This window comes from Marivirga tractuosa (assembly GCF_042140215.1).
GTDB lineage: Bacteria > Bacteroidota > Bacteroidia > Cytophagales > Cyclobacteriaceae > Marivirga > Marivirga tractuosa_A.
Window position 1 is genome coordinate 2,495,074 of sequence record NZ_CP159478.1, and the last position, 230,686, is coordinate 2,725,759.

The 230,686-nt window shown below is 34.1% G+C and carries 202 protein-coding genes and 2 tRNA genes (2 of these 204 running past the window's edge); 125 read left to right on the forward strand and 79 right to left on the reverse strand.

What is annotated here, in order from left to right:
• On the reverse strand, positions 1 to 11 hold the beginning of the coding sequence (locus tag ABWH96_RS11250) for a PAS domain-containing protein (protein ID WP_375577628.1). It extends 3,883 nt beyond the left edge of the window; the window shows 11 of its 3,894 coding nt (coding positions 1-11); it begins with the start codon at positions 9 to 11; its stop codon lies off the left edge, out of view.
• 251 nt (positions 12 to 262) lie between these two features.
• Here ABWH96_RS11250 and ABWH96_RS11255 point away from each other — a divergent pair, with 251 nt between their 5' ends.
• The 8 genes from ABWH96_RS11255 (at position 263) to ABWH96_RS11290 (ending at position 9,412) form a co-directional block, all read left to right on the forward strand.
• Positions 263 to 940 carry a response regulator transcription factor gene (locus ABWH96_RS11255; RefSeq protein ID WP_375577629.1) on the forward strand — a complete coding sequence of 226 codons (678 nt, stop codon included), beginning with the start codon at positions 263 to 265 and terminating at the stop codon, positions 938 to 940.
• A 1-nt stretch (position 941) separates the two neighbouring features.
• Positions 942 to 2,195 carry a sensor histidine kinase gene (locus ABWH96_RS11260; RefSeq protein WP_375577630.1) on the forward strand — a complete coding sequence of 418 codons (1,254 nt, stop codon included), beginning with the start codon at positions 942 to 944 and terminating at the stop codon, positions 2,193 to 2,195.
• A gap of 169 nt (positions 2,196 to 2,364) precedes the next feature.
• Positions 2,365 to 4,809 carry a TonB-dependent receptor domain-containing protein gene (locus tag ABWH96_RS11265; protein WP_375577631.1) on the forward strand — a complete coding sequence of 815 codons (2,445 nt, stop codon included), beginning with the start codon at positions 2,365 to 2,367 and terminating at the stop codon, positions 4,807 to 4,809.
• A gap of 139 nt (positions 4,810 to 4,948) precedes the next feature.
• Positions 4,949 to 5,860, forward strand: a complete 912-nt coding sequence (locus tag ABWH96_RS11270; protein WP_375577632.1) for an ROK family protein — start codon at positions 4,949 to 4,951, stop codon at positions 5,858 to 5,860.
• A 35-nt stretch (positions 5,861 to 5,895) separates the two neighbouring features.
• Entirely contained in the window at positions 5,896 to 6,552 is a 657-nt protein-coding gene (rpe, locus tag ABWH96_RS11275; RefSeq protein ID WP_375577633.1) for a ribulose-phosphate 3-epimerase, read from the forward strand.
• A gap of 62 nt (positions 6,553 to 6,614) precedes the next feature.
• Complete coding sequence (locus ABWH96_RS11280; protein ID WP_375577634.1) at positions 6,615 to 8,666, forward strand: carboxypeptidase-like regulatory domain-containing protein; 2,052 nt, start codon at positions 6,615 to 6,617, stop codon at positions 8,664 to 8,666.
• A 38-nt stretch (positions 8,667 to 8,704) separates the two neighbouring features.
• Positions 8,705 to 8,920, forward strand: a complete 216-nt coding sequence (locus ABWH96_RS11285) for a hypothetical protein (protein ID WP_375577635.1) — start codon at positions 8,705 to 8,707, stop codon at positions 8,918 to 8,920.
• 3 nt (positions 8,921 to 8,923) lie between these two features.
• The gene (locus ABWH96_RS11290; RefSeq protein WP_375577636.1) at positions 8,924 to 9,412 is read left to right on the forward strand and encodes a hypothetical protein; all 489 of its coding nucleotides are present in this window, start codon (positions 8,924 to 8,926) and stop codon (positions 9,410 to 9,412) included.
• Between the two features lie 5 nt (positions 9,413 to 9,417).
• Here ABWH96_RS11290 and ABWH96_RS11295 read toward each other — a convergent pair whose 3' ends face one another.
• Positions 9,418 to 9,771: an arsenate reductase family protein gene (locus ABWH96_RS11295; protein WP_375577637.1), complete on the reverse strand. Its 354-nt coding sequence runs from the start codon at positions 9,769 to 9,771 to the stop codon at positions 9,418 to 9,420.
• Between the two features lie 116 nt (positions 9,772 to 9,887).
• Between ABWH96_RS11295 and ABWH96_RS11300 the strand changes: the two genes are divergently transcribed.
• The 5 genes from ABWH96_RS11300 to ABWH96_RS11320 all read left to right on the forward strand — a co-directional run bounded on the left by ABWH96_RS11300 (position 9,888) and on the right by ABWH96_RS11320 (position 14,875).
• Positions 9,888 to 10,367 carry a hypothetical protein gene (locus ABWH96_RS11300; protein ID WP_375577638.1) on the forward strand — a complete coding sequence of 160 codons (480 nt, stop codon included), beginning with the start codon at positions 9,888 to 9,890 and terminating at the stop codon, positions 10,365 to 10,367.
• Positions 10,368 to 10,611: 244 nt separating this feature from the next.
• The gene (locus ABWH96_RS11305) at positions 10,612 to 11,448 is read left to right on the forward strand and encodes a M57 family metalloprotease (protein WP_375577639.1); all 837 of its coding nucleotides are present in this window, start codon (positions 10,612 to 10,614) and stop codon (positions 11,446 to 11,448) included.
• A 90-nt stretch (positions 11,449 to 11,538) separates the two neighbouring features.
• Positions 11,539 to 12,720: an IS4 family transposase gene (locus tag ABWH96_RS11310; RefSeq protein WP_375577640.1), complete on the forward strand. Its 1,182-nt coding sequence runs from the start codon at positions 11,539 to 11,541 to the stop codon at positions 12,718 to 12,720.
• 254 nt (positions 12,721 to 12,974) lie between these two features.
• Positions 12,975 to 14,063 (forward strand): Gfo/Idh/MocA family protein, encoded by a 1,089-nt coding sequence (locus tag ABWH96_RS11315; RefSeq protein ID WP_375577641.1) that lies wholly within the window; start codon positions 12,975 to 12,977, stop codon positions 14,061 to 14,063.
• A gap of 101 nt (positions 14,064 to 14,164) precedes the next feature.
• The gene (locus tag ABWH96_RS11320; protein WP_375577642.1) at positions 14,165 to 14,875 is read left to right on the forward strand and encodes a hypothetical protein; all 711 of its coding nucleotides are present in this window, start codon (positions 14,165 to 14,167) and stop codon (positions 14,873 to 14,875) included.
• A gap of 91 nt (positions 14,876 to 14,966) precedes the next feature.
• Here the strand turns inward: ABWH96_RS11320 and ABWH96_RS11325 are convergent, their stop codons facing one another.
• Entirely contained in the window at positions 14,967 to 16,928 is a 1,962-nt protein-coding gene (locus ABWH96_RS11325) for a DUF3352 domain-containing protein (protein WP_375577643.1), read from the reverse strand.
• Positions 16,929 to 17,638: 710 nt separating this feature from the next.
• Positions 17,639 to 17,995 (reverse strand): hypothetical protein, encoded by a 357-nt coding sequence (locus tag ABWH96_RS11330; protein ID WP_375577644.1) that lies wholly within the window; start codon positions 17,993 to 17,995, stop codon positions 17,639 to 17,641.
• 133 nt (positions 17,996 to 18,128) lie between these two features.
• Here ABWH96_RS11330 and ABWH96_RS11335 point away from each other — a divergent pair, with 133 nt between their 5' ends.
• From ABWH96_RS11335 to ABWH96_RS11360, 6 genes are all read left to right on the forward strand, one after another.
• The gene (locus ABWH96_RS11335) at positions 18,129 to 19,481 is read left to right on the forward strand and encodes an NAD-dependent epimerase/dehydratase family protein (RefSeq protein WP_375577645.1); all 1,353 of its coding nucleotides are present in this window, start codon (positions 18,129 to 18,131) and stop codon (positions 19,479 to 19,481) included.
• A 686-nt stretch (positions 19,482 to 20,167) separates the two neighbouring features.
• Entirely contained in the window at positions 20,168 to 20,506 is a 339-nt protein-coding gene (locus tag ABWH96_RS11340) for a hypothetical protein (RefSeq protein ID WP_375577646.1), read from the forward strand.
• 57 nt (positions 20,507 to 20,563) lie between these two features.
• Positions 20,564 to 21,217 (forward strand): hypothetical protein, encoded by a 654-nt coding sequence (locus ABWH96_RS11345; protein ID WP_375577647.1) that lies wholly within the window; start codon positions 20,564 to 20,566, stop codon positions 21,215 to 21,217.
• Entirely contained in the window at positions 21,214 to 22,128 is a 915-nt protein-coding gene (locus ABWH96_RS11350) for an HTTM domain-containing protein (protein WP_375577648.1), read from the forward strand. The genes ABWH96_RS11345 and ABWH96_RS11350 overlap by 4 nt, the downstream gene beginning before the upstream one ends.
• Entirely contained in the window at positions 22,098 to 22,970 is an 873-nt protein-coding gene (locus ABWH96_RS11355; protein WP_375577649.1) for a M23 family metallopeptidase, read from the forward strand. Before ABWH96_RS11350 ends, ABWH96_RS11355 begins: the two co-directional genes overlap by 31 nt.
• A gap of 151 nt (positions 22,971 to 23,121) precedes the next feature.
• Complete coding sequence (locus tag ABWH96_RS11360) at positions 23,122 to 23,646, forward strand: hypothetical protein (protein WP_375577650.1); 525 nt, start codon at positions 23,122 to 23,124, stop codon at positions 23,644 to 23,646.
• 378 nt (positions 23,647 to 24,024) lie between these two features.
• On the opposite strand, the gene ABWH96_RS11365 is transcribed toward ABWH96_RS11360, so the two are convergent.
• On the reverse strand, positions 24,025 to 24,702 hold the full coding sequence (locus ABWH96_RS11365; RefSeq protein WP_375577651.1) for a hypothetical protein: 678 nt from the start codon (positions 24,700 to 24,702) through the stop codon (positions 24,025 to 24,027).
• 162 nt (positions 24,703 to 24,864) lie between these two features.
• Between ABWH96_RS11365 and ABWH96_RS11370 the strand changes: the two genes are divergently transcribed.
• From ABWH96_RS11370 to ABWH96_RS11475, 22 genes are all read left to right on the forward strand, one after another.
• Positions 24,865 to 25,038 (forward strand): hypothetical protein, encoded by a 174-nt coding sequence (locus tag ABWH96_RS11370; RefSeq protein WP_375577652.1) that lies wholly within the window; start codon positions 24,865 to 24,867, stop codon positions 25,036 to 25,038.
• A 15-nt stretch (positions 25,039 to 25,053) separates the two neighbouring features.
• Complete coding sequence (locus ABWH96_RS11375; RefSeq protein ID WP_375577653.1) at positions 25,054 to 25,776, forward strand: hypothetical protein; 723 nt, start codon at positions 25,054 to 25,056, stop codon at positions 25,774 to 25,776.
• Positions 25,777 to 25,928: 152 nt separating this feature from the next.
• Entirely contained in the window at positions 25,929 to 27,491 is a 1,563-nt protein-coding gene (locus ABWH96_RS11380) for a type I restriction-modification system subunit M (protein WP_375577654.1), read from the forward strand.
• The gene (locus ABWH96_RS11385) at positions 27,475 to 28,683 is read left to right on the forward strand and encodes a restriction endonuclease subunit S (RefSeq protein WP_375577655.1); all 1,209 of its coding nucleotides are present in this window, start codon (positions 27,475 to 27,477) and stop codon (positions 28,681 to 28,683) included. The genes ABWH96_RS11380 and ABWH96_RS11385 overlap by 17 nt, the downstream gene beginning before the upstream one ends.
• Positions 28,684 to 29,082: 399 nt before the next feature.
• Positions 29,083 to 29,697, forward strand: a complete 615-nt coding sequence (locus tag ABWH96_RS11390; RefSeq protein WP_375577656.1) for a type I restriction endonuclease — start codon at positions 29,083 to 29,085, stop codon at positions 29,695 to 29,697.
• The gene (locus tag ABWH96_RS11395; protein ID WP_375577657.1) at positions 29,661 to 31,961 is read left to right on the forward strand and encodes a type I restriction endonuclease subunit R; all 2,301 of its coding nucleotides are present in this window, start codon (positions 29,661 to 29,663) and stop codon (positions 31,959 to 31,961) included. The genes ABWH96_RS11390 and ABWH96_RS11395 overlap by 37 nt, the downstream gene beginning before the upstream one ends.
• Before the next feature lie 37 nt (positions 31,962 to 31,998).
• Entirely contained in the window at positions 31,999 to 32,136 is a 138-nt protein-coding gene (locus ABWH96_RS11400; RefSeq protein WP_375577658.1) for a hypothetical protein, read from the forward strand.
• Positions 32,137 to 32,142: 6 nt separating this feature from the next.
• On the forward strand, positions 32,143 to 33,753 hold the full coding sequence (locus ABWH96_RS11405; RefSeq protein WP_375577659.1) for an AAA family ATPase: 1,611 nt from the start codon (positions 32,143 to 32,145) through the stop codon (positions 33,751 to 33,753).
• Positions 33,746 to 34,426 carry a hypothetical protein gene (locus ABWH96_RS11410; RefSeq protein ID WP_375577660.1) on the forward strand — a complete coding sequence of 227 codons (681 nt, stop codon included), beginning with the start codon at positions 33,746 to 33,748 and terminating at the stop codon, positions 34,424 to 34,426. Before ABWH96_RS11405 ends, ABWH96_RS11410 begins: the two co-directional genes overlap by 8 nt.
• A gap of 11 nt (positions 34,427 to 34,437) precedes the next feature.
• The gene (locus ABWH96_RS11415) at positions 34,438 to 35,352 is read left to right on the forward strand and encodes a DUF5655 domain-containing protein (protein WP_375577661.1); all 915 of its coding nucleotides are present in this window, start codon (positions 34,438 to 34,440) and stop codon (positions 35,350 to 35,352) included.
• On the forward strand, positions 35,345 to 35,947 hold the full coding sequence (locus ABWH96_RS11420) for a hypothetical protein (RefSeq protein WP_375577662.1): 603 nt from the start codon (positions 35,345 to 35,347) through the stop codon (positions 35,945 to 35,947). Before ABWH96_RS11415 ends, ABWH96_RS11420 begins: the two co-directional genes overlap by 8 nt.
• A gap of 4 nt (positions 35,948 to 35,951) precedes the next feature.
• Positions 35,952 to 36,575: a hypothetical protein gene (locus tag ABWH96_RS11425; protein ID WP_375577663.1), complete on the forward strand. Its 624-nt coding sequence runs from the start codon at positions 35,952 to 35,954 to the stop codon at positions 36,573 to 36,575.
• A 103-nt stretch (positions 36,576 to 36,678) separates the two neighbouring features.
• Entirely contained in the window at positions 36,679 to 37,149 is a 471-nt protein-coding gene (locus ABWH96_RS11430; protein ID WP_375577664.1) for a hypothetical protein, read from the forward strand.
• A 556-nt stretch (positions 37,150 to 37,705) separates the two neighbouring features.
• Complete coding sequence (locus ABWH96_RS11435; RefSeq protein ID WP_375577665.1) at positions 37,706 to 38,713, forward strand: hypothetical protein; 1,008 nt, start codon at positions 37,706 to 37,708, stop codon at positions 38,711 to 38,713.
• Between the two features lie 465 nt (positions 38,714 to 39,178).
• Positions 39,179 to 39,253 (forward strand) — tRNA-Glu (locus ABWH96_RS11440).
• Between the two features lie 29 nt (positions 39,254 to 39,282).
• Positions 39,283 to 39,356, forward strand: a tRNA-Asp gene (locus ABWH96_RS11445).
• Positions 39,357 to 39,587: 231 nt separating this feature from the next.
• Positions 39,588 to 39,854, forward strand: coding sequence for a GIY-YIG nuclease family protein (locus ABWH96_RS11450; RefSeq protein WP_375577666.1), 267 nt, complete (start codon positions 39,588 to 39,590; stop codon positions 39,852 to 39,854).
• A gap of 242 nt (positions 39,855 to 40,096) precedes the next feature.
• Entirely contained in the window at positions 40,097 to 41,041 is a 945-nt protein-coding gene (locus tag ABWH96_RS11455; RefSeq protein ID WP_375577667.1) for an acetyl-CoA carboxylase carboxyltransferase subunit alpha, read from the forward strand.
• A 102-nt stretch (positions 41,042 to 41,143) separates the two neighbouring features.
• Positions 41,144 to 41,992: an MBL fold metallo-hydrolase gene (locus tag ABWH96_RS11460; RefSeq protein ID WP_375577668.1), complete on the forward strand. Its 849-nt coding sequence runs from the start codon at positions 41,144 to 41,146 to the stop codon at positions 41,990 to 41,992.
• An 874-nt stretch (positions 41,993 to 42,866) separates the two neighbouring features.
• Complete coding sequence (locus tag ABWH96_RS11465; protein ID WP_375577669.1) at positions 42,867 to 44,771, forward strand: PQQ-binding-like beta-propeller repeat protein; 1,905 nt, start codon at positions 42,867 to 42,869, stop codon at positions 44,769 to 44,771.
• Positions 44,772 to 45,121: 350 nt separating this feature from the next.
• Entirely contained in the window at positions 45,122 to 45,904 is a 783-nt protein-coding gene (locus ABWH96_RS11470; RefSeq protein WP_375577670.1) for a patatin-like phospholipase family protein, read from the forward strand.
• 436 nt (positions 45,905 to 46,340) lie between these two features.
• Positions 46,341 to 49,196 carry a M16 family metallopeptidase gene (locus tag ABWH96_RS11475; RefSeq protein ID WP_375577671.1) on the forward strand — a complete coding sequence of 952 codons (2,856 nt, stop codon included), beginning with the start codon at positions 46,341 to 46,343 and terminating at the stop codon, positions 49,194 to 49,196.
• A gap of 478 nt (positions 49,197 to 49,674) precedes the next feature.
• Here the strand turns inward: ABWH96_RS11475 and ABWH96_RS11480 are convergent, their stop codons facing one another.
• Positions 49,675 to 50,481 (reverse strand): dienelactone hydrolase family protein, encoded by an 807-nt coding sequence (locus ABWH96_RS11480; protein ID WP_375577672.1) that lies wholly within the window; start codon positions 50,479 to 50,481, stop codon positions 49,675 to 49,677.
• 104 nt (positions 50,482 to 50,585) lie between these two features.
• Between ABWH96_RS11480 and ABWH96_RS11485 the strand changes: the two genes are divergently transcribed.
• The 3 genes from ABWH96_RS11485 (at position 50,586) to ABWH96_RS11495 (ending at position 56,239) form a co-directional block, all read left to right on the forward strand.
• Positions 50,586 to 54,359, forward strand: a complete 3,774-nt coding sequence (locus tag ABWH96_RS11485; protein WP_375577673.1) for a PAS domain S-box protein — start codon at positions 50,586 to 50,588, stop codon at positions 54,357 to 54,359.
• Entirely contained in the window at positions 54,346 to 54,741 is a 396-nt protein-coding gene (locus tag ABWH96_RS11490; protein ID WP_375577674.1) for a response regulator, read from the forward strand. Before ABWH96_RS11485 ends, ABWH96_RS11490 begins: the two co-directional genes overlap by 14 nt.
• Before the next feature lie 229 nt (positions 54,742 to 54,970).
• Positions 54,971 to 56,239: an NAD(P)/FAD-dependent oxidoreductase gene (locus ABWH96_RS11495; RefSeq protein ID WP_375577675.1), complete on the forward strand. Its 1,269-nt coding sequence runs from the start codon at positions 54,971 to 54,973 to the stop codon at positions 56,237 to 56,239.
• A gap of 414 nt (positions 56,240 to 56,653) precedes the next feature.
• Here ABWH96_RS11495 and ABWH96_RS11500 read toward each other — a convergent pair whose 3' ends face one another.
• The gene (locus ABWH96_RS11500) at positions 56,654 to 57,619 is read right to left on the reverse strand and encodes an alpha/beta fold hydrolase (RefSeq protein WP_375577676.1); all 966 of its coding nucleotides are present in this window, start codon (positions 57,617 to 57,619) and stop codon (positions 56,654 to 56,656) included.
• 5 nt (positions 57,620 to 57,624) lie between these two features.
• A complete protein-coding gene (locus ABWH96_RS11505) occupies positions 57,625 to 58,734 on the reverse strand; it encodes an AMP-binding protein (protein WP_375577677.1) in 1,110 nt (369 codons plus the stop codon).
• A gap of 210 nt (positions 58,735 to 58,944) precedes the next feature.
• Here ABWH96_RS11505 and ABWH96_RS11510 point away from each other — a divergent pair, with 210 nt between their 5' ends.
• The 9 genes from ABWH96_RS11510 to ABWH96_RS11550 all read left to right on the forward strand — a co-directional run bounded on the left by ABWH96_RS11510 (position 58,945) and on the right by ABWH96_RS11550 (position 66,668).
• Positions 58,945 to 59,424, forward strand: a complete 480-nt coding sequence (locus ABWH96_RS11510; RefSeq protein WP_375577678.1) for an Lrp/AsnC family transcriptional regulator — start codon at positions 58,945 to 58,947, stop codon at positions 59,422 to 59,424.
• 5 nt (positions 59,425 to 59,429) lie between these two features.
• Complete coding sequence (locus tag ABWH96_RS11515; protein WP_375577679.1) at positions 59,430 to 59,936, forward strand: phosphoribosyltransferase family protein; 507 nt, start codon at positions 59,430 to 59,432, stop codon at positions 59,934 to 59,936.
• A gap of 49 nt (positions 59,937 to 59,985) precedes the next feature.
• Positions 59,986 to 61,725, forward strand: a complete 1,740-nt coding sequence (locus ABWH96_RS11520) for a hypothetical protein (protein ID WP_375577680.1) — start codon at positions 59,986 to 59,988, stop codon at positions 61,723 to 61,725.
• A 113-nt stretch (positions 61,726 to 61,838) separates the two neighbouring features.
• Positions 61,839 to 63,803 carry a threonine--tRNA ligase gene (thrS, locus tag ABWH96_RS11525; protein ID WP_375577681.1) on the forward strand — a complete coding sequence of 655 codons (1,965 nt, stop codon included), beginning with the start codon at positions 61,839 to 61,841 and terminating at the stop codon, positions 63,801 to 63,803.
• Between the two features lie 97 nt (positions 63,804 to 63,900).
• Positions 63,901 to 64,449, forward strand: coding sequence for a translation initiation factor IF-3 (infC, locus tag ABWH96_RS11530; protein ID WP_085515540.1), 549 nt, complete (start codon positions 63,901 to 63,903; stop codon positions 64,447 to 64,449).
• Between the two features lie 25 nt (positions 64,450 to 64,474).
• Positions 64,475 to 64,669 carry a 50S ribosomal protein L35 gene (gene rpmI / locus ABWH96_RS11535; RefSeq protein WP_085515541.1) on the forward strand — a complete coding sequence of 65 codons (195 nt, stop codon included), beginning with the start codon at positions 64,475 to 64,477 and terminating at the stop codon, positions 64,667 to 64,669.
• Positions 64,670 to 64,776: 107 nt separating this feature from the next.
• Positions 64,777 to 65,121 carry a 50S ribosomal protein L20 gene (gene rplT, locus ABWH96_RS11540; RefSeq protein ID WP_296619575.1) on the forward strand — a complete coding sequence of 115 codons (345 nt, stop codon included), beginning with the start codon at positions 64,777 to 64,779 and terminating at the stop codon, positions 65,119 to 65,121.
• Between the two features lie 162 nt (positions 65,122 to 65,283).
• Positions 65,284 to 65,676 (forward strand): hypothetical protein, encoded by a 393-nt coding sequence (locus ABWH96_RS11545; RefSeq protein WP_375577682.1) that lies wholly within the window; start codon positions 65,284 to 65,286, stop codon positions 65,674 to 65,676.
• A gap of 89 nt (positions 65,677 to 65,765) precedes the next feature.
• A complete protein-coding gene (locus ABWH96_RS11550; RefSeq protein ID WP_375577683.1) occupies positions 65,766 to 66,668 on the forward strand; it encodes a YihY/virulence factor BrkB family protein in 903 nt (300 codons plus the stop codon).
• Between the two features lie 23 nt (positions 66,669 to 66,691).
• Here the strand turns inward: ABWH96_RS11550 and ABWH96_RS11555 are convergent, their stop codons facing one another.
• Complete coding sequence (locus ABWH96_RS11555) at positions 66,692 to 67,462, reverse strand: CDP-alcohol phosphatidyltransferase family protein (protein WP_375577684.1); 771 nt, start codon at positions 67,460 to 67,462, stop codon at positions 66,692 to 66,694.
• 277 nt (positions 67,463 to 67,739) lie between these two features.
• Here ABWH96_RS11555 and ABWH96_RS11560 point away from each other — a divergent pair, with 277 nt between their 5' ends.
• A complete protein-coding gene (locus tag ABWH96_RS11560) occupies positions 67,740 to 68,693 on the forward strand; it encodes a hypothetical protein (protein WP_375577685.1) in 954 nt (317 codons plus the stop codon).
• Between the two features lie 25 nt (positions 68,694 to 68,718).
• On the opposite strand, the gene ABWH96_RS11565 is transcribed toward ABWH96_RS11560, so the two are convergent.
• Positions 68,719 to 69,882, reverse strand: coding sequence for an iron-containing alcohol dehydrogenase (locus tag ABWH96_RS11565; RefSeq protein ID WP_375577686.1), 1,164 nt, complete (start codon positions 69,880 to 69,882; stop codon positions 68,719 to 68,721).
• Positions 69,883 to 70,040: 158 nt separating this feature from the next.
• On the opposite strand from ABWH96_RS11565, the gene ABWH96_RS11570 reads away from it, so the two are divergent.
• From ABWH96_RS11570 to msrA, 6 genes are all read left to right on the forward strand, one after another.
• A complete protein-coding gene (locus ABWH96_RS11570) occupies positions 70,041 to 70,709 on the forward strand; it encodes a hypothetical protein (RefSeq protein WP_375577687.1) in 669 nt (222 codons plus the stop codon).
• Positions 70,710 to 70,800: 91 nt separating this feature from the next.
• Complete coding sequence (locus ABWH96_RS11575) at positions 70,801 to 71,397, forward strand: hypothetical protein (RefSeq protein WP_375577688.1); 597 nt, start codon at positions 70,801 to 70,803, stop codon at positions 71,395 to 71,397.
• A 59-nt stretch (positions 71,398 to 71,456) separates the two neighbouring features.
• Complete coding sequence (locus tag ABWH96_RS11580; RefSeq protein WP_375577689.1) at positions 71,457 to 72,527, forward strand: hypothetical protein; 1,071 nt, start codon at positions 71,457 to 71,459, stop codon at positions 72,525 to 72,527.
• Between the two features lie 75 nt (positions 72,528 to 72,602).
• On the forward strand, positions 72,603 to 75,128 hold the full coding sequence (gyrA, locus tag ABWH96_RS11585; RefSeq protein WP_375577690.1) for a DNA gyrase subunit A: 2,526 nt from the start codon (positions 72,603 to 72,605) through the stop codon (positions 75,126 to 75,128).
• A gap of 54 nt (positions 75,129 to 75,182) precedes the next feature.
• On the forward strand, positions 75,183 to 76,340 hold the full coding sequence (locus ABWH96_RS11590; protein WP_375577691.1) for a tetratricopeptide repeat protein: 1,158 nt from the start codon (positions 75,183 to 75,185) through the stop codon (positions 76,338 to 76,340).
• Between the two features lie 91 nt (positions 76,341 to 76,431).
• Positions 76,432 to 76,980, forward strand: a complete 549-nt coding sequence (msrA, locus tag ABWH96_RS11595; protein WP_375577692.1) for a peptide-methionine (S)-S-oxide reductase MsrA — start codon at positions 76,432 to 76,434, stop codon at positions 76,978 to 76,980.
• A 9-nt stretch (positions 76,981 to 76,989) separates the two neighbouring features.
• On the opposite strand, the gene dinB is transcribed toward msrA, so the two are convergent.
• Positions 76,990 to 78,069, reverse strand: a complete 1,080-nt coding sequence (dinB, locus tag ABWH96_RS11600) for a DNA polymerase IV (RefSeq protein WP_375577693.1) — start codon at positions 78,067 to 78,069, stop codon at positions 76,990 to 76,992.
• A gap of 116 nt (positions 78,070 to 78,185) precedes the next feature.
• On the opposite strand from dinB, the gene ABWH96_RS11605 reads away from it, so the two are divergent.
• From ABWH96_RS11605 to ABWH96_RS11640, 8 genes are all read left to right on the forward strand, one after another.
• Complete coding sequence (locus ABWH96_RS11605; RefSeq protein WP_375577694.1) at positions 78,186 to 79,826, forward strand: TldD/PmbA family protein; 1,641 nt, start codon at positions 78,186 to 78,188, stop codon at positions 79,824 to 79,826.
• A gap of 69 nt (positions 79,827 to 79,895) precedes the next feature.
• Entirely contained in the window at positions 79,896 to 81,212 is a 1,317-nt protein-coding gene (locus ABWH96_RS11610; protein ID WP_375577695.1) for a TldD/PmbA family protein, read from the forward strand.
• Between the two features lie 155 nt (positions 81,213 to 81,367).
• Positions 81,368 to 83,194 carry a CHASE domain-containing protein gene (locus ABWH96_RS11615; protein ID WP_375577696.1) on the forward strand — a complete coding sequence of 609 codons (1,827 nt, stop codon included), beginning with the start codon at positions 81,368 to 81,370 and terminating at the stop codon, positions 83,192 to 83,194.
• Between the two features lie 91 nt (positions 83,195 to 83,285).
• On the forward strand, positions 83,286 to 84,500 hold the full coding sequence (locus ABWH96_RS11620) for a DEAD/DEAH box helicase (protein ID WP_375577697.1): 1,215 nt from the start codon (positions 83,286 to 83,288) through the stop codon (positions 84,498 to 84,500).
• A gap of 19 nt (positions 84,501 to 84,519) precedes the next feature.
• Positions 84,520 to 85,635 carry a DEAD/DEAH box helicase gene (locus ABWH96_RS11625; protein WP_375577698.1) on the forward strand — a complete coding sequence of 372 codons (1,116 nt, stop codon included), beginning with the start codon at positions 84,520 to 84,522 and terminating at the stop codon, positions 85,633 to 85,635.
• A 471-nt stretch (positions 85,636 to 86,106) separates the two neighbouring features.
• Positions 86,107 to 87,126, forward strand: coding sequence for a tetratricopeptide repeat protein (locus tag ABWH96_RS11630; protein WP_375577699.1), 1,020 nt, complete (start codon positions 86,107 to 86,109; stop codon positions 87,124 to 87,126).
• 73 nt (positions 87,127 to 87,199) lie between these two features.
• Complete coding sequence (gene ffh / locus ABWH96_RS11635) at positions 87,200 to 88,531, forward strand: signal recognition particle protein (RefSeq protein WP_375577700.1); 1,332 nt, start codon at positions 87,200 to 87,202, stop codon at positions 88,529 to 88,531.
• Between the two features lie 344 nt (positions 88,532 to 88,875).
• On the forward strand, positions 88,876 to 90,171 hold the full coding sequence (locus ABWH96_RS11640) for an ATP-binding protein (RefSeq protein WP_375577701.1): 1,296 nt from the start codon (positions 88,876 to 88,878) through the stop codon (positions 90,169 to 90,171).
• A 47-nt stretch (positions 90,172 to 90,218) separates the two neighbouring features.
• On the opposite strand, the gene ABWH96_RS11645 is transcribed toward ABWH96_RS11640, so the two are convergent.
• Positions 90,219 to 90,962 carry an NUDIX domain-containing protein gene (locus ABWH96_RS11645; protein WP_375577702.1) on the reverse strand — a complete coding sequence of 248 codons (744 nt, stop codon included), beginning with the start codon at positions 90,960 to 90,962 and terminating at the stop codon, positions 90,219 to 90,221.
• 127 nt (positions 90,963 to 91,089) lie between these two features.
• On the opposite strand from ABWH96_RS11645, the gene ABWH96_RS11650 reads away from it, so the two are divergent.
• From ABWH96_RS11650 to ABWH96_RS11685, 8 genes are all read left to right on the forward strand, one after another.
• Entirely contained in the window at positions 91,090 to 93,549 is a 2,460-nt protein-coding gene (locus ABWH96_RS11650) for a glycoside hydrolase family 3 N-terminal domain-containing protein (protein WP_375577703.1), read from the forward strand.
• Positions 93,550 to 94,019: 470 nt separating this feature from the next.
• Positions 94,020 to 96,632, forward strand: a complete 2,613-nt coding sequence (locus ABWH96_RS11655; RefSeq protein ID WP_375577704.1) for an HYR domain-containing protein — start codon at positions 94,020 to 94,022, stop codon at positions 96,630 to 96,632.
• A 69-nt stretch (positions 96,633 to 96,701) separates the two neighbouring features.
• Positions 96,702 to 97,631 (forward strand): type IX secretion system membrane protein PorP/SprF, encoded by a 930-nt coding sequence (locus ABWH96_RS11660; RefSeq protein ID WP_375577705.1) that lies wholly within the window; start codon positions 96,702 to 96,704, stop codon positions 97,629 to 97,631.
• The gene (locus ABWH96_RS11665; RefSeq protein ID WP_375577706.1) at positions 97,628 to 99,286 is read left to right on the forward strand and encodes a tetratricopeptide repeat protein; all 1,659 of its coding nucleotides are present in this window, start codon (positions 97,628 to 97,630) and stop codon (positions 99,284 to 99,286) included. Before ABWH96_RS11660 ends, ABWH96_RS11665 begins: the two co-directional genes overlap by 4 nt.
• Entirely contained in the window at positions 99,279 to 100,040 is a 762-nt protein-coding gene (locus ABWH96_RS11670) for a hypothetical protein (RefSeq protein ID WP_375577707.1), read from the forward strand. Before ABWH96_RS11665 ends, ABWH96_RS11670 begins: the two co-directional genes overlap by 8 nt.
• A 43-nt stretch (positions 100,041 to 100,083) precedes the next feature.
• A complete protein-coding gene (locus ABWH96_RS11675; RefSeq protein ID WP_375577708.1) occupies positions 100,084 to 101,355 on the forward strand; it encodes a sensor histidine kinase in 1,272 nt (423 codons plus the stop codon).
• A gap of 162 nt (positions 101,356 to 101,517) precedes the next feature.
• Positions 101,518 to 101,769, forward strand: coding sequence for a hypothetical protein (locus tag ABWH96_RS11680; RefSeq protein WP_375577709.1), 252 nt, complete (start codon positions 101,518 to 101,520; stop codon positions 101,767 to 101,769).
• Position 101,770: 1 nt separating this feature from the next.
• Complete coding sequence (locus ABWH96_RS11685; protein WP_375577710.1) at positions 101,771 to 103,006, forward strand: NAD(P)/FAD-dependent oxidoreductase; 1,236 nt, start codon at positions 101,771 to 101,773, stop codon at positions 103,004 to 103,006.
• 13 nt (positions 103,007 to 103,019) lie between these two features.
• On the opposite strand, the gene ABWH96_RS11690 is transcribed toward ABWH96_RS11685, so the two are convergent.
• Positions 103,020 to 103,385 (reverse strand): response regulator, encoded by a 366-nt coding sequence (locus ABWH96_RS11690; RefSeq protein WP_375577711.1) that lies wholly within the window; start codon positions 103,383 to 103,385, stop codon positions 103,020 to 103,022.
• Positions 103,386 to 103,718: 333 nt separating this feature from the next.
• Between ABWH96_RS11690 and ABWH96_RS11695 the strand changes: the two genes are divergently transcribed.
• The 5 genes from ABWH96_RS11695 to ABWH96_RS11715 all read left to right on the forward strand — a co-directional run bounded on the left by ABWH96_RS11695 (position 103,719) and on the right by ABWH96_RS11715 (position 108,414).
• Complete coding sequence (locus ABWH96_RS11695; RefSeq protein WP_375577712.1) at positions 103,719 to 104,687, forward strand: phosphotransferase; 969 nt, start codon at positions 103,719 to 103,721, stop codon at positions 104,685 to 104,687.
• A complete protein-coding gene (locus ABWH96_RS11700) occupies positions 104,684 to 105,352 on the forward strand; it encodes an inositol monophosphatase family protein (protein WP_375577713.1) in 669 nt (222 codons plus the stop codon). The genes ABWH96_RS11695 and ABWH96_RS11700 overlap by 4 nt, the downstream gene beginning before the upstream one ends.
• The gene (locus ABWH96_RS11705; RefSeq protein WP_375577714.1) at positions 105,315 to 105,566 is read left to right on the forward strand and encodes a hypothetical protein; all 252 of its coding nucleotides are present in this window, start codon (positions 105,315 to 105,317) and stop codon (positions 105,564 to 105,566) included. The genes ABWH96_RS11700 and ABWH96_RS11705 overlap by 38 nt, the downstream gene beginning before the upstream one ends.
• A gap of 79 nt (positions 105,567 to 105,645) precedes the next feature.
• Positions 105,646 to 107,202 (forward strand): SDR family NAD(P)-dependent oxidoreductase, encoded by a 1,557-nt coding sequence (locus tag ABWH96_RS11710; protein ID WP_375577715.1) that lies wholly within the window; start codon positions 105,646 to 105,648, stop codon positions 107,200 to 107,202.
• 723 nt (positions 107,203 to 107,925) lie between these two features.
• The gene (locus tag ABWH96_RS11715; RefSeq protein ID WP_375577716.1) at positions 107,926 to 108,414 is read left to right on the forward strand and encodes a ribonuclease HI; all 489 of its coding nucleotides are present in this window, start codon (positions 107,926 to 107,928) and stop codon (positions 108,412 to 108,414) included.
• A 367-nt stretch (positions 108,415 to 108,781) separates the two neighbouring features.
• On the opposite strand, the gene ABWH96_RS11720 is transcribed toward ABWH96_RS11715, so the two are convergent.
• From ABWH96_RS11720 to ABWH96_RS11730, 3 genes are all read right to left on the reverse strand, one after another.
• Entirely contained in the window at positions 108,782 to 109,333 is a 552-nt protein-coding gene (locus tag ABWH96_RS11720) for a DUF2911 domain-containing protein (protein WP_375577717.1), read from the reverse strand.
• 94 nt (positions 109,334 to 109,427) lie between these two features.
• Positions 109,428 to 111,518, reverse strand: a complete 2,091-nt coding sequence (locus ABWH96_RS11725) for an OmpA family protein (protein WP_375577718.1) — start codon at positions 111,516 to 111,518, stop codon at positions 109,428 to 109,430.
• A 485-nt stretch (positions 111,519 to 112,003) separates the two neighbouring features.
• Positions 112,004 to 112,222 (reverse strand): hypothetical protein, encoded by a 219-nt coding sequence (locus ABWH96_RS11730; protein ID WP_375577719.1) that lies wholly within the window; start codon positions 112,220 to 112,222, stop codon positions 112,004 to 112,006.
• A gap of 244 nt (positions 112,223 to 112,466) precedes the next feature.
• On the opposite strand from ABWH96_RS11730, the gene ABWH96_RS11735 reads away from it, so the two are divergent.
• From ABWH96_RS11735 to ABWH96_RS11745, 3 genes are read left to right on the forward strand one after another with little or no spacing between them, the layout of a single operon-like run.
• Positions 112,467 to 113,651 carry an AAA family ATPase gene (locus tag ABWH96_RS11735; protein ID WP_375577720.1) on the forward strand — a complete coding sequence of 395 codons (1,185 nt, stop codon included), beginning with the start codon at positions 112,467 to 112,469 and terminating at the stop codon, positions 113,649 to 113,651.
• Positions 113,651 to 114,766, forward strand: coding sequence for a DUF4435 domain-containing protein (locus ABWH96_RS11740; protein ID WP_375577721.1), 1,116 nt, complete (start codon positions 113,651 to 113,653; stop codon positions 114,764 to 114,766). Before ABWH96_RS11735 ends, ABWH96_RS11740 begins: the two co-directional genes overlap by 1 nt.
• Positions 114,767 to 114,771: 5 nt before the next feature.
• Entirely contained in the window at positions 114,772 to 116,640 is a 1,869-nt protein-coding gene (locus ABWH96_RS11745) for a DUF262 domain-containing protein (RefSeq protein WP_375577722.1), read from the forward strand.
• Positions 116,641 to 116,713: 73 nt separating this feature from the next.
• On the opposite strand, the gene greB is transcribed toward ABWH96_RS11745, so the two are convergent.
• Entirely contained in the window at positions 116,714 to 117,247 is a 534-nt protein-coding gene (gene greB, locus ABWH96_RS11750) for a transcription elongation factor GreB (protein WP_375577723.1), read from the reverse strand.
• A 333-nt stretch (positions 117,248 to 117,580) separates the two neighbouring features.
• Here greB and ABWH96_RS11755 point away from each other — a divergent pair, with 333 nt between their 5' ends.
• Positions 117,581 to 118,339, forward strand: coding sequence for a metallophosphoesterase (locus ABWH96_RS11755; protein WP_375577724.1), 759 nt, complete (start codon positions 117,581 to 117,583; stop codon positions 118,337 to 118,339).
• Between the two features lie 23 nt (positions 118,340 to 118,362).
• Here ABWH96_RS11755 and ABWH96_RS11760 read toward each other — a convergent pair whose 3' ends face one another.
• Entirely contained in the window at positions 118,363 to 118,905 is a 543-nt protein-coding gene (locus tag ABWH96_RS11760; protein ID WP_375577725.1) for a hypothetical protein, read from the reverse strand.
• A gap of 87 nt (positions 118,906 to 118,992) precedes the next feature.
• Here ABWH96_RS11760 and ABWH96_RS11765 point away from each other — a divergent pair, with 87 nt between their 5' ends.
• From ABWH96_RS11765 to ABWH96_RS11780, 4 genes are all read left to right on the forward strand, one after another.
• The gene (locus ABWH96_RS11765) at positions 118,993 to 120,612 is read left to right on the forward strand and encodes a hypothetical protein (RefSeq protein ID WP_375577726.1); all 1,620 of its coding nucleotides are present in this window, start codon (positions 118,993 to 118,995) and stop codon (positions 120,610 to 120,612) included.
• Between the two features lie 144 nt (positions 120,613 to 120,756).
• Positions 120,757 to 124,530: a hypothetical protein gene (locus tag ABWH96_RS11770; RefSeq protein ID WP_375577727.1), complete on the forward strand. Its 3,774-nt coding sequence runs from the start codon at positions 120,757 to 120,759 to the stop codon at positions 124,528 to 124,530.
• Positions 124,531 to 124,548: 18 nt separating this feature from the next.
• Entirely contained in the window at positions 124,549 to 125,193 is a 645-nt protein-coding gene (locus ABWH96_RS11775; RefSeq protein ID WP_375577728.1) for a hypothetical protein, read from the forward strand.
• Between the two features lie 55 nt (positions 125,194 to 125,248).
• Positions 125,249 to 125,551, forward strand: a complete 303-nt coding sequence (locus ABWH96_RS11780; RefSeq protein ID WP_375577729.1) for a hypothetical protein — start codon at positions 125,249 to 125,251, stop codon at positions 125,549 to 125,551.
• 324 nt (positions 125,552 to 125,875) lie between these two features.
• Here ABWH96_RS11780 and ABWH96_RS11785 read toward each other — a convergent pair whose 3' ends face one another.
• Entirely contained in the window at positions 125,876 to 126,088 is a 213-nt protein-coding gene (locus tag ABWH96_RS11785) for a helix-turn-helix domain-containing protein (RefSeq protein ID WP_375577730.1), read from the reverse strand.
• A gap of 96 nt (positions 126,089 to 126,184) precedes the next feature.
• Between ABWH96_RS11785 and ABWH96_RS11790 the strand changes: the two genes are divergently transcribed.
• From ABWH96_RS11790 to ABWH96_RS11800, 3 genes are all read left to right on the forward strand, one after another.
• Positions 126,185 to 126,388: a hypothetical protein gene (locus ABWH96_RS11790; protein ID WP_375577731.1), complete on the forward strand. Its 204-nt coding sequence runs from the start codon at positions 126,185 to 126,187 to the stop codon at positions 126,386 to 126,388.
• Positions 126,389 to 126,642: 254 nt separating this feature from the next.
• Positions 126,643 to 127,257 carry a tyrosine-type recombinase/integrase gene (locus ABWH96_RS11795; RefSeq protein WP_375577732.1) on the forward strand — a complete coding sequence of 205 codons (615 nt, stop codon included), beginning with the start codon at positions 126,643 to 126,645 and terminating at the stop codon, positions 127,255 to 127,257.
• Between the two features lies 1 nt (position 127,258).
• The gene (locus ABWH96_RS11800; protein WP_375577733.1) at positions 127,259 to 128,257 is read left to right on the forward strand and encodes a helix-turn-helix domain-containing protein; all 999 of its coding nucleotides are present in this window, start codon (positions 127,259 to 127,261) and stop codon (positions 128,255 to 128,257) included.
• Here the strand turns inward: ABWH96_RS11800 and ABWH96_RS11805 are convergent.
• Positions 128,240 to 128,659: a helix-turn-helix domain-containing protein gene (locus tag ABWH96_RS11805; protein ID WP_375577734.1), complete on the reverse strand. Its 420-nt coding sequence runs from the start codon at positions 128,657 to 128,659 to the stop codon at positions 128,240 to 128,242. The two genes, ABWH96_RS11800 and ABWH96_RS11805, sit on opposite strands and share 18 nt — an antisense overlap.
• 122 nt (positions 128,660 to 128,781) lie before the next feature.
• Between ABWH96_RS11805 and ABWH96_RS11810 the strand changes: the two genes are divergently transcribed.
• Entirely contained in the window at positions 128,782 to 130,785 is a 2,004-nt protein-coding gene (locus ABWH96_RS11810) for a hypothetical protein (RefSeq protein WP_375577735.1), read from the forward strand.
• 17 nt (positions 130,786 to 130,802) lie between these two features.
• Positions 130,803 to 131,468 (forward strand): AAA family ATPase, encoded by a 666-nt coding sequence (locus ABWH96_RS11815; protein WP_375577736.1) that lies wholly within the window; start codon positions 130,803 to 130,805, stop codon positions 131,466 to 131,468.
• A gap of 12 nt (positions 131,469 to 131,480) precedes the next feature.
• On the opposite strand, the gene ABWH96_RS11820 is transcribed toward ABWH96_RS11815, so the two are convergent.
• Together ABWH96_RS11820 and ABWH96_RS11825 are read right to left on the reverse strand one after the other, a co-directional pair.
• The gene (locus ABWH96_RS11820; RefSeq protein WP_375577737.1) at positions 131,481 to 132,365 is read right to left on the reverse strand and encodes a hypothetical protein; all 885 of its coding nucleotides are present in this window, start codon (positions 132,363 to 132,365) and stop codon (positions 131,481 to 131,483) included.
• A gap of 14 nt (positions 132,366 to 132,379) precedes the next feature.
• Positions 132,380 to 133,375, reverse strand: coding sequence for an AbiH family protein (locus ABWH96_RS11825; RefSeq protein WP_375577738.1), 996 nt, complete (start codon positions 133,373 to 133,375; stop codon positions 132,380 to 132,382).
• Between the two features lie 824 nt (positions 133,376 to 134,199).
• Between ABWH96_RS11825 and ABWH96_RS11830 the strand changes: the two genes are divergently transcribed.
• On the forward strand, positions 134,200 to 134,688 hold the full coding sequence (locus ABWH96_RS11830) for a TlpA family protein disulfide reductase (RefSeq protein ID WP_375577739.1): 489 nt from the start codon (positions 134,200 to 134,202) through the stop codon (positions 134,686 to 134,688).
• On the opposite strand, the gene ABWH96_RS11835 is transcribed toward ABWH96_RS11830, so the two are convergent.
• The 3 genes from ABWH96_RS11835 to ABWH96_RS11845 are packed head-to-tail and all read right to left on the reverse strand — an operon-like array spanning position 134,591 to position 138,298.
• A complete protein-coding gene (locus tag ABWH96_RS11835) occupies positions 134,591 to 136,129 on the reverse strand; it encodes a Tn3 family transposase (protein WP_375577740.1) in 1,539 nt (512 codons plus the stop codon). The genes ABWH96_RS11830 and ABWH96_RS11835 overlap by 98 nt on opposite strands.
• Entirely contained in the window at positions 136,104 to 137,681 is a 1,578-nt protein-coding gene (locus tag ABWH96_RS11840; protein ID WP_375577741.1) for a DUF4158 domain-containing protein, read from the reverse strand. Before ABWH96_RS11840 ends, ABWH96_RS11835 begins: the two co-directional genes overlap by 26 nt.
• A 2-nt stretch (positions 137,682 to 137,683) precedes the next feature.
• The gene (locus ABWH96_RS11845) at positions 137,684 to 138,298 is read right to left on the reverse strand and encodes a recombinase family protein (RefSeq protein ID WP_375577742.1); all 615 of its coding nucleotides are present in this window, start codon (positions 138,296 to 138,298) and stop codon (positions 137,684 to 137,686) included.
• Positions 138,299 to 138,485: 187 nt separating this feature from the next.
• Between ABWH96_RS11845 and ABWH96_RS11850 the strand changes: the two genes are divergently transcribed.
• The 6 genes from ABWH96_RS11850 (at position 138,486) to ABWH96_RS11875 (ending at position 141,816) form a co-directional block, all read left to right on the forward strand.
• A complete protein-coding gene (locus ABWH96_RS11850; RefSeq protein WP_375577743.1) occupies positions 138,486 to 138,857 on the forward strand; it encodes an ArsR/SmtB family transcription factor in 372 nt (123 codons plus the stop codon).
• On the forward strand, positions 138,854 to 139,489 hold the full coding sequence (gene merTP, locus ABWH96_RS11855) for a mercuric transport protein MerTP (protein WP_375577744.1): 636 nt from the start codon (positions 138,854 to 138,856) through the stop codon (positions 139,487 to 139,489). The genes ABWH96_RS11850 and merTP overlap by 4 nt, the downstream gene beginning before the upstream one ends.
• Before the next feature lie 23 nt (positions 139,490 to 139,512).
• Complete coding sequence (locus ABWH96_RS11860) at positions 139,513 to 139,845, forward strand: heavy-metal-associated domain-containing protein (RefSeq protein WP_375577745.1); 333 nt, start codon at positions 139,513 to 139,515, stop codon at positions 139,843 to 139,845.
• A complete protein-coding gene (locus ABWH96_RS11865; RefSeq protein WP_317489925.1) occupies positions 139,845 to 140,066 on the forward strand; it encodes a GDCCVxC domain-containing (seleno)protein in 222 nt (73 codons plus the stop codon). Before ABWH96_RS11860 ends, ABWH96_RS11865 begins: the two co-directional genes overlap by 1 nt.
• The gene (locus ABWH96_RS11870; protein ID WP_375577746.1) at positions 140,063 to 141,403 is read left to right on the forward strand and encodes a dihydrolipoyl dehydrogenase family protein; all 1,341 of its coding nucleotides are present in this window, start codon (positions 140,063 to 140,065) and stop codon (positions 141,401 to 141,403) included. Before ABWH96_RS11865 ends, ABWH96_RS11870 begins: the two co-directional genes overlap by 4 nt.
• Positions 141,404 to 141,465: 62 nt before the next feature.
• Positions 141,466 to 141,816 (forward strand): hypothetical protein, encoded by a 351-nt coding sequence (locus ABWH96_RS11875; RefSeq protein ID WP_375577747.1) that lies wholly within the window; start codon positions 141,466 to 141,468, stop codon positions 141,814 to 141,816.
• A gap of 209 nt (positions 141,817 to 142,025) precedes the next feature.
• Here ABWH96_RS11875 and ABWH96_RS11880 read toward each other — a convergent pair whose 3' ends face one another.
• The 3 genes from ABWH96_RS11880 to ABWH96_RS11890 all read right to left on the reverse strand — a co-directional run bounded on the left by ABWH96_RS11880 (position 142,026) and on the right by ABWH96_RS11890 (position 144,307).
• The gene (locus ABWH96_RS11880) at positions 142,026 to 142,442 is read right to left on the reverse strand and encodes a hypothetical protein (protein ID WP_375577748.1); all 417 of its coding nucleotides are present in this window, start codon (positions 142,440 to 142,442) and stop codon (positions 142,026 to 142,028) included.
• Positions 142,443 to 142,490: 48 nt separating this feature from the next.
• Complete coding sequence (locus tag ABWH96_RS11885) at positions 142,491 to 143,183, reverse strand: hypothetical protein (protein WP_375577749.1); 693 nt, start codon at positions 143,181 to 143,183, stop codon at positions 142,491 to 142,493.
• A gap of 89 nt (positions 143,184 to 143,272) precedes the next feature.
• Positions 143,273 to 144,307 carry a hypothetical protein gene (locus ABWH96_RS11890; RefSeq protein ID WP_375577750.1) on the reverse strand — a complete coding sequence of 345 codons (1,035 nt, stop codon included), beginning with the start codon at positions 144,305 to 144,307 and terminating at the stop codon, positions 143,273 to 143,275.
• Between the two features lie 122 nt (positions 144,308 to 144,429).
• Between ABWH96_RS11890 and ABWH96_RS11895 the strand changes: the two genes are divergently transcribed.
• The 3 genes from ABWH96_RS11895 (at position 144,430) to ABWH96_RS11905 (ending at position 148,451) form a co-directional block, all read left to right on the forward strand.
• Positions 144,430 to 144,951: an RNA polymerase sigma factor gene (locus ABWH96_RS11895; RefSeq protein WP_375577751.1), complete on the forward strand. Its 522-nt coding sequence runs from the start codon at positions 144,430 to 144,432 to the stop codon at positions 144,949 to 144,951.
• 64 nt (positions 144,952 to 145,015) lie between these two features.
• Positions 145,016 to 145,939 (forward strand): FecR family protein, encoded by a 924-nt coding sequence (locus ABWH96_RS11900; RefSeq protein WP_375577752.1) that lies wholly within the window; start codon positions 145,016 to 145,018, stop codon positions 145,937 to 145,939.
• A gap of 100 nt (positions 145,940 to 146,039) precedes the next feature.
• A complete protein-coding gene (locus tag ABWH96_RS11905; RefSeq protein ID WP_375577753.1) occupies positions 146,040 to 148,451 on the forward strand; it encodes a TonB-dependent receptor domain-containing protein in 2,412 nt (803 codons plus the stop codon).
• A 336-nt stretch (positions 148,452 to 148,787) separates the two neighbouring features.
• Here ABWH96_RS11905 and ABWH96_RS11910 read toward each other — a convergent pair whose 3' ends face one another.
• Positions 148,788 to 149,303: a TnsA endonuclease N-terminal domain-containing protein gene (locus ABWH96_RS11910; RefSeq protein ID WP_375577754.1), complete on the reverse strand. Its 516-nt coding sequence runs from the start codon at positions 149,301 to 149,303 to the stop codon at positions 148,788 to 148,790.
• A 238-nt stretch (positions 149,304 to 149,541) separates the two neighbouring features.
• Between ABWH96_RS11910 and ABWH96_RS11915 the strand changes: the two genes are divergently transcribed.
• The 4 genes from ABWH96_RS11915 (at position 149,542) to ABWH96_RS11930 (ending at position 152,384) form a co-directional block, all read left to right on the forward strand.
• Positions 149,542 to 149,850, forward strand: coding sequence for a helix-turn-helix domain-containing protein (locus tag ABWH96_RS11915; protein ID WP_375577755.1), 309 nt, complete (start codon positions 149,542 to 149,544; stop codon positions 149,848 to 149,850).
• A gap of 447 nt (positions 149,851 to 150,297) precedes the next feature.
• The gene (locus ABWH96_RS11920; protein ID WP_375577756.1) at positions 150,298 to 151,422 is read left to right on the forward strand and encodes an ImmA/IrrE family metallo-endopeptidase; all 1,125 of its coding nucleotides are present in this window, start codon (positions 150,298 to 150,300) and stop codon (positions 151,420 to 151,422) included.
• A 3-nt stretch (positions 151,423 to 151,425) separates the two neighbouring features.
• Complete coding sequence (locus tag ABWH96_RS11925) at positions 151,426 to 152,025, forward strand: P63C domain-containing protein (RefSeq protein WP_375577757.1); 600 nt, start codon at positions 151,426 to 151,428, stop codon at positions 152,023 to 152,025.
• A gap of 86 nt (positions 152,026 to 152,111) precedes the next feature.
• Positions 152,112 to 152,384 carry a hypothetical protein gene (locus ABWH96_RS11930; protein ID WP_375577758.1) on the forward strand — a complete coding sequence of 91 codons (273 nt, stop codon included), beginning with the start codon at positions 152,112 to 152,114 and terminating at the stop codon, positions 152,382 to 152,384.
• 290 nt (positions 152,385 to 152,674) lie between these two features.
• Here the strand turns inward: ABWH96_RS11930 and ABWH96_RS11935 are convergent, their stop codons facing one another.
• Positions 152,675 to 153,295, reverse strand: a complete 621-nt coding sequence (locus ABWH96_RS11935) for a CatB-related O-acetyltransferase (RefSeq protein WP_375577759.1) — start codon at positions 153,293 to 153,295, stop codon at positions 152,675 to 152,677.
• A gap of 285 nt (positions 153,296 to 153,580) precedes the next feature.
• Here ABWH96_RS11935 and ABWH96_RS11940 point away from each other — a divergent pair, with 285 nt between their 5' ends.
• The gene (locus tag ABWH96_RS11940; protein WP_375577760.1) at positions 153,581 to 154,336 is read left to right on the forward strand and encodes an NAD(P)-dependent alcohol dehydrogenase; all 756 of its coding nucleotides are present in this window, start codon (positions 153,581 to 153,583) and stop codon (positions 154,334 to 154,336) included.
• 23 nt (positions 154,337 to 154,359) lie between these two features.
• Positions 154,360 to 154,542, forward strand: a complete 183-nt coding sequence (locus ABWH96_RS11945) for a zinc-binding dehydrogenase (RefSeq protein ID WP_375577761.1) — start codon at positions 154,360 to 154,362, stop codon at positions 154,540 to 154,542.
• A gap of 23 nt (positions 154,543 to 154,565) precedes the next feature.
• Here the strand turns inward: ABWH96_RS11945 and pbpC are convergent, their stop codons facing one another.
• The 3 genes from pbpC to ABWH96_RS11960 all read right to left on the reverse strand — a co-directional run bounded on the left by pbpC (position 154,566) and on the right by ABWH96_RS11960 (position 163,309).
• On the reverse strand, positions 154,566 to 156,905 hold the full coding sequence (gene pbpC / locus ABWH96_RS11950; protein WP_375577762.1) for a penicillin-binding protein 1C: 2,340 nt from the start codon (positions 156,903 to 156,905) through the stop codon (positions 154,566 to 154,568).
• A gap of 239 nt (positions 156,906 to 157,144) precedes the next feature.
• Complete coding sequence (locus tag ABWH96_RS11955; RefSeq protein ID WP_375577763.1) at positions 157,145 to 162,649, reverse strand: alpha-2-macroglobulin; 5,505 nt, start codon at positions 162,647 to 162,649, stop codon at positions 157,145 to 157,147.
• A 291-nt stretch (positions 162,650 to 162,940) separates the two neighbouring features.
• Positions 162,941 to 163,309 (reverse strand): hypothetical protein, encoded by a 369-nt coding sequence (locus tag ABWH96_RS11960; RefSeq protein ID WP_375577764.1) that lies wholly within the window; start codon positions 163,307 to 163,309, stop codon positions 162,941 to 162,943.
• 462 nt (positions 163,310 to 163,771) lie between these two features.
• On the opposite strand from ABWH96_RS11960, the gene ABWH96_RS11965 reads away from it, so the two are divergent.
• Positions 163,772 to 164,113 (forward strand): phage holin family protein, encoded by a 342-nt coding sequence (locus tag ABWH96_RS11965; protein WP_375577765.1) that lies wholly within the window; start codon positions 163,772 to 163,774, stop codon positions 164,111 to 164,113.
• A gap of 55 nt (positions 164,114 to 164,168) precedes the next feature.
• Here the strand turns inward: ABWH96_RS11965 and ABWH96_RS11970 are convergent, their stop codons facing one another.
• Both ABWH96_RS11970 and ABWH96_RS11975 read right to left on the reverse strand, forming a co-directional pair.
• Positions 164,169 to 166,205: a carboxy terminal-processing peptidase gene (locus tag ABWH96_RS11970; protein WP_375577766.1), complete on the reverse strand. Its 2,037-nt coding sequence runs from the start codon at positions 166,203 to 166,205 to the stop codon at positions 164,169 to 164,171.
• A 70-nt stretch (positions 166,206 to 166,275) separates the two neighbouring features.
• Positions 166,276 to 167,595 (reverse strand): serine hydrolase domain-containing protein, encoded by a 1,320-nt coding sequence (locus ABWH96_RS11975; protein WP_375577767.1) that lies wholly within the window; start codon positions 167,593 to 167,595, stop codon positions 166,276 to 166,278.
• 208 nt (positions 167,596 to 167,803) lie between these two features.
• Between ABWH96_RS11975 and ABWH96_RS11980 the strand changes: the two genes are divergently transcribed.
• The 3 genes from ABWH96_RS11980 to ABWH96_RS11990 all read left to right on the forward strand — a co-directional run bounded on the left by ABWH96_RS11980 (position 167,804) and on the right by ABWH96_RS11990 (position 173,011).
• Positions 167,804 to 168,997: a lycopene cyclase family protein gene (locus ABWH96_RS11980; protein WP_375577768.1), complete on the forward strand. Its 1,194-nt coding sequence runs from the start codon at positions 167,804 to 167,806 to the stop codon at positions 168,995 to 168,997.
• A gap of 382 nt (positions 168,998 to 169,379) precedes the next feature.
• On the forward strand, positions 169,380 to 171,410 hold the full coding sequence (locus ABWH96_RS11985; protein WP_375577769.1) for a glutamine--tRNA ligase/YqeY domain fusion protein: 2,031 nt from the start codon (positions 169,380 to 169,382) through the stop codon (positions 171,408 to 171,410).
• 419 nt (positions 171,411 to 171,829) lie between these two features.
• The gene (locus tag ABWH96_RS11990) at positions 171,830 to 173,011 is read left to right on the forward strand and encodes an IS4 family transposase (protein ID WP_375577640.1); all 1,182 of its coding nucleotides are present in this window, start codon (positions 171,830 to 171,832) and stop codon (positions 173,009 to 173,011) included.
• 86 nt (positions 173,012 to 173,097) lie between these two features.
• On the opposite strand, the gene ABWH96_RS11995 is transcribed toward ABWH96_RS11990, so the two are convergent.
• The 3 genes from ABWH96_RS11995 to ABWH96_RS12005 form a co-directional block, all read right to left on the reverse strand.
• Positions 173,098 to 173,352, reverse strand: a complete 255-nt coding sequence (locus ABWH96_RS11995) for a hypothetical protein (RefSeq protein ID WP_375577770.1) — start codon at positions 173,350 to 173,352, stop codon at positions 173,098 to 173,100.
• A 194-nt stretch (positions 173,353 to 173,546) separates the two neighbouring features.
• The gene (locus ABWH96_RS12000) at positions 173,547 to 174,017 is read right to left on the reverse strand and encodes a hypothetical protein (RefSeq protein WP_375577771.1); all 471 of its coding nucleotides are present in this window, start codon (positions 174,015 to 174,017) and stop codon (positions 173,547 to 173,549) included.
• Positions 174,018 to 174,137: 120 nt separating this feature from the next.
• Complete coding sequence (locus tag ABWH96_RS12005) at positions 174,138 to 175,814, reverse strand: hypothetical protein (RefSeq protein WP_375577772.1); 1,677 nt, start codon at positions 175,812 to 175,814, stop codon at positions 174,138 to 174,140.
• A gap of 128 nt (positions 175,815 to 175,942) precedes the next feature.
• On the opposite strand from ABWH96_RS12005, the gene ABWH96_RS12010 reads away from it, so the two are divergent.
• Both ABWH96_RS12010 and arfB read left to right on the forward strand, forming a co-directional pair.
• On the forward strand, positions 175,943 to 176,440 hold the full coding sequence (locus tag ABWH96_RS12010; RefSeq protein WP_375577773.1) for a GreA/GreB family elongation factor: 498 nt from the start codon (positions 175,943 to 175,945) through the stop codon (positions 176,438 to 176,440).
• 27 nt (positions 176,441 to 176,467) lie between these two features.
• On the forward strand, positions 176,468 to 176,884 hold the full coding sequence (gene arfB, locus ABWH96_RS12015; protein ID WP_375577774.1) for an alternative ribosome rescue aminoacyl-tRNA hydrolase ArfB: 417 nt from the start codon (positions 176,468 to 176,470) through the stop codon (positions 176,882 to 176,884).
• Positions 176,885 to 176,897: 13 nt separating this feature from the next.
• On the opposite strand, the gene ABWH96_RS12020 is transcribed toward arfB, so the two are convergent.
• The 14 genes from ABWH96_RS12020 to ABWH96_RS12085 form a co-directional block, all read right to left on the reverse strand.
• On the reverse strand, positions 176,898 to 177,386 hold the full coding sequence (locus ABWH96_RS12020; protein WP_375577775.1) for a DUF427 domain-containing protein: 489 nt from the start codon (positions 177,384 to 177,386) through the stop codon (positions 176,898 to 176,900).
• Between the two features lie 88 nt (positions 177,387 to 177,474).
• Positions 177,475 to 178,044, reverse strand: a complete 570-nt coding sequence (locus ABWH96_RS12025; protein ID WP_375577776.1) for a pyridoxamine 5'-phosphate oxidase family protein — start codon at positions 178,042 to 178,044, stop codon at positions 177,475 to 177,477.
• Entirely contained in the window at positions 178,041 to 178,538 is a 498-nt protein-coding gene (locus ABWH96_RS12030; RefSeq protein ID WP_375577777.1) for a hypothetical protein, read from the reverse strand. The genes ABWH96_RS12025 and ABWH96_RS12030 overlap by 4 nt, the downstream gene beginning before the upstream one ends.
• Before the next feature lie 350 nt (positions 178,539 to 178,888).
• Positions 178,889 to 179,578, reverse strand: coding sequence for an aspartate/glutamate racemase family protein (locus ABWH96_RS12035; RefSeq protein ID WP_375577778.1), 690 nt, complete (start codon positions 179,576 to 179,578; stop codon positions 178,889 to 178,891).
• Between the two features lie 236 nt (positions 179,579 to 179,814).
• On the reverse strand, positions 179,815 to 180,279 hold the full coding sequence (locus tag ABWH96_RS12040; protein WP_375577779.1) for a DUF2452 domain-containing protein: 465 nt from the start codon (positions 180,277 to 180,279) through the stop codon (positions 179,815 to 179,817).
• 10 nt (positions 180,280 to 180,289) lie between these two features.
• On the reverse strand, positions 180,290 to 180,472 hold the full coding sequence (locus tag ABWH96_RS12045; RefSeq protein ID WP_375577780.1) for a hypothetical protein: 183 nt from the start codon (positions 180,470 to 180,472) through the stop codon (positions 180,290 to 180,292).
• A gap of 2 nt (positions 180,473 to 180,474) precedes the next feature.
• Positions 180,475 to 181,941 (reverse strand): M20 family metallopeptidase, encoded by a 1,467-nt coding sequence (locus ABWH96_RS12050; RefSeq protein WP_375577781.1) that lies wholly within the window; start codon positions 181,939 to 181,941, stop codon positions 180,475 to 180,477.
• A 1-nt stretch (position 181,942) separates the two neighbouring features.
• Positions 181,943 to 183,640, reverse strand: a complete 1,698-nt coding sequence (locus ABWH96_RS12055) for a hypothetical protein (RefSeq protein WP_375577782.1) — start codon at positions 183,638 to 183,640, stop codon at positions 181,943 to 181,945.
• A 4-nt stretch (positions 183,641 to 183,644) separates the two neighbouring features.
• Positions 183,645 to 185,801, reverse strand: coding sequence for a hypothetical protein (locus ABWH96_RS12060; protein WP_375577783.1), 2,157 nt, complete (start codon positions 185,799 to 185,801; stop codon positions 183,645 to 183,647).
• Positions 185,794 to 186,807 (reverse strand): BatA domain-containing protein, encoded by a 1,014-nt coding sequence (locus ABWH96_RS12065; RefSeq protein WP_375577784.1) that lies wholly within the window; start codon positions 186,805 to 186,807, stop codon positions 185,794 to 185,796. Before ABWH96_RS12065 ends, ABWH96_RS12060 begins: the two co-directional genes overlap by 8 nt.
• Positions 186,804 to 187,658, reverse strand: a complete 855-nt coding sequence (locus tag ABWH96_RS12070) for a DUF58 domain-containing protein (RefSeq protein ID WP_375577785.1) — start codon at positions 187,656 to 187,658, stop codon at positions 186,804 to 186,806. The genes ABWH96_RS12065 and ABWH96_RS12070 overlap by 4 nt, the downstream gene beginning before the upstream one ends.
• Positions 187,659 to 187,677: 19 nt before the next feature.
• Positions 187,678 to 188,646: an AAA family ATPase gene (locus tag ABWH96_RS12075; protein ID WP_375577786.1), complete on the reverse strand. Its 969-nt coding sequence runs from the start codon at positions 188,644 to 188,646 to the stop codon at positions 187,678 to 187,680.
• 332 nt (positions 188,647 to 188,978) lie between these two features.
• Positions 188,979 to 189,596 carry a DUF4159 domain-containing protein gene (locus ABWH96_RS12080; RefSeq protein ID WP_375577787.1) on the reverse strand — a complete coding sequence of 206 codons (618 nt, stop codon included), beginning with the start codon at positions 189,594 to 189,596 and terminating at the stop codon, positions 188,979 to 188,981.
• Positions 189,597 to 189,708: 112 nt separating this feature from the next.
• Entirely contained in the window at positions 189,709 to 192,588 is a 2,880-nt protein-coding gene (locus tag ABWH96_RS12085; protein ID WP_375577788.1) for a S8 family serine peptidase, read from the reverse strand.
• Positions 192,589 to 192,743: 155 nt separating this feature from the next.
• Here ABWH96_RS12085 and ABWH96_RS12090 point away from each other — a divergent pair, with 155 nt between their 5' ends.
• Positions 192,744 to 193,589, forward strand: a complete 846-nt coding sequence (locus ABWH96_RS12090) for a M57 family metalloprotease (protein WP_375577789.1) — start codon at positions 192,744 to 192,746, stop codon at positions 193,587 to 193,589.
• Between the two features lie 86 nt (positions 193,590 to 193,675).
• Here ABWH96_RS12090 and ABWH96_RS12095 read toward each other — a convergent pair whose 3' ends face one another.
• The 18 genes from ABWH96_RS12095 to mnmA all read right to left on the reverse strand — a co-directional run bounded on the left by ABWH96_RS12095 (position 193,676) and on the right by mnmA (position 212,259).
• On the reverse strand, positions 193,676 to 194,395 hold the full coding sequence (locus tag ABWH96_RS12095) for an SDR family oxidoreductase (protein ID WP_375577790.1): 720 nt from the start codon (positions 194,393 to 194,395) through the stop codon (positions 193,676 to 193,678).
• Positions 194,396 to 194,463: 68 nt separating this feature from the next.
• Positions 194,464 to 195,183: a response regulator transcription factor gene (locus ABWH96_RS12100; RefSeq protein WP_375577791.1), complete on the reverse strand. Its 720-nt coding sequence runs from the start codon at positions 195,181 to 195,183 to the stop codon at positions 194,464 to 194,466.
• 149 nt (positions 195,184 to 195,332) lie between these two features.
• Positions 195,333 to 195,941, reverse strand: a complete 609-nt coding sequence (locus ABWH96_RS12105) for a sugar transferase (RefSeq protein ID WP_375577792.1) — start codon at positions 195,939 to 195,941, stop codon at positions 195,333 to 195,335.
• A gap of 1 nt (position 195,942) precedes the next feature.
• Positions 195,943 to 196,878 carry a succinylglutamate desuccinylase/aspartoacylase family protein gene (locus ABWH96_RS12110; RefSeq protein WP_375577793.1) on the reverse strand — a complete coding sequence of 312 codons (936 nt, stop codon included), beginning with the start codon at positions 196,876 to 196,878 and terminating at the stop codon, positions 195,943 to 195,945.
• Positions 196,875 to 197,537: a phosphatase PAP2 family protein gene (locus tag ABWH96_RS12115; RefSeq protein WP_375577794.1), complete on the reverse strand. Its 663-nt coding sequence runs from the start codon at positions 197,535 to 197,537 to the stop codon at positions 196,875 to 196,877. The genes ABWH96_RS12110 and ABWH96_RS12115 overlap by 4 nt, the downstream gene beginning before the upstream one ends.
• Positions 197,525 to 198,190 carry a tRNA (guanosine(46)-N7)-methyltransferase TrmB gene (trmB, locus tag ABWH96_RS12120; protein WP_375577795.1) on the reverse strand — a complete coding sequence of 222 codons (666 nt, stop codon included), beginning with the start codon at positions 198,188 to 198,190 and terminating at the stop codon, positions 197,525 to 197,527. Before trmB ends, ABWH96_RS12115 begins: the two co-directional genes overlap by 13 nt.
• A gap of 1 nt (position 198,191) precedes the next feature.
• Positions 198,192 to 199,493, reverse strand: coding sequence for a bifunctional folylpolyglutamate synthase/dihydrofolate synthase (locus ABWH96_RS12125; RefSeq protein WP_375577796.1), 1,302 nt, complete (start codon positions 199,491 to 199,493; stop codon positions 198,192 to 198,194).
• Between the two features lie 78 nt (positions 199,494 to 199,571).
• A complete protein-coding gene (locus ABWH96_RS12130; RefSeq protein WP_375577797.1) occupies positions 199,572 to 200,366 on the reverse strand; it encodes a hypothetical protein in 795 nt (264 codons plus the stop codon).
• Positions 200,359 to 200,754, reverse strand: coding sequence for an ExbD/TolR family protein (locus ABWH96_RS12135; RefSeq protein ID WP_375577798.1), 396 nt, complete (start codon positions 200,752 to 200,754; stop codon positions 200,359 to 200,361). Before ABWH96_RS12135 ends, ABWH96_RS12130 begins: the two co-directional genes overlap by 8 nt.
• A 6-nt stretch (positions 200,755 to 200,760) precedes the next feature.
• Positions 200,761 to 201,438 carry a MotA/TolQ/ExbB proton channel family protein gene (locus ABWH96_RS12140; protein ID WP_375577799.1) on the reverse strand — a complete coding sequence of 226 codons (678 nt, stop codon included), beginning with the start codon at positions 201,436 to 201,438 and terminating at the stop codon, positions 200,761 to 200,763.
• 11 nt (positions 201,439 to 201,449) lie between these two features.
• A complete protein-coding gene (locus ABWH96_RS12145) occupies positions 201,450 to 202,229 on the reverse strand; it encodes an SPOR domain-containing protein (protein WP_375577800.1) in 780 nt (259 codons plus the stop codon).
• A 155-nt stretch (positions 202,230 to 202,384) separates the two neighbouring features.
• Positions 202,385 to 204,073, reverse strand: coding sequence for a hypothetical protein (locus tag ABWH96_RS12150; RefSeq protein WP_375577801.1), 1,689 nt, complete (start codon positions 204,071 to 204,073; stop codon positions 202,385 to 202,387).
• 1 nt (position 204,074) lies between these two features.
• Positions 204,075 to 207,143: a tetratricopeptide repeat protein gene (locus tag ABWH96_RS12155; RefSeq protein WP_375577802.1), complete on the reverse strand. Its 3,069-nt coding sequence runs from the start codon at positions 207,141 to 207,143 to the stop codon at positions 204,075 to 204,077.
• Positions 207,144 to 207,613: 470 nt separating this feature from the next.
• The gene (gene holA / locus ABWH96_RS12160) at positions 207,614 to 208,636 is read right to left on the reverse strand and encodes a DNA polymerase III subunit delta (RefSeq protein WP_375577803.1); all 1,023 of its coding nucleotides are present in this window, start codon (positions 208,634 to 208,636) and stop codon (positions 207,614 to 207,616) included.
• Positions 208,637 to 208,886: 250 nt separating this feature from the next.
• Positions 208,887 to 209,381: a YkgJ family cysteine cluster protein gene (locus tag ABWH96_RS12165; protein ID WP_375577804.1), complete on the reverse strand. Its 495-nt coding sequence runs from the start codon at positions 209,379 to 209,381 to the stop codon at positions 208,887 to 208,889.
• Between the two features lie 65 nt (positions 209,382 to 209,446).
• Positions 209,447 to 210,262, reverse strand: a complete 816-nt coding sequence (locus ABWH96_RS12170) for a S1 RNA-binding domain-containing protein (protein WP_375577805.1) — start codon at positions 210,260 to 210,262, stop codon at positions 209,447 to 209,449.
• A 211-nt stretch (positions 210,263 to 210,473) separates the two neighbouring features.
• On the reverse strand, positions 210,474 to 211,148 hold the full coding sequence (locus tag ABWH96_RS12175; protein ID WP_375577806.1) for a hypothetical protein: 675 nt from the start codon (positions 211,146 to 211,148) through the stop codon (positions 210,474 to 210,476).
• Positions 211,123 to 212,259, reverse strand: coding sequence for a tRNA 2-thiouridine(34) synthase MnmA (gene mnmA / locus ABWH96_RS12180; RefSeq protein ID WP_375577807.1), 1,137 nt, complete (start codon positions 212,257 to 212,259; stop codon positions 211,123 to 211,125). The genes ABWH96_RS12175 and mnmA overlap by 26 nt, the downstream gene beginning before the upstream one ends.
• Before the next feature lie 202 nt (positions 212,260 to 212,461).
• Here mnmA and ABWH96_RS12185 point away from each other — a divergent pair, with 202 nt between their 5' ends.
• The 5 genes from ABWH96_RS12185 (at position 212,462) to ABWH96_RS12205 (ending at position 216,978) form a co-directional block, all read left to right on the forward strand.
• Positions 212,462 to 213,046 carry a redoxin domain-containing protein gene (locus ABWH96_RS12185; protein WP_375577808.1) on the forward strand — a complete coding sequence of 195 codons (585 nt, stop codon included), beginning with the start codon at positions 212,462 to 212,464 and terminating at the stop codon, positions 213,044 to 213,046.
• Positions 213,047 to 213,466: 420 nt separating this feature from the next.
• The gene (locus tag ABWH96_RS12190) at positions 213,467 to 214,678 is read left to right on the forward strand and encodes an Nramp family divalent metal transporter (protein WP_375577809.1); all 1,212 of its coding nucleotides are present in this window, start codon (positions 213,467 to 213,469) and stop codon (positions 214,676 to 214,678) included.
• 8 nt (positions 214,679 to 214,686) lie between these two features.
• Entirely contained in the window at positions 214,687 to 215,442 is a 756-nt protein-coding gene (locus tag ABWH96_RS12195) for a 5-oxoprolinase subunit PxpA (protein ID WP_375577810.1), read from the forward strand.
• Positions 215,439 to 216,113, forward strand: a complete 675-nt coding sequence (gene pxpB / locus ABWH96_RS12200; RefSeq protein ID WP_375577811.1) for a 5-oxoprolinase subunit PxpB — start codon at positions 215,439 to 215,441, stop codon at positions 216,111 to 216,113. The genes ABWH96_RS12195 and pxpB overlap by 4 nt, the downstream gene beginning before the upstream one ends.
• The gene (locus tag ABWH96_RS12205) at positions 216,103 to 216,978 is read left to right on the forward strand and encodes a biotin-dependent carboxyltransferase family protein (protein WP_375577812.1); all 876 of its coding nucleotides are present in this window, start codon (positions 216,103 to 216,105) and stop codon (positions 216,976 to 216,978) included. The genes pxpB and ABWH96_RS12205 overlap by 11 nt, the downstream gene beginning before the upstream one ends.
• 340 nt (positions 216,979 to 217,318) lie before the next feature.
• On the opposite strand, the gene ABWH96_RS12210 is transcribed toward ABWH96_RS12205, so the two are convergent.
• The gene (locus tag ABWH96_RS12210) at positions 217,319 to 220,147 is read right to left on the reverse strand and encodes a M16 family metallopeptidase (RefSeq protein WP_375577813.1); all 2,829 of its coding nucleotides are present in this window, start codon (positions 220,145 to 220,147) and stop codon (positions 217,319 to 217,321) included.
• 132 nt (positions 220,148 to 220,279) lie between these two features.
• Here ABWH96_RS12210 and ABWH96_RS12215 point away from each other — a divergent pair, with 132 nt between their 5' ends.
• Positions 220,280 to 220,846 (forward strand): hypothetical protein, encoded by a 567-nt coding sequence (locus ABWH96_RS12215; RefSeq protein ID WP_375577814.1) that lies wholly within the window; start codon positions 220,280 to 220,282, stop codon positions 220,844 to 220,846.
• Positions 220,847 to 220,886: 40 nt separating this feature from the next.
• On the opposite strand, the gene ABWH96_RS12220 is transcribed toward ABWH96_RS12215, so the two are convergent.
• On the reverse strand, positions 220,887 to 222,836 hold the full coding sequence (locus tag ABWH96_RS12220; protein ID WP_375577815.1) for a M1 family metallopeptidase: 1,950 nt from the start codon (positions 222,834 to 222,836) through the stop codon (positions 220,887 to 220,889).
• 323 nt (positions 222,837 to 223,159) lie between these two features.
• Between ABWH96_RS12220 and ABWH96_RS12225 the strand changes: the two genes are divergently transcribed.
• Both ABWH96_RS12225 and ABWH96_RS12230 read left to right on the forward strand, forming a co-directional pair.
• The gene (locus ABWH96_RS12225; protein WP_375577816.1) at positions 223,160 to 224,050 is read left to right on the forward strand and encodes a 3-hydroxybutyryl-CoA dehydrogenase; all 891 of its coding nucleotides are present in this window, start codon (positions 223,160 to 223,162) and stop codon (positions 224,048 to 224,050) included.
• A complete protein-coding gene (locus ABWH96_RS12230; protein WP_013452715.1) occupies positions 224,050 to 224,268 on the forward strand; it encodes a DUF3820 family protein in 219 nt (72 codons plus the stop codon). The genes ABWH96_RS12225 and ABWH96_RS12230 overlap by 1 nt, the downstream gene beginning before the upstream one ends.
• A gap of 82 nt (positions 224,269 to 224,350) precedes the next feature.
• Here the strand turns inward: ABWH96_RS12230 and ABWH96_RS12235 are convergent, their stop codons facing one another.
• The 7 genes from ABWH96_RS12235 to ABWH96_RS12265 all read right to left on the reverse strand — a co-directional run.
• Complete coding sequence (locus tag ABWH96_RS12235; protein ID WP_375577817.1) at positions 224,351 to 225,421, reverse strand: IS110 family transposase; 1,071 nt, start codon at positions 225,419 to 225,421, stop codon at positions 224,351 to 224,353.
• Positions 225,422 to 225,760: 339 nt separating this feature from the next.
• On the reverse strand, positions 225,761 to 226,783 hold the full coding sequence (locus tag ABWH96_RS12240; RefSeq protein WP_375577818.1) for an LLM class flavin-dependent oxidoreductase: 1,023 nt from the start codon (positions 226,781 to 226,783) through the stop codon (positions 225,761 to 225,763).
• Between the two features lie 77 nt (positions 226,784 to 226,860).
• On the reverse strand, positions 226,861 to 227,277 hold the full coding sequence (locus ABWH96_RS12245) for an exosortase F system-associated protein (protein ID WP_375577819.1): 417 nt from the start codon (positions 227,275 to 227,277) through the stop codon (positions 226,861 to 226,863).
• A complete protein-coding gene (xrtF, locus tag ABWH96_RS12250; protein WP_375577820.1) occupies positions 227,267 to 227,791 on the reverse strand; it encodes an exosortase family protein XrtF in 525 nt (174 codons plus the stop codon). Before xrtF ends, ABWH96_RS12245 begins: the two co-directional genes overlap by 11 nt.
• Positions 227,788 to 228,417, reverse strand: a complete 630-nt coding sequence (locus ABWH96_RS12255; RefSeq protein WP_375577821.1) for a NeuD/PglB/VioB family sugar acetyltransferase — start codon at positions 228,415 to 228,417, stop codon at positions 227,788 to 227,790. Before ABWH96_RS12255 ends, xrtF begins: the two co-directional genes overlap by 4 nt.
• A 3-nt stretch (positions 228,418 to 228,420) precedes the next feature.
• Positions 228,421 to 229,020, reverse strand: a complete 600-nt coding sequence (locus tag ABWH96_RS12260; RefSeq protein WP_375577822.1) for an acetyltransferase — start codon at positions 229,018 to 229,020, stop codon at positions 228,421 to 228,423.
• 74 nt (positions 229,021 to 229,094) lie between these two features.
• Positions 229,095 to 230,686 carry the 3' portion of an OmpA family protein gene (locus ABWH96_RS12265; RefSeq protein ID WP_375577823.1) on the reverse strand. 406 nt of this gene lie beyond the right edge of the window, so only the last 1,592 of its 1,998 coding nucleotides appear in the window; its start codon lies beyond the right edge, outside the window — the gene reads right to left on this strand; it ends in the stop codon at positions 229,095 to 229,097.

Genomic DNA, 230,686 nt, shown 5'->3' on the forward strand with positions numbered 1-230,686 from the left:
TTTACTTTCATTTCCCCCTATTCTTGCATTAAATTCTAACATTATTTCCATAATTTCAATAGTTTTTACCTTTAATTTTAGAACTATTAATTAATATGTAATCTTAGTTACATGCGTATCTTCAAATTTGCTTCAGAATTTAGTTATATAATTGCATTATTATAGATGAGAAGTGTTTACTTTTTTATTTTATCTTGCAGAATTGGATTTTTTTTTTTCTGCTTAAAAACTAGCGTAGTTTTAAAAAACTACATTCAAGAAAATGAAAGTTTTAATTGTTGAAGATCAAGTAGAACTGGCTAAAAACATTGAGGATTACCTTAAAAAAGAAGGTTTTCAAATCAGTGTTGCACCAGATTTTTTTACAGCTACAGATAAGATGGCAGCATATGAATATGATGTGGTAATAATAGATTTAATGTTGCCAGATGGAAATGGTATGGATTTGCTGTATTCACTAAGAGCCAATAGAAAAAATATTGGCACCTTAATTTTATCCGCAAAAAATTCAATTGATGATAAGGTCAGAGGATTAGATGCAGGTGCAGATGATTATTTAGGTAAGCCATTTCATCTGCTAGAATTAGCATCCAGATTAAAAGCAATTTATAGAACTAGAAAGCAAGAGAGTAGTAATACTATAGAGCTTGATAATATTTTAATTGATACTGATAAAAAGGAAGTTAAGGTTGAGGATCAAATCTTAGACTTAACTAAAAAAGAATATGAAATGCTCTTGTTTTTTGCTAATAATGCTAAACGTGTATTGACCAAACAAAACATTGCAGAGCATCTTTGGGGTGATTTTATAGATCAGAGTGATTCATTTGATTTTGTTTATCAACATATCAAAAACCTTAGAAAAAAGATTCAAAAAGCTACAGGGAACGATATATTAGAAACCGTTTACGGTGTGGGCTATAAGCTAAAAAACTTTTAACATGCGATTAATTACTAAAATAGTATTAATATTTCTTGGCCTTTCATTGATAGTATTCATTATAGGTGGTCTAGTGACAGTGCAAATCATTTCTAATGAAGTGAAAAAAGAAGAGCAATGGTTCCTCCAGGAAAGATTAAGATCCACTATTCATTATATAGAAAGAAGACAGCCTACAAGAGATATTATTCGCGATAAAGTAATCATTCTCCCACAAGAAGACTCTATAGAGATTGATAATATAGTTTTCTCAGATACTATTGTACATCACAATACTTTAGAAAGACCCGAACAACATAATAAATTGGATGTAGGTAAGAAAATAGAAGGAAGATTTTACAAAATCACACTATACGATATTATTATTGAGCAGGATGATATAGCAGATGGGGTAATTGAGTCATTGGTAAAAACTTATATTCTTTTGCTAGTAGTAGTTCTTCTGGGTAGTTGGTTACTTTCAAGAAGGTTATTAAAGCCTTTTGAAGATACGCTATCAGCTATCAAAAAATTTGATATTAAGGAAAATGAAGCATTTGAATTACCTAAAACGGGCACGAAAGAGTTTAAAAGATTGAATGCATTTATTGATCAGATGTCACAAAAAGTAATGGCTGATTATCAATCCTTAAAAGAATTTACTGAAAATGCCAGTCATGAAATCCAAACCCCAATCAGCATTGCGAAAGGCAAGTTAGAATTATTGCAAGATGGAGATTTGGATGAGGAACAAAAAAAACTGGTTTCTGAAGCCTCCAAAAGTTTAACAAATTTATCAAAACTGGGCAATACCTTAACCCTTTTAGCTAAAATTGATAATCAGGAATTTGAGCATAAGCAAAGTGTCGATGTTAGCAATACTTTAGAAGATTTCATTGATGAATATGAAGAACTCATTTATTTAAAGGGTATTAGTCTAAGTAAAAAGATTGAAACGGATGTGGAATGGAATATTCACCCAGTACTACTAGAAATATTAATCACCAATCTTTTGAATAATGCAATTAAGCATAATCTTACTGAAGGAGGATTTATTAAGATATATTTAGAGTCAAATCAATTAATAATAGAAAACTCTGGTAAACCTTTAAATCATGATACAAAACTTCTTTTTGCCCGTTTCAAAAAAGGAAATCAAAGTAGCTCTTCTTTAGGATTAGGTTTAGCCATTATTCAAAAAATCTGTTTGGTAAGTGGATTAAAAATAAATTATATCAATAAAGAGCAACTCCATCAAATTACCATAGAAAGCTGATAATCACCATTTAAAAACTCCTTTTTACTATTTGTTCAATACTTTATAACATTTTGAATCAAAAAATACTTGTAGCTACATTAAATTTTTATCCAAGTTGATGGAAATTCAAATTTTCTTCAGAATTGGATGGTAATTTTGTTTTAAATAAAGATTGAAAATCAGAGATATGTATAATACAAGTACAAGAATTCTAAAATTATTCCTTTTAATTTTTCTTTGTATAAGTACTCAAAAGGTATGGGCACAGAATACAACCGTTAGCGGTAAGCTAGTTGATGGCAAAACAAAGGAGCCTCTTGCTTATGCAAATATTAGTGTATTTGATGCTAATGAAGAGTTAGTGACGGGAACAGTTACCCCAGAATCAGGCAGTTTTCAATTTCAAGTGGAAAGGGGAGAATATACTTTAAGAATACAATTTATTTCATATAAGACAATTAATAGAGAGCTTAAGGCTGATAAAAGCAAAGTTGAATTAGGAACTATTGAGCTAAGTGAAGATGTGAGTCAATTATCTGAGGTTGAGGTAGTGGCCAGAAGACCTCAAATGGAGATGAAGTTAGATAAAAGAGTTTTTAACGTAAGTGAAGACCTTAGTAATATAGGAAGTAACGCAGAGTCATTATTAGACAATCTACCAAGCGTTACAGTTGATATTGATGGAAATGTTTCATTAAGAGGAAGTGGAAATGTTAGAATCCTTATTGATGGTAGACCTTCAGGTTTGGTGGGTATCAGTGGTGGATCTGCATTAAGACAAATCCAGGCAGATCAAATTGAGAGAGTAGAAGTAATTACCAACCCCTCAGCAAGATATGAAGCTGAAGGAAATGCAGGTATCATTAATATCATCATGAAGAAAGAGAAAAAAGGTGGTGTTAATGGAAGTGTAAGTGCAAATTTAGGATATCCTATCATAGGAGGGGTAAATAGTAATATTAACTACAGAAAAGGAAATATTAATCTTTTTGGAAGTTATGGCATTACATACCGTGAAAATTTTGGAGGTGGTTACATAGATCAAGAATTTACACCTGAGGATACTACTTATTCAACTTATGTGGACAGACAAAGGGAAAGAAGTGGTATTTCACAAAATGCCAGGTTTGGTATGGATTACAGTTTTAATGAGAGTACCAATTTAACAGGGTCATTTCTATATAGAATATCTGATGAAAATAATCTAAGTTATAATTATTACGATGATTATAATGGAATAGACAGAAGTACCAGAGAATTAATAAGAAGATCAGTTCGTATTCAGAATGAAAAGGAAGATGAAGAAGTTCTGGAATATGACCTGAACTTCACTAAAACTTTCAATGCAGATGATGATCATAAACTTACCGCAGATTTTCAATATCGAAATAATTCGGAAACTGAAGATTCAGATTTAAGAAATGAAAGGTTTCTTATGTCAACCAATCAATTTGTTGACAGCATACAGCAGCGATCATTTATAAATGAATTTGCTGAAAATATATTAATGCAAGCAAATTATGTCAAGCCATTAGGTGAATCTAGATCATTTGAAGCGGGTTGGAGAAGTACATTAAGGACTATTACCAATGAATATGAGGTAACTCAAGATATTCAAGGACAAGAGCAGGATAGTGTTTTAAGTGATTTTACAAATGATTTCATCTACAATGAAAATATTCATGCTATTTACGCCATTTATAATAGTGAGTTTGAAAAATTTACTTATCAATTGGGATTAAGAACTGAGTTGACAGATATTACTACTCAGCTGAAACAACCAGTAGATACCACCAATGCTAGAGATTATTTAAATCTTTTCCCTAGTGTATTTATGACATATGAGTTCAGCAAGTTACATACAATTCAGGCAAGTTATAGTAGAAGGTTTGACAGACCGAGGTTTCGTTCCTTAAACCCATTCTCTAACTTCAATGATGATAGAAATATCAGAATTGGTAATCCTAACCTGGATCCCGAATTTACAGATTCATATGAAGTAGGTTTGGTCAATAATTTCAGTGATGCTACGCTTTACAGTGGATTGTATTATAGACGCACAACTGGTGTGACCGAAAGAATTAATACAGTTATTGATGGGATAACGTATACACAGCCACAAAACTTAGCAGAAAGAAATTCAATTGGTATAGAAAATAACTATTCTCATGACTTAAATGACTGGTGGAGATTGAATGGAAATGTTAACTTCTATTATTCTGAAACTTATGGAGTAGTGAATGAACAAGTATTTGAAGCCGAAACATTCACTGCCTCTGGTAGGGCAACATCCCAAATGAGCTTTAGTAATGATTTTAATGTTCAATTGAGTGCTTTTTATAGAGCTCCACAACAAACTACTCAAGGAACTAGAAAAGCATTTTATATGGTGGATTTAGGATTCAGTAAAGATGTACTGCAGAAAAAAGGCACCTTAGCTTTAAATGTAAGAGACCTTTTGAACTCCAGAAAATGGAGAACCACCACTACAGGAGAAGATTTCTTCTATGATTCAGAATTTCAATGGAGAACTACTACCGTAACGCTTTCATTTGATTATAGAATTAATTCTAATAAGAGAAAAGGACAAAGAGAAGGTGGAGATTATGAAGGCGGAGGTGATGAATACTAATTTATATTGGTTATAGTTTAGTTTTAATTAGGCACGGATTAATGTTCGTGCCTTTTTTTATTTCTTAACTTTTTCCAAGATGCATTTCAAAAAACTAGAATAATCCACCATATTAGCTATCCTTAAAAAGCAGATAGAAATGAGTGAACAATCGGCATTATGGGGAATTGATTTAGGAGGCACTAAAATTGAAGGGGTAATTCTGAAATCAAAAGACGAACCTGAGGTTTTATTGAGGACGAGAATTGCTACAGAAGCAGAAGAAGGATATGACCATATAACTCAGCGCATTAAATTGTTGGTAAGTCAAATGGCAGAGGAGATTGGTTTTCAGCCAAAATCAATTGGTATTGGTACTCCTGGTTCAACAGATCCTGAAACAGGCTTACTCAAAAATAGTAATTCAACTAATCTGAATAATAAACCACTACATAAAGACCTTCAGAAACTTCTCAATATTCCTGTTTTCATGGCCAATGATGCCAATTGTTTTGCTGTTGCTGAAGCCCAAATGGGCATTGTGAAAGATCAATTCCCAAAAGCAGAGGTAGTTTTCGGAGTAATTATGGGCTCTGGAGTTGGTGGTGGTTTGGTGATTAATGGTAAAGTTTGGAATGGAAAGCACGGTATAGCAGGAGAGTGGGGGCATATTTTCCTGGATGAAGCAGGTGAAGATTGTTATTGTGGAAATCATGGGTGCGTAGAGACTATTTTAGCAGGAAAAGCACTAGAACGTTATTATAAAAAAATTTCTGGAGCGGATAAGAAGTTAAAAGATATAATGGCAGATAGAATGGATGATGAATTTGCCCAAAAAACATATGAAAGATTAATTCATTTTTTTGGTAAAGGATTGTCAGTGATTGTCAATGTAATTGACCCCGATGTAATCATTATAGGCGGTGGAGTTGGAAATATTCCTCATCTTTATGAAGAAGGGATTGAGGCTGTAAAGCAATTTACTTTTAACCCTGATATGAAAACACCTATAGTAAAACCAAAATTAGGTGATAGTGCAGGTGTTTTTGGAGCTGCATTTTTAACCGCATAGGTGGTCGGTAAAATCAAATTTTATATCTTTGCCGAATGAGTCATTTAATAGCCCCTTCCGTATTAGCCGCAGACTTTGCAAATTTGCAAAGAGATGTGGAAATGTTGAATGAAAGCCAAGCAGATTATATCCATATAGATATTATGGATGGCGTTTTCGTTCCTAATATTTCATTTGGATTGCCCGTATGTGAAGCAATCTATAAACACGCAAAAAAACCTTTGGATGTTCACTTGATGATTGAAAAGCCTGAGAATTATATTCAAGCCTTTCATGATGCAGGTGCAGCTACCATTTCAGTGCATTATGAAGCAAGTCCGCATTTGCACAGAACATTACAGGCCATTAGGGATTTGGGCTTAAGAGCCGGTGTAGCCATCAATCCGCATACGAATGTTTCTTTATTGGAAAATGTAATTCAAGATACTGATTTGGTATGTATGATGTCCGTAAACCCTGGGTTTGGAGGACAAAAATTTATAGAACAAACTTACACTAAAGTTCGCCAATTAAAGGAATTGATAGCAGATCAAAATGCTTCAACTTTAATTGAAATAGACGGTGGAGTAAATATCGATAATGCACCTAAATTATTAGAGGCGGGTGCAGATGTTTTAGTAGCTGGAAGTTTTGTCTTCAAATCAGAGAATCCCATTCATACTATTCAGGAACTTAAAGACGTTTCTATTTGATAAATAGCCTGCAGTACATGCGCCTAATTTTCTTTTTTATTTTATCATGCTTAATTCCATTTATGACTTTGGGGCAAAACCAAAGTATAAAAGGTAGAATAGTAGATGCTAGAAATAATGAGGGGATTGGTTCTGCAAGTGTCCAGCTAATAGACACAGAACTCAATACCCAAACAGACAGTTTGGGTTTTTTTGATTTAAAGGTTCCAAAATCATCTGAATATCAATTAAGGATTACTCATGTTAGTTATATTGATCAAAATGTAAGCCTTCAATCTACAGATTCCGTTTTAATTCAGCTGCAAGTAGATAATTTGTTGCTCCAGCAAGTAGACGTTAGCGGACAAACTGAAAACTTACCTAAAAATGGATTACAAAAGATTAAGCCCCTTTCGGTAAATGAAACGGCCACTCCATTTAATGAATTTAATCAGCTCCTCACCACTTTGCCTGGTGTGGTTTCCAATAATGAATTAAGCAGTTCATATGCTGTTAGAGGTGGGAACTTTGATGAGAATCTGGTTTACGTTAATGGCATGGAAATATACAGACCCTTTTTGGTAAGGGCTGGGCAGCAAGAAGGGCTTAGTTTTATCAATCCTGATTTGGTGGGCAATATTGAATTCTCAGCGGGCGGTTGGGAAGCAAAATATGGTGATAAACTCTCCAGTAATTTGCTTATTGATTATAAAAGGACCGAAGAAACGGAAGGAAATGTCAATTTAGGACTTTTAGGAGCTTCTGGTTATTTATCTACTCAATTTAATGATAAGGATAATTTGTTACTTGGGTTAAGGTATAAAAACGCAAAATACCTCTTTAATACTTTCGAAACCGCAGGCGAATACCTACCACGTTTCCTCGATTTTCAGGCATTTTATAACTACCGTTTTTCCGATAAAACTACTTTGGATTTATTAGCTGTTTTTGCTCAAAATGATTACAGAATAGAACCTGCTTCAAGGGAAACCGATTTTGGTTCCTTTCAACAAAAATTAAGATTTTTAGTGGAATTTCAAGGAGCAGAATCTTTAAGCTATAGAAGTTTCCAGGGTGGTGCACGGTTACGTCATTTATTTACCGAAAATTTCCGAACCTCTGTGATTTTGTCTGCTTTTTCAACCTCTGAATTTGAATACAATAATACAGAAGGGTTTTACAGATTATGTGATGTGGATAGGGATTTGTCCTCCGATACTTTTGATGAGTGCATTAGCCTAAAAGGCATAGGAGCCAATTATAATTATGCCCGTAATTTCCTTTATGCGCAAGTTGCTCAGGCCATCATCCGAAATGATTGGCAATTTCAAAAAGATCAGCTTCTTGCTTTCGGAATTGAGTTTAAGAAACAATATGTAAATGATTTTCTGGATGAATATGAATTCCGTGATTCTGCAGATTTTGCTCAAGTTAATCGAGTAGTTAAGCAAGAAAATAATTTAGAAGCCACTTTTGCCAATATCTATGTTCAGCATGAATGGCAAATTAATAACCGACATTCATTAAATTCAGGTTTAAGATTGAATTATGGCTCTAATACGGGCGAATGGTTGTTGAGTCCAAGAGTTCAGTATCAAGTTATTTTGCATCCTGATAAGAGTGGGCAATTCAATTTCTCAACAGGGCTTTACAGGCAATATCCTTTTTACAGAGAATTAAGAGATTTCTTTGGGAATATCACACCTGATGTACGTGCGCAATCAGCACTTCATTTTGTTGGGAATTACACCAAGAATATTGAATTATGGGAGAGACCCTTTCAATTGAATTCTTCGCTCTATTATAAACACCTTTATAACATCATTCCATTTGATGTAGATAATATCAGGTTGCGCTATCGGCCAGAGCTTAGTGCTGATGGATATGCTTATGGCACTGATTTCCGCTTTAGTGGCGAGTTTATTCCCGATATTGAGTCCTGGTTTAGTTTGGGATTACTTTCCACGCGAGAGGATATAGCTGAGGATAACAACGGATATATCAGAAGGCCAACGGATCAAAGAGTGACAGCTGCTATTTTCTTTCAGGATAACTTCATAAACGATCCAACATTAAAAGTAAATTTAAAATTACAAATAGGGTCAGGGCTTCCTTTGGGCCACCGAATAGTTTAGATAGTCGTAATATTTTCACTGGAGAATGGTATAGACGAATGGATGTTGGGTTTTCAAAACAATTTATAGGTGATAAAATTCAAAATCTTAAGTATATTGAATCCTTTTGGATTGGATTAGATGTTTTAAATGTATTAGGAGTAAGCAATACGATCTCTTATTCATGGATAGAAGATGTGAATTCAGAAACATTTGCAGTCCCCAATTCGTTATCGGCAAGATTTTTGAACCTAAAAGGAATCATTAAATTCTAAAAAATGAAAAACATTTTCTTCATCCTTATCAGCTTATTTATTTTCTCATGTAGCACTCAAAAAGTTCTAAAAACAGATACTCAGGATAGTATTGATTTAAGTGGCAGATGGAATGATACAGATGCTGAAATAGCTACTAGCGAGCTTTTTAATAATTTAATTACTTCAAGCTGGATGAAAAACCACCAGGCAGAGAATAATTTGGAGCCTAGAATAGAGATTCAGGAATTTGAAAGTAATTTTAAAAATGGAGGAGAGAAGCTAAGCAAATATTTTACACAATACGCAAAATCAGATGGCTCAGTAAATTTAGTTAAGGGTAGTAAGGAAAAACTACCTGAATATCAACTTAGTGGGAGAATTGACGCAGAGGAATTTGTTACTGAAAGCCAAAATTATATTGACTATAGGATTACCGCTCAACTGAAAAATCTAGAAGGTGAAATCCAATGGGAGGATAAAACAACCATAAAGAAATATATTAAGGATTAATGCATTTATTTCCCAATCCGCTCTTTCAAATTCTCCACCGTCTTTTTAGCGTTCCCCACATACAGATCACCATTAATTAAAAAGACTGGTCTTTTCAGAAAAGTATATTCTTCAAGAATTAACTTTTTATAATCATTATCCGAAAGATTTTTTTTATTCAAACCCTGCTGTCGGAATTTGATAGCTCTTTTATTGAATAACTCTTCATAAGATTCAGTGATCACATACAATTCAAGTAACTGAGGCTCAGTAAGTGGGTTGTTTTTGATGTCAATTTTATCAAAATCATCCATATTTAATTGCGCCATAATTTTCTTACAAGTATCGCAAGTGCTTAAATAATAGACTACTTTTCTCATATTTATTCAATTTATGTCATAAAATAAGGAAAAAATTTGCCTTATGACAACAAAAAGCTTTAATTCGGGTTTTAGAAAATAGTAATCAATTCAAAAAATCAAATATCAGAGCAATTATGAAAAGAATAGTGAGACAAGGGATGTTGGCATTAGCTGCAATAGTTTTTTTAAATTCTACAGCTGTAATGGCGCAAGATTCAGAAATTACGGACAAGGATTTATATAATTATGCATTATTAATGCAGGTTATTGAACAAATGAAAGCGGAGGTAAGTCCGGCTATCCAAGCATTAATTGAAGAGCAAGAAGGTTTTGACACAAAGAGATATAGTGAATTGCAAAGTGCTGGAGATAATGAAGCAAAATTGAAAGAATTAGGTGCAAATGATTTTGAAGTACAATTCATGGGCCTAATTATTAAAGAAAAAGAGAAAAGAACTGATGCTATTAAAGAAGCATTAAATTTATTAGCTAAGAGTATGGTAGGTGTTCAAAATTATAAGAACATCAAACAAACACTTTCTGTTGACCCAGACTTGAAAGCTAAATATGATGAAATTACAACTAGAATAGCTCCTGCTGATACAGGTGCTTAATTCATCTAAATCATTAAAATTCGAAAGCCACTTTATTAATTTAAAGTGGCTTTTTTTATGCAAAATTTATTTTATCATCAACTAATTCCAATCAAAATAGGTGTTGTAACACTTAAATTTATCTTATGTAAAATTGAAGAATATCCATATTTTAATCCGAGTTTTTACTTTATATTAAAATATTATTGCATGTTCACGAATATTTCAATATGCTTGCGACAGTTTTAATCAAAATCTAAAATTTATGATGACAAAGTCAAGATTACTCGCGACTGCGCTATTTTTATGCGCAACATTTTTCATTTCATGTCAAGAAGAAGAGGCATTAACTGTTGATAATACGGGAATTGATCCGGTAGTTATTGAAAAGTTAAAAGACCTTGGATTCAATGTAAATGACCAAGCACCAATTAATTTTGAAGACGGATATTTAGTTGAAGGTGATATCTATTTAACAGATGCTTCTATTGCTGCAATGGAAAAGCCAAGTTACTTACCAAACTCAGAACAGTATAGTACAGACAACTTAGTCTGTGGTCCTCGTACTATCAATATGTATGCTGAAGAAGGTGGTAGAAAAGGATATAGCCCTGCTATGATTGATGGTTTAGAAGAAGCCATAAGTCGTTACAACGCACTTAATCTAACCATTAGTTTTCAAAGAGTATTTAATCAAAGTCAGGCAGATATTGTAATGACAAGATTGAAAAAAGGTGATGAAAGAAGAGGTGTATTAGGTTCAGCAGGATTCCCTACCTCTTCATGTGATCCTTATAATGAAATCAAAATGAGTGGTATTTTGGAATCACAATATGGCTTAAGTGTGGATGGCATAGCTACTATAATTGCCCATGAAATGGGACATTGTATTGGTTTCCGTCATACTGATTACTTTGATAGAAGTATCAGCTGTGGTGGTTCTACTGCAAATGAAGGTGATGGTGGCGTTGGAGCAAATCATATTCCTGGAACACCAACTGGAGCTTCTGCTGCAGATGCTTCATGGATGTTAGCTTGTACTGATGGAACTGATAGGCCATTTAATTCAGATGATCAAGTTGCTTTAGATTATCTTTATTAAAAAAGCAATAGCGTCCTAAATAAAGAGAGGGGTTTAAGTTTTATCCCAAAATATTAATTTTGGGTTGACACAAAAACCACAAAACCCCTCATGAGCAATATTACACTTTTTGCACAGATTATTAAAAAAATTGACCGTTCAAAATTCAATAATTTAGCTAGGGAAAAACAGACCGATAAAGCCAATAAAGGATTTAACAGTTGGACACATCTAGTCTCTATGTTGTTCTGTCATTTTGCCAAGGCTACTTCGGTCAGAGATATATCCAACGGCATGCGTTCGGCAACAGGTAACCTGAATCATCTAGGTGTTGAACAAGCCCCTTCAAAGTCAAGTATAAGTTATCAAAACAAGCGTAGAGATGCTAGTTTGTTCAAAGACCTCTATTACAGTTTGCTTAATTCTTTAGGACAGCAGATAGGTGTAAAGCGAACAAAGCTCAAAATAAAAGTCCCGGTTTACCTGTTGGACTCCACTGTAATCAGTCTATGTCTGTCAGTATTTGACTGGGCTACTTTCCGCACCAAAAAGGGGGCTGTAAAAATGCACACATTACTGGATTATGACGGTAAACTGCCTGTTTATGTCAATATTACCGAGGGTAGCGTGGGCGATAACAAAGGGGCTTATGATATCCCTCTGGAGAAAGGCTCAGTGATCGTGGCTGACAGATATTATAATGATTTCCCCATGCTCAACATTTGGGACAGCAAAGGGGTAAACTTCGTGATCAGGCACAAGGGGAACCTTAAATTTGAAATGGTGAAGGAAAGAGAACTGCCCAACAACACAGCACAGCATATCTTAAAGGATGAAGAAATAATCCTCACCGGTTACCAATCAAAGAAAAAATACCCTGATAAGCTTAGAAGAGTGGCAGTATGGGACGATGAAAATCAGCAAACCATTGAGATCATCACCAATAATTTTAAATGGGCGGCTCAAACCATAGGTGACCTCTACAAGTCAAGATGGGAAATAGAGGTGTTTTTCAGGGATATTAAACAGTTGCTACATATCAAAACTTTCATTGGTACTTCTGAAAATGCTGTTATGATACAGATATGGACTGCCCTTATTACCATACTTCTACTTAAAGTAATGAAGCACCAAGCGAAATACAACTGGTACCTTTCTAATTTGGTGGCATTTATCAGGCTTAACGTGTTTGTTAAAATAAAACTTCAAAAATGGCTGGACAAACCCTTTGAGGATCCGCCCAAAGTACAAAATCAAGGCGTACAGGGGGACCTTTTTCCTGATTATGGATAAAGCTGGACTAAACAGCAGTAGAAGTAGGCTTTTATCGCAATTTTAAATTATTTAGGACAGCATTGTTAAAAAAGTATTATTTTGAAAAACAAAAAGCCCGTTATCGGGCTTTTTTTGTTTTTAATCAATTGTTGCTTTAACCCACAATTTTGACTCATTTTATATTGAAGAACTGAAATTACTGAGCCATAAGAATCTCAACTATTTTAAATTTATCTTTTCCCATCAAATTTCTTAAATTGAATAAAAAAAAGATGGAAAATAGGAGAAGCTTTGTAAAGAAATCTATCATTGGAGTTGCTGGAATAGGTTTATCGGCCTCCGTTTTAAGTCCATATTTATCAGCTCAGAGTAAGAAAAAATTAGGAGTAGCCTTAGTTGGTTTAGGCTATTATAGCACAGATTTATTAGCGCCTGCTCTTCAAATGACAGATAATTGCTATCTCGCAGGCATAGTAACTGGGGCACCTGCTAAAGCAGAAAAATGGCAAAAGAAATACGATATACCTGATAAAAATATTTATAACTATCAGAATTTCGACACCATAGCCAATAATCCTGATATTGATGTTGTATATGTAGTATTACCCACTTCAATGCATGCCGAATATACCATTAGGGCGGCTAATGCCGGCAAACATGTTTGGTGTGAGAAACCCATGGCCGTAACCGCATCAGATTGTCAAAAGATGATTGATGCTTGTGAAAAAAATAAGGTCAAATTGAGCATTGGCTACAGAATGCAGCATGAACCTAATACACGAAAAATCATTAACTACAGAAAAAAAAATATCTTCGGGTCCATTAATTTGATACAAGCTTCCGCTGGATATTATGATGGCAGAACGGATCATTGGAAATTTGAAAAAGAAATGGGAGGGGGAGCTATGTATGACATGGGCGTATATCCGCTCAATGCCACTCGATATGTAGCAGGTGAAGAACCTATAAGTGTTATGGCACAGCATTTTACCAATAGACCAGAAATTTTCGATGAAGTTGATGAAACTACGCTCTTTCAGTTAGAATTTCCTAGTGGGGCAGTAGCAAATTGTGCCACTAGTTTTGGAATGAGTATGAACGACCTTCACGTTACTTGTAAGAATGGATGGTATAAACTCAATCCGTTTCAGGCATATAGTGGTATTAAGGGCAGTGCAAGTAATGGCGATATTTTAAATGCCAGCATACCCAATCAACAAGCTTTACAAATGGATAATGATGCAAAGGCAATCTTTAATGATAAGGCGGTTTTAGTACCAGGTGAAGAAGGTTTGAAAGATATTAGGGTAGTGGAAGCCATTTATAAATCAGCTAAAGAAGGTAATTCAGTTCAAATCTAAATGATTAAATATTTATATAATAATCGACATTTAAAGTAAAAGCTTTAATTATTATTTAATACATTAGGATATAGTTATTGTTCACCCAATTTATACTACCATTGAAATCGATCGTAACAATTTTCATTTCCCTTATTTTTCATTCAGCTGTAGTTGCGCAAAATATAGAAGCTAATATTCATTTAAGAGACAGTAAAACACTGAAAACGGACTATATAAGATTTAGTAATGGCGCCATTTTCGGAAGTCCATTTGTAGCAACTGATCAACTTGGATTGGATAGGCTATATGCGGAAGAAATAGATTACGTTGAAACTTTCATTCAAAATGGAAAGAGTAGACGTTATGAAGTGATTCCTTGGAGAACTTTTAGGTTTTGGACACAAGTGGAAAAGGTTTCTGAACGTATTAGTATTTTCAACAGTGCGATTAACAATCAATTTTACATGGAACCTATCGCATATTCAACTATTACGGAACAAAATATTATTGCCTACCGAAAGGATAATGGAAGTGCAAAGAGGATAAATTATAGAAATTTAAAGTCAGATTTGAATGATAATATCGAATCCAAATCTTACCTAAACAGGGCAAGAAATCAAACTTTACTTCAGTTAGCTTCATATGTAGCAGGTACAGCTTTAATTGGTTTAGGGGTAAAGCAAACCTATGATCAGGCTCTTGGTGAAATCCCTATTAATATCGGCAGAATAACTGCTTTATATTTAGTAGGAATCACAGGTTTTGTTATTCCAGTAATCATTAGACCCTATAAAATAGGTAATTACTTTAAAGCTTTAAAAGCATATTGATTAAATTCTAAATATAAATACCCATCCTGTAAAATTACAGGATTTTAAAAATAATGGTCAATTACTTGTTAGACTGGATCAATACAATAAGTTAAAACCGTTCTTTGCGTATCAAATCTCCCTCTTCATCATAAAATCGCCAGGTGCCTGATTTTTCATCATTTCGGTAACGGCCTTTCACCACCATATTTCCCAGACTGTCAAACTGGAAATAGCGGCCATGCTTCAAGCCATCTTTTAGGGAAACCTCAAATTTCACTTGATCATTTTCGTAATGTTCAATAAAGGTTTTGCTATTAAGGTCTTCAGGTAAAATATTTTCCACTGAGATTAAATCTTCCTCTTCCGTTTCGGTAGAATCATCTACCTCTTCCACCTTAAATTCACTTTCTTCTACCAACGAATTCCAATTACTGATTTGCTCATGATTTAAATAATTTAGTTGAATCTGATGATTCAATAAATCCCCATCAGCAGTTAGTTGCATGCCTATCATCGGGAAGCTTTTAAAATAGGTTTGATGTGGTTTTAGTTCATTCCATGATTCCTGATCCAGTAATCTTTCAGTATCACTTAATAACTCATTGGCGCTGAGATAAATAAAAAGACTAGATTCATAATCGAAATTCTCCATAAAAACTGCATATTCTTTAGTATGATCTAAAGTGCTTTTTTCTTCCACAGAGGAAATGATTTTACCCAAAGTTCGTGGCGAATTGCTAAATACCACATAATCTTCCATAATGGTGTAGTAAGGCTTGTCAATTCCCTCAAAAGCCTTTCCAAACATCAGCTTGAAGAAGCCTTTGATAGAAAGAAACTGTATGTCATAGCCTTTATAACTGATTCCCTTAAATTTCACAGGCGTTTTCTTTCGGATCTGTTGTTCTATGTAGTCTAATCGTTCTTTCGTATCTTCAATGCCATCATGTTTGATCGCTACTGCTAATTCCACCTTATTTTTGTTACTATTGGAATTGAGCTGAATTAAAGCGATTTCATTATCGATCCAACTCAAAAAATCATCTTCTATAGAAATATCAAGATAGCTTTCAATTTTTTGCTTGCTTTCAATATAAGAATCGCCATCTTCGGAGGCTTTTAGTACTTCCTCCATTTGGGCATAGAATTCTTTCGCATCATCAAAACCTAAGCTCATAAAATAGGAGGCATTATCGGGAACTATAGTCCCCACTCCAATTTCACCTTCTCCGGAATTCATTAAGGCTGTAAGTAGATTGGGTTTGTCTTTTTTTACATTGGAATAACCTTTAACAGAAAATACTTCATCAGTAGCTTCAAGCGACATGCCGCTGTATTTTAAAATACTAAGCATGTCATCATCATCTTCAGTATCATCCATCCATATTTTTAAATAATCAGAAAGCTCAGGGTAATTGATGTACATATTGATATCATTTGAGCCTAAGGCTTTGGTGATATCAATAAAATCTAAATCGCGTACCAATATGGGCTTTTTCAATTGATCAATGGATTGTTCAACGAGTATATGAGTAGAAGAAACGCTTAATAAATTTTCGTAAATAAAAAGATAATAGGTAGTAGGGGAGTCAATAAAATTAATTTCTAAGATTTCCTGATCCTGATAAGTTCTCGTGTATACTTTCTCAATATCCTCACTAAAATCTTTAATGTAGTTTTTAATAAAGTTGAATTGTGTGGCGCGCTGTAAATCAATTACATATAGAAAATCATAATCTTTTGGCCGGGTTTTATGTACCGACATCACCATTGGCCGATCCATAACCAATTCCCACAGACTTTCATTGTTTTTCATATCCACCGTAAGGCTATCCAATTCCTGTCCGATCTCTGCAAAGTAGGGGTTGCTTTTTAGATAATTCCATATTTTATTATCCGTGATTTCATTCCATTCCTCAAAAGGGTTTTCCATTTCAAAGATCATGCTCGCACTGGGCGGAACAGCCATCATAGGATTGTTCTTCTTTACGGGCTGCAGGTAAAAAAAGTAGATAAAAGTGAATGCAATTACAATTGCAATGATTGTAATGACAATAATGACTTTTTTCATAAAGCATTGGATTTAAAACAATAACGCCAAAAATAAAGAAAGATTTAAGGGATTGAAATTTTCACTGAAGTTAAATGGAAATTTTGTTATGCTTTGTAATTAAAATGCTACTAATTTAAAAGCAACATTGAGCTCTAACATTGTAGCTTTCAAACTGAAGGTGAAAACACCTTCAGGGGACGCACTACTGAATTTTCAGTAGACTTGTCCCGTAATTTTCTAGTCATATATAGTAAGTTACTGTTTGCTTTTAGGCTCGAAGGGCTGATATATCACAGTGTAGGGTGAAGCCCTACATAAATAAATCGGGATACAAAAGCCCTGAAAGGGCGTAATATTGTGCCCTTTCAGGGCTTTGTAGTTTTTTGTTTAATAACACAGGGCGCCACCCTGTGTTGTGATATGACGTCCTTTCAGGACTAAAAAGTCAAAATTGAGACAGGCATTGCTATTAAGTTAAGACAGATTTTTCGCTTTAGCGAAAAACTTTTGTTTTCTTTTGAATCTTTTGTGGTAAAAAAGTAATGACTGTGAGTATCTACCGCTGGCAGCAATTCCAACGACAATTTGTACCGTATTTTTCGGGAAAAGGAACAAAAGAATATAAAAGAAAATAGCCTGATTTTTTTTGATTTTGAATTTAAATATAAAGCTTCAAGGCTTATCTTAACTATATTGAGGATTAGGTACTTAAAAAATTAAATTCATTCTTAATAAACAGGTTTAAAAAAAGTAGGGAACATATAAATAGTTTCTTCATCAAAGCATATTATATCTTTATACCGAAGCGCTCCATCTACCAGTTGATGCTTCTTTCCAGTGGAGAAAAAGGGAATCACTTTTACTAATTGCACGGCTTTAATAGGTTTCCCTGGAAAATAAGGCCATAAATAGTATTTATCTAAATTGTCATGACTGCCTGGCTGGAATAAATATTCAGTTGGCCTGCGTTTCCGCTTTTCAATATCTACAAATCGTAAACTGGGAATATCGCTATAGGCCTGATAAAATTCCTGTCCTTTTTGCGGTACATATCCCGCCTTTAATAAACTTCCTAAGCTTCTCATAATACTAATATATTTAGTAAAAGCTAAATTAATTAGTATTTGTGAAATTGAAAAATTCTAGGCTATCTTAATTTGCAATTCATAATAAATATAAAATTCTCTAACAATTTCCATTCATATGACTTAATATGAAATGAAGAAAAGAGTTGCTATTGCAGGGGCTACTGGATTTATTGGGAAATGGTTCATTGATAAATATCATGAAAAATATGACATCATAGCTTTAAGCAGAGGAGAAGTGAAGGATTCTCAATATCCTTCTGTAGAATGGCGAAAAGCTGATTTATATTCACTTTCCAGTACCACTCAAGCCCTTCAAGGCGCTGATTACGCTTTATATCTGGTGCACAGCATGAATCCAAGCACCAGAATGAATCAAAGCTCATTTGAAAATACAGACTTACTTTTAGCTGATAATTTCGCCAGATCAGCTGAAGCATGTGGACTGGAGCAAATCTTATTTATTGGAGGAATCTTACCAAAAGAGACCAATGAATATTCCAAGCATCTGAAAAGTAGATATGAAACCGAGAAAACGCTAGGGGCAAGATCAGTGCCCCTTACCACCATCAGAGCGGGCATAGTAATTGGGCCAGGTGGTTCATCCTTTAGAGTAGTAGAAGAATTAGTAAAAAGATTGCCCATAATGGCCTGTCCGCAGTGGTGTAAATCACCTTCGGAACCAGTAGATATTAAAGATATACTTCATTTCATTGAAAAATCATTGGGCAATCAAGAGGTTTATGGCCAAGCCATTGAAGTAGCAGGGTCTGAAGAGACCTCTTATATGGAGATGCTCAAAATAACCTCACAAAAGATGAAGAAAAAGAGAGTGATTTTCTCTATTCCTTTCTTTACACTAGGGTTTTCAAAACTTTGGGTGGCCCTATTTTCGGGGACTAGCTATGTGTTTGTTTCTCCTTTAATTGATAGTCTGCGCCACGATATGCGTGCGGATGAAACGCAAGCTTTCCATTGGAGAGGGAAAGTGAAAATAGAAGACAGCATAAATGCAGCTTTATACGAAAGCCATCCTAGCATTCAGAGAAGCTATGAGAAAGAGGAAGAACGAAATACCGTAAGAAGTGTGCAGCGATTAAATAATCCTCATAATAAGCCTGCAGGTATAATAGCCGATCTTTATCCCAGATGGCTGGATCGCTACTTTAAGTTTATCTTAACGGCTAAGCAGGAGGGTAATATTGTACGTTTTCACCTTTTAAATATCATGCTTTTAGAGTTGACTTATATGCCCAATCGCAGTGATGAAAACCGCAGACTCTTTTTTATTACGGGCGGAGTGCTTTGCAAAAGAAGTGATATGGGCTGGCTTGAATTCCGTTCAGTTATGGACAACCAGCATATTATTTCCGCCATTCACCGTTTCGTCCCAGCTTTACCATGGCTGGTTTATAAATACACCCAGGCGGTAGGACACCTTTTTATCATGAATCAGTTTAATCGATTTTTGATGCGACAAGATTAAATATTATACGATTATGCTGATTAAAAGTAAAACTTGTCTAGCTGTGACTTAATTTTTTTTACTTCATACATAGTATAAATCTGATTTTTAATTCAAGAGTTATCATCTTAAAATGATGAATTTTTCTTAAGCTTATCATTTGGAAACATAGATAATTGATTTCGAATCTTCAAGATACAGGATTTTTCTCATGGCGGATGCGGTTTGAGAAGTGTTTGTAAATTATGGTGACCTATAAGAGGTGTTTTTTTAATTTAATAAAGCTATTGTCCGATTAACATTTTATTCATTGTATTAATACAGTATTGAACTAGGTTTAACTCAGATTTTTTTAATTTTTTCTTGCAATAAGTATTTCTCTCAATTATTTTAGTTTCATAAAACCAAAATCGTTCCCTATGAGATATTTAAACTACTTCCAACGACTCCACCTATTACATAAACTAATCGAAAGAAGAAATACAGGCAAAGCAGTAGAATTAAGTGATAAACTGAACATTTCCAGAAGAACACTATTTCTCTATCTTGAAATTTTTAGAGATCAGGGTGCTAAAATTAAGTATTGTCGGAAGTCAAACACTTACTATTATGAAAGTGAATTTCAACTTCAAAATATTTTTTTTAACAGTGCAATGTAAATGCACTGAGCCCTAATAGCTTTATATTCAAACCAAATAAATAAAGTTATGTTAAACTCAAAGTTAAAAAATGGACTAGCAGCCTTAGCTGTAGCTGCTGTTTGTGTAATGAATGTGTCCCTACAGTATGTACCTGAGCAAAATGATACATCAGGGGTAGCAGATGTAGTTTACGAAAGCAGCGTGTATGATGCTGATGGAGCCACTTATGCGGCTACTCCGGCTGTTATACTTACTGCCAGAGCTGCAGCCTTAGTGACAAAAGCCGCTGTTAGATCAGCTGTGGCCTACACTTTAGTTTGTTCTTTCTGTGGCAATGAACCACAAGAAGAAATTGCACAAACTATTCATGTTGAAAGAGACATGCGACTTGCTCAGTTAAATTAAGTGATTTTCAGGTGGCATTTTGTCACCTGATTTTTTCCATTTTTTAAGTCAACCAAGATGAAAAATGTAAATAAAACCACCGTATTGGCAATACCTATTATAGCTGTTTTCCTCTGCTATTGGTTCATGACAGTTTTTTTTAATCTGCCGGACAACTATATTAAACTCCAACATATTGCTACAGAGAAATTTTTTAATACAGTATTATTCCAGAAGTGGTCATTCTTTGCCCCTCCACCAAAGCATAACGATAGATTATATTATGCTTTTCATAATAAAAATGAGCAGGACACCATTGTGCTTGAAGTGGCTAAACCAATAGTCCTTTCAAAAAGATCAAATGCGCCATTTAATGCAAAGTATGAAGTAATCGATTATGTGCTAAATAACTCTATGATACAGATCAATGATTTTCTGGTCGATCAACGCCAAAATATCTTGTTCCAGTACCCGGATTCAAGTGAAGATAAATTCACTACCCCATTAATGAAATTCACCTGGGATAATCGAGATTATTTAAAGGCGGTACAGACATTGGCTAATTACGGAGAAGTGGTAGCACTAAAAAATAATATTGATTTAACACAATACCATTATCGATTCTACATTGTCAATGAATCTATACCTGTTTTTTCGGAAAGAAATAATACTCAGGATGTGATTAGAAAACAGGCTAAAATTTTTGAATCACCATTAATTCAGGGATCATGAAATTACCTTTAAGTGACTTGTACAAAGAAAGTGATAGAACATATGCTTTAGCGCTTCTACGTGTTATCATAGGTGTGTTTTTGATTAGAAAAATCTTTTTTAACATCACTAGCGGAGAAATACTTTATGGTTTGGATAGCTTTGTGGCTCATGAAGAAATCTATTTTCTGGGTCTTTTTGAATTGAGTTCATCGATTCGGAATTTTCATTCTGAACTGACCTTAATTTTTTCTATACTGAGCGTTCTCATGATTTTTGGGATTGGAAAACGATTAACAATTCTGTTTGTTTTTTTTCTATTCGAACTATTCCAAAGAATGAATGGCTTAGTTTTGAATGGTGGAGATAATCTCATGAAATTTATTTTACTCTATCTGGTATTTGCAGATTCCTTTAAGTTTTATACTATAAATAAGAGTAATTTCAAAAATACTGTACTCAATAAGTTGAATAACCTATGTACCCGGCTTTCGGCTTATTCTATAATGATACATCTATGCCTAGCATACTTTGTTTCAGGCATTTTTAAGATGCATGCTGATGTTTGGTTTAATGGAGTTGCATCTTATTACACTTTATCGCTAGAGCGGTTTCAGGGAACTCCATTTAATGAATTTTTAGCTCAGAATGGCTATTTTGTAACGATTAGCACTTATGGCACACTTTTTCTCGAGCTATATTTCCCAGTGCTCATCTGGATTAAGAAAATTCGATACCCACTTTTAATAGCAGGAATTCTTTTACACTTAAGCATTTTTACCTTAATGATGATCTACGATTTTCAATTTGTTTTCATCATGACTTACTGCTTGTTTTTGACCAATAAGGAGTGGGAGAATATTATTCACTGGATAAAATCATTGAAAAAGTTTACAAGAAAATGGAAAGTACGAAAATTACACCGTATTTGAGAGGCTTCTTAAGGCTGAAAATTTACAGGGTATTTTATTTCCTTATATTCCTGTATCCATTTTACGAGCCTTTCAAATATGTTATTGTATTAATAGTAGCAGATGTGTTATATGAGGTAGCAGAGACTTTTTGGAAAAAGAAGTCACAGGATGTTTTGCGGGAGCCTGATATTTATCATCCCAACTTATTCTTGCAGTCTTTTTTTCAGCTGATAGGTATTGTATGGAGAACATTCTATAAGCCCCTCAAATCTCTTGAGCCCAAAACATATAAAAATGTTGCTTCTTTCAATCTACCCTTTGCAGGCAAGTGGTTTGTTTACAATGGAGGAATTACTAAAGATAAATCTCATTCCTGGAATATCTATAACCAGCGATATGCTTATGATTTTGTAATACAGGATATGGAAGGAAAGTCCTATCAAAATAATCCTCATGATATAGAAGATTATTATTGTTTTGAGGCTGAAGTTTTATGTCCAGCGGACGGGAAAGTAATCGAGGTGAAGGATGGCTTGGCTGATTACACTAAAGCAGGTGCTATAAATTATTGGGCAAAGGATTTTAGAGGCAATTTCGTCATTATTGAGCATAATGATGAGGAATACTCCTTTATTGCCCATTTTAAACGCCACTCCATAAAAGTAAAGCCCGGACAATTTGTGAGAAGAGGAGAATTGCTTGGCCTTTGTGGTAATTCAGGACATTCCACTGAGCCTCATATTCATTTTCACGTGCAGGATAGCCCAAATTTCTATTTAGGGGTGGGTGTGCCTATAAAATTTGATAATCTTGAGCATGATGGTTGGGTAAATAATGGTATTGAAGTAGAAAATAAATAATTTTTATATGAAACGAGTATGCTTATTCTATGATGGATTTATACCAAGCCTCCCATATAGTGGGACAGTCGACAGATGAGTATTATTTGAGAAATTCCCTAATAGAGATTCCTTTTGGGGCATATAACCGTTGAAATTAAACACTATACACATGAATACAACAGCTTTTAAAAACCTTGCAATTATAGCTTTTATAATCTCATCAGTTTCTATACTGATGAATATATTACTAGTAAATAGCTTTTATCAAAGTGGGGGAGGTTTCAATGAAATGGAAGTCTCTATTGTTTCCATATCACAGGCGGGGATCTTGTTCCTTTGTATAATAATCGGAAACCTCTTCTTACTAAATCCTTATGTTTTAAAAGAGAGGCAATCTTCTTCTATCAGGATAAACAAGATCAAACTCATTCTATCGTCTATCCTTTACACGCTTATTTTTTGCCTGGTTCTGGCCGTAATTTTAAATTCTATCGATAACAGCCTCTCCCTTGCATATGGCAATGCGCTTAACGAAATGTTTGTAAGTGAAGAAATGGATGCAATGACCATGAGTACATTTGTAAGCATGCCGTTATTTCTGCAGAGTATATTCGTTAACATTCTGTCAATAGTTTTAGCTCAATTGATTTCAATCAATTTATGTTTAAAATTATCGGGTATGCAAGCAAACTGAAATTTGCTATATCTGTATTCATATATTCTATGAATTCTTCGATTTTCTGTAACTTTAGAAAACTTTCTCTTTTCAGTGCTTCTTTTTAGAATCAAATTTTTTACTTTAACCCGCATTATTCATAAGAATGTTATGAAAAATGATGATTATCGATTTAAAAAACAGATTATCAATTGATTAATTAGGGTTGACCTTGGTAATTTATAAAAACCTTTAGCTCGAATTTGGATCTTTCAAAACCAAGATTTTCAGTTGAATTTGATAATTTAATAATCAAATTATCAATTTTTTATAAATTGTCTGTCCTTCGGGTTAAACCAGTTTTTCTACGGTTGGTTTCCAGAGGGAATAACAGGAATTTTCTTTTGACGCTATTGCTCATCTCACCCAAAGCGTATAACCTATTTTTAAGCCCAGAGTTAAATGGGTTACAAAGGATTTCCCTTCAAATAAATCAGGTTTTGGAATCCATTCTACCCAAACTTCAGCGCCCTCTACAGGATTGACTACATCAGTATAGGAAATGGTTCTTTTAGCAAAACCAATACCTCCATAAAAATCAAAATGCATACGATCTAATGCGATAAAATTAACGCCTCCTTTTAGGTGAGCACCTGTTTTGCGTTTGCGAAAACTTGCGCTTTCATAAGAAATGCCAACATAAGGATCTTCTTGTTGATACCTTCCTGATCCGAAATTGTCTCGCACATTAATGTGGAAAAATTCCATAGCAGCATACATAAAGTATTCTTTGCCTCTATGGAAAAGGTATTTAATTTCAGGCCTCAGTTCGTAATATACATAATCTTTTCCCCATTTTAAGCCATCAATTCTTTTTCTATTGAGTGCATAATTACCATAACCGAAATCAAAACTATAAGCCCATTTATTCTGAGCAATATATTCCAATCCAACTCTGTGACGAGGATTATAGGCCAAAAGCGACACAGGCATCACTTTAAAATTCAAAGTATTGTCGATAGGCGGATTCCCTTGCGAAAAGCTATGGTTAATCAATAGGAACGTTAAAATGATAATAAAAAGGGTCTTTTTCATTAAAGTTGATTGTTTCTGTAGGAGATAGACACTGATTTTGGGTGGAAAGGATGGAAGGGGTTTAGGTTTTTTAGGAGCAAATGATTTACGAATTAGATAACAATCTTGAATTTTAATACTTATACATTTGTTATAAGTCTGAAAAAGTAATACTTTTATATTATGGCTAAGGTATCAGAAAAAAAAGGAATTCAGGTCAATCTTAACAGATTATCAATGTCTATGGATGCAAATGAATTTTATAATTCAGAAGGAATGCGTTCTAAGTTTCAAGCTTTGCGAGAATTTAAGAAAGCTGTAATTGACAAACGAAAAACTGAGCCGAGTGTCAAATAACATTTTCATTTTCTAATGCCAAATTTCAACCTTCTCATCCTCCCCATTTTAGGTGCTTTTTATTTTATTGAAGTAAATCATTATTTTAAGGTTAAATATAGCCTACATGATAGGCAAAGATATATTTACACATCCTTTTTGTTCGCTTTTTATCTTCTTGTTCCTGCCTTTCTAATTTCAGCAGGACTTAAGCACTACTTTCCTGAATTTAGTTATTGGATTCTGAGTAAACTACCCATTAAAGAGAAGCATATAGGTACTAGTCTACTCTCATTTTTGATTGGGCTTTCATCGTCACATATTTTAAATAAGATAAGGTCAAAGGAGAAAATTTTTAAGAAACTAGTTGAAAAATATGGGGGTGATGCTGAAAGATTGATTCAAGAATGCTTCTATCAGAAAGAGCTTTTAGCTGTTTCATTAAAAAATGAAAAAGTATACATAGGCTTCATAACCGAATTTAAAGCTTCACTGGATAATACTTATATTGCTTTAGACCCCGTATTCAGTGGGTTTAGAGATGAAGAGAGGAAGTTAATACTTACGACAGATTATTTGGAGGCATTTGAAACTTTTGAAACTTTTTATCCAGAAAAAGAAAAGCAAACTAGCCAATTGCAGGATCAAGCTGGATTTTCGAAATTGCTTATCAAAAAAGAAGAAATTAGAACTTTTTCTAAATTTGATATGGATTTATATATGGCTTTTAACGAAAGTGAAAAACAAGAGTCAAATTAAAGCTGAATATTGTGCTTTGTTAATTTTTATATCTTGAATTTAAATCAAACTCATAACCAACTTTTATCCCCCTTTAGCTTTTTCAACAAGCATTTTCCCTTAAATTAGAGCCTGCAATTGGATTTTCACCATCCTTAGCTTAATCATAGACCATGACCGAAGAAAAACAACGCTTAGAACAGCAACTCTGGAATATTGCCAATACTTTAAGAGGAAAAATGGATGCCGATGATTTTCGAGATTATATCCTCGGTTTTATCTTCTACAAATACCTCAGTAAAAAGATGGATCTCTATGCTAATGCGATTCTGAAACCGGATGGCTTGAGCTATGATGACATTGATGAGGAAAGTAGTCAGGGACAAGAATATTTAGAAGCCATTAAAGCAGAAGCTTTGGAAGCATTGGGTTATTTCCTGAAACCTTCGGAGCTTTTTAGTCGGCTGGCCAAGCGTGGCAATGCGGAAGGCAAAAGCAAGTTTATTTTAGACGACCTTTCCAAAGTATTGGTGAACATTGAGCAAAGTACCATGGGCTCGGAAAGTGAAGAGGAATTCGGGAATCTCTTCGAAGACTTAGACTTGACCAGTTCTAAATTAGGTAAATCAGAAAATGCAAAAAATGAGCTCATTGTGAAGGTAATGGCACACCTTGATGAGATAGACTTCAATATAGAAGACAGCGAAAGTGATATGTTGGGCGATGCTTATGAATATCTGATCGGGAAGTTTGCCAGTGGGGCAGGGAAGAAGGCAGGAGAATTTTATACTCCTCAGCAAGTGAGTAAAGTACTGGCCAGCATCGTGACTACCGGCAAAGAAAAGCTGAAATCAGTTTATGACCCTACCTGTGGTTCGGGTTCTTTATTGTTGCGCGTAGCCAAGGAAGTAAAAGAAGTGAATAAGTTCTACGGACAGGAGATGAACCCTACCACTTTTAACCTTTGCCGCATGAATATGATCATGCATGATGTGCATTACCGCAGATTCGATATTAAAAATGAAAATACGCTGGAGCAGCCACAACATATAGACGATCGCTTTGAGGCCATTGTGGCCAATCCGCCTTTTTCGGCTAATTGGAGTGCAAGCAACTTGTTTATGAGTGACGATCGCTTTGCTTCTTATGGCAAATTGGCGCCCAGCAGTAAGGCCGACTTCGCCTTTGTGCAACACATGGTACACCAATTAGCGGATGATGGCACTATGGCTTGTGTATTACCGCATGGCGTATTATTCAGAGGTGCAGCTGAAGGCCATATCAGAGAGTACCTGATCAGAGAAAAAAACTATTTAGATGCCGTAATAGGCCTACCAGCTAACATCTTTTACGGAACCAGTATCCCAACCTGTATTTTAGTGCTGAAGAAGCAGCGCAAGGACCAAGACAATGTGTTGTTTATTGATGCCAGCCAGCATTTTGAAAAGATTAAAACCCAGAATTATTTAAGAGAAGAAGACATTGCAAAGCTAATCACTACCTACCGTGAGCGCACAGCTGAAGACAAATACAGCCATGTAGCCCAACTGGAAGAAATAGCCGAAAATGATTATAACCTCAACATACCGCGCTATGTAGATACCTTTGAAGAAGAAGAACCGGTGGACATACAAGCTGTAGCCCAGGAGCTAAAAGGCCTAGAAAAAGACATGCAAAGCACCGACCAAAGCATAGCCGATTATTGTAAAGAATTAGGCATTGAAAGCCCTTTTTAAGATGAGCGAAGTGATGGATAAAAAGGATATGTTAGTGCCTGAATTGAGGTTTAGGGAGTTTGAAGGACATTGGTTTTTTAAATCTTTTGGAGATATTTCACGATTTATAAATGGTCGAGCATATAAGCAGAGTGAATTATTAGATAAAGGTAAATATAAAGTTCTAAGAGTAGGGAATTTATTCAGCAATAAGGAATGGTATTATTCTGATTTAGAATTAGAAGATGATAAATATATTGATGCAGGGGATTTAATGTATGCTTGGTCAGCATCCTTTGGTTCCTACTACTGGAATGGTGAAAAGACAATTTATCATTATCATATTTGGAAAGTTATTCCAAAGGATTCTATATCTAGAGATTTTTTATATCAGCTATTCTTATTTGACCTTGAGAAAATAAAGCTTCAATCTCAAGGAGGAACTATGTTTCATATTACGAAAGGTAATATTGAAAATAGAAAAATTAAAATTCCTGCTTTCCCCGAACAGCAAAAGATAGCGGATTTCTTAAGTGCTGTAGATCAGAAAATACAGCAGCTGCATCGCAAAAAGGAGCTTTTGGCCCAATACAAAAAAGGCATAATGCAAAAGCTGTTTGCGCAGGAAATCCGCTTTAAAGATGATCAGGGTAATGACTTTCCGGAATGGGAGTGGGTTGGTGGAAATAAATTATTTGATAATATTTCAAATAAGGATCATAATTCTGATTTACCAATTTTAGCAATTACTCAAGATCAAGGAGCAATTCCTAGAGATATGATTGACTATCAAATGACAGTTACTGAAAAAAGTATTGCTTCATATAAAGTGGTTGAGGTTGGTGATTTTGTAATAAGTCTGAGAACTTTTCAGGGAGGTATTGAATATTCAAATTACAAGGGGATTTGTAGCCCTGCGTATATAATTTTACGACCTAGTTCCGAAAGTGTAGATAGGACTTTTTATAAGTTTTATCTTAAAACAGAGAAGTATATTAGACAATTACAAAGAAATTTGGAAGGTATTAGAGATGGAAAAATGATTAGTTTTAAATACTTTTCAGAAATAAATCTTCCATATCCCTCTCTCGCTGAACAACAAATAATAGCCAATTTCTTATCGTCTTTGGATGAAAAGGTGGCTCAAGTAGGGCAACAAATCAGTCAAGCCCAACGCTTTAAAAAAGGATTGTTGCAAAAGATGTTTGTGTAGGAGTCCATCTCCTTTGTCTTTAATTACCGTCATTGCGAATCCCTTTAGGGTGAAGCAATCCACAGTATGCTACTTCTACCATGAGATTGCTTCGTTGCACTCGCAATGACGCACGGAATTCGCAGTCAATACTTGATTATAAACTGCAATGCCATTAATTACCGTCATTGCGAGTCCCTTTAGGGTGAAGCAATCTACGGTTTGCTATTCTTGCTTTAAGATTGCTTCGTACCTCGCAATGACGCACGGAAAGTAGCTCGTTAGATCGTCATTGCGAGGACGCAGGACGAAGCATGCTTCCCTGATGCATTATTTAGGTAGTGAAAACCCGTCCATTCATCGAAAAACCCTAAAGGACGATAGAATTCTTTAAAATTTCCCCTATATTCAAACCGTACTATGCCTACTCAACCAGAAGCACAACTAGAAGAAAACCTAATCCAACAGCTTGCCTCGCTTGGCTATGAGCGTGTTAGGGTCTCAGATGGAATTCAGTTAGAATCCAACTTAAAGAAGCAATTAGAAGCATTTAATGATTGTCAACTTTCACAAAAGGAGTTTGCAAGTATTCTCAATCATCTGGCAAAAGGAACCGTTTTTGAAAAAGCAAAAACCCTAAGAGACCGATTTCAACTCACCAAAGAAGATGGCACTACGGAATACATCCAGTTTTTTGATAGTGAGAATTGGTCTAGAAATTTATATCAGGTTACCAATCAAGTAAGTCAGGAAGGTACTTATAAAAACCGATATGATGTAACGCTACTGGTCAATGGGCTACCCTTAGCCCAAATTGAATTGAAAAGAATAGGGCTTGAAATGAAAGAAGCCTTCAATCAAATCAATCGGTATCAAAAACAATCTTTTTGGAGTAATAACGGCTTATTTCAATATGTTCAGTTATTTATCATCAGTAATGGAGTCAATACCAAATACCTGGCGAATAATGAACTTCAATCCTTCAAACAAACTTTCTTTTGGCCGATGAGCGAAATGTTAACATCCACAAATTAGAGCAATTCGCCAATAGCTTTCTGAACCCTCATCAATTAGGTAAAATGATTGCTCAATATATCGTATTGAGTACAGATAGGGTCATAATGGTGCTAAGGCCTTATCAATATTATGCGACTGAGGCTATTATTCAGCACGTCAAAAATAGTGTAAAGAATGGCTATATCTGGCATACCACTGGCTCAGGTAAAACCTTAACCTCTTTTAAGGCGAGCCAGATTATTATGGATATGCCGGAAGTCTATAAGGTGGTATTTGTGGTGGACAGAAAGGATTTGGACGACCAAACCATGAAGGAGTTTAATAACTTCAAAGCGGACAGTGTTGATCAATCTAGCAATACCAATACATTGGTCAATCAATTGGTGAAAGAAGATAAGTTGGTAGTCACTACTATTCAAAAGCTGAATAACGCCATCAAGAATAAAAAATATGAGCAAAAACTACGGTCACTGAAAAATGAGAAAATTGTATTCATATTTGACGAATGCCATAGAAGTCAGTTTGGAGAAACCCATGGCCGGATAACAGAGTATTTCAGTAATAGCCAATTATTTGGCTTCACCGGAACGCCTATTTTTGCGGATAATGCAGCCAAAAATGAATTAGGTAAACGCACCACCAAAGACTTATTTGATGAGTGCTTGCATAAATATGTGATTACCAATGCGATTAGCGACCAGAACGTATTGAAATTCAGCATTGAATATATTGGTCGTTATAAGCAAAAAGGGAATACCTTAATCGATATAGAGGTTGAGGATATTGATAAAACAGAAGTGATCAATGCCCCTGAAAGGCTGGAGAAAATAGTGGATTATATTATTGACTACCATGATGTAAAAACGCATAACCGTGCTTTTTCAGCGATTTTTGCCACGAGTAGTATTGAAAATCTCATCAAGTATTATGAATTCTTTCGCAAAAAGAAAGAAGAAGGAAAGCATGATTTACGGATAGCTACTATTTTCACTTACGGTCAAAATGAAGAATCGGAGGAAGCGGATGGTATGCTTCCAGCAGAGGAATCCACTGATGGATTAAGCATAGCAGCTGAACCAGATATAGCGTATCAATCCAGCCATACCAGAGATAAATTAGAGTCATTTATTCAGGATTATAATCAGCTTTATCAGACCAATTATACCACCAAGGATAGTAAAAAATTCGAGAACTATTTTAAAGATATTAGCAATCGCTTAAAGAAAAGAGAGAAGAAAGGCTTTCAGCAAAAAGACCGATTAGATATTCTTTTAGTGGTCAATATGTTTTTGACAGGTTTTGATGCTAAGATGGTCAATACCCTCTATGTCGATAAGAATTTGCAATATCATGGATTGATTCAGGCCTATTCCAGAACCAATCGTATCATTAATGAAACCAAGTCACAGGGAAATATTTTAGTTTTCAGAAACCTGAAAAAGTCTACAGATGAAGCGATCACCTTATTTTCCAATAAAGAAGCCAAGGAAGAGATTATTTTACCGCCTTATGAGGAGATCTTACAACAATTTTCCAATGCTTTTGCTGATTTATTAAAAGCAGCTCCTACTATTAATAGTGTGGATCAGTTAATATCCGAACCTAAGCAAATGGAGTTTATGCAAGCCTTTAGAAAGCTTTTAAGGGTAAAGAATGTATTGACCTCTTATACCGATTTTGAATGGGATGATTTGCCACTGACCGAGCAGAATTTTGAGAAATATAAAAGTAAATACCTTGATCTTTACGATCAGGTGCGCTTTAATACTCAAAAAGAAAAAAGCTCCATTCTCCAAGATGTTGATTTTGAATTAGAGTTGATCCATCGTGATGAGATCAATGTAGATTACATTTTGAAGCTGATTGCTCAAATGAAGCAAGGGAAGGAGAAAGATGCCCAAGCTCAAAAGAAACAAATCATTGATATGCTGGCTGGTGAGGTAGAGCTACGTTCAAAACGAGAACTGATAGAAAAATTTATTGATGAGCACCTCCCCAAAATAGCAGATACCGATAAAATAGCGGATGAATTTTATGATTTCTGGGAAAAGGAGAAAATTCAGGCATTGAACCAATTATGCGAGGAAGAAAAGCTCGATAGAAAGCAATTCCAAAATTTGGTAGATGCCTATATTTTCAATGAAAGAGAACCCTTGCGAGACGAAGTATTTGAATGCCTGGACAACAGACCCAGCGTACTACAAGCCCGCAGCATAGGCGAAAGAATTATAGCCAAAATGAAAGAGTTTGTGCAGGTTTTTGTGGAAGGGATGAGGGCTTAAGGATTATGAGAGTTTTAACCAAAATAGAACGGATATTATGAAGACAGATCATTTAAGCAAAGATATTTTACAAAAAGTCTTTAAAGGCGATCTTGTTCTTCAAAATGTTAATGATGAACCGGAAAGAGTGTTATTGGAGAGGATTATGGGGGAGAAGGATGTTTTAACTAAATGATATTGTATGTTTAGACTACATAACTTAGAATTATTCGGTCACCCTACTTTAGGTCATCTAAATATCGATTTTCGTGATAGTGAGGTGTTTATACCAGATCATGAAGAACCTTATACAAGCGTGATAATAGGCATGAATGGTACTGGTAAAAGTTTTATTCTTAAAACTTTAGCTGATATTTTTTATCAATTAGAAAAGATGCAGGATGGTGAAAAAAGAGATACCATTAGTTATGCATTCTATTTGAAATACTCTTTTTATCAAAATAGCTATGAGGTCTATTCAAATAGATGGCTTACACAGAAAAGTACACGTAAGTCTATTTCTGATGTAAATAAAATTAATATATTATGTAACAGACCTTCAGATACCAGTCTTTTTAAAGACAATATTAAGTTTCAACCAACTGAACAATATTCAATTAGTCTTGATCAGTTAATTTTACCTTCAAAGGTTATTGCCAGTACTTCCCAAGTAAATGATCGATTTACATTTAAAAAGGAAGATGATAGCAATATTTACAAATATTGTGGTCTTAAACATACAGCACGTAATATATCATCAAATGCATTTAAAAGAAAAATAACGAATTCACTTCTTGATGCAATTGGTTACCCTAACTTCAAGGAAATTTTAGAAGCTACAATAGTTGATTTTTTGGAATTTGATCCATACTTAACAGTAAATTTTAGAACTAAATACACTCCTAGGTTCTATAATGGCATTTTAGAAATCTCTGATTTAGAGGATTTCTATATAAGATATGAAGAAAAACATATCAGAACTACAGAACCATGGGGGGCTTGGAAATTTAAACAGCTACTAGAACAGAAGATTTCAGATCCTGGCAAGGACTCGAGATTAAATATTATCTTGAATTTTATTAATCAGTTAGTAAAGTCAGACAAGCTTCAGCACATCAGAAATTCAGACTCTAAGTTTTTAAAAATTGATTTTTTTAAAAATGAAGCTTACGGTATAGATTATTCTATAATTAATGATTTAATACAACTAGATATTTTATATGTTGATAATATTGAAATTAGGAAAGATGGCAGTGATATCACATTAGATCAAGTAAGTGCAGGGGAAAATCAAATTATTATGTCATTATTACGAATATTATCTAATATTCGAGAAAATAGTCTCATACTTATTGACGAGCCAGAAATTAGCCTGCATCCAAACTGGCAGATGAAATATATTCATCTATTGAAAAAGATGTTTAGAAAATTTCCTGATTCACATTTTATAATTGCTACTCATTCCCATTTTTTGATCTCTGATCTCCGACCAGATAGTTCATCGGTTATATCTTTAAAAAGAGAAAATGAAAAATTGATAGCTGATAACTTGCATACAGATACATATGGTTGGTCTGCTGAGGAAGTTTTACTTAAAGTTTTTAATGTTCCTACTACTAGGAATTACTACATATCTGAGAAAATTGGTGAGATATTAGATGAAATTGCAAAACCTAAAAATGTTGATAGGTTAAGATTAATAAGTCTCATGGTTAATCAGCTTGTAGAAAATAATATTGGTAACTTATCAGAAGAAGATCCTCTTAAAGAAATAGTGGATAAATTAATTTCAAAATATGGGAAAATTGGATAGAATCCTGGATTATTCAATTTCAGGAAAAACTTATAAGAGAACTATAACGGACCAAAATACATTATCCTTGAATCCTCCTGTTTTAGCTGACCATTGGTCGACAATAAATCAGTATGAAAATCTGAAGCAAAATATTCGAAAACATTATGCTAGAAGACAAAATAGAAGATGTGCATATTGTAGAGTATTAATTGCTATAGATGGTTATGGTCACCCCATAGAACATATAACCTGTAGGAACAGAAAACCTAGTTGGATGTTTTCAGATTATAATTTAGTAGTTTCATGTATAGGTTGTAATTCATCGAAAGGAACAAAAAATGTTCTCGTAAATGAAGATACGTACTATGGCGACTTAGAGGAACATTGTCCATCAAATGGAGATGAATATAGAATATTCAATCCTCATTTCGAGAAATGGTCAGATCACTTTGAGATTGAAGATGATTTTTTCTTAAGACCTAAACCTAATACTAATGGACCATATACCTATGAAACCTGTAACATGTACAGATATCAAATTATTCTTGATTATAGAGAACAAATTAATTTGAGAGATAAGAAAACTCATAGGAATATTACTAAAAGGATAAGGAAAGAGAAGAATGAAGATAAACTAGAACATCTAAAAAAAGCATTTGAAGCAATTTTAGATATGATTGATAATCATTGATTTTAAGTTAAATGAACCTCTACAACCTCAACAAATCCCAACTACAAGAAATCAAAAGCCAACCTTTCAAACTAGAAAAGGATATCCAGCAATTCGTAGAACAAAGTCTGCAAATGCTTTTTGGATTGGAGTTTGTTAAAAACGAGTTTCAATTGAATAGCTTAAGAATTGATACACTGGCTTTTGATAAGCAAAGCAATGCTTTTGTCATCATAGAATACAAAAAGGGAAAAAGCTTTTCTGTGGTCGATCAGGGCTATTCTTATTTAAGTTTATTGTTGAATAACAAAGCAGATTTCATCTTAGAGTATCAAGAGCAAAGTGGCAAAGCGCTCAAAAGAGATACAGTAGATTGGAGTCAATCGAGAGTAATATTTATTGCTCCTCAATTTACTACCTACCAAAAACAAAGCATTGAATTTAAAGACCTACCTTTTGAGCTCTGGGAAATTAAAAAGTATGAGCATGATCTTATTATGCTTAATCAGCATAAATCCAACAGTCAGGTGAGTGTAAACACCATCGGTGATCAAGATGAACGGGCAAAGCAGGTCAGTAAAGAGATTAAAGTCTACACCGAAGAAGATCACCTAAGCAAAGCATCCGAGGCTACTAAAGAGCTTTATTTCGAATTAAAAGAGCGCATCACCGCCTTAGATGAAGTAGAGATTAATCCCGTGAAGCAGTATATCGGTTTTAAGGCAGGGAAGAAGCTCGTTTGCGATGTTGAAGTACAGAAAAAGCAAATCAAAATGAGAATCAACTTAAAGCAGGGAGCACTTGATGATCATAAGAAGTTATTCAGAGATGTTTCGAATATCGGTCATTGGGGAGTAGGGGATTATGAAGCCTTGATAGTTCCTGATACTGATTTAGATTATTTAATGAGTTTGATCAAGCAGAGTTACAAGTATCACGGTGAATAGGGTTGATAAAACAGAAGAAGTAGCTGGATTGATCAAAAATTTTAAAAGCTGGCTAAATGACTCTTCAAAACCTACTGATTTTCTTTGGAAAGAAGAATTTGAGAAATTGATTGAGAAGAAGCATAAAAAGTATCCTGATGTTCTCTCTTCCATTTCTGAAGAGGATTCTAAATTACTATCAGAATATTTAGTAGAAAAAATTCGCGCTGAAACACCCTTAGAAAAAGTTTTGCTTTCCATCATCTGGAAACAAGGTGATTATGGTAAAATTAAAAGTTTTATAGAGACAATTACTGAGAAAGAAAAGGCATCAGAAACTGGCTTAGTGTTTAGGCAATTTGCTCGTCATATTAGTAATCCAGAAGAACAGCCTATCATCGATCAGCATGTTCTAAGAGCGTATTTAGCAATAGAAAAGGGAGATGATATACAGGAATTAGAAAAAATTAGAAATAGAGGAGCAGTAACGCAAAAAGATTCCGATCTGATTGCTGACTATATTCGCTGGTATAGAACTAAGGATTTAACGTTTAAAGCTGATTACAAATTAGATGATTATCTTTTTGTATTAGGGAAATTGATCAAAACTAAATAAAATCATGAGCAAAAGTTTAGCAAAAAATAGGTTTAAGTCAATTTTAGATAGGGCTTTTGACAGATTCTTTGATATTTATTTAATCAAATGTTTTCTTAGTGACCCCTCACTTCAGAATGTAAATCTATCAAGTTTTAAAGCTTTTGAATATGATGATTCAGATTTTGATAGTTGTCTTCGAGCTTATCAGGAATCAAAAGGTGAAAACATTTTTACTGAAACAGCCACAATCGAAGATTTAGATAATGCTATTACTGAGTGGTATACGCAATATTCTAAACTTATACCTGAGTTTAAAAATGAGTTTAAAGAAAAAAAGTTGATTTCAGAATCTGACTTTATCAAATTTTACAAAGAAGACGAGGTTGATCGATACTGTGAATATTGTAAAATTACAGAGTCTGAAATTTCCTCTTTAATTGATTCCAAAAAGATTCATACCAAAAGATTAGCCACTCGCGGTAGGTTTATGGAAGTTGACCGGATAAAGCCAAATGAAGGATATGTCAAAGGTAATTTAGCACATTCCTGCTACTGGTGCAACAACGCCAAAACAGATGAATTTAATGCAGAAGAATTCAAGCCGATAGGTGAGGCGATAGGGAAGGTTTTAAGAGCAAGGAAATAGCTTGAGATTGCTTCGCTTCACTCGCAATGACGCTTAGAGCTAAAATAGTAGGCTATTCTATCAAAAATCCCCTACTTTTAAAATTAATGAACCGAATTAAATTATGAAAAAAGCAATCATCCTACTGCTCAGCATATTCTTTGCCAATACTTTATGCGCTCAAGAGCAAAAAGCAATTCAAATTACCAAAGAGAATAAGCAAAGAGAGGTCCTTATTAAAGAAAACAAAAGAATTTTCATTAAAACAGTGGATGGTAAAGAGTATTCTGGCCGCTATAGTGTAGAACAAAATGTGCTCATAATTGATGATGAAAAAATAGAATTAACAGACATCGACTATTTGAAACGTAATCCTGCTTTTACTTCTATTCTTACATCTGTTGTTTTTGTCTATGGAGGAATTGTCACTACTACAATGGGTGTGGCCTTAAGTATATTAGTGAATCCGAATATCTTTTATTTAACAATACCTGGTTTAGGATTGATTTATGCAGGATTTCAAAAACCCAATTTTCATAAAAAGTTTATAGCAGAAAAAAATTGGATGTTTGAAATACTAACAATTCCTGAGTAGGGGAGGATTATTCCGTCTTTTTTGAAGACATGTCAGACATTGTCGCTATTTCTAGCAAATTAATGTCCGACTTATGCAAAGGCCGTTCTTTCTATCAAAGTCTTTTGTTAACTGAAGCTGTCTGCTACATCGCCATTGCGAATTTATCCGACTCAGGCTGATCCCTTTAGGGTGAAGCAATCTGAGGGTTGCTATATCTAACTTGAGATGGCTTCGTGCCTCGCCAAGACGGTACTTGCTATTTTAAGAAAGAAAAACAATTGGAGTAGTCTTAACTTGCTATTTATACTTGTTTAATTAAAAGGTAATGTCGGACATTTTTCATGTCAGACATAGTAGTTTATTTGGAGCGTTAATGTCCGGCTTTTGCAAAATCTGACATACAAAAGAGGAGAACTGAAGTAGTTTCACACTAGTATCTTCAGTCTGAGGAGATATTGGAATTGAATCATTTCAAGATTATTTTTAGAAAATATTATATAAATCTGCTAAGGGTTCAATAATTATTAATTGTTTTTTTATATCTTCATTGATTGATGAACTTTATAATATAAACATGAAAAAATTAAACTTAAGCCTGATTTTAATAATAATGTCTTTTATGCCAGTATTTGCCCAAGAAATAAATATTGGTATTAAATCCATAGATATACCGGATTACCCGAGAGGTGATTATGTTCCATTTAGTAATTGTCCGAGAAGCCAGGTTACTAAGCTTCAGTTTAGGGTTGAAAACCGAGGTGAAAATTTTAATAAAGCTGGTAAACCACAATTTGGATCTGTTGAAATAAAAAGATTATCAGATGGAGAGGTTTTACTTAAGGAGGAAGCAGTCTATGATTTTAGAGGCTTCACACCAGGCTGGATGAATTTCAGGTTTGCACCTATCGATTTATCGCAGCCCGGTTTGTACGAAATAACTGTTGAGTCTTATCTTATAGATTTAGAAACCTATAAAAAAGACAGGTCATTGAAACCCATAGATTCGGACATGTCTGATAATAAAGTCACTTACCTTAACCGAGTATTTGATCCGGAAACATTAGAGAAAGATAAAACATACACATTTAATTTAGATGATATTGAATCAAATTCTGATTTTGCCGAAAAGGGATGGAATTATAGTTATTTGCCAGATTCTATTAATATTACTGAAAAGGGAATAGATGGTTCTAAAGCTGTTGTAATGAATCTTCCTAAAGGAAAAAATGAGAGGAAACTATATACACCTCCGGTATCCGTTACGAATGGGATTGAAATAGATTTTGAATTTAAACTGATAGATGCGAAATCAGGTGAAAATGTCACTGAAGAATTAAAGTCAACAGAAGGGTTTAATGCTAAGGTATCTTTTCAGGATATTTGTTCTACTGGGGTAAAAGTAACCTCAACATATAGTGTTGCAGGTGCAAGAGCCACAACAGATGGATTCTATAAATTTCCATTTGTACTAAAATATAATGATGTAGGGGTTTACAGGGCACAAATAGAATTTTCAAATTCATCTAATTATAAAGACCTACTTCTCGTAATTGACAATGTTAAAATGGGGCCAAAGGATTAAGAATTAGGTTTAAAGAGATCTTACTTAGTATTATTTACATAACTGCTGAAATGGGTGAGGTTTCTTTTGCACTGACCTATATAGGTTTACTATGTTTCCATATATTGAAACCAATAAAATTTGGATCGCTATAAAGAAATGTCGGACATGAAAAATGTCCGACACTGCAGTTTTTTCTAGCTGATTAATGTCCGACTTTTGCAAAGTCTGACATAAGCACGGGAATTTCTTTTGTGTTAACTAATAAAAAAAGGCAGAGGACGTTTAGGTTATAAGAATAGAAAAACTGATATTTTTTCAAATTATTTTTCATCAACTAATGAACTGATATTCAACCTTATCTTTATTTGTAGCCTGATTTTCTGCAAAATTTTTCAAATTATTTTACCCGAAGGTTTTGCAATTAAAAATTATGCGCCTACATTTGCATCACCTTATCGGAAAGACGGTAAGCAAAACACATTTTGGTCTGGTAGTTCAGTTGGTTAGAATGTCCCGACTTCATCGGGAAGGTCGCTAGTTTGAGTCTCGTCCAGACATTAATAAAAACGAGACATATTTGACATTTTGGTCTGGTAGTTCAGTTGGTTAGAATGCCTGCCTGTCACGCAGGAGGTCGCGAGTTCGAGTCTCGTCCAGACCGCTTTTAAGCCCTTAGAATAACTTCTAAGGGCTTTTTTTATGTGCGCTTTTTAACGGCTAGGTAAAAATAAAGGTAGTTCAGTTGATTAGGATGCCTGTCCCGAGTCCTCGGGAAGGTCGCGAGTTCGAGTCTTCCCGATTCTCGGGACAGGCTGTCCAGACCGCTTTTAAGCCTTTAGATTAATTTCTAAGGACTTTTTTTGTTTATATCCATTTTGATTATCTTCAAATAATGGAACCACACTACACATATATTATCCAAAGCGAAAAAGATCAATCCTATTATATAGGCAGTTCTAAAGATCCTGAAAAACGGTTAGTTAAACATAATAAACCCCATAAAGGCTATACTGCTAGAAAACAACCTTGGAAACTTGTTTATACTGAGGAATATGATTCTAAAACAGAGGCAATTAAAAGAGAAAACTTTATAAAGAATCAAAAATCAAGTGAGTTTATTGAGAGCTTGATAAAAAATAAAGGTGGTTCAGTTGATTAGAATGCCTGTCCCGAGTCCTCGGGAAGGTCGCGAGTTCGAGTCTTCCCGATTATCGGGACAGGCTGGCCAGACTGCTAAAAGCTCACTTATTAACTGGCCTTTTTATGTTTATATCCTTTTCAGTTAGTTTTGCCTGTTTGTTATTATCTTTGTTCTTTTAGGAAGATTTATTGAAATTGTCTAAATTTCATGAAGCTTCCAGAATAAATATTAATTTTACGTTTTTTAAAATACATAAAACAATGCTTTTGGAATTCGAACAACCTATAGTTGAATTAGAAAATAAATTGGCGGGGATGAAATCATTAGCTGAAGAAAGCGATGTTGATATATCTGATGCCATCAAAAAATTAGAAAATAAAATTGTGTCCTTAAAGAAAGAGACTTTCCAAAATTTAACCCGATGGCAAAGAGTGCAGTTGTCTCGTCATCCCGACAGACCGTACACATTGGATTACATTTATGAAATTACCGATGATTTTGTTGAAGTACATGGTGACAGAACCGTAAAGGATGATAAAGCCATGGTAGGTGGATTTGGTTCTGTTGATGACCAAACTTTCATGTTTATTGGTCAGCAAAAGGGTAGGAATACTAAACAGCGCCAGATGCGTAATTTTGGGATGGCCAATCCTGAAGGCTATAGAAAAGCTTTAAGGCTGATGAAAATGGCTGAGAAGTTTAATAAACCTATCGTTACCTTTATTGATACTCCAGGTGCTTTCCCAGGCTTGGAAGCGGAAGAAAGAGGGCAGGGGGAAGCCATAGCGCGTAACCTTAAGGAAATGTTCATGTTGAAGGTACCGGTTATCTGTATTATTATAGGTGAAGGAGCTTCAGGAGGAGCTTTAGGTATTGCCATAGGTGATAAAGTATTGATGCTGGAAAACACTTGGTATAGTGTTATTTCTCCAGAATCTTGCTCATCTATTTTATGGAGAAGCTGGGATTATAAGGAACAGGCAGCTGAGGCACTTAAATTGACCGCTCCTGATATGTTGAAAAACAAATTGATCGATGGGATTATTCCAGAGCCATTGGGAGGTGCACATACCAATTTAAAAGCGGTAGCTGATGAAGTGAAAAGGACGATTCTGAAAAACTTCAAAGCATTGGATAAAAAATCAGTAGAGAAAAGAATAGAAGAAAGAATCGATAAATTTAGCGGGATGGGTGTTGTAAAGTAAACTGTAACCATCACCTATAAAATGGCTTTTAAGAATGTGATCATTTACATTTTTAAAAGCCATTTTTTTTATAACTTCAAATTTCAATAAAAGAAGCATTTTATGAATTTACATATTATAGAAACCGGGTTTTTTAAGTTAGATGGAGGTGCCATGTTTGGGGTAGTGCCCAAATCATTATGGTCTAGAACCAATCCACCTGATGAGAATAATATGTGTACCTGGTCTATGCGTTGCCTTGCTATTGAAGATGGCGACCAATTGATTTTAATAGACAATGGGATAGGAGATAAGCAAAACGAAAAATTCTTTAGTCACTTCTATTTACATGGAGATGCCAGCTTGGATGGCTCATTAAAAAAAGCTGGATTTTCGAAAGATGATGTGACCGATATGTTCCTGACCCATCTGCATTTCGACCACTGTGGTGGTGGTGTAAAATGGCAGGATGATGAGCGAACCAAATTGGATATTGAATTTAAAAATGCCAAATATTGGTCTAATCAGGATCATTGGAAATGGGCAACAGAACCTAATGCAAGGGAAAAAGCTAGCTTCCTAAAAGAAAATATATTGCCTATGCAGGAAAGTGGTCATTTACACTTTGCTGATAAAGGCAAAGCTTCTCCTTTTTCTCAATTTGATATTATTTATGCGGATGGGCATACAGACAAGCAAATGGTGCCAAAAATCAAGTATAAAGACAAAACGATCGTTTTTGCAGCCGATTTATTGCCCTCTGTTGGTCATATTCCCTTACCCTATGTGATGGGCTATGATACTCGGCCACTTTTGACTTTAGATGAGAAAGAGAAGTTCTTAAAAGAAGCTGCAGATAACAATTACATCATATTTTTAGAACATGATGCTGAAAATGAATGCTGTACTGTAAAGCATACTGAAAAAGGGGTGCGTTTAGATCAAACATTCAAATTGTCAGAGGTTTTATAAAAACAAGTGCAAAAATCGAAATATGCTTATTCTTTTTTTTGAGTTTTATATTTGAAGCCAGCTGGTTAAGTGTTGGCTTTTAATTTTTATGGTTAATAGCTCATTTTCACTAAAGCAAGAAAAAGGATCAATCTAAAATTCTGGGGAGGTGATTTCAATTTTAGAATCTTATCGAATTTGGGCTTTGGAAGCATTAAGATTTTCTTTATTAATCTACTAAAAAATAGCATTAAATGCTGCCCTTAATTGTAGAAAGAATAAAATGAAAAAGCCAAATAAACTTTGTGCTCATAAAACCTTTTAAATTTATTGAGCACTCACTCCCCAGTTTGGGAATTTTCACCTAAACTTTAGCTCTGAAGCTCCTCTGAGGTCTCACAGAAACATGAGGGTGAAAACACCTTCAAGGAAGATTTGAACAAGTAGTATCGAATGATTAAAGTAGTATAATTTATAATGTAGGTTGAAGCTCTACATACTACATAAATAAATCGGTATACAAAAGCTCTAAAATGGCTTAATATTACGTCAGGGCTTTGGAGTTGTTTGTTTATAACACAGGGCATCATCCTAAGTTATGACCTCTTTTCATTGAAAAAGAAAAATAAAATCACTCAAACAAAGCAGAAATTTAATAAAGGATTCGATTTTATACAAAGCTTAATTTCATTCCTACCATTTAGCTAACGCTAAGATTAAATAATACCCTAAACTCAATGTCCGATTTTTACAATATTCTATGATTATTTTTATTTAAATTAACAGATTAAAAGTTTTTTAAGTTGAAATGAGCCATTTCAAATAATTTTTATGTATGTATTAGTATGAAGAAACCAATATCAGTAAATCAATTATAACTAAACCAGAAAAAATCATGCTTAAACAACTATTCTATTCAATCTTACTGTGTTCCATCGTCTTTTTTGTTTCCTGTAAATCTCAAGAAGTAACCTTCAGAAAGGTTTATGAAAAGGAAATGCCCGAAAGTGCCTCGGCTACAGCAAGTATCAAATCTGATGGGAGTTATATTATAGGCTTTGAAGAACAGCCAAAAGGCTTCGGAACTCCTTCAGCTTTTGTCATTGATGGGGAAGGTGGTGATACCAAATGGGTCAAAAAGAAAAAAGAATTATCGCCAAATAAGGGACAATATGAAACTTCATTTTGGTCTTGGCCTAATAATATACTGCTAGTATTTACCAATACCGGTTTTAATAACAATCCCGGAGTTTCCGTTTTGGATATTACCACAGGAGATGTGCTATATTCTTTCGATGCAGAAAACTATGGTGGTGATTGGGAAGAACGCGTAATAATGTTGCATTCTCAAGGAATCTTTTGTCTTTCTACTGATGCTGGGCTCTATGCTTTTGATATGAGGAGCGGGAAAGAAGTTTGGTCAAGACCCGAGTTGACGGGTGGACTATGGGATAAAGATTATGATGTAGATATGAGTTACCAATATTTTGATGAATCCAGTCAGTTTTTCTTTGCTCATAATGAAGACTTATATGCCATTGATCCTAAAACCGGTCAAAATATTTGGGAAATAAAAGGCGCAGATATGGGGTCACTAGACAATGCCGACCTTTTCCTTGAAGAGGATTTAGCACTTTTTTATGGTCCCGAAAATGAAAGTTTGGGAAATGATATTGCAAAATCTGTTCTTAGACAAAATAGCACTGCAAATGCCGTCATGAATGCTGCAGAAAGTGGCCTGGTAAAAGATGACATCATTTTTGTAGATTTGAAAAGAGGTGAGTTAATGAACCGAAGTGAATTTTATACTACTGGAGACCATTACCCGATCATTCATAATGATAAGTTGGTCATGATGGGCATGGTTCTTAATGTATATGACAAAAATACAGGGGAAAGAATTTGGCAAAATATTGACCAAGATCGTTTCAGCTCAGAATCAGGTTTAAAGGCCTTAGGCTTGCTAACTGGCATAGACTTAACAATAGGGGATAGAAGTAAACAGGATGACCTTATTTTTGATAATCATATTTATGCATTTTATCCGGAAGTGCTTGAAAATTCAATGAAGCAGAATAAAATATCATTGCGTAAATACGATATCAACACGGGTGAGGAGATTTGGAAAACGGAAGTGGAGAAATTAAATGTAAATTATTACCTTGGAGCAGAAGGTAAGTTATTTGTAATGGGTACTACTACCGGTTTTATCCCTAAATCATTGATACTGGCTTTTGATGCAGGTACTGGAGAAAAATTGTATGAAATTGAAGATAAGGCCACTGATGTAGCCAAAGTGATTCCTACCAGTGGTCGACTTTACATGCAATTATACCCATGGGATCTCAAAGCTTTTAATATTGTAGACGGTAAAGAAATTTCACTGGATGTACCTGCTAGAAATCCATTTAGAATTAGGCTTTATGGCAATGATTTATTGGTTAATTACGGAATATTTACAAATAAATCTTATTTCGCCTCTCATAATCCTGCTGATTTCTCTGTAAACCATATAATGGAAATCCCTAAGTCATTTAGAAACTATGATTATCGGGGTAACACCTTTTTTATGTATGACTTGGAAACAGATGAAGGATCACGAGGAATAATAGCCATTGATTTGGAAAGATGGTCCCTGAAGGGATATTTACTCAATAAGCAGAGCGGAACATTCACCACTACATCTGGAGGTAAAACGGAAAATGAAGTTTATAAAGATTATCATCTCTTCTTAATGCCTGATGGAAAGTATATTTATGAATTAGATGATGATGTGATCAAGAAATTTGTGGTGGAATAGGATTTACAATATCCATAGATGAATGATTCAAAAAATTATTTAAAGGGAATGTGTATTGCATTTCCTTTTTTTATGGATAAAATAAGCTAAACCTATATAAACGTTTCGCATATTATAAACTTTGGAGAGTCCATTCTGATGTATACTTTTATTGCTTTATCTTAATTTATGTAACATGATAGCTTATTAAGTGTTAGTAACATAAACCAAAGTGAAATAAAATTTGCTATTAGGAAGTAAAATTAGATTAAAACTATCACTTTAACGGAATAATAGTGGCCTGAAGAATTCTTAAATAGATACTATTAGTGGGGCCATTGCAAATTTTATAATTTTATACAAAGAAACAGATGAAAATAGGACTGGCACTTTCAGGTGGTGGGGCAAGAGGATTTGCTCATTTAGGCATTGCCCAATATATGTATGAGCAAAATATTCGCCCTGATATGATCTCAGGTACAAGTGCTGGCGCCATAGCAGGAGCATTTTTGGCTGCAGGCTATGAGCCCAAAAGAACGTTAGAAATTATATCCGATATTAATTTTCTGAAATTTTTCAGACCAGCTATGTCCTGGTCAGGTTTAGTTAATTTAGAGAAGATTTCAGGCTTACTTTTAGAATATTTTCCTGAAGATTCCTTCAGTGATTTAAAAATTCCTTTGATTGTTTCTACAACAAATTACACTAAAGGCGAAAATGTAAATTTTGAATCGGGCGAATTAATTAGACCACTTCTCGCCTCTGCTAGTATTCCGGTTATTTTTAAACCAATTACTATAGGGGAGGATTCTTATGTAGATGGTGGAATCACCAATAATCTTCCTGTCAACTTGCTCAAACCGCATGTTGATTTCATTGTAGGCGTCAATTGCAACCCTGTTGGGATTTCCGGTCAAAATAATAGCATGAAAGATATGCTAGAGAGAACAATGTTGATGATCATTAATTACCAGACAAAAGAGCAAGCTAAGTTAAGCGATATTTTTATTGAGCCTCAAGAATTATCAAACTTTAAAGTATTTTCTATTTCCAAGGCTAAGGAAATTTATGAAATTGGCTATGAAAGTGCTAAAAATATCTTTTCTCAGCTTGCAGAAGATCACCCATTGAAGGAGCTTTCTAAGTCTGTTTAGGTATATATAAAATTTGAGTTAAAATTCTATTTTTTTACAGTCTAAGGTTTTTTATAGGCTATAATCTAATGGCTTTTCCTTAACAAACTAGAAATGGCTAATTGGAAAATATATTCAAATTACTTTGCTCATAACGTCATTGCAAGGAACGAAGCAATCTTTCGATAGAAAAATGCAAACTAAAGATTGCTTCACCCTAAAGGGATTTGCAATGACGCTCTGATCTAACAAATGTAGGTTAAGAGCTGGGAAGCTTGCATTATTGCCTTTCTAGACAGATAATTCCGTGCTTTTGTTTTTTAGTAGCCCTTCAAAATTCTAATCCCTTTTTTTGTACCTACCACTTAACCGTTTTCTTTTCCGCTGATATACTATCAATTCGGTTCTTAGTTGAAAATTATCTTTATTAACTACCAAATAAAACTTAATGCAAAATATGAGAAAATTATCAACTTGGTCATTACTACTTTTCATTGGTATAATGGCAGCTTGTCAACCAAGCGAAAAGACAGAAGATAAGGCAGAATTGTCTATCGATTATGAGAAATATGTGCTTCCTAATGGTTTGGAAGTGGTACTTCATGAGGATAAGTCTGATCCTATTGCAGCTGTTGCTATTCAAATGCACGTGGGGTCTAGCCGTGAAAAACCAGGTAGAACAGGTTTTGCTCATTTTTTTGAGCATATGTTGTTTCAAAAATCAGAAAATGTAGAAGAAGGAGCATTCTTTAAAAACATTAATGATTTAGGAGGTACTTTCAATGGAGGTACATGGACTGACGGTACGGTTTATTATGAAGTTGTTCCTAAAGATGCATTAGAAAGAATTCTTTGGATGGAAGCAGATAGAATGGGTTTTTTCATCAATGCTGTTACCAAAAAGGATTTGGAAGACGAGAAACCAGTAGTTCAAAATGAAAAAAGACAAAGAGTGGATAATCAGCCTTATGGACACAGAAGTTATGTAATCAAAAAGGCATTATATCCTGAAGGTCACCCTTACAACTGGGAAGTGATTGGTGAATTAGAAGATTTACAAGCCGCTACTTTAGGTGATGTAAAGGAATTTTACAACAACTGGTACGGTTCAAACAATGCTACTATTGTGGTGGCAGGTGATTATGATAAAGAGCAAGTGAAAGCTTGGATTGAAAAATACTTTGGTGAGATTGAATCAAGAGGAAATGATGAAGTAATGTCTCCTAAGCCAGTAACCTTAGAGGAAACTAAAAAGCTTTATCATGAAGATGATTATGCTAAGGTTCCAGATTTAAGAATTGTTTTCCCAACAGTAGAGCAGTACCATCCTGATACTTGGGCACTTTCTGCTTTAGGTGAAATACTAAGCCAAGGAAAAAGAGCTGTTTTGTATAAAAAATTAGTTGAGGAAACTGAATATGCTCCAAGTGTATTTTCTTACAATAATTCAAGCGAGTTAGCTGGTGAATTTAATATCGGGATACGTGCTAAAGACGGAATAGATTTGGATTCTGTTTATGCTGCAGTTCAAGAAGCTTTAGCTGAATTCGAAAAAGATGGATTTTCTGATAAGGATTTGCAAAGAATTAAAGCAAAGCAAGAAACAAATTTTTATAATGGGATTTCAAGTATCTTAGGAAAAGCATTCCAATTAAGTAATTACAATGAATTTAAAGGAGACCCTGGTTATATTACTGAGGATATCAATAAAATTTTAGCAGTTGAGAAAGAGGATGTAATGCGTGTTTTTAACAAGTACATCAAAGACAAGCCTGCAGTTATTACCAGTTTTGTTCCTCAGGGACAATTAGAATTAATTGTAGAAGGTTCTGAGAAGGCTACAGTGAAAATTGAAGAAGTTAAGCCAATGGATGAAGCGAACATGGCTGATTTAGATAAAGACGCTGAATATGAGAAAACACCAAGTGAAATTGATAGAAGCAAAGAGCCGGAATTAGGTGAAATGCCTTTAATAACTCCTCCATCAATTTATGAAGCTGAATTAGCAAATGGAATGGAGATTTTAGGTATTCAAAATGATGAATTACCATTGGTTAATTTCAGCATAAGATTAAAAGGTGGTGGATTATTAGATGATCCTAACAAACCAGGTGTGGCTAATTTATTTACTGACATCATGCAGGAAGGTACTAAAAACAAGACTCCTGAAGAATTAGAAGATGCAATTGGTCAGATCGGTGCTAATATTGGTATGTACACTGGTAATGAGGAAATTGTTATATATGGTAACTGCTTAGCTCGTTATTTTGATGAGACAGTAGCCATCATTGAAGAAATGATGTTGGAGCCTCGTTGGGATGCTGATGAGTTTGACAGATTACAAAAAGCTCAAATCAACAATATCAAGCAAAGAAATGCTAATCCTAATGCAATAGCAGGCTCAGTAGCAAATAAAATTACTTACGGAGAAGATCACATCTTTGCTAAGCCATTGAGCGGGACTGAGGAGTCAGTAGAAGCCATCACAATGGATGATTTGAAAGCTTATTATGAAAAGAATTTTTCACCTAGCGTGGCAAGTATGCAAATTGCAGGTAGCGTAACACAGGCTCAGGTTAAAAAAGCATTATCTGGCTTGAATGAGAAATGGAAGGCAAGAGAAGTAACTTTCCCTGAATATGAAATGAAAGGTGTAGATGAGGAAGGTAAAATCTATTTTGCCAATTTCCCTAATGCTAAGCAGTCTGTTATCAGATTGCAAAGATTGGCTGTGGAAAGAAGTCATCCTGATTATTATCCATTAAGCGTTGCAAATTACGGATTAGGTGGAAACTCAGGCGGTAAACTTTTCCAGGTTTTAAGAGAAGAAAAAGGTTATACTTATGGAGCATATTCCAATATAAGTTCAAGCACTCAAAAAGCACCTTTTGCAGCTTATTCAAGTGTTAAAACTAATACTACGCCTCAATCTGTAGCCACTTTCAAAGAAGTGATTGAAGATTATAAGCAAAACTATGATTCAGCTGAATTGGAAAAAGCGAGAACTGCTTTAATCAGAAAAGAAGCTAGAGATTATGAAACATTAGGACAAAAACTAAATGTTTTACAGCAAATTTCTTCTTATGGCTTGCCTAAGGATTTCATAAAGCAAAACCAGGAAGAGTTAAAAGCTTATACGGTTGAGGACATGCAGAGAATAATGGATACTTATATGAATGTTGATCAAATGAACTACATCATTGTAGGAGATGCAGAAACTCAATTGGAAGGTGTGAAGGCACTAAATATCAAGGAAGTAGTAAAAGTAGATGAGGATGGAGATCCTGTTGATAACAAAATTGAATCTATGTAATTGATATAATAAATTATTTTTTTTAAAAGGCTGGGATGTATATTCCAGCCTTTTTTTGTTTTAAAAATTCTTTAATGATTTTAAATAAGTGATGTTGCATTTAAGCACTAAATTAGATTAGAATGTTCCCGATTAAAATACGGGACAGGCTATTCCTTTGAAGAAAGGAATCTTGTACTATTGAAACGAAGTTTCAATTGCCTGAAAGCCTAAGCACACTCTGTTTTTATCGTTGGTGATACATCTGCCTAGGTTGAAATCCTTATCAGTAGGTATTTTAATCAGAGATTAAAATCAAAAGATCCTCACCTTCGTGAGGATGACGGATCGAGCTGAGAAAGTAGTAAAATTGAGACTTAATTTCATTTCAAAATCTGTGATTGAGTTAGAAATGATCTTCTCTTTGAAGAAATGGACTTATTCTATTGAAAAGAAGTTTCAATTATCTAAAACAGAGAAAGCATGGATAAGTGCTCAACTAATTATCCAAAATTCTCACCAATCTATCCCATGATTTATTTCTAGCTTCTATATTAGCCTCCGAACCATCAGGATCATCCCCAGCGCGCATATAGGCATGGCCAGCCCCATCATATATCTGTACATCATAAATATGTTGGTAATCCTTCATGGCTTCTTTTGAGGCTTCAATCGTAGCATTTACTCTTTGATCATTTCCGCCATAAAAACCATATACTGGAGCCTTAATTTTGGCATAATCCAATGCTTCTTTTGGTCCAGTTCCATAAAATACTAAAGCTTCACTCAAATTAGGATTATCAGTGGCATATCGGAATGATTGTGACCCTCCCCAACAAAATCCTATAACTGCAACTTCTCCATTACCTGCAGGAAGATTCTTTAGATATTTAAATGAGTTATTGAGATAAGAAGTAACTAATCTAGGTTCTAATTCATAAATGGCATTTCTGGCATCATCAGAAGTAGGGAATTCTGAAGTTTGACTATATTCCTCACTGAAATCGGAAAGCATATCTGGTGCCAGAGCAATAAAACCTTTTTCTGCTAATTGATCAGCAACATTTCTTACCCATTCGGTTAATCCTCTATTTTCATGAATTACAATAACTGTTTTTGCTTTTTCTGAAACTTCAGGGTAAACCACAAAAGCTTTTAAAGTTTTATTACCAGCTGAAATTTCCACCCATTCGTGATGGCGAGGAGATTTTTCTAATCGTTTTGAAAGGTGATCTTGTGCAAAAATTGGTGAACCTACCATAAATATAGTTGCCAAGATGAGCGTAATTTGTATTAAATTTTTCATATCTTTTTCCATTAGTAGCGTTCTTAATTTAATTCAAAATTAATTAAAATGAAAATGTTGAGTTTAATATTAAATTATATATATTAAATAATTATTATAAATAAATGGAGAACCTTAAACAGCTGCTTTATAACTGTATCACCACTAATGAAAGTTTTTTTCAGTTGGTGAATGAGTATGCAGTAGAGGGTTATTGTTTTTGGGAAAAAGAGAATAAAAATAAAATTCTTCTTGATGCAAAAATGGCATCAAGATTTGGCCATAAAAGATCTATTGAAATTGAAATACAAGATTTAGAAAAATTAGATTACGATTTTTTCGACTCTATCCTAAAAGAGGTCGAAAATAACCTTCCTGAAGATAAATTAAATTCTTGTGTTTTAGAAGTTTCTATAAATAAACCATTAAACACTACTAAGGCTAGATTTATAAGTTTTCATAATGAAAATAATAATCATAATTATATCCTATTTGCAATTGAATCTACAACTAATTTTCATCATGAAAAAAGCATTGATGAGATTTCAGATATATTGGATATAGCCATTTGGCAATGGAATTTACAAACCAATGAGCTTAAAGTAAATGAAAAATGGGCAAACATTTTAGGTTATACACTAAGCGAGCTTCAGCCAATTTCTATTAAAACATATGAAGATTTAACTCATCCAGATGATGTTGAATATTCCATGAAGTTAATAAATAACTATATCGCTGGGGATGCTGAAAGCTATAGTTGCGAGGTTAGAATGCTTCATAAAAATGGTTACTGGAAGTGGGTATTAGGTAAAGGGAAAATAGTTAGCAGGACTGTAAATGGTGAGGTAGAATGGATAACGGGTTCTCATATTGATATTACAGAGCGCAAAATTCATGAAAACGAAATGGATACCTTAGCCTTGGTTCCGCTCTATACTTTATATGGCGTTATAATTGCAGATTCAAATGGAGAAATAATTTTTGTCAATCATTCATTTGAGAAAATGAGTGGTTATAAACAGCAGGAAGTTTTAGGGAAAAGGCCAGGGGATATTTTACAAGGAGAAAAAACAGATCTTAATGATATTAAGTCATTTTCAAAAAATCTTGCTACTGGAAAATCCTTCACTCAAGAAATTGTAAATCATAAAAAAACAGGCGAGGCTTATAGGGTTTCTTGTTATATTGATCCTATTTATAATGAGAGTGGAGAATTAATTAAGTACATATCAATACAAACAGACATAACTGAAAAAAAACAAAATCAAGAATACTTAGCAACCTTTAAAAACACTTTGGATCAAACTGAGGATTGCGTCTTTATTTTTAATCAAAGTACCTTACAATTTAGCTATGTTAACCATGGAGCTATTGAGATGATGGGCTATTCTGAAGAAGAATTATTACAGCTTCATCCATATGATATTAAACCTGAATTTCCTGAAAAAATATTTCGAAATTTCGTAGCTCCATTAATCAATCAGGAAAAATTAAGTCACCGATTCAGAACACTTCATAGAACAAAAAATGGAGTGGATATGCCAGTTGAAGTATTTTTACAATTTATACATAATGAAAATGTCAACCCACATTTTGTAGCAATTGTTAAGGATATTACTGATCAGCTAGCTATTGAGGAAAAGCTAAAAAGACTTTCTCTAGTTGCTGAAAAAACCACCAATTTGGTAGTTATCACGGATGATAAAGGCAGAATTGAATATGTAAACCCCGCATTTGAATCTAAAACCGGATATTTATTAGATGAAGTTTTAGGAGGAAAACCTGGTAAGTTCTTGCATGGGAAAGAAACTAATCCTAAACATATAAAAGCCAATAGAGCTGGGTTAAAAGCATTAAACCCATTTACTCAAGAGATATTGAATTATTCAAAATTTGGCGAAAAATACTGGGTTTCCATCACTTTTAATCCTGTTTTTAATGAAAATGGAAAGCTGACTAATTTTATAGCAATTGAAAGCGATATAACCGAAAGAAAGCATAGAGAAAATCTGTTAAAAGAAAGTGAGGAAAGACTTCAATTTGTTTTAAAGGGTAGTGAATTAGGATATTGGGATTGGGAAGCTGATTCAGGAGAAATGACGGTGAATGATAGGTGGTATGAAATGTTAGGATATACCCGGAAAGATTTTAAACCAACTATTGAAAATTGGCATGCTTTAGTTCATCCAGAGGACATGAGGAAGCTAAATGATATCATGGAAAATGTTTTTCCTGATAAAAGTAAAAGTGAGTTTTATGTTGAACTTAGAGCTAAACATAAAAAGGGTCATTACATATGGATTTTGGATAGGGGAGCAGTGGTTGAACGAAATGAATTTGGGGAACCTTCCAGAATTTCAGGAATGCATATGGAGATTAGCAAACGAAAGAAACTTGAGATTGAACTGGAGGAGGAGAGAAATTTTTTAAATAAAGTTATAAATGCTAATGCTTTATCACTTATTGTTATTAATAAATCAGGCAAAATTAAATTTGCTAATAGAGGAGCAGAATATATATTAGGACTGAGAAAGAATAAGATTGAAGAAAAAGTATATGATGACCCTCAATGGCATCATATTACTTTAGATGATGAAGTTTACCCATTAGAGGATCTTCCTTTTTCAATTGTAATGCGAAGTAAAAAGCCAATCCAAGATATTCAACATGGCATTATATGGGAAGATGGTACTAAAAAATATATTTCAGTGACTGGAGGGCCTTTTAGTTATACAAATGAAGGTATAGAGGATATTATTTTTTCAGTGACGAATATTACGGAAAGGGTTAAAATACAAAAACAATTGGATGAGACTAAAAATCAAATGCAAAGTATCTTAAAGGAGATGGATGATGTCGTTTGGTCAGTCGCTATGCCTGATTTTAAAATGATTTATATTACGCCCTCTATTGAAAAAGTAACAGGATTACCACAATCTTTTTATCTAGATGAGCCTATAGAAGATACTTGGGATAATAGAATATATCACCATGATAAGCAATTACTTGAAAAGGCTTACATGGATTTAAACGAAAAAGGAAGTTTTGAAGCCGAGTATAGAATTTGTACAAAAAATGGAGCTTTAAAATGGGTTTTGATAAAAGGTAAAATCATTAATGAGAATGGAGTCCCTTCTAGGTTAGATGGATATATTTCAGATATAACGGATAAAAAAAATCAAGAAAACTCTTTAAAAAAATATTTGGAGATTGTTGAAGATCAAAATGATAGATTAAAAAATTTCACTTATATAGTTTCGCATAATCTAAGGTCACATTCAGCTAATATTCAAGGATTGATGTATTTAATAAATAAAAAGCATCCGGAAATAGCTGAGATTGAATACATTAAAATGCTTAATAAGGCCTCTAATAAGCTGGATGATACGCTTCATCACCTCAATAATGTTGTTTCTGTAGTTTCTTCCTCAGAGGAGATGCAAAAAATCAACCTTAGTGATTCAATATCAGCCTTTTATGAAACCTTTGAAAATTTAATTTCAGAATCAAAAATTTGGTTTTTAAACGAAGTATCAAAGAATGTAATCGTAGAAGCAGTACCAGCCTTTTTAGAGAGTATTTTAACCAATTTGCTGACGAATGCTATTAAATATCGTGATCCTGAGAAGAAAGATCCTTATGTAAGGATAAGCAGTCGTAATTTTAATGGTATTGTAATAATTGAAATTGAAGATAATGGTTTAGGTATTGATTTAGATAAACATGGTGATAAACTATTTGGAATGTATAAAACCTTTCATGGTCATAAAGATTCACGTGGCTTGGGCTTATTTTTAACAAAAAACCAGGTTGAATCAATGGGCGGGAAGATTGAAGTGGCAAGTGAATTAGGGGTAGGTTCAAACTTTAAAGTCCTTTTAAAAGATGGCAATATTTAAAAATATATGCATTATTGATGATGACGAACTTTTTTTACTTGTCAGTAAATCGATAATGGAAGACGAGGATTTTGCAGAAAACATTCACAATTTTGAAGATGCTAAAGAAGCATTAAATTATTTAAATACGGTTGCAGCAAAAGAGCTTCCTGAGATCCTATTTTTGGATATTAATATGCCTATGATGGATGGTTGGGAATTTATGGACGCCATACAGGATTCAAAAATTGTAAATGAAATAAAAATTTACATAACATCCTCTTCTATTAACCCAATGGATTTAGAAAAAGCGGAAAGAAATCCTTCCATAAAAGGATTTGTAAGCAAGCCACTAGAGCCTAATAAACTTAAAAAAATAGCCTATGATAGGTTTAAGAATTAAGGCTTAAAAATTGATCTTAAAACTGAAGTTTAAGTTTTTTTACTTTTATAACTAAACCACTATTAAACCTTATCAATTAAGCCATTTAGAAATATTTAATTTTTTCAATTCTAAATCTTTTCTAAAAAACTATATCAAAACTTATGGGTTTTCCGTTTTTAAGGAATCATTTTATTAGTCATCTTTGAAGTAAATTTAAAATAATCAGAATAGCACTACAGGAAGGTTCATGCAAAACGAAAAAATTATCATAATTGGAGCTGGAATAGCTGGCTTGACGGCTGCAATAGAATTAGAAAAAGCTGGATTCAAACCTACTATATTGGAAGGGTCTGATAGCATTGGAGGTCGTGTAAAAACAGATAAAGTTAAGGGTCATTTATTGGATCATGGATTTCAAGTTTTGTTAACCGCATATCCTGAAGCTAGTCATTATCTAGACTATGATAAATTAAATCTTAGAAAATTTTCTCCTGGAGCATTAATAATTGATTCTGAAAAAGGAAGTTATGGCATTTCAGATCCTCTAAGACAACCTTCCTCTATCTTTGCTATGTTATTTTCACCTGTAGGTAGTTTTGGAGATAAATTAAAAATATTTCAATGGAATAGAGAATTAAAGAAGTTATCAATTGATGATATATTTAAAAAATCAGAAATGTCATCCTTGGATTTCCTAAGAAGAAAAGGTTTTAGCGAAACAATTATACAACAGTTTTTCAAACCATTTTTTGGAGGGATCTTCCTGGAGAATGAGTTAAATACATCTTCCCGCATGTTGGAATTTGTTTTTAAAATGTTTGGTGAAGGTTTTGCAGCAGTTCCTGAAAATGGAATGAAACAAATACCGGAAAATTTAGCTAGTAATTTAGCTCAAACTGAGATTTTATTTAATCATAGAGTGGATAAAGTTGGTTTGAAAAATCTTACTTTAGATAATGGAGATGAATTGAAAGCAGATGTAATCATCATAGCGACTAAACCTGATGAATTATTGCCGCAATTAGCAGGTCAGTTTGCTGAAGACCAATTTGTTACAAACTTATACTTTACCTCTGATATTGATCCGATAGGTAAAGCTTTGATTGCTCTTGTACCGGATGAAGAATTGTTAATTAATAACATCACCGTAATGAATAATACTTCATCTAAATATGCACCTTTGGGAAGCTATTTGTTATCCGTCTCAGTCACTCAAAACTATGAGGAGAATGATAAACAATTGAAGCAGCGTATTCTTAAAGAACTTCTTCAAGTTTTTCCTCAATTAGAAAAAGCCACAATAGACCATCTAAAGACTTATTACATTGATAAAGCGCTTCCACAAATCAATGATTTTCAAAATAAAATGAAGCCTTCACAATCAAAAATTCAGGATGGAATTTACCTAGCTGGTGACTATTTATTAAATGGTTCTATAAATGCAGCTATGGCTTCTGGTAGATATGCTGCTCATGCAGTTTTTGAAGATTTAAAGGGGAAGGGGTTCCGTAATTAAGGCTTGCTTAAAAACAGAATATCGAATAAAATTGAACTTTAAACCTATTTTGTTAGTGATGATTGAGTAATAGTTTTTCAGTAGGTGAAGGCCTTTTTATGGTAAATCACCAAATTGTATGCACTAGAAAATCAAAATTTGATTTTCTAGTGCTCTAGCCTCAAGCACCTCATCTACTTCTCGGGCTAAAGCTCGAAGTATTACAATACTCCTTCACTTAGCCCGATTGTATATGAGGCACTTGAGACTTTTTAAACAGACCCTAATTAATGATTTCTCTAGGAATCGAGAATAATTCAACCTCCCGTTTTTAGGTGTTTTCACCTAAAATATTTGAAATGTATCAGTTAGAATTATAAGAAAGTTGTGGTGAAAACACCACAATGAGGGAGGTACGAGTATTTTGCTATTGGATTAATTTTCTGTTGCTTTCAAAAACTCCACAGCATCTTTTGCAGTTTTTATAGGAATTTCTTCCATAGGAACATGCCCAGCGTTATCATAAATTATGAGCTTACTATTGGGTAAAATACTATCAAAACGATGAGCATGCGAAACTGGAATCCAACTGTCATGTTCTCCCCATATGATCAGGCTGGGAGAGGAGATGGTTTTTAGCTCCTCAAATTGCGATGGAGCTTTTTGCTTAAATCTTTTCAATGTAGCTTCTCTGTTTCCTTGGTGAAGCATTAAATCATAATACATTTGAATTTTTTCCGCTGTAATTTTTGATTCATCATAATAAACCTGCTCTAAACTCATCTCAAATAAGAATTTAGGGGTAATACTGGTCATTAACTTAGAAAATAAGGGGTGATTGATTAATGAAAATACTGAAAAAGCATTTTGGTCCTTAAACTTTGCAGTATCTGCCTTTAGACTTGCTCCTGAAGAGTTAATCAAAATTAATTTTTTAATTTGATCAGGCTTTTGAAGTGCCATCTTGTAGGCAACCTGTCCTCCCATTGAATTACCTGCTACTGCAATAGTATCATAACCCAATTTTTGCATCAATTTCCATAAAAGACTAGCATTAAAATCTGTGTCATATTTTTCTTGTGGATTTGGACCAGTTAACCCATGTCCTGGTAAATCAACAGCAATAGTGGTGAAGTCTTCACTCAATTTCTCTTGCCATATCTCCCAGGTGTGTAAAGATGAAAAGCTACCATGAATTAATAAAACAGGTGAACCTTCACCCATTTTTCGGATATGGATTTTATTGCTGTCGATTTTGATAAACTGGGACTCTTCAGTGAAGTATCTTTCATTATTTTCACTCGCAGGGATATCTGATTTATAAAAACTTAAAAGTATGATTAACAGAATTCCAATTAAGCTGACTAATCCAATTCCCAAAATCTTAAAGAATTTTTTCATAATGCTTATTTAAGTTTTCCAATTTTTTCAATAGTTCTCAATCTGTTAATTTTCCCACTTTCTGTTTTTGTAAATTGCTTAATTGAGAATATCTTTTTCGGGGCATGAAAAGCAGGTAAATTCTCTTTAAACAATTTTTGCAATTGGCCATTATCTATACTTCCTTCTACCAGTAAGTTTAAACTTTCTCCTAATTTTTCATCTGGCAAACCGAAAACGAAAAACTGTTTATCGATATGGTTTTTCTCAAATATAACCTCAATTTCTTTCTCTAAAATCTCAGGATGAAGTTTAATTCCGCCTGAATTAATGACGTAATCATATCTTCCCAACCAATGGAATTCGGTTGAAGATATTAAATTGACCACATCATTGGTTATGAGCTGATTTTGACCGCTAATTTCAGGAGCATGGATTATTAAGCAATTTCTTTCATCTGTTGAGAACCTAATGTTTTTTAAAGCTTTAAAAGCTTCATTTTCATCGGAATTAATCAGTTTCAATGCCACATGAGATACGGTTTCTGTCATGCCATAAGTACTGTAAACCTTAGTTATATTGAAATTCTTTTTTATTCTTTCGGCCAAACTTTCAGAAACGGGTGCACCACCTAAAATAATAGCTTTAGCATTATTTAGAAATGGAATTTTGCTTGGGCTTTCTTCCAAAATCTTTTCAAATTGATAGGGCACAAAAGAAAAGAAATCTATGGTTTCATGAGTAGGATAATCCTTCAATGGGTTTCCAATTATAGGGGCTATGCTTAAATTTAATTCACCAATTAAAGATCGTGCAATCATCATTTTTCCGCCTATATATTCTGGATTAATGCATAATAAAGCATTTTCTCCTACTTTTAAATCCAATGTTTCTAAAGTCGCCAAAGCACTGGCTTTAATTTGGCTTTTGGATATTTTAATTGTTTTAGGCTTTCCAGTTGAACCTGAAGTTTTTTGTAAAATATAACTAGTAGCTGACTGCCAATCTTTTATGAAATTCACAATCGTTCGAATCGATTCTTCTGAACTGAATTGATGTTTATCAATAAAATCCTTAATTGTATATTTTGTACCCTCAAAATGAATCCAATTATTTTGAAATCTCGACTCTGTCATGAATTATTTCAAATCAAATTTAAAAGTTGAAATTAATACTTAATTGAATCATTATTGTAATTAGGGAAGTTCAATATTAATAATTCAATATTTATGCAATACTTTTCACTAAATAGCAAAAATAAATTTGGTGAAAATGCAGTGTTTTGGCTGTGAAGTCAATAATATATACTAATTTTACATTCTAATTGAAAACACGAAAAAATTAAAATGTTACCTTTCAAACTGGATAAAATTGACAAAAAAATATTGGATATACTGCAAGTAGACGGCAGAATTACCAATGCACAATTATCGAAAGATATTGGATTATCACCTGCACCAACCTTAGAGCGAGTTAAGAAACTAGAGAACGCTGGTATCATCAAAAGTTATCATGCTAAGCTTGACAATGAAAAAATTAATTTAGGAGTTAGTACCTATGTAATGGTTTCTTTAAAAGGTCATAATAAATCAAATATTGATAAATTTATTGAAGCTATTGATGATGTAGATGAAATTATTGAATGTAATCACGTGACAGGTTCTAGTGATTTTATTTTGAAGGTGATTGCTAAAGACATACCATCTTACCAGAAATTAATGCTTGAGAAAGTAAGTGAAATTGAAGTAGTAGATAGTATGCAATCCATGGTGATTTTATCTACTTTTAAGGACAGCAAGAAAATGCCGATACCTGAAAATAAATAAATTTTATGCTTAATAGGAGCAATCAAATTTTAGACAGAGAAGCTATCCAAAGTAAGATAAAACGGATAGCTTTTCAAATTTTAGAGAACAACTACCAGGAAGAAAACTTGTATATTCTTGGAATAAATGGAGGTGGGGCTATTTTAGCTAAAAAAATTAGCGAAGAATTAAAATTGATAAGTGATCTAAAACCTAACTTTCTATCAGTTGAAATTAATAAATCATCTCCAGCTGATTCTAAAGTTGTTCTCAGTGATAAGGTTCAGAATTCAGAAAAATCAGTTGTTTTATTGGTTGATGATGTATTGAATTCGGGTAAAACTGTTTTTTATGCATTAAGACCATTAATGGAAATGAACCTTAAGAAAATTGAGACTGCATTTCTGGTGAATAGAGCACATCGCTCTTTCCCCATAGCAGCTAATTACACAGGAATAGAAATTGCTACGACTATACAAGAGCATATTAATTTTAATTGGTCAGATGAAGGTTTTGGAGTTTATCTGGAATGATTTAAATTTGTTTAGATTACGATGCTAAATGTTTAATTAAAATCAACAAATGAGGATTTTTATAATTACGTTTTTCTTTTTAATGTACTTTGTAACTTCTGCAGAGGCTCAAAGAATCAGATATAAAAATCTTTTTCCAATTCTTCAAAGTAAAGATTATAAAACAGCCGAACCTCAACTTTTAAAATTTTTAGAGGATAACGATAATGAAGCTAATGCCTATTTCTATTTAGGTGAGATTATCGTTTCTAAACTAGATTCAATTGAAGTTTTTCCAACTACTGAAAAGTATGATTCAATGGCCAATAGGGCTATTAGTGCATACAAAAGAGCAATTGAGTTGGTTGATGATCGTGAGGTAAGAAAAAATGATGAATATTATGCAGCCTACAATCGTAGAGACCTCAGAACTGGCAAGTTTGGAATTAAAAAGTCGGATATTCATTTAGATTATGAAACTAAAATCAAGACTGTTACAAAGAAAAAAGAAACAGTTTCAAGTTTATATGAGCTGAAAGAAAATTCTGTTAAAGCTTATGATCAGTTAACAAAAACTTCCAGAGAATTTTATCAATCCTATCCAGATGAATCTTCATTTCTTTTAAGATCCAATTCAGATAATTTAAAAGCTTTACAAGAGGTTGAAGTTGCCTATTCGGAATTCATTGAAACCTACAATCAGTTTGTGGATGAATTGAAATCGTTGAATCATCCAGCTTACAATCCAGAGTTGAAGATTGTTGATATTACCAATTGGGAAGGCCTAAAACCTATAAAATCTGATTTTTCTGATTTTACCATCACAGTACAGGACTATGCTAAATATTTAACCGATTTGAAGCAAAAAATTGAAATTGAAGTAAATCCTCTAAAAGAATTACTATATAAAACTGATGCTGAGCTAACAGAAGCAATTTCAAAAAACAAAAATGCAACTGATTCTTCAAGTATTAAAAAAATAATGATCTCTGAAGAGTTGAAGAATGGATTAAATACATTTGATAAAAGTGAAGTAATCCTAAATCTTTTAAAATATAAAAAACGTAAAAGTCAATCAGTAATTTTGGTAAACCAATCTATTTATCCAGTTCTAAAAGATTCTACTAATATTTATCAAAGAGCTAATTTAGTACAGGATTATAAGGAAAGCTTAGCCTCACAACTTGAGCTTATAGAATTCATTGAAGAAAATATTAATGAAAGAATAATCCTGGATTTTAAACTCTTTTTAGATAAGTTTCAACCATCAATCGAATCTTATATAAAAACTGAAAAAACTATCCTTGAACAAAAACTTGATTCAGTTTCAAAAAGAAGTGATTTTATGGCTAATCAGATTCAGTTTTTTAATCATGAAAAGGATTCAATCTTTTTAACTCCCTTAATTGCTGCTACAAATGATAGTAAAAAGTATGTGATCAAAACCATTGAGTTAGATTCAATGCTTTTAATTGGAGGACTTTTTGATAAAACGCCATTTGTAGCTTCCGCTACCTTTGACATGAAAATAAATAACTTCAAATTATATCGGGATAGTACTTTATCTATTAGTAATATGATGTTGTTAAATGATAACCTTCTAATAAATTTTGATTCAGAACTGGATGATACGAAGCAACATAGAGCTGAATATTTATCCCTTAATTTACAAGAGTTATGGAAGTTTGAATATCAAAGCAATAGTACTTTAGGAGACGCAAAAGTTGAGGCTGGAATTTTCTTTTTATATGACCAAAATGGTAAAGTATTAAGTACTTTAAACTCACAAGGTGAAAAAATAGGTGATTAAATATATTTTACCTTCATTCCTTTTACGCATATTGAATCAAAAATTGCATATTTGCAATTAGGATTCATTTCCATGCATGAACACAATATTTTAAGTAAGAATTACAACATAATATGAGTAATAAAATTAAAATTACTTTGCCTGATGGCAGTGTAAAAGAATTTGATAAGGGAGTAACTGGTCACGATATTGCCATGAGCATAAGTGAAGGCCTGGCTAGAAATGTGTTATCAACAAAAGTAAATGGACAAGTTTGGGATACAACCCGGCCAATTAATGATGATGCACATATCCAATTACTCACATGGAATGATCCTGAAGGACAAAATACCTTCTGGCATTCTTCTGCCCACTTATTGGCAGAAGCTTTAGAAGAGCTTTACCCAGGTATCAAATTTGGTATTGGACCTCCTATATCCAATGGTTTTTATTATGATGTTGATTTTGGGGAAAAAGAACTACAAGGGGAGGAGTTAGAAAAAATAGAGCAGAAAATGCTTGAGTTGGCTCGTCAGAAAAATGAGTTTCAACGATCCGAAGTATCTAAACAAGATGCCCTTGACTATTATCAGAAAAAGGGAGATGAATATAAGTTAGAATTAATTGATGGTTTAAATGACGGAGAAATTACCTTCTATCAACAAGGAAATTTCACTGATTTGTGTAGAGGGCCACATATTCCGCACACTGGTTATATTAAAGCGGTAAAGCTTTTAAATATTGCTGGAGCTTATTGGAGAGGTGATGAAAAGCGAAAGCAGTTAACCAGAATATATGGAATTACTTTTCCTAAGCAAAAAGAGTTAAAAGAATACTTAGAGCTCTTAGAAGAAGCTAAAAAACGTGATCATAGAAAACTAGGAAAGGAAATGGAGTTATTTGCCTTTTCTGAAAAAGTGGGATTAGGATTACCTTTATGGTTACCTAAAGGAACTATGTTGAGAGATCGTTTGGAGAATTTCTTAAAGAAAGCACAAGTAAAAGCAGGATATCAGCCGGTTATTACTCCGCATATTGGTAATAAAGAATTATACATCACTTCTGGTCATTATGAAAAATATGGAAAGGATTCTTTCCAGCCCATTGCGGCACCTTCTGATGATGACTCAAAAAGTGATGAGGAATATTTGCTAAAGCCAATGAACTGTCCTCATCATTGTGAGATTTATAAAACCAAACCAAGAAGTTATAAGGATCTTCCTTTGCGTTTGGCTGAGTTTGGGACAGTTTATAGATATGAACAAAGTGGTGAATTACATGGCTTAACGCGTGTGAGAAGTTTCACCCAAGATGATGCACATATCTTCTGTCGACCTGATCAGGTAAAAGAAGAATTTGTAAAGGTTATTGATCTTGTGTTATTCGTTTTTAATTCCTTAGGATTTGAGGATTTCGTAACGCAAGTATCCTTAAGAGATCCTGAAAACAAGGAGAAGTATATTGGTTCTGATGAGTTGTGGGATAAGGCAGAAAAATCTATTATTGAAGCGGCTGAAGAGAAAGGTCTGAAAACAGTGATAGAATTAGGAGAAGCAGCCTTTTATGGCCCTAAACTTGATTTTATGGTGAAGGATGCCTTAGGCAGAAGTTGGCAATTAGGTACAATTCAAGTAGATTATACTCTTCCTGAGCGATTTAAATTAGAATATGTGGGAGCGGATAACAGCAAGCACAGACCCGTAATGATTCATAGAGCACCTTTTGGAAGTATGGAAAGGTTTGTGGCGGTTTTAATAGAGCACTGTGCTGGTAATTTCCCATTGTGGTTATCTCCTGAGCAAGTGGCTGTTTTACCTATTTCCGAGAAATATGCTGACTATGCGAATAAAGTTTATACTGAGCTTGAGTCTAATGATATCACTGGATTTATCGATCATAGAGATGAAAAAATAGGAAGAAAGATTCGCGATGCTGAAGTTAAGAAAATACCTTATATGCTTATTGTTGGCGAACAGGAAGCAGCTGAAGGTAAAGTTTCGATTCGTAAACATGGAGAAGGGGATGTTGGAAGTATGAGTTTGGAAGATTTCAAATCATTTTTCAATCAAAAAGTGTTAGATAGTATAGAAAATAAATAATATTGCTCATTAGATTTTGGATTGTAATTTTGTAATCCAATATTTATAACGATATTTGCACACTGTAAACTAAAAAAAGGAGGTTAATATTAGTAAAATGCGAAAAAAAGGCAGCTACAGACCTAGAGGTAGGGAGGAAGAACCCTACAAGGTAAATAGTAAAATAAGAGCTAGAGAGGTTCGTGTAGTTGGTGAAAATGTAAAAGTTGACGTCTATACCATAGGTGAAGCCCTCAGAATGGCTGAAGAGCAGAACCTTGATTTGGTTGAGATTTCTCCAAAAGCTGATCCGCCTGTTTGTAAGATAATAGATTATTCAAAATTTAAATACGAACAGAAGAAAAAGCAAAAGGAGATAAAAGCCAAAGCACAAAAAACTGTTATTAAGGAAATAAGGTTTGGTCCGAATACCGATGATCATGATTTCGAATTTAAACTAAATCATGCTAAAAAATTCTTAACGGATGGCGCAAAAGTTAAAGCTTATGTTCATTTTGTGGGAAGAACGATAGTTTTTAAAGACAGAGGAGAACTTTTATTATTGCGTTTTGCTTCTGAGCTGGAAGATTTAGGAAAAGTTGAACAAATGCCTAAGTTAGAAGGTAAAAGAATGACACTTTTCATAACTCCTAAACAAGGAAAATAAGTAACCAATTTAAATAAATAGATAAATGCCTAAAGTAAAAACAAAATCAGGCGCGAAAAAAAGGTTTAAATTGACTGGAAGCGGCAAAATCAAAAGAAAGCACGCTTTTAAAAGTCATATTTTAACCAAAAAAGAAACGAAGCAGAAAAGACGCTTAACTGATATGGGACTTGTTCATAAGTCTGATATGGGTAGAGTGAAAGACATGCTTAATCTTTAATATTTCGCACAATTAAATGAACGAAGGTTCAATGTTTAACCGGGATATATGGTAATGTCAAGAATCAACTTTAGTGTTGGTCACCAATTTCCAAAAAATTAAAATTTATGCCAAGATCAGTAAATCATGTAGCTTCAAGAGCTAGAAGAAAAAAAATCCTTAAGTATGCGAAAGGCTACTGGGGTAGAAAGAAAAACGTTTGGACAGTAGCAAAGAATGCTGTTGAAAAAGGTTGGTTGTACGCCTACAGAGATAGGAAACAAAAGAAAAGAGAATTCAGAAAATTGTGGATTCAAAGAATTAATGCAGGTGCCAGAGAACATGGAATGTCTTATTCTCAATTTATGGGAGCTGTAAACAAAAAAGGAATAGAATTAAACAGAAAAGTATTAGCTGATTTAGCTATGAATCATCCAGAAGCTTTCAAAAGCGTGATCGATTCAGTTAAATAAAATACTTTGAATCAATATTATACAAGCCTCATTGCTTTATGCAGTGAGGCTTTTTTTGTGTTAAAGTTGAATTGACTTCGAAAGAAGCAATTATAACCCTTCCTAGTCTTGTTCGTTAGTAATTGAGACCATTTTTTAAGGAATAAACTAACATTTTTAATTATGAAACTAGGAATTAAAACATTAGCAATAGCAGTTATATTTTCGACAGCTATTGCGTGTCAATCTGACAAAAAGGAAAAAGAAGAAACTACCGCAAGCGAAAGAACAGAAGAAGTAAAACAAGACTTTGGCAAAAAGAAAAGTGAATGGGAGGCTAAGTTGAAATCGGAAATCGATAAACTTGAAAAGCGCATTGAAAAAGCTGAGGCTGATTCAGATTTAGAAAAGGACTTGAAAGAAGCTCAAAGTAAACTAGAACGAAATTTAAGTAAGATTGAAGATTCAACTGAAGATACTTGGGTAAACGTTAAAAAGGATGTTAAAAATGCTTATGATGACGTGAAAAATGAAATAGAAGCTTTAGGAGAGAAAATAGAAAATGAATTAGACTAATTTTAGTCATATAATAATATGAACCAGAGCAGTTAATGCTCTGGTTTTTTTATTTATTAAATCTTGAAGTAGAGCGCAATTAATCGGAAATGAAAAAACAGCTAGTAGCAATTTTAAAATTAGTACCCAAATCTGTAAAAGATCTTAAAGATAAAAATCCTTTGCAACTAGCTTCTTCAACTGCATTTTTTAGTTTATTTGCCATACCCCCAATTCTAGTAATTTTAATAAATACTTTAAGTCTATTTATTAAACCAGAATTTTTAAACGATGAAATTTTTAGCCAAATAAGTAATATCCTAGGAAATTCAGGTACAGAAGAGATAAAGCAAATTTTTAGAAATTTCCAGGAGTTACCTGATGATTTACTTACTTCTATTTTAGTCTTTCTATTCCTATTGTTTATTGGAACCAATCTATTTTTTTTGGTTCAGTTAAATATTAACCAGGTTTGGGATGTCCCTTCTAAAAGTAACCAAAAATTCACCTCCCATTTAAAAGGAAGACTTATTGCAATTGCACTTGTTTCTATTGGTGGAGTAATTATTTTAGTGGCAATTCTTTCCGATCTTGTGCTAGCCTTTATAGGAGATCAGATAAACCAAATTCTACCCAATATAAGATCTTACATAGTTAGAATTATTAGTATAGCTTTTTCATTGGTCACTTTTTCTGCCTGGTTTACGTTATTATTTAAAATACTTCCTAATGCCAAATTACCGTGGCGGCCTGCCATAGTAGGTGGTATAATGTCAGCCATTTTATTTAAGATAGGGCAACTTTTGATTGAGCAAATTTTAGTAAATAGTAATATTAAAGGCATTTTTGGTGCTTCCAGTAGTATTGTTTTGGTTATGCTTTTTATCTTCTATGTTTCTTTTATTTTTTATTTTGTTGCAATGTTTATTAAAAATTATGCGGACTTAATAAATCAACCTGTTACTACCATCAAGAAAGAGAAAAATAGAAGCTCTACTAAAGAATTAAATTGAATCGGTAAATACGATTTAAAGCTTTATTTAATAAATATCTTTCTAACGCCTATGAAAATAAGAATTAAAGTGGAGTAGGTAATAAAAAAAGGAATAATATAGTTTATCAATCCTAAAGAAAGCATTATAGCTATTAACATCAACTGAAATCCTAATCCATAAATTGATATCATAGTCATAAACCAATTAGGAAATTGGCGTATTTTATAGGCTTTAGTATCAAATTTATAGATGATCCAATCGAATGGGAAATATAGAATTTGGAATACTTTAAATAGAATATTTACTGTTCTTTGACTTTCAATCGGAAAAGCCATTGGAGGTTTCATTTCAAAAATTTTACTGGTAGTATCTCCACCAATGGAATTATGCCTTAAAATCACATAATAATAATTGTAAAGAGTGCCTTGAAGCTGTATGAAAAGAAAACAAATGATCCCTAGCCAAAAAGGACTAGAACTTTTATAGCTGATCACTAAGATAAAAATCAGATTTAATATACTATCAAAAATGGAGTCCAAATATCTACCTGAATAGGAGGGTCTCTCTTTAATTCTAGCCAATTCCCCATCCATAGCATCAACTATTGACTTTAAAATCAAGCCAAATCCAGCTAATAAATAATATTCATTTAGAATGAAGTAGGCAGATATTAATCCTATCATTCCAAATGCAATGGTTACTTGAATAGGAGTGATGGAGGTTCCTTTTATTAAATTGCTAAGGGCAATAGCTGGACCTCTTCCATAATCTGAAAAATCAAAGAATCTTTGTTCTTTATCTATTTTGGGCATTTATTATATATGATGCTATTCAAATTAAGTAGAATGGCTGGTTAATAAAATGTTATCTGATAATTAATAGTTAATTATCGCTTAATAACTTCCTCATTTTATTATTTGTTCAAAAGAAGTACCTTTTTAAAAGAATTTATCCTGATTATATCTTAAAAATACTACTCGAACGCTTTAAAAATTTTCATCATTTATGGATATATCATGCATATACTAAAATAATACAAATTTTAATTGGTGAATTAGCTTTAGGTCTTTACTTTGGAATGTGCAATTATTGAACATTAAATACTATTGGCAAAAAGGAGACTTTTTTGGAAGAGCTTCCTTATTATTTCGATATGCTGCTTATCTATTTAATGCTATATATCTTATTATATTCTTAGATCTTTATAATATTCCTTTGGACATATGGCATTATGTTTCATTTTTAATTGCTGCAATTTTACCTTATTTCGTTTTTTTTTATTATGTCCGACATAATAACGATAAAGGGATTGGAATCAGACAAAATATGATCGATTTCTTTGTGGTGGGCTGGTTTGTAGGCCTAATACAATTGCTTTATATCCCTAGTTTTATCTTCATTTTAGGTTTGATTAGTAACTATATTGCCTCAAGAGGATTTCATAAATTTTATAGAATATTATTTATACCTATTGGTTACTTATTCACTTTGCCAATCTACGGTTTTCAATATGAAACCAATATACCAGATGTAATGCTTCATTTGAGTTTAATTTATGCTTTCATTCATTTTATCTCAATTGCATATATTAGTTATAGATTCTCTAAAAATGTGCAGATAATAAACCAAAAGGTCATAAATCAACAAAAAGAGATTATAACACAATCTGAAGAATTACAAGCCTTAAATGAATCATTGAAATCATTAAATAACCATTTAGAAGATAAAGTGATGGAGCGGACCAATGAATTACAGCTTAAAAATGAAAAATTGGCTGAGTATACGTTCATAAATGGCCATCAATTAAGAGCTCCAGTTGCTACAATGCTGGGGTTATGTAATCTTTTGGATTACGCAGATGAACTAAGGGAGAAAGAGGAGATAATTAATAAGGTTAAGGATGAAGTGAAAATTTTGGATATAACTATAAAAGAAATTCGGTTAAAATTGGAAACTGATCAAACTATTAATGACAAAGTGAAAGAAGTAGAAACCGAACATTCACAATTTGAAAAATTAAAGTATAAAATTCAAAAGGCTTAAAATGTTCAGTTTCTTTCATAATAGCTTATATGCTCATTTCTACTATTTCTTTTGCCAATTCCGGGCCTACCTTTTGTTTTTCACCTAAACCTAACCATTTACGCTCCTTAAATCTATCAAAGACTGTTTGAGCTGTATTATGATGTTCAGAGGTATATTCAGATAATTTAGTATCAATTCCTAAAGACTGGAAAAAGGAAACGGTCATTTCTATGGCTTTCTCTGCAATCTCCGTGTCAGATTCGCCTGTTAATCCCCAAACTCTTTTACCATATTGAACAAGTTTATCCTTTTTGTCATCAAAAAGCTTTCTGTAGAGATTTGGCGCAATAATGGCAAGCGTTCTAGCATGGTCAATTCCATGTAATGCAGTTAACTCATGTGCAATCATATGGGTTGCCCAATCTGTTGGAACCCCTAACCGTAGAATACCATTTAAAGCCATTGTAGCTGACCACATAAAATTGGAAGCCGCTTTATAATCAGAAGGGTCTTCCATCACCTTAGGCCCAATCTCTATTAATGTTTGTAATATACCTTCCGCAATTCTGTCCTGCAATAACGCATCATGCTGATAAGTTAAATATTGCTCTAAAGTATGTGTATAAGCATCTACAACTCCATTTGCGATTTGTCTTTTAGGAAGAGATTGAATAACAGTAGGGTCACAAATAGAAAATACTGGAAAGTATTGAGGTTCACCGAATGTTCTTTTTTCTTGAGTGGAAGCTTTGGTTACTACAGCACCCGAATTCATTTCTGAACCAGTAGCCGGAAGAGTCAAAACCGTTCCAAATGGCAATACTCTTTCTTGCTTTCTAGATAATCCTTTGGCTACCAAATCCCATTCGTCTCCATCATAAAAGGCAGCAGCAGAAAGAAATTTACAACCATCAATTACTGATCCTCCACCCACTGCTAAAATGAAATCAATTTTTTCATCTCTTATGATTTTCACCGCTTTCATCAATGTTTCAAAATGCGGATTAGGTTCAATACCAGAAAATTCAGTTACTTTAAAATCTTTGCTGGCTGCGATAACTTGGTCGTAAATACCATTTTTTTTGATGCTTCCGCCACCATAAGCCAATAGAATATGGCTTCCAGCAGGAATATTATCCGTTAGCTTTTTAATTTCACCTTCTCCAAATATAATTTTTGTAGGATTCTTAAATTCAAATGATTTCATAGTTAATTTTTGTTTCAAAAACTAAACGCCATAGTAGATGAAGGGTTTTTAATTTTTTGATAAATAACAAATGTTTATATTTAAACTATTAAATCTATTTAAATGGAGTATTGAAAAAGTATAATGTCAATGTTCTGAAATAATTTATATAAATAAGCATGAATAAATCCTTAATTTTTATTTCCCTTCTTATTGCGGGTATTTCCTGCTCAGAACCTGAAAAACAAAACCATCTATCTGAAATTTATAAGTCCTTATCAGAGCAGAGGCATTTTTATTACAATGTGGAATATACTATCAATAAACCCGGAGTTGAATCTCATAATCCAAGCATTTACGGTTTTGTTGCATTAAATAGAAATTCAGACAGTGGAATTTCATCTGCATATTTTGGGCTAGAGGAAAACCAACTGCCAAACTATTTGCATTCCATATATTTGAAAAGCGATTGGATTTATGATTTATCAAGCAATAAATTTAGTTTAAATGATGCTGATTTAATTATTGATAGTTTACATAGCCCTATTCTAATTAACCCTGAATTATTGTTTGAAATTGAAGCAGATTCAGTTAAAATTAAGCAACAGAAGGTAAGTGAAGAAGATATAAAATTGACCTTTGATTTAAAGCAAAAACCCGATCAACTGGTATTGATGTGGAACGATGAGCTAAATAAAATAACATCTTTAGAATATAGATATGCTGTGAATTCTGAAAACACCTTTAGTAGGAAATGGTCTTTTGAATACTTAGCAAAATCGGAATATGATAAGACAAAAAGTAGGTTTAAATCTCAAAATCAAATAGCTCAACAACCGTTTTTGTAATATCCATCTAAATTTTTTGATGCTACATCTATTAAAATTGTATTCTGCAATTTTTTAATGTATTTTTCCTTTCATAAACTGAATCAATAATATGTTCACTGAAGCAGAAATAGCCGTAATCATTGACAATGAGGAGATTGATAAAATAGTAGAAAATCTTAAAAAAGAATTTCTTGAAAAAGAAGCTCCCTATTTTGAAATCAGTAACCATGATTTCTTATCCTTGATTTTATTAAGTCCTGTAGTGGGGAAGGCAATGGCTAACAATAATATTAGTTTTAGAGAAGAAATGTCATTGCAAAAGAAAGCGAGAAAATTATCAAAAGGTGGTTTCTTCTTATCAAAAGATCCAGTAGCGGATTGTATGAAATTCTTAATTAAGAAATTTGATCAATGGGAAGATGAATTTTACAAATCAATTAAGAGTATTTTTCATATACTTTTTGAAGAAGAAACATTAGGGAAAGCCAATAATACAGCCGTTCCTTATCAAATTAGAATAATGGAAGCGCCTTATATTTTGGTTCGATTTATTTCATCTTTATTTTTGGAAAGGGAAGAAGATATCTTGAGTCCTGGGAAAATAAGAAATATTGAATTTGAAAAAATCAAATCCATAGGAGAAAAAACTGGCTTGTCTGATTTAAATTTATTTAACGAATTTATTGAAGCTTTTGAGGTTAAATAAATGTTTTAACTCGCTTTAGCATAATTTTTGTATTTTTGTGCTACTAAAATGATCAATCGTTGGGGAGAAGCCAATTTAATATAAAATCATCATTCTACATCATTCTATTTTTGGGCTGTTTTGCTAGCATGCCTTCAATGGGACAGGTATTTAATCCTTGGGGGCCTCCTCCAAATGATAAGGATATTGATGCTAATTTTTTCCGTAAAATAGCAAATCATTTTTCCGCTGAGGTTGCAATAGGCTATGGATCTACCCGATACAGGCAAAATCTTGATGATTATCAAATTTATAGTAATGACTCAAGACTGTATTTACTTGCGGAAGACTCTATGGCTAATACAGTTGGAATTGGAAATTGGCTTAATAAACCATTCGTAACAGATACGCTGGATACAAATTCAGCAATTATGTATCAAAATAATTTAAATGAATCAGATCAAAATAGAAGTTATGTAATTGATAGCCTTGAAAAAAGGTTAGTAGGAGGTGGGAATGCAATTCCTATTCATTTAAAAATTCATTTCAATTATGATAGGTACAGATTGGGAGCTGGGGCCACTTTTGAGATCAATTCTAAAGCAAATTTAAAATTAAAAGGCTTCCCAAATTTTATTGCAAATTATGAATCTGATTTTTCAAGATTTTTCACTCGAAAGTATTATCTAACGGCTGGAGTCCGCTATTATGATTTTTGGGATTTTTCTTATTTTGCTGATATTGAGTATGGTAGCTTTCGTATTTCCGAAAGTGCCTTTCCAGGAGAAAGTGTTTCAACAAGTAACTATTGGAATGTAAGCTTGCCTATAGAAAAGAATTTTTCAGAATATTTCCGATTGGTTTTGCGCCCTTCTGTAGATTTGAAATCAATCAATACTTTAATGCCTACGGGTCAATCCATAAAGACTAATATGTGGAATTTACAATTTCAAGTTGGAGTAAGAGTAAGTTTCCCGCTTTTTAAGAAATGTCCAATTAGTAATTGCGAGGCACAAAAAGAACATCGTCATGTAGACAAAAAATATAGAGGGCAACCCATTTATAAGTGGCAAAACCCGAAAGTTGGTGAGAATGATCCTTACAATCTTAATGAAAAAAGAGAAGCATTTCCGTTTTTAAAACGTAAATGAAATGATTATTTTTGTCACCGCTTAATAAAATTCTTTAAATTGCACTTTATTTATTTTTAGATAGTAAACAAATCTATGGCTGAAGGAGAAAATGAGAAAATCATCCCAATTAATATAGAGGATGAAATGAGAGGCGCCTACATTGATTATTCAATGTCGGTTATAGTTTCTAGGGCTTTGCCTGACGTTAGGGATGGCTTAAAACCCGTACACAGAAGAATACTTTTTGGAATGCAAGAATTGGGTCTTGCTCACAATAGACCCTATAAAAAATCAGCCAGAATTGTTGGTGAGGTACTGGGTAAGTATCACCCGCATGGTGATTCAGCAGTATATGATTCCATGGTGCGGATGGCTCAGCCATGGTCACTTCGCTATCAAATGGTAGATGGTCAAGGTAATTTCGGTTCTGTGGATGGTGATTCTCCCGCAGCTATGCGATATACTGAAGCCAGATTGAAAAGAATTGCCGAAGAGATGTTGACTGATATCAACAAAAATACGGTTGATTTTCAGTTTAACTTCGATGATTCATTAAAAGAACCAACAGTGTTACCTGCTAAAGTGCCTAATTTATTATTGAATGGTGCTTCAGGTATTGCAGTTGGTATGGCCACCAATATGGCTCCTCATAATTTAACGGAGGTGGTAAATGGTATCAAAGCTTATATCGACAATAATGATATTACAGTAGCAGAATTAATGGAGCACATAACTGCTCCTGATTTTCCTACAGGTGCCGCTATATATGGATATCAAGGTGTGAAAGCAGCTTTTGAAACCGGTAGAGGTAGAATAGTAATGCGTGCAAAAGCCGAAATTGAGGTTCTGAAATCAGGTAGGGAGAGAATTATCGTAACTGAAATTCCATATTTGGTTAATAAAGCCAATATGATTGAAAAGACTGCGGCTTTTGTAAATGAAAAGAAAATTGAGGGTATTTCTGACATAAGAGATGAGTCAGATAGAAATGGCTTAAGAATCGTATATGAAATTCGTAAAGATGCAATTCCAAATGTAGTCTTAAATAACCTTTACAAACATACACAACTTCAAACTTCATTTAGTGTAAACAATGTAGCCCTTGTAAAAGGTAGACCTGAAACACTGAATTTAAAGGATATGATTAAACATTATGTCAATCACAGACATGATGTTATTGTCAGAAGAACGAAGTATGAATTAGAAGAAGCTCAAAAAAGAGCTCATATCTTGGAAGGTTATTTAATTGCCTTAGATAATCTTGATGAAGTAATTAAGTTAATTCGTGAATCTAGAGATCCTGAAATTGCCAGAAATGGATTAATGGAGAAATTTAAATTATCTGAAATTCAAGCGAAAGCTATTTTGGATATGAGACTTCAGCGATTGACTGGACTTGAAAGAGAGAAAATTATTTCAGAATATGAAGAGATTAAAAAGCTCATTGAGTATTTAGAATCTATTTTAGCTGATGAAGAGCTGAGAATGAAGATCATCAAGGATGAAATGCAGGAAATCCAGGACAGGTATGGTGATGAAAGAAGAACTGAAATCATCCATAGTGCTGAAGAATTCACTGATGAAGATATGATTCCTAATGAAGATGTAGTAATTACACTTTCTCATCAAGGATATATTAAAAGGACTTTATTAAATGAATATAAAACCCAAGGCAGGGGTGGAGTTGGTTCTAAAGGTGCTGGAAGTAAAGACGATGACTTTACAGAATTACTATTTGTAGCCAAGACGCATAATTACTTATTAATCTTCACTGAATTAGGTAAAGTATATTGGATTAAAGTTTACAGATTACCGGAAGGCTCCAAAACTTCAAAAGGTAGAGCGATCCAGAACTTGATCAATATTGAATCAGAAGATTCTGTAAGGGCTGTTATTAATGTTGAAAATCTAGATGATGCGGATTATATCAACAATAATTTCTTAGTGATGTGTACGCAAAAAGGTACCATTAAGAAAACTACTTTAGAAGCCTATTCAAGACCAAGAGCTAATGGTATCAATGCCATCTCCATTAATGAAGGGGATAGATTATTGAATGTTAAATTAACTAACGGAGATAATAACATTATCATTGCGGCAAGATCAGGTAGAGCTATTCGATTCCATGAAAGCAATGTGAGGCCAATGGGTAGAACAGCAGCTGGTGTTAGAGGTATTACCTTAAAAGATGAAAAGGATATAGTCGTTGAAATGGTAGCCATTACCAGAGAAAATGCCAATTTATTGGTTGTTTCTGAGAAAGGTTACGGAAAGCGTTCTGACATAGAGGATTATAGAATTACTAAAAGAGGTGGTAAAGGGGTTAAAACATTGAATGTAACCGAAAAAACTGGTGAATTAGTAGCTATTAAAGAAGTAATCGATTCAGATGACTTGATGATTATCAATAAATCAGGTATAACCATAAGGATGGCAGTAGAAAGTCTTCGAGTAATGGGAAGAGCTACTCAAGGTGTAAGGTTGATAAAAGTTAATGAGAATGATAGTATTTCTTCAGTAGAGAAAGTTGAGAAAATTGATGAAATAGATGAGGTTGATGAAGAAGAAAATGTTGAAAACCCGGAAAAACCTGAGGAAAACAACGAAAATGAATCATAATTAAGTGAAATTAGTATAATAGGTTAATAATTGTTTAAACAAAATATGATAAAAATGAAAAGACTTGCATTATTTTTCGCCTTTTTCTTAGTAATAGGGCAAGCGTTTGCGCAGAATTCTAATGTTCGTAAAGCAGAAAGAGCTTTAGAAAATGGCGATTTAAAAGAAGCAAAAGAGCTTATCAATGAGGCTGTTGAGCATGAAAAGACCATGGATGATCCAAAAACTTGGTACACCAGAGGAACAATTTATCAAGCAATCCTGAATGAAGAAGGGTATTCTGAGGAAATGGTTAAAAAAGCTTCTGAAAGCTATGATAAAGTATTTGAGATGGTTGATGAGGGTGATAAATATTTCATGCTGACTGACTTAAAAGTTCAAGAATTATGGGGCGGTTATATAAATGAAGGTTCTGAAGCTTACTCTGCACAAAAATTTGAAGATGCAGTAATTGCATTTGAAAAGGCTTTAATGGTTATTCCAGATGATACAACCGCAACTTTATATGCTGGTGTTGCCTCTCAGCAACTAAAGAATAATCAAGACGCATTGAAGTATTACTACAGATTACTTGATCTTGATTATTATTCTGAAGATATCTATGGAAGTATTATTTCTATTGAAAGATATGCTAATGAAGATATAGAAAAAGCATTAGAGGTTACTAGAATGGCAAAAGAAAAGTTTCCTGATAATGATACTTTTGAAAAGCAAGAAATTAATTTATTAATTAATTCAGGCCAGGTTGACGTAGCTAAGGATAGGATTAATGATGCTATTGAGAAAGATCCAGAAAACGCCAATCTCTATTTCAATCTAGGCTATTTATATGAGCAATTAGAGGAGCCTGAGAAGGCTGAAAAAGCTTATCTAAAAGCTATTGAGATTGATCCGGAATATTTAGATGCTAATTTCAACTATGCAGTTTATTACTACAACAAAGCGGCAGATTTACTAGCCAAGGCTAGAGATATGGACTTGCAAACTTATAAAAAAGAAGGTAAAAAAATAGAAGAAGAAGCAATAGTATATCTTAAAAAATCTAAGCCTTATTTTGAAAAAGCTTTAGAAATAGCTCCAGAGGAGTTAGCTGTGATTGAAACGCTTCAAACGGTTTATGCACAATTGGGAGAGAAAGAGAAATCTCAAGAAATGATGAAGAAAGCTCAAGAATTGGGTGCAGACAAGAGTGATGCTGAATCTAACGATTAAAAAACTCAAGTAACATATTTTTCAAAAAAAGGTTATCTAAACAGATAGCCTTTTTTTGTGCTTAATTTTTTTAAAATAATAGTTAGATAGTATGAAGAGTGAAAATATAAATATTGAAAAAGCTACTTTTGGAGCGGGATGTTTTTGGTGTATTGATGCTGTACTTAGAAAGCTAAAAGGAGTTGAAAGTGTTGAGTCTGGCTTTGCAGGCGGTCACATTAAAAACCCAGCCTACAGAGAGGTTGTTCAAGGTAGAACAGGTCATGCAGAAGTAGCCCAGATTTCATTTAACCCTGAAGTAATTTCATATAAACAATTATTGGAGATATTCTGGCAAGTTCATGATCCTACCACTTTAAACAGACAGGGAGCTGATGTTGGTGAGCATTATAGATCTATCATTTTGACGCATAGTGATGAACAGCTGCAAATAGCCAATGAAATGAAGGAACAATTAAATGATTCTGGGATATTTGATGATCCTATTGTAACTGAAATAAAAGGATTCGAAGCTTTTTACCCTGCTGAAGAAGTTCATCAAGATTTTTATAACAGAAATGAAGGAATGCCATATTGTACTTTTGTTATTAAACCCAAAATTGATAAAATCAAGAGATTATTTGCTGACGATTTAAAGTGATTTGTTCTGTTAAAACCCTATAGTCAACTGGCCATCCTCTCCAATTTTTTCTTCAATTTCAAAATTTGACAGTGAACAACCTACCAATCTAACAGATTGAGATAGTTCAAAGGATTCCATCAGGCTTTTTAAACCTTGATCAAAAAGATTAGCTGATTCAATAGCTTCTTCAAAGGTTTTGCTTCTTGTAATTTGCTTAAAATCATCAAATTTAACTTTCAAAGTGATGGTATGTGCATTTGCATCACTTTGTTTATATCTTTTCCAACACTTTTCTGCAATGGGTTGTAGAGCATCCCAAATTTCAGATTTTGTTTTCAAACTTTCGTTAAAAGTATTTTCAGCCCCTACAGATTTTCTAATTCTGTTAGGGTTTACTTTTCTAAAATCTTCACCGCGACTAACGGAATAGAAGTAGCGTCCCTGTTTGCCAAAATGTTTTACTAATTCTTTTATACTTTTTTCTCGTAATTCAGCTCCAGTATTGATGTTTAAGGAATGCATCTTTTCAGCGGTCTTCTTACCAACGCCAAAGAATTTTTCAATTGGCAGTTCTTCAATAAAAGGAACTACCTGATGAGGTTTAATGATGAAAATGCCATCTGGTTTTCGGTAATCAGAAGCTATTTTAGCTAAAAATTTATTAATGGATACACCAGCAGAAGCAGTTAAGCCAATTTCATCTTTAATTGCTTTTTTGATTTCCAAGGCAATATCAGTAGCCGTTGAAATTCCCATTTTATTCTCTGTAACATCTAAATAGGCCTCATCTAAGGAAAGCGGCTCTACTAAGTCAGTATATCTAAAGAAAATTTCTCGAATCTGATGACTCAATTCTCTGTACCTTTCAAAGCGAGGCTTTACAAAAATCAAATCCTTACACTTTGAAGCAGCTATTTTGGAAGGCATTGCAGAATGAACCCCAAACTTCCTCGCTTCGTAACTTGCTGCAGCCACAACGCCTCTTTGCCTGTTTCCGCCTACGGCAAGAGGTTTTCCTTTTAGCTCAGGGAAATCCATTTGCTCAACTGATGCATAAAAAGCATCCATATCCACATGAATTATTTTACGTTCTCTTTCCTTTTCCAAAGCTTGTCCGCTTAAAGTTTTCTAGTGCCGTTTATCCTTTTGTGTTAGCTAAATAATGAAATAAAACGGATATTATTTCTCATAAAATAAATCAATTCATTTTTAATAATAACCAAATGAAGAGAAGAGAGTTTTTACAACTAGCAGGAATGGGAGTAGGAGGTGCATTATTAACCGTGCCTTTAATAGGAAATGCGGTCGATATGGACAGACTTCTAGAAAACCCAATAGATGTCTTAGAGAAAAAAAGATTAGCTGATGTTGGCTTAAATGCAGCTAAAGCTAACGGAGCAACATATGCTGATGTCCGAATCGGTAGATACCTCAATCAATATATTTTCACTAGAGAAGATAAACTTCAAAATGCAGTTAATACTGAATCTTTTGGAGTAGGTGTAAGGGTAATAGCAAATGGCACCTGGGGTTTTGCTTCAACTTTAGATGTTAGCGATGCAGGAATTCAAAAAGCTGCTGAAACCGCAACCGCCATTGCAAAAGCAAATGGTAAAATTCAAACAGAGCCAGTTCAATTAGCTCCGGTACAGTCTTATGGTGAAGTTAGTTGGAAAACACCACTTGAAAAAAATGCTGTAGCAGTTCCACTGAAAGAAAAAGTTGATTTGCTTTTATCAGCAAATGCTGAAGCTATCAATAATGGAGCTAATTATGTAAACAGCGCATTGTTCATGATCAATGAGCAAAAATATTTTGCCAGCACTGAAGGTTCTTATATTGATCAAGATGTTCATAGAATATGGCCAAACTTTAACGTAACTGCTATTGATCCTGATAGTGGAAAATATAAATCCAGACAAGCACTAAGTTCTCCTATGGGAATGGGATTTGAATATATGGATCCAAGAGCTTCCAGCAAAAAAGAAGGGCCAGGAGGCACTATGCACTATTTCGACCGATATGATATGATAGAAGATGCAGGTTTAGCTGGAAAACAAACCAGAGAGATGCTAAAAGCAGATTCTATTAAAGCGGGCAAATATGACTTAGTATTAGATCCAAATCACTTAGGCTTAACCATACATGAAAGTATTGGTCATGCAACTGAATTAGATAGAGTTTTAGGATATGAGGCAAATTATGCTGGAACTAGTTTTGCTACCTTAGATAAATGGAAAAGCAAAGACTTCAAATACGGAAGTGATATTGTAAATGTATTTGCTGATAAAACACAGCAAGGATCATTAGGCGCTGTAGGATATGATGATGAAGGTGTTAAGACCAAACGATGGGATTTAATAAAAGATGGAGTTTTAGTGAATTATCAAGCTATTAGAGACCAAGCTCACATCATTAATGAGGATGAGTCTCACGGATGTTGCTATTCTCAAAGCTGGAACGATGTTCAATTCCAAAGAATGCCAAATGTATCATTAGAACCTGGAAAAGAACAATATAGTCCAGATGATATGATTAAGGATGTAGAAAAAGGAATTTATATAGTGGGTAGAGGTTCATACTCAATAGACCAGCAACGTTATAATTTCCAATTTGGTGGTACTTTATTTTTCGAAATTGAAAACGGCAAAATTAAAGGACCTGTGAATGATGTGGCATATCAATCCAATACTCAGGAGTTTTGGAATTCATGCTCAAAAATTTGTGATGAAAGGGATTATAAAACTTTCGGCTCTTTCTTTGACGGAAAGGGACAGCCATCACAAATCAGTGCAGTTTCTCATGGTAGTGCTACTACTCGTTTCGATGGAGTTAATGTTATCAATACTGCAAGGAATATTTAATTCTAATTCAATGGTTTTCGACTATAAAAGGTCTGAAATCTATTAGTCTAAAATCTAAAATCATTAAAAATGGCAATATTATCAAAAGAAGAAGCAAAGCAAATATTAGAAAAAGTAATCAGCTTTTCTACCGCTGATAGCTTGGAAGCAAGCCTTTCGGGTAGTGGAAGGGGCAATATTCGTTATGCTAGAAATTCAGTTTCCACCAGTGGCTTTAATGATGACATTAGCTTAGGTGTTACTGCAAATTTCGGAAAAAAATCAGCGTCATCTACCATTAATGAATTCGATGATGAATCATTAAAAAAGGTAGTAAATAGAGCAGAAGAGTTAGCTAAATTAGCTCCTGAGAATCCTGAATTTATGGAGCCTTTAGGGCCACAAGAATATAAGGAATCAAAAACCTACTTTCAGAGTACTGCAGATATTAGTCCAGAATATAGAGCTGAGGTTGCTAAAAATAGCATTGGCCCTGCAAAGAATAAGGATGTTACTGCTGCGGGATATCTGGAGGACTCAACAGGCTTCTCAAGTATAATGAATTCCAAAGGACTATTCGCTTATTCACAAGAATCCGAATTGGAATTTACCGTGACCATGAGAACGAATGATGGTACTGGGTCTGGTTGGGTTACTAGAGATTATAACGATGTAAATCAGTTTAATGCTGAAGAAGCTTCATCCATTGCACTGGAAAAAGCTATCAAAAGTCGTGAAGCTAAAGCAATTGAACCTGGAAAATATACGGTTATCTTAGAGCCTGCAGCAGGAGCACAGCTTTTAGGCAATATGCTTTATAATATGGGCGCACGTCAAGCGGATGAGGGAAGAAGTTTTCTATCCAAAAAAGGCGGTGGTACTAAAATTGGTGAAAAGATAGTCGATGAGAGAGTTAATATTTATTCTGATCCTTTCAACGAATTAGTTCCAGCCAATGGATGGTCAGGAGATGGCTTAGCAAGAGAACGAACAAGTTGGATTGAAAATGGAGTGGTGAAAAACATGTCCTATGGAAGATATTGGGCACAGAAACAGGGAGTTGAACCTGTTCCTGAACCTGCGAACGGCATTATGGTAGGAGGAGATGCCACTACTGAAGAGTTAATTAAAAGTACTAAGAGAGGGATACTGGTTACGCGTCTATGGTATATTAGAGCAGTAGATCCACAGACTTTGCTTTATACGGGTTTAACTCGTGACGGTACTTTTTATATTGAAAATGGAAAAATAAAGCATCCTATTAAGAATATGCGTTTTAATGAAAGCCCCATAATTATGTTAAATAATTTGGAGGAATTAGGACAACAGCAAAGGATAAATGGGAACTTAATTCCAGTAATGAAAATCCGTGACTTTACATTTACGAGTTTGTCAGATGCAGTCTAATATTTAAATATTATTTCAAGTTAAAGCTTTGATAATTTCAAAGCTTTTTTTTTGCATTTTTATTTATCCTTTGGACTCTATTAAATTATATATTGTCAAATATTTAAATTTAATATTAAAATAGTTTAACTTACTAATGTATTTGAATTTTATTAATGAACTATCAACCTTTTAAATTTCTAAGGAATAAAACACGAATAATAGCTATTACTGTTAGTCTAGTAATGGCTATAATCTTTTCCATTACCATTTTAATAAGTTATCAATATTTTAAAAAGCAAAAATTTCAGCAACTGCAATCAGAATTAAATCTGGTAACAGAAAATATAAGAAAGATTATGAACAATAGTAATCTTGCAGCATTTTCTCTAGGCTTAACTATTGATCCAGTAAAAGATACTGTAGTTAATTTTGAGATAATGGCAAAAGAAATTGCTGAACGCTATCCTTATATCTACGGGCTTCAAATCCTAAGAAAAGGAGAGATTCAATATGTTTATCCATATGATGTACATCAATCAGTCATTGGTTTTGATATTTTAGAAAATGAATTATCAAATGAAGAAGCCCAAAAGGCAATTGATACTAGAGAGATTTATTATGCAGGACCATTAGAATTCCAGCAAGGGGGGATGGGTATTATTGGCAGACTACCTATTTTTTATAAAACAAAATTTTGGGGGTTCTCTGCAGTATTAATTAAAATGGAAGACTTTCTTGAAACCTCAGGAATTACGAACTCCAATAACAAAAATATAAGCTTTCAATTATCGAAAACAAACCCAAATACAGGCAAAAAAGAATATTTTACTAATAGTAATGTAAATAGTAGATTATCACTAGATTACACTTTTGAAAAGGCTGGATGGAAAATAATAGCTATTTTTCATCAAGATCCAATCGTTTATGTAATACTTACTCTTTTCATCTTTTTGGCAATCGCATCTTCTTTTGGAAGTGGTCTTTTTGCTTACCAATTATTAAAAAAACCGGAAGAGTTGGAGTCTCTTTTATCAGAAAAAACTAATCAAATAAAAGAGAATAATGAATATCTATCTTCAATGGTTCAGGCAATTCCTGATTTGATTTTTGTATATGATAAGGATGCCAGATACCTTGATTTTCATGCCTATCAGTTATCACTTTTATATTATCAGCCCAAAGAATTTATTGGAAAATCAACTTATGAATTATTTGATGAAGAATTTGCAAAAAATATTCATAATGCTGTTAAAATAGCTTTAGAGTCTAAAATGATAACAGAGTATTCTTATTATTTAGATTTTAAGGAAGGGAGAAAATATTTTGAGTCAAGATATATGGCCATTAATACCGAAAAGGTTTTAGCTGTAGTTCGAGAGGTAACCGAAAGTAAAGTGAATGAAGAAAAGCTTGCAAAAAGTGAGCAAAAATATAAAAGTTTAGTATCTCAGGCCTCAGATGCCATTTTCTTGGCTGATAAAAATGGAGTTTTATTAGAGTTAAATGAAATTGGTCATGAAATGTCTGAAATACCATTCGATCAAGACGAAAAATTTAATCTTAATCATCTCATTAAATTTGAAGATAGTAACGAAGGAAATCTGATTGAGATGATAAATAAAAAAGGCACTATAATACAAGAAGGGATTCTTATATCTGTAAACAACAAAAGTATCCCCATTGAAATTAGTTGTAAAGTTACTGCTCAAAATCAGATTTTGGGAATCATAAGGGATATTTCAGTTCGAAAAAACTATACTAATTCTATTAAAGAGCAAAATGAAAAATTAAGAGAAATAGCTTGGATTCAAAGCCATGAAGTAAGGGCTCCATTAGCTAGACTTTTAGGATTATTAGATTTGGTGGATAATTATCAAAACATCAGTGAAGAAAGTAAAACTAGAGTTATTCAATCTCTTCGAGATAGTGCTTTGGAATTAGATATTATAATTCGCGATGTAGTGAGAAGAACCGAATTAGCTGAAAATACTATTTTATAAAGGTAATGTGCCTAATTTTTAGCTATTTATCCCTGCTATTCATTACCTTTGATACAAACTGCAAGGTTTAAAATTAATAAAAACAAAGAAATTGGAATTTAAAGAATTAAACTTTCATCCTACGCTTAGCGAAGGCTTGGAAATGATGGGCTTTTTGAAAGCCACCCCCATACAAACAGAAGCCATTCCTAAAATATTAGATGGCAAAGATTTAATAGCCTGCGCACAAACAGGCACAGGGAAAACAGCTGCCTTTGTGCTACCTGTTTTACATAAGATAGCAGTAGGTGGGGAAACAAAAGGAGTAAATACCTTAATTATCGCACCAACTCGTGAGCTTGTACAACAAATAGATCAACAAATTGAAGGTTTTTCTTATTTCACTAATGCCAGTAGTATTGCCATTTATGGTGGTGGAGACGGTGCTGCTTGGGAACAACAGAAAAAAGCCATTAGAGCAGGAGTAGATATACTTGTAGCGACCCCAGGTAGACTTATTGCCTTATTAAACTCAAATGAAACGCAATTGGATAATGTTCAGCATCTTGTTTTAGATGAAGCAGATAGAATGCTGGATATGGGTTTTCATGATGATATCATGAGGATTGTAAAACAATTACCAGAGAAAAGACAAACACTCTTATTTTCGGCTACTATGCCGCCCAAAATCAAAAAATTGGCAGGAGCTATTTTAAATAATCCTGAAGAAATCAGCTTGTCAATTTCTAAACCAGCTGCCGGGATCTCTCAAAAAGCATTTTTAGCTCATGATAATCAAAAAACGCCTTTATTAAAATTCATTTTAGGATCAGGAATTTATGAAACTGCAATTGTTTTTGCAGGTAAAAAAGATAAAGTAAAAACCTTAGAGCGTGAATTAAAAGATATTGGTATGTCGGTAAAGGCTTTTTCTAGTGATTTAGATCAAAAGGAAAGAGAAATTATCATGCGCGATTTTAGAGCAAAAAAGGTTCAGGTTTTGATTGGAACCGATATTATTTCTCGTGGTATAGATGTCGAAAACATCAGCTTAGTGGTGAACTATGATGTCCCTGGTGACCCGGAAGATTATGTCCATAGAATTGGTAGAACTGCTCGTGCAGCTACTAAAGGTGAAGCTATTACCTTCATCAATGAAATGGATATGGAGAAATTCAACCGCATTGAGGCCTTGATAGAAAAATCCATTATGAAAACTAATAGTCTACCCAATCAGATTGGCCAAGGTCCTGAATACGAAGAAAATGCGCGTAAAAGAAAGCCAGGTGGATTTAAGAAGAAAAAGTCTTTCAAAAGAAGAAATTAAAATTTCAGTAATATAAATCATGACATTTAAAGAATTAGGAATATCTGATAAACTGATCAAAGGTTTATCAGAATTGAATATACAGAGTCCGACCAAGATTCAAGAGTTAGTTATTGGTCATTTAATGCAGAATACTGGGGATTTGGTGGCTCAAGCACAAACTGGTACTGGTAAGACTGCTGCATTTGGATTACCTATTTTAGAGCGTATCAATCCTAAAGATGATAAAATACAAGCAGTAATTTTATCTCCTACAAGAGAATTAGCACAACAGATCAAACATCAGCTATTCAAATTCACCAAATACTCTGATAAAGTATTTATGGAGGTAGTATTTGGTGGGGAGAAAATAGAGAAGCAAATTCAAAACTTAAAGCGGCCTACTCAGATATTAGTGGCTACCCCAGGCAGGCTTAATGATTTAATTAGAAGAAAAGCGGTAGATATACGTGATGCAAAATTGATGGTATTGGATGAAGCGGATGAGATGTTAAGCATGGGTTTCAAGAAGGATTTGGAATTCATTTTGAACACCATGAAGCATAAAAAGGATATCTGGTTGTTTTCAGCTACCATACCGACTGATATCAAATACATTATTAAGCAATATTTAAATCCAAAAGCAAAGCAAATACAAGCTTCAGGAAATGAATTGGTGAATGAGAAAATTATGCATCAATACGTTCCATGTGATGCTGATGAGAAAATGATGGTGCTGGATTATTTTCTAAAAACTCAGAAAAAGGAGAGGGGTATTATTTTCTGCAATACAAAAAATTCAGCCAGAGCGCTACACGAACAATTGAATGCAAGAAAAATCTCAACTGGAATTTTGGAAGGCGATATGCACCAAAAAGATCGAGACAAGGAAATGCGTGCATTTAAAAGTAAAAAAATTGATATACTAATTGCAACTGATGTTGCAGCAAGAGGAATAGATGTTGCTAATTTGGCGTTTGTGGTTCATTTTGAAATTCCTAAGCAAGTGGATTATTATATCCACAGAAGCGGAAGAACTGCCAGAGCTGGAAAAACAGGAATAAGTATGGCTTTGTGTACAAAAAATGAAGTCACACAAATCAAAAAAATCCAACAAGAGTTAGGTATAAAAATAAAGTCTGTTCCTTTTGGTTGATCTTGTATCGGTCTAACGATTTGGTTAATTTTTAGTACTAATTTGTTATTACTGGAAAGATAGTTTATATGAAACATGGCATTTGTTCAATAACCGTCTGACCGATAAACTAGGTTAATGGGTTTCTTTTCGGTCTGACGGTTTGGTTCTTAGGCTTATTAATTAGGATGTTAATCTTAAAAGTTGATTATAAAGTTATAGTAGGCTTTTCGATTACCGTCCGACCGATATTCTTATAGATGACTCTTTAGCGATTTGACGGATCGAACCGTCAAACCGCTTTGCTTAAGATATGTCGGGCATTTTAATGTCAGTACATTTGTTGGCTAAGATATATTAGTTAGGTTCATTGATGAGATTAGTCTGTGTCTGACATTGTAGATTGAAAAAAAGGCTAATGGTTAAAAAGATTAATGTCCGACATTTGCAATGTCGGACATAAGCACGGATTTCACATTGTATAATTAAAAAATGAAAAATTTTATTCTATTCATATTTATAATTGGCTTCCTCTCATGTTCCACTGAAGAGCAAAGACAAGAAAGTTTGATTCAAAAGGGATATCAGTCACTGGATAAAGGCCAAACAAAACAGGCTCTAAATTATTTTCAAAGTGCTATTGATATCAATAATGAGAATCCATCTGCATGGAATGGCTTAGGGGTAACTCATTATCAAAACGGCCATCCCTATGAAGCTATCCAGGCTTTTGGAAAAGCTTTGCAATATAAAGAAGATTATACTCGGGCTTATTACAACAGAAGTAATGCATTTTACCAAACAGGAGAATACTATAGAGCACTAGATGACTTAGAACCAGTTCTAGAAACCTATCAAGATTCTGCTTTTGCTCATTTAGCGAAAGGTTTGGCATTGGTTGGCTTAAAAAATTATGAAGAAGCGGAAGAGTCATTTTTAACTGCATTAGAACTTGATTCAGCTAATGCAGAAATTCAAACCAACCTTGCAGCAGCAGCTTATTACCAAAAAGAATATGAAACCTCTTTAAAATATTTAGATGACGCCCTTAAGCTAGATCCTCAAGAGGCAAATGCATGGAATTTATTAGCATTGGTTCAATCTGAGAAAGATGATTTTGAAGAGGCGTTAGAATCAGTGAATAAAGCAATAGCATTACAAGCTGGGCAGCCTTACTTCTTAAACAATAGAGGGTATATTTATACATTTTTGGGTGAATATGATAAAGCTTATGCTGATTTAAGAAAGAGTATAGTCTCAGATGAAAAAAATCCATTTGTCTATAGAAATTTAGGCATTTTAGCGCTTAAAAAAGGCGATTATAAAGAAGCCATAAGACAATTAGAAAATGCCCTTGAAAAGAAAAGTGACTTAAGTTCTACACATTATTATTTAGGAGAGGCCTTCCGATTAAATAACCAAATGCAAGAAGCTTGTGATGCATTTCAAAAATCTGTTGAAATAGAGGATCCAGAAGGTATGGCAGCATTTAAGAAATACTGTAATGATTAATATTCAAAACCGTTAATCCTTCGGAATAAAACAATAAATTCCTTACTTTTGCCCAAAATTTATCCATTAAGATATGTTCGATAATCTCAGTTATAAATTAGACCGCGCTTTTAAAACCCTGAAAGGTCAGGGACAAATCACTGAAGTAAACGTAGCTACTACAGTAAAAGAAATCAGAAGAGCATTAGTTGATGCCGATGTGAATTTCAAAGTAGCTAAAGAAGTTACAGACAGAATCAAAGAAGAAGCTCTAGGTAGAGATGTTTTAATCTCTGTTTCTCCTGGTCAGCTTTTGGTGAAAATAACTCAGGAAGAGTTAGCCAAAATGATGGGAGAGAAGCAAGAGGATATCTCTATTGAAGGATCTCCTGCTACTATATTAATTTCTGGTTTGCAAGGTTCTGGTAAAACAACTTTCTCAGGGAAATTAGCAAATCGACTTAAAAAACAAGGCAAGCAGGTCTTATTAGCTGCTTGTGATATTTATAGACCTGCCGCAATAGACCAATTAAAGGTTTTAGGGGAGCAAATAGGCGTTGAAGTATATGCTGAGCCTGATAATAAAGATGCTGTTAAAATCGCTAATAATGCTATTAAATATGCCAAAGACAATGGTAAAAGTGTAGTTATAGTTGATACTGCAGGTCGTTTGGCTGTGGATGAAACCATGATGAAAGAGATTTCAAGCTTGAAGAAAGAGTTGAAACCATCTGAAACATTATTTGTAGTGGATTCCATGACGGGTCAGGATGCGGTTAATACTGCAAAGACCTTTAATGAGCAGTTAGATTTTGATGGGGTAGTCTTAACCAAGTTAGATGGTGACACTCGTGGTGGTGCTGCTTTGTCCATTAGAAACGTAGTAGAAAAGCCGATCAAGTTTGTCAGTAGCGGTGAGAAAATGGATGCCATAGACCTTTTCTATCCTGATAGGATGGCGCAAAGGATTCTAGGTATGGGAGATGTGGTTTCCTTAGTGGAGAAGGCTCAGGAAACATTTGACCAGGAAGAAACCAACCGACTGTCTAAAAAAATTCGCAAAAATCAATTTGATTTTGAAGATTTCCTCTCTCAATTGCAACAGATAAAGAAAATGGGGAATGTTAAAGACCTATTGGGAATGTTACCAGGCATGGGGAAACAAATTAAAGATTTGGATATAGATGATGATGCTTTTAAGCCTGTAGAAGCTATTATTCGTTCTATGACAATAGACGAAAGAACCAATCCTGAATTAATGAATGCCAGCAGGAAGCAAAGAATTGCGACTGGTAGCGGCACTTCAGTTCAAGAAATCAATAATTTACTTAAGCAGTTTAAAGACATGCGTAAGATGATGAAAACAATGAACAAAATGAGCGGTAGTAAAAGAGGTTTAGCTGGTTTTAACCCATTTGGGAAATAATTATGCATTAGTTTTCTATTTATTACATTGAATTAATAATCTTTTTTAATTGGCCTGATATTACAATTATTGTAGTATCAGGCTTTTTTTTGTTTAGAATTTTGTAATAAGCTAATTTTCAATAGAATAGCCTATAATCGCACGGTTACTTATTGTTTAGTTAATTATTATTAGTCGAAAAGTTTACAACTTTATATAACCATTTCTTGTTTTTAAGGATATTATTTTATTAAATTGACACTTGAATTAAATTAATATAAAACACTGATAATTAAAGTGTTTTGTTTAAAATTAAAATCTATTAAACTTTTTATCATTAATAGCATTATATTTAGACTGTACTTGTGAAAAACTATTTCAGCTATTTTACTTTTCTTACACTATTAGGCCTCTTGCTTATATTGATTGTTCAGTCAGCTGAAGGATCAATTGATCAATCCTCTGTATTAGGTTCTGATGCAAATATGATAGGCTATTTATTTGTTAATACGACCTCAAACCTTACCAATGCCATTCAGTCAATTTCTTTATTTTTATTAAGTTTTGGAATAGTAGGAATCGCTTTTAGTTTCATCAATTTGGGTTCAAAAAGAATAAAGCGGCATAATGATTATTTAGAAACGCTTGTAAAAGATAGAACCAGAACACTAGAGGAAAAACATAATCAGTTAAAAGCTCAAAATGAAGATTATAGAGAGGCTCTTTCATTAATTCAAGACCAAAAAGAAGAGATTGAAACAGCTCAACAGGATTTATTGCATAAAAATAAAGATTTAACTGAAGCTTTTGAGGAAATACAATCTCAAAATGAGCTATTAGACCATGAAAGAGCTAAACTTGAACAGGCCAAAAGGATCATTCAAGCTCAGAACACAAAATTAATGGGGATTGCTCGTAATTTGGATCAACAGGTTCAGGATAGAACCAAAGAATTATCAAGATCAAATAACCTATTATTAGAGAAAAATAAGGAATTGGATGAGTTTATTTATAAGTCAGCCCATGATTTACGAGGTCCAATTGCTCGATTTAAAGGTTTGAGCCAGCTTATTCAAATGGAGTATGATCAAAACAATGATATTAGTGATCATTTAGAACATTTAAATCATTCGGCTAATCACATGGATAACATGTTGAAAAGACTTAGTAATGTCTATGAAATAAGTGCCAGACCAATAAATCCCCAAAAAATTGAAATTTCATTAATTTTAGATACCGTCTTTGATAGATTAAAAGGAGAGGAAAATCTAGATTCCGTTTCAATAGAAGTTAATAACCTTATCGATAAACCAATTCAAATTGACCCAAGTCTATTACATTTAATTTTAAAGAATTTAATTGGAAATGCAGTACGTTTTCAGGATCCTTTAAAATTAAATAAGTGGGTTAAAGTAAATATTGAAATAATTGATAAGTATTTGGTTATCAGTGTAAAAGATAATGGTATCGGAATTAAGAAAGAACAAAAAGATAGCATATTTGAGCTTTTTTATGTTGGCTCAGAGCTTCCTAAAGGGCCTGGTTTAGGGCTTTACATCTGTAAAATAATCACCAATAAGTTAAATGGAGATATTAATCTCAACTATTCAGAAATAGAAAAAGAAACTGAATTTAAAGCTTCAATTCCAATCAAGTCTTAACTTGTTTTCCCAAAATCATTAAATTGGTTAATTCATTTGAATTAAGACTAAAACAAATTGATATGATAGCCCTCTTTAAGCACCTGATGATATTTAGTTTTATCAAATTTATAAACTATAGGTGCACGATTGTTTGAACCCATTCTTTTTTCTTTTGTATCTATTAAAATATTCAGGCTTAGAATTTTCCTTCTGAAGTTTCTTCTATCTATCTTCTTTTGCAATATGGTTTCATACAAAGCTTGTAATTCAGGCATAGTAAATTTTTCGGGTAATAAATTTATACCAACAGGTTTTTGATATAAATCCTGCTTAAGTCTAACGTAAGCCCTCTTAATAATTTCCTCATGGTCTAACATCAGCTCAGGTAGTTCATCCAAGGAAACCCATTGGCATTTTTCAGAAAGAAAATCAGGTTCAGGTTTATTTACCTTTGAATATTCAACTAATGCATAATATCCTATAGATATAAATCTATTTTTAAACCATCCAAGCACATCTTTATCTAAAACATCATTTGTAATTAATTGCTCAATATGAGAAGTTTGAGACCTTTCTGGGTCAGTAAATACATGAAATTGTTGTTGGTATATTCCCTCCAAACCAGTTCTATCTTTTAGCACTTTATCAGCTGCTATTGTTGCGCTTTGATTAATCTTAATAAACCCACCTGGCAAAGCCCATAAATTCAAGTGTTTTAATTTTAACATTAAAACTTTCAACTGATTCTGATGAAATCCAAATACTACACAATCAACAGATACTGAGGGCACATAATCTGAAAAATCCATATAAACTGTTTTTAATCTTTAATAAAATTTCATACTATTGTGTAATAATGACACAATAGGATTTAAAATCATATGATAAACTCAAATTTATCATTATTATTTTATCCAGTAATCTAACATCATAACTATGGAGAAAAAATTGTTTAACATTAAGCCAAATCTGAGACCTTACAAGATATTAATTTTTGTATTGCTTAGCGGTATTGCATTTTCTTGTTCAACTCCAGAAGAGCAGAATGAGAAAGAGGAATTTAACATCTCTTCTGTGATTGAAAAAATGACTGTGGAAGAGAAAGCTCAATTAGTAGTAGGTACGGGTATGTATCTTCCATTGCCAGATTCTATAAAGGCCATGATACCAGAAGGCCTTAGAAAAGAATTGGACACCACCACTGCTTATGGTAAAATGGTGACTAAAATACGCCAATATTTGCCAGGTACTGCTGGTGTAACGGCTGAATTCCCAAAATATGGAATTACAAGTCAGACACTGGCTGACGGTCCCGCAGGATTAAGGATATCTCCTGTAAGAGAAGGGAAAGAAGGAACTTTTTATGCTACTGCTTTTCCAATTGCTACTGTTTTGGCATCTACCTGGGATACTGACTTAATTGAAAATGTTGGACAAGCCATGGGGGAGGAAGTTCTGGAATATGGTGCTGATATTATATTAGCTCCAGGTTTGAATCTGCAACGTGACCCACTTAATGGAAGAAACTTCGAATATTATTCTGAAGATCCACTGGTTACGGGTAAAATGGCATCTGCCATGATCAATGGAATTCAATCTAATGGAGTTGGGACTTCGATTAAACATTTTGCGGTTAACAATCAAGAAACCAATCGTTTATCTGTAAATACAATCTTAAGTGAACGAGCATTGCGTGAAATGTATTTAAAAGGTTTTGAGATAGCGGTTAAGGAAAGTCAACCCTGGACTGTCATGTCTTCATATAATAAAGTAAACGGACTATACACTTCAGAAGACCCTGAATTATTGACAACCATATTACGAGATGAATGGGGTTTTGATGGATATGTGATGACCGATTGGGGCGGAGGAAGTGATATTGTAGCCCAATTAAAAGCAGGAAATGATATGATTCAACCAGGTTCACCTGAGCAAATTCAGGCTGTTGTTAAGGCTGTTGAAAATGGAGAATTGGAGGAGAGTATTTTGGACATCAATGTTGAAAGAATATTATCAGTTATGGTAAAAACTCCTCGTTTCAGGGGTTATGAGAATTCAAACAAACCTGATTTAGAGGCTCATGCTGCAATAACACGCCAAGCTGCTACAGATGGTATGATCCTACTTGAAAATAAGAATAATACGCTTCCATTTGAATCTTCTGTTAAAAATATAGCAGCATTTGGAGCTAACTCTTATGATTTTATATCAGGTGGTACAGGAAGTGGAGATGTTAATGAAGCCTATACAATTTCATTAATTGAGGGCTTGCAAAAAGCTGATTATCAGATTAATGAAGAATTAAAGGAAATCTATGATAATTATATCAAAAAGACACGAGCAAATCAGCCACCACCAGAAAATTTCTTAACAGCACTATTGGGAGGAAAACAACCCATTCCAGAAATGGAATTAGATGAATCAATCGCTAAAGAAATGGCTTCTAAGTCAGATATTGCTTTGATTACTATAGGCAGAAATGCTGGTGAAGGAGATGACAGAAAAGCGGAAGCTGGAGATTTCTATTTGAATGATAAAGAAAAATCAATGATTGAAATGGTTACTAAAGCTTTTCATGCCGAAGGTAAAAAAGCAGTTGTAATTTTAAATATTGCAGGTGTAATAGAAACGGCTAGCTGGAAAAATATTCCGGATGCTGTGTTATGCTCATGGTTACCCGGACAAGAAGCTGGAAATTCGGTGATAGATGTTTTAAGCGGAAAAGTAAATCCATCAGGAAAATTAGCTATTACATTTCCAACTACTTATGAAGACGCTTCTACAGCTAAGAACTTTCCTGGAAGTAGTGTAAAAGGCGAAACGGATGATAAAGAAGATGAATCAGGATTTTCTTTTATGAAAAGAGTGCCTTGGGAAGTGATTTATGAGGAAGATATATATGTTGGTTATCGATATTACCAGACTTTTGATGTGCCTGTTTCCTATGAATTCGGTTATGGAAAATCATATACTTCATTTGAGTATAGTAACTTAACTTTAAATACTGATTCCTTTATAGATCAACTGGAAATTACCGTTAACATCAAGAATGCTGGACAGCTTGCGGGTAAAGAAGTAGTTCAAATTTATGTGAAAGCTCCTTCCGATCAATTGGAGAAACCAGAATCGCAATTAATTGCTTTTGGAAAAACTTCATTATTGGAACCTCAAGCTAGCGAAAAATTGAGCTTTACAATAGCTGCAAAAGACCTTGCATCCTTTGATGAAACAAATTCAAGATGGTTGGTAGAAAGTGGGGAATATACCATCAGAATTGGTGCCTCTTCTCAAGATATTAAATTGACTGATGAATTTTCTGTGAAAGAAGATATTACAGTCGAAAATGTGAATAAAGTAATGACTCCGAATAGGGCCATGGAATTGCTAAGACAATAGTTAGTTTAGTTTTATAGATTGGTTTTAAGGCAGTAACTCTTTTAGGGTACTGCCTTTTTTATGGCCTTGATATAAAGGGATTAGACGGATTAATCTGTCTAATTCTTAATGGTTATGGCAAAGGCTATCATTAAGACGATGTACTAAGCCAACAATGAAAACTTAGAGTTCTCAATGCATTTGGGAACAATTAAAGGCTTTGGTTGACAAACAGTCGGAACGAATGGCTTTAGTTGTTTTGTCAGTTATTTTTAGCTCACTTAATGCTAAAATTTATCTTGATTTAAGATAAATGTAGCAGTTATTCCCATTAACAAACCGACCTACTAAACCAAAAGTATAATTTTAAGTGATATTACTTTAATTATTCACCTATAATTAAAATAGAATTGGCTTTTTTATTCATTTCCTTTTACATAAATTACTTTTTATAATAATTTTAACATCAATAAGCTGTAATTTGTCTCGAAGTGTCCATAAAAATAAATATTCTAATATTTTACTTCATTTTCTCTAGTTTCTTTATCTACAAGGCAGATGCAGGTAATGATGTTCTTGTGGCTGAGGCTATAGATACAGTGGTATCAAATAGTGAAAATTCTCTTAACTCACTTTATTTCTTAGACTGTCCCGCTGACATTGAAGAAACGGTAACTGATGGTTGTGAAAAAATAGTATCATGGCCTGAACCCACTTCTAGTAGTAACCCCGATGTAACTGAAATATCTTCAATCCCTGCATCAGGCTCCAGTTTTCCTTTAGGTGAAACTGTTGTTACTCTCCAAGGCAAAAATAGTGATGGGCAAGTAATAGAGGAGTGTAGTTTTACCGTTACTGTTAAATTACAAGTTACTGAAAATTATGTTTTTCCTGATTCAAAATGTGCGTATGGAGATATTACTAAAACAGTCACGCAGGCATGTAATAGAGCAGTAACATGGCTAGAACCAAGCGTCCCTTGTGATGAAATTCAGTTGCTTGTTGATCCATTTTATGTTCCAGGCGATGAATTTCCAATTGGAACTACAGAGGTCGAGTATATAGCTATTTACAATAATAAGATTTTAGACCGATGTAGTTTTACCGTTACTATTATTGATGATTTCCCACCTGTTTTTGACACTTGCCCCACAGATATAACTGTAAATGCAGATGAAAATTGTGAGGCTATTGTAACTTGGGATGAACCCTCAGTAAGCGATAATTGTGGATCTGAACCTGATCTGACATCTAATTTCAATAGCGGAAGTACTTTCCCATTGGGAACCACAACAGTCACTTATACTGCTACAGATGAAAGTGGAAATATTGCTAGCTGCTCATTTGATGTGACTGTGGTTGATAATACTGGCCCAGAACTAATAAATATTCCTTCCGATATTACCGTTAACGTGGATGAAAACTGTGAAGCAGCTGTTTCTTGGGATGAAATTACTGCTAATGATAATTGTAATGGTCAAGTTAATATAATAACGAATTTCAATTCTGGAGATTTATTTCCAATAGGTGAAACTACAGTTGATATTATTGCAACTGATGATGAAAGCAATGAAAGTACTTCTTCCTTTAAAATAACAGTACAAGATAATAGTGCTCCTATTGTAAGTAATTGTCCATCTGATATAACAGTTTCAGCCAAGGGTAATTGTAAATCATTAGCAGATTGGACTCCACCTGTGTTTACTGATAATTGTGATACTGAGTTGACCATTACATCCAGCCATGACCCTAGAACTCAGTTTTCACTTGGAACTACCCTTGTTACTTATACTGCCACTGACAATGCTGGAAATGAGACTTTATGCAGCTTTAATGTGATTGTTGAGGATGATAATTCCCCTAACTTTACCACTTGTGTAGCTGATATTTTATTATCTGCAAATGATGATTGTGAAAAAATGGCCGAATGGACTACTCCCGAAGTAACCGATAATTGCGATAACGATATTACATTAGAAAGTGATTTTAACTCCGGTGATGTTTTTCCTTTAGGAACAACCACAGTTACTTATACCGCAACCGATGATGCGGGAAATACCAGTAATTGTAGTTTTAATGTTATTGTTGAAGATAATAATGCTCCAGTAGCATTATCTTGTCCTGAAAAGCTAACCATAAATGCAAATTCAAATTGTATAGGAATTGCTGAATGGGAAGAGCCTGTTTTTGAAGATTGTTCGAACCTTAGCATTAGTAGTAATTTCCAAGTAGGAGATGAGCTTCCTATTGGGGTTACAATTATTGAATATACAGCTACAGATGATAATGGATTAAATAGTTCATGTTCATTTGAAGTGGAAGTAATAGATCAAACACCACCAGAAGTAGAAGATTGCCCAGAGGACATAACTATATCTACATCAGACAATTGTGAGGCTACAGTTGAATGGGATGAGCCAACTGCCACAGATCTATGTTCATCAGTAGTTGTTAATTCAAATTTCGAATCTGGCAGTATTTTCTCAGTAGGTACAACAACAATTGAATACGAATTTACAGACAAAGAGGGTAATTTAAGCTATTGTACTTTTGACATCAATGTTGTAGATGAATCTAAAATAATTGTCAATAATTGTCCTGATGATATAATCGTTAAAGCTGAAAATAGCAATGGAACAGCAAATGTAAGCTGGGAAACTCCTACAGCAACAGCAGAATGTTCAGAAATTACGGTAAATTCAAACCATAATTCAGGAAGTTCATTTGAAGTAGGTACAACTACAGTTAACTATACTTTTATTACGGAAAATGGTCAAAGTGAAAGCTGCTCATTTGAGATAACCGTGGAGCCACTTATATTAGATATTGAAATCAATAAATTGATTACGCCTAATGGAGATAGTAATAATGATACTTGGCAAATTTATGGCATAGAGCAATTTCCTGATAATCAAGTAACCATTGTGGATAGATGGGGAGCTGAAATTTATTCTGTAAAAGGCTACAATAATATTGATGTGGTATGGAAAGGTGAAAATAAAAGTGGCGAGATAGTTCCAAGAGGCACATATTACTATTTCATTTCAGTGAAGAATGAACAAGATTTATTAGAAAGAAAAGGTTTTATAGAAATATTAAGATAGGATTATTAGAATTTGATATTTACTTTAGCTAAAAATCATATCTTCTTAATAATCAATAATATATAAAAATTGAATAAATATATAAACTATATTAAATATTTACTTTTCCCGCTCTTATTATTAAGTGGTTTAAGTACTGATTTATTCGCTCAGCAAGGCATTCAATATACGCAGTATATGTATGATGGCTCCTTGATTAATCCAGCTTATGCAGGTGCAGATAATGCCTTGAGTATTTCTTTGCTACATAGGGACCAATGGAATGGGTTAGAGGGAGCACCACAATCTCAAACTTTCTCTTTGCATACACCTTTCAAAAGTCCGAAAGTAGGAGTAGGTCTTTTTATTCATAGAGAAAGCATAGGGGTGCACCAAAACATCCAGCTTGCTACTAATTTAGCTTACCACTTACCATTGGGAAACCAAAGATATTTTTCTTTCGGATTAAAAGCGGGTATGCTAAATGTTAGATCGGATTATCAGTCATTACAAAATGGTAACCCTGATCCATCCGTAAATGATGAGCTTTTTTCAGGAACTGATTTTAATGCTGGTTTTGGCTTCTATTATAAGAGTAAAAAGTTTGAAGCGGGTTATTCCATTCCGTCAATTATAAATAGATCGATAAATGTTAACGACTCTGTAAGCCTGGATCCCATAAACCTTAATCATTTACTATTCGCTCAATACCATATTCCATTAGGAAATAACTTCGTATTAAGCCCCAGCTTTTTGCTGAAATATTTTCAAGCTACGCCACTAAGTTATGATTTTAATATTTTAACCACCTTTAAAAGTGTTTTATCTGCAGGCGTTTCCTACAGAAAGCAAGAATCTGTTGATTTTTTGCTTAGGTTTAACCTTACACCCCAATTCCAAGTAGCATATGCCTATGATTATCCTATTGGAAATGTAAGCAGGTTGGCCCAAGCCTCCAATGAAATTATGCTTCGCTATATTTTCAAGTTTAAATATGAAAATGTGAATTCTCCTCAATGAAATTGATTAATCAGCCATCTACAACCAATATGCTCAATAAAACTATGTTTTTATTTGCATTTATTTTCTTTGCCTTTGTCATAAATTTAAAGGGGCAGGAATCTGTATTTTCGGCTTTAAATCAATCCATAGGGGAGGCTGACAAAGCTTTCATTGCAAAAAACTACGGTAAAGCATTAAGTATTTATGAGGAAATGGCTCAAGATGATAAGGCACCAGAGAATATTGACTTACGGCTGGCTAGGAGTTATTATTTTACATTTCAATATGAAGATGCAGTAAAGTATTATAAACAACACGAGAAAACTAATTTAGAATTTCCTACTGAGGACTATTTCTATTTTGCTGAGGCCCTGACTTCCATCGGAAATATAGAAGGTGCACTACAATATTATCAAATCTGTTTAGACAAAAAGCCTGATAATGAATTATATGCTAGTAGAATATGGCGATTAAGCAATCTCTCTTATTTATATGAGGATTCTATTAAGAATATGGCTCATTATGCGAAAATGAATACGATTCATAGTGAGCTACAGATGGTGCATATTTCGGATAATGAGGTTTACTTGGTATCCAACCAACCACAAGTAGAGATGATCAAGAAAATTGATTCTAAAGAGAATTCGTCATTTTATAATGTAAAAAAAATTGAAACGTATGAAGATCCTTTTTCAATAGTAGCTTTAAATTATGAGAACCCTAAACCAATAGGAAAGTCCTTAAAAACCCCATTTCACTTATCGGCTATTAGTATTTTTAATGATGGAAATCAAATGGTTTTTGCAGCTTCTTCAAAACAAAAGAATGGAAAAGGGAATTATCCTTTACAACTCTATTTTGCGGAAAAGAAAAAAGAGAAATGGTTTAAAATTGCAGATTATGAGCATAATAATAAACAATTTGATATCTCAGAACCAAGCATGAGTAATGATGGGAATACATTGATATTTAGTGCCAATTTCGACAATGGAATGGGTGGAAATGATTTATTCATATCGGTAAAAACAGAAGAAGGCTGGAGCAAACCTGAAAATCTTGGAAATAATATTAATACAGAAAGGGATGAGCGATTTCCATTCTTTCATCAGTCCAATTTATATTTTGCTTCTAACGGACATGCTGGATTGGGAGGGTTTGATATATACAAAGCAAAACTTATGGATAACAATTTACAAGAAATTGAGAATTTAGGCTATCCCATTAATTCGAGTTACGATGAATTATCCTTTAACATCGACAGCCTGGGGCAACAAGGTTTTTTGAGCTCTAATAGGCTAAATAAAGGCTTTGATTTTGATATTTATGAATTTGCTTTAGACTTGCAGGTCTATCCGCTATCAGTAGAAGGTATTGTTAAATTCATTGAACATAATTGGATGGATTCATCTGAACTTCAAGTTCTTCCTTATGTGAATATGGAGCTAATTGACAGAACAGGAAATAATGTGGTAGCTAAGACTAGAACAGATTCAGAAGGAAATTTTAATTTTAAAGTACCTTATTATAGCAAATATAAGATAAGAATTGTAGGAAAAGATTTGGATGGTTTCGTAAGTTTTGAGGTTCCAAAGTTTGCAAAACAAGATTTAAGTTACGAAATAGTGGTGGTGAATGATGACTTTAAAAATAGTTTGAGGGAAGAAAATGAGTAATTTATATTTTGATGGATCTAGAATATCTCCCCAAAAATTAATTGTATTTACACTAATTGTATTTACTTGCATTATTCAATCTTATGTTTCTGATGCTCAGAATAATCAGGTTGTGCAGGTAAAAGCCTTTTCAGAAAACTTAAACATATACCCAAATCTTAGCCTATCCATCAATAAAGGAGAATTTATAAGCCTAAATGAAAATGGGGCAGTATTTGCTAACCTAAAATCTTCAGACATTCCTATTCAATCCATTAAACTAAAGGATGAGACCCTGGAAGTAGCCTCATGGAATTTAAGCAAAGGCATTTTAGAGGTAATTATTCGTAAAAAAAACTATATAGATAAGGAAATAAAGATAGTAAATGAAAATGGGGTAGGTATTTCAAACATTCAGGTTCAATTTACAGGTAAAAAAAAGATAAGTAAAAGAACCAATAGAGAAGGAATATTATCAATTCCCTTGGCACTAAATGAGGAAATAAAAAGTATTAATCAATTTAAAATTCCGGGATATGATATAAAAGATTTCAAAAATCAAGATTCTGTTTTAATTAGGGTTCAAAAAATTCAGTCAGAAGTAGAAGAAGACACTCAGCCTATTGAAAAACAATCAAATCAAATTGTACAAAAAAATGAGACAGGATTAATTCTTCAGCAACTTGACACAATTACTTCATTAAGAGTGTTTTATAAGTTGCTTAATAAAATACAAAGGGATAAGCTTAGTAAAAGTTCTCAAGCTTCTACTTGATCAGAAATTTGATGATCTATATGGTGAAATTATTAATGGGAATTTGTCAGATTCTGGTGATTTACTCAACAATATTTCCGATAGCACAGTGGTGGAAGAAGACATAGATAATTTAATACTCCAAGCTCGTAAAAGTAATCAAAATGTATCTCAACAAAGAGAAGTACTAGAAAAGATACAATTGGTGAGAGATAAGCTAAATGTGGGTTTTGAAAATATGTCAGAGGAATCTAAAGCCAACTTACTAAGGGAAATTGAAGAATTAGAAAATATTTTACAAGCCAATAAAAATGTTTTTAATGAGAATTTGAATACTTATTTAACTGTTATTAATGAATTGAAGAGACGTTTTTTCGATTTGCAAGAGTTGGAAAATCGACTATCAGAAAGCGAGAGAGAAAGGTTAAAAGAAAGGAAAATTTATCAACAACGGTTGTTTTTGACTTTAGGAGTGGCTTTGGTATTTGCTGTTTTAATCATATTGCTATTCTATTTCCGATCTAGATTAAAAAGGCAAAAGACAAAACTTATTGAAGCCAATAAAGTCGTGAAACTTACTAATGAAAACCTAGAGAACATTGTATTAGAACGAACCTTTTTACTACATAAAACTTTTAAAGAATTAGATACAGTATTGTATAAGGCCTCTCATGATTTGCGTGCACCGCTCAGTTCTATTGCTGGAATTAGCGATTTACTTAACAGGGAAACTAATAACGATGAGCTTACAGGACTTTTATTTAAAACGAATAAAAGGATGGATAAGCTGTTGAAAAAATTAAGTACAGTCAGTGAAATTCATCAGCCCGGAGAGTTTGAGGAGTTTGATGTAAAAGCACTATCAGATAAAGTGATTGCTTCATTTAAAAACACCGTTAAAGAGAGAGGTATCCAATTTTCAATTCATATTGAAAATGGAATTTCAGTATTGAGCATCCCGAAACTATTTGAAGTGATTTTGTATCACCTTTTGGAAAATGCGTTTTTCTTTTGCTGGGTGGATAATGATAAGGGGGGTAGAGTCGATTTAAAAATTAAAATTCAAGATGAGAAGCTAGAAATTTCTGTCTTAGATAATGGAATTGGCATTGATGATTTGATAAAACATAAAATATTTGAAATGTTTTATGTAGGTAGTGAGCATTCAGATGGTAATGGTTTAGGCTTGTATATAGTTCAAAAGTCAGCAGAGCTTTTAAATGGAAAAGTGAAAGTAAATAATGAAAAATTTGCCGTTACCAAATTCATAGTTCAACTTCCTATAGATGGTAAAGGCAGTAATACATTAGATTTTTTGAGTAGCCTAAAAGCTTAAAACGCTGTTCGACTTTAAATTTTTATCGGTCTATTAACTGAATAGTAAATTCCTAGATTATTTATAAGGTGCTAATAAGTTTTTATTAAAGAAAACGTAAAATCATAGTTAAAACTCCGCTTAACCCATTAATTTTAAACTTTACAATTTTTAAGAAGTATTATGTTTAATGGAGCAGCATTCCCCAAGGCCTTAGAAGAATCAGTTTTTGAAGACTGGTTAGAAATAGGTAGAGCAAGTAAAATCGGCTATAATTACATGCTTATTATCTGGGATAATTATGATGATGATTATCAGGCTGTATATGTTGAAGAACGTGAGAGCATTCATAAATATGAACGCTATGAGAGTTCCACTGGCCGTGAATCTTTGGTGGCAGCTTATGATTTGTATTCTGAAAGCAGGGTAGGATAAAATGAATGCTAAAAATCATGATTTCGATCTCATAATAGTAGGAGCAGGACCAGCTGGCTTTGCTTGTGCCTATCAGTTAAGAAATCAAGATTTGAAAATTGCTATAATCGATCAGGCAACTTTTCCTCGTGATAAAATTTGTGGCGATGCCTTAAGTGCGGATGTTGTCAATCAGCTTTATAGAATGGATCAATCATTAGGTGAAAAGTTTGAAAGCTTTGCTCAAAAAATTGATTCTCATGGCGTTCGCTTTGTGGCACCTAACCATTCCTTTCTAGATATCAATTACCAAAACCCCAATCACGGAAATGCAGCCGGTTACATCAGTAAAAGGATAGATTTTGATCATTTTCTATTCCATCAAATTAAAAACCAGTCAAATATTGAAGTTTTTCAGTCTGAGAAAGTACTAGATATTAGAAGGAATGCAGAAGGAATTGAGCTAAAGACTGATAAAAGACAACTGATTGCGAGAATGATGATTGGAGCGGATGGTGCGCATTCCATAGTGAATAGGAAGTTAGGCAGCATCAAAGTAGAAAAAGACCATTATTGTGCTGGAATCAGGCAGTATTTTGAAGGAGTTACAGGTTTTCACGCTAATCAGCATATAGAACTCCATTTTTATAAAGAACTATTGCCTGGCTATTTCTGGATCTTTCCACTTCCCAACGGACAAGCGAATGTGGGATTAGGAATGTTATCCAGTGAAGTAAGTAAAAAGAAAATTGATTTGAAGAAGGCTTTATCTGACCTTATTCAATCAAAACCAGATTTAAAAGAGCGTTTTAAAAATGCCAAAGCATTAGAAAAACCACAGGGATTTGGATTGCCCATAGGTTCTAAAAAGAGGCCCATTTCAGGAGATCGTTTTTTACTATTAGGAGATGCAGCCAGCTTGATTGACCCTTTCACTGGAGAAGGAATTGGCAATGCCTTAAGAAGCGGAAGAATAGCTTCAGAATATATTTTTAAAGCATTTAAAAATCAAAACTTTACTGCTGATTATCTTAGGAAATATGACCAAATGGTTTACCATAAAATGTGGAATGAATTGCGGATCAGCCGAAGGATTCAGATGCTACTTCGATATCCTAAACTTTTCAATTTTGTCGTTAATAGAGCCAATAAAAATTCTTCTGTTCGAACCCTTTTAACTTCCATGCTTGATAATGTGGATTTGAAAAAGGAATTAGTGAAGCCTAAGTTTTATTTGAAGTTGTTTTTTGGGGGATAATAAACTTTATAAATCATACTATAAGCCCATTTTTATTCAGCATTGCTTTCAATTTCTCCAAGTCAATAGGCTTATCAATAAAGCCAATTACATTCGGATATTCATCTAATTTAGTCTTATCAATACTTTCAGATGATATCATAATAATTTTAGGTTGCTGTTTCATCAAATCCAGAACATCAAAACCACTCAAACCATCAATATATTGATCTAAAAAGACCAAATCAGGTTGATTTCTATGAATATCCATCAATCCGCCCAATGTATCAACTCGGGAACTTATATGCTCAAACTCGGGAAATATGTCGTCTATATTAGTTTTGAGCCATTTACTGAATATATGATCATCGTCTATAATTAAGTATTTTATCTTGTTCATTTATAAGTTTTAAATTTGATTTGAATCTAAGCTTTTCAAAAGTAAAAAAAAATACTGATTAACTATTAGTGTTTCATACATTCGAACTCATATACAGTAGCGAACTTAAAATAGAATTAAATTTTTAAAGCATATTTACAATCAAAACCACAAATTAGGGCAGGAGCAACTATTTATTTATCTATGATTGAGAAGACTAATAAGCATTTTTGGACTCGCGTTGCCAATAGGCACTATTATTTGTTACTAATAATGCAAGTGAAAAGTGTAAGGTTTCCAAATAAAGAAATACTTGCCCAAACCATTTAAAAACCACAACTTTGAGCTATTACTATGGATGTAAATCAGGAAATTTTAGCTATCACAAAGGCTTCAAGCATTATCAGAAGCGAATCTGTACAAACGCTTTGGAGCGGTTATGGAGAAATAAAACGCTATGTTTTAGAAGGAGGGAAATATCCTAGTGTAATTGTTAAGCATATCAAACTTCCAGATGCCAGTCAGCATCCAAAGGGGTGGAATACTGCCATATCACATAAGAGAAAGCTCAAATCATATCAGGTAGAGCGGCATTGGTATGAAGAATTTGCGCATAAAACGAATGCCTATTGCAGAGTTCCTCAAAGTTATCATGTTGTAGAAGAGGCCAATGAGCTATTATTGCTCATGGAGGATTTGGACGCAAGTGGTTTTCCCATTCGCTTGCATCATGATAAAGTTAGTCTACGTCATGCTAAAAGTTGCCTAAGTTGGTTGGCGCATTTTCATGCCAAATTTATGAATACTAAAGCCGATGGTCTATGGACGATAGGCACTTATTGGCATTTAGAAACTCGACCTGATGAATGGGAGCGGATGGAAAATGACTCCTTAAGAAATGCTGCAAACGCTATAGATGAAAAGCTTCAAAATGCTCAATATCAAACGATTATACATGGAGATGCCAAATTAGCTAATTTCTGTTTTGCTGAAGATGGCACTGTGGCAGCTGTTGATTTTCAATATGTTGGCAAGGGATGTGGAATGAAAGATGTTGCTTATTTTATCAGCAGCTGCTTTGAGGGCGAAGATTGTGAAAAATATGAAGATGAGCTATTGCAGTACTACTTTGGGCAACTTAAAGATTCTTTAGATAACACAATTGATTATCAATCGGTAAAAAAGGAATGGAGTGCACTTTATCGCTTTGCCTGGGCTGATTTGTATCGCTTTCTGGATGGTTGGAGTCCAGGGCATTGGAAGATGCATAAGTACAGCAAACAACTAACTGATAGAGTTTTAAATGAATTAAAGATCGCATGAGGCTTACAGATAAAGATTTATATTCACTTTGTAAGATTGCAGAAGGAGCGGCAACAGCTGCTGGAGAATATATTCAATCTCAGTTTGATCAACATTATCAGAAGAAACAGAAAATAGGAAGTGATTCTATCGCCTCACAAATTGTAACAGAGGTGGATTATAAGGCTCAGGAAATCATTCTTCAGCAATTGAATGACAGTGTCAAACAATATGATTTGGGCTTATTGACCGAGGAAGCCCAAGACGATGCCTCTCGATTGGAAAAGGACTATTTTTGGTGCATTGATCCAATGGATGGAACTTTAGCTTTTACGGAAGGAAGGTCGGGATATGCCGTATCCATTGCTTTGTTGTCGAAATCCGGGGATCCGCTTATTGGAGTGGTATATTTACCCAACTTAGATGACATTTATACTTCCATTAAAGGAAAAGGTTTGCATTTAAATAATGAAGAATTCAAAAGAAAATCGGTTGAAACTGACCTTTTGCACGTTTATATGGATATTAGTCTCCAATCAGCACCCTATTTTGACTTTCTAGAGAAAGAATTTCAAAAGTGGGCAGGCGAGAAGAAAAAGACCTTGCGTACCAAGAGGGTTATGGGCCGTAAGAAACGCTATAGGCGTATTGCATTCCGCTTCGGCTTGTTACTTCAAATTTCCTAAAGAACAAAAAGGAGGGGGTAGTATCTGGGATTATGCAGCCACCCGATTATTTTTTGAGGAACTAGGACTCATTGTTGCCGATAGTTTTGGAAAACAACTCCATCTTAATAATCCTGAATCAACCTTTATGAATAAAACGGGTGTACTCTATGCCACCGATGGTTCCTTATTTGATTTTATCCTCAGACTTGGTTATCAACTCGATGAGATTTAAATATTGCCATTATTATATTTACCTAAACATAAAAATAACTGAATATTCATGACTATTTTTGTGGCTTCAAAAATGATATATGACAGAAATTCAGGAAGAAAGCAATCCCACCGCTTTCAGTGAAGAACAAATTGATCAATGCATCTCCATCTTGGAGACATTGAATTTAGATACCAATCAAATTTTTGACATCCCAAAAGAGAAAAGAACAGCCTTACTGATGGCGGCAGGCTTATTTTCCAGACCGAGTAGAGAGGAATTTCGAAGGAGAAAGAAAGAAGCCCGAAAATCTGAGAGGAGAAAAATCAAAGAAAAGGATAAGGCCGCAAGAAATGGAACTGGTATTAGAAGTGCTCGTGAGGCTTTAATTTTTGAAGCTCCCAAAATGATTTCTTTAACAGGTGAGATTCCCAAATCAGATGTTAAATTAGAAAAGGCACGTGAGTGTTATGTTTGCAAGGATCAATATGATACGTTGCATCATTTCTATGATACGATGTGCCCAAGCTGCGGTGATTTCAATTATGCCAAGCGCTACCAAACCGCAGATTTAACCGGTCAAGTGGCGCTGATCACAGGTTCTCGTTTGAAAATTGGCTATCATATTACATTAATGATGTTGAGGGCAGGGGCCACTGTCATTGCCACTACTCGTTTTCCAGTAGATTCAGCGCTCCGTTTTGCTAAAGAAGAAGATTACCACAAATGGAGTCATCGACTGAAAATTCATGGTCTTGACTTAAGACATATTCCTAGCGTAGAGATTTTCTGTAATTTTATTGAGCAGCAATACGATAGGCTGGATGTATTGATTAATAATGCTGCACAAACGGTAAGGCGACCAGCGGGATTTTATCAACACTTAATGCCAAATGAAGAAAAGCCCATTTCTGAATTACCAGCCTCAGCACAAGATTTGCTTTCAGATCATCTTGCTTGTGTAAAAGAACTGCAAGAACTAAGTGAGGGAGTTGCAGAAGGCCAAAAGAATCTGCCCGTAAGTTGGCATGGAAAAAGGCTAGGAGTGGGGCTCAGTAATTCAGCTAAGCTGTCTCAAATTCCATACAGCATAGATAATTCATTAAGTACGGAGGAAGTATTCCCGGAAGGAAAATTAGATGCTGATTTGCAGCAAGTGGATTTAAGAAAAACGAATAGCTGGAGATTAAAATTAGGAGAGATTAATACCATTGAAATGGTAGAAGTGCAATTGGTAAATGCTGTTGCTCCTTTTGTGCTATGCAATCGCTTAGCGGATCTGATGAAGAAGGATGATACAGGTAAGAAACATATCATTAATGTCTCCGCTATGGAAGGAAAATTCCATCGATATCATAAAGAAGATCGTCATCCGCATACGAATATGGCAAAAGCGGCTTTGAATATGATGACGCATACTGCAGCATCTGATTTTGCCAAATATGGAATTTATATGAATGCGGTAGATACAGGATGGGTAACGGATGAAGATCCAGCTGAATTGGCGAAAAAGAAGGAAAAAGAACACGACTTCCAACCGCCTTTAGATATAGTGGATGGTGCAGCCCGTGTGATGGATCCCTTATTTGATGGCATCAATACCGGGAAACACTGGTGTGGCAAGTTTTTAAAGGACTATAGGCCGATTGATTGGTAGCCCCCTTAATCCTCCAACTTAACAACATTCTTTTTTAACCACAAAGACACAGTAGAACACAAAGGAAAATAACTAAAGTTATTTTTTTAGGATATTAGTGGTACTTGAGAATTCAAAGCTTAACTTAATAGCATTGAAGACAAAATTGGGAATGCACACCGAATTTTTTTGTATTTTAATTTTGTTTTACAAAGCATTAATATTCAGAACAAATTGTTGAATTTAACTATTTACTACTTATTAAAATCCGTGAGATCAAAGTTAGCGTGATCGTGCTCAAAAAAGCGGGCTATTTCTGTAAAAAATAATAGTACGAGCTAGGAAGCTCGCACCCAATGTCGTTAAGTTAAGGATTTTATTATATCTCGGGCATCTGTTTTTACTCATGCCTGACAATGCAGTTTAATTGTTTCTTAATAGAAAATTAATAAAATCCGCCAGAGGCGGTAGTAGTTTCCACTAGCCGGAGGCTAGGAAGGAAATTATTTTTCTATCGCCATGCTCTGGATGGTGATGGTTACTCGCCTCTGGCGCTGGATAATAAGACTGCAAAAGTTTCTTTGTCTCCAATTATTCAATAATTGCTTCAAGCTTTTTTTAATAGCGATTTGTATTCATTTTTGAAGTCTCATACTGGTGTAAAAGTATTAAACTAGAGCAGTTTTTCTTAACTTAACGACATTGAGCTCGCACCAGCAGTCTGAATTAAAGAAACCTAAATATTTGAAAAACAAACAATTACTGTTCATTGACGGAAGTGTAAATAACCAACTCAAAGTGGGCTGCGGTGCTGCTTTGGTGCTTAATGAAACTGAGTTATCTGAAATCGATCTTAAGGAAAGAATTAAAATAAAAAAGTTCAGTAACACCTCTTCCACTAAATTAGAGCTTCAGACCTTGATTTGGGCACTAAATGATCTTGATGATCACATTGAAAAAGTAGTAATTTATACAGATTCTCAAAACATTGTGGGTTTACCAGCTAGACGTAAAGCCTTGGAAGAAGCAGATTATCATTCTAAAAAAGGAAAGCTATTAAATCACCATGAGCTGTATCGGGCTTTTTTCAAAATTACCGATAATTTGGATTGTGAATTTGTAAAAGTGGAAGGACATCAAGCTAGCAAAAACAAAGATGATTACGATAAAATCTTTACGTTGGTAGATCGAGCTGCTCGAAAAGCTTCAAGGGATTTAAAATCTTCTAGTTAAATATAGTAAGTGAATTGCTTAGCCCATGGTCAAAATATTTCGCCCTTTCAGGGCTGGGTTAGGTTTAGTTTTTTAGGAAGTAGGGCTTTACCCTACTTTAAGATATGTCGTCCCTTCGGGACTTTGTTAAATCTATTATTCAAGAAATATTTCAGCTTTAAAATAAGGGATTGGTTTTTGTTTTTTTATCATTTTAATGTTCATTCAAGTCCTGAAAGGACGTAATACCACAACACAGGGTGAAGCCCTGTGTTATAATAGATCACCCTCTAAGCCCTGAAAGGGCGTAATATTGTATTGTGGCCAGAACTAAAAAAATCAAATTCACTTGCTTCTAAAACCCATTACTTTGAAGTAATAAACATATTTATTGAATTGTTACAGGAACTTGAAACATAGTTTGATCCCAGCTAAAGTTTATATTGGCACCATTATCAGTTGAGCTAAAACCGATAGTGAAAGTCTCTACTGCTGAAGTAGGTTTTTGTACCGGAACTTCAATAGTTACCACATCCAATTCATAATCCGGTTCTGCAGCTCCAAAGAAAACATCTGTTTCGCTGTTTAAGGTGATTTCGAAGGTTTCAGGACCTGGAACTGCATACATTCGATAAGTTCCAGCCTCTACTGCTTTGCCTCCGAAATTGACATCTTTATTAAAAGTGATTTCGGTTGCTGCATTGGCGCCTAATCTCCAATATTTTCCATAAGGCTGCAAAGCCCCTTCACTTTCCTCTCCAAATATCAATCTGCCTTTTTTTGAAGGTTGGCTATAATCAATGGTGATTTCCAATCCGCCTTCATTATAACTGACTGTTGCGGGTGGACTAACGGGAGTAGCAAAAAATAATCCGTAAGCTACCCAAATAATCAATACGAGCACTAAGCCTCCAAATCCAATTAAAATTTTCTTTTTCATATCTTTTCTTTAAAATGGTGAATTACAATTATTAAGGAAGATATCCAAAAAGTTTATTGAATGCACTCTTTTTTTAAAAGAAAAGTTTTAAAGCTTACAAAGATAATATGGTATATTCCACCCGTCTATTTTGCTTTCGCTCTTTTTCAGTTTTTCCATCTGTCACAGGTTTTGATGAGCCATAGCCTTTGGTTTTAATTCTTTTCTCTTTAATGCCTGCTTGCACTATATAAGCTTTTACAGCATCCGCTCTATCTTGTGACAAGATCCTGTTTAGCCTTGCGGAACCTCTTCTTTCAGTATGCCCTCCAATTTCAATTTCCATGGTTTCAGAGGATCGCATAAACCTTATTAATCGATCTAATTCAGGATGTGAAGCTTCTAGTATTTCATAGCTCCCTTGCCCAAAATACACATTATTCAAACTAATAAAGGAGCCTTCGCTTAGCGGACTCAAATAAATATCTCTGGTTATCTCCTGATAGTTCTCCTTCTGTTGCAAATCGATATTGTCGTGGGTGGATAAATAGCCCTCTAGCTGCGAATAATAGCCATAATGTTTACCGTAAGGAAGAATGATTTGGTAGCTGCCATCCGATGCATTCGACCTTACGGAATTCTGTCTTCTTCCTTTGGGTAATGATTCAAAATAGAGCTGTGCTTGTAAAGGTTCTTTTGTGTTGGCATCTAAAATCCTGCCTTTAATCAATACTACAGGGTCGGGTTTTAGCTCCTCGGGTAGTTTTACTCGGTAGATATCTAATTGGGCAGCACTATCACTTTCGGAAACCATATAAGCCCAATTTCCGTGAGCCGGAATAGTAAAATAACCGTCCCAATTAGGAGTGTTAATTTCAGAACCTAAATTAATAGGCTCACTCCATTCATATCCTTCATCATCCAACATACGGCTCATAAAGATATCCATATCACCATAACCAGAATGGCCTTCACTAGAGAAATAGAGCGTTTTCCCATCCGCAGCCAAAAAGGGAGCGCTTTCATTGCCAAAGCTATTGATTACTTTCCCTAAAGTCCTTGGCCCAGACCAAGAGTGGATATATGAGGTATAATTAGACAGATACAGGTCATTCAGCCCCTCATTGTATCCTGTTTTTAAAGATAGCACCATACTTTTTCCCGTAACAGAAAGGCTCGTTTCAGCGGTATTGGAAGAGTTGATATAGCTTGATATCTTCACTTTCTCAGGAATAGACCAATGGTCATCTTGCCATTCAGTCATTGAATAGCCATTGCTAGTCAAGCTGAGGCCATCTTTTGAATAGGTATTGCTTAAGAGTAGCTTGGAATTATCAGTAGCAATCCCCATTACATTATTGTGGCCAGGTGTATTCAAAGGAAAACCCAACTTCACAGGAGGAGCCCATTGATCATCCTCTAATGTAGACTGCCATATCTCCTGGGCCAAATCATCTCCCTCACTTCTGGTGAAGTATAAGTTTTTTCCATCATAAGAGACAATGGGGTTAAGTTCTTGCGCCTTGGTATTTATGCTTTTGGGCAACTTTTCCTTAATCAATTTAGCCTTCGTGTCCAGTTGATTAATAGGAGGTTTATCCTGCAATACGTTAAAATAATCCACGCTTATGCCAATATCTCCATTCAAAACCATACCTATTCTGCCTCCTTGAAAATGAACCTTACTCTCAGGTATTTGGGCAACTTCCTGCTCATTTATGCTGAAGAAAATAGTTTCTCCACGCTTATGAATAGTCAATTTATTGTCTTGGCCTTTCTCCCGAATTGCAGCAGACTTTTGCCAGAGCGTAAATTCCTTGATTTTTTGTCCCCAACTTGAATAGATCTTATAACTTCCAGATGAATTAATAATAAAAGAAAAGGTTGATTTACTACTGAAATGAGATCCCCAATGGATACCATAAGAGCCCTTGAATTCACCCTGAGTTTGCTTTATCAAAGCTTCTATTTTATAGTCTGATTTAGGATCAATTGCGATGTGGGTATAAGTACCAAATCTATCTGTTTTATTGGACCGATCAATGCTTAAGCGCTGACCGTCATAATGATAATGGGCATTGCTATCACTTTTGAACTGCCATCCATAAGTGGGAGATGTAAAATCTTCCTGCATTAAATAGTTGGTTTGTGCAGACAAGAAAAGGGGAGAAGTGCAGCATAAAAATAGCAGCAAAAAGTACTTCATAAGTTTATTTGAGTTCAATTAGTGCGCTAAACTAATAGAAAGCTTTTAATAATGCCAAATGAACAGCAAAGGGAAATACAAAATTGGTTACTGAGAGTGGTCTTAAACTATTCTATTTTTATCGTAAAAATTTGTCTCTCCATCTAAGGTTTCAATTCCTTCATCTAAACCCACTTTTCTATCTAAACTTAAAATTCTAAATTAGATATAGTAAAATTTCAACTAAAACCTATAAGATCATGCCTGCAAAACATACCCTTACCAAAGAAATACATAAAGAAACAAAAAGAGGAACCACTGGATGTGGAACTAGTTTGAAAGACCGTCCTAGCCAATGGGTTTTTACAAGGAACAAAATTACTTGTGAGAAGAATGGGTGTAGGAATTAGATTTCTACTTTATTATCTATTCAAAACAAATCAAAGTAATTAGACGGCTTTAATTCAAAGACTATAGTCGTCTTTTCATTTTTAACAAATACAATTTCAATCCTCCCAACCGCAAAGTGTTTTCTTAGATTCTTTAGCATCGGATAAGGTGACTTTAACCACTTCTGCTTTACATGCATTTAAACCCCTGCAATCTTTTTTATAGTGGTACTTTTTAGCGGTTTTGCTGTCACAAATGTAAACATGATCAACTACCGTATTAAATGAAAATAGTAAGATGGTAACAAATAGGATAGAGCTCTTCAGGAATTTCATGGCTAAAGTGTTATGTGCCACCGATTATAGACAATAATATTGTATAGTGAAGTAGTATAATTGAATAAAAGTAGCACTCTCTGTCTAAGATTTTAGTTTATTCGTCTAAAGCAACTTTTTTATGTAAACTAAAAGTACTAGTTTACAAATTAATATTTTAACTAAACCTAAATATCATGCCTGTAAAACATACCCCAACTCAAAAAGTTATTTTCAACACAATTAAGCTTTAATAATGTCATTTTTGGATTTCAAAAGATTTTCTATTACTAAATTATTTGGAGAAAAAGATTTCGATATTGTTATCGAAAATAATGTAATCTTATTAGTAGCAGAAAATGGCTCAGGTAAAACAACTCTTCTAAGAATTATTTACTACTTTCTCTCAAAGCAATGGATACGGTTATTAGACTTCAATTTTGAGTCTATCGTTGCAAATGTGGAAGGAAAAAAAATTCAATTCAATAGGGATGAATTTCTAACCAAACGATTTGATGATATTCCAGTTGATGATTTAATCAAAAAATATCCAGTGTACAAAAGTTTTTTAGAAAGTGACTTAAAAAAAATTGATGTACTTGATTTAATAAGAAATCCGATTAGGGCAAGACAACTAGAAAGTGATTATGATATCCCATTAAACCTTCTTATTAAATTAATAGATGATATAACTCAAAAAATGTTTTCATCTTTAAATGCGAATTGGAATGAAAATATAATATACTTACCAACTTTTAGAAGAATAGAAAGAGAATTTTCAGATCTTTTTAATGATTTAGATAAAAGACTAGAATTAAGATTAAAGTCAACTTTACCTAAATACATATATACGAATACAAATGAGTTGGACAGTCTTGATGAATTTAATGACAAAGCATCTTTAGGACGTGAATTAAGTCAAATGTTTACGAATTTATGGAGTAGTAGAGACTTAGAAAATTGGAAAAGGAAAGAGGCTGAAAATTTTCACATGGAGTTAGTGGAATTTGGTATGTCAGATGTAAAGTATCATGTGAGAAATTACATAGCGCAAAATGTTGATAAATCTACCAAAAAAATAGATGGAAATGATAAATTAAAAACATTTTTGAGATTTTGTAATGAATATTTAATTTCAGACAAACTAGTCATAGAAGGCAGAAATCTAACAGTGAAATCTAAATCCGGTGAAGTTCTTGATTTAATTAATCTTTCATCAGGTGAAAAACAGATAATTTCTATATTCGCTCATTTATGTTTAAACCAAAAACCACCCATAATAATTATAGATGAGCCAGAACTTTCACTTTCAATTAAATGGCAAGAAACATTAATATCTGATATTATGAAAGCCGGAGCAAGGTTTTTAATTTCAGCCACGCATTCGCCTTTTATTGTTTCTGACGAATATATGAGTATGACTCATGGTTTAAACGAATTCAATAAATAATGGATTTCATAGACATATTTTTTCAAAAAAGAAATGATTATCAATCAAGGGCTGGAAGTTTAAAATTAAAACAAGAGTATAAAAAATTCAGTAAAACTGTTCATCTATTTTTGGAAAGTGAAGATGATTTTGAGTTTTATAGACATTTTCTAAATAAATTCTATAGTGGCTATAAATACTATCCTTATGCCCAAAAGGGAAAACAGAATGTAATAAAAGCTTACAAAGAAATGGATTGGGATTCATATTCAAGATATAGGATTTTATTTCTTGTAGATAAAGATTATGATGACCTTTTAAATCGAGATTTCATTAAAGCTTCAAATTTTTTTAAAACTAAATATTATTCAATTGAAAATTATCTTGTAAATGAGAAAATATTAATCTCAATACTGAATAGAGTTTACAATATAAAAGATGAAACATTACAGCAAGAAGCTTTAGATAGCTTTAAAGCTTCCTATCAAATTTTTGTTAAACACATTTTAATAGTTACTGCATGCATTCTCATTTACAGAATGGAGGAAAAACATATTAACCTTGAGAAATTAAAGATGGAAAAGATGTTTTACTTTAATGGCACTCAGATTGAAAAATTAAAATATCTTGAACCAAATTTGCATCAATCAACTATGCAAGATCCAACTTTACCAAGTTCAAAAAAAGGAAAATTTACTAATAAGAAACTTTTAGAATATATTCTCCAAAGTACTGGTGCTGACGATGAATTAATCAATTATAAAAAAATATTAACAAACCTAAGAAAAGTAAATGAAATTAGTGAACCAAAGAAGGTAGTAAGAGGAAAATTTGAGTTATGGTTTTTTTTTAGTTTTATAGAAAGTTTAGAAAATACTTTAATAAAAGATTTAAATAATGAAATTGATAACTTTAACAGAACAGTTTCATCTGATATGAAGAAACCAAAATATAGTAGAAAATATGAAATAAATCATAAGAATGTTTTTGATCTGCTTAGCTCAAAAGTGGAAACTCCAACGGATGTGAAAAACTTTTTGAAAAAAAATAAAAGGAATGGTTACATATCGAAAATACGAAATCAAATCCTTAAAATCACGAATACAATTGAATTCAATTTGAGAATGAAATACTGAAAGACATGGATAATATTAAAAGCATATTTAATGATAAAATATTTCGCATCCCTGACTACCAAAGAGGGTATTCTTGGGATAATACACATTTGAATGACTTTTGGCAGGATTTAATGAACCTTCAGCGAAATAGAATTCATTATACTGGAATGATAAGTGTTGAAGAAGTTCAAAAGAAAGAATATTCAGAATGGAAAGAAGATAAATGGATTATTGAAGGAAAGAATGATAAACCATATTTTATAGTTGATGGGCAACAAAGAATAACTACTATAATAATCCTTATTTGGACAATCTTAGATCAAATAGAAGAAGATCAAGAATTAAGCTTTGAAAGTAAAGATCAAATCAGATCAAAATATATTTATACTGAAAATCCAAAGGGTGATCAAAGATCATATGTATTTGGATATCATAAAGATAATCCAAGCTATGAATTTCTTAAACAGGAGATTTTCGAACAAGTTGATAACAATCAACAAATTGATTTAGAAGAAACAGCTTATACTAATAAATTATTAAATGCTAAACATTTTTTTGTAAAAAAAATCACTGGTTGGAATTTAAAAAAGCTGGAAAATCTATATAATAAAGTAACAAAGAGTCTAAAATTCGATTTTAAAATCCTTCAAGAAGATCTTGATATTTTCATTGTATTTGAAACAATGAATAACAGAGGTAAACCACTATCAAACCTTGAAAAATTGAAAAATAGACTTATTTATCTTTCAACTCTTTTAAAAGATGTCGAAGACGAAAACAAGAAAGAACTTAGGGAAAGAATTAATGATAAATGGAAGGTCATTTATAAATACCTAGGACTTAATAAAGACAAAAAATTAGATGATGATTCATTTTTGCAAAGTCACTGGATAATGTACATGCGATATGAGCGAAGAGAGCCAGAGTTCTACGCAATCGATATATTTGACAGGGTTTTTACAACTCAGAGGGCTCTTAAAGGCGAATTAAAGTATGAGGATGTTGATAATTACATAAACAGTATTGGAAAAGGTGCTAGAATGTGGTTTTGCATGTATAATCCTAGTCACAGACATGCTTGTGAAATTCTGCAATCAAATGATCTTATCATATGGCTAAAAAAACAAAATCGATTAGGTTTTAAAGCTTTTGCTCCGCTAATTCTGGCTGCTTTTGTTAAGGGGATTCAAAATGAAAAGGTCTTAGATTTATTAATCTTAACTGAAGCATATGTTTTTCTTATTTTCAATGTTTCAATTAGGAGGTCAAATACTGGAACATACCATTTCAATGCTATGGCTAGCCAGCTTTATTCTGATGAATTAACTATAGATGAAATAATTGATGATATAAGTCTTTGGATTTATGGAGACAGAGATGTTCACGGTTATTTTGATGAAAGTAACTTTTATAGTTTTTTAAAGGATCTATTTGTTAGAGATACTACAAATGGATACCATGATTGGAAATATCTTAGGTACTTTTTATATGAATATGAACTTTATTTAAATAATAATTCCGAAAATGATATGGATTGGAATAAATTTAAAAATATCCATTATGTAATGCCTCAAAATCCACACCTTAATTGTTGGAAATCAATATTAAATACCTATAGTAAAATGGATAAAAAACATTTAAGTAACAGTTTAGGTAATTTCGTACTTTCTACAAACAAATACGATGAAGATGAAGAAATGTGTTTTGAAGATCAAAAGCACCTTTTTATTAAAGGATGTAAAATGGAACAGGCATTAGTCTCATATGACAATTGGGGATATGAAGAAATTGAGCAAAGAGGGCTTGACATGCTTTCATTTATGGAAGTAAGATGGGATATCGATTTAGGTAATTCAGAGCAAAAGAATAAATTACTTTTTCCTTACACATAAATTGATTCCCTCGTTGCCGCCATGCTTTGCATGGTGGAAAGGTTTTAGCCAAAATAGTGGGAGAGAAGTGAATTTAGAAATCAGATCCACCACCTTTTTCATACTCAATCTTAAGTATTCGCCAGTTGAATTCACCAGCAGGAGTTTTTACAATGACTTTATCACCTGCAATTTTGTTTAAAAGCGCTTGTGCCAAAGGTGAGTCCATCGAAATATAATCTTTATTGCCAATAAGCTCTTCGTATCCCACAATACGTAGTCGTTTTTTTAGTCCTCTATCCATATTCTCAACTTCCACCCAGGCGCCAAACATTACTTTACCTTCCTGATGAGGATGATAATGTATAACTTTAAAGTTATCTATGCATTTGCGTAGGTAACGAATGCGACTATCAATTTCACGTAAGCGTTTTTTATTATAATGATAATCAGCATTTTCTGATCGGTCGCCTAAACTGGCGGCCCATGAAACCTTGGCCGTAACATCTGGGCGTTCAACTTTCCACAAATGATCATGCTCTTCGCGCAACTTTTGAAATCCTTCAGCAGTAATCATTTGCGAACGGTTAAGTTTAGGAAGTGTTGATTCTGGAATTTTACGTCTCATGTTTAGATTGTCTTATTATAGCGCAGTCGAAAAATAATAGATTAATAAGTGTTTCAAAAAGAAGTGTTATTCTTAAATTAAAAAGTGAAAATGAAAATTGACAAAATACCTCTCATGGGATCAGTTCACAACATTGAATAAATTGAAGCCTCAATGAGAATATGAAAAGTTACAATTTTTTCAATTAAATTATGAAAATAACATGCTCATAATTCATTTTCTAAATGATTTATATTCATTTTTTAAAAGCGGGCAATCTATATTTTTTGGGAAGATCAATTAGATTCTTATCAATTGTTATGTGAGATACTTAATATTTAGTATGTTCAGTCCATGAAAATCCAATTTGCATCAGATCTTCACTTAGAGTTCATAATGAACAATGCTTATATTGAAAAATACCCTTTGGAAGCTAAGGGAGATATTTTGATTTTGGCAGGTGACATTATTCCATTCAACATGCTGCATACTGCAAATAACTTTTTTGATTATGTCTCTAATAATTTTGAGAAAACCTATTGGATTCCTGGTAATCACGAATATTACAGATCCGATATAAATGATCGAAGCGGTTCATTTCAGGAGAAAATTCGAGATAATGTTATTTTGCTGAACAATAAATCAATTCAATTCGAAGATTTTACAATCATATTTAGTACGCTTTGGACTTCAATCGGGGATAAGTATGCAAATGAAGTAAAACGTGGCATGAATGATTTTAGAGTAATTAAAGATGATGGTTTAAGCCTTAGACCAAAGAAGTACAATGAACTTCATCTAGATTGCCTTTCATTCATTCAAAGGGAATTAGAGAACTGCAATGAAGATAAAAAGTCTATAGTAGTCTCACATCATGTTCCTACCAAAATTAATTACCCATCAAAATACTTTGGTAGCATATTGAATGAAGCATTTGCAATTGAACTCAAAGATTTTATTACCGACTTTAAACCTGATTATTGGATTTACGGCCATCATCATGCTAATAGAAGAGATTTTCAAATAGGGGAGACTCAATTGATGACCAATCAATTAGGATATATTGACTATCAAGAACATCAAGGATTTAGTAGATCTAGAACTATTTTTTAGAATTAAATTGTCGTTTTATTTTTTTAATACTTCATATTATAGTTTTTTGAATTTATGTCTTGGTGAAAAGATTCGCTTTCAACTTTTGACAATGTATATAATTTATAGAGAGATATGGATGTTGGTTGAATTGCAACTGCCATAGATGAATTTAGGTTTGTTGTAAACAAATGTTTAAAATCACTTAATTCAATATCATTCTGCATGCATACATTCATAAAATTGAGGATAATATTTTGTTTGTTTTTAAATTCTCTTAGGATCCGATGAACATCTAAATATTCTAAGTTTGTCTTACACAATACTCCAGGATTATTTACACTTCCGTGAGAAATGAAGTGTATGGTTTTAGGATGCACATTATCTAGCCTTAAAATTTCTTGTTTTAATTGAACTTTATCTTCAATAAACTTCACATCCAATTGATCTGTTAGAGGTAGAAATTCTTCGGTAATAAAATCATTGTCAATTAATAGTTCAGTAAGGCCATCAAATTGATTATTGTCTTTTATCTGGTCTATAAAACATAAAATATAAATTTTCCCCCAATATTCAGATTTAATCATATATCATGTAGTTAAATGAAAATTTAATATACACAAAGCAAATAGTAAATTTTATCTAAATTTAGATTTAATGAAATTCTGAATATCATGAATAAAGAAAAGGAAATTTTTAATGATCCGAATGGAAAATTTGTAATCGCAATTGATTCCACATGGAAATATAATAAGAATAATCAAGATAAAAGATTGCATCAATTTGAAGTATCAAAAGAATGTGTATTCCAAATAAGTTGTAGACCAATAAATGATCGTATTTCTAAAATTATTGAGAATAAAAAGATAATTCCTCATGATTTCAGTCTACCAAATTTAAGCTACCACGAAATATATAATGAACAGGATGATATACACTCATATATCTGGATGTGTCAAATTGATGATCATTTTATAATGTCAATGTATTTTTACAATCCAAAAATCAAACCTCCAAAAGATATCGGTCTCGATCTAATGGGAATCCGCATGAGTTTGCAAAATATTCAATATAGTAGAGAGGAGAAATTTGTAAATAAAGAAGCGGCTAAAGATAAGAAAGGGAAGAAAAAAGACTATTTAAATATAGAAACATGGAGAAATCCGCAAGTAAAGTTTCTTCAATCTATAACAAAAAAAGATAAGGCATCAATTAAAAGAATATCACCTGTTGAAATAGATGTGGTCAAACTCTATGCACTATTAAAGTGTAAAGTTTCCCAAAGGCCTAATGGCTTTTATGATAAGGTAAGAGTCGGATTACCATTGGATAATATGATATGGTGGGACTTTGTTGTCGAATGTGATAAAGGGTATTTTCAAATCTGGCGAACTCCACACATGATTGAGGCCATATTTGATTTTGATGAAGATTTTGATTTGATCGATTTTCTAGAGAAGAATATAAAAAAATACTCCAAAGAGATTATTGAGACCATTGAGAAATTCGATCATCATACTATATATATAAATCATTATAAAAGTTACAAAGAATGTGTCAATACCCTTTGGAAAGAAATTTCAATGATTGATTTAACACCACCTGTAGCTCCAACTCTTCATATTTCTAAAGGAAAGGAATTGGAAAATTATTCAAAGGCAATACCAGAATTTACAGAAAAGAGCGTTAAGTATCATGCTCTTGCAAAGTCTTTAGTTCTAAATGCGGCTTTCGAAATAGAGTCGTATCTGAACTTGATAATTAGGGTTGGGAGAAGTAATGAATTAAGACACTATCCAGAAGTATTAAAGAAATTCTTACGTCAAGATTTTTCATACAAAATCAAGAATCTCAGGTTTTATACGACAATCTTCGTAAAAGATTTTGATTTAAAAAGTAATGAATATAGGGATGCTAAGGAGTTAATGACTATGCGGAACAAATATGTCCATTTTGATGAAGATTCAAGACATAATAAGCTTGGCGAAATACTATATGATGATAATTATCCATTACATCCAACAGATGCTGACCGTCCTGCGATTGAATCTATCAAAAAAATGTTTCATAAACCTGAATTTAAGAAAGTCAAAAACGCTTATGAAGTCTCTCGAGCCTTTGTAAACTATTTAGAATCCCTAATTCATCCAGAAGTAAGGGATAGTATAAGATTCCTTCTTGATCAAAATCCTATTGGCTATAATGAGAATACTGGTGCATATTCGGCAGTCAATAACCCAGCAAGCATTGACTTTTTCGGTGGTTTCAAAGAGGACAGCAAAAGTTTAGAATAGTGCAATTGAACACAGAATTGTACTTTATTATTTTATTTCGTAAGTCTTTTAAACTTATAAATTCATTTTTTTATAATAAAGTCAAATGTTAAAATTAAATACTCTTTTATATATTCTTGTAAATTAATCGAAGATTAAAAACATATGCGTTGGATCTCATCTACAGAATTGCAAAAAATCTCAGGAAAAGAATTTGAAATGATTCTACCTGAGTTAATCCGGAAACTAATTATTGCAAGTTGTACAAGTTTCCCAGACATTCATGTACCAATAGGTGATAGCATTTATAAACCCGGTTGGGATGGTCAATGTAACTCAGATGAAAAATGTGAATATGTTTCTCAAGGGATATCTTTCTGGGAATGGGGACGTGATGAAGACTTTCTAGGAAAGTGCAATGAGGAATATAAAAAGAGAACAATTCAGACAGATCAGAGTGTAAGGTGTAACTCAACATTTGTTTTTGTCACCCCAAAAAGATGGGTAAAACCAAAACAGAATAAGGAAACAAAGATCAAAACTTTTCAGGGCAAAAATGAGTGGAAAGATATCAAAATCTATGATGCGGATGATCTGGAAATGTGGATCGAATTGCACCCAGCAATAGGCCTTTGGCTAGCAAGAAGACTCCGTTTGGTCCCTCCAAAAAATATTGAATCGGCAACAGATTTCTGGAATATCTTTACAGATGCTAAGGAATTTACATTTTCCTCTGAGCTTATCATTGCTGGTAGAAATAAACAGAAATCCCAAATCCAACATTTTCTAAATGGTGACCCTGGTAATCTTGAAGTTCAGGCATCTTCTGATTCAGAAGCCATAGCCTTCATCATAGCTTCGGCCATCGACAAAGGAAAAGTATTTAAGGAGGTATTTTTTAATAGAGCAATTATCATCAAAGGAAAGGAAGAATTAAGGGAGATCACTTCAAATCATGAGAACCGGATTATAATTTATAACTCACAAGGAAACGAAAAAATAGAAAACCCAACTCCTGAATTAAACCATATTTTGAATACTTTAGATTTTAAAATAAATACAAGTGGTGTTTCATTACAAATCCCAACTGGAGACTCATTCGCAAAGTCTCTCGAAGGTTTAGGTTTGGAGTGGGAAAATGCTTATTCGCTATCTAAGCAATGTGGCCGAAGTTTTTCAGCATTAAGAAGAATACTTACAGATATACCAGGTAGGATTTCCTGGACGGAAAACAAGAACTTGAGACAGTTGATTCCTATTTTCCTATTGCAAAAAATAGATACAAGGAAAAAAGGTGACAGGCAGCTTATTACTAAACTTGCTCAAAAGTCATTTGAGGAATATGAAAGCGAAATTAGAGAATGGTCCCTAATCTCTGATAACCCAGTCTATTTAGTCTCAAATTATTGGCGTGTAGTATCACCATATGATTTGTTTTTTGCTCTTGCAAGGTTTATTACAACGAGTCAACTAAGGTTGTTTGAAGAAGCTCTAATGGAAGCACTTTGCGAAATAGACCCAGCTCTTGAGTTGGAACCAAATATGAGAATGGCATCTGCTTTATTCAATAAAGAAACCAATTACTCAAATAAATGTAAAGAGGGAATTTGCCAGACTTTAATTTTGATTAGCGTCTTTGGGGAGAGAGCCGGAATTAATGTCGAATTGGATATAATGGGCTGGGTTGATAGCATTGTGAAAAGATTGCTTTCGAATCAAGACTTGTCTTTTTGGCAATCCGTAGAAAGTAAAATTCATTTATTGGCAGAAGCTTCGCCAGACTCTTTTTTGACTTCCCTTGAAGAAATAGCTATAAATAACCCAATAGCTATGTCCTCAATGTTTAATGACGAGGACTATGATTTATTTTCTCCAACCTATCACACTCATATTTTATGGGCTTTGGAATCACTAGCCTGGGATTCCCATTATTTTTCCAATGTTGTTTTAGTTCTTGCTCGGCTGGTTGAGTTAGACAAAGGAGGGAAAACTGCAAATAGACCGCTTAATTCTCTCAGACATATCTTCCTTTTGTGGTTACCCCAAACCTATGTTTCACAGAATAATAGGGGCAAGGTCATTGAAACCTTGATTAAACAAAAGGGAGATGTAGCCTTCAAATTACTACTGGAAATTGCACCTAAATCTCATGATACAGGGCATTATACCCATAAATTACTCTGGAGGAATAGAGAGATTATGGGTAAAAAAGTAACCCGAAAAGAATGGGCAAAGGGTATTTCGTTTGTTTGTGAAAAATTAATAGAAGTTGCTGACAACCGTATTGATAGATGGATTGAGATCATTGACCTTATGGATGACTTTTATAATGAAGATAGAACCAAGCTGATTGATACGATCACCATTATTCCGTTTGATGGAAGTTCAGAAGCATTAATATTTAGAGAAAAGCTAAGGCAATTTATCTGGAGTCACGAAACCTATTCAGCACAAGATTGGGCAATCAATTCTGATGATCTTGAAAGACTGAAAGCTTATCATTCCAGCTTGCTCTCAAACGATGTTGACAGATATTATTGGTATTTCAATGTTGATACAATAGAAAGTAGCAGGACTTCTAGCCTTAGCTCAAATGAATTAATAGAAAAAACAAACGAACTAAGACAAGAAGCACTCTCTAAAATTAATCTCTCAATGGGAATTGATGGTATTGTTGAGCTATCAAACATTGCTGAAAGACCCTGGTTAGTGGGTCGAAACCTAGCCTCAATAACTCAAGGTTATCAAAATAATTTGCTCGCTTTCCTTGAAAAAGATAGCTCTGATAACCAGTACCGCATGGCAGCGGGATACTTTTATAGATCTTCTGAGCAAAAGGATTTTGCTTGGATTGAAAACATTGCGAAATCCATAAATCAAGAGAAATCAAGCAAAAGGCTCTTGGTTCATTTCTTTTTATCCCTTTCTCCAAGTGCTCAAATTTGGAAATTACTTGAACATACCTCTAAAAAAGCATATCAAGATTTTTGGAAGATAGCTTACAAAAATGACTGGGGTTTGAATGTTACTCCCGATGAATTGAATCAGTGTATCAAAATTCTAAATCAGTTTGAAAGATTTTCCACGAGCTTGAATCTAATTAGGTCAGAACGAAAGGTAACCCCCATAGAGTTAATAATAGAAACCTTAAAAGGGCTTGCAACTCATACCTTTGAAGAAAATGTCAATTTGCAATTCGGCTCATACACTATCATCGAATTGTTCAAACGACTTGATGAGGAAGGTGTGGATGAGAAAACAATGCAACTTCTTGAATGGTACTACATATCAATATTAAACAATTCAAGAAGAGGCCGACCCATAAAATACCTTTACAAAGCCTTGAAAGAGAGCCCTTCATTTTTCTCAGAACTTATTTCATGGTCATACATTCCCGAGACCAATCCCCCAGAGGAAGAAATTAGGGATCTAAACCCTGATTTTGTGCAAAACAGGGCAAAAAACGCTCATGAGCTATTGGAGTCTTGGGTAAGTATTCCTGGAACAAATTCAGCGGGAGGTATTGAGATGGATAAATTAAAATCGTGGATTAAAGAATCTATTGAAGAATGTGCCAAAAGAGACAGGGAGTCCAAAGGTTACTATGAAATAGGTAAGGTATTTGGAAAGAGTAGAGAGACTCAAAAAAATTGGCCAGCACCGGAGATTTGCGAATTGATCGAAGAGATTGATCATAAGGAAATGAATGATGGATTTATTACTGGAATAATCTATGGTTCAAGGGTTCGAGCTTCAATAAGACCTGCTAATGGCGCTAACCCAGATAGAGCACGAGCAAGTAAATATTTTAGTCTTTCTGAAAAATTAAGTTTCGAATACCCTAAGGTCTCCCGACTACTAAAAGATGTTTCAAAAAGCTATGAAGGTTGGGCAGAGTATATGGATAGAGATAAAAAACAAAGAGATTTAGATTATTAATACAAAAAATAGCCCGAAATGCCTATACCGAATGTATCATCCCTATATCAAAGAATCCATCGAGGAGCTGAAGGAGGTCACGAATTTGCTAGATTTATCAAAATGTTACTTAAAGCAGACTATGAATCTAGGGGATTAAACTTCATCTCTGAATCAGATGCCTCTGGAGACTACAAGAAAGTAGATGGCTATGTTCCTGGAGATAAGGGACTGCCTGATTTCACTACGGTTTTTCAATACAAATTTTACCCTTCCAGCGTCTCATCACACCAAAAGGTTGAGTTGGTAAAATCACTTGAATCTGCTTTAAAGGAAAATCAATTTATTCAAGAGTACGTTTTTATCACACCTGAAGACTTCTCAAAGGAACAATTGGCATGGTTCGAATCTCTAAAAAATAAATTTGAGAATAAGTATTGGGTTGATCAGAATGGAGTCGGCTACAAAGGAGGTCTCGAATTGGTGCATTGGGGCCATACCAAGATTATTGAATTATGTTTGAAATATGATCACTTGGGTCGTCAGTATTATCCTGAACTATTCCCAATTGGAATTGGTAAATTCAAACTTTCCAAAGCACGGATTGATTCAACCCTCTGTAATTGGCTACCTTCGGAGTATCGAACCAAACAGGTTTTATCAATATCCTTTAAAGAAGGATAAACTACTTACAACAGACCCTGTTTTTGATTTTCATTTTAAGAATAGCACCAGTAATATGCAATTATTAAATCGAATTGAGATTCATATTGAAAAGGTTTGGAGTCGATTAAAAGGTATCCCACAAAACCAATTTTTGAATTCCGTGGGAACGATTGAGTATACATTGGACTTTGAAAAGCAAATCAATACTATCTACTTTGACAACCCTATGATATTTCCATCAAATGAGCCAATGAGGTTTCATTTACAAATAATTGACTTTGTGAATAAATGCCCTGGCAATATGGCCACACTAAAATTCTGGTTCTATTTCGATGAAATTATTGTCCCTACTGAGTCATATACATTATCTATATGAAATATCAATATATTTTTAAATTAGGGAATTCTTCACATACAATAAAATTATTGCTAAAATTGGATAAACTGAGTGATATTTTTTCATCATTAAATAGTTGTACCTGCTACCTTTGCTATTCAATTTCAAATGACAAGAGTAACTTAATACCTAGAATCCTTGAATTAACAAATAGCATATTAGTAACACAAAATCCCTATTTGTAGGATCGAAAATTGTATTGAATTCAATAATTCATAATTATATCTCTGTAAATATTTATAATATATTCAAACTGAAAAAAAATTAAATTTTCCACCCACAAAGTCAAACCAATTTTATTTCTTAGTCAAAATTATTAAAGAATTCTTTAAAAGTAATTCCTAAAGACTTAATAATATCATTGAGTTTATGTAAAGTAACTTTTCTCTCTCCCCGTTCAATCTTTCCAATATAATCCTCATGAAGGTCACTCAATGCAGCCAACTTCTCCTGACTGATACCTTTATCTTTCCTGTATTTTGCTATTAGTTTACCTACTTCCTTATATAATTCCACAAATCGAAAGTAGAGCAGAAATAAAATTCCTGACACAGACCAGTAGGGCGGTATCGGTATTTTTTCTTAAATTGTCATCAATAAATGAGTGCTTCAATGAACAAGAAGAATCTAAGGCCTGTGATTGTCTTAGATGGGGATGAAGTATCAAAAGGCTATTTTCATAGGTATGCAGTATACCAAAGGAATTATACAACCATAACCTATGCATTGATAGAATTGGAAGATGGCCAGCTGAAATACTTCGATCCTGAATTGGTTCAATTCACTGATCGGTATTCTTCAAATAATTCACTTTGAAGCTAGGGTCAGATATATTAACCTCTCTTTGCTTTTGGTTCCACTTTAAATAGAAGTGGAACCTTTTTGTTTTTATACCCTAATTCTGTTTATTGTCTATATTATTCCAATAATCCAAACTTTCTGGAGGGCGTTTTTTAAAAAAGTTCTACTTTTTTCTTGTACGAAACAAAAGTGAAACCAATTATTTTTACTAACTTTTAATTTGAAAGGGTAGGGGAGTCACCTAACTTTATTGGGATAATTCAATTTATATGTCCGCTCAGCAAACCGCATGTTCACCTTTGAAATGGGAAGAAGAATTTCAAAAACTCCTTCATGAAATGAGCGTGATGATTCACGAGGCTTCCGGGAATAGAAAAGTAACCTTGGCCAGGTATCAAACAGCCTTTGCTATTGGGGGATACCTTGGGCCACGAGCAAAGGAGTTATTGCATTTTACTTGGTTTGATTTTGTGGGAAAAACCTCAAAGGATCTATATGAATTCAAAACGGAGAAAAGCAGGAAGATATTTTTCAATGAAAAACTGATCCGGTTGGTGAATGCTAATTATCAAATAGTAGACCCACTTAATATCCATGACTTTATTCTGCAAAGCCCTAGTCATCCGGGCAAGACCATTTCAACCAGAGCCTTTAATAAGACTTTGAAGGGACTACTGGAGAAGTTCAGGATACAAACAGATAACCCTTCCTCACATACGCTGAGAAAGACATTCTCTTTCAGGATATTCAAGAACCAAGGGGCTGATGAGCAAGCGTTAATATTTGTTTCTGAGATTTTGAACCATGCCTCAACTCAATATACTCGTAAATATTTGGGGATCAGGAAAAATCAGATTAAAGAGGCTTATATAAGAATTGATTGATATGCAAACTACCACCTCTTATGACTTTGCTTATATAAATGATATTGCTTGTAAAAAGATTGAAAACTTTTCGGGGAAATCCAGACTTGACGCATTGGATATTTTAGCTAAAAGTCTCCTTTTCAAGGATTACTCTGAATTGTATAAGCATTATGAAACTTGTTGGTTAGCCAAAGATCATCCTGAGCCACTTCTACTACAATCATTTCAAGCCTCCTTTCTTGATACGGGGTATTTCTTTTCAGAATTTCAATTAATGAGCAGTTTAGAGATTGACCATAGTGTTGCATTGAAGTTAAAGTCTACCATTGATGATTTTGAAATATACAATAAAGGAATCTCTCACGGCAATATAGGCTACTCTTGGCTACCCAATATTGTAAGAGAAGTGAATAAAATAGAGCAAGATCAGGAAGTAAGGTTAATGGCACAATACCCTATTTCCATCTATCTAAGGAAAAGAAACTTTGACCTTAATTTTAAAAGCGGAAAATCAATAAATACTAACTTTCTGTACTGCGATCAATTTGACTGTAACAGTTTTGAGTATTTTAGAAACTATGAAACATACAGAGCCTATATTATCTCCTTATTAAAGGCTGTTTTATCATCCGAATCTATACTATTTGACTCCATAATGCTTTCAGAGAATGTAGATTCTCGAGTTCCATTTATCCAAATTTTAAAGGATAATTTTAGAACACATGAGGTTTCCTATAATGAAGGCCCTACGTATTTGTTCGTTCCTAAGCAATCGTTGACACTTTTTGAACAGTTCAATGAAAACATGAGTACTAATTCTTTCCAGGATTGGAGTATCTCTGGCGAAGAAATTAGAAGATTAAGAAAAAATAAAGGACTAAGGCAAATTGATCTAGCGAAATTATCAGGAGTAAGCCAAAGGCAAATTGGAAATATTGAGAATGGAAGAAATTACTCTTATTCTCATACAATAAAAGCACTTTTAAAGGTTTTAGGTAACTCAATCATCAAAAACTGATAATTCAAATTCCGCGGAATTCACACTATTATTATACTCCTGGTTTAAATCGCTAATGTTTTTTAAGTGTAAGAATGCTCGCATGCTTTGATTAAGTATTGAGAGGTATTTAGTCGGTAAAGCCTTACTCTGAAAAGATAAAAGTTCATATTCCTTTCTAACTTTTTCTATATAATTCTTGTCTTCATTCAGCAGCACATGCACTGAGGTATTTAACGCATTCGCCAATTTTTGCACATTAAAAATGGAAATATGCTCATGCTCTCCATTTTCATATTCCAATAATGTAGATGCATTGACTTCAGCAACCCTTGATAGTTTCCGACCTGTCCAACCTTTACTTTCCCTTAATTGACGGATCCGTAGCCCAAGTCTTTTTTGTAAAGAATCATTGTCTGCCATGACTTACAATTTAAGACATATTTACAACCTTTTGTAAGTCTAAACAAACAGTAGCAACAGATTGCCTTTTATTACCCACATTTTTACCTTCTTTTAGTATTTATAACTCAAGATCGTGACAAATGGAAAATTTTAAGATTATTAATAAAAAAGCATACGTGTTAGAAGCCCATTTAATTAAAATAGGTTTAATCAGAGCAGATCAATCGAAAAGCAACAGGTTGCGAATGTTCCTTCTGCCAAATGCTATTGTGGTCTATAAGTCTCTTTATATTCTTTTGGAAAACATTCCCCTTAACCTTTTGATTAAACATAAACTACCAAAGAATGATGAGCAAATTCATGTCGATGTTCAAAAGGATACAAAAACTAAGAGAATCAAAAATCAAGAATACATTGTTTTTATTCTTAAACACGCAATTGACGAACCGCTGAGGTGGAAAAGATATTTACCAGAGTACGTGGATTACTGTTTACCAAGAGACATCAATATCAGTTTTGCAAAAACCCACTCCGTTTTTGTTGAAATACTATCATTGCGGCCTAGATTTAAGCTGAGTGAGATTTTCCCTGTTTACCAATCATTGGAAGAGATGGTCTTCCAGACAAAAAATGCCAATAGCTTTAGAAATAAGGTTAAAATAGCATCAGATAACTCAATTGCATCATGCTTAATACATGCTTTTAGAATTGATGGACGAGAACCGTATAGATTAGACGGTCTTGTAAAAAGTAGAATCGTTTTTCATTACTGCAAAAAAGGAACTAACTCGATTTCTCAAATTACGAAAGATGTCAACTCTGAAAGAACAGACAGGGGATTACACCATATATCAGAGACTTCTGTATATAGGTTTCTAAATGATCCAGAGATTAAGAACAAATATGATCCAATTAGATATGGAGGAGACTATGCGAACAATAATATCTTTTCATATTTGGAACGATATGAAGCAAAATTTGGGGATGTCTTAGTAATTGATTGTACAGAACTAAATATTCATAATTTAAATAAAGATGGGAATCGCGTACGAATGACTTTATGCGCTGTGCTGGAAATGTATACTCGAAAGATTATAGGATTTAGCTTAGGATATAGTGAAAACTCAGGACTAATACTTGAAACCCTTGAAATCGCATTTAAAGAGTTAGGATTCATACCAAGATCCATTCTCCATGACAATCATAAGGCATACTTTTCAAAAGAATTTAAAAAATTCTCAAATGCAGCTTTTGAGCTGGGAATACATTTTAGAAAAGCGAAAATAGGAAACGCAAAAGATAAAGGTCATGTGGAAAGGTGGTTTGATACGTTTCAATCAAAATATCTGTCGAAATTAATAGGTTACCATGGAAAAGGCATTAAATCTACATCTAAGAATGCTAGGGTAGGAAAGGAGGTAGAGCAACGTCAATTTCAAATGTCAATGATCAGAAGCGAATTCAACTTAAAAGAGTCCATAAAAGAGCTGATAGGTTATTATAATCAGGAGGAAAATAATAGAGGTAAATGTCCAAACATCACCTTTTTAGAAGCTGATTATAGTGAACTGCAGGAGCTGACAAAAATCGAGTATTCTAAACTTTTTTATTCAGAATGTAACAGAAAAGTCCAACAGAGTAAAATCAACGTAAACGGTTATAAATATCAAATAAAAAATTCAATACTTGAAGACAAGATCAATGACACAAATATACTGGTTAGATATGACCCAAAATCCAATGAATCCATTCACCTTTTTGATATCAAAACGAAAAAATATTATGGGGAACATGGACTTGCAGATCGCATAAATCCGTTACCTACTGAATTAGATTTAAAAATCATTCAGGATAAAAATGAAAGATTAACCCAACGAATTACCGCAAATCTACATGAATTTAACGAAAGTCAGGAAAGGGCTCAATTACTTCTTCATTCGAGCCCAATCCTAGCCTTAAGTCCTCAGAAACATATTGATTCTGTCATAAAAGAAGCTGAAGATAATGTCCTGCTCAGAAGTCAAGTTGAATTATTTGAAGCCAAATTTTTGAAAAAGAAGCCTACTGTGAAAAAGCGACTTTCAGGTAAATTGGAAAAAGATCATCCATATAAAGTAAAAGGGTCATTTAAACGAATACAGTAACTAAAAAAAATAATATTATGAGAATCTACGATTTAAACAATTTTTCATCAATCATTAACTCGTGTGCTAATGCACAAACTAAAAAACTAATGATTGGCATTATTGGCTACCCAGGGGCCGGTAAAACTGCTGCACTGCAATACTACAGTCAAAACAATAGAAATGTTTATTACTTACGAGTTCGAAAAAGTATGACTGCAAAGGATTTTTATATAAGACTTCTTGAGTCTATGGGATTGAAGAATACCATGAGAGAGCTTCCAATTCATTTTATAATGAATAAGATTGCAGGAAATCTAAACTTAAGTACAAAACCCAATTTGATAATAATAGACGAGGCGGGTAAATTCAAACCAAAACAACTGGAATACATCCATGAGCTAAGAGATATGACTGATGGTACCACTGGAATAGTTTTAGCAGGACCTGAATATTTCAGAGATAACCTTGATAGTTGGAAAAAAGACAATGTTATAGGAATACCAGAGTTGCACAGGCGTATTTTCGATTTTATTGAATTAGACAGGCCAAAGTATGCTGAAGTAAAACTACTGTGTTCTGAATATGGAGTAAAGGATGAAAAACTAGCTATAAAAATTCATAGAGAAGCAGATAACTTTGCAAGCATTGTTTTTATGATTTATAAGGAATTGGAAAGGAGAGGGGGTACTGAGCCAAATTGAAGTAAGCAATGCTTAGTTTTTGAATTTTGCTACTTCTTCCTTAAACCTATCCAGATTTAAATTATGTAATTCACAGAAATCATCTAGTACTTTTTGTAAAATTTCATGATGTTTATATAGCCATAATCCTTTAATCCGAACAGATTTGGATTTATTATTCATCAGTCTACAGATTGATTTTATTGTAGATATTAGCTCTCTTTTAACAGTATCTACTGTAAACTCTTTTATCATGTCTAAGCTTTTACCATCCATATTCATTTCAAAGAGTCTTGCTTGATTGTATATAAACGTCAGGGGAGAAAGGTAATAACAATTATTGTCAGTTTCGTAGGGGCTTAGGTCTGGAAACTTTAGATCTAAAGATTTATCTACTTTTACAATTGGCCTGATATCTGAGGTTTCTAATTTATAAGCATTTACCAATGCTGGTCCAATACAATAATTGTCTCTATGATAAAGTAATCCAGTTGATATGCCACCTCGGATTGAAATGCCTTGGTTAAACAAAGACATTAATGATAAATTTATAATAGAACCGAATTCATAAAATATCAATTCATTCTCCTTTTCACCTCCTTTTATCAAGGGCACTGAAACAATCACAGAATCCGAGAAATAGCTTATTTGAAAATCCTCAATTTTTGACGATTCTTTATCAAGAGAATCATTAAACATCCTTTCAGTATGATAATAATTAAATTTCATGGATTTAAGACCTTCGGAGAAACATTCGTAGACTTGTTTATAAATATGTATTATAGCATTTGGACCTCTCAAGTTCATGATTAGGTCAGTACTTCCTAGAATATCCAAAAATGCAATTAATCTGTTTTGATATTCGTAGGTGATCTCGCAAAATTTTGGTTTAATGTAATTTCCAGTTTCAATAAGCATGATAGATATTAATTTTATTTTATAATTGACTCATCAGAAAACCCTCTTATCTTACTTCTAACAGTCGAAGGATTTTTAAAATGTCTTGAAAGATTATAGCATTTATCAATAAAGTCTGCACGATCAGGATAACACTTAATGTTTATGTCAATACATTCCTTTCTATCAAGTATCGTGTTTAATAGTACTCTATCAGATAGACCACAAGACATACCAAGAATTTCCACATCATAAGAATTAGATTTTAAGAACCACTCTAGTTGAGCATGGTAAGAGCCTTGCAAATATTGGAAGGTTTTGAAATGTGTTAATAGTTCATTGTCATTTTGATCTTGAAGCTCTTTATAACCCGGGTCAATCTCATCACCATAACCAAAAATAATTGGATAGTTTTTATCCGATAATGACCCGTGAATAGGTATAACTTGAGGTCTTGACTTTTCATCAGGCCACGTATCGTAATATTTTTCTATGGTATTTGTGTAATTAAAACAAACTATAAGATCATCTTTTCCATACTTTGAGAAATCAAATCTCTTTTTTGAAGATTTAATTTTCTCTCTTACCAAATCACTCTTTAAATACTCTATTAATAACTTCTTTACACGATTTAAATTGGCATTTAGTAATTTTATATCTCCTTTGGGTGATTTTCTGAAATGGGATAGAAGCTCTTGATAGTATAATTCTTCAATATTAACCCAGTATCCTTTGTTTTTATTCCTATTTACTTGACGGAATATTTTTAGTAAAAAATCATTTTTCCATCTTACAGCATTGCTATTCAATTGGTCTTCCACATACTTATAGTTCCATTCATCAGCAGGTAAAGCATAAGAGTGTGTTGGATGAGTTATTCGGATAATATTCACGTCATTAAAGGTAGCATTGTTAATCCCTAAGTCATTCTTTTTTTTATCTAGCCACCATTGAAGAAAATCAGTATAGCTAGTTGGAATATCATGAGCCAAATCAAACCCATTGCCAAGTAACAGCAATTTTTTAATCATAGTCATATAACACTTTTTAATTGTGGTTCAATTTAAAAAATTACATGCAGTATAGTATCCTGATTCTATATGAAATCCTAGAAGGATAAAGAATTTAAGTCGAGAACTCTGATAGTCTATTCATTTTTTAAAAGAAAACTATTCATAATTCAACTGGCGAATAACAGAAGTTCTGTGATAGTTTAAATCAAACTATTGTGATTATTGTTATATAATTTATATTATGTTAAGTTACTCTTTTTAATACCCACCTATTCTTTATTATCTTCTTTTCATATGGCTGTAATCTGAGCAGCTCCCTATCATGATGAAATTGTTATTACTCATCTAAACTGCTTCAGTTGTCCAAAGTCTGAAGTGTTATTTTCAATTGTATATCCTGTGGTGAAGAGTTCTTTATTTTAAGCACTGTATTTGGCTTAACTTTTAGTTATGCTACGACCCCATAATTCTAAGCACTCTATTTTCTTTTCAGTCTGGCCATTGTACAGCTTTGTGATTCTACGAGAAAATAGCGCTTTAGGAAATCAGACTATCTTGCTCAAGATTGCAAGCATCTTCATGAAGCCTAATTTCCTGATAGATGCTCTCCTATAAATGAAACCCCTGGCTTCCATTTTATTATTAGTAACTAGTGTGTGCCTCAACTTAACATAATGTTTTACAGGATGGTATTTTACGGCTATCAGATATTAACAGCTTCCTATCCGTTATCTATCAAACATATTGAACACATTGGAATCACATATTCGTATTGGCTTAATATCGATCAAATCAAGGAGAAAGAGCTTGGAACTTTCTATCTTTGTGTATAAATATCAAGCATGGAAAAAGAAATAACCCCTATCTCATCCATAAAAGTGCAGGATTTTGAGGATTATGAGGTCAACTTACTTGAAAAGTACAAAGGAAAGCCGCTATTGATCATCATTTATAACAATCAATGTTTAGGATGCACTGGCAGAGCAATTCCTTTAGCTTATGAATATCAACAGGAATACCCTAATCTTCAAGTAGTTGGGATTCACAGCATTTTTAATAAGAAAGTAGTTACCGAAGAAGACATTAAAAGCATTTTCACTACTAAGGAACTCCCCTTCCCTATTTATTTAGATCAAAATCATCAGGTCTATGATCAATTTGAATCAGAAGGAACTCCACAATGGCTTTTAATTAGGCTATCAACAAAAGTATTGCAAAATTCGCAACAGCATATTAAAATTCCTTTAGCTGAAAATCAATCAAAGAGTTTAAATCAAATTTTTCCGTCTGAGTTCCAAGTAGATCAAAATCATATTCTCCATGAATATTGACATGTTGCCAAGTTATGAGATTCGTACTATTAAGTGAATGTATAATTTCATTTTGTGTTTTAGTATTCACAATAGAAAGGCTCTTTGTAAGTGTTAAGTAGTTCCATAAGACAACGGAGTTTTGTATTAAATTCCTGCAAGAAACAGCTAGTCTCTGCTCCTCCTTCGATCCTACTTTAAATTCTTGGTTATTACCAAAAAATATATCTTTAGCAAATTTATGCCAGAGCTCCCCTTTATTAAGTTGTTTTTCAATTCTTTGTCTTAAATCCCTATCATCATAATATTCTAATAAAAAAATAGATTTATGAATTCGTCCAAGTTCCTTTAATGCTCTATTTAATGGATGATTTTTAGCATATGAACTTAATCTCTTTAGAAGAATCGATGCTGTAACTTCTTTAGTTCTTATTGATACTAATAATCTAAGAATATTATCCCACTGGTCTATTATTAATTGTTCGTCAATGTATTTGGAACGATCTGGAGGAATTATTTTATATCCTAATTCTTTATATTTCTTAACCGGATCTTCCTTAAAAGTATAAATTTGCTGAGCCCCTGGCCTTTTTATTCTTGGGGCAAATTTAATTTTCAAACAATTACATAAACCAAATATCACTTCCGTATAACCGTGAGTATCGGTACTATGTATGGTACTTTCAACCACGTCATTATGTAATAGTCCATCTAGAATGTATGCTGCTTCTCTTTCAGATGAACTTATAACCGTATCATAAAATGTTCTGCTAAATTCATCAATAAATCCATAGGCACTTACACCTTTTCCTGCACCAAAATATTTATATGAGTAACTAGAATGAATTGATGGTACTGAAACACCAAATTTTTGACCGTCACTTGATGTATGGTGTGAATCTGCAAATTGCTTAAAATATTTGGGGAGAGATAATTTATCAATTACCTCTATAACCTGCCTATTCGCTTCTTGAATATTTTCTAGACTAAAATACCATCTTACAGTATTTTCAAGCTTTTCAGGTCCCACTCCCTTAGTAATTTTTCCCATTTTTCTTACTCCAATATTACAACCAAGTGCTACAATGCTTGCGATGAGTATTTCTTTATTTGGTGAAACATTGGAACCACGTTTCATACTAAAGTGAACGAAGGATTTTAGACAGTTGGTGGATTGAGAAATGTCGTTTAGTATGTCTATTAATGGAATTATTTTGTTCTCAGAGATCAGTCGAACTAACTGGCCATCATTCTCAGTTTCATTCTTAGGTGTATTAATAATTGGTTTTCCTTTATTATTAAATTTGAGGTCTTCATTGGAATTGATTTTTTCATTTGTATTCTTGTATTGAGCCCTCAATTTATTTTTTAATGCCTTTAAAACCCCTTCGCAATCTGAAAGGTGGCTCAAATTTGAACTTTCGAGTAAAGTATTCTTAATTGAGCTGCCATTCGTTTTCATCAATCATATAATCATTGATTGATCGGTAATTATTAGAATGTTTTAGATTTAAGGCTCCTGATTTAATATTGTTTGCACATTCTATATAAAGTAATACCTTATATAATTTTTTATCAAATTGACCAACTCTTTTAATAAATTTCAATTGATTTGAAGAAATAAAGTCTGTTTTTGGATCGGAAATTATATTTCCATTAGTTCTTTGATAATCAAATATTGGATTATAAATGATCGGCTCCGATGCTTTTTCATTAAAGTTTACAGATAACAGTATATCTTTCAATTTCCTTGAAAGCTTTAATGACCCTGAACCTAACTTTTCAAAATACATCTCATCTTTTAGTTTATCTGAAATAGATTCCTCAAGACTATCAAATTCCTTAATTATTTGATCTCTGAGACTAGCATTTGAATTAATTATTTCTAATGATGCTCTTATTTTTTCCTCCGAAGAGAATTTATCAGAATTTAATATTTTTCTTACCTTATCTAATTTAGATTCATGTTTATCTAAATTATTTATTATTCTGCCTTTTGCTTCATTAACATGTTTTGCAGGCGTCCCACGTTTATTTATGAAGTCATCTTTTACTTTGTTTTCTGTTTGGTTTAAAAATGTCTGAACTGATTTTAAAAAAGTATCAATAAATAAATCTTGTCTTATACGATATTGGTAAGTAAGGAATGCTAAAACATATAAATATCTTTTCTCAGGATTTTTGATAGCATTGAATTGTGGTTGCTCTGCGATAATTACCCAACCAGCATAATAATTCACTAGAGCTTCAGAAATAGTCAAATCTTGTAAAACACTTTCAAATTCATGGAATAAACTTGAAATAATTTTAAATTGATATACACTCTCCTTATTTTTTGATGCTGAAGTATTTTGATTTGGGGCTTTAAGAGTAGTAATTAAATAGGGATTTTGTGGGGATAATTCTCCTTCTCCAGCTGCCATCTGAAGAAATTCATCTAGAAGTAATTTCTGGTCTTGAGTCAATAATATATTAACTTGATTAATTATACTCTTTTCATACTCATTAAAACTACTCATAACCAAAGTTGAGAGTCTTGAATAGGAAGGAATTTCTATTTTATTTTCTATTAGAAAATCTACTAGAGTGAAAAAAATAATCTTTGGACGAATAGCTTTTTTGACTAATTGTGATGATTGATCATAGACTACTGCATAAAAAATTTCAAAAGAATGATATCCAAACTCCTCCAATATTTCCTTCTTATGAAGCCTGGATACAGACTCTGTATACCAATTAATATGTTTATTAATCTTAGTAATATCAATTTTCAGTAAATCACAACAGTATTTCACATCACTTTTGATAAACTTTTTGGGATTAAAGAATTTATTTTGTGATAAGAAGTATCCCCTTTGTAGAACGTAGCCTAATTTGTTTAGCTCAGATTTAAACTGTTTTTTTGAATTTTCAAAAAAATATGTCCTATGATCTACATCTATAGTACTTGGTGAATCAAATATTCTAATTTCTGCATTACTTATAAAACGATATCTACTAGTAGTTTTAGTCATTTCTAATTGGTAAAATCTTTAACTTTCTTAACAGTATTTGGAGAACATCTACACAATCTCTGGATTTCTCTGGACGAATACCCTTTGGATAAATACTTTTGGATATCGAGATGCTTGGATAAAAATCTTTCTACAGTCTCCTTGGACCCAATCTGTCTACCAGTTGTTAATCCTTTCGCTTTTCTAGATCTAATCCCTGATTTGATTCTGTAACTCATTTGCTCACTTTCAAGCCTTGCCAAGTCAGCCATAATCGTAACTATCAATCTTGTAAAGACCTCACCCATTTCATTGTCAGTATTAATGGTTGTTCCAATATTATGAATATAAAGTGCTACTCCGGAAGTTTTTAGATGCTCTATCAAATTAAGCACTTCGTGTGTGTTTCGGCCAAGTCTGGAAACTTCTGATACCATAACACACTTTACATTGTTATCGAATATGTATTTTAGTGACTTTTGTAAGCCTGGTCGCTTTTCTATGGGTACAGAAAAGCCTGAAATTTTTTCTGAGAAAACTTTCACCACTTCAAACCTTTCAACCTCTTTCATATCATTGAGCTGCCGGGCTGTGGATTGGTCTTTAGTCGAAACCCTTGTATAAATTATTGACTTCATGTTACAATTTAAGCATTAGTTAAAACGAAAACACATCATTTAGTAGATAAGTATAATTAAATAATTCTAGTAACTGCATAGTAACAAGGTTATAATGGTAACACTATTGACAGTATTTAAGTATTTACTGAAATACTGAACCTTTCTTTATATCTTTACGTTTTAGTAATCACTAAAATATTAAAAGATGAGCAAAAGCTGTATTAGAGTATTAGCAGATCCCGTCCAAATTAAGGAATGTAAGGAATCCCTAAACCAACTTGATGAGCAGTTGGAGTTAGCAACTCAGATATTCAATCTTTCTGGAAATGCTGCAAGATTAAAAATTCTATTTCTCTTACACAAAGAAGGAGAAATGTGTCCATGTGATCTAAGTGATATCCTGGATATATCTGTGGGTGGTGTTTCGCAGCATTTGCGTAAGCTAAAGGACGGGAAGCTTGTCAAGGACAAGAAAGTAGGCCAAACAGTCTTTTATTCTCTAGTAGATGAGAATATACAAGTGATCAAGCCTGTCTTAAATAGCTTATTTGCTAATTATAAAGAACCAGTATCATGAGCAACTCAAATCAAACAAATACATCCTCCAAAAGTGTTGGGGCAGGTTTGTTGGTGGCCATAACAGCGTCACTTTGTTGTATCACTCCTGTTTTTGCCACGTTGGCAGGGATTGGAGGCATTGCTTCTTCCTTTTCGTGGATGGAGCCTTTTAGACCTTATTTAATAGGCCTCACCATTTTTGTATTAGGGTTTGCCTGGTATCAAAAATTACGACCCAGGACCCGGAAAGAAATCGATTGTGCCTGTGAGGATGATGAAAAATCTTCCTTCTGGCAGTCTAAGAAGTTTCTGGGAATCGTAACAGTCTTTGCTGTATTGATGCTTGCTTTCCCATCCTATTCTGGCATCTTTTTCTCAGGCAATAGCAATGCAGATAAGATTATCGTGGTAAAAGAAAATGACATTCTGAATGCAGAGCTAAGTATCAAAGGCATGACCTGCACAGGATGCGTGCACAGCGTGAATGCTGCGCTTAATAGTAGTGAAGGTGTTCTCGAAGCTTCTTCATCCTACGAAAGTGGTATTGCAACGGTAAAGTTTGACCAATCAAAAGTATCCGTTGATCAATTGGCAACTAATGTTGAGGAAGCTACGGGCTATAAAGTGACTGATAAAAAAGTCATTGAGTGAAAAAACTTTAAATAGAAAAGAAAATGAAAACCATCATTCTAAGTCTAACATTTGTCTTCCTGCTTGCAGGAAATGGAATGGCACAATCTGCCAATTCTCCAACAACCGAGTCCACTCAGAAAAGTGTGACAGTTAAATTGAAAGTCACTGGTCTCACTTGTGCCGGCTGTGCCAGTCACCTATACAAGGTCTTGAAAGAAACTAAAGGTGTTGTAGACAATTCGGTGGAATATCCCGGTGATATTGCAGTGGTTGACTATGATACTAAAAAGACTCAACCAGAGCAACTTATTGCAGCTATTGAAGAAAAGACCAGCTATAAAGCTGAATTACTCAAACCTAACAACGACAAATAATGGAAAAAGAAATCGTTTTACAATCCACTATTACCTGTCCCAATTGTGGACATCAAAAAGAAGAAACCATGCCTACAGATGCATGCCAGTACTTCTATGAGTGTGAAAGCTGCAAGCAAGTCTTAAAACCAAAAGACGGGGATTGCTGTGTGTATTGCTCGTATGGAACTGTGGCATGTCCTCCTATTCAGGAAGGTGGAAAAAGTAGCTGTTGTTCATGAAATACGATGTAATAGTAATCGGGTCAGGCATGGCCGGAATGACCATTGCCAATAAATGTGCTAAGAAAGGATTGAATACTGCTGTTACAGACTCCAGACCTTACGGTGGTACATGCGCATTACGAGGTTGTGATCCCAAGAAAATATTGGTTGGAGCTGCAGAAATCATTGACCGGGCCAATAAAATGAAGGGAATCGGCATTCAAGGAGATATCTCCATTAACTGGCAAGAGTTGATGGCTTACAAAAACGACTTTGTTACCAAAATGCCGAAAGGTGTAGAGAAAGGTTATGAAAAAGTGGGTGTAGACATGTATCATGGAGCAGCCAGCTTTGAATCTGAAGACATTGTCCGCATTGGAGACAACCTATTGGAAGCAGATAAAATTGTAATTGCTACAGGTGCACGACCTGTAATCTTGGATATACCTGGAGGTAGCTTACCCATTGACAGCACAGATTTTCTAAACCTGAAAGAACTTCCTAAGGAAATTACTTTTATAGGAGGTGGGTATATAGCGATGGAGTTTGCTCACCTGGCCGCCAGAGCAGGAAGTAAAGTAACCATAATTCACAGAGGCAAAACACCCTTGGAAAACTTTGAAACTGATATCGTAAAGCATTTGGTAAATGCCACTGAAGAATTGGGAATTGAGCTTCACTTTGAGTGGGATGTTGTTTCCGTAGAAAAAACGGATAGCAGTTTTACCGTAAAAGCAGTATCAAAAAATGGTGAAAAAACTATACAAACAGACTTAGTTGTTAATGCTGCCGGCAGAGTTCCTGAATTGGATGGCATGAACCTTGAAAAGGCCAATATTTCTTACAACAGAAAAGGAATACAGGTAAACGAATACTTGCAAAGCAAAACCAATCCATCAGTATACGCTGCGGGAGATGCAGCGGACAGCCACGGACTAAACCTCACACCCGTTGCTGTTATGGAAGGGCATGCTGTGGCTGACAATATAATCAGGGGTAACAGCAAAAAGCCTGATTATTCAGAAATGCCTAGTGCAGTATTCATTCTTCCTAGCTTAGCTGCTGTCGGTATGACAGAACAACAAGCTCAAGAAGCGGGGATTGAGTATAATGTAAAAAACAAAGACGCTTCAAATTGGTACAATGCCAAACGAATTAACGAGTCAACTTATGCTTATAAAGTCATTTCCGACAAACAAGGATATATTTTAGGAGCCCACATCATTGGCCCTCATGCTGAGGAAATAATTAATCTTTTTGCCATAGCTATTCGTGGAAAGCTTACTGTATCTGATATACGGAACATGATTTATGCATATCCATCGATGGGATCGGATATTGGATCAATGGTTTAAAAACAATAATGTTAGAGCAAAAAGTAGAAGTTAGAAACATCTAGCCAACGACCTTGTGGCTGTTGGTACTCAGGCAGGGTTGGCTAGACGGAGTTCCAGAGTCCAAAGAAGTATTACTCGGGCAGAGTAAATCTAATGTACAATACATCCGCTTGGACCAAGAAAGCCAAAATAGGGCTCCAGATCCACCCTGTCGCAAAAACTCCCTTTTAGAAGAGAAAGAAGATTTAGTCAGAATTTCCAACTTTAAGGCTATCTGGATTATAACTCCTATTGATACACAACAACTACTTATAGATTATCAGGTGGTTTCTGAGCCTGGAGGATTAATACCAGACTGGCTAGTTAATTTAGCAATAGCAAAAAGACCATATGAAACCATGATATCACTCAAGCGACTTATGGAAAAATAAAATGTTATTAAATAATTTTCATGTTGACTTGCAATAACCGAAAGCCTCAAAAAAATCTTCCAAAGTCATAAGTAATTTTGTCACCATTTTGATTTTCTATCCAAGATAAAAAAACAGAAAGTATAAATCTTAATTGGCAATAAAACAATAAGGTCAATATTCTTAGTAGGAATATTGACCTTATTAATCAACTGATAAAATATCTAACATTAATCGCCAGGACTAATCGAAAAAGACCCGTCTCCACTAAAATTGGTCAGTGTAACAGTTATTGTCCATTCACCACTCGCTCCGCTGGAAGATACCCCTGACTTTGAATCATCTCCCTGGCCAACAGTTAGAGTTTGATTTAAAACGGAAGCCCCTTCAGCATCAGTTACACTAAGGTTGAAACTGCCGCCTTCCGCAGCGGTAACATCCATGTTGTAATCTATGGTGGCCAATGAATTATTCCATTGATAAGACTTGGTAGTACTTCCACCATCTCCTGTAACATCTCCCCCTATATCACTACCAGTTTCATTTATTGAAACCATGGCAGTAAGCTCTTCTTCACCACAAGCAGTGATGAAAAGAGAACCTGCAATTAACATTAATGTGATCAGGGATTGTATTTTAGATTTCATATGTTTCATTTGAATTATTTTTATGTTGATAAATTTCACCTCTGGTGATTAAAATTTTAACTCTACCTCAGTAGCCAGATCTAATCCATCAGCAACAATATCAAATATCTCAGGGTTACTCGTTTCACTGATCACTATCATTCCATCATTATTTTTTGATGCAGCAGATAGCTCTTCCATGGTAACTCCTGCGAACCATACTGCTGGATCAAATGTAACTTCAGCAAGGACACTTGCCCCTTCTTCAAAAGTTATTGAACCCTCTTTTTCTACTTCAAAGGTTTCTCCAGAATTGAATTCAAAGCGGATAGGATGCGACTCATTATTTGCGTCTGTAAATGTTCCCTCAATAAGAACGGATGGCTGATCATTCTCATCCAATAGTTCAAGTTCTACTTCCACTTCGCTATATGTGCCTACTGGAAAAGTTAAACCGCTTAGGTCTGGAGTTGTGGCTCCGGTCGCGAAATCAATTTCCACTATTTGTTCAATACTTGCCTCTATTGAATCTGCTTCATCTGTTTCAGCCTGAAACTGAATCTGCACAAGTTTGATAGTTCCAGAAGTAAATTCAAGTGAATTCGATAAAACTCTACCAGCGGGCACAGCAATTGACGAAGTATTTCCCTTAAAACTCATCTGGACAGTGGGACTGCTGATTTCTTCCTTGCTGTTGTCACAGGATGCGAACATAAAAACTGTTAATACGATCACACTTAATTTGGTCTTTAGATTTTTCATTTTATTTATTGTTTGCTTGATTTTAAAATTCATTATTGTTTTATTTTCTATTTTTTTCATGACTGTTTTATTTAGAGTTTACTTTTAATTTAAATAGCTGAAAGCTGTAGTGTTTTTATTCCTTGCTCTTCAGTTTCTCTTTCAAGCGTGATTTCAGTTTGACCGAAACTTAGAATTTCCCAGTTTTCATTCAGATTAAGGAATGATTCTATATCTGTATCAAATTCGATTGATACAGACCTACTTGCGTCCATTAATTCAACTTCCCATTCACCATTTATAGCGTCTTCTCCTGTTGCCAACATGGTAAAGTCCTGATTGAATTGAATCTTATAGCCCGAATAAATATCTGTCTTATCCATACTGGCTTCTTCAAAAGAGCTTACATGCCAATCCTTTGCAATAAGTAAATCAATTAATTCTGTCTCAAATTGAGTTTCAAAATCAATAATATCCTCTTCATTGCAATTAGGAGCATTTTTAATGGCAGAAAGTAATGCCTCATTATTATTCAGATCAAAAGTTGATCCGTCTAAATCGGTTAAGCTTACTGGATAATTAATGTTAATTACATAATCTTCAGAAGAGAAAATTTCAAAAGCTTCCTGATCAGACAGTACGCTATGATTTTCAACATTTTCTGTGACTTGGTTAAAAACTGAAACAGTAAATGGATATATAAAATCAATGCATTCATTATCTTGATCATCACCTCCTTCTATGCAATCATCCTGAATTTCTTCAAGCATATCCTCGTCTGAAAGTACTATTTCTGAATGATCATATAAGGTTGCCTGAAGTGGATAAATCCAATCTATCTCTAGCACTTCAACGCCCAACATCATTACCTCATCCAACGAATTAAATAGTAGCTCTTCATCATTAAGAATGCCTCTTACAGGGAAATGGATGGTTGTACAACTAGACCGGTCTATAATATTATCGCTTGACCCATCTTTTTTAGCTACTTCAACAATCACTTCAGCAATTTCATCACCCTTAGTAATTCCTTCCTGTCCAATTACGACTTTAGGTGCTATTTCTTCCTGACATGCAGAAACCATCAGGATTAGGGTCACCAGCACTAAAGAAACTATTGCGTTTATGAGTTTAATTTTTTTCATATCTGTACAAAAAACAGAAAGCCATCAAAAATCCCTACCACTACTCTATTTTTTTTTTGCTATCCTTATCTATATATTTGAAAAAAGTTAAATCCAGTTGATGGGATATATAATAGTATTGAATGGAGAAGCAGGAAAAAGAAAATATTTGCAATGAAAAAGTCTTTAGCGAGGTTTTTAGATCAAATGCACAGGATCTTTTTAATTTCCTGCACTTCAAATACCAGGATGAAGATGAAGCCAAAGATTTGGTACAGGAAGTATTTGGAAAGTTGTGGGATAATTGTGCAAAAGTAAGTCTGGAGAAGGCGAGAGGCTTTCTGTTTGTAGCGGCAAATAATTTGATGAAAAATATTTTATCGAAAAATAAGACGGCTCTCAAGCATCAACCTATACTCGAAGAAAAAAAACCTTCCCCTGAGAATCCGCAATTCATCCTGGAAGAAGCAGAGTTTAAAAAACGATTGGAAAAAGCACTATCTGATTTACCTGAAGAACAAAGAATTACACTTTTGTTAAAACGTATTGAAGGTAAAAAGCAAAGAGAAATTGCTGAAATGCTGGGTGTATCTGAGAAAGCCATAGAGAAACGACTACATAAAGCGATGAATACACTTCGACTAAAATTAGGTGATATTTTATGATCTTTTTAAATAAATGCGGTAGGGAAAAACACTCTGTTGCTGTTTTCTACAAAGAAGAGACACCATGAAAAATGAAGAACTTATAAGAAAATGGCTGTTAGACCAGCTGACTAAGGAGGAAGAGGAATCCTTTAAGCGTTCCGCTGATTATGCTGACATTGTCAAAATCTGGGGCAATCTGCCAAACGTGGCAACACCCCCCGCTCTTGATGTTGAAAGTGAGTGGGAAAAATTCCGGTCATCTCGCCTATCAAAATCCAAGGCAGAAGGTCAAGGAATTTCATGGCCTCAACGTTTGATTGGCATAGCAGCTTCTCTGGTCATCATCAGTATTTTAAGTTATTTATTCCTCAATTATAATTTTACTGGTTCATCTTCTATAAAACTTTCAGAAAGCCAGGTTGAACAATATTTACCGGACTCCTCGATTGTAGTACTTAATAAAGGTTCAGAATTAGTTTACAATAAGAAAAATTGGGCTGAGGAAAGAAGTGTCAAGCTTGAAGGTGAGGCATTTTTTAGGGTAAAGAAAGGATCCACATTTGATGTGGTGACTTCCAGTGGAATGGTTACCGTACTCGGAACAAGTTTTAATGTAAAACAACGTAATCAAGTATATGAGGTAAAGTGCTTTGAAGGAAAGGTTGGCGTTGAAATAAAAGGACAAAAATCGGAACTTACGAGCGGCCAAGGATTTCAACTGATAAATGAAGAAACCGTAATGTTCAATGTGGAAGGTAACGATGAACCAGATTGGATGAAAGGGAAGAGTACATTCTACAAAATGCCATATCGAGCCGTGCTTTCTGAACTTGAAAATCAGTACGACCTCGTAATTGAAACAAATGATGTGAATTTAAATGATACTTTCACCGGTAACTTCCCGCATGATGATCTTAAAATAGCGCTGGATGTAGTTACCGCACCCTCTGCTTACAACTATCAGATCAATGAAAATAAGGTATTGATTTCTCGTGGGAATCAGTAAAATCACTAAATGGCTCCTTACAAACCTATTTATTTTATTGGTAATAGGTGCTTATGCCCAAGTGGAAGGGGAAAAACCTCTGCGCAGCATTCTTGATCGCATGGAGAAGCAATATAATGTGAGCTTCACTTACATGGATCAAACAATCGATAGTTTTTATGTATCTCTTCCTGACGAAAAACTCAATTTGGAACAAACACTTTCCTATCTCGAAGAGGTAAGTGGATTACAATTCATCTTTGTTGATGAGAAATATATATCAATAAAGGAAAAAGCAAACAATCCAATTCTCTGTGGTTACCTGATTGATTTGGATAGTGGAGAGCCAATCACGGACGCTTTGGTCTATGCAGGAGAGAAATTTACTAATACCGATGAAAAAGGATACTTCGAATTAAAAGCAATCACTCTTTCCCAAGAAGTTTTAGTGAGCCATGTTAGTTACAATAAGACCGCTCTTGAAACCAACAGATCACCAGATTCGCAAGAGGAATGCTCGAAATTTTACCTGCAGAAGGATATTGCCACACTACAAGAGGTCACAGTACATAGCTACATTACTAGAGGTATCAATAAAAAAATAGCTGGAGAAATAGAAGTAGAAGTGCAGAACACGGATATTTTACCCGGCCTAACCGAACCAGACGTCTTCTTCCTTCTTCAAAATTTACCGGGAATACAAAGTGGCAATGAAACAGTAAGTGACATTAATATCAGGGGAGGATCAAATGATCAGAACCTTGTACTTTGGGACGGAATGAGGTTATATCAAACAGGTCATTTTTTTGGGTTAATCTCTGCTATTAATCCCTATACCGTCCAAAAAGCCTCTTTAAATAAGAATGGAACATCTGCAGAATGGGGTGAAGGGGTATCTGGTACCATTCAAATCGAAACACCGAACAAAAGCCCCGAAGAATTTTCTTTTCAAGCAGGTAGTAATTTGATCAGTGCAGATCAGTTATTACAATTGCCGTTTGGAAAAACTTCACTGACGATCGCTTCTCGGCAAGCATTGAGTGGGCTGGTGAAAACGCCTACCTATGAGCAATACTTCGACCGGGCCTTTCGGAATTCAGATGTTATCAATAACAGGCCTTCATCTCAAGTGATTAACTCTAACGAACAATTTAATTTTTATGATCTTTCAATCAATGCTAATCATGAATTTTCATCAAACAGTGAATTAAAATCAGGGTTTCTATTACTGGATAATTCAATCACATATAGAGAAAGCGCTGTGGTGGACAGTAAAATTACTTCAAAAAATAGCAGCTTGAATCAAGGAAGCTATTCTGGGTACGTATCCCTTAAGCACCGATGGAATGACCAACTTAAAACCCAGTTTTTTGGATCAATGTCAAATTACCAGCAAAAATCCATCAATTTTGATGTGTTAACAGGCCAAGAACATATTTTAGAGAACGAAGTCTTAGAAACAAATCTCAAGACAGTAAGCCACTATTATATTAATGAAAACTGGGACTTATCTTCTGGTATTCAATTTGTAGAAACAGGTATTCGGAATTTAAGAGATATTAATACTCCTGATTTTCAGTCGCTTAGTAAAGAAGTGTTGAGAACGACTAGCTTTTTTGTTGAAAATAACATTAAGTTTTTGACAAATACTGACTTAATTCTGGGCGTAAGAACAAGCTATTTCGATAAAATAGATGTTTTTAGGATTGAGCCAAGGTTATCTGTACAAGTGGAACTAAGTGAATCAATTTCAGCTGAATTTTTGGGTGAATCGAAAAGCCAGACGACTGTTCAAACAGTCGATTTCCAAACCGACTTCCTGGGAGTGGAAAAGAGAAAATGGGAATTAATCAATGGCAAGGATATTCCACTGTTGACCAGCAATCAGGCTTCTATTGGAATAAATTACAATAAAAAGACCTTATTACTTTCTTTGGAAGGTTTTTACAAAGAAGTAGACGGAATAATTACTTCAAGCCAGGGGTTTCTTAATCAATATCAATTTGAGAGAACTGCAGGTAGCTATTACTCGAATGGAATAGAAGCACTAATTAATCCTAAGTTTGGGCAATTTAATAGTTGGTTGACTTATACTTTTATGAATAGCAAGTATAATTTTCCCGAGTTGTCGACTCCTGTTTTCAGAAATAATTTTGATATTTCTCATTCATTATCAGCTGGATTATCTTATAAACTGCGAGACCTGGAATTTTCATCCGGAATCAACTATCGGAGCGGTGTGCCATATACTGGTCAATCTGGAGTAGATCAAAATAAGCAAGAAATTATTTTTGACAGCCCTAATAACCTAAGATTACCTCCTTATTTCAGGCTAGATTTATCAGCTAAATACTCATTTAGAATAACCGACAAAATAAAAGCCAAGTGTGGTTTATCAATCTGGAACCTTACCAATAAAGAGAACATTGTTAATGGCTATTATCAACTCCAAAATGGAGATGTGGACTTTGTAAACCAGTTAGCACTGGGCTTTACTCCAAATATTAATTTCAGAATTATTTATAATCCATGAAGCTATAAAAATTAACTGAAAAATTATTATAATATCAATGATAGCGATATGTAACAATGATTCATAATTACTTATCTTATTTATACTATAGTCTAAGTCAAAATATAATTTTGTGGTCGTAGATTATAGTTGGTAACCAAATTTGCGGCATGCTAATCATTTTAAAGACTTCAAATGTTTATAATGAAGTGGAAACCAGTTACCAACTATAATCGAAAAACACAATTTTATTTTATATTAATAGTGATTAAAAGATGGGCTATTGTATTACTTCCTACTAAGGAATTTGTAGGAAGTAATATTAAAATCTTTGTGGTTAAATATTTTTAAATTGTCCTATATTGCCAGTAAATATTTGAAGCACCGTAATCCCGTGGCAAAACAAATGTCGAGTTTATCTGAAATGATTTGATTGGCTTCTTTTATCGTTGGCGTTAAAATGCTACTAGAATTCAATATTTTCTTTAATTCTATAAAATATGATTTTTGACATTCCATAACTGTACAATCAAAATAGTCGTGTATAAAATTTGCATTGTATAATCTTGTTTCATCTACCTCTTTTCCAGTAAAAATGGAAAATTTATATCCTCTTTTGCTCCAGTAAGAGTTTTCGATATCAAATTTCTCAATTACTCTTTTTGTTAATTGACTGCTATATTTAACTGTCACAGCATATCTTACATTATCAGGGCATTCTATGATGAAATCCGTACTCATTACTGCAGCAGATTTTTTCCTGTTATTCCAAGGGTGTTTGATACTAAGATCTTCTGCGATTTGAAGTGTTTCCGCTACATCTAAAAGAACTTGAGTTTTTACTGAATTTATTAATGAGTTGTACCTGATCAAGTAGTAAAAATTTGTTTCAAGCTTACTGAATGTATGTATTATGGATCCATCGAAATTGGATTTAAGTCTAGATGATTCTCCTCTTGAGGAAAAACTATTGACTCGTAATTGACTATTATTTGATTTCATTTGTTAAATTGTAGTTCAGAAAACACTGGCATGGTAAAAGCAATTCTTTATTCATATAATTGTATATTATATGCAATAATATGTATATTATTTAATAATCAAAAGATTTATGGTTAAATTCAATGAAAACCTAAAAGAAATTAGGCTCTCTAAAGGATTAACCGGAACTAAATTAGCGGAGAAGGTAAATGAAATTACAGGGCAAAAAATTGATCAACGGACAATTTCAGACTATGAAAATGGGAAAAGGGAACCTAATTTAACTACGTTAATAAATTTAGCAAGAACTTTAGGTGTATCTGTTGATATTTTAAGTGGTTATCAAAGTATGGCGGCTGAAAAAGTGATTTATACAATTTTGGATGATATGGAATTTAAAGTCAAAATGTTAAGAAAATATCTTTCTGAATCGGAATAATCTATTAGTTACCAACTATAATCTAAGAGGTTACCAACTATAATCTAAGCGGTTACCAACTATAATCTAAACACACATATATAATGCGCTAAAGTCCCAGTTGGGTGTATTATTACTGTACTGTTCCAAAAGGCAGTCGCTGTCGCAGACTTTCCTTTGCATTTGTTAAGAGCCAAACTGTTAATGAACATTTTGCCTTATTTTTCCAATAAAGCCTTTAACCTCGACTTTCAGAGTACCACAATTTACATCATCTTTAAAGATCCAATAATTAATTTCACTGTATTTTTACATTATTTAGGTATAAAACTTATTTATTTAAGTTTAAATACTATATTTGTGATTGTAAAAGTACATTTTATGAGAAACAATGAATTTGATAACTTGAATTTTGACGAGCTAATTAATGATCTAATTAGGCCAAAATTTAGTTTAAAGGATATTTATATGAAGAGATTAGAAGAACTAAAGATGTCTACTACTACTTCTTTAGATATTTTACAAATTCAACATAGGACTTTGCACGGAATTCTTGATGGAACTCAAAAAAAAGTAGATTTTACTGCTTTATTGAATTTAAGCAATTTTCTTAAATTATCTAAGGAAGAGGTTTTCTCACTTTACATTGACGAGCTCAAGAGGAATTATACATATGAGCCTACTATTAATCCTGAGAAAATAACCTTTATCAAACAATACTTTGACTTAATTGCTCTAAAAAAGGATGGAGTCATAGATGATATAAATGATTTTGAAGAAATAGAAACTAAACTATGTTCAGTGCTAGGTATAAGCACAATCTTTGAATATTCTCCACCTAAAAAGGAAGCTGCTTTTAGTTCAGGGAAGACTAATCCGAAAAATGAGCTCACTAGGGATTTATGGATTCAAAGAGCTAAAAGAACCTTCGATGAAATTAATAATCCCAATGATTATCAAAGAAATGAGTTAATTCAATTTTTCCCAGATATCAGATGGCATTCTACGAATGTTGAAAAAGGCCTAGACTATGTAATCAAATCATTATATAAAATTGGTATAACAGTTATATATCAGCCATCATTATCCTCCTTACATCTTCGCGGCGCAACGTTATCTGTTAATAAAAAACCGTGTATAGTCATTACTGATTATGTTGGCTTCTATGCCACTCTTTGGTTTGCGTTAATTCATGAATTATTTCATGTGATTTTTGATTGGGAGGAAATACAATCCAAAAGATACCATATTTCAGACGATGATTCAGAGGATTTAGGAATTTTAGAAAAAGAAAATGAAGCTAATGAATTTGCTCGTGAATATCTATTTGCAAAGAAAAAGTCTAAAGAAATAAAAGCTAGGATATATGAACCAGATTTTATTACAAATTATGCAAAGATTCACAACGTTCATCCCAGTTTAATTTATACTTTTAATGCCTATGACAGTTCCAAAAATAAAAATTTTTGGGCTCTTGCACGAAAAAAGAACCCAAATTTAAAATCTCTATTAACTGTATTTAAATATAACTGGAACAAGCCAAAGCCAGTGATTGATCTTGTAAAAACTTTACGCCTTAAATATTACAACTAGCATATGAAGAAAGAAAAGCACAGTGTACACGTTGGAAAAGATAAACTGACCAAAGATCAAAAAATTCTTGAAAGACAAAGTCTTCAACAGTCCTTACTTGATCTAACTGAAAGTAAAACTAATAATCTATGGTCAGATGAGATATTAGATAAGGAGAATCTAAAAATACAGCTAAAAGGTGGAGATGAAATTGATTTAGCTCAATTATCTGTAGTGACGACACGCATCAAAGAATATTTTCCCAAATTTCCAGAGGAATACTATAAACAAATCTTTAGGTTAAATAAATGGGATATCCCTAAAAATGGAAAGATTGTTACTAAACCCAATATAGTTGGAAAATGGACAAAGGAGATTGTTTATGGAAGGTTTTCAAAGGATGTTCTTCCTGTACTGGAAATTTTAAATCCCTATGAAAGGATCGGTATTCGCTCCCATAAGCATCACCAATATTTAAGCGATGAGGGTAATCAGCTTTTAAAGCAATACATAGCCGAGTCAATTGTTGTAATGAAGAAATCAATGAGTTGGTATGACTTTCGAATCCGTTTAAATCAAGAATATGGTGTTCCTTTTCAGTTAGAAATCTGGACTAACTATTAATATATTGTTTAAACTAGTAAGAAGGAATAGTAGCTATACCCAAAAGTTTGTTTAAAATTAGGACTATTAAATAAAATCAAATTGCAATGAATTGGCGAAATAAAAAAGGAAATCTGGAATATAGTCATCAACAAAATGCATTTCATTTTAATGATGGATCAAAAGAATTACCTGCTAAAGGATGGGATATTATCTCTGATAATGAGGAATATGATATTACTTTCAAATTCGTACAAGAGGTTGAAAAACCTAGAACATTTTTTGACTATTCTGGAAGTCATAACGAAGCCTTAAGAAAGCTAAAAAAAGCATTTCTACTATTTAAAAAAGCTTATCTTTACGATAAAATAGCGAATTAATCTACTACAAATGCCATATTGGATAATTACGCAAATATCTTTTAGCCGTCACTGTATATCATTATTTGATCACAAATAAAGTATAAACAAAGAACAATCAATTACATATACATATTTCTATCTAGAGATAGAATGAGTATGCCTTCTGTTGCGGATTTTGCAATACTTTTGTTGAGAGCCAATTACAGCTGAAGGTATGTTGTATCGTTCTATATTTGGGTCACAATTGGGTGCCCAAAATAGATTGATGTACGCATTGGATGCACTAAGTTCCTAATTAAAAGTAGTTCTTATAATAAGCGCTCAATATCATTTCCCGTCAGATGCTGTAAGTTTTTCGTGATCTTTTTGATGTCCCAGTTCCACCACTGTAATTTTAGGAGCTTATCAATGGTATCTTGCGGAAAACGTTTCTTGAATTCAGTTGCGGGGTTGCCACCTACCACGCTATATGGTGCTACATCCTTTACTACTGTAGCATTGGTTGCAATGATGGCTCCATCGCCTATAGTGACGCCTGCCATAATAGTGGCATTATGCCCTATCCAAACGTCATTTCCTATTACTAAATCTCCCTTATGAGGATATTTTTTGCCTTCCATGGCATTTTCCCAGCCATTGCCGAAAATGGCAAAGGGAAAAGTGGATAAGGAATCGGTAAGGTGGTTGGCGCCATTCATAATGAATTTAGCGCCAGAAGCAATCATGCAAAATTTCCCGATGATCAGTTTATCACCGCTAAAATCAAAATGATACTTTACATTTTTCTCAAAGTTTTCTACATTTTCAAAATCATCGTAATAAGTATAATCTCCTACTATAATGTTAGGATTTTTGATGATATTTTTAAGAAAACAGAGTTTATCATAACCCGAAAGCGGAAATTTTATATCTTTATTAGGTTCAGTCATGAGGTTTTTTTAAGGGTTTTGCTACTATTCTTTTGCTTTAACGCTTTTTTTTCAGCGGGCATGAATAGAATTTCTTCTGAATTTCTATGCAAAATATAAAAATGAACCTAATCATCAATTGATTTTTACCTATCAATTTAAATGAGAATTGATCTTATCATCACTTAGACGGCTTTTAAGATCATTTTCCTAGCTGAAATCTGCTTATATTGTCAGTAACTTTAGGTAGACTTGCGCGTCTCCCATTTGCCATTTAAAACATTAGAATCACACAAAATAATAAAGATGAAAGCTGCAATACGTACACACTACGGTTCTCCGGATCAGATTGAGATTGCCTCCCTAGACATCCCAGCGCCTAAAGCGGATGAGGTTTTAGTGAAAATTCATGCAACGACAGTCAATCGAACCGATTGTGCAAACCTGACCGCTAAACCTTTCATCATGCGTTTTATTTTGGGCTTTTCGAAACCTAAACAGCCCATTATGGGGACAGATTTTGCAGCTGAAGTCATAGAAATCGGGAAAAATGTGACCGAATTTAAAAAAGGTGATAAAGTCATGGGCTTTCTTGATACGGGAGCTGAATCGCAAGCCGAATATGCCACTGTATCCACAAAAAATCTCTTCCTAATGCCGGACAATATCAGTTATGCTCAAGCTGCAGCCAGTTTAGAGGGCGCACATTATGCTTATTCTTTTATTCATAAAGTCGACATAAAGCCCGGCCAAAAGGTATTGATCAATGGTGCATCTGGAGCTATCGGCTCTGCCTTACTACAATTTGTACGACAATATAAGGTGACCATAGCCGTGACTTGCCCTACGAAAAATATAGAACTCATAAAATCTTTAGGAGCTGACAAAGTTTACGATTATACATCCGAAGACTTTACAGCAGATACCAAAGCACAATACGACTTTGTTTTTGATACCGTGGGTAAAAGTACATTTGGAAAATGTAAACCCCTTCTGAGCAAAAATGGAGTTTATATTTCTTCGGAATTGGCAGCTATTCACAAAATGTATTTCTACCCCTAGTGACTGCCTTCTCCAAAAAGAAGGTGATTTTTCCAATACCTTTCAGTACGCAGAAAACGATTCCGTACATCACCAATCTATTACAGCAAGGAAAATTTGATCCTGTAATTGATCGAGCATATACATTAGATGTCATTGCTCAAGCTTATACCTATGTCATGACTGGACAAAAAACAGGGAATGTGATCATTAATTTGGGAGAATAAAGTGTAATTAGCCTTATTTGGTTTTAAGAAGCTCCATTAGCCACTACCTCAAATGTAAAACTCAGATACTCTCCTTCGCTGTCGGCCAAGTAGAGCTTGTGTTTGCCTTCACGATTGCTGTTGATTTCCATTTGGTGCGTGCCCTTGGTCTTGCCCAGGTATTGATCATCCAAATACCAAAAAACCGTGGCTTCTGAGTTTTGATGCGCAGCTTCAAATACAGCACTTCCTATCTTACCTTCCAGCTCCATGGGTATTAAAATACTGGTGCTATGCCTTGGATACACCATTTGAATAGGATTCTCACGGTTCTGTAAACAAGCTGATAGCCATTCCGGTGCTTCCTTAAAATCTGCATTATATTTTTTATAATAGCGTGCTTGTGCCGGTGGCAATAACAAATAATTCTCCGATTTCATTTTGCTAACTGGATAGCAATTGCTGTTTACTCTTTTCTCACCATCATTAGTGACAAAAATTTGCTGATGAAACGGGCAGATCTCCAACATTTTCGGTGGCATGTTAACATAATATTTGGATTGTCTATTACAATTCTCACCAGCTAAATAGCCTGTTTCCACACAAAAATCCCTTGTTTTCATCTCCCTTACTGGCATTTGAAAGTCTTCATCACCTCCATTTAGCAGTTTTAAAATCTGAAAAAGCAAAGGAGCGGCTGTTCTAGCGCCTATTAAGCCCGGTCTGCCCTCCCCGTCTGCATTTCCTGTCCAAACTGCCACGGTATATTGCTGATTAATACCTACCGCCCAAGCATCTCTAAATCCAAAACTGGTGCCTGTTTTCCAAGCAATATTCTGCGCTGATCCAAATTGTTCCCAGCCTGTCTCCTCTCCCGGCCTTGCTAGGTCTTTCATAGCTTTTAAAGTCAGCCATGCCGCACCCGCACTAACAGGATGTTTCGCCTTTTCGCTTTTATCTGATTTCAATAGCGATATTTCCGCTTTGCTTTTTTGATGGGAATTGATGCTGCGGGCCAGTTTTACATACATGGAAGCAATTTCCCATAAACTAATATCGGCTCCGCCCAATATCATGCTAAGTCCATAATGCAAAGGCGGTTGATTCATACTGTAAAAGCCCATTTTTTTCAGTTCATGGTAAAAGGCTTCATAACCATAGTCTTTCAGTAAAGTAACAAAAGGAATGTTAAGTGATCTGGCTAAGGCCTGGTCGGCTTTTACGGCTCCATAGTAATTGTGGTCAAAGTTTTTAGGGCTGAATCCTTCGTAGAATAAAGGAATATCCGGCAGCATTTGCTGAGGGGAAATAATGCCTTTATCAACCGCATGCGCATAAAGAAAAGGCTTTAGCAAGCTCCCAGGACTTCTTCTGGCCTGAATAATGTCCACATCTTGTTGATGATCATCTCCAGTAGCCACATTGCCCACATAAGCGACAACTTCCTCCGTCCTCCAGTCCATCACCAGTACAGCCGCATTATGGATTTCATTGGTTTTCAGGTTTTGGCTATAGGCATCGGCCATTTCGCTGATTCTTTCCTGTAAATGCCGATCCAGCGTACTCTTCATGATTTTGCCTGCATTTTTTGTTTGCAGCTCATGCAAGAGATGTTGCGTTTCCTTTGGGAAAATATATTGTCCTTGCGGGATTTTTTCAGATTTAGCCAGTCTGAATGTGGTACTATCGAAATAACCTTCTTGCATTAATTTTGCCAATAATTGGTTGCGTTTCCTTTCCAGCGATTGGGTATTTCGCCCTGGGTAAATCATAGAAGGCTGATTGGGCAAAACAGCTAAAGTAGCGGCCTCTCCCCAAGATAACTCAGAAGATTCCCTTTCAAAATAACGCCATGAAGCAGCCGATAATCCTTCAATATTGCTTCCAAATGGTGCATGGCTCACATACAAATTTAGAATTTCTTCTTTGGATAAGTGCCACTCATAGCGCAAAGCCATGCCGATTTCCTTTATTTTTTGTGGGATGGTCCGGGCTTGGTTGCCGTCTGCCATTCGGGCTAGTTGCATACTTAAAGTACTGCCCCCTCGTACTACTCTTCCTTGTTGAATATTTTCAATTAGCGCCTTAAAAATAGCTACCGGATTGATACCCGGATGTTGGTAAAAGTAGGCATCCTCATAAGTCAAAAGCGCTGTTTCAAATCGTTTTGGAATGCTGTCGGTGACCGGAAACCGCCAGATTTCATCTTCAGCCAGCTTAACACCTAAAAGCTCATCCTTTTTATCGAATAGTACGGTGGAATAGCTTTTATCAAATACAGGCGTGGAAATAGGCCAGCTTAAAAAAACCAATAAAGCAATGATCAAAATCCCGAAAGAGAATTTGATTTTATGGGAGGATATGGTGGTTAATATATTTCTCAAAATTATTTATCCAAAAGCGTCTTTGACGCAAAAAAAATCTCGCCTAACCTGTCCCGCACTGAAAGTCGGGAGACGCTAAGGCGCAAAGTTTTCGCAAAGGAAAAATATAATATTATTACTTAGATGCTAACCTTCGTATTCCTTTTTTTACGTTGCGAGGTCGTTGCGTCCCTGTTTGCCGACAGGCAGGTTAGCGCCTCCGCGAGATTAACCTATTCGGCTTTGCCGAAATGCAAGTATTAATCCACCACTTCAACCCATTTACCTTCTAAATTCGCATAAATGCTATTGTCATACATGGCCTCAGCCTGAACGGATGGTAAATAGTACCTTCCTTTGTAGGATGCATTCAGTAAAACCGTAAAAGATTTCTGTTCCCCGGCTTTCAAATCAAAATACGTCAATACCCTGTCATCACGGATATCTTTATACTTTGCTTTGTCCTGATTGCCAGCTCCTGTGTCATTCAATCGGGTGTTGAGGATTTCCCATCCTGAAGGGAATATCTGAGTCAATGCCAGCTCTTTCAACTCCCCTTTTGTACCTGGATTTTTTACCGTGACTATGGCTTTAAAATCAGTACCTTGTTTGATTTTATTGATGTTTAATTCTGCGCCATCATTATCATAATATTTCACGTACATGGACATGTTTTTGGCATCGCTTTTTTCTCCTCCTTCCAATGGAATTCCTTGTCGGATCAGACGGGCATAAAGCGGAGCACCGCTTTTGTTCTTAGCCTCAATTTTCATGCTTTTATCGGCATCTAATAGGTTAACCTGAGTAAAATAACCCATTTCATTGATATTAATCTCTTGTTCTCCTAATTTTATGCTTGCATTCAAATTAGCAGATGCAGGGAAACCTTTGGTATATTCAGCTACAGCAATCAGACAATAAGCAGTGGTTTGGGTGCTCATCCAATAGTCCGAATCTCCCAACTTTTCTGCTATTCTTTGGAGCATTTCAAAGGCATCTTTTTTTCTTCCGAGCTTCACTAAAGTCTCCAAAATGATGGCTTCATCACGAGTGGATGAACCAAAAGTACCGCTTAATTCTCTGTAGTCTTTTACCTCTTTGGTCAAATTCGTGATCATCTCCTCTCCTACATCCTGATAAGAAGATTGCGCATAGGCATTCGCTAATAACCACTTGCTCATTTCCGAAATTCCAGTGTTTTCCCGCATACGATTCATAGGTGCCATATCGGGTTCTCCTGCAAGAGCTAGAGTATATAATCGATAAGCCTGGTATAAATCTGATCGATATCGCGTGCTGGAATTCCAGTTGTTGGCCATTTCGCTTTGGAATTTTTGGAAATTTCGCAGCATATCTTTTGGTACCGCATATCCCCTACTTTGTGCTTCCACTAAAAAGTGACCCGCATAACTGGTTCCCCATTCGTTAGCCGTTTGCATCCCTGGCCAATAGGAAAATCCACCCGAAGGCAACTGGAAATTTCGTAGGCGCTCAATGGCTGCTTCAATATTCCGTTGAATCTCATATTTCTTTTCCTCTTCCAGACTGATTAAATCAGATAAATACAGCTGCGCAAATACGGACGAAGTCGTTTGCTCTATGCAACCATGCGGATAACGAATCAGATAAGACGTACGCTGATCTAAGTTTAATGGTGGCAATGTAGAGAGTTCTAGAACACTTTCATTAGTGCCCAGCATTCCTAAAGGCTGGTAATCTGCTGTCCATGTCTCCTGATCTTCCAAAAGCTTATCCTTCACCGAAATCATTCTTGGATTGGATGGCCTGACGTCCATATTAACATCATAAACCGCTTTATTTTTACCCGAGGTAGCCGTAATGTGCACTTTGCCACTTCCTAAGGCTTTTTCTGCTTCTACATCCACATATACAATGGTTTCGCTATCAGGATTTAACTTCACCTGCATTTCTTTACTGCTTTTCAGTTTTCCAGTCGATGACACCTTTACATTAGCCGTTTTAATGGATGGATCATTGGCAAATAGGGTAATCGGCATCTTGGTGGTTTCGCCCGGTCCCATGACTCTCGGTAAAGTAGCCAACATCATCAAAGGTTGGTTTATGCTGATGGATTTTTCAGATGACCCATAAGTACCTGATTTATCAGCTGCTACCAACATCATTCTCAGTTCTCCAATATATTGAGGAATCGTAACGGTATGAGTTCTTTTATCTCCTTTATCCAGGTAAAAAGGCCCTAAGTATTCTACCACAGGTTTAAATCTGCTTTCGCTTTTTTCCTCCATAGGTCCCATCTCATCACCCCCAACAGCCAATAATCGACCGTATTTCCCAGCAAAGGAGCCCAATACGTCTTCGAACATATCGTATGTTCTTACACCCAATGCTTCCCGAGCGTAAAAGTGATCCCATGGCTGAGGCGTTTTATAATTGGTTAAACCAAGCAGACCTTCATCCACCAATGCGATGGTATAAGCCATAGGTTTACCGTTTTTCTCATTCACGGTTAATTGGACGATCTCTTTGGGCTGTGCATTCTTCGGAGCTTGAACTTCAGGCTCTAATAAAGTAGCCTTGTTTTCGACCATCACATTTCTCACGCCATACATTCTTAGTGGAAGGTCATTGTATTGATTTCCGTGTGGTTGAATTAAGGAAACATGCACATAAATATTAGGCGCCATTTCTTCACTCAAAGTGAACTTATAGATCGTCTCTTGGTCTTCCAAAGAGATATATTCTTTCTGAATTAATGCTTTTCCCGTTTCCACCGTAACATAGGCATGACCTACGCCACTTGAAGGGATTTTTACAGCAACTTCTTCACCCACTTGTGCTTCTTCCTTGCTCAGTGAGAAATTTAAAACATTGGCACCGCCCATTTCTTTGGCCATGGTGCCATACCAATCCGATCTTCTGAAATAAACTACCTCACCAGTGCTGTGTCCGGAACTATTATCCTTAATCCTAATGAAATAACGACCCCAATCATCATTGTCGATATTAAGATTCCAATCCTTTTGCCCATTTTCCAAATTAACGGTATAGGTTTTTTTAGGATTATTATATCGGCTACTTACATAATTGCTGATATTATCATCTCCGTAATCCCACCACCATCTCCATTCTAATTTGTAAAGCTCAACCGTTACGGACTTATTTTTAGTTTTATTCCCTTCTTCATCCACATTTACCAGCTGAATCGTATTATTTTTGCCCGTATAAAGTACAGGTTTTGCAGTATTTTCCTCTACAGATGGAACATTGATCCCTACATAACTTTTATAGGGAGAATATAAAACACTGCTAGTGTGAATACTAAAGTCCCCTCCTTCTTCAAATACTTTTCCGTTAAGCACCAATCTTAACATTCCAGGAGCTTCGGATTTATTTTCCACCTTAATAGGAAAGCTAGCCTCTCCTTTTTCATTAATTCGGCTTTCAAATATCTTCTTGCTATCCGTATAAAACTCCTTTCCAGGATCATCAAAATTATAACCATAGAAATCCTTAAAGGAGGTTTTAGTGGCTTTGGTAAATATATCAAAGTCAGTTTTTAGATTTCTGGCAACAGCTCCATGCATCCATCTAACCGATAGATTGGCATAATTTCCTTCAGATTGCTTTAAGATCTCCTTTCCAAAGTCCACATCAATTTTCAATCGATTAGGCTTAATGGTCTCTATTTTAATGTTCTTGGTAAACTCGGCACTTCCAGCACGAACTTTACAAAACCAATTTCCGGTTGGAGATTCGGAAGAAGTAGAAGGTCTAAAGCTGTAAATAGGGCCTTCTTTTTTATAAGGTAGATAGCTCTTATAAAGCTGTCCTTGCGGATTGAATAAATCCAAGACTACCTTTTGACCTTCAGGAACACGCTGATATGTATCCTCTAAAATAAAGCTTAGATTTAAGGTGTCTCCCGGTCTCCAAACCCCTCTTTCTCCGTAAATGAAACCCTTTAGGCCTTCTTTTGCAGTGGCACCGCTTACATCAAAATTACTTAATGATAAGGCATTCCCATCCTCTAATTTCAGATAGGCAAATTCCTTCTCTTTTTCCGCCACCAATAAAAATGGCTGACGGTGAAGTGTTAATTCCGCCATACCCTGGGCATCAGTTTTACCTTCACTAATCAGCTGATTTTGATAGTCATAAAGCTTTAAGTTGACATTTTCTAAAGCATCCGTTGATGGAATATTTGTACTTAGAATATGCAGTTTATTGTTCTCGGCTTTTTTGGCGGTTAATCCTATATCAGAAGCAAAAAGTATTTTAGATTCAGAAGTGTTGCTTCTGTAATACATATCATGGCAAGGATTATCTCTTTCATTCCAATCATAATCACCATAATAGCGGTTTCTATTATCATCCCAATCCACCGTTTTAGGATCGTATGTAAATTCCTCTATGTCGGCCTCATCAGACATGCCATCGCAATTATAGACAGCCATATCTTTTGTGAAATCGATATTGACTTGATAGAAAGCACCTTTTTCAGCTTCAAACAATTCTTTTAAATCCAATGAAATTTTAGACCATTCATAATAATCCGTGATTCCCGCTTTAACTAATGGGATGATTTTTCTCACTACCGGGCGGCCTACCCTTCTCAATCTATAAGTGCCACCAAGATCATTATCCTGAAAATATTGCCCCATATTGTTTGGGAAAATCTTGACAACTTCAACTTCTATAGCCTTTAGGCCCACTACCCTGATTGGTAATACTAATTCATTAGTGCTGGGCAAAATATTTCCCTGACCAGCCATTAGTTTGACTTGTGGCTTAAAGGTAGAAACCTGAAGAGAATATTGGCTTTCATTGTCGAGCCCTAAACCTTTAGAGTTTTTTAGGTTTTTATGGACCGTTATATCTAATTCACCATGAAGCGAGCCATTTTTACCAAAAATCTTGAGCTCATTATTATCGACTGTGAAGCTGAGATCAAACCGTTTGACCTCTACATAAGTGTTAAAATCCTGATTATTGAGAATTGGATCCGAAAAAACTAAAGAGATATAAGCCTCTCCGTCCCTTTTCACATTGGCACTCATAATTTTGAAGCTGTCCACAGAAGGGATTTGGTAGTTTGTACTTCCACTCTCTTTTATCCCAATAGGCGTTCCATCCCATTCAATTACCAAATCTTTATCCTCTTTTACTCTGATAATATTGTCAATCGTAAATTCATGTTCTTTTGAATTTGCACCATGCGTCCAGCTAATATCCAGGTCTTTACCATTAAAATTAGCTTTTACCACCTCATTTACTTTCTCTTTATCAATCCAATCCGATGCGTTCAAAGACCCCTTTAAAGCTACTTTCGAGAAGTCATTTTCGTCTGTATTGCTTAAATGATGAAGTTCAACTGCATAACTTAAAGGGATGGTTTTTACATTAAAACTAAAGTTAGCAAGCTCTTCAGGAACGCTTATGAGCTCAGCTAATTCAAGCGAAATAGTATATTCTTTATTGCTCTCAAGATGTTTTTCAGGTGTAATAACAATGCTTGAAGGACTAGTCCAAATTGCTTTAGCATCAACAGAAGGCGAAATGTCATAATAGGAAGAAGATAACTCATCACCCGCTTTTATGCCTTCCACTTCTGATTTTAATTCAATCACAAAAGGATCAGTTTTGGAAATGATACCGGATGAAATACTATGGATATATTCAGCATAAGGGCCTAAATCAGAAAGTGCTTCATTTTTCTCTTCTTTTTTTTCGCATGCTGTAAATAACAAAACAAGAATGGCAATGGGGAATAAAAATTTTCTCATATCTACTTTTGGATTTAAACCGGAAAGTTAAATGATTTTTTTTATTGGAGATAATGAAAGGTAAATTATAATGGAAGAAATATTGCCTAAAATAATTGATGACTATCATCTAAAATTATTCAACCCATTTTTTAGGATAAAATTTACTAGAACACAATCAGCATTATTATGAACTAGTAGCTAAAAAAAGCTTTGAGCTTTCTTAAGGAGACTTCTGAGCCAGTCTCCTTTATCTTTATAATGAATTTACTACTATTCTGTCTTTTAGATTTAGGTTGTATTTTAAGTGAATTATTCTCTTTCAACTATTAGCTGGGCACTTTCTACTTCAATAAATTCCATCCCTTCTCCATTTTCCTTTACTTCGCTCCAATACACTTCTTTAAATTTTAAAATGAAGCGTTGATCCTTCATTTCAAATCTAATTTCATTACAAAGACCTCCTGTACTCTGTCCATGACAGCTGTCTTCATAACCTGCTTCTATCTTGTAGTTAGTTCTTTTATCATCTATTATGGCTACATCTACATAGGTTCTTGCTGAAACCAGGCCTTTTACAAGATGCTCTGAGAAATTTCTTACTTCAATTTTTAGATTTTCTTCTTCAAAGTTTACAAAGCTAAGTTGGGTAGGACAGATCAATAATGAATGCTTCCTCAACTTTTACCTCAATTTTTTGTAAAGGTGAAATAGTATCATCTTTGCAAGCTATAAGCCCAAGTAGAAAGGCTAACAAAAATATGCTGAAGGTTATTTTTTTCATATCATTTTATTTAGATCTCTGATATTTGCTTGTAAAATGTACTCAATCACCTAATCTTACTTAGATTTGTTTTACAAATTGAGCTCAAAAAGAATTCTAACAATTCAAGACTTACCAATTCAACTGTAAACGTATTTTTCTATAAAAGAATTATTTATGAGCTATTATTTTTTTACGCAGGTTTCAAGATTATTTTTTGTTAAACATCTAATTCATAGTCTAGAATTATAATCTTTATATTCAGTGACTTATACTTAATAGCATGCTATAAATCTGAATTCATATTCTCTATACCTCAGTTTTAGTTGGAATATCTTCATGATTTAAACTATATTGAAACAACAAGCAAAAACTAAATTATGGATTTAACAGAATTTATTATTCGATTATTGCTGTCAGCAGCAGCAGTTTTTATAAGTGCTAAAGTATTGTCTGGAGTAAAGGTAGAAAGCTATGGTCAAGCTATTCTTGTAGCTATTGTTTTGGGAATTATTAATGCCATAGTAAAACCAATTTTGGTATTTCTGACTATTCCCATCACCATCATTACCTTAGGTTTATTCCTATTGGTGATCAATGCATTAATGATAATGTTGGTAGATAAACTATTGAAAGGTTTTGCAGTAAAAAGCTTTTGGTGGGCCTTTTTCTTTAGTATTATTCTTTCAGTGCTGAATGCTATTTTGCAGTCACTTTTTTGATAATTGTATGTAATAAGTTATAGGTTTTAACTTAAAACCTATAACTTAATACTTATTATCCGATTCCCATCGCAATCAAATCAGCTAAGACTACAATCCCTTCTCTTAGATAAGGATCTTTAATCTCGCCATCGGTATTGATTTTATTGATGAGCTCTGGATCAGCAGAAATTTTATCTTTTAATTCATTAGCTGCATTTCTTCTTTCCATCGCTTTTTCATTTTCAGCTTTTCGTGTCTCTATATTTAAGCTCACCTTGGACAAACTTTGTTGATTTATAGCTTCATCCACATCATTTTTAAAATTTCTGAGATATTGCTCTTCTTTCAATCTCTTTTCATGCTTTTCATTTAAAGCAGCTATAACATCCTCATCAATATAATTGCTTGGTTCAAAGTCCGAGCTTTCTATTTGATCCCATTCTAAAGCACGTTCATAAGAGCTTTCGCCAAAAGTTTTGGCCGTATAGGGTGAAGGCATTTTGATATCAGGTCTTACACCTCTATGCTGGGTACTACTGCCATTTACCCTATAATATTTAGCTAAAGTTAATTTAACTTGCCCTAAGGTATCTTCAACCTTAGGTACAAATTGATTTAAAGAAATTAAGTTTTGAACTGTTCCTTTACCGAAGGTATTTTCTCCAATAACAACTCCCCTTTTATAATCTTGTATGGCACCTGAGAAAATTTCGGATGCCGATGCACTAAAGCGGTTTGTTAAAATAGTAAAAAGGCCGTCATAATAGATATTTTTATCCTCATCCTCACCTAATTCAATGCTTCCATCCGAATCTCTTATCTGAACAATTGGGCCATCCTCAATAAAAAGACCGCTAAGCTCTATAGCTTCTTGTAAGGAGCCACCACCATTTGATCGTAAGTCCACAACAATACCATCTACCTGACTTTTAATGGTATCTAAAATTGCTTTTACATCTCTGGTTGTACTTCCATAATCCTCTTCCCCAGCCCTCATTGCCTCAAAATTTAAGTAAAAGGAAGGGATAGTAATAATTCCTATTTTATACTGATTTCCATCTCTATAAACTTCTTTAACTTCAGCATAAGGAACCTGATTATCCAACTTTATTTTATCCCTAACTATAGTAATTTCCACTGGGATACCAGTTGATATGGGAGTTCCAGCTTCTATGATTTTTAATCTTACGGTGGTTCCTTTAGGGCCTCTAATCTTTTGAACTACATCATCCAGTCTCCAACCTGTTATGTCTACAAACTCTCCATTTTCACCTTGGGCAACAGCCAGAATTCTATCATCAGTATTAATCATTTTACTTTCAAAAGCAGGGCCTCCAGGCACAACTGAAGCAACTCTGGTGTAGCTTCCATCGGATGTAAGTGTGGCGCCAATCCCTTCTAAGGATTGACTCATCCTTATTTTAAAATTTTCGGAAGTGATAGGAGAAAAATAACTGCTATGAGGATCAAAACTTTCGGCAAATGTATTCATATAAAGCTGGAAAACATCCCTGCTTTCATATTCACCTATAGTTTGTTTCAACCGACTATATCTTTCCTTAATTAATCTTTCAATAGTGGTGTCTGCTTTATCATCTAATTTAAAATCTAATGCCTGACTTTTAATTAGTTTTCTCCATCTGTCATCAAGCTCTTCTTCTGATGTTACATAATCTAAGGAATCAGGATCAATGGTCAAAAATTCCTCTTTATTGTAATCAAAATCAAAAGACAATTCATTTTCAATGAAATCCATTCTATCACTAAATCTTTCGCGGAAAACATTAAATACTTCATAAGGTGGAAGAAGATATCCTAATTTGATATGATCATCCAAACGTTCTCTATATTTTTGAAAACCTTCAATATCCTCTTTTAAGAAATAATGCTTATTTACATCTAATGAAGATAAATATTCATCAAAAATTATGATCGAAAGCTCATCATCTATTGGTGTTTTTTTATAATGATATTGCGTTAAAAGACCTGCAACCAATCGAGCCTCCATCGATTGATCTTGCGTAGGGCTTAACTTTGCAAGTTTTTCGTTTTGAGTAAAACCTGTTAAACTAAACAGGAATAGGTATATGATTAAAAATAATTTCTTCATGGTCGTATTATTGTAGTCCAAAACAATGAACGGAATATTTTAATTTTATTTTAATGAATTTGATAAACGGTCAAATTGCGAGCGGTAATATACTGGAAGAATGATGATTTTGATAAAATAAATTTCTTTGGTGATTATCTAACTCCAATATAGCTTCGTCCATCATCCATTTTATGTAGTTATTAAACCTATGCCCCATCCACACGCTAGAATTCAATATTACAGCATATGTATAGCCGTCTTCTTTTCTTTGTATAAAACATGCTGAACCTGCTAATGTTCCTGTTCTCCAATAATTTTCACCTTTTACCCCCTTCCATCCATAAGCATCTCGATAACTCTTTCCGCTTACCATTAATTCTCGACTTTCTTTTGATAATAGTTGATATGGATTATTGGGATCAATTAACGCAACTAATTTTGCAAGTTGAGAGGCATTGGCAATCCAACCTCCTGCTGCTCCTAATGTCTTAATATCACTACCTCCATAGGGCTTTTCAACTGATTCATAATTTCCATCAAATGACTGAAATTGATAAGCACCTGGGTGATTATAATAATGAACTTCAAATGGTCTTCTCTCCCATTCATAATTTCCAGAAATTCTCATGCCAAAAATTCCATTCGGTTCTAAAATATTATTTACAACATAGTTTTCATAAGAAGAACCTGTTTTTTGCTCGATGATTTTGCCTAATAACATATAGCCAAAGTTGGAGTAAGCATATTGAGTACCTGGCCTATATCTTAATCTTCTGTGTTTTAAAACAAATTCTATAATATCATCCTCAGAAGGCGAACCTTCCAATTCCATAATTCGTTTAATCTTTTCGGCTTGAAACATAAAATCCCCATCTCTCCAGCTCCATCCACCTTTATGATTTAAAAGATGTTTTACCTTCACTTTTTTATGATTAGAATCTTTCATTTCATTGTAGTGAGATAAAATACCCTTTCTTCCAAAAATGTATTCATCTAAGTCTATGATTCCATCATCCACCATTTTCATAATGGTGATGGCTGTTATTAGTTTTGAGGCACTAGCAATTCTAAATAAATGTTGTGTGTTGACTTTTTCTTGTGTATTAAGATTAGTTACACCATAGCCTTTGGAATAAATCAACCTATTATCTTTCATTACAGCCACTGTAGCACCTTTAATATCCCATCTTTTCATGAATTGATTAACGTTTTTATCAAATTCAAGATTAAATTCAGTAGAATCCATAACAGGTGCAGGATTTACTACATTAAAATTGATGTAATTAAGCTGATCTTGATTTCCTTCATCGACTGAACGTGTGAAGGCTACTTCTGATGTGGTATAAAAGGCAAAACTAATCGCAGTTACCCCTAATAAAATTGCAATTATTACTGTTCTTTTCCTCAACTGATGTAAAATTGGTTTTGATATAAATTTTAAAACAATATTGTATTAAATAGTCAAATATACAACATTTTGACTGAATTACCCATATTCAACTAACAGTCTGAAAACGTATAGAGAAGAAATTAATTCCATAGACCTGTGATTTCTTTTAACAATAAGCTTAATTTTAGATTTCAATAGGATAGATATTTTTGATTTTTAGATTTTAATGAAATACGATTTTATTATAGGTGGAGCAGGTTTGGCTGGTTTAACCTTAGCTTGGCAAATGATTGAAAATAACCTTTTGGAGGATAAGAAATTATTAATCATTGATGCTGATAAAAAGGATAAAAACGATAGGACTTGGTGCTTATGGTCTAAACCTGAAATGTGGATTGCCAATCTTCCTATAAATCAATCATGGGATACTGCTACAGTCAAAGGAAAAGGTTTTGATCTTTCTCAGAAATTAGAACCCTATCGATACTACAAAATTGAAGGAATTGACTATTATAAATTCATAATTAAAAAATTAAGTAATAATACTCAAGTCACTTTTATTCAAGATGTTATAGTGTATGAAGATGAAAGTAGAAAAAGTATAAAAACAGAAAAATCAACTTACCATTACAGCTCCTATTTTTTCAAATCATACTTCTATTCTGATGAGATTAAAGCATTAAGCAATCCTAAAAAACATTTTATATGGCAACATTTCTATGGTTGGAAAATAAAGACAGAAAAGGCAATATTCAATCCAACTAAGATCACTTATATGGATATGCAAGTGCCTGAAGTGAAAGGAGGTTTAAGCTTTGCCTATATTCTTCCTGAATCAGAAAATGAGGCCTTAGTTGAATACACTCTTTTTTCAGCGGATTTGTGGAAGGAAGAAGAATATAAAACGGCACTTGAAAATTATATTAATAATAACCTAGAATTGAAAGAATACAGTATAGTTGAATTAGAATACAATAAAATCCCCATGACCAATTCAGTCTTTGCCAAAAGAAGTAAAAGCATTATTCCGATTGGAACCTTAGCAGGGACAGTTAAACCTAGTACGGGTTATTCTTTTGTTAGAAATTATAATCATATTCAGCAGATTATCAAAACCTTAAAATCTGGTAGGGATGATTTTGCATTAAGTGGTTCCAAAAGGTTTCGCTTTTATGATGAGGTTCTAATGAATGTATTGCATACTGGAAAAAGTAGCGGACATGAGGTGTTTGGAAGTCTCTACACGAAAAATAAACTATCCCTATTATTGAAGTTCCTAAATGAAGACACCAACCTTTTGGAAGATCTTAAAATCATGAATACAGTCCCTAAATGGGCATTTATTAAGGCCGTGGCAGAGGAATTATTTGAAAGTGTAACCACAAAAAACTCAGAATTTTTCACTGATTTACAAAGATGAATACGGAACAGCTTGGCTGTCTTTTGTATCCTCGTATTTTTCTGTCATAAAAAAAATATACCGTGCTTATGTCAGACATTTCAAATGTCGGACATTAATCAATTGGTTTATCGCAAAATACCTTGATTTTTTAACTGTTCCGATAAAATGTCCGACATAGACTAACTTTATCAATAATTCTTATTGTTTGGGACCAGAAAAAGGAGATCATAAAATTGTCTGGTTAAGTAGAATGTCTGACATGGGCTAACCCTCATTGTGAAGCTTTGAGTTTAAACTTTGAAAATCTTAGTGGTTAATTGTAACTCAGTGGTTAAAACATCCGACTCCCCTATTGCAAATGAATGCTTTTCAGCTAATTTTGCAATTCAAATATTAACTCATGAAGGAAGCATCAGAATCACTTAATTTTTTAGAGCATATTATAGCGGAGGATTTAAAATCAGGTTTATCAAAAGACGACTTGCGTTTTAGATTTCCACCAGAGCCAAATGGCTATTTGCATATTGGTCATGCAGCTTCTATTTGCCTCAATTTTGGATTAGGTGAAGATCACCAATCTCCTGTAAATCTGCGCTTTGACGATACTAACCCAATAAAGGAAGAACAAGAATTTGTTGATTCAATTAAAAACGATATCGAATGGCTAGGCTTCAAATGGGCTCAAGAATGCTATACTTCTGATTACTTTCAGCAACTATATGATTGGGCAATTGAGTTAATCAAAAACGGAAAAGCTTATGTTGACGGACAATCACCTGAATTAATAGCAGAGCAAAAAGGCACGCCTACTTCTCCAGGAAAACCAAGTCCACACCGAGATCGACCAACCGAGGAAAACCTTGAGATTTTTGAGAAAATGAAAAATGGGGAGTATCCTGCTGGTTCTTATGTGCTAAGAGCCAAAATTGATATGGCCTCCCCTAATATGTTGATGCGTGATCCTTTGATGTACCGAATTGTAAACAGAGCCCACCATAGAACTGGAACGGATTGGTGCATCTATCCGATGTACGACTGGGCACATGGTCAGTCAGATTACATCGAGCAAGTATCTCATTCTTTGTGTACCTTGGAGTTTAAGTCGCACAGGGAATTATATGATTGGTTTTTGGATCAGATTTATGACGAAAACAAATTAAGACCAAAGCAAAGAGAGTTTGCCAGACGTAATTTAAGCTATACCGTAATGAGTAAGCGTAAATTATTGGAATTGGTGCAAACCAAAACCGTTGCAGGCTGGGATGACCCTCGGATGCCTACTATCTCTGGCTTAAGAAGAAGAGGTTATACCCCAGAATCCATTCGTAAATTCAGTGAAATCTCAGGTATTTCAAAAAGAGATAGTGTAACGGATGTTTCCCTTTTGGAATATGCCATTCGTGAGGATTTGAATAAAAGAGCTACCAGAGCCATGGCAGTAATTGATCCTGTTAAATTGGTCATTACTAATTATCCAGAAGGAAAAACAGAAATGCTGGAAGCTGAAAACAATCCTGAAATGGAGAATTCAGGCTCGCATGAAGTGCCTTTCTCAAGGGAATTATACATTGAAAAAGAAGATTTTAAAGAAGAAGCAGGAAGTAAGTACTTTAGATTGACCATTGGTAAGGAAGTCCGTTTAAAAAATGCCTATATCATAAAAGGAGAATCAGTTGTAAAGGATGAAAAAGGTAATATTACTGAAATCCACTGTACCGCAGATTTAGAGTCTCGATCTGGAAGTGGTACGGAAGCGAGCATGCGAAAAGTAAAAGGTACTTTGCATTGGGTGTCCATTCAACATGCTATCAAAGCAGAGATCAGGGAATATGATCGTTTATTTTTAGATGAGGCACCTGATGCGCATGGTGAAAAGAGTTTTATGGAATTCTTAAATCCTGAATCTTTAAAAATTACTAAGGAAGCTTATTTAGAGCCTTTTTTACAAGAAGCAAAATTGGAAGATAAATTCCAGTTTCAGCGAGTTGGCTATTTCACTTTGGATAAAGATGCAACTGCTGAATATTTAATATTCAATAAAACTGTAGGACTGAAAGATTCTTGGGCTAAAGCACAATCCAAGGAGCAAAAACAAGCGCAACCCCAACAGCAGAAACAACAAGGACAAGGCAGAAGTCCGATAAATGAAATCCAGAAGATCAGTAAGAAATATACTAATCTATCGGGTGCAAAGCTTGAAACTGCTAGAGCCAATATTGCCAAATTAGCTGAAGATGTTAGCTATGAGGATTTAGAACCATTATTTGGCACTGCCAAAAAGAAAGTAGGGACTAGAATTGGGGTAACTATTGCTTTGGGTGTGTTGCTGGAAAAAGGATTGGAAAGAAATGAAGCGATTGATGCTTTCATTCAAGCTGGTTTGAAAGATGATAATGAACTTTTGGTGGAAGAAGCTAAATTAATAAAATAGAACAGCCCAAGGCTGTAAAATTTAACCGCTAAGTTGCACAAAGATTTTCACAAAGAGCGCGAAGAGAAAACAATTAGGTTATCTGACTTTATGGAATGCATAGGTCAGCACCGAAGGTCAGACCAAAAGCAGCTTAAACATGAAATATTTGTTATCAAGTAGAAATTAGCTGAAATGCTTTATTAATTCTGATTAAATGGAAGCATATTGTGTAGATATTTAACCTGTCTGACCTTCGGTGCTGACCTAATTGAATGCTTTTAGCTGACGAATTAAAATTCCATGGTAAGAAGATAATCAATTATTAATTTCCTAATTATTAATTACTAATTATCAATAGCGTCCTAAATAAAGAGAGGGGTTTAAGTTTTATCCCAAAATATTAATTTTGGGTTGACACAAAAACCACAAAACCCCTCATGAGCAATATTACACTTTTTGCACAGATTATTAAAAAAATTGACCGTTCAAAATTCAATAATTTAGCTAGGGAAAAACAGACCGATAAAGCCAATAAAGGATTTAACAGTTGGACACATCTAGTCTCTATGTTGTTCTGTCATTTTGCCAAGGCTACTTCGGTCAGAGATATATCCAACGGCATGCGTTCGGCAACAGGTAACCTGAATCATCTAGGTGTTGAACAAGCCCCTTCAAAGTCAAGTATAAGTTATCAAAACAAGCGTAGAGATGCTAGTTTGTTCAAAGACCTCTATTACAGTTTGCTTAATTCTTTAGGACAGCAGATAGGTGTAAAGCGAACAAAGCTCAAAATAAAAGTCCCGGTTTACCTGTTGGACTCCACTGTAATCAGTCTATGTCTGTCAGTATTTGACTGGGCTACTTTCCGCACCAAAAAGGGGGCTGTAAAAATGCACACATTACTGGATTATGACGGTAAACTGCCTGTTTATGTCAATATTACCGAGGGTAGCGTGGGCGATAACAAAGGGGCTTATGATATCCCTCTGGAGAAAGGCTCAGTGATCGTGGCTGACAGATATTATAATGATTTCCCCATGCTCAACATTTGGGACAGCAAAGGGGTAAACTTCGTGATCAGGCACAAGGGGAACCTTAAATTTGAAATGGTGAAGGAAAGAGAACTGCCCAACAACACAGCACAGCATATCTTAAAGGATGAAGAAATAATCCTCACCGGTTACCAATCAAAGAAAAAATACCCTGATAAGCTTAGAAGAGTGGCAGTATGGGACGATGAAAATCAGCAAACCATTGAGATCATCACCAATAATTTTAAATGGGCGGCTCAAACCATAGGTGACCTCTACAAGTCAAGATGGGAAATAGAGGTGTTTTTCAGGGATATTAAACAGTTGCTACATATCAAAACTTTCATTGGTACTTCTGAAAATGCTGTTATGATACAGATATGGACTGCCCTTATTACCATACTTCTACTTAAAGTAATGAAGCACCAAGCGAAATACAACTGGTACCTTTCTAATTTGGTGGCATTTATCAGGCTTAACGTGTTTGTTAAAATAAAACTTCAAAAATGGCTGGACAAACCCTTTGAGGATCCGCCCAAAGTACAAAATCAAGGCGTACAGGGGGACCTTTTTCCTGATTATGGATAAAGCTGGACTAAACAGCAGTAGAAGTAGGCTTTTATCGCAATTTTAAATTATTTAGGACAGCATTGACTAATTATAATAAATCCTACTCAGTCTTCCACCCAAGCAATTCGAACGATATCCTCAAGCTCGATTCTATAATTTCCTTGCCTAATATGCCCATGGACAAGCAAAGCAGGTGGTAATTCTGGAACAGTTACCGTTTCATACCGCTTTTCTTCAGTTTTATTCACTTCACGACTGGATAATCTAACATCCATTATATTTCCTGATTTCTGGATTACTTGAATTTTAGCTCCTATTGGAATATTCTTAATGGCTTGTATTGCGTCTTCTTTTGTCATGTCTTTTACTTTAAAACTATAACAAAGAAAAGCAGGAGCTTGTTTTAATAGAGGGTAGTTATATTCAGTTCCAAAGGAACTAGTAGCCATCACCAGCAAGATGCTGGCGATAAATGTTTAAAACAGGTAGATAACGATAGTTAGTCATCATGTCAATTGCTCACAATTCGAGCTTCCCACTTCTAACTTCCAACTTATTCCCCCTTCAATATCTTTCCTAAATCCACTTCTGAGTAATTTATAGACTTAAGTGTCTTATTATCCGCTTTGCGGTAAACTAAATAGAAATCATCTTTCTTTTCGAAATAGGCATCCTGGCTTTGGGAAGCAAAATGATTTACTGTCGCCTGGGCTTCTTCTTCTGAACGACAGACCTTGCTCATATTGGAGCGTTGAACTTCAGCAAATAAATCAGCAAACTTCTCTCCCATTCCAAATTCCAAAATGGCACCTGCCAACACATATTGTAGATCACATAAAGCATCAGCAGCTTCCACTACATCTTGATTTTCAACGGCTTCCTGTAATTCTTCTAATTCCTCCTTTAACAAATTCAATCGTAATTCAGCTCTGTTTTTAGGTGGTATTTGTGGTTTTGATAAGATGGGGTGATTGAAAGTTTTATGGAATTTTGATACTGAATTAAGTGCTTCTGCTTCTTTCATAATTGTTTATTAGGATTATATGGTTATTTGCCAATCATTGAATTTGAAATATATAAACAACTCTCAATTAAATGAAGAAAAGAGAATGAAATCTTAAATGCTTATACCCAAAGTTTTATTTTAATCGTTAAAGAACTTGATGATTTCATTAAAAGTGTCTGCAAATTGGTGGCTGCCTCCATTGAAGGTTTTTTGGTAATCAAAATAATTACAATGAAAAGACTTTATGTGGTAAGCTTCTACGGCAAAATCTTCAGGCATTATTAACTGATTTTCTGTTTTCACTACCCAATCATTATCTCCTTTGAATACCAGCCAAATCAATTTATCTAATCCTACCGCTGACCATCTTCTTAAAAGACCATAATCAGCTAAAATCTGCTTATCCCAGTCTCCTGCTATTGCTTTAATTTTGGTTTCAGAATGAATTGGTTTAGCTGTAATAAGTTGATTTAAAAACTCATTTCCAGGTGTCATCATTTGAGACCCCTTTAATTGCAAGAAAAAATTAGATGAAAACTCCAGAAAACCAGTGATTATAGTTGCAAATGGTAAAGATTTATAGTGACTTATTTGCTTTAAAATGTTGAGAAATTTCACCACTTTAGGAGCCGCTACATCAAAGTAATTCACACCATTTGCGCAAGCGCAACATGCCAATCTTCGAATAGGTAATATTTCATTTTGAAATTCTTCATTCTGATATAAGTATTTGGCTAATAATCCACCTCTACTCGTAGTAATAACATCCACAGGATTATCTTGGGGAAATTTATGATTGGCTAATAATTTTTTTAGCTCATTAGCATTTCCTTTTGCATCATCTAAGATGGTGAGGTGATCAAAGCCAATTATTTGCTCGTATGTGCCATCCTCTATTAGTGCCTTCAAAGGATATTTCCCAATCTTCATTTCCAGCAAATCACCAAAGGATCCTGAAGTACTGGAAAATGTCCCATGAAGTAGTAATAAGGTTTTATATGAAGTATTAATATCTGGAGAATTTTTATCTAATGCTATAAAATCATTTTCTATAGAATTATATTTTAATAAAGAATACTTTTTATCTCCCATAACCTCAGTCAACATCTTCTCTATTTTCGCTTCAGCTGACTCTTCAGGACGGTCTCTGAAAAATTTTAAAACCTTAATTACTAGTGAATATCTTTTACTAGATCTGTCTAATTGTAGTTCAGTATTTTCATTTACTGAATCAGAATTACTCAAAATGGCATGTTGTGGTAAAGCTTTTAAGTAAAAATTTAACCGGTCTCTGTCAAAACCGAAGTTCTCAGTGCTTTCAACCAATAAATGCTCTAAATCACATGATTTCCCAGCTCTATAGGTACCTTCATACCACTCATAATAGACTAAGGCTCCTTCTGTTTTCTGTAAAAATAAAGTTAACCGAATACTTGGTAATAGTTGCTCCCAATCTTTTAGAGTTGCTGTTTCGGGAATTACAAAATTGACATCATCAAAATTAATGAAATATTCAATTATACGTTTTCCGGATGTTTTTATCTCCGGGTGCAGTTTTTTTAAATGACGAATTTCATCAGATAAAGCACCTTCTGAATTTTTATTCCCTTTTCTTGAAAATTTGAGTTTCCCAGTCCAGTCTGTATTCCCATCACCAGCCCCAAGCGTCCCCCATAAGCCTTCCACATCATCAAAATGTTCATGAGATAATTTTTGATTAACTATTGAGGCGTTCAAATTATCATCACCCAATAAATAGAATGATTTCTCATTAAAATTTACTTGATTTTCAGTACTTAAAGTAAGTGGCCTCATTGGTTTTGGTTTTAAATAATGCTTAATTTATATATTTATAAAAATAATAACAATAATTATCATTAAAAGATGAGGTTTAAATAACCGAATGATTTTCACCCCGTTGGATAAAGGATAAATTATAAAAAATGAGCAGAGCATTTGTAAAGGAAGACGATCAGGAAGAAGCCCCATTTATTCCACCCAGAGCGCCATTACCTAAAGGGGAGTTGAATTATGTTACCCCTTCCGGAAAACAATCATTATTGGCAGAAAAATCTGCTTTAGAGAAAGATAAATCCGAAGTTAAGTCCATAGAAAAAGAACAGGATAGAAGAAGAAATATGGCTACTATCAATGGAAAATTGAAGTTACTAGAAGAAAGAATTAATTCAGCTAGAATATTAGACCCGAAAGATCAACCTAAATCAGAAGTTCGATTTGGAGCGAAAGTAAAATTTAAAATGAATGATAAAGTGCAAACTTTTCAAATTGTAGGTGTAGACGAAGCTGATGTGAAAAAAGAAAAAATTGCCTTTACTGCGCCTATTGCCAAAGCTTTATTAGGAAAGAAAATAGGAGAAAGTAGTGATTTACAATTGGGAAAAGATAAAAGAAATATTGAGGTTTTGGAAATCCAATATTGAAATAATCAATTGCAAAGAAAAATTATCATGGCAAATAAAAAATTCAAACTCAGCAAGATAAAAAAGGAATTAGAGGTCTCTACTGCTAGAAGTGGTGGTTCAGGTGGACAACATGTAAATAAGGTAGAAACGAAAGTAATATTAAGATTCAATGTGTTTGATTCTCAAATCCTATCTGAATACGAAAAGGAAACTATCCAAAAAGCCTTAGCTGGGAAATTAACTAAGTCTGGAGATCTTATTATTACGGCTGAAAACCATTCTTCTCAAATTAAAAATAAAGAAATTGCTTATAAAAAAATGGAGCGTACACTATCTAAAGCTTTTGTAAAACCAAAAATCCGTAAAAAGACAAAGCCTACTAAAGCTTCTCAGAAAAAGCGTTTAGAGAAAAAGAAAATGCATTCTGACAAAAAGAAAATGAGGAAAAACCCATTAAAATAAGCTTTCTATTACCCTACCATCCCCAACTACCCTTTATCCCTTTAAAAGGGCCTACCACTTTTGATGTAATCCATCCACCATAGAAATCTCCTTCTTGGGCTTCTACTTTTTCATCTCCAATATAACAAGCATCCATTTTATGAGCGTAAACAGCTAAATGGTCTTTTAAAACTTTAAAATTACCTTTTGGTGTAGGATAACCCCAAGCAGCATTTAAGGCTACTTTATCTCCATTTTTGATATCAAAATAAAATGAAATCCCTTTGAATTCACAGGCTGTGCTGTGTGTTCCATCTATTAGAGTACCCTCTTTAAAGGAAGAAATTGATAAATAATAAGTGGGGGGATGACTAGTTTCCAATACTCTAAATGATTTATTAGTATCTGCTATCACTTCACCGTTAAAAACGATTCTTAGGCGTTCTGTAACTTTTTCAATTGCTGGTGGACGAGGATAGTCCCAAACAGACTCCTGTCCTGCTTTTGGCTTAATTTTTTTCATAAATTGATTTAAATGCTATTTACGTTATTAATAAGATATGGAGTTTAATTCAAAAACAGATTGTTTCATACTCAAAAAGATGAGCAATCTAAGGCACCAAGTAGCTAGCTTTATCCTTTTCAAAATCAAATAAAACCCTAATGTGACCACCTTTATTCAGCTGAAGGATTTCAGCTTGTGATACTTTTAAAGCGAGTAAAGCGAAATATTGATCATCAAATTCGTTTTTCATTTGATTTGCATCTTTCAAGGAATTCACTTTTTTGCCAGGTTGTTCTACCGTATTGTAGGATTCTTTTCCGCCTGATAAGGTATCCCAATGCTCTTTGGCTAATTTATTTTGATAATGAATACTGATTTTACCTTTTAATTTAATCTGACATTTCTTTTGTTTATCATATGCTAAAACTGACACTAAAGGATTTTCTTTAAGCTCTTTTATTTTATTAGACCTTGAATCAGTATAAATAAAAAGCTCCTGAGTATCAATTTTGAATTTTCTTAGCACTACATAGCGTGAGTTTGGATATCCATCAGAAATCGTATTTAATATAATAAATCGAAATGCCGAATGACTATCATTTCCGGCTCTGTTGAGTACTTGTAAAAGCGTAGATTTTATATCGTTTAAGTTATCTTTTGAATTAATTAGACTCATTTAATTCTCTTTTTGATGCTTTTATTCATCCACTTGCCAAATCGGCTCCAAAATATATTTTGCCCCCAATTCCAAAAATTATAGAATGTAGGGCTAACATAACTGCTTAATTGCATTTTCACCGTGCGTTTATCGCCTTTATCCTCAGTCCAAAATTCCAATCTGAAAGGACGAACCAATCGAAATGAAAATACATAGCTGCCGTAATAATAGAGTAAATCACGATAATGAGGTGTGACCTCTCCTATTTCACCTGCCAATGAAAGCAATGGGCCATGATGGGTATTTAAAACCCCCGTCTCAAATTCATGTTGTTGCTTATCATTAAGTAAAAACTCTACTCTAAATGGCCAAGTTTGATTATCAATAAAAGTTTTAGGATCGTTTAACCAATTCCAAATTTGAGACTCTTGATAGGGGGATTCGTACTCCTTTGTGAATATATGCGTTTTAAATTTTGGTGGTTTGATTTGAAGCGCCTGTTGTGTTTCCATGTGTAGATTTTAGTAGGTAACTCCATCATTCGCCTTTTGTTAAAATCTTTGTTCTATAAACCTGAGTTCGACATTAATTTGGAAATTCAGATTTTTCACCCAAGGGGTGACCAGCCTATGGCTGGCATCCATTCAATAGACAAGGCGTCTTTTTGAAGATATAGCGAGCTATATCGAAGAAAGACAACGCTGTATATTGGATTTTATGGGAAAGTTTTTCTGATTCCGCTTGTAAACAGCGATTTTCTTCCTAAAAATTTCTTACAATAGCCCGCTATTGCTTCAAAATTTTTAGTTGAAACTCACTATTTACAAACGGTCTGAATCCTAAATTAATAATCGAACTCAGGTTATAAATTATTTTCTAGGATAAAATTAACCGCCATTTCAATATGTAAATCAGTGGTGGCCAACATAGGCAAATCAGCTTGAATCCCTTTTAGTAAAATCGGTAATTCCGTACAGCCTAGAATAATTCCATCTGCTCCTCGCCTTTTGAATTCCTGAATTTGGTCAAGGTAAAATGCTTTGGCTTCTTCTGAAAATGTTCCTTGTGTAAGTTCTTTGGACACAAAATGATGAGATTGATTTAAATCTTCCCCTTCCGGAATTATGACTTTCATTCCAAAATCATTTTCTAATACTGAAGAAATAAAATTTCCCGTCATTGTAGGTTTATTACCCAATAAACCCAAAGTCTTGATCCCGGCATCCTGTGCTGCCCTGCCAGTTGCAATGCCGATATGTAAAATAGGGATATTGATTTTAGGCTGCACATAATCATAAACCATGTGTGGAGTATTGGCGCAAATAATAATGCCCTCAGCTCCAGCTTCTTGAAGCTTTTTGCTGACTTCAAGATATTTATCTTGGATCTTCTCTTTATTTTGCTCTCGCATCAATTCAATATTAATGCTATAAATAATCAATTCAGGATTAGCCTGTTTACCAATTAATTCCCCCACTTTCTGATTGATTTGGCGATAATATTCTACGGTAGCATGCCAGGAAGTGCCTCCAATTAGTCCTAAAGTTTTCATGATTCACTTTCATTAATGATTAATTTTAATATACGAAAGATAAAAGAAAACAGAGGTAACAAAGGTTACTGAAGTACAGCCCCCTAGCCCCCAAAGGGGGAACATAGCCCGGAACTGGATGGGCATTTTAATTTGATATGGTTTCTTTCAAAAACTTAACTAAAGTTTTGAAAAATGAATGATGAAATTGGAGTTTACTTCTCATTCTATTCCGTGCGTTATTCCCCCTTTGGGAGCTAGGGGGCTTTTTCAGTGATTTCCCAAGTATGATCAGCCAGCAATTTCACGGTTGCCAAATACTTCATATTCTTTTGGCTTCTTCCCCATTCTCCTGGTGCAATTAAAGAGAGAATATCTTTTCCATCTGCTCCTTCATACATATGATAAGTATGATTAATAAGCGGTTCAAAATTGATTTTGGCTAAATAGATACGTTCAGAAATTTCCACTCGACTTTTCAGATCATTGGCTTGCTTGGCCAGCAATTGCATCTGCTCATAAAGCTGAGTCATTTGCCTGTCCGTTTGTTCATGCATTGCAGAAACGGCACGACCTTTTATTTTACCCCTGTCAGTAGGTTTAATAATAGCACTTCCTGAATGATGAGGAAAAGAAAGGGTTCCGGGCTTATCAGTAGTCCCTTCCTTCATTTTTTCCAAATCTATTTTATCAATATCTATTTTTTTGCCTGAATCGCTCATATAACAATAATTATCTACGGATTTCAACTTCCATTGGATCCTTTTGCTCAACACTATCTTCAACGGATTTGTTTTCTTCAGTTTCATCACCAAATTTTCTGAATTTGGTTTTTGTGGACATATCATACACCACATAAAAAACAATCAGCATAAATATAATCGCTATAAGTAAAAATACTTTAGATTTTTTCATTTCTATTCAGATTCTTCATCATCTTTATTTCCAAATAAGGAAAAGGGCTCTTTTAACTGTATTTCTTTCAGAAAGTTATAATAAATACCTATTCCAGACTTCAATACTTCCAGGCTAATTCTTTCATTATTACTATGAATGCTATTAATATCCCGCTCTGTCACCACAGAAGGTATCAATCCATAAGAAGGAATATCATAAGAGCGAAAAAGGCTATTATCACTAGTAGCTGGAAATAAAAACGGTATTGTTTCCGCATCTGGATAACTGGTGGCTATGGCATCTTCCAAAGCCCTATAAAACTTATTCAAACGCGAAGGTTGAGCTTCTGGGCTTTCGGATATAACCGATACTTTGATGTTGTCATTATCCAGCTTTCTTTCAATATAGCGAATAAAACTTTTGGATGAAGTACCAGGCACCAATCTGCAATCTAAAACAGCTGTAGCAGAATTACTGATTTGATTGGGCGGTCCTGGCGGATTATATATATTGGTTACTGTCACTGTATTGGTCAATAAGGAGGATAAGAATGGTTCTCTTTCAATTTGCTTACGGACAAAAGGCGCTAAAATAGACCAATTAATATTTCGAATAAAGAAGCCTCTGATACCACCTTCAGCTCTTCCTAAGCTTCTAAACATTCGTCTGGTACTACGATTAAAAAGCAGTAATACCTTTCGATTGGTCAAATTATTCAGGCTGTTAATTAGCTGGATGTTGGCATAATCTTTTGATGGCGCAGCACCATGACCTGCAGAATTACTGTTGATTTTCAATTGAAGCCATAAACTTTGCTTTTCGGCTATGGAGACCCCAAATACTACCTTTTCGGGCTTATTTTTCAAGACATTTTGATAACCGGCACCACCTTCACCCAAAACCACTACAGCATTTAATTCTTCTTCAAAATTATCCATTAGATATCTTGCACCCTTATCTCCACCGGTTTCTTCTGCTGATAAAAAAAGAACCGTCACATTGAAAGGCAAGTCTGCAGTGTCATAATCCTGCTGAAAGGCTTCTAAAGCTTTTAATTGCATAATTCCCAATCCTTTTGCATCCAAAGCACCTCTGCCGTGGATATACTCCCCATCGAAATGTCCACTATAAGGATCATGCTCCCAATCGTCCAAATCTTCTACTGGAACTACATCTATATGGCTTTGAAGAATAATATTAGGCTTTCCACTACCTAAAGGATAAAGAGAAGCGGCTAGGTTATAATTATCGGAAAAATCAGAAAATACCTTGAGGTGTAAATCAGAAGTTAAAATATAATCTTCAATGAAAATGGCGGCTTCTTTTTCATTTCCTGAAACACTTTCCCGCTGGATGTAAGCAGAAAGTAAGTCGATGGATTGGTTTATTGATACAGATTCGGGTAAATTTTGTGATTCGCTATTATATTGAGCTAAAGAGGGTGTGGCAAAAAATACAACGCATAGCATCAAAAAGTTTAGCTTCATTTTAGGTAATTTTATCTTCAATCCATAAATAACAGATACTCAAAAGAAACAGCAAAAAGAACCATAATGTTACGGATTCTTGATTATAGTTTTTCTCCTTCTCCTTTGTATTTGAATCTTCAAAATTAAGATAATTTAAATAATCATGCTTGTAATTACTTAAGAATTCTGATTGATTGGCTTGCACTTCAGAATGAACAAAAAATGGAATAACTTCTCCTTCATTTTTTAGCTTGATAAAATGCCAACCTAATGTGTTTGGATAAAACATAAAATGTTGCCTTTCGGGAAATATGAAATCGGCTTTCTTTTTCAATTTTAGAGTATCCTTTTTCAAATTAAAAATGGAGATTTCTTCTTCTTGCTCTTCTGACCAAAGCCTGAAAAAGAAAGGGTGATGTTGCACTGCCCATTCCGATTTATCATAAAATACATCTGTTGAATTCCTTAATAAATTATTGAAAACAGAACTCCAAATTTGTTCATACTGGTTATTTTTTCCGGATAATTTCAACCGATAGCTGTCTTGAAAATTAATGACACCATATATCAAATTAGGATTTACCTTTTTGAAAATAGCATTTTGAGCCACTTCATCTAATTGATATATATTATTGAATTGTAAGTAGTTATAATTATATTGCTCAAGTAAATTATCGCTTGTACTAAAAATATTAGTAGATTTAGACTTGTCTAAATCAAGCTGAATTCGACTATTTGGGTTAGTTCTGAAGATTAAACTACCTCCATTTTCCTTTAACTTTTTTAAATATTGATTTTTTAGATTTGCAGCTAAATCTTCCCAAGCTTTTGCATCAACAAATAGCACTTTTAAATCATTGGCAACTCCCCTATTGAATTGCAATGAATCATGCCAATTGATAAAAGCAGATTTATATTTTCCTTTCGAGATTTGAGTTTTCTGATAAACCGAATGCTCTTTAGATTTTAGAAAGTCACCAAAGAATTTCCATTCAAAATCAGGTGTAGCAGCTAGGATTTGAATGACATGATGTTCGGCTTTTTCTACCTTAACAGCAAAGTAATACTCTTCATTGTTTGTACTAATTTCTGATAAAATATAACCCGATGATTTTGGCAGAAATGAAATACGGCTATGACTTTCGCCTGGAATAGATTTTGAAATACTATCATTTCCAATAACAGCTGAGATATCAACCTCTCGTTTCCTATGATTCTGAATAATTATACTTAAACTATCCCCCAGCTCAATGGATTTTGGATAATCAATATTTATCTCCTTTTCTATTTCAATGTCTTCTCGGACTTGAAAATAAGCAGGATTTAGTAGTGGGAGATAACCATAGACAAAAGCGGTATCAACTTGATAATTAAGTTCTGCTAAAGTCATCTGCTGCCCAGTCCCCACTTTCAGGAATTTCGAATTTGACAGCTGTTGAAAAGCTTCCAAACCGTATTCATTTCCTAAAGAATCAATCGTGGTTTCTGATATACTTTGATCAACCAGCAAAATAGATTTTTTTGATTTTTCAGTTAAAATATAAGGGGATAAATAAATGATATACAGAGAGATAAAACTAAATAGTAAAGCGATTATTCTAAATGATTTTCGGGGCTTTTGTTTTCTGAATTCCCAAATGAAAGCAAGTATAAAAACCACTGCAAGCACAACCACATGCCAAAGTTCAACACTATTCTCCCAGCCGATATTTCTCATCAAATCATTCATTCAGCAAGTCATAATACGTTTTATGCAAAGAAGTTTTTAAGCTTTTATCTGTATTAGCAGCTTCCAAAACAGATGCCGGTATCATATCTTCCATTATGATTAAAATATCCCTTAGCCTGCTTTGTGATTTCGTATTTTGAAATTGTTTAATAGCAGCCAATAAGCTTCCATAGCGCACAGGTTCTGAAGTGATTTTAGAAACTAAATCATTTGAAAATTCACCTACCGTGATCTCAGCTTTTTTCATATCCTCCACTTGATAAGCAGCTTTTAATTCAGAATAAGTTTCAGCCAGCTTCCCCTCAAATGATTCTTCTCCCAGTTCTTCATCAGTAGTTTGCGCATCGATTTTATCCAAATCACCTGTTAGTCGTTTTTTCTCTTCATCAATCGGAGGTGGCTCAAAGCCCATTCTTTCCACATAAATTCTTGAGGCTCTCTTTACTTCTTTTATCAGTTTGAGTGCTTTATATTCAAAAGGAAGTGCTTCTTTCGGCTTATAGGTTCTTAAATACAGCTCAGCTTCCCACATATTGGTCAGAGCTTCTTTTAATTTGGCTTTAACATTGGCATCCAAGAAAGTGGATAGCTCAGATTCATCATGCGCATGCACATAAGCTTCCAATTCAGGCGTTTCATTGTAAATCGGATTTGAAAACTTACTGCCGGTTTCTTGTTCTTCATGAGAATCATGGTCATGACCTTCTACCTCTGCATGATCATGTCCTGAGTGATCAACTTCACCTAATCCGCCTGTTGTTTCATATTCTTCACCCAAAAACACTCCATATCGTAGTCTTAACAATTTTTGGTCTGCTCCTATGGAATTACTTCTCTGTTCAAATTCTTCTTGAGTGATTTGATTTTGATCTGCTAACAGTTTTTCCGTGTCAATGATTATTTGTCGCTGACTTTTAAAATATTCAGCCTCATTTGTCAGTGCAAAGCCTTCATATTCCACAGGCTCAGATTCGACCGTATCCGCTATTGAAATAAAATAGACATCCGTTTTGCCCGTATTTGCTTTTGGCTTTTTATTGTCTTTAGCTGAAAAGTAAAAATAAAGCTCATCACCGGGTTCTAAGGAAAAAGTATCCATCGGTAAGCTAATGCTCTTTTGCTGTCGCTGAAGCGCCTGAGAAATACCTCTGATGGATTGTTTCATCTCGCGGAACTTCACCGCTTCGCCTTCTCCTCTACTTAAGGTCATGATAATATCTGTGGAAAGAATTCCGTAATCATCTTCCAAAGTTAAATCCAATTTGAAATCCTTTTTTAATTCTCCCCATTCGATCTCATGGCGATTTTCTTTCAAATTGGTAGAGAGAATGGGAGGTTCATCCCTTTTCATTTCCAAAATTTCAGGTTTTAAAGAAATCAAACTATCATTTTGCTGATAATCAATTTGAAAAATGGACGACTGATTCAGAACAAATGACTTGGATTGATTTTCAGCAAGCTTGAATTCATACTGATTTTGCCATAATAAATCAAAATTGATATTCCCCCTATTGGTAAAAACCAATCGACTTCCCTCTGGAATTTTTTTATCTGCTTTCCAATCAAAACTTCTCAAAGCAGTATAGCTTGGCGGATATACTTTGAGTTGATAAGCAAAATTTTCAATTACTATCTGATTTGCACTATCAACTTCCACTACAGCCTTATTTTTAATTGAAGTCAACTGATTTTCGGTAGGTTTTTCCATTTGATAAATAAATGAAGCAGAATACAATAAACTACTTAAAACCAATAAGATAAACGCATTTCTTAAAGAGATTGGGAAAGCTATTTTTTGAATAACAGGTAATTGTTGATAGACTTTGGTTTGCTGTAATTTTTCTAAAGAATTTAAATCCTTTTTAAAAAAAACAGACAAACTATATTCTAATTCAGGATATTTCTGATGGAGAAACTGTACCAGCCTTTGATTATCCCAAAATAGTTTTGAGTTCCATAGCAAAAGCAAACTAGCAATGGATAAAATATAAACCACCCAAAAGGCAAAAGGAATACTTAGATGCGCAATATTGGTAATTGATATCAGCACAAGTACTCCAGCCAGAAGTGGAATCACTATGGATGCTACCAACAATAGGTGAATTCGCTTTTTGAGCTTCAACCAATATTTTTCGAAATCCTTATGCATGCTTTTTTCTATAGCTAAAATATCTTTCCAAAAGAATTAACACCACAATCAGCCATAAAAGCTCCTCATCAAAAGATTTGGCTTCTTTTACTTCATCTACTCTCTCTGATTTTTGAGTATACAGCATTTTATAAGAAGAATACTGATAATTCGGTTCTACCACTTGCGCTATAAATTCAGAAACAATCAATAAAAACATATCCTCATTCAATGGATTATTCAACCATTTTTCATTTAGATATAATATGCTGCTTTTGTACTTCTTCTGGATTTGATAATTACTTGATAGAGTGTCACTCACCACAATTTGATTGGCATCCAGCTTCTGTGATGAAGTAGCAAAAATCAATTGAGCTTTTTCCTTATTTGCTTCTTTAAAATTCACTTTCTCATTGGTGTATAACTGATTTGCTTTCAATACTTTATCAAACTTTTCTGTAAGAGTTTTCGGAAGCTCCTCAAAATGGATAAGTGAAGTGTCCAAACTCCTTTTTTCTTGTGAATTTTGCTTTTGATTGGTAGAAATAAGCTCTAATTGAAAGTTTAATTTTGGAATGGCTCCTATAAAGTCCGTATTCTTAAAATTATTTATGTAAATTAAAGAATCAATTTCAGGATGCTGAACTGAAAGTTCTTCCAATAAATGCCAGTGATTAGAAATATTATCATATTCGGAAGTCCTAAAAACAGGCATTTCATTATTTGAATAGGCTTCAGGTACTTTAATATCATCTCCCAGTAATAAAGCTTTCTGTTTTTCTACTTCTTGGTAGTTTACCCATTTTGCCATAAGCAAAACCAGCATAATTAAAATCATTAATCGAACTAGAAGCAGTGGAATCTCTGAAAGTTGGATTTTTTTGGATTGTAAAGTGCTACTTTCCCTTAAAAACCGTATACTTCCAAAAGCAATTTCCTTGGTTTTATTCTTGCTCCACAAATGGATGAGAATTGGAACCGCCAAAGCCGTTAAACCCCAGAACACTATGGGATTAAGCCAATTCATGCCCATGAATGATTAAAGTGGTTTAATAGCTCAAATATTGCTTTTTGGATAGGTTCTCGACCATTTAACTGCCAATAAGCAATTCCATTTTTAGCACAAGCTTTTTGAATACTACTTTTCCAGCTTTTGATTTTATTTTGGTAATCTTTTAAGCCTTCTTGCGTATTTACCTGAACGCTACCCTTCCCTTCCAAATCCTTAAAAGTGAAATATTGTCCTTTGAAATCGAGCTGTTCTTCATTTTCGAAAAGTAAATGAACCAGCAAAACTTCTTCAGAACCCACTGCCCAATTTTTTAATAAAGTATGAAATTCAGCTTCCTCTGAATATCCATCTGTGAAGATAAATACGGTGCTTTTATTTCGAATTTGTTGAATAGGATTTAAATCTTTGATACTGGTTTCTTCATCTGGATTCAATTGAATCAATCGGTAAAGGAATGTCTCAAAATCAGTAGCGGGATTTTCCTGATTGTAAATAAAGTATTTATCATGCTGATTATTAGCTAAAAAAGCCAAAGCAGCTATTATCGTGCGTGACCAATTGAATTTACTGGCATCTGCCATTTCAAAGTTCATAGACAAACTTTTATCCAAAACGAAAATGAAATCATGCTGCTTTTCCATTTCCGCTTCCTTAATCATATAATGATCAGTACGGGCAAAATATTTCCAGTCCAATTGCTTTAAAGAATCACCTGGGACATAATTTCTATACTCTTTGAATTCAATTCCAAATCCCGTTTTCGGACTTTGATGCACCCCGATCATCACTCCTTCAATATGATGTTTAATATACAATTGAAGTACTTTGAGCGCCTCAAAGTCAGGCATTTGAAATATTTGATTCATGGATTGCATTAGAGCAGATTTAATGGATATTCTTCAGAAGTTCAGGAATCAGCTTTTCCACTGAGAATTTTTCAGTTTTGGCTACAAAATTCAGTACAACTCTATGGCGAAGTACTGCCAAAGCCACTGCTTTTATATCTTCTGGAATAACGGAGAGTCTGCCATCCAAGAAGGCATGGGCTTTAGCTGCCAATACTATGGATTGTCCTGCTCTATGACCGGCTCCCCAATCGACATATTGCTTTACTAATTCAATATCCGAGTTTTGCGGTCGAGTAGAGCGCACCAATTGACTTACTTTCACTAATAATTCCTTATCAATATGAATATCCCGTACCCAGCTTCTGGCTTTTAGGATTTCTTCAGCTGTGAGAGTCGAATTAAGTTGATTTTTTAGGTTACCAGTTGTGAGTTGAAGTATATCAACTTCCTCTTGCTCAGCAGGATATTGTACTACAGTATAAAATAAAAATCGATCGAGTTGTGCTTCTGGCAAAGGATAAGTTCCTGATTGTTCTAAAGGATTTTGTGTAGCTAAAAGAAAGAAAGGCTCTGGTAGTTCATAGGTTTTTCCAGCATAGGTGACTTCTCGTTCTTGCATGGCTTCCAATAATGCGGATTGCGTTTTGGGCGGGGTCCTATTGATTTCATCAGCTAACAAAATATTGGTGAAAACCGGTCCTTTGTTGAATTGGAAGAAACGTTTTCCTGTACTCCTGTCCTCTTCCAAAACCTCCATACCTATAATATCAGCAGGCATTAAGTCAGGTGTAAATTGAACCCTGTGAAAATCCAATTGCAATACTTTGGCTAAAGAACGCACCAAAAGCGTTTTCCCTAATCCTGGAACACCTTCCAACAATATATGTCCATCCGCCAGCAAAGCCATAAAAACTTCGCTTACGACATTTTCCTGACCAATAATGGCTTTGGATAGCTCCTTTCGGGCTTCTTTAAACTTTTTTACTGTATTTTGTATATCTTCCATTTTGCTTTTATAGTATCTAGTAACTAGAATCAAGTAGCTAGTAATAGAATCCTATTATTTCTTCTCTAACAGTAAGGTCACCCCTACGGGGTTGAGATTCAGTTATTTCGTTCTTGTTACCATAAGTTCGTCCCTGCGCGACTTTGAAACTATGCGATTTCTCTGCCATTCATCCTACTAATTCTTGTCTCACCTGCAGTACTGACCTATCTACCCTACACCCATCATCCATACTACCCACTTTTCACCTCTACTTTATTTCATTTCACCTAATCAGGAATCAAACTTTTAAAATTCTAATTCCGTGCTTCCATTCTCCGCCAGCTGGCGGGTTAGGGGACTATTGCATACATCACTATATTCACCCCAAACTTAGTATTATCGTCTGCTAGCCACCTTTTGTTTCTAAAATCATAATCCCATTCGCAACCATAATCTTTATTACTATATAGAACTCTAATTTTCCCATCTTTTTCTATGGCTTTCAAATAATCATGCACTATATCATCTCCCCAACCATTCAATTCCTGTGAAGTAGTAGGTGAACCATCATCGAATTCAAAAAAGCTAAAATAAATGGGATGGTCATTCGGAATTTTCTTTAATCCCTCATCACCGTAAATTTCTGCCATTTGGCTTTCAAATGATTTAGCAAAAAGCCCGTCTATATCATGATTGCAGTCATCCACAAAGATGAAACCGCCATTATCAATATATTTAATGAAATTCTCTTTTTCTGCTTTCGTGAATTGCACCAGTTTATGTCCACTGAGATAACAAAAAGGACATTCAAATATTTCATCACTGCTTAACGCTACCACTCTTTCCTTTGTATCCACTGGAATATTTGTGTATTCAATAATTGAATTCAGGAGATTGCTTGGCATCCTTTGATCCACATTCCAATCTCCTGATTCATATTGTAAGCGTGTGAAGAAAAATTTATTCATTTCACGAGTTTACGGGAAATTGCTAATGAGAACAATGAAATTTTCGGGAATTATATAAATGGTCGTATACAGAAATGAGCTAAATCAAAAAAGTAATCTTAAAATCGAAAATCTAAAACTGAATTAATATTTTTCCTGATTGCCTAATTTTACCTTCCTGTAATATTTGATAAAAATACAGTCCCTCTTTAAATTCATCTAATTCTATATAATTTCTGTTGTCTTCCAAAACTTTAGAATAAACTATTTCGCCATTAGAGGAAAGTAAATAGATAATTGCAGGAATATCAGATTCTTGTGTGAAAATCCTTAAATCTTCACCATTTAGCAGTGGGTTTGGAAAAACCTTATAGGCTGATTCATTTACATAATATACTGAAGATTCATCACTGTAAATCCTAACTCCATTATTAAAATTTAATACTGCCCTATAATTATTAAAACCAGTTTCAGCTTCTGTGTCTAATAATTTAACACTAAGTGTTTCTGGCTTAATGGTTTTAATTTTATTCCAGTTTCCTTCAATATCTCGTTCAAGCACGACTTCGTTTAATCCGTTTAATGCTGCCAAATTTAAGTTTGCTAGTACTCCAGAATCTTGCACTGCTTCAACAAAAAATGAATTAAGAAAACAGGAGGAGCCTTGTAAATTATAATCTATACTAAAACTTTGAATCAAAGGCTTTTCGTCTTTGTACGGAACTAATTGCAGGATATTTGATTCCAACAAACTTTTATCAATAATCAGACTTGAATCTTGTGTTGTGGCCAGATTGATCATTTCACCATTTATGATGTGATTAACTTTATAATGTGTGGCATTACTAATCCTTTCCCAATAAATTGATAATGAATCTGTACAATTAAAACCTGTTTTAAGCTCGACTGGAGAAGATAAAGTAAACGTATCACTTAGATAGCTTTCTTCACTAACTTCCATTCTTAATTGGGCAATATCCTGAAAAATCGGTGCATCCCAACGAAATTGTTCTTCTCCCAATTCAATATTTTCCTTAATTAATTGCCAATCTTGCCCTTCTGGAGTTATAAAATATAATGTTCCTTTTGTTCCTTTTGCATAACTTGATTCCCATCTTAAATGACTAATGGTAGATCCATTATAGGGAATATTATCAGAAGCTGTAGGACTTGTCCAAGTAAATTGATTAGGCATTTCCCACTGATAACTAATACTGAATTTTTGAACTGGACTTGCTAAATCATGAGCATTTATACTGAAATTGATTTCGGAACTTTCAGGATTAGCAATAAAAACCTGTTCCACATTATTCAAATGATCCTCTCCTCTGTTTGCAATATTATTTAGTGCTGAAATACTTGAAGAGTTATCCAAAATCCAGGGTAAAAACTCTGCCCCTGATCCATCGATTAATTTCAGATCCAAATCATTGACCAAAGCAATTTCATCATTTGGATTTGCGGGCAAATCTGTCCAGGTTAATGTTGCTTTAAAGTTAATAGCATCATCAGGAATGTTAACTGTTAACTCTTTGATTTCATTTTCAGAAACTTGATCTAAAAGAAATCGATTCTCTTCAATAGTTTTCATTGCTGCCAAAGCGTTCAATTGGCCAAAACCTGTCTTATGGTCAGGACCACTTAAATGAACATCATCTGCACTATTTATCAATACACTCTTAAGTAAAGAGGCTGAAGGAATAGAATCATATTTTTTTTGAAAAAATTCACTCAACAATAATGAAGTCCCTGAAACCAAAGCTGCTGAATTAGAACTCCCAGCCATGCTGTAGGCTACTAATTCTGGTTTTATTCTTCCATCGTAGGCGGGGCCATTGCTAATGAATTCTAAAATATGATGTGCAGTATCAATTGCTCCTACCAGAAGTGTATTCTTCGACTGTTTAAAATTCCCAGTAATATTGGCAAAGCCTTCTAAATCTTGATAACGGCCATTCTGAGCAGTCTCTGTACCAGAATTTCCCGAAGAAAAAACATGTAATACATTTTCTAAATCATAAACATTTTGATCGTATAGATTAGCTTCAACTCCATAAAAAGACTCTATTTGTGTACCATAGGAATGGTTTTGAATATTTATACTAAATTCATTGTAATAATTATCCTCAACAGGAATTAGATTTTCATTAGTAGTAGAACTATGAAAGGCTTTAGTAGCAACACCTTTTCCTGTGACAAAACTATTACCATTACCAACCATAATAGTAGCCATTTGTAAAGGATGGCTATCTACAAAATCACTTTCCAATCCAGAACTGATATATCTATTGCTAATGTCAATGTCTTTTGTATCATAAGAAGGCTCATTTATACCAATGGTCTGAGTGCTACCATCAAGTTCAGGATAAAGATGATGAAGGGTATTAATTCTATTTGGATGAAGATTCAAATCCAATACTGTAGCTTCTGATTTAGGCTTATTTTCAGCTAATTCTATAAAATAGATGAAGGCTTTATTCTTAAGTTTTTCAAGTTGACTTGAAGATGTTTTTATTTTATAAAAATGATCTCTTTTAAGAATTACATTAATTTGTGGTTGACTGTTGATATAATTTTGAAATTCATTCTCATCAGTAATTCCAATCCAAATAGTTATATTCTCTTTTATTTGTTCAAAGTCAAAGTTTGGAGCAAATTTCCAATCATCCTTAATTGTATAATATTGATATTGCTCAATTACGCTATTTAAGCGAAATTTAACTTGATTATGAATACTTATTATTGCTTTAGTATCACCTAACTTTCGATGTAATGTAATTCCCATTTTAGAAAGATTTGATGTATTTACTTTCGATTTAGATTCCAGCAACAAATAATTAATGTCATCTAAATTAGTCGTAATAAGGTCTAATTCTTTTCCCTGAAGTGATTTTTTACCATTTAGCTGATTGTATTGGGCACTTAATTGAAATGAAGTCAATAATAAAAGAAAACTTAAGATAACAAATAAGCTTCCAAAAAGTGGAGAGTATGAATGTAATTTTAAAAGCACTTTATAAGTTTTGGTGAAACGATTCAATATTAATTATATATTAATTTAATTTTAAATTGTAATTATCTAATAATTAAGAAATTATTTTAGATAAACATTTTATTTTTCAAAAGTAAAACAATATGTTGCAAACCTAACTAAAATCTTACAATATTATGACAAAATTAAGGAATGCCTTAATGATTGTTTTGACAATCATGGCAAGTACAGTAATTATGAGTTCATGTCAGAATGACGAAGAACTTATCGTAAATGAAAATAATATCTCTCCTGATATTATTGAAAAATTCGAAACTTTAGGATTTGATGCAAGTGATATTGCATACCAACCAGCAGATGAGTTCGCAGGAATTCCAGCTCACACAAATTATTTGTTAGAAGGTGATATTGTTATCACTCCCGAAATGATGGATAAAATGCTGGAAAGCGACATTGATCATCGTGGTGCAATGGGTGAGCAGTACCGCACATTTAATTTGGTAAATACTCCTAGAACAATCAGTGTAATAGGATATACTGGAGGATCAAATGCATTAACTACTAAAATGCGTCAAGGATTATATGATGCATTGATTCGTTACAATCAATTAAACACTAACATCAATTTCACTTTACAGTGGTCTGCAAGTACTAATGCTGACATTGTTGTATACAGAACTTCTGGTGGTGCTGGTGGTTCAGCTGGTTTCCCTAGCGGTGGTGCTCCATATAAGTGGGTGCAAATTTTTAGTGGAATGAATAACTATTCAAGAGCAGTGAATAGCCATGTAATTGCACACGAAATCGGACATACTTTAGGATTGAGACATACAGATTATTTCAATCGTTCATTGTCTTGTGGTTCAGGTGGAAATGAAGGTTCTTCAGGAGTTGGAGCAGTACATATCCCTGGAACACCTACTGGATTTGATCCAAATTCAATTATGCTTTCTTGCTTCGGTGCAAATTCAACAGGTCAGTTTGGTCAATATGATGTAACTGCATTAGAATATCTTTATTAAGTTTAGAATTTTATTTTAAGGTAACAATAGAAAAGGTCAGCAATTGCTGACCTTTTTTACTTTAATGAATTAGCAAAATTTAAGTTTTACTTCTTAGGAGGCCTACTTGGTCTTACCTCGATTTTGCTCGGTAATGTTCTTGGATTCATCTCCAATAAATCCACTACCATTTTTCCTAAGTCTTCTTTTTGAATCTTCCAATAATCATTTTCATTTGGTTCATGATCGTTGAAATATGTAGCCACAGAGCCTGGCATTATGGTAGAAACATTAATTCCATGTTGTCTTAAATCCAACATAACAGATTGCGTAAAGCCAGTTAAGCCAAATTTGCTAGCATTATAAGCAGACCCTGATGGGAAGAAATTTGTACCGGCTAAGCTCGAAATGGTAAAGAAATAGCCACCATTCTTTTTCAAGGCTTCCACACTTGATTTAATCGTATAAAACACGCCAGTTAAATTAGTGTCAATCACTTCATTCCATTTATCGATTTCCATTTCATCTATTGGAGCAAAATGACCTAAACCTGCATTAGCAATAACAATATCTAATTTTCCCCATTTATCTAAAACGGCATTCACACAAGTTTGCTGGTTTTCAAAAGAACGAACATCAGCTTGAAGTCCCAAAACTTCTCCTTTAGCATTTTTCGCTAAGGATTCAGCTGCTTTATCTGCTGACTCTTGACTTCTACTAGTGATGGCAACATTAACCCCCTTAGCCAAAAGTGCTTCAGCTATACCATATCCAATACCTTTACTTCCACCTGTTATAAGTGCTGTTTTATATTCTATATTTTGCATAATTTAATTTTGTTTATACTAAATCAACTGATTCAAAATTGATTGGTTACAAAATGAAAGTGCAAAACTTATTTTTTATCCTTAAAAAGATAACCTACGCCTTTAATTGTTTTGATGTAGCTATCTCCAAGTAATTGTCTAATTTTTAAAATATGGATATCAACTGAACGTAATGTCACTTTTAAAGAATCACCCCAAATAGCCTGCATAATTTGCTCTCGGGAAAAGACTTGGTTAGGGAATCGGGCAAGGAATAATAATATTTCAAATGATTTAGATTGTATTTGCAATAATTCCTTTGAAGGCAACTTAAAAAGTAGGTGTTTCTTTATATCAAAGTACAAATCTTTTATCTCATATTCATCCAATGGTTTCAGATGAAAGATACTTTCTTCCGCCCCAAAAAACTTGGACAATCGTTTTTTAAAAGCATTTTTTCTTAGCGGTTTCCTTAAGAAAAAATCAATTCCAGATTCATAGCTTAAAATTTCATTTTTTTCTTCCCTATTTGAAGTTAGAGCTATAATCTTTGGATCTAGTTCTTTTACAGAAACTTCATTTTTTAGATACTTAAAGAGACTTATTCCATCATAATTTTGATTAGCTATTTCAGAAATTATGAGGAGAGGTTGATGTCTATTGATCAATTGAATTGCATGCTGAGTATCTAATGCCAAAGCAACATTGAAATTCTCAGATTCAAGTATTTTTACTAAATCCCGTAATGTTTCTTTATCGTCATCAGCTATTACAGCCGTTCTGCTTTGTTGCATTTCTAAGTTACTCATTAAATATATAACTAAGAAAGCACTATTTTAAATTGAATCTATACTTAAAAATGGATGTTAAAATGAAAATAACTTGAGGGTAAAATAAACTTAATATTGGATATGAAAATCTCGTAAATTATTAATATTGGGGTAAAACAGCAAGTTTCTTATTCTTTATTCCCTTTGAATTTTTCGATAGTTGCACTTCCTTCTGCACTTATCCCCTCTGCTTTAAATACCTTATAAATGGTCATGAAAATGATTTTCATATCGAGCAAGAATGATTGATTTTGAACATACCAAATATCATGTTCAAATTTCTTTTGCCAGCTTATTGTATTTCTTCCGTTAATTTGCGCCCAACCTGTAATACCTGGTGTCACTAAATGTCTTTTTAGTTGCTCCTCGCTGTAAAGCGGTAAGTATTCAACCAATAACGGTCTTGGGCCAATAAATGACATATCTCCTTTTATGATATTTAGCAATTGAGGAATTTCATCCAAACTGCTTTTCCTTACTACCTTACCAATCCAAGTCAACCGTTGGTCATCAGGCAATAATTCTCCATTTTCATCCATATCATCACGCATGGTCTTGAATTTTATAAGTAAGAATATTTCCTCATTTAAACCCGGGCGTTTTTGGGTAAAAAAGACTTTCCCATTTTGGAAAATTGCCAATAAAAAACTGACTATTAGAAATATAGGACTAGCAATAATCAAAGCAACTAAAGCCATAAGCCTATCAAAAAATGGTTTGATTAATCTCCTATACATATTATTTGATTACGCCTAAATGCATCAAAGCATCCCCTTCATGGACAATCGGATTATGATTAAGGCCTATAACGTATCCATTTACTGTAGAAGTGACTTTATTCTTAAAACCTCCAAATGGATCATTAATGTGGCCCAAAAGTTGATTTTTCTTTATTTTCTCACCAGATTTTACTGCTGAAAGAAAAACGCCTGATCTTCTAGCCCTCACCCATGAAGAGTTTTTAATAACCAAGTTTTCATATTCCGCTTTTTCGGCATATTCACGCATCCCTAAATGATGCATTAATCTTCTTGCTCCTTTTATTCCCTCTCGAATGGCAAACTCATCAAATCGAGAAGACTCGCCACCTTCATAAACCAATATATTCTTCCCAAATTTATTAGCCGTTTGCCGTAATGAATTAGGTCTAAATTTTGAGTCTAAGGTGAAAGGTGCATGAAAAGCTTCTGCTAACTCCACATTCTTCTCGTCTTTCATCATACATCGAACTTGAGGATAATTAGTTCTATCTGCCCCACCTGTATGAAAATCTATGCCGTAGTCGATTATGGGTAAAATTTCTTTCGTTAGGAAATTTGCCATCCGAGAAGCTAAAGATCCATTTTTATTGCCCGGAAATGATCTATTTACATCTTTGCCATCGGGGACATATCGAGAGAAATAAATAAAACCATATACATTGATGATAGGAATGCATATTACAGTTCCAATTTTAGGGATATGATCATTTTTTTCAATCATCCGTCTCACAATCTCCGAACCATTAATTTCATCACCATGCAACCCACCCATTAATAATAAAACCGGCCCTGGTTCGGTGGATCTTGCTATAGTAATTGAAACATCTATTGTAGTATGAGAAGGAAGACGGGCAATATTAACATCCACCACTTTTTTTTCTCCTGCTTCTATTTCAACTCCATTTATAATCATCTATTGAAAATTAAGCCCCTGTGCAACGGATTTTTATTATAAAGCAAAGATTGGTTTTTAAAGGACAAATACCACCAAATTGACCCTGAAACTAATAGTCCGATGGTAGCTCCTACCACAGTATCTATCATGAAATGCTGGAATAAATAAACCCTAGAAATTGCAACTAAAATGGCTAATAGCATATAAATAACCTGTAATAATTTATTCTTGGTCAGTAGAATCAAAATAGTGGCAAGCGCAAAAGCTGAAGCGGTATGTCCGCTTGGCATACTATAATGAGAATGTAAATCTATCCCTTCCACTAAATTGAAAGATGATAAAGACTCTTCAAATTTGATTGAAGGTCTATGAGCATCAAAGACTATAATTTTTAAAAATTGTACGATTATGTAATGAATAATTCCTGTCAAAGTAAGTAGGATAGCATAATAAATTCTGTAAAGTAAGAGAATTATGCCTGCAATTATAAAAATATGGGCTTCCCCAAGCAAGGTCACATAACTAAAAAACACATCGCCAAATGGATTATGTCTTTCGTTTAACCAAAGCAGAAAAGTGCCTTTTTCTAAAAAAAGAACTAATGCCAGGGCTGTCAAAAAATAAAGCACATACATTAAAAATGCAGGGCTTTGTAATTTATCTTTTAAGCTTTCCATTCAAATCTTAAATATTTTATGGTTTCCCCTACTTTAGAGAATTTTCTTTCATAACGTGTGGATATTCCATAATGCTCCTTTAAATATACAGAATTATGCAAATCATCTGTAAAATGCAAATCTTTTATATCATCTCGTGATGGTATAACTTCATTTAAAGTCCAATAAAATAAATCAGTATTATCTGTTTTGAAAAATATCCTTCCAGTTCCACCTTGAATTCTTTTATATATGTCTAGAAATCGATGAAAAGTAAGTCTTCTTTTTTCATCACGATCTCTAGGTCTTGGATCAGGATGAATAATCCATATATCATTTACTTCCCCTTCCGCAAACATTTGCTCTAAATCTAAAATGAAATTACGGGCAAAAGCTACATTTCCCAAGCCCTCATCTAAAGCTTTTGTGCTGCCTTGCCATAATCGCTCGCCTTTTATGTCGATTCCTATAAAGTTCTCATTAGGAAATTCCTTTGCCAATCCGATAGAATATTCTCCTCTTCCGCAAGCTAATTCTAAATTGATCGGGTTTTCATTTTGGAATATATATTTTCCCCAGTTTGATTTAATATTTGGATACCTATCATCATCATATTCAATTACATTATGGCGGTTTCGTAAATCCTCAAACCTTTTTAACTTTTGTCTACTCATTTTACAAATTGGGAATTTCAGCTACTGCAAAGGTAGAACCTCCTACAAAAATTAAGTCCTTATCAGAGGCATTTTTTTGTGCATTTTCAAAAGCTTCGGCTACAGTAGGATACGAGTTACCCTTTAAATCATACTGACTAGCGGTATCTCTTAATTCATTTGCATCCAAGGCACGTGGAATATTGGCTTGAGTGAAATAATATTTGGCATTTTTAGGCAGCAATTCTAAAACACCATCTAATTTTTTATCATTAACAGTCGCAAAAACGAAATGTAATTGATCAAACTTTTCATTTTCTAACATCTTCACAAGATGTTCAAAAGCAGGAATATTGTGCCCTGTATCTGCTATGATTTTCACTTCAGATTTATCATTCGAAATCCGCTGCCATCTACCTTTAATGCCAGAATTTTCAATTACATTCTTTAAACCCTCTTTAATATTTCCATCCGAGATAGAGTAACCCTTATCTTTCAAAATATCTAAAGCTGTAAAAACACCAGCCAAATTTTGAATTTGATAACTTGCAGAAAGACCAGATTCAAATTCATATTTATCTGAAGTTTGAAGATTTTCAGCAACCATTTTCCAATGTGGAATTGATTCTTCTTTAATAGAAATCTTATACCTTTCTTTGCTATCAAAAAATGGAGCTTTTTTGGAATTTGAAACCTCTTTAATAATTAACTTAAGTTCATTTTCTATTATTGAACAAACAATAGGAGTATTTTCTTTTATTATCCCCGCTTTCTCTTTAGAGATTTCTTCAAGTGTATCCCCTAAAAACTGCTGATGATCCAAGCCGATTTGTGTGATAATGGAGACTTCAGGTTGAATCACATTAGTGCAATCAAGTCTGCCTCCCATGCCTACTTCAATCACTGCTATATCGACTTCTTCTTTTGCAAAATAATCAAAAGCCATAGCAGTGGTCAGTTCAAAAAATGAGGGTTTTAATTCCTTAATTATAGGCTTAAATTTCTCTACATATTGAATTACTTCTTCTTCGGATATAGGAACTCCATTTATCCTCATTCTTTCGGTAAAACTTTTGAGATGAGGTGATGTATAAAGTCCAGTTTTGTAGCCTGATTCCTTTAAAACAGAAGCCAAGAAAGAAGCAGTGCTTCCTTTCCCATTTGTGCCCGCAACATGGATATATTTTCCTTTTTTATGAGGATTATCTAACACTTCCAATAAAGCGAAAGTATTAAGTAAATCTTTCTTGTAAGCTGAACCTCCTACCCTTTGAAACATGGGCAGTTGTTCAAATAAAAAAGCTTCCGCTTCTTGATATGTCATATGATATTATGAATTCTAAGATTTAATTCGAGCGTATTAAAAATGTAATAGTTCCTTTAGATTGAGGAGCTGTTTTTCCTACTGAGGTTCACGGCTAAAAGATAATTTAGCTACTTCCTCTTGATAAATTTTGACTATATCTGCTGAAACTGTTGTTGTCTGAGTCCTAACACTGATTACCTCACCATTACTATCCACCCTAATTTCAAATACAATTTTACCACTTTGTTGAGAAGTATCATTTGGTCTAGGTGGTGAATCCCATTTCCAGCCTGACATATCCAATTGACTGCCACTTCCTCCGCCTTGAGGCCCCATCATAGCATCTGCATCTACTTCTCCTTCAGGATCACCTTGGTCACCATTATCATCATTGTTTTCTCCTTGTGAATCACTTTTTCCAGGAAAAAGGGCGTTAGGGTCTGCTTTAGGTTTTTCTTTCTTTTCTTGTTCTTCTTCTTTTTCAGAAGTTTCTTTTGCAGTCTTTTTAGGAGTTTCATCAACTTTAATAGGAGATTCTTCATCAGTCACTACTTCATCCACTGCATCTTCTGAAACTTCAGCTATATCTTCTACTATTTCATCTGTCTCAGCCTCAGTAGGCTCCTCAATTTCTTCTTCTACCACTTCCTCAACCTCTTCAACAGGAGTTTCTTCTACTTCTTCCGTTTCTTCTCCTGCCACGGGCTCATTACCTGCACCGCTATTGTCCATTCCAATATTCAATTCAATTCCATATTCTGGATTTGGTGGAAAGGGTTCTTTCCAGGCGGTAACCCACAGGAATAACAGGAGCAGCAAAATATGAAGCCCGACTGATACGGATATTCCAATTATCCGATTTTTCTTTTCCCTATGTGCATAATCACTCATTTGGTTGTGCTGCAATCGAAACTTTTGCTTTTAAAGACGAAGCTATACCTGCAACTCTTACTAAATGTTCTGTTGGAACACTTTTATCTATATGTAGAACAACTACACCTTCGTCTGCATTCCTTAATTCTCTTTTAATTGCAGTTTCTATGTCAGAAGCCGCCACTCTTTTATCATTAACGAAATAAAGCATGTCTTTTGTTATCGTAACACTTACTTTTTGCATTACGATATTCGTAGACTTGCTTGAAGGTAGGTTAACAGGCAATCCTGACGGGGTAATAAAAGATGAGGTTAGCATAAAGAATATCAACAACAGAAATATGATGTCTGTCATGGATGACATACTGAAAGCCGGGTCAACCTGATGTCTGGATTTCATTGACATAGTGTCTTATTTAGATTCTTGAAGTAAATCAATAAACTCAACTGAGGTATATTCCATTTTGTGAATCACCTTTTGAACTTGCGTAACCAAATAATTATAGCCTAGATAAGCAATAATACCCACCGACAAACCAACAGCGGTAGTAATCATGGCTTCATAAATCCCCTCAGAAAGTAATTTTGGGCTTACAGAGCCTTCTTCCTGTGCGATCGCAATAAAAGCTTGAATCATCCCTGTAACAGTTCCTAAGAAACCTATCATAGGTGCCGCACCAGAAATAGTGGCCAATAAAGATAAATTCTTTTCTAAGCGGTAAATTTCAACTTTACCCACATTCTCAATAGAAACCTCAATATTCTTTAATGGACTTCCAATTCTTGAAACACCTTTTTCCAACATTTTGGCAATAGGTGTTTCATTTTGAGAGCACATCATTTTAGCCTGGTCTATTTTTCCCTCAGTAACCAAGGATTTTACTTGGTTTAATAATCCAGCAGGTGTTTTGGAAGATTTCTTAATTGTTAAAACCCGCTCCACAAAAATAGCAATTGCGGCAGCTGATAATAACAAAAGGGGAATCATAACATATCCCCCTTTTAAAAGTAAGTCGAACAAATTAACGCTACTGTCCGAAGCGTTTACCATTGCAGAATCTGCAACAGTGGTAACTTGTAATAGTGTCATATTTTATAATATCAATATTTCAATGGCCAAGGTTGTTCTTTATATTGTCCAGATAATTCTGTAGCTCTAGTACTAGCTTCTGCAAAGCTTTGAGTTTCTTCAATAGCTACTCTATTGAATTTACTTTTACCAAAAGGCGGAATAATATAAGCATTAGTACCGTCTTTGATTAGCTTATTGGCATAGTCTTGTGCTAAATCTTCATCAAAGAAACTGCCCACAACAACATATGAACGACCTGTTCTTGAGTTTAGTGTATTCACAACTCCAACTGAAGGCTCTTCAGGCTCAATCACTTCAGGCTCAGGCTCTACTGGTTTTTCCACTACATATGAAGTGGTATCCTTAACTGGCTCTTGAACTACTGGTTCTTCTTTTTCAGGCTCTCTCAAAAAGAAATAATATACCAATGCACAAGCTAGAATCACTATTATAGATAATGTGATAATAATAGGTGCTGCAGATTGTTTTTTAGGTGGAGTATAAGTTGAAACTGGTTGTTCTTCTATTTCCTCTTCATCCTCTTCATCGTCTCCAAAAGGATTAGGGTCGTAAACAAAATCATCATCATCATCTAAAGAACTTGAAGTTTCAGATGTATCAAATGAAGTTTCTATTTCAGAATCATCTGTGGTAGATGAAGTATCATCGTCTGAATCAAAATTATCGGAAGATTCCGAAGTATCATCATCATCTAAATCAGGAAGACCGAAATCTTCATCATCCTGTTCAGGCTTATTATGTAAGTTTTCGTCATTATACTCTTCGTCTTTTTTGTCCTTTTTGGCCATATTCTGGTAATTTAAGGTTTACTCTAGCTTAAAAGTATTAAAAAATTATAATACTTTATCAATAAACTATTATTTTTCAATAAAATCAATACTCAATTATAAGTAGATTTAATTACAAGAATCAAATATAATGTCAAATATTGATATTAAAAACATTAAAATGAATATGTGAACCCTCCTAAAATCTGAAAACCACGGTTAGGGTACCCCAAATAGTACTCGTATTTATTGGCTATCAGGTTATTAGCATGTAAGAAAACCTGACTCCTATTGCTCAACTGATAACCCAATTTTATTCCCAAATCATAGATGGGCGGAATAGATTCATCTACATTAAAGGAATAATTTGCATTTTCTTGTTCAATAGTATTTGCGTTATTCATTCTTCCCTGCAAATGAGCATTTAATCCAACCTTTAATTTATTCGCTATCCAGTAATCACCATCAAATTTTAATTGGTAGTTTGGGCGAAATGGCATCAATTGAGTTTCTCCAACATTATAATAAAAATAATCTCCTCTTAGATTAAAATTAAGCTTATCAATATTAGTGGAAATAGAAGCATATACATTGGCTTCAGTATTATTTTGGTCGAAGTATTTAGGTCTGTACCTAATTTCACCCTGTAATTCATTGTAAACAGCTTCATAACCAAAATTATGACGTACTGAAGCAATACTGAATCCTACTTCATATCCTAGAAAATTGCTTATTGACCCAGCAGCACCTCCATAAAATTGAAAAGGCATTAATGTATTATAAACATTTACTGTATTATCTAAATAAGGATTCTCCATTAGAAAGTCTCTATACCGATTGGCTCTAACATCCCCTTTTAAACCACCAAAAACACTTAATCTATCAAATGGTGAATAAACAATATTTAAATCTGGGTAAATATGGAATTTACCCATTCCCTCAAGCGTATCATTCTCATGAACCATATTAAGCCCCAAACCGATTCTTAGCTTTTCTCTAGTGAACTTTACCCCTGATTTAAACCTGAGCAGATTTCTGTTTTGTGCGGAATCCAATATATCAAATTTCAAACTGCTGATAAAGCCATCAGAATTTAAATAAAGAGTAAAATCATCATTCAAATCAAATTTGTTTTGGATATTATAATCAAATGAAAATTCAGAATTATTGATATTGGTGAATAATTGATAGATATCGGTATTAATATTATAATGATAACGGCTGGTTTCGTTTTGGTCTTTTAATGAAATAGAAGCCCCAATTGTATGAAATGTTCGCTGCAAAGAATCCCTATCAACTTCTGAATGCATAGCAGTATCATATCCATAGAGGTAATTATTATGTCTCTCATAAAAAGCTTCCGCATTTAAAACCGCTTTCTGAAAAATCATTTTACCATAAGGATTTACCCTTTGATATCCTGAACCAGAATTTCTCTTGTCTACTGCACCATTGGCAAAGCTTTGATGAAAAACATTAAGTCCATAGCTCTTATCCTTGCTTCTTTTGCTGGCAAAATTTCCTTCTAAATAAGAAGCTCCATAATTCCCTACCCCTATTTTCACCTGATTGGAATAGAGCTTTTCCAGTTTCTCATCTTGAACTGTGAGTACTCTGATTCTAGGAGCCAAACTATTGAGATTCGGAATAAACTGTCTTGAATTAAAACTCACATCAAAATCAGACTGATTTACTTTTATTTCAGGCACTTTTTTAAAATCCCTATTGACTTGCGGCAAATCGATTTTACGATCTTTCTCAATAATGACTTGAGAATCTTCTAAATCTCCCTCCTGATCCCAATTATCCTGCCCTAAAACAGCAATTGGCAGGAAAAAAATGATGATTAAAATATATCTTAGCATATTAATTTTTTGTAGAGTCATTTTCAATTACTTCTTCCTTTTCAACCGCATTTTCGGTACTGTCTTGCTCAATTTCAGCATCTCCTTGCTCCTCTTCAATTAAATCAAGTTTCAATTGAGCCTCATCTTTAAGTACTTTAGAATCAGCATTTTCAATAATAGAATTTAAGGTAGCTTTTGCTTGGAAAATCTCATCTAATGCGTAATAATTATCTGCAATCAAAAGAAATGATTTACCCAACCATTCGGCATAAGAACCAAAATTCTTATTCAACTCAAATAATGTATTGATGGATTCTTGATACTTTTTTGAATTATATTTCATTAGCGCAATCATATACTGTGATTCTGCTGCATATTCATCTTTAGCTGCATCCACCGCATTTTGAAAACTTACTTTTGCTTCATCATATTTTCCCTGATTGTAGTTTGCCATCCCTTTATTTAAATAGGCTTCATTAATGGCATTGGCATTTACAGCAGCTTCTTCCAAGATCAAATCAGCATACATGATCATTTTACTGTAATCTGATTTTGCCTTGGCAATTTCCATTAAGCCCGTATAAGCATTGTACTTATCTTTTTTATTCTCAGCCTGATCTAATAGTTTGGTGAAATACAAACGTGCTTTGTCAAATTCCTCTCTATTCAATTCGATTTCCGCAATTTTTTGAATTGAACGCTTATTGAAAGAAGTGTTGTTTTCTTCTACTACTTGATAAAACAATTCTAAAGCCTCATTTGGCTGGTCATTTCTATAGTAAGAATCTGCCAAATAATATCTGGCATCCGCTGTTAAGGAATGATCAGGATAATTATCGATATAAGCTTTGAAAGAAGCAATCGCTCTATCATATTTCTGATTGAAATAAAGCGATTGGGCTGCATCAAATTCAATCTTAGTGACTTCTCCATCATTGGGATTTGCATTCTTATACGCTGTCAAATATTGATCTAAATCGCCTTCCTTATCCATTATGGAATACAACTCCTGCAATCCAGCTAAAGCTCCATTTGCTGTGGAATGAGTCAAGTAATTCTGCAAAATCAAAGTGTAATCCTCTTCTGCATTTTTATATTGCTGCAAGTTGAAATATGCCAAAGCCCTTTTAGAATAAGCATAAGGTCTTAGTGGACTTTGCGACAAGTTTTTCAACAGATTGGAAAAACCATTAATTGCAATTTCATATTGACCAGATTCAAAAGCTAGCTGAGCTTTCTGGAATATCGCATTGTCATAATATTTTGAATTGGAGTAATCCTTAATTACCTTGTCAAAGCTCTGATTGGCTAGTTTATTTTCGCCATTAATACTATTGACAACCCCTTTTTGGAAATAGGAATAATCACTATTTGAATTCCTTTCATCTATGGCTTTTTGATAATAATTGATGGCTAAGCTATAATTCTTGGTCACATAATAGCAATCTGCCAATCGGATTACAGCATCTTCATAATAGGTTGCTGATTTTCCATTTTTCAAATAATCTTTAAAATATTGTAATGATTTTTCGAATTGCTTGTCATTATAATAAGCATGAGCTAATCCATAATTCAGATTTGCATACCAGCTATTCGAACTATTACTGTTTCTCAAGGACTTTTCATAAGATGAGATCGCATCTTTAAACTTTTTACCTGTAGAAAATGATTCTCCCATCCAAAAGTAAGTCTCACCAAGCAATGATTTGTTTTGCGGATAGTCCACTGATTTTTGGAATAGCTGCATGGCGCGGTAATAATTTGCTTGATTAAAGTATTCAGCACCTTGATAGAAAGTAACTTTCTGATAGGCTTCCTTTAATTTTATTGATTTGTTATCAATGGATTCCAAGAACTTAATGGCTTGTTCATAGGCATTAGAATTTAAAAAAGCTTCACTTAGCAATTCATTGGCTTGCGTTAAATAGCTGCTGCTTGGGTATTTTTCTATAAAGGAGGAAAGCTCTGAAACGGCACTTGAAGTATTTCCTTCTTTTAAATTTAGCTTAGCTAATTGAAAATGACTTTCTTCAGCAATATGCTCATTAAAATTCAAAAGTTTTGCTTGCTCGTAAGCATTAGAAGCATATCTGTAATTTTCTTGCCTCAAATATAAACCTCCTAAATAATAAGCATTGTATTGTGAAAGCGAGTCTTTAGCAATTCCAACTTCTTCAAAAAGCTTAATAGCCTCTTCATAATCCTTCATTTGATAGGCAACATAACCCATTCTGTAAAGCAACTCCCTATCTAGCTTACTTTTGTTCTCACTTCTGTATTCTTCAAAATACTTATTGGCTTCTTCAAATTTATTCTGTTCAAAATAGGCATCTGCAATTAGCAATTTGACATTCTGAGCCTCTAGCCTACTTAAGCGAGGTAACAAATCCTCGGCATAATCAATCAACTTTTGATATTGACCTCTTTGGTAGTAAATATTAGCCATCATATTGGCTGTAGAAAGCTTATAGGTATCATTTTCAGCTGCTCGTTCTAAATCAATTAGTGCTTCATCAAAATCCTTTTGCTCGAAATAGATATAACCTGCATAGTAATTTGCTGCTGATTGATATTGATTATCACGTCTCTTTAATCTGTTGAAATAAGGCAGTGCTTCATCAAATGCCCTTCTGCTGAAATAAGCATAGGCTAATTTAAACTGATAATGTGTTTTATCCTCTCCTCGCAGTTTATCTGAATCGGTTTTAGTGTAATATTGAATTGATTTTGCATAATTTTTCTCACGGAAATAGAAATTCCCAAGTTCAAAATAAGCTTCAGAAGCTTTTGGGTGAGTTGGATTGGATTCAACAAATGATTTAACTCTTTTTTCACCATCAGAATGGTACAAATAAATGGATATAAGCGAATTATAATATTCCGCATTCTCTGCTTTTAATCGCTCTTTATTTTTATGATTTTGATATTCCTCAAATTTGTTTTGCGCAGCGGTATATTGCTTTTGCTCAAAATATTCCACTCCATCTTGATAAATCTCATCCGCTTGAGTATTCACAAAAGCATATTGGCTTAATAAGGAAAAGGGAAACAAGATAATGAGTCCTAGAATTAGAATCTTTTTATTCATTCTTATGGTGATAAGTTATTTTTTAAATTAAGATATAAAAACTATGTATTTACTATCTAATTACATTCATTTACACTTTTAATAAGCTCATAATCATTTAATTATCCTTTAATGCTTTAATTTCATCGATCAAACAACACCCCTGTAGTCCCCTCAAGGGGACAGTCTCACAGATTTAATTAAGCAGAAAACAATAAGTTTTGTCACATTTTTTATCAATCTTCAGGAAAAATAGTGAAATTAAAAAGCAAATGATATTCCATTCGACTCCCCCCTTGAGGGGGGCGAAGGGGGGTGTCCCTTCTATTTAATCTTTAAAACTTCTTAACTTTTCTTTTCTATCTAACAAGATTCATGGTAACTCTTTTAAAACTGAAACTGTAAATACTTAATATAAAAAATCAATATCTACTAAATAATCATATAACGCCATTTCAACTAAATAACTGAATATTCCATCAATTATTTCTTCAATGCATCAATTTATATACCAATTCTTTCATCAGCTGTGCTTCACCAATATTAGCAGTCACGCCTTTAAACATTAAATCAGCTTGAAAAATATGCGCCAGATTCTGTATCGTTTTATTTATATTAAATCTTCTGCTTGCTGCCAAATAATCTTTAGCGAAAAATGGATTCACACCCGCAGCTGAAGCCACACCTCTTTCACTTTTATCTGGTGAGTGATGGATTAGCAATACTTTAGCGAAAAATGCATGGAGAAAAGCAATATTAACCACTGCAGGATGGTTTTTAGGGTCTGACGCAAAATAGTTAATAATCCTATTTGCCCTTAATGCATCACCTTTAATAATAGCGCTTTGTAATTCGAAAATATTAAAATCCTTATTAATGCCTACATACTCCTGAATTAAGCCTTCATTGATTTCAACGGGGTCGGAGAAATTCACTAATACTTTATCAATTTCATTGGAAAGCCTTTCCAGATTATTCCCGATGTATTCAGTAAGCAGTAATAAAGCCTGTCTATTGATAGTATGTCCTTTTGATTTTACATAATTTTGAATCCAGTCAGGCACTTTATTTTCATAAATCTTATTAGATTCCAGTAAAACTGAGAATTGCTCTAGGGTTTTAACTATTTTCTTTCGCTTATCTAGCTTTTTGTGCTTAAAGCAAAAGACCAAGACTGTAGATGGCTGAGGACTTTTCAAATAATTCTCAAACATTGAAAAATCAAAGTCGCTTTGTGTGAATTCTCCCAGATTCTGCGCTTCTTTGACAATGATCACTTGTCTTTGTCCCATCATGGGAAATGATCGTGAAGCAGAAACTACCTGGTCAAGTCGAACATCTTTTCCATAAAGGATTTGCTGGTTAAAACCTTTCTCGCTTTCATCCAACCCATTTTTTTCAATGAAATTACTGATTAAATCTATAAAATAAGGCTCCTCTCCATGGAGGAAATAAACGGGTGCATAATTGCCGTTCTTGAGATCTGCCAGTATTTGTTCTGCTGATTTTGCCATAAAATTGAAGTATTGGTGCGAATATAAACTATCCTTGCGGGAGTATCAAGTAACTAGTATCGAGTAGCTAGAATTCCTTAATTCTGGACTGCGGTTTGACTGTTCCAACCGTTAACCTGTACTTGCACACTGCTTTGGTTATCGGTCAGACGCTTAGTAGCCAGAAAGAATTTCACTTTTCCAAGCCCAGTTAAAATTTCAATGCTTTATTTGTAAGAAGCGTCAGACCGAAACTTCCCACTTCGAGCTTCTAACTTCTAACTTCTCGGTCTTTCATCCTCTCCAAAATATCATACACCGCAGGACAAACCTCAGCATTCTTAAAAGTTTTCTTCAATATCTGATGCATTCTTTTACGATTGGTATGTGGATATTCTCTGCAGGCTGTGGGTCGGTTTTTATAGACAATGCATTTATTATCGTAGCTTAAAAACGGACAAGGAGCTGAATTTAAAACGTAATCTTGGTCTTCATCTATGTGTAGATAGGTTTCAATAAATTCAGGCACTTTCATCTTTAGGGCTTTGGAAACTCTTTCTATATCAGATTGTTGAAAAATTGGACTGGTGGTTTTGCAACAATTTGCACAATCCAGACAATCCATTTGCTCGAATACCTTAGCGTCTAGTTCATGAAATTCATCATCCAACTTTTTCTTCTTGCGCAAATGCTGGTAATAGGCCTTATTTTGAGCAACATAATTTTTGCTGTTTTCTTTCCAGTTTTGATATAATTTGGTGCTCATGGTTGCTGATTTAAAGTGTTGGGTGAAAACACCCAACACGGGGGTAGTGTTAAAATTTAGAAAGATTAAACCAAATAAATCCCATCTTCCTTAATCTGGATTTTCTTTTCTTTATATAAATGTCCGATTTGCCTTTTGAATTCCTTTTTACTGAGTCCAAACACATCATAAATTTCATCTGGTTTGGATTTATCATGGTAAGGCATAAAACCATTATGGTCTCTCAACAGCTCTAAAATTTCCTTTTGCTTCTCTTCCTTTTCAATTTTCCATTGCACATCCATTTTACCATCTGCTCTGATGGATTTTATCTTTCCCTTGCCTTCCATTCCAATGTCTAGCGGATCGAAAACCGTATTTTCATACACCAATCCTTTGTATTGCTGATTGATGACTACCTCATAACCTAAATCTGTAATTCTATAAATCAACAAATCTACTTCCTGTCCTTCTTTCAAATCTCCTGAACCCGTTTCCAAAAAAGATTCAATATGCATGGAAGCTACAATTCTTTCTGTTTTTGGGTCTAAGGTAACATAAGCCACTATTAAATCCCCAACTTCCAATTCATCTGTTTGTTCTGAAAATGGAATTAAAAGCTCTTTTTCCAATCCCCAATCAACAAATGCCCCAACTTCGGTGATTTGCATAACTTCAAATAATCTGGCTTGATGAAGTTCAGCTAAAGGTTTTAAAGTGGTGGCTATCGGGCGCTGAGCTGAATCTTTATAGATAAAAACATCAATCTCATTCTCTATTTTGGTGTTTTGTGGGATATATTTATTGGGCAATAATACATCTTCTTCCCCATCGCTGAGATACATTCCTTGTGGTGATTCCCTGACTACTTTTAAGGTATTCCATTTTCCTAATGCTAACATGCCTGCAAGTTAAGACGGATTTTTGGCATAATGAATTGTTGGAAGTAGGAAGTGGAGAGCTAAAAGTAAAAAAGTCACCTATTTGATTGATGGATGAAGGGTGGTAATTGTAGGAAGTTCAAAATTTCAATAGAAATAAATGGAAATATGGTTGATAAAAATAGAAATAAAAGTTTAAATTCTTTCAGCCAGATTCTAAATACTTGATACTTTAATCTAACTGCCTTCTCATTCGAACAGTCCTTCCAAATTCAATTTCTTGAAGTCCGAGGCATTCTGTATCTCTGCAAAATTCCAATTGAGAGGATACTTTATATATCATACCTAGATTAGCAGCAAAAACTTCAATTCTTTGATCGTAGTTAGAAATTGAATCTTGGTTATCTTCCTGTATGACCTGAACTGTGTTTTCAAAAGTGGAGTCACCTAATTCATAAGATTGGAAGGCACCGAAAATATGGAATTCATCTTCCTCAAATTCCTGTGGCTTTCCATTCCAACTTTTTCCTTCCGCTACTGGAAAACTGATTTTTATTTCTTCAGAATTGCCTAATTTTAATTTTGCTAAATTGGATGTGCGGTTTTTTACTATAGTAGAAACGACTTCTTTATTACCATTTTCATTAATTCTAAATCGGTAGCCTTCTAATTTAGCTCCATTATCAGTAGCTATAGAATCAATCCATTCATCTTGCAATATATAACGGCTTGTATCAATTGATCCATCATTATTGTAATTGATTTCTTCAACCGAATATCTGTCTATATTTTGAAAATCAATAGGAAAAAACTGTAGCCCCAAAATCTCTTCATTTGGAGCTACAGTTGAATTTTCACAGGAAGTGAAAACTATAATGAGACTAAATAGAATTAGATAAAGCCTCATTTTTTATTTTTTGTTGATTGAATGATGAATGTATCCAGCCACCGCCTACTACATCATCACCTTCATAAAATACTGCTGCTTGCCCAGGAGCAATTGCAGGAATTCCATTTCCAAAAAAGACTTTCATGGTATCTCCTACCTGCTCAATTACGGCTGGAGCACCATCGTCATTATATCTCACTTTGGTTATGGTATCTAATCGGTCTTCTAAAGATGTATATTTACTCATTACCAAATTTTTAACATACATCCCGTCTCTAGACAACTCATCGAAGGTTCCTAACACTACTCTATTCTTATCTTTTTGGATTTCAGTTACATAAACTGGATAGCCCAAAGCAATTCCCAGTCCTTTTCTTTGTCCAACAGTGTAAAAAGGATAACCTTCATGAGTCCCGACTACAGTGCCATCTTCTAATACGAATTCTCCGCCTTTAACTTCTTCTTCCAAACCTTCAACTCTTCTTTTTAAGAACCCTCTGTAATCATTATCAGGCACAAAACAGATCTCGTAAGATTCAGATTTATTAACTAATTCATAAAAGCCTTTGTCTTCGGCCATTTTACGAATTTCGGGTTTTGTCAAATCTCCTAAAGGTAAAATTGTACGACTTAAGCTTTCTTGAGAAACACCCCAAAGTGCATAAGATTGATCTTTGTTCAAGTCCTTTCCTCTGGAGATGATATAACGGCCGTTTTCTTCTCTCACTTTCGCATAGTGGCCAGTGGCAATGTAATCACATCCCAGTTTATCTGCCCTACGCAATAATGAATCCCATTTTATGTGCGTATTGCAAAGGACACAGGGATTAGGAGTTCTTCCAGCCAAATACTCATCCGTAAAATGGTCGATGACATAATCGCCAAATTCCTCACGGATATCCAAGATGTAATGGGGAAAGCCCAGATTCACTGCTAAGTTTCGGGCATCATTTATGGAATCGAGACTGCAACAGCCTGTTTCCTTTTTGGAACTGCCTGAAGAGGCATAATCCCAGGTTTTCATCGTCATCCCAATGACTTCATAGCCTTGTTCATGTAATAGAACGGCTGCCAATGAGCTGTCTATTCCACCGCTCATGGCTACTAATACTCTTCCTTTTTTGCTCATAATTCACGTTTTCACAGGGTTCACAGTCCTGCTTTGGTGACACATTTATTTAGTGATGTCCACAACTTTTGTCGACATAAAGTGCAAAGTTAAGGAGAATTTAAATATTTCGTCAAAAGATTAAGACTTATCGATGAAATTAAAACCAAAATCATGCTATTCTTCGTTCATTTGTCTATACATTTAAAATATAAATATTTATATGGCACTTAACACAACAGCATTAGCTCCATTATTTAATAAAAAAGATATTTTTGGACGTCAAATCAATTTGGAAGATTATAAAGATAAAAAGTTACTCATAGGTTTCTTTCGGCATGCAGGATGCCCATTTTGTAATTTAAGGGTACATGCACTCACTAAGGTTCATGAAAAATTGAAAGCAAAAGGCCTTGAAATGATTTTCTTTTTTGAATCTAAAGAAAGTGTGTTATTAAGAAGTACATTTCATAAGGAAGTATCTCCAATCCCATTAATTTCTGATCCTGAAAAAGAGATTTATGCTAAATATGGATTAGAGGAATCAAAAAAAATATCTAGAAATAGCCATATCACAAGCTTTATTCAAACCGCAATTAAAGCTAAGTTTACAGGGGTTCCCATGAATATGCCTGAAGAACAGGAGTCACTTAATACCATCCCGGCTGAATTTTTAGTTGATAAAGGTTTAAGATTAAAGAAACTTCATTATTCTAAAAGCTTAACTGATAGATTGGATATCAACTTGATTGAAAAGTTTGCAGATGATAGTAGTATTTTTGATAAGGAGGGCAAAGAGGCTGCTTAAAAGACAGCCTCCAAAATCAGCCGAAAATATTATTATGTTAAGATTTGTAGCCCTCTTGTACTGATTAAAAAATATAAATTTTAACCACAATAGATTTAAAAGAAAACAAAAGTTTTTTCGCTAAAGCGAAAAATTGGCCTTAACTTAATATCATTGGTTCCACTGAGAGGTGGGACTGTTCCTTTGCTGTCAATTGAGAAAATTATAATAAATATGGTAATTGCTAAAACATTTAAAAATGAAAAAGCCAACTATAAAAGCAACTGAATTTGACTCCAAATTTGATAAAGGAGAGGATATATCTGATTACTTAGATATGAAAAATATCATTAAACCTTCAAAAAAGAAGAAAAAATAAGCTTCTCCATATTTCATTTTTCTCACTCCCAATAATTTCCTTAACTTTTAGCAAAAAAGTGAATGCTAAAAAAATTAAAGCAATTGGGGCCGGGAATGATAGTGGCTGCAGCTTTTATCGGACCTGGAACGGTGACTACAGCTAGCATGGCTGGTGCAGGATATGGTTATACCCTGCTTTGGGCTATGCTCTTTTCAATTTTAGCCACCATAATTTTGCAAGAAATGACAGCCCGTTTGGGTACTCAAGCAAAAATGGGCTTAGGAGAGGCAATTCGTAAAAAATCCACTAATAAATTTTTAAGGTATTTAAGTTTCGGATTGGTTATAAGCGCAATAGTAATTGGAAATGCTGCTTATGAATCAGGTAATTTAGCTGGAGCTGTCATGGGGTTTGAAGATTTTCCTGAAATATTCGGAATTAATTTATTGCTCATCTTTATCGGAATCACAGCTTTTATCCTTCTATTTCTAGGTAAATACAAATACATCGAACGCTTCCTAGTCTTATTAGTAAGCGTTATGGGCATAGTTTTCATTTTTGCTACCATACTTCTACAACCTTCCTTAATTGAAATTATAAAAGGACTTTTCATTCCAGTAATCCCTGAAAAGGCAGGCTTAATGGTAGTGGGATTGATTGGTACTACTGTAGTTCCCTATAATTTATTCCTACATGCATCGGCCAGCAAAACCAAATGGAAAACAGGAGATTCTCTTCAACTATCTCGACTAGATACTATTCTGTCAGTAAGCTTAGGTGGATTGATTACCATGGCCATAATGATAACTGCTGCAGTAGCTTTTGAAGGAAATCCTCAAGAAATAGATGGGATTGGAGCCTTAGGAGAGCAATTACAACCCATTTTGGGTAATTGGTCAACTCAATTCATTGCATTCGGATTTTTAGCTGCTGGTTTTTCTTCCAGCATTACCGCTCCATTGGCTGCAGCTTTTGCCACATCTGAAATATTAGATTGGAAAGATGGATTGAGAAACAAAAAATTCAAAATGGTCTGGGCATTTGTTTTATTTACTGGAATCATTATCGCTTCATTAGGCTTTCGCCCGACAGCTCTTATCCTTTTTGCACAGGTTGCCAATGGATTGTTATTGCCCATTTTAGCAGTCTATCTTTTATGGATAGTGAATGATAGAGCACTCATGGGAAATCATGTAAATTCAAAACTCATTAACGTAATAGGCGTTGTGGTAATTATTGTAACTTTACTATTAGGCTTAAAAAGCATATTTACTGCTTTAGGAATAATATAATCTAAAAAATGAGTTCAATAGATATTAATTGTGATTTAGGAGAAAGTTTTGGTCAATTTATAATGGGAAATGATGATGCGGTATTTCCCCATATAAGTTCATGCAATATTGCCTGTGGATTTCACGGTGGCGATCCCTTGCATATAGAAAACAGCATCAAAAAAGCCTTGAAATATAAGGTGCAAATTGGAGCTCATCCCTCCTATCCTGATTTAGCGGGCTTTGGTAGAAGAAAAATTTTACTCTCTGAAGAAGAATTAAAAGCCTCAGTTAAATATCAAATCTCAGCCTTAATGGGCATGGTAAAAGCCCTTGGAGGTGAGTTAAAATACATTAAAGCTCATGGCGCATTATATAATTCCATTGCCCATGATGAAAAAGAAGCTAATACATTCCTATCAGCAGTCAAAGAAATTAATCCTGCCTTAGCAATTATGGGATTAGCAGGAAGCCCTTTTCAGGAAATCACTCAACAGTCTGGTTTTCGATTTATTAGAGAAGGCTTTTTGGACAGGCGCTATCAAGATGATGGGAGTTTGATGCCTAGGAAGGAGAAAAGAGCTGTATTAGAATCGGTTGAAGCTAGTATAAATCAGTTTATTTCAATAGCTCAAAATGGAGAGGTTGAAACGACCATCGGAAAACGAATTCCAATGAAAGTGGATAGTTTATGTATTCATGGGGATAACCCATTAGCAGAAGAAATTTTAAAAGCCATCCATCAATTAGACCAACCCATCACAGTTAAATGCATCCAACTATGATTGAAATAAAACCATATGGAATTAGTGCTTTGCTTATCAATTTTGAGCAAAAAATAGATGCTAAAATTCATAATTTAGTAAAAGGTTATTTCCAATCTATTAATGAATTTGAAGAAGTCAAGTATCAAATCCCTGCCTATTGTTCTATCACAGTTGTTTTTGATCATCAGCTCACAGATTTTAAAAGCATAAAATCAAAAATCGAGAAATTGGAAATCAAGGTTGATAAAATTAATACTGATACTAAAATTATTGAGATCCCTGTTTGCTATGAACCAGAATTTGCTCCTGATTTAGAATCACTTGCAAAAGAGATGAAAATCAAACCAGAGAAAATAATATCCCTGCATACTGCTGAAACTTATGATGTCTATATGATGGGTTTCCTCCCAGGCTTCCCCTATTTAGGACAGCTTCCTAAAGGCTTAGAATGCAAAAGAAAATCGACTCCGAGAAAGCAAGTGAAGGAAGGAAGTGTAGCTATTGCTGGAAATCAAACAGGCATTTACCCTACTAATGCGCCTGGAGGTTGGCAACTCATTGGACGGACCCCACTTAAAATATTTAATCCGCTAAATGAAAATGCTTTTTTAATTAAAATGGGCGATAAAGTAAAATTTAAATCAATTAGTGCTGAAACATTTAAAACCTTGCAGCAAAATGGCAAATGATCTCACCTTAACCTTCCTTAAACCAGGTCTTCAAACTACTCTTCAGGATAATGGAAGAGCTGGATTACAACATTTAGGAGTTCCTGTTGGGGGCGCTTTGGATAGGACTTCTGCAGAAATGGCAAATCATTTAGTAGGAAACGAAAAAAATGTACCCGTTTTAGAAATTACCATGACTGGCCCAGAGATTATATTTGATTCAGATGCTTTAATTGCTCTGACAGGTGCACCTTTCGAGCTCTATTGTGATGGTAAGTTAGTTGAAAATAATACTGCGGTTTACCTGAAAAGTGGATCTGTTTTAAAATTTGGTAAACTGAAATCAGGTTGTAGGGCTTATTTAGCCATTGCAGGGGAATGGAAAGCCAGGAAATGGAAAGGAAGTGTGAGTCCATTATTGCAAGCACCCGAGGCCACTCCCGAAAGCATTATCCAAAAGGGTTCAAAATTAAAAATAGATTCCGCTCATTTGAATAAGACAGGAAGCTGGGATAAAAATAGTCACACTCCAATATTATCACACAGGATTAGATTAAGAGTAACCCCTGGCCCTGAATTTGATAGCATTTCTAGAATAGCAATAGCCAGATTTTTTGGACAAGGTCATGAAATTTCTCAAGATGCTAATAGAATGGGCTACAGATTAAAAACTGATTTAGCATCAGCCGAGGAAAGAACAGAGATGATTTCATCAGGAATTATCCCAGGAACTATTCAGCTTACTGGTAGCGGTCAACCAATTATCCTTTTAAATGACGCCCAGACAACTGGCGGTTACCCTAGAATTGCCAATATTATCAATGAGGATTTAGACCAACTAGCCCAATTGAAACCTGGGGATGAGATTTGGTTTAGTATTGTATAAGTTGGGAGTTCGAAGTAGGAAAATGGGTATTTGTTAGGTGTTGGATGATGGATAAATCTGATGAACTGCTACACCAGTCTTTGTACCGCGATAAGTTAGAAGTTTGAAGTGAGAAAGCCTCTTAATTCCCAAAATGGAAATTAGTCAATACCGAAGTCTAATAGTTTCTCTGGAAAAAATTTCAGCTTGCTTTAGGAGCAAAATTTAGTATTCCATTACTAATATGCGCCAAAGACATAATTAATTTTGACTAGTCGTTGGCCTACAGAAGATATTGTCATAAAAAAAGCTGCCCCAAAAAAATTGAGACAGCTTTTTGCATTTTCAGCTTAATTGTAATTTAATCTGCAGATTCTTCTTCTGGTAATAAAATTGCTTCTACAAATTGATCTTCATTTAAGAATTCATTTGCAGCCACTTTTAGATCATCTGCTTTTAATGATTGAATCTTATCTTCAGTGACTATGAAATTATTTAAATCATCATCATAATAATAGAAATCATATAGCCTGTTCAACCAGTAATCATTCTTTTTTAAATTTTCTTTAAGTCCTTTAAGTTGTGCTTCTTTCACCTTATCTAAATCCTCTTCTTTTATCCCATTTGCTTTTATATCAGCTAATATTTCGTGAGTAGTATTTACTAAATCATCAACATTCTCAGGTTCACAAGGGAAAGCGATTCTAAAAGAATAGCGACTCTCAGGTAATCTTTGCATGCTACCTAAAGCACCTACTCCATAGACACCACTTTTCTCTTCTCTTAGAATATCTAGCAATTCGTTTGTTACTAATTCACCTAAAGACTTCAAATGGTAAGCTTTATTCTTATCATATTCCGTATCTCCATGGTATAAGATAGTAGCATAACTTTTTTGGTCAGTTCCTTTTATGATTTCTTCTTTCACCACTCCTTTTGGAGGTCTGATACCTAAATCTACCCAATCATCTTCTCTTTCTAAAGTTGGTAAACTTCCTAAATAGGCTTCTATCATTGGAGTGATTCCTTCCACATTAAAATTACCAACAAAAACGAAAGTAAAATCACTAGCATCTGCAAATCGGTCTTTATAGATATCATAAGCTCTTTGGAAATCAATTTTATCTAAATTCTCTGCTTTTGGAAATCCACCACCTCTTGGATTATCTTGAGAAAGAATCATGCTTAACTTATCACTATAGTAGAATTGAGGGTTAGACATCAAATTTCCATAGAGCATCTTATTTTTACTTACGTAAGAACCAAAGGCTTCTTCATCCATTCTTGGTGCCGTAAAGTAAAGATGGGTAAGCTGGAACATCTCTTCTAAATCCTGTGGACTTGCTTCTGCTCTAAAACCCTCTGATAAGCTTGAAATATAAGGACTTACCCTTACCGTTTTACCAGAAAGCATTTTTTTGATCTCGGTATTTGAGAAATCAGCAACTCCTGCTTCAGTGATTAAAGAAGTTGCATTAGAGGCAGAATAATAGTCTTCCATTTCGTATTTGCTATGGCCACCAAAACTATAGGCCCGCATCTTAACTTCATCATTTTTGAATTGCGTTGGCTTAAGGACTACCCTAACTCCATTATTTAGTTCAAGTTCTGTAACACCAAGCTCATCATGCAAAACCTTATTTTGCACTTTTCCTGCTTTTGGAGCAGTAGTCATGAAGCTTTCAGCTACATCTTCATCTTTATAAGGTTCTAAATCAGAATTTTCTACTTCCTCCAGAATGGTAAGTATTTCTTCCTCGCTTGGCATTTCCATTCCTTCTTTCTCAGCTCCTGTAAGCACTACAACCCTATTTTCATCCGTCACCCATTTGCTAGCCAGCATATTAATCTCAGGTAAAGTGATAGTGTTGATCAAGTTTTGATAAAATTCGAATTCAAATTCTGAACCTGGAATAGGGTTCTCACTTAAAAAATGTTGGATATAGGCACTTGCAAATCTGTTTGATTCGGTCTTGTCCAGTTCTTTAACCCGCTTTTCAGCATTATTTAAAAAATTCTTTTTATAGCGATCCAGTTCAGATGCTGTAAATCCATGCTCTTTTATTCGCTTATTCTCTTCGGCCAACACTTGCACTCCTCTCTCGAAACCATTCTCACCAACAACAGCAAAAGAAGAATAGGCACTTTTATTTCTAACCATTTGAGAAAAGCTAGTACTAGCAAATAAAAATGGTGGGTTAGCTGATTGCCTCAACTCATCTAATCTTTGACCTAGCATTCCATTATATAGGCTATAAACCAAATCTCTTCTCATATCCGATAATGTTTTCATTTCTTCATTATCATGCTTATAATAGAGTTGAATCTGATTGAAATTAGCCTCTTTATCTGTTACAATGCTAACATAGGTTTCTTCATGAGCAGGCACTTCATACAATTTTTTCTTTTTTGCCTTTTTAGGATTTTGCAAATCACCAAATCGCGCTTTGATTTCCTTCTCCATTTCTACTGGGTCTATATCTCCCACTGCAATAACTGCCATCAAATTAGGTCTGTACCAATTCTCATAAAATGAACGGAGAGTTTCATATTCGAAATTCTCTAAAATCTCCTTTTTGCCAATCGGTAGTCTTTCAGCATATCTTGAATCTTTAAATAAAACAGGAAAGTATTCATCTCTCATTCTTTGACCTGCTCCTTGTCCCAATCTCCATTCCTCCAAAACAACCCCTCTTTCTTTATCAATCTCATCTCCAGTCATCAGCAATCCTCCTGCCCAATCTTCTAGTACAGTCAAACCATTATCCAATGTTTCTTCATCTGTAGGAATTGGCAGAATGTATACTGTTTCATCAAAACTAGTATAAGCATTTAAATCAGCACCGAATTTTACACCTGCAGACTGTAGATAATCTACTAATTCGTTCTTTTTGAAATTTTCGGTTCCATTAAACGCCATGTGCTCAGTAAAATGAGCTAGGCCCAATTGTTTGTCGTTTTCCTGCATGGAGCCGGCATTAATAACCAAACGAAATTCTACCTTGTCTTCAGGTTTTTCATTTTGGCGAATGTAGTAGGTCAAACCATTTTCTAATTGTCCTACTTTCACCTTAGGATCCAATGGAATCGGTTTCTCTAAGGCTTTCTTCATTTCTGAATTTTGTGACCATACTGGACTTACTGCTACAAACAGCAAGAAAGCGATCACTAAAGATTTCATTTTAGGCATAATTTTAAGTTTTTATTTTGTTACAAAGTTTCAAATTATCATAAAAATTACTTTGACACAACTATCCAGTTAGTTTTATTTCAAAAATTGGAATAATAAACAATCAAAAATGTCAAACGTTATAAAGAGTGTATGAAAGTAAAATTCAGAAAAGTCCAAAGCGATATATTAAAGGAAAGTTTCTTGGAAGCTTTAAGTCAATATGAAGATTTACATGACTATTCTATAACACTACATCAAAAGAGAGTAAAATCTTCTACTATGCAAGCTCAGCCCATTATATCACTTAAAAATATTTTCAATGGGGTGAAAAGATACAGAATAATGTTAGGTGTATATGTTAGTAATAGTGACAGTTTAAAGGTAGCAGAGGTGCCTCGAAGTGTTATGACTGGCTGGTTTGCACATGAATTAGGACACTTAGTTGACTACCTGTCCTATTCAAATTTTGGTATGATCAGGTACGGATTACAGTATGTTTTCTCAAATTCCTTTAAAATGAAAGCCGAACATGAAGCAGATTATATAGCAATTCAAAGAGGCTTTAGAGATGAAATTATAGCAACAAAAGAATGGGTGTTAAATCATGATTTGGTAGGTCAGCGATACAAAAACAGACTGAATAAGTATTATTTATCCATAGAACAAGTTGCACTTTGCAATACAGATGAACCCCCTTTTGTTCCAAAAATAGAATAAAAAAAGCTCTCCCTTTGATCGGAGAGCTTTTGAATGAAACTTAATCTTCGTAATATTGGTTTGGCCAAACATCATTGCTTCCATTAATATCTGGAAGAATTTTATTAGGATCAATTTCGATCTTTTCTACTTCTTTACTTCCTGAAGTTAGTAAATGATTCCATGAATTTCCCCTTTGCCAAATTTCAACTGGCAGATCTATCATTTCATCAGTACCGTCTTTATAAGTTACTTTCATTTTCACTGGCATTGGGACTTCACCTTTATTGGCTAAAACTATTAAATAACTTCCTTGATAAGGATAAACACCATCTATTGCTAGGTCAATGTTTCCATTTCCATAAAACCAAGTTTTCCAAAACCAAGAAAGGCTTTCCCCTGCTACATTTTCAATTGTATTAAAGAAATCACCTGGAGTTGGGTGCTTATATGCCCATCTGTTGATATACGCCTTAAAAGCATTATCAAATCTTTCATGGCCTAGAATATATTCTCTCAACATTAAAAGTCCCATTGCAGGCTTCATATAAGCGATCATTCCTAAATTTCTTGTATTAGCAACATCAGGATAAGTAGCTATTTTCTCTCTGTTCTCACTTGTCAACCAACCAACATAACTTCTGGTCTCATCCAAATCATCCGCAAATTCACCATCATTAAATTCTTCTGAAGAATAGAAATTGATAAAAGTGTTGAATCCTTCATCCATCCAAGCATATAACCTCTCATTACTTCCCACAATCATTGGAAACCAGTTATGACCAAACTCATGGTCAGTCACTCCCCATAATGATTTATTTTTAGACTGATATCCACAAAAGTTTAATCCTGGGTATTCCATTCCGCCTATATCAGCCGCTACATTTACCGCATTAGGATAAGGATATTCATACCACTTGTTAGAGTAATGCTCTATAGAAGCTTTTGAATATTCAGTAGATCGTCCGTATCCATCTTCTCCATCACTTTCTTTTGGGTAAGCTGACTGTGCCATAGCTTTTTTACCGCTCGGTAAATCAATTTTAGCTGCATCCCAAATAAAGGCAGGTGAAGAACCCCAAGCTACATCTCTAGCATTTTCAATCTTGAATTTCCAGGTTAAATTTCCTGATTGCTTAGGTCTTGTTATTGAAGGGTCTCCTACTTCTTCAGCAGTAATAATATGAACAGTTTCATCACTATTAGCTGCTTTATCCATTCTAGTTAACTGCTCAGAAGTCAAAACATCCTTTGGGTTCAATAATTCTCCAGAACCTACTACAATGTGATTATATGGAACTGTTACATTATATTCAAAATCACCATATTCTAAATAAAACTCTCCTGCACCCAAGTATGGTTCAGTATTCCATCCTCTAACATCATCAAAAACCACCATTTTTGGATACCACTGTGCCATAGCAAATATAGTTCCATCGTCAACTTTCAGCTGACCCATTCTATCCATTCCTTTTACAGGGATTTTATATTCGAAATTCATGCTAATAGTTGCGGTTCCTCCTTTAGCTGCAATTGGTTCATCAAAGAAAACCTGCATTCTAGTATCATTAATAATATGCTCGCTTGATGGATTTCCTCTTCTTCCACTTACTGCTTTAAGATTGGTAATATTATAACCACCATCCATATCACCTGTATAGCGGTTTCCTTGGATTGGAGTAGTTAAAGTACCTCTTGAGGTTTCAGTAAATCGATTTTGTTCTAAATGTAACCAAACAAATTCCAATTTTTCAGGACTATTGTTTACATAATCGATAGTGATTTTACCAGTAATCATTTCGTCTTCCTCGTTCAGAGTGACATCAATTTTATAATCAGCACTATTTTGCCAATAATTATGTCCTGGTTTTCCAGAAGCGGATCTATATTCATTTCCGCTGCGATCACCGAAAAATTCAAATAAATCCTGATTGTTTTCTTGAGGTTGTTGTGCAAATAGGCTGGTCATTACGCCTAAAAACATCAAAACCGATAGTTTTAATACTCTCATATATCTTTTTTATGGTTTATATTCAATACAGCACGAAATTAATATAATTTTATTGTCCTGCACAGTTTTGTTTGATGAATGGACTACAAGTGTTGAAGTGTATATGTTTTGAGGTGTTGATGTGTTAGAAAGTTTGATGATGGATGTGGGATGATTGGGTCAGTACCGAAGGTCAGACCAGTATGTTGGTAAGTTAACAAGTTGCTAGGTTTAACATTAGGTGGAAATCTTGAAACTTTTTCAACATCTTTTACCAAAGCGGGTTATGGGTACTAAGTAGATTTTATATCTTTGCCACAGCTAAAAATAAATTAAAATATACTATGGAAAATATAGCAGTGATTGGTTCGGGAACAATGGGTAATGGCATAGCGCATGTTTTTGCTCAAAATGGTTTTAAAGTTTCTTTAATTGACATAAGTGAAGCAGCTCTTGAAAAAGGAATGGCTACTATCGCTAAAAACTTGGACAGACAAGTAAAAAAAGAAAAAATAGACGAAGCCAAGAAAACTGAAACGCTTAATAATATCACTACTTTCACATCAGTAAAAGAGGGCGCAAAAGGTGCAGACTTGGTAGTGGAAGCTGCAACTGAAAATACAGATTTAAAACTAAAAATCTTTAAGGAACTAGATGAGGTTTGCGATGAGAAAACAATCTTAGCATCCAACACTAGTTCTATTTCAATTACTAAAATTGCGTCAGTTACCAACAGACCAGAAAAAGTGATTGGAATGCACTTTATGAATCCAGTGCCGGTCATGAAATTAGTGGAAATTATTCGTGGTTATTCGACTTCTGATGAAGTTACTCAGCGAATCATGGAAATGTCTAAAAAATTAGGCAAAATACCTGAAGAAGTGAATGACTATCCTGGTTTTATTGCAAACAGAATATTGATGCCGATGATCAATGAAGCTATTTTTAGCTTATTCGAAGGCGTTGCAGGCGTGAAAGAAATTGATTCCGTGATGAAATTAGGAATGGCTCATCCAATGGGTCCATTGCAATTAGCTGATTTCATTGGTTTGGATGTTTGTTTAAGCATTTTAAATGTATTGCATGATGGTTTAGGTGATCCTAAATACAGACCTTGCCCGCTGCTTATCAATATGGTGCAAGCTGGGAAATTAGGCGCTAAATCTGGTGAAGGGTTTTACGATTACAGCCATGGAACAAAAGATTTGGTAGTTGCAAGCACTTTCAAAAAGTAATGGAAGGACTTAATCCTGAAATTTTAAAAGATTTAGTCAGAGTAAAGATGCCCTTTGGTAAATATAAGGGCACTTTACTTTGCAATTTACCTGTCTCCTATCTTGAGTGGTTCAAAAGAAAAGATGGTTTCCCTCCCGGAAAATTAGGCATGCAAATGGAAACGCTCTGGGTTATTAAAACCAACGGACTGGAAGACTTACTGAAACCGCTGAGGTAACCACAGAGTTTCTTTCTAACCACAAAGATTCTGTGTTGAAAACCAAATGATTTTTCATTAAATTTACAATTAGGAAAACAAATCAAGAGCGGACTTGATCCAGCTCGGTTAGGGCGGCCTCTCGGGGCTGCTCTAATAAAAATTTATCCTTGCAATATTCTGGATTATATCTTTCTTCTTTTTTCCAAAGTGTATAGATCAGTATCAGCAATTTTCTTTGCACGGCCACATAGCTTTTCATTTTAATCTTTTGTCTGTCGAACAGACGGTTATAAAAATTACTTAATGGCTCATCATGTTGGACTGCCGTTAATGCTGGGAAGTAGAGTGCTTTTCTAATATGTTTATTTCCTTTGTGGGAAATTCTAGCTTTGGTGTTAACCGATGTTCCAGATTGTTTGTTGTTGATGTCATAACCGGCATAACATACCAATTGACGGCTGTTTCTGATAAGGTTAAAGCCATTTGTTTCTGCTATTACAATGGTTGCTGTAATAAAGCCAACTCCTTTTAGGGAGCATATGTAATTAATTTTCTTTTTTAACCATGGGGTTTGATCGACTATGTCTTTCATTTGAGTTTCTACTTGGTCAATCAGCTTATCCAAGAACTTAATGTGTTGCTTGGCTCTTTTTAATGTAAACTTATCGACTTCTGCCATGTGTTCTTTGGCATGTTGTTGGTTCTTGGCCCTGGTTCTTTCATTGAGTAATTGCTCTCGTTCTCTGCTCAGACCTTTTAATTTCAATAAAGAGGCATCTGGTTTTGTCCAGTTGTCTATCTTTTTTAATAAACCAAATTCAGCGATGTGCCTTGCACTGATTTTATCGTCTATGCGCCTCACATCAGTGCTACGGCAATAATTAGCTACTTTGTTGGGCAGAACAACGGCAAGTTCAAAACCATTATCGTAAAGCGCGTAAGCCAATTGCTCATGATAAACACCTGTTGCTTCCATGACTACTTGAAGAGGAAGATCATTAAGTTGATGTCTTTTAACCCAATTCATCAATTTCTTAATATCCCTTTTGGTATTGGCAAACTGACCACTTGATACAATTTTTAATTCAAAATCCTCTTGGAGGGTCATCAGAACGACATCCAGAGTATCCATTGAAACATCGATTCCACAGCATTGTCTAAGTACTTTCATGGCTTTAAAGTTTAGTTCCACAATAGCAATAAGATACTCTTCTGGCTCCTGTCTCGTGTTAATACAAGATATTTCAATTGATGAAATTCTTTTGATTCTGGTTCGGATTTTAAAAAGAGTAAAAACAAAGTGAGGAATATCTTTGCGAGAACATAGCTCTTAGCTTGTTTGTTCACAAATACTGCTCTCACTTTACCTAATTGCTTTATTAAAAATACTTATATTTTTAATAATTCTTGAACATACGAGTTACTCTAAGTTGTTCACTAAGGTTTTCTTTGTGTAACTCCGTGAAAATCTCCGTGTCCTCTGTGGTTAAAAAAAGTTTAGTGGTTTAACTCAGGAAACATTCTCAACAATCTCTCCTTTCATAATTTCAGAGAAAATTTTATAAGAATTCACCCTAGCTTCATGATCGTAAATATGTGAAGCTACAATAACTTCATCTACTCCTGTTTTCTTAATAAAATCTTCTGTCTGGCTCTGCACTTTTTCCTTACTTCCTACAAAAGCAAATTCCATCATTTTTTGAAATGCAGGGTGCATTGACAATTCCTTTAATTCGGATGTCATTTCTGTTGGTGGCTGCATATAATCTAAGTTGTTTGTCATAACCCCAAGCATCATCCTTATCATGGAAGTAGATAATTTCTCAGCTTCCTCATCAGTTTCAGCAGCAATAACATTTATTCCCGCTATTGTATAAGGTTCCTTCAAGAATTTTGAAGGTTGAAATTCATTATAATAAATATTTAAAGCTTCGAAAAGTTGCGTAGGTGCAAAATGAGAAGCGAAAACATAAGGCAACCCATTTTTCGCAGCTAAGTGAGCACTATCCGTACTCGAACCTAATATAAAGATAGGAACTTCTACTCCTTCAGCTACAGTAGCACGAACCTTTGAATTAGCATTAGCTAGGGAAAAATATTGCTGAATCTCCTTGACCTCTTCAGGAAACTTATACACTGATTGGATTCTATCCGAACGAATGGCGTGAGCTGTTGTCTGATCTGTGCCTGGTGCTCTTCCTAATCCTAGATCAATTCTATTAGGATAAATACTTCCAAGAGTTCCAAATTGCTCCGCAACGATCAGTGGAGAATGGTTTGGTAGCATTATTCCACCTGACCCTACTTTGATCTTTTGCGTGCCACTTGCAATGTGACCAATTAAAACAGCTGTAGCGGAACTGGCGATGCTAACCATATTATGATGCTCGGCCAACCAAAATCTGTTATATCCTAATTCTTCAGCTTTTCGAGCTAAATTAAGACTATTTTCAAAAGTTTTTTTGACACTTATATCTTTACCTACACTAGCTAATTCTAATATAGAATATGGTATATTCTTTAATTTCGACATTAATACTTTAGATGACTTTTATGTCTTTTCTAACTGCTAAACAAAGAAGGGGTTACAATTTATTGAAAGTTATTATTTCAATTTTTAATCTTCTGAATATAGATCGCTGGAATCAACAATACCATCAATGTAGGATTTATAATCAACCTGTGGATAAAGCTAATGTACATATGATCAATTGGAGTATTAAATCTCAAAATAAAATATGGGATCAATAAAAAGAAAAAACCCACAGCCTCAACTGCCAATCCAAATTTCACATATTTTTGATCATAAAAAATGGCATAAATTAATAGTAGCACTAAATTATCATTTAGCAGAAAACGAATAGTCCTATTAATAATAAATTGATTTTGAGAACTTAAATTATCGGAAATCAATAAACTATAGTCAAAACGTTGAGTGATAAAAATTATTCCCAATCCCGTTAAACTGATGAATATCAGAAACATCCTTATTCTTTTATTTGGCTCTAACCACACCTTATTTTTCATTGACCTTAAAAATCCAAAGTGCCCACATACCAAATACCGCTATGTAAATAAAGGCTGTAAATAAATATTTATGGCTAAAATAAAGAAAATCAGGCATGGAAATGGTAACATGAAACAAGAGCAAAATTCTTAGAATATTGAATAAATGAATAACTACTATTCCCAAAGGAATAAACCATAACATTCTTGTACCTATTTTGCCATAGGCAATCAAAAAGGAGACGAAAATCACCATTACATTTAAGCCATTACAGCCTTCGTAGACTGATAGAATAGCCTGACTATCTTTAAAGATATAAATACTTTTCAAATCATCTTTTGGTCCTGTAGCAATTTTATCTTCGTATACATCAATTATGCAAGCTGTTTGTTCAGTTACCCACTTCGTCATAAAATCTGCTTCCCCTTTGGAGGCATCCAGATAAAAACCATAGGCTACATTCAGTACTATGTAAAAACCAATAAACTTGGCTAGGAATAAAATGGAGGGTTTAAAGTCTTGATACAAACTCACTTTTCTATAATTTTTGCGGGTACACCAATAGCTGTTTTATTTACTTCAAGATTTTTAGTGAGCACTCCACCTGCACCTAAAACAGAATTTTCAGCCATCTCTATACCATTTAAAACATTAGCACCACTTCCCACAAATGCACATTCTTTGAGTTTAACATCTCCTGCTAAGTTTGCCCCAGGCATTACTGAACTAAAGTCTCCTAATTGGCAATCATGTCCAATAGTGGCATTTAGATTTACCACTACAAATTCTCCAACCTCAATATTTGTAGTCAAATTAGCTCCAGCACAAACGATGCTTCCCTTCCCAATATTTATAATATCATTAAAAATTGCATAAGGAGATACCACTTTGGAAAATTCCACTCTTGGGTTCGTAATTCTACTCACTACTTTCTTTCTAGTTTTTCCATTTCCTATTGCCAAAGCAACGGAAATTGGCGTTTTCCAATTATTAAGCTTTTCAGTATTCCCTAAATATAATTTCCCTAATTCAACTGATTTATCTTCATCATCAAAAAAACCTAGAAAGTGATAGGGATAGCCCTTTTTGATAAGTTGCTGAACAATCAAATTCGCTTCTCTGCCAAAACCACCAGCTCCATAAATTGCAATTTCTGTCATTAATTATGTCTTTTTAATAATCTTTGCAGGATTTCCAACGACTACCGAGTTATCTGGCACATCTTCCACAACCACAGCACCAGCTCCGATAGTACACCATTTACCAATTTTCACTAAGGGGATAATAGTTGCCCCTGCACCTATTAATGTGCCTTCCCCTATTTCTACTCCACCACAAAGAGACGCATTAGGTGCAATATGTGCAAAATCATTTACAATACAATCATGGTCTACACTAGCGGATGTATTGATAATTACATGCTCTCCTATTTTTGTGTCTGCATTAATAATTGTACCAGCCATCACTACGGTTCCTTCTCCTATTTCTACATGAGAACCTATATTTGATTTGTCATGAACAGCAGTGGTAAATTCTGCATCCCTTAACTTTTCAACTACTTTTCTTCGAGTATCATTTTTACCAATGGATACTATACATTCTTCAACCGGATCATTAAAATCTTTGGTCTTCCCTAAGACTGGAATTCCCCATAGCTCTTTTTTGCTTTCATCCTCATCGTAAAACCCTTTTACCTGAACACCTTTTGATAAAAGAATATCAACTATCACTTTTGCATGACCGCTCGCTCCGAATAAGTACATTTATTTTTTATAAGTTTTAAGTTATAAGTATTAGGTTTTAAGTGATATCTTCCTGCATCCAACTCCCAACTCATTTAATCAAAAACAATCTCAAATTCCACTCTCCTATTTTTTGCCCTGCCTTCAGCTGTATCATTACTTTCAACAGGTTGCATTTCTCCATAACCTACAGCATCCAATCTTAAAATAGCAATACCCTGATCCATCAAATATTTTTTGGTGGCCTGCGCTCTTTTATGTGACAATAATAAGTTTGCATCATCATCACCTTGATTATCAGTATGACCTGAAATCTTCAATTTGTAATCAGGGTTTTCCTGCATAACAGTAACCACTTTATCCAATACTGGCAGAGATTGCTCACGTATAACATCAGAAGCTAGTTCGAATTCAATGCCCTCTAAGGCTTCTTTTAGCACTTCTTTTGTTTCTTCCGTTATTTCAGGACATCCATTATTTTCAGCTACACCCGCTAATGTTGGGCAGTCATCTTCTATATCAATTATTCCGTCACCGTCTGTATCTTTAGGTTTAGGTTTCTCCCAATTCATGCTAATGATTTTTATAGTGATGCGATCTTCTAAAGCAATCCCATTTTTTAAGGAAATATCCATATTAGATGAAAAAGCTACCTTCTCCCCTGCTCCTTTAATTCTTAATCTGTCAGGATGAACGTTTTTCTTTTCAAAATATTCAGCAACTGCTTTAGCTCTATTATAAGAAAGTCTATCATTTTCTGCCTCCAATGGTAATTGAGCAGTATGCCCAATGATTACAATTTGCATTTGTGAATTGCTTTGCAATAAGGAAGCAAATCTATCCAATTCAAAATAGGCATCTGAACGGAAAATATCAGCATTATTCACAAATGTGATATGATGAACAGGGATTTCTGATCCAACTGCTATAGGTACCATTCCAAGTTTTTGCTCCTTTTCAAGATATTCACTAAGCCTAGTTAAATCTTGATATTGCAAAATACCCACATAGCCTCTTTTAACAGGTAAATATTGATAAAGAGCACCTTGTTCCAAAATATGTGAAAATCCATTTTCATTATTGGAAATGACATTTTCATTTTTATCATAATTATTAGTGTTTACAAACTCAATTTGCGCTTCCAACTTACTTCTATTAGCCAAATCGACCACCTCTCCATTCAATAATAATACAGGATCTGGACGGAATTTGTATGGCAAAGTCATTTGATAAATATCCTTTGAGTTTGCCACACTACCCTTAGTTGTTACAAAATAAGCATTTTCACCAGCAGCATCTATGGTGTAGTATCCCTCAAATTCTTTGGTATTCACATCTGAGCCTAAATTTTCAGGCTTAGACCAATTTTGCCAACTATCATCTAACCTTTTGGAATAAAATATATCAGCATCGCCATAGCCATTGTGGCCATAAGAAGCGAAAAAGAGCGTTTTATTATCTGCAGCCAAAAAAGGGGAAAATTCAGGAGAAGAAGAGTTAATTTGCATGCCCAGATTTACTGGTTTCGACCAATTTCTTTCATTTATTCTAAAACTGACATATAAATCCTGGTCACCATAGCTTTCCTCAGTTTCGATTGCCAGCAAAAGAGTCCTCTCATTATTGGCTAAATAGTAATCGATATATTCATTTAAGTTATAAAACTCCTGAATATTAATCATTTGTG

Coding starts and splice junctions, on each gene's coding strand:
- ABWH96_RS11255 (WP_375577629.1), top strand. CDS start 263: ATGAAAGTTTTAATTGTTGAAGATCAAGTAGAACTGGCTAAAAACATT.
- ABWH96_RS11260 (WP_375577630.1), top strand. CDS start 942: ATGCGATTAATTACTAAAATAGTATTAATATTTCTTGGCCTTTCATTG.
- ABWH96_RS11265 (WP_375577631.1), top strand. CDS start 2,365: ATGTATAATACAAGTACAAGAATTCTAAAATTATTCCTTTTAATTTTT.
- ABWH96_RS11270 (WP_375577632.1), top strand. CDS start 4,949: ATGAGTGAACAATCGGCATTATGGGGAATTGATTTAGGAGGCACTAAA.
- rpe (WP_375577633.1), top strand. CDS start 5,896: ATGAGTCATTTAATAGCCCCTTCCGTATTAGCCGCAGACTTTGCAAAT.
- ABWH96_RS11280 (WP_375577634.1), top strand. CDS start 6,615: ATGACTTTGGGGCAAAACCAAAGTATAAAAGGTAGAATAGTAGATGCT.
- ABWH96_RS11285 (WP_375577635.1), top strand. CDS start 8,705: ATGGATGTTGGGTTTTCAAAACAATTTATAGGTGATAAAATTCAAAAT.
- ABWH96_RS11290 (WP_375577636.1), top strand. CDS start 8,924: ATGAAAAACATTTTCTTCATCCTTATCAGCTTATTTATTTTCTCATGT.
- ABWH96_RS11295 (WP_375577637.1), bottom strand. CDS start 9,771: ATGAGAAAAGTAGTCTATTATTTAAGCACTTGCGATACTTGTAAGAAA.
- ABWH96_RS11300 (WP_375577638.1), top strand. CDS start 9,888: ATGAAAAGAATAGTGAGACAAGGGATGTTGGCATTAGCTGCAATAGTT.
- ABWH96_RS11305 (WP_375577639.1), top strand. CDS start 10,612: ATGATGACAAAGTCAAGATTACTCGCGACTGCGCTATTTTTATGCGCA.
- ABWH96_RS11310 (WP_375577640.1), top strand. CDS start 11,539: ATGAGCAATATTACACTTTTTGCACAGATTATTAAAAAAATTGACCGT.
- ABWH96_RS11315 (WP_375577641.1), top strand. CDS start 12,975: ATGGAAAATAGGAGAAGCTTTGTAAAGAAATCTATCATTGGAGTTGCT.
- ABWH96_RS11325 (WP_375577643.1), bottom strand. CDS start 16,928: ATGAAAAAAGTCATTATTGTCATTACAATCATTGCAATTGTAATTGCA.
- ABWH96_RS11330 (WP_375577644.1), bottom strand. CDS start 17,995: ATGAGAAGCTTAGGAAGTTTATTAAAGGCGGGATATGTACCGCAAAAA.
- ABWH96_RS11335 (WP_375577645.1), top strand. CDS start 18,129: ATGAAGAAAAGAGTTGCTATTGCAGGGGCTACTGGATTTATTGGGAAA.
- ABWH96_RS11340 (WP_375577646.1), top strand. CDS start 20,168: ATGTTAAACTCAAAGTTAAAAAATGGACTAGCAGCCTTAGCTGTAGCT.
- ABWH96_RS11345 (WP_375577647.1), top strand. CDS start 20,564: ATGAAAAATGTAAATAAAACCACCGTATTGGCAATACCTATTATAGCT.
- ABWH96_RS11350 (WP_375577648.1), top strand. CDS start 21,214: ATGAAATTACCTTTAAGTGACTTGTACAAAGAAAGTGATAGAACATAT.
- ABWH96_RS11355 (WP_375577649.1), top strand. CDS start 22,098: ATGGAAAGTACGAAAATTACACCGTATTTGAGAGGCTTCTTAAGGCTG.
- ABWH96_RS11360 (WP_375577650.1), top strand. CDS start 23,122: ATGAATACAACAGCTTTTAAAAACCTTGCAATTATAGCTTTTATAATC.
- ABWH96_RS11365 (WP_375577651.1), bottom strand. CDS start 24,702: ATGAAAAAGACCCTTTTTATTATCATTTTAACGTTCCTATTGATTAAC.
- ABWH96_RS11370 (WP_375577652.1), top strand. CDS start 24,865: ATGGCTAAGGTATCAGAAAAAAAAGGAATTCAGGTCAATCTTAACAGA.
- ABWH96_RS11375 (WP_375577653.1), top strand. CDS start 25,054: ATGCCAAATTTCAACCTTCTCATCCTCCCCATTTTAGGTGCTTTTTAT.
- ABWH96_RS11380 (WP_375577654.1), top strand. CDS start 25,929: ATGACCGAAGAAAAACAACGCTTAGAACAGCAACTCTGGAATATTGCC.
- ABWH96_RS11390 (WP_375577656.1), top strand. CDS start 29,083: ATGCCTACTCAACCAGAAGCACAACTAGAAGAAAACCTAATCCAACAG.
- ABWH96_RS11400 (WP_375577658.1), top strand. CDS start 31,999: ATGAAGACAGATCATTTAAGCAAAGATATTTTACAAAAAGTCTTTAAA.
- ABWH96_RS11405 (WP_375577659.1), top strand. CDS start 32,143: ATGTTTAGACTACATAACTTAGAATTATTCGGTCACCCTACTTTAGGT.
- ABWH96_RS11415 (WP_375577661.1), top strand. CDS start 34,438: ATGAACCTCTACAACCTCAACAAATCCCAACTACAAGAAATCAAAAGC.
- ABWH96_RS11425 (WP_375577663.1), top strand. CDS start 35,952: ATGAGCAAAAGTTTAGCAAAAAATAGGTTTAAGTCAATTTTAGATAGG.
- ABWH96_RS11430 (WP_375577664.1), top strand. CDS start 36,679: ATGAAAAAAGCAATCATCCTACTGCTCAGCATATTCTTTGCCAATACT.
- ABWH96_RS11435 (WP_375577665.1), top strand. CDS start 37,706: ATGAAAAAATTAAACTTAAGCCTGATTTTAATAATAATGTCTTTTATG.
- ABWH96_RS11450 (WP_375577666.1), top strand. CDS start 39,588: ATGGAACCACACTACACATATATTATCCAAAGCGAAAAAGATCAATCC.
- ABWH96_RS11455 (WP_375577667.1), top strand. CDS start 40,097: ATGCTTTTGGAATTCGAACAACCTATAGTTGAATTAGAAAATAAATTG.
- ABWH96_RS11460 (WP_375577668.1), top strand. CDS start 41,144: ATGAATTTACATATTATAGAAACCGGGTTTTTTAAGTTAGATGGAGGT.
- ABWH96_RS11465 (WP_375577669.1), top strand. CDS start 42,867: ATGCTTAAACAACTATTCTATTCAATCTTACTGTGTTCCATCGTCTTT.
- ABWH96_RS11470 (WP_375577670.1), top strand. CDS start 45,122: ATGAAAATAGGACTGGCACTTTCAGGTGGTGGGGCAAGAGGATTTGCT.
- ABWH96_RS11475 (WP_375577671.1), top strand. CDS start 46,341: ATGAGAAAATTATCAACTTGGTCATTACTACTTTTCATTGGTATAATG.
- ABWH96_RS11480 (WP_375577672.1), bottom strand. CDS start 50,481: ATGAAAAATTTAATACAAATTACGCTCATCTTGGCAACTATATTTATG.
- ABWH96_RS11485 (WP_375577673.1), top strand. CDS start 50,586: ATGGAGAACCTTAAACAGCTGCTTTATAACTGTATCACCACTAATGAA.
- ABWH96_RS11490 (WP_375577674.1), top strand. CDS start 54,346: ATGGCAATATTTAAAAATATATGCATTATTGATGATGACGAACTTTTT.
- ABWH96_RS11495 (WP_375577675.1), top strand. CDS start 54,971: ATGCAAAACGAAAAAATTATCATAATTGGAGCTGGAATAGCTGGCTTG.
- ABWH96_RS11500 (WP_375577676.1), bottom strand. CDS start 57,619: ATGAAAAAATTCTTTAAGATTTTGGGAATTGGATTAGTCAGCTTAATT.
- ABWH96_RS11505 (WP_375577677.1), bottom strand. CDS start 58,734: ATGACAGAGTCGAGATTTCAAAATAATTGGATTCATTTTGAGGGTACA.
- ABWH96_RS11510 (WP_375577678.1), top strand. CDS start 58,945: ATGTTACCTTTCAAACTGGATAAAATTGACAAAAAAATATTGGATATA.
- ABWH96_RS11515 (WP_375577679.1), top strand. CDS start 59,430: ATGCTTAATAGGAGCAATCAAATTTTAGACAGAGAAGCTATCCAAAGT.
- ABWH96_RS11520 (WP_375577680.1), top strand. CDS start 59,986: ATGAGGATTTTTATAATTACGTTTTTCTTTTTAATGTACTTTGTAACT.
- thrS (WP_375577681.1), top strand. CDS start 61,839: ATGAGTAATAAAATTAAAATTACTTTGCCTGATGGCAGTGTAAAAGAA.
- infC (WP_085515540.1), top strand. CDS start 63,901: ATGCGAAAAAAAGGCAGCTACAGACCTAGAGGTAGGGAGGAAGAACCC.
- rpmI (WP_085515541.1), top strand. CDS start 64,475: ATGCCTAAAGTAAAAACAAAATCAGGCGCGAAAAAAAGGTTTAAATTG.
- rplT (WP_296619575.1), top strand. CDS start 64,777: ATGCCAAGATCAGTAAATCATGTAGCTTCAAGAGCTAGAAGAAAAAAA.
- ABWH96_RS11545 (WP_375577682.1), top strand. CDS start 65,284: ATGAAACTAGGAATTAAAACATTAGCAATAGCAGTTATATTTTCGACA.
- ABWH96_RS11550 (WP_375577683.1), top strand. CDS start 65,766: ATGAAAAAACAGCTAGTAGCAATTTTAAAATTAGTACCCAAATCTGTA.
- ABWH96_RS11555 (WP_375577684.1), bottom strand. CDS start 67,462: ATGCCCAAAATAGATAAAGAACAAAGATTCTTTGATTTTTCAGATTAT.
- ABWH96_RS11565 (WP_375577686.1), bottom strand. CDS start 69,882: ATGAAATCATTTGAATTTAAGAATCCTACAAAAATTATATTTGGAGAA.
- ABWH96_RS11570 (WP_375577687.1), top strand. CDS start 70,041: ATGAATAAATCCTTAATTTTTATTTCCCTTCTTATTGCGGGTATTTCC.
- ABWH96_RS11575 (WP_375577688.1), top strand. CDS start 70,801: ATGTTCACTGAAGCAGAAATAGCCGTAATCATTGACAATGAGGAGATT.
- gyrA (WP_375577690.1), top strand. CDS start 72,603: ATGGCTGAAGGAGAAAATGAGAAAATCATCCCAATTAATATAGAGGAT.
- ABWH96_RS11590 (WP_375577691.1), top strand. CDS start 75,183: ATGAAAAGACTTGCATTATTTTTCGCCTTTTTCTTAGTAATAGGGCAA.
- msrA (WP_375577692.1), top strand. CDS start 76,432: ATGAAGAGTGAAAATATAAATATTGAAAAAGCTACTTTTGGAGCGGGA.
- ABWH96_RS11605 (WP_375577694.1), top strand. CDS start 78,186: ATGAAGAGAAGAGAGTTTTTACAACTAGCAGGAATGGGAGTAGGAGGT.
- ABWH96_RS11610 (WP_375577695.1), top strand. CDS start 79,896: ATGGCAATATTATCAAAAGAAGAAGCAAAGCAAATATTAGAAAAAGTA.
- ABWH96_RS11615 (WP_375577696.1), top strand. CDS start 81,368: ATGAACTATCAACCTTTTAAATTTCTAAGGAATAAAACACGAATAATA.
- ABWH96_RS11625 (WP_375577698.1), top strand. CDS start 84,520: ATGACATTTAAAGAATTAGGAATATCTGATAAACTGATCAAAGGTTTA.
- ABWH96_RS11630 (WP_375577699.1), top strand. CDS start 86,107: ATGAAAAATTTTATTCTATTCATATTTATAATTGGCTTCCTCTCATGT.
- ffh (WP_375577700.1), top strand. CDS start 87,200: ATGTTCGATAATCTCAGTTATAAATTAGACCGCGCTTTTAAAACCCTG.
- ABWH96_RS11645 (WP_375577702.1), bottom strand. CDS start 90,962: ATGGATTTTTCAGATTATGTGCCCTCAGTATCTGTTGATTGTGTAGTA.
- ABWH96_RS11650 (WP_375577703.1), top strand. CDS start 91,090: ATGGAGAAAAAATTGTTTAACATTAAGCCAAATCTGAGACCTTACAAG.
- ABWH96_RS11665 (WP_375577706.1), top strand. CDS start 97,628: ATGAAATTGATTAATCAGCCATCTACAACCAATATGCTCAATAAAACT.
- ABWH96_RS11670 (WP_375577707.1), top strand. CDS start 99,279: ATGAGTAATTTATATTTTGATGGATCTAGAATATCTCCCCAAAAATTA.
- ABWH96_RS11680 (WP_375577709.1), top strand. CDS start 101,518: ATGTTTAATGGAGCAGCATTCCCCAAGGCCTTAGAAGAATCAGTTTTT.
- ABWH96_RS11685 (WP_375577710.1), top strand. CDS start 101,771: ATGAATGCTAAAAATCATGATTTCGATCTCATAATAGTAGGAGCAGGA.
- ABWH96_RS11690 (WP_375577711.1), bottom strand. CDS start 103,385: ATGAACAAGATAAAATACTTAATTATAGACGATGATCATATATTCAGT.
- ABWH96_RS11695 (WP_375577712.1), top strand. CDS start 103,719: ATGGATGTAAATCAGGAAATTTTAGCTATCACAAAGGCTTCAAGCATT.
- ABWH96_RS11700 (WP_375577713.1), top strand. CDS start 104,684: ATGAGGCTTACAGATAAAGATTTATATTCACTTTGTAAGATTGCAGAA.
- ABWH96_RS11710 (WP_375577715.1), top strand. CDS start 105,646: ATGACAGAAATTCAGGAAGAAAGCAATCCCACCGCTTTCAGTGAAGAA.
- ABWH96_RS11720 (WP_375577717.1), bottom strand. CDS start 109,333: ATGAAAAAGAAAATTTTAATTGGATTTGGAGGCTTAGTGCTCGTATTG.
- ABWH96_RS11725 (WP_375577718.1), bottom strand. CDS start 111,518: ATGAAGTACTTTTTGCTGCTATTTTTATGCTGCACTTCTCCCCTTTTC.
- ABWH96_RS11730 (WP_375577719.1), bottom strand. CDS start 112,222: ATGAAATTCCTGAAGAGCTCTATCCTATTTGTTACCATCTTACTATTT.
- ABWH96_RS11740 (WP_375577721.1), top strand. CDS start 113,651: ATGGATTTCATAGACATATTTTTTCAAAAAAGAAATGATTATCAATCA.
- ABWH96_RS11745 (WP_375577722.1), top strand. CDS start 114,772: ATGGATAATATTAAAAGCATATTTAATGATAAAATATTTCGCATCCCT.
- greB (WP_375577723.1), bottom strand. CDS start 117,247: ATGAGACGTAAAATTCCAGAATCAACACTTCCTAAACTTAACCGTTCG.
- ABWH96_RS11755 (WP_375577724.1), top strand. CDS start 117,581: ATGAAAATCCAATTTGCATCAGATCTTCACTTAGAGTTCATAATGAAC.
- ABWH96_RS11760 (WP_375577725.1), bottom strand. CDS start 118,905: ATGATTAAATCTGAATATTGGGGGAAAATTTATATTTTATGTTTTATA.
- ABWH96_RS11765 (WP_375577726.1), top strand. CDS start 118,993: ATGAATAAAGAAAAGGAAATTTTTAATGATCCGAATGGAAAATTTGTA.
- ABWH96_RS11770 (WP_375577727.1), top strand. CDS start 120,757: ATGCGTTGGATCTCATCTACAGAATTGCAAAAAATCTCAGGAAAAGAA.
- ABWH96_RS11775 (WP_375577728.1), top strand. CDS start 124,549: ATGCCTATACCGAATGTATCATCCCTATATCAAAGAATCCATCGAGGA.
- ABWH96_RS11780 (WP_375577729.1), top strand. CDS start 125,249: ATGCAATTATTAAATCGAATTGAGATTCATATTGAAAAGGTTTGGAGT.
- ABWH96_RS11790 (WP_375577731.1), top strand. CDS start 126,185: ATGAACAAGAAGAATCTAAGGCCTGTGATTGTCTTAGATGGGGATGAA.
- ABWH96_RS11795 (WP_375577732.1), top strand. CDS start 126,643: ATGTCCGCTCAGCAAACCGCATGTTCACCTTTGAAATGGGAAGAAGAA.
- ABWH96_RS11800 (WP_375577733.1), top strand. CDS start 127,259: ATGCAAACTACCACCTCTTATGACTTTGCTTATATAAATGATATTGCT.
- ABWH96_RS11805 (WP_375577734.1), bottom strand. CDS start 128,659: ATGGCAGACAATGATTCTTTACAAAAAAGACTTGGGCTACGGATCCGT.
- ABWH96_RS11810 (WP_375577735.1), top strand. CDS start 128,782: ATGGAAAATTTTAAGATTATTAATAAAAAAGCATACGTGTTAGAAGCC.
- ABWH96_RS11815 (WP_375577736.1), top strand. CDS start 130,803: ATGAGAATCTACGATTTAAACAATTTTTCATCAATCATTAACTCGTGT.
- ABWH96_RS11820 (WP_375577737.1), bottom strand. CDS start 132,365: ATGCTTATTGAAACTGGAAATTACATTAAACCAAAATTTTGCGAGATC.
- ABWH96_RS11825 (WP_375577738.1), bottom strand. CDS start 133,375: ATGATTAAAAAATTGCTGTTACTTGGCAATGGGTTTGATTTGGCTCAT.
- ABWH96_RS11830 (WP_375577739.1), top strand. CDS start 134,200: ATGGAAAAAGAAATAACCCCTATCTCATCCATAAAAGTGCAGGATTTT.
- ABWH96_RS11835 (WP_375577740.1), bottom strand. CDS start 136,129: ATGAAAACGAATGGCAGCTCAATTAAGAATACTTTACTCGAAAGTTCA.
- ABWH96_RS11840 (WP_375577741.1), bottom strand. CDS start 137,681: ATGACTAAAACTACTAGTAGATATCGTTTTATAAGTAATGCAGAAATT.
- ABWH96_RS11845 (WP_375577742.1), bottom strand. CDS start 138,298: ATGAAGTCAATAATTTATACAAGGGTTTCGACTAAAGACCAATCCACA.
- ABWH96_RS11850 (WP_375577743.1), top strand. CDS start 138,486: ATGAGCAAAAGCTGTATTAGAGTATTAGCAGATCCCGTCCAAATTAAG.
- merTP (WP_375577744.1), top strand. CDS start 138,854: ATGAGCAACTCAAATCAAACAAATACATCCTCCAAAAGTGTTGGGGCA.
- ABWH96_RS11860 (WP_375577745.1), top strand. CDS start 139,513: ATGAAAACCATCATTCTAAGTCTAACATTTGTCTTCCTGCTTGCAGGA.
- ABWH96_RS11865 (WP_317489925.1), top strand. CDS start 139,845: ATGGAAAAAGAAATCGTTTTACAATCCACTATTACCTGTCCCAATTGT.
- ABWH96_RS11870 (WP_375577746.1), top strand. CDS start 140,063: ATGAAATACGATGTAATAGTAATCGGGTCAGGCATGGCCGGAATGACC.
- ABWH96_RS11880 (WP_375577748.1), bottom strand. CDS start 142,442: ATGAAATCTAAAATACAATCCCTGATCACATTAATGTTAATTGCAGGT.
- ABWH96_RS11885 (WP_375577749.1), bottom strand. CDS start 143,183: ATGAAAAATCTAAAGACCAAATTAAGTGTGATCGTATTAACAGTTTTT.
- ABWH96_RS11890 (WP_375577750.1), bottom strand. CDS start 144,307: ATGAAAAAAATTAAACTCATAAACGCAATAGTTTCTTTAGTGCTGGTG.
- ABWH96_RS11895 (WP_375577751.1), top strand. CDS start 144,430: ATGGAGAAGCAGGAAAAAGAAAATATTTGCAATGAAAAAGTCTTTAGC.
- ABWH96_RS11900 (WP_375577752.1), top strand. CDS start 145,016: ATGAAAAATGAAGAACTTATAAGAAAATGGCTGTTAGACCAGCTGACT.
- ABWH96_RS11905 (WP_375577753.1), top strand. CDS start 146,040: ATGGAGAAGCAATATAATGTGAGCTTCACTTACATGGATCAAACAATC.
- ABWH96_RS11915 (WP_375577755.1), top strand. CDS start 149,542: ATGGTTAAATTCAATGAAAACCTAAAAGAAATTAGGCTCTCTAAAGGA.
- ABWH96_RS11920 (WP_375577756.1), top strand. CDS start 150,298: ATGAAGAGATTAGAAGAACTAAAGATGTCTACTACTACTTCTTTAGAT.
- ABWH96_RS11925 (WP_375577757.1), top strand. CDS start 151,426: ATGAAGAAAGAAAAGCACAGTGTACACGTTGGAAAAGATAAACTGACC.
- ABWH96_RS11930 (WP_375577758.1), top strand. CDS start 152,112: ATGAATTGGCGAAATAAAAAAGGAAATCTGGAATATAGTCATCAACAA.
- ABWH96_RS11935 (WP_375577759.1), bottom strand. CDS start 153,295: ATGACTGAACCTAATAAAGATATAAAATTTCCGCTTTCGGGTTATGAT.
- ABWH96_RS11940 (WP_375577760.1), top strand. CDS start 153,581: ATGAAAGCTGCAATACGTACACACTACGGTTCTCCGGATCAGATTGAG.
- ABWH96_RS11955 (WP_375577763.1), bottom strand. CDS start 162,649: ATGAGAAAATTTTTATTCCCCATTGCCATTCTTGTTTTGTTATTTACA.
- ABWH96_RS11965 (WP_375577765.1), top strand. CDS start 163,772: ATGGATTTAACAGAATTTATTATTCGATTATTGCTGTCAGCAGCAGCA.
- ABWH96_RS11970 (WP_375577766.1), bottom strand. CDS start 166,205: ATGAAGAAATTATTTTTAATCATATACCTATTCCTGTTTAGTTTAACA.
- ABWH96_RS11980 (WP_375577768.1), top strand. CDS start 167,804: ATGAAATACGATTTTATTATAGGTGGAGCAGGTTTGGCTGGTTTAACC.
- ABWH96_RS11985 (WP_375577769.1), top strand. CDS start 169,380: ATGAAGGAAGCATCAGAATCACTTAATTTTTTAGAGCATATTATAGCG.
- ABWH96_RS11990 (WP_375577640.1), top strand. CDS start 171,830: ATGAGCAATATTACACTTTTTGCACAGATTATTAAAAAAATTGACCGT.
- ABWH96_RS11995 (WP_375577770.1), bottom strand. CDS start 173,352: ATGACAAAAGAAGACGCAATACAAGCCATTAAGAATATTCCAATAGGA.
- ABWH96_RS12000 (WP_375577771.1), bottom strand. CDS start 174,017: ATGAAAGAAGCAGAAGCACTTAATTCAGTATCAAAATTCCATAAAACT.
- ABWH96_RS12005 (WP_375577772.1), bottom strand. CDS start 175,814: ATGAGGCCACTTACTTTAAGTACTGAAAATCAAGTAAATTTTAATGAG.
- ABWH96_RS12010 (WP_375577773.1), top strand. CDS start 175,943: ATGAGCAGAGCATTTGTAAAGGAAGACGATCAGGAAGAAGCCCCATTT.
- arfB (WP_375577774.1), top strand. CDS start 176,468: ATGGCAAATAAAAAATTCAAACTCAGCAAGATAAAAAAGGAATTAGAG.
- ABWH96_RS12020 (WP_375577775.1), bottom strand. CDS start 177,386: ATGAAAAAAATTAAGCCAAAAGCAGGACAGGAGTCTGTTTGGGACTAT.
- ABWH96_RS12025 (WP_375577776.1), bottom strand. CDS start 178,044: ATGAGTCTAATTAATTCAAAAGATAACTTAAACGATATAAAATCTACG.
- ABWH96_RS12030 (WP_375577777.1), bottom strand. CDS start 178,538: ATGGAAACACAACAGGCGCTTCAAATCAAACCACCAAAATTTAAAACG.
- ABWH96_RS12035 (WP_375577778.1), bottom strand. CDS start 179,578: ATGAAAACTTTAGGACTAATTGGAGGCACTTCCTGGCATGCTACCGTA.
- ABWH96_RS12040 (WP_375577779.1), bottom strand. CDS start 180,279: ATGAGCGATTCAGGCAAAAAAATAGATATTGATAAAATAGATTTGGAA.
- ABWH96_RS12045 (WP_375577780.1), bottom strand. CDS start 180,472: ATGAAAAAATCTAAAGTATTTTTACTTATAGCGATTATATTTATGCTG.
- ABWH96_RS12050 (WP_375577781.1), bottom strand. CDS start 181,941: ATGAAGCTAAACTTTTTGATGCTATGCGTTGTATTTTTTGCCACACCC.
- ABWH96_RS12055 (WP_375577782.1), bottom strand. CDS start 183,640: ATGAGAAATATCGGCTGGGAGAATAGTGTTGAACTTTGGCATGTGGTT.
- ABWH96_RS12060 (WP_375577783.1), bottom strand. CDS start 185,801: ATGCATAAGGATTTCGAAAAATATTGGTTGAAGCTCAAAAAGCGAATT.
- ABWH96_RS12065 (WP_375577784.1), bottom strand. CDS start 186,807: ATGAATTGGCTTAATCCCATAGTGTTCTGGGGTTTAACGGCTTTGGCG.
- ABWH96_RS12070 (WP_375577785.1), bottom strand. CDS start 187,658: ATGAATCAAATATTTCAAATGCCTGACTTTGAGGCGCTCAAAGTACTT.
- ABWH96_RS12075 (WP_375577786.1), bottom strand. CDS start 188,646: ATGGAAGATATACAAAATACAGTAAAAAAGTTTAAAGAAGCCCGAAAG.
- ABWH96_RS12080 (WP_375577787.1), bottom strand. CDS start 189,596: ATGAATAAATTTTTCTTCACACGCTTACAATATGAATCAGGAGATTGG.
- ABWH96_RS12090 (WP_375577789.1), top strand. CDS start 192,744: ATGACAAAATTAAGGAATGCCTTAATGATTGTTTTGACAATCATGGCA.
- ABWH96_RS12095 (WP_375577790.1), bottom strand. CDS start 194,395: ATGCAAAATATAGAATATAAAACAGCACTTATAACAGGTGGAAGTAAA.
- ABWH96_RS12100 (WP_375577791.1), bottom strand. CDS start 195,183: ATGAGTAACTTAGAAATGCAACAAAGCAGAACGGCTGTAATAGCTGAT.
- ABWH96_RS12105 (WP_375577792.1), bottom strand. CDS start 195,941: ATGTATAGGAGATTAATCAAACCATTTTTTGATAGGCTTATGGCTTTA.
- ABWH96_RS12110 (WP_375577793.1), bottom strand. CDS start 196,878: ATGATTATAAATGGAGTTGAAATAGAAGCAGGAGAAAAAAAAGTGGTG.
- ABWH96_RS12115 (WP_375577794.1), bottom strand. CDS start 197,537: ATGGAAAGCTTAAAAGATAAATTACAAAGCCCTGCATTTTTAATGTAT.
- trmB (WP_375577795.1), bottom strand. CDS start 198,190: ATGAGTAGACAAAAGTTAAAAAGGTTTGAGGATTTACGAAACCGCCAT.
- ABWH96_RS12125 (WP_375577796.1), bottom strand. CDS start 199,493: ATGACATATCAAGAAGCGGAAGCTTTTTTATTTGAACAACTGCCCATG.
- ABWH96_RS12130 (WP_375577797.1), bottom strand. CDS start 200,366: ATGAGTGATTATGCACATAGGGAAAAGAAAAATCGGATAATTGGAATA.
- ABWH96_RS12135 (WP_375577798.1), bottom strand. CDS start 200,754: ATGTCAATGAAATCCAGACATCAGGTTGACCCGGCTTTCAGTATGTCA.
- ABWH96_RS12140 (WP_375577799.1), bottom strand. CDS start 201,438: ATGACACTATTACAAGTTACCACTGTTGCAGATTCTGCAATGGTAAAC.
- ABWH96_RS12145 (WP_375577800.1), bottom strand. CDS start 202,229: ATGGCCAAAAAGGACAAAAAAGACGAAGAGTATAATGACGAAAACTTA.
- ABWH96_RS12150 (WP_375577801.1), bottom strand. CDS start 204,073: ATGCTAAGATATATTTTAATCATCATTTTTTTCCTGCCAATTGCTGTT.
- ABWH96_RS12155 (WP_375577802.1), bottom strand. CDS start 207,143: ATGAATAAAAAGATTCTAATTCTAGGACTCATTATCTTGTTTCCCTTT.
- holA (WP_375577803.1), bottom strand. CDS start 208,636: ATGGCAAAATCAGCAGAACAAATACTGGCAGATCTCAAGAACGGCAAT.
- ABWH96_RS12165 (WP_375577804.1), bottom strand. CDS start 209,381: ATGAGCACCAAATTATATCAAAACTGGAAAGAAAACAGCAAAAATTAT.
- ABWH96_RS12170 (WP_375577805.1), bottom strand. CDS start 210,262: ATGTTAGCATTAGGAAAATGGAATACCTTAAAAGTAGTCAGGGAATCA.
- ABWH96_RS12175 (WP_375577806.1), bottom strand. CDS start 211,148: ATGAGGCTTTATCTAATTCTATTTAGTCTCATTATAGTTTTCACTTCC.
- mnmA (WP_375577807.1), bottom strand. CDS start 212,259: ATGAGCAAAAAAGGAAGAGTATTAGTAGCCATGAGCGGTGGAATAGAC.
- ABWH96_RS12185 (WP_375577808.1), top strand. CDS start 212,462: ATGGCACTTAACACAACAGCATTAGCTCCATTATTTAATAAAAAAGAT.
- ABWH96_RS12190 (WP_375577809.1), top strand. CDS start 213,467: ATGCTAAAAAAATTAAAGCAATTGGGGCCGGGAATGATAGTGGCTGCA.
- ABWH96_RS12195 (WP_375577810.1), top strand. CDS start 214,687: ATGAGTTCAATAGATATTAATTGTGATTTAGGAGAAAGTTTTGGTCAA.
- pxpB (WP_375577811.1), top strand. CDS start 215,439: ATGATTGAAATAAAACCATATGGAATTAGTGCTTTGCTTATCAATTTT.
- ABWH96_RS12205 (WP_375577812.1), top strand. CDS start 216,103: ATGGCAAATGATCTCACCTTAACCTTCCTTAAACCAGGTCTTCAAACT.
- ABWH96_RS12210 (WP_375577813.1), bottom strand. CDS start 220,147: ATGCCTAAAATGAAATCTTTAGTGATCGCTTTCTTGCTGTTTGTAGCA.
- ABWH96_RS12215 (WP_375577814.1), top strand. CDS start 220,280: ATGAAAGTAAAATTCAGAAAAGTCCAAAGCGATATATTAAAGGAAAGT.
- ABWH96_RS12220 (WP_375577815.1), bottom strand. CDS start 222,836: ATGAGAGTATTAAAACTATCGGTTTTGATGTTTTTAGGCGTAATGACC.
- ABWH96_RS12225 (WP_375577816.1), top strand. CDS start 223,160: ATGGAAAATATAGCAGTGATTGGTTCGGGAACAATGGGTAATGGCATA.
- ABWH96_RS12230 (WP_013452715.1), top strand. CDS start 224,050: ATGGAAGGACTTAATCCTGAAATTTTAAAAGATTTAGTCAGAGTAAAG.
- ABWH96_RS12235 (WP_375577817.1), bottom strand. CDS start 225,421: ATGAAAGTACTTAGACAATGCTGTGGAATCGATGTTTCAATGGATACT.
- ABWH96_RS12240 (WP_375577818.1), bottom strand. CDS start 226,783: ATGTCGAAATTAAAGAATATACCATATTCTATATTAGAATTAGCTAGT.
- ABWH96_RS12245 (WP_375577819.1), bottom strand. CDS start 227,277: ATGAAAAATAAGGTGTGGTTAGAGCCAAATAAAAGAATAAGGATGTTT.
- ABWH96_RS12255 (WP_375577821.1), bottom strand. CDS start 228,417: ATGACAGAAATTGCAATTTATGGAGCTGGTGGTTTTGGCAGAGAAGCG.
- ABWH96_RS12260 (WP_375577822.1), bottom strand. CDS start 229,020: ATGTACTTATTCGGAGCGAGCGGTCATGCAAAAGTGATAGTTGATATT.